The following is a 192,769-nucleotide window of genomic DNA, read 5'->3' as shown; positions in this document are numbered from 1 at the left end:
GACCGGGATGGACGTACCGCTGGTGCACCAGTTGTTCCGCCAGGAGCATGGCTGGGTAGCTACGTACGGAAGGGATAAGCGCTGAAAGCATCTAAGCGTGAAGCCCCCCTCAAGATGAGATTTCCCAATTCGTAAGACCCCTTGAAGACTACGAGGTAGATAGGTTGGAGGTGGAAGTGCAGCAATGCATGGAGCTGACCAATACTAATCGGTCGAGGGCTTATCCAAAACATATTTCAATGTGTTGCAAATTCGTTTCGTATCTAGTTTTCAGGGAATCAATCTCTGTAACTGCATACAAGTTATGATGGAGAGATACCCAAGTGGCTATAAGGGGACCCTCTGCTAAGGGGTTAGACTGCGTAAGCGGTGCGAGGGTTCGAATCCCTCTCTCTCCGCCATTTGAATAACTTGAACGCAAATAGGTTTATATGGCGGTGTAGCTCAGCTGGCTAGAGCGTACGGTTCATACCCGTGAGGTCGGGGGTTCGATCCCCTCCGCCGCTACCATACATACCTGGAGGCTTAGCTCAGCTGGGAGAGCATCTGCCTTACAAGCAGAGGGTCGGGGGTTCGAACCCCTCAGCCTCCACCATGTACTTATTTTTATTACCTTACCATGCCGGTGTAGCTCAATTGGTAGAGCAACTGACTTGTAATCAGTAGGTTGGGGGTTCAAGTCCTCTCGCCGGCACCATCTTTAATAATGTGGAACTGTGGTGTAGAGGCCTAACATGCCTGCCTGTCACGCAGGAGATCGCGGGTTCGAATCCCGTCAGTTCCGCCATTATTAATCTTAAGGAATAAAAATGGTCGGTTTTCCACAGATTAAAGTGGGCAGGATTGCATTCCGCACTTTATTTTTATGTCATTTATGTAAGGCTCGGTAGCTCAGTCGGTAGAGCAGAGGACTGAAAATCCTCGTGTCGGCGGTTCGATTCCGTCCCGAGCCACCTTTATATCCTGGAGGATTAGCGAAGTGGCCAAACGCAGCAGACTGTAAATCTGTTCTCGTCCGAGTTCGGTGGTTCGAATCCATCATCCTCCACCAGTAAATAAGAGCCATTAGCTCAGTTGGTAGAGCACCTGACTTTTAATCAGGGTGTCGAAGGTTCGAGTCCTTCATGGCTCATCCGAAGAGTCGTCAACGTTGTTGACGGCTCTTTTTGTGTTGTTTTTAAGCAGTTTTTCTCCAATGTAACTGGACTTAGAGAGAAGGCATTGTCGCTTGCACTGGGTGTTATGCTAAAATAAGAAAAAACGATAAAGTGGTGGAGTCATCAATGGTGGAGATGGAGCACATCGTTCAGAAACTAGAGCAGACCTTGGGTACCTCACTCGGTTTAAAAACATTGAATGCTCAGGAAGCAGCATGGTTAACAAAACTAATAGCGACCTCACCGCCATTCGGTGACCGGATGGGTCATGAGGACAGAGCCCAGGGGGCTAGTAGCCGTGAAGAAAACAGAACCTCACACCAATCACGAAGGGTTCACGGCGCCTATGTGCACAAGGACCTTGGTGAGATTTGGATTCCTGTGAATCAACAGGATCCTAGTCGGGTAATTGTAGCGAATCAGAGTGCTTTGACGGAGTCGGAGATTGGGCTTATAACTCTACTATTGTCGAGCCTTCAGGATACGACACCAGGGGTAGTGTCCAAGAGTGCCGGTAAGGTTGAAGAAGAACGACGCGCCCAACAGTTGGGTGGTTGGTTAAAGGAACGCCTGCAAGCCGGTGAACTGCTTGCTGAATTACCAGAGGAAATGTGGATTCGGACAAGCTTGACGGAGGACATGGTTCCCTTTCTTCTTATTCATGAGAGCGAGCACGCCCCTACTCCAAGTTATAAGGCACTGCATCGGTTATTGCGCAGCTATTTTGGCGGGGACATCATTCTGGTGCCACTGCTTGATAAGGAATGGATTATCTTAGCGAACCAGGAATTGCTGGACGGTATAACGACGGATGATAAAGAGGATGCTTCGGTGGAAGGCGATCAAGATTTACTCTCCTTATTCTGCATGGGGCTCTACGAGCTGATTTCAACGGAATGGGTGGGGGATTTCCATATCTCGGCGATACCGGCAGTTAATGCCCTGCATGCTCTGCCACAGACCGTTAGCATGTTAAGAGAGACCATGACCATCGGCCGTACATTCCAGGTAAAGGAACATATCCATCTGTCGACCGGGCTTCATCTGGAGCGCCTGGTCTATAGCATTCCTGAGTACCAACGCAATCAATTTCTGCGAGAGTACGCCGCCGGACATACCGATTTATTCGAGGATAGTGAGACCTTGTCAACGCTGGAGTCTTTTTTCGAATTGGATTGTAACGTGAGCGAGACGGCCAAGCACCTATATATTCACCGTAACACGCTGCTATACCGCCTGGATAAGATCAAACAGGAGACGGGGCTTGATGTTCGCAGCTTCAGTGATGCGGTTTTAGTGAAAATAACGCTTCTATTGTATAAAGTGACGAAAAGGAAATAGGTTTTTTGTGCAGATTGTGTATAGCAAGTCAGGTGCCTATGGGGTAATATAAGATTATAAATTAATTGTATTCGATTTCATAACATTCATATGAGGGGGCAAATGCACATGGCTGGTGTACGCTTAGAGCATATTTACAAAAAGTATGCAGGTGCGGATAAAGCAACTGTAATTGACGTTAATTTGGATATTAAAGATAAAGAATTCTTGGTACTGGTAGGTCCTTCCGGTTGCGGTAAGTCCACGACACTGCGTATGATCGCAGGTCTTGAGGAAATTTCTGAGGGTAAACTTTACATTGGCGACCGCGTTGTTAACGATGTAGCACCTAAAGATCGTGACATCGCGATGGTATTCCAATCCTACGCCTTGTATCCACATATGAACGTATATCAGAACATGGCATTCGGTTTGAAACTCCGTAAAGTGAAGAAAGACGAAATCGATAAACGTGTACGTGAAGCAGCAAAAATCCTGGATATCGAGCATTTGCTCGAGCGTAAACCAAAGGCTCTGTCCGGTGGTCAGCGTCAGCGTGTTGCCTTGGGTCGTGCGATTGTCCGTGATCCACAAGTCTTCTTGATGGATGAGCCACTTTCCAACTTGGATGCGAAACTCCGCGGTCAGATGCGTGCCGAAATTACAAAGCTGGTTAAGCGCCTTGAAACCACTTGTATCTATGTAACGCATGACCAAACAGAAGCTATGACGATGGGTGACCGTATCGTTGTTATGCAAGACGGCATTATTCAACAAGCGGATTCCCCAGAGCAACTGTACAACAATCCGAACAACCTGTTCGTTGCTGGTTTCATCGGTTCCCCAACCATGAACTTCATCAACGGTAAATTGTCCGAGCAAAACGGTGGCGTATACTTCACTTCCCAGGGCTTGAACGTTCAAGTACCAGGTGGTAAAGCGCAATTGCTCAAAAACAAATCCATGATTGGCAAAGAAGTAATCATGGGTGTTCGTCCGGAAGATATTCATGAAGAGCCAGTCTTCCTGGAAGCTTCCCCGAACACAATCTTCACTGCAAAAGTTGACGTAACCGAGAACCTTGGTCACGAAATGCTCTTGTACCTGAGCGGCTTGGGCACCGATACGGTTATCGGCCGTGTAGACGGACGTTCGACTACTCGCGAAAGCGACAATGTGAAATTGGCACTCGACATGAACAAAGTTCATATCTTTGATAAAGAGTCTGAATTGAACGTATTGCTCGAAGACTAATCTTCAGCAATCGGGATCTCTTGAAAACCGCCCTCTCAAGGGGCGGTTTTTTTAGGAGAAAAATACATAAATCCAGGTAGTATTCACTCCTAGAGAGGGTTTAAGGTGTTTCTCGCAGAAGGTAGTAGATGCATCAAAGGAATAGCAGATATATAAAGCAGTAAACCCAGATGCTGGAGAAGAATGGAGTTAATAATGCCTTTCGTGATAAAACATTAATTTATATTATTCAAGTTATAGTACGTAATCGTAGTGTCGGTTCACCCCAATATAAGCCTAATGTCGCGATTGAATAGCCGGTTAGAATTGCATTCATTGGTTTTTTTCGATAAGATAAGCACAAAGCAAGGCATACATAAGTATGGGACATACGGGATGTTGAAGCATATTTCATGTGAATTGCCAGATCGCTGATAAGGCTTATACAGATTATCTACTTTAGATAATATCGAATATGGAATATATCATCCAATACGGGCCGCGTACATGACGGTTGCGTTGTGATGTCAACATACAATGGAAGAAGAGGGGTAAGACCATGGCCAAGAAAGTGAAGGTATCCGAGCTGGTCCAGCAGTTTCAGCTGGAGGTCATCGCAGGTGAGGAAGGCTTAAAACGTCAGATTACAACGGACGATCTGAATCGCCCGGGATTGGAAATGGCCGGTTATTTTGAATATCATCCGCGGGAACGGGTCCAGCTTCTGGGCCGCACGGAGTTGGCTTTCTTCGGAATGCTGAAGCCGGAAGAGCGTAAAGAGCGGATGCGCAGCCTGTGTACGGAAGAAACACCTTGCATTGTAGTTACTCGTTCCTTGGAAGTGCCGGAGGAACTGGTGGAACTCGGGAACGAAAGAGGTTTGCCTGTACTGCGCAGCAGTATGGCGACAACCATTCTGACAAGCCGATTCACAAGCTTCCTGGAGCGTAAACTTGCACCAACTACAACCATCCACGGGGTATTGTGCGATGTTTATGGCGTGGGGATGCTGATCACAGGTTCAAGCGGTATCGGAAAGAGTGAGACGGCATTGGAGCTCGTCAAACGCGGACACCGATTGATTGCGGATGATGCGGTGGAGATACGTCAGACATCGGATTTTCAGCTTCACGGAACGGCGCCGGAGTTGATTCGCCATCTTCTGGAGATTCGCGGAGTTGGTATTATTAATGTCATGACGTTATTCGGTGCAGGAGCCGTTCGGAACAATAAACGGATTACGCTTGTTGTTCGATTGGAAGCTTGGCAGCAGGATAAACAGTATGATCGTCTGGGATTAGATGAAGAAACAACACGAATTATTGAGACAGACATCCCTCTGGTCACCATTCCGGTTCGTCCAGGACGTAACCTTGCGGTTATTATTGAGGTAGCAGCTATGAACTACAGATTGAAACAAATGGGACTGAATGCTGCGCTGCAGTTTACGAACAAACTGACAGCTACGATCGCTGAAGATATGGACGATTTGGACTAGGACTAGGGAGGTTATAAAAGATGCAAACATTGCTCATCGATCCGGTGGCGTTCTCCATCGGATCGCTGCGTGTTCATTGGTATGGCTTGATTTTGGGGTTGGGAGCTTTAGCCGGGCTGTTACTGGCCATTCGCGAGGGGAAGCGTTTTGGCATTCCGCAGGAATTTTTCATGGATTTGCTCTTGCTTGGTGTTCCTTCCGCAATCATTGGTGCGCGTATTTATTATGTAGCTTTTAAATGGGAAGATTATAAAGACAACTTCCTGGATGTGTTCAAAATATGGAACGGCGGGATTGCCATATTCGGTGCCCTTATTGGTGCCATTATCTGTGCGTTAATCTTTGTTCGCCGGAAAGGCTATTCATTCTGGCGGATTGCCGATATCTGTGCTCCGTCCCTGTTGGCCGGTCAGATCATTGGACGCTGGGGGAACTTCGTTAACCAGGAGGCCTATGGCGGTCCTGTAAGCGAATCCTTTTTACGCGGAAAGCTGCACCTGCCTGATTTCATCGTGAATCAAATGAATGTACAGGGTGTATTCCATCATCCTACCTTCTTATATGAATCGCTATGGAACTTGGTGGGTATTGTCATATTGCTTATCCTCCGCAGACAGAAATTCCTGCGCGCAGGCGAACTCTTCATCGGATATTTCATCTGGTATTCCATCGGCCGATTCTTCATTGAAGCGGTGCGTACGGACAGCTTGGCGTTCCAAGGCGCAACCGGACTTGCCGACTTCATTAACAATACGCTGTGGGCACCGATGACTTGGATGGGCTTTGAACTGGGCCATCTGGATCCGGCTTACGGCAATATTCGGATTTCTCAGCTGCTGTCGGTGTTCTTCGTCATTGCAGGCATCGTATTGATCGTTGTACGCCGCGTAACAGGCCGCGCTAATGTGCGTTATTTGGACCCCATCGTGTCAACGAAGACCGGAGCAGGGCCAACGCCTGAAGCTGACCTTCAGACGGATAAAGCCGTGAAGTCATCTGCGCAGGCACCTGTTAAGCAGGATAAACCGGCAGCAGATCCAGTAGAGAAGGATGATACAAGCTCTCTAATCCAAACCCAGGAGACGGAAGTCAAACCGTCCCGAGTAGAAGATACTCCGGCAATAAAACCAGATACGGAGGACAAAAAGGAGTAGTTGCAGCATGATAGAAACCGTACTGTTTGATTTAGACGGAACCATTATTGATACGAATGAATTGATTATCTCGTCGTTTCTGCATGTCTTCGAGGCTCAAGCACCGGGACCGTTAACCAGGGAGCAGATCATTCCACATATGGGAACCACGCTGGAACAGCAGCTGCAGGCTTTCTCGGGAGGCGTTGAGGATGTTAGTCCGTTTGTCAAAGCCTACCGTTCCTTCAACACGCTTCATCATGATGAGATGGTTAGACCGTTCCCTCATGTAAATGAGGTCGTGGAGCGCCTTCATCGTCACGGGCTTTCGCTTGGGATTGTAACAACTAAGATTCGTCCTTCTACGATGATGACTTTGGAGAAGTACGATCTCGAGCGATTCATGTCGGCGATTGTTACGGTGAACGACGTCGAGCATCCGAAACCGCATCCTGAGCCCGTTCTGATGGCAATTGAGCGGCTGGAAGCCAATCCGGCTACGACATTGATGATCGGGGACAGTCCGGTCGACATTCAGTCCGCCAAGGCGGCGGGGGTGAAGGCCGCAGCTGTAGCTTGGTCCCTGAAGGGTGAGCAGAAGCTGATGGAGTATGGTCCGGATTATGTTTTAAAGGATATGAAAGACCTGTATGAAATCGTAGGACTTCAAGAGGAATAGGAGTTTTGGCAGCATGGCCAGAAAGGTTACCCGTTATCCTGTAGAAGGGCCCAACGCGCTATGGCAAATCTACCGCACCGTGAGCCCGTTCAAGGGCGTCAAGAACTTCATCTTTATCCAGTTGGCCCGCTATTGCCCTATCCTGCCCTTGAAGAACTGGATATACCGCCATATGCTCGGGATGAAGGTGGGAAGACATACCGCGTTTGGATTGATGGTCATGGTGGATGTGTTTTTTCCGGAGAAAATATCTATCGGCGAGAATTCGGTGATCGGCTACAATACAACGATTCTTGCCCATGAGTATCTAATAAAGGAATATCGTCTGGGTGAAGTGCGGATCGGGGAGAACGTGCTCATCGGCGCGAACACCACGATTTTGCCTGGCGTAACGATCGGAGATGGAGCGGTTGTTGCTGCAGGGTCTGTCGTACATAAAGATGTGGCACCGGGTGTTTTTGTAGGCGGCAATCCATTGCGAGAGCTGAAGAGGACATCGACGGAAAGTGAGTCAATTTGAGGTAATGTGACAAGTTAGGTTCTCAAGCTACCTGAATTATTGTAGAATGAGTATAGGATAACATGACACAAAGCGATTCCATAGTCCCCGGGGTATGATGGCCTTGAGGGACTTTTTTGCCCGCCCATCCCTTTTCATTGACTCTATGAAAATACTTGAATCAAGGAGGCGACGCCTGACATGAGTGCAACGCTGAACAAGAAGGAAAGGCTGCCGCAGCTCGATATTTATCGTGCGCTGGCCATCCTGGGCGTGCTTCACGTTCATGCGACTTCATTTGCAACAGTTGATGCGATTGATTCGCGATTCTATTATATTATTAATTTTTTGAATATTTTCTTTAAATACGGTACACCCTCGTTTATATTCCTAAGCAGCTTCGTGCTGTTCTATAACTATGCGGACCGGCCACTGACCAAAGATCTAATCAAAAACTTCTACAAACGGCGGCTCTTGTACATTTTGCTGCCTTATGTGTTGTTCTCGATCATCTATTTCTTTGTGCGGATGTATCAGAACGGGCTGCTCAACAGCTCATTTGATCTATGGGCACAGATGCCGCTTTTCTTTGAACGTTTAATTCGGGGGCAGAACTATACGCACTTATATTTTGTATTTATCAGTTTGCAGTTCTATATCTTGTTCCCGATCTTCCTTAAGCTGTTCAAATCGTCACGGTTTCTCGTACGGTGGGCGGTTCCCATCGGGTTCCTGCTTCAATGGGGCTTTATCATATGGAATAAATACGAGCTGCACTACACGTTTAAAGGAAGCCTGGCCATCTCGTATTTAGCCTATTATATGCTGGGTGCTTATCTGGCGATGAATTACGACAAATTCAAGGGCTGGCTTACGTCATCCTGGAAAAAGCAGACCTCAGGTCAAAGAGCAGGTACGGTCGTGTTATGGGCCGGTTGGCTTGCGATGGCACTGACACATGTGCAGATTTGGTACAATCAGAGATTGCACGGTGCCAAATACGACTCCCTGTTGTACGAGCTGTTATGGAATCTGCACACGGTTTTCTCCGCGATTGTGCTGATGCAGCTGGCCAGCTGGCTGTATAACAGCGGTTGGAAACTCATCGTGAAGGTGCTGACTCGGATTGGCGAGTTATCCTTCGCGATCTATCTGGTGCATCCGCTCTGGCTGTTCCTATACCGGGAGTACGATCTCAAGCTGAATCCGGTAACCGATGATTATCTCATCTGGATTTATGGCGGCATGGTTACTGCGCTGATTGTCAGTGCACTGGTGGTACAAACGGTGTTCCGGTGGATTCCAGGCTCCTGGATGCTGCTTGGCAGCGTTCCGCGATCATTGAAGCCATCATCCAAAGCACCGAAAGCACCAACGCAGAGAAAAGACACCGTTACAGGCGACAGCAAAAAATCGGTGGATCTATAACCATAGCAGGCATACTTTTTTCTTATTTATCATTATGAAGCAAAGCCGTCCGGCAATCGGACGGTTTTTTTGTATTATGCGTGGCTCTGGACATATCAGAGATTCACCCCTAGATAAGCAAGCCACTCCAGCATGTTCTTGTGTTACAATTATACCCAGAAGTTAAGCAGATTCTTTGGCGGCTAAGGCGGATTACAACGGAGAACGATACATAGCAGGACGCATTTATGATGCATTGACGATCAGGCAGGGTTCATGGTAATATAGCCAATATCCTTTAATTTATTAGCAAGGTACCACTTTACCATAGTAAAGACTTTTCTGAATTTGAGGTGGAGCGTCATGTCTAAACCGAAAGGCTTCGAAAAACCGGCAGGTGTTCGTGATTACCTCCCTCATGCGGTCACCAAGCTGCGCCGGATTGAACGTGAAGTGCTGGCATGTATGGACCGCTGGGGATACCGGCAGATTATGACACCAACGATGGAATATTACGATACGGTAGGCGTGGCAAGCTCTACGTCGGACCAAAAACTGTTTAAATTATTGAATAAGCGCGGAACGACGATGGTGCTGCGGTCCGATCTGACTGCTCCCATAGCACGGGTCATGTCGTCGCTGCTGAAGGATGAGCCATTACCGGTGCGTTTGTCTTACCATGCGAATGTGTTTCGCGCAATCGAAGAAGAGGCGGGCCGGGAGGCTGAATTCTTCCAGACGGGTGTAGAGCTTGTAGGCGACGATACGCCGGAGGCTGATGCTGAAGTGATTGCACTGGCCATCGAGTCTCTGAAGGCGGCAGGCGTGGAGAAATTCAAAATCGCGATGGGGCATATGGGTTACCTTAATGGCCTGCTCCAGGAGGTGCTGCCTGAGCGGACGGAGGATCAAGAGAGCCTAAAGCAGGACCTGCTAAACCGCGACTATGTCGGATACCGAAATACCATTGCCAATCTGCGGCTTACGGAGACACAGCAGGATCAGCTGGAAGGAATCCTGAAGCTGCGCGGGGGGCGGGAAATTGCCGGGCAGGCACTTGAGATTAGCAGCAATGATCTCGCAAGAGCTTCTATTGAGCACCTGTGCAGAATATGGGAGGTGCTGGAGGCATACGACGTTTCCAGGCATGTTCTGTTTGATCTGACGATGCTCGGAGACTTCTCCTATTACACGGGCATGACGTTTGAAGGCTATGCTGCTGAGCTAGGTTCACCCGTTGCGAGCGGCGGTCGTTATGACAAGCTGCTGCAGCAGTTTGGCCGTGCCGTTCCGGCAACCGGCTTTGCGCTTAAGACCAATCGCATATTGGATGGGGTGCAGGGAGAAGAGATTACGGAGGAGCTGCCCGTTCTGATCCGTTACACGGCTTCCTATCGCAAAGAAGGTTTGGCGAAAGCGTCAGAATTGCGGGCACAGGGTCATACCGTCATCACCTCGATTATGCCGGACTCGGCGAATGTCCGAGATGAGGGGGTACCCGTTGTATCCGGCAGTTTGCTTAATAGAGGCTATCGGGAGATCATTACCCTTCGATAGAACGCTGATATATCACTCTATTTTATATAGGTTAAGGTCAGGAGGAGTTGAACGTGGCGGAAACGTTGAAAGTAGCGATGCCCAAAGGGCGTATATATAAAAAAGCATCCGCGCTGTTTCGTTCAGCCGGACTTCCGATTCCCCTCGATGTGGATGAGACGCGCAAGCTGGTCATTCCCTTGCCGGAGGCAGGAATGGAATTTATTCTGGCGAAGCCGGTGGATGTGCCGACTTATGTGGAATACGGTGTCGCGGATATCGGAATCGTTGGCAAAGATGTGCTGATGGAAGAGAACAAAGACGTCTATGAGCTGCTCGATCTCGGTATCGCAAGGTGCCGGATGTCGGTTATCGGCTTACCGGACTGGAAGCCGGGCATACGTCAGCGGGTTGCCACTAAATATCCGAATGTAGCTTCGCAGTATTTCCGTGAACAAGGCCAGCAGGTTGAAGTTGTTAAGCTGAACGGTTCCATCGAGCTTGCACCGCTTATCGGCTTAGCCGACCGGATCGTGGATATGGTGGAAACGGGCCAAACGCTCAAGGAGAACGGACTTATAGAGATGACCAGCATTTTTGAAATTACAAGTCGTCTGATTGCCAATCGCGTCAGCTATCGGATGAAGAATGATGAAATTCAGGCATTGTGTGATCGGCTGCAAATGGTCATTATGTCTGAGGGAGCGAATATACAGCGCTAAGAAACGAAGTATAAACAAAGATGAGCATGGATAGATCGGACATATAGATTGTCGATTCGTAAGAAACGCTATGCATGTATGAGGTCAAATGTGATGCAAGCAGCGGGATTGGGGGAGATGAAGGTGAAGGTTGTATCAGCACGGGACTTTCAGCTGAAACGGGAAAATGATTATGGCACACCAGAGCAGAATGAAGTCGTGAAGGCGATTGTGCGGGATATTCGGTCTGAAGGAGATGTTGCCTTATTGCGGCATACCGAGCAATTGGACCGCGTCCGTCTTAAGGCAGATCAGCTTCGCGTAACGGATGAAGAGCTCCAGGAGGCTTATCATCATGTGGAGTCTTCGTTCGTGAAGGCGATTCAGGCTGCGGCGAATAATATTCGCGCTTTCCATGTGAAGCAGAAGCGTAATTCCTGGATGGATCTTCAAGCCGACGGCAGCATCTTGGGACAGATCATTCGTCCGTTGAAGCGCGTGGGTGTATATGTGCCCGGCGGGAAGGCAGCCTATCCTTCGTCCGTGCTGATGAACGTCATCCCGGCGCAGGTGGCAGGCGTGCCCGAGATTGTCATGGTCACCCCCCCGGCTACCGGCGGGAAGGATGGGATTAATCCCTATATCTTGGTCGCCGCAGCCGAGGCCGGCGTTACGGAGATCTACCGCGTAGGAGGAGCTCAGGCGATTGCGGCGTTGGCCTACGGTACGGAGAGCATCTCCCCCGTTGATAAAATCTGCGGTCCTGGCAATATTTACGTTGCGCTGGCCAAGCGAGAAGTGTACGGAGCGGTCAATATTGACAGCCTGGCCGGTCCGAGCGAGATTGCGGTATTGGCCGATGACAGCGCAGATGCTTCGTATATTGCGGCGGATTTGCTCTCCCAAGCAGAGCATGACGAGATGGCATCCGCCATTCTCGTGACGCCTTCACGCAAGCTGGGCGAGGCCGTTGCCACTGAAGTGCAGCGGCAGCTTGAACTTCTGCCGCGGCGTGACATCGCCCGCGCCTCCGTGGACACTTACGGCGCGGTGATCATCACGGAATCCCTTAGAGAAGGGATTGAAGTTATTAACCGTTTGGCGCCGGAGCATCTGGAAATCGTGACGGAGGAGCCGATGGCGATTGTGGGCCAGATCGAGAACGCGGGTGCGATCTTCCTCGGGCCATATAGCTCAGAGCCGGTAGGTGATTATTTTGCAGGACCGAATCATATCATCCCGACGAATGGGACGGCTCGGTTCGCATCGCCGGTTGATCTGGACGATTTCATTAAGAAATCAAGCTTGATCTACTACAGCAAGGAAGCCCTGCTGCGCGATGGCGAGCAGATTATGGAGCTGGCTCGGCGCGAAGGGCTTGAAGGCCATGCCCGGGCGATCGAGATTCGGCTTGAACAGGAGCGTTAAGCATCAAAGAGGAACATGAATGATTCGTTCATACTATATACGTTTAGAGGAGGCAATCAACGTGAGCAGTTTGGATGCAGCAGCAAGATCAGCCGGCGTGAGCCGTAAAACCAATGAGACCGATATTGCCCTGGATTTCAATGTCGATGGAACCGGCATCTCGGAATTGGAAACCGATGTGCCGTTTCTGAATCATATGCTTGATTTGTTTACGAAGCATGGGCAATTTGATCTTCGCGTCAAGGCGAAGGGAGATATCGAGATCGATGACCACCACACGGTGGAGGATATCGGGATTTGCCTGGGGCAGACGTTCCGCGAGGCGCTGGGCGATAAAAAAGGGATTAAGCGGTACGCCAGCGTGTTTGTACCGATGGATGAGGCGCTTGCTCAAGTCGTTGTGGATATCAGCAACCGTCCGCATTTTGAGTATCGGGCCGAGTACCCTTCGCAGCAGGTAGGCTCTTTTGATACTGAGCTTGTCCATGAATTTCTGTGGAAGTTGGCGCTGGAGGCGCGGATCACGCTGCATGTCATCGTTCATTACGGACACAATACCCACCATATGGTTGAAGCGGTATTTAAGGCTCTCGGCCGTGCATTGGATGAGGCGACTACCGTGGATCCGCGGGTGACCGGCGTGCCATCCACGAAGGGAGTGCTCTAATCGATGGCGATTGCAATCGTGGATTACGGCATGGGCAATCTGCACAGCGTCAGCAAAGCAGTGGAGCGGCTTGGATATAAGCCGCTCGTTACCGGGGAGCGAGAGGAGATTCTGGCGGCGGATGGCATCATTCTGCCTGGGGTCGGCGCGTTCGGCGATGCTATGGAGCAGCTGTGCGAAACCTCGCTGGACTCGGTCATGAAGGAAGCAGCGGAATCGGGGAAGCCGCTGCTGGGGATTTGCCTCGGCATGCAGCTCCTGTTCAGCCGGAGCGAGGAGCATGGCAAGTTTGAAGGGCTGGATATTTTGCCCGGATCGGTTGTACGGTTTACGGGTGGTGACTACAAGGTGCCGCATATGGGCTGGAATTCATTGCAGTTCGAGAAGCGGGAGCATCCGCTGTTTGCGGGACTTGAGGAAGGTCATGTGTATTTTGTCCACTCGTATCATGTTCTTCCTGAGGTTCAGGCTGACTTGCTGGCGGTTACCGATTACGGTCAGCCAGTGACAGCCATCGTGGGCCGCGATTCGGTGTATGGCATGCAGTTTCATCCCGAGAAGAGCGGGGAGCTTGGGATGAGCCTGCTTCGCAATTTCTTGGCTTTAACGTAATGTAAGGTGATCAAATAGACCAGAAGGAAAGTGGGAATGGGGATGTCCTCTTTTATCATATATCCGGCAATCGATATTCGCGGCGGCAAATGCGTCAGGCTCGTGCAAGGCGATTATAATCAAGAAACGGTATACAATGACAATCCGCTCGAGGTAGCTAAATCGTGGGAAGAGCAGGGCGGTACCTTTATTCATCTCGTGGATTTGGACGGCGCGAAGGCTGGCCATCCGGTGAATGACGATATCATCGGGAAGATCGCAGCAAGCGTCCAGGTTCCGGTTCAGGTAGGCGGCGGCCTGCGCACGCTGGCGGATGTGGAGCGGCTGTTGTCGCTTGGGGTCAGCCGGGTTATCATCGGTACAGCGGCGATTGAAGATCGTGTCTTTACGGAAGAGGTGCTGGGCAAGTACGGGGATAAGGTGGCCATCGGGATCGACGCGCGCAACGGATACGTCGCAACTAGGGGCTGGCTGGAAACGTCGGAGGTTCAAGCCGAGGTGTTGGCTAAGGAGCTGGCAGCCAAAGGAGCGGAAACCTTCATCTTTACCGATATTTCCCGGGACGGGATGATGCAGGGGCCTAATGTGGAGGCAATTGTCTCGCTTGCGAAAGCCAGCGGCCGCTCGGTCATCGCTTCGGGCGGCGTGACGAAGCTGGACGATTTGCTGGCGCTCAGCGCGCATAGCGGCGAAGGAGTAGGCGGAGCGATCGTAGGCAAGGCGCTGTATACAGGCAATATTGACCTGAACGAGGCAATTACGAGAATCAAATAGGTCTGGACTTAGGGTCCGTTCAAATAAGCGGTTGATCGATATAGTTCATAGGGGAAGAGGGGAAAGGCATGCTGGCAAAACGGATCATACCTTGCCTGGACGTGAAGGACGGCCGGGTGGTGAAGGGTGTAAATTTTGTGAATCTCCGCGATGCGGGCGATCCCGTGGAATTGGCGGCGCTCTATGACCGGGAAGGCGCAGACGAGTTAGTCTTTCTGGATATTTCGGCATCGGTCGAAGGCCGGGCGACGATGGAGGAAGTCGTGCGGAAAACGGCAGGGGAAATTGCCATCCCTTTTACCGTGGGTGGAGGCATTTCGTCCGTTGAGGACATGAAGCGGATTCTGCGGGCAGGCGCGGATAAGATCGGGATGAATACGGCAGCGGTCAAGCAGCCGGAGCTGATCTCAGCCGGGGCACGCAAATTCGGCTCCCAATGCATCGTTGTGGCCATCGATGCCAAGTACAACGAAGCGTGGGGGGAATGGGAAGTATACACGCACGGCGGACGTACGCCTTCCGGCATCAAAGCGCTGGATTGGGTGAAGCAGGCGGAAAGCCTGGGTGCAGGCGAGATTCTGTTGACCAGCATGGATGCGGACGGAACGAAGGATGGGTTCGATCTATCACTTACCTCTGCCGTATCTTCAATGGTACAGATCCCGGTCATCGCGTCCGGCGGTGCTGGCAAAGAGGATCACTTCTATGACGTGTTTACCACAGGCAAGGCGGATGCGGGTCTTGCCGCAACGATTTTCCATTATAAAGAGATCTCGATTCCTCATCTGAAGTTGCATCTTAGTCAAAAAGGAGTGGATATACGATGAGCGAAGATATGTTGAAGGATTTATCCCTGGAGCAGGTCAGCGAGCATATCCGTTGGGATGCCTCGGGCCTGGTGCCGGCGATTGTACAGGATGCACAGAGCAAGCAGGTGCTGATGATGGCTTATATGAATCGGGAGTCTCTTCGCTTGACGCTGGAAAGCGGCGAAACTTGGTTCTGGAGCCGTTCGCGCGAGGAGCTGTGGCATAAGGGGGCAACTTCCGGGAACGTCCAGACGGTCGTATCCATGACGTACGACTGTGATGGAGACACCCTCTTGCTGCTGGTGGATCCGAAGGGACCTGCTTGTCATACCGGACAAACAACCTGCTTCTACAATGAGATTACCGTTCAGGGGCAGAAGAGCGGGACTGCGAATAATCCTGCAGCTGCAGAGAGCGGGCGGTTTGCGGTTCTTGCCGAGTTGGAAGAAGTCATTGCCCAGCGTGAAGTGGAGCGGCCTGAAGGGGCTTATACGACTTACCTCTTTGATAAAGGGGTAGACAAAATTCTGAAGAAGGTGGGCGAAGAAGCTTCGGAAACGATCATCGCCGCCAAAAATAAAGACAACGCCGAGCTTAAGCTTGAAATCAGCGATCTGATCTATCACCTACTGGTACTTCTCCAGGAGCGCAAGCTCCCACTGGATGAGATCATGGATGAGCTGAGTCGCCGCCACGAACGGCCACGCCGCGATTAGGAGGTCTACCGATGCATATTGATTACCATACCCACCATGCCCGGTGCGGACATGCCGAGGGGCAGCTGGAGGAGTATGTACGGCGCGCCATTGAACTCGGGATGGATCAATTGGGCTTGTCGGATCATATGCCTTTGATTCACGTCAACCCGGAAACGTATTATCCGGAAATGGCCATGCCGATGGACGAGCTGCCGCGTTACGTGGAAGAGTGCCTGCAGCTGAAGGAACGCTACAAAGGACAGATTGACATTCGAATCGGTCTCGAAGGCGATTATATCGAGGGATACGAAGAACAGATTGAGCGGATTGTGAAGGACTATCCGTGGGATTATGTTATCGGCTCCGTACACTTTCTGGGAGAGTGGGATATTACGGATTACCGTCAGACCCAAGGCTGGGAGGACAAGGATCCGCTTGAGGTTTATCAACAATATTATGATGCAGTGCAGAAAGCCGCCGCGACCGGCTTCTATGATATCATGGGCCATCTGGACGTGATCAAGCGGTTCGGTTATGGACCAGGCCCCGAACAGAAGCCGGACGTGATCGCTCTGGAACAAGCCGCGCTTGCGGCTGTGGCCCAAAGCGGGAAAGCCATGGAGCTGAATGCCTCCGGTTTATCGAAGGCCTGTGAGGAAATGTTTCCGAGCCGCCGCATGCTGGAGGAAGCGATTAAGCTTGGCATTCCGTTGACTTTAGGGTCGGATGCCCATCAGCCGATGAAGCTGGGCGAGCATCTGGACCAGGCCAGAACACTGCTATCGGAGCTTGGCGTTCGGGAGATCGCGACCTTCCGTAACCGGAAGCGGGAGATGGTGCTTTTGAATGTTGAGGGAAACAATGTATAATAAAGATAAGCACTAATTGCAAACAGGTTTATTGCAGACGGCTGTTTTCTACTTCTAGAGACCCTTCTTCGAAGAGGTTGATGGAGGCGGGAACGGCCTGATTTGACGATAACGCTTTCAACGAGATCGTTGCATCAGCCATTATCAACCACTCTCGTCAGGAGGTCCTCATGTATCGTTCATTACGATTGTTCGCCGGAACTTCCAATCCGGCGCTTGCTGCAAATATCAGTAAGCAGTTGGGAGTTGAACCGGGAAAGATCAAGATTTCCCGCTTTCAGAGTGGCGAAGTTTATGTGCACTTTGAAGAGAGCATCCGCAATTGCGATGTTTTTCTGCTGCAGTCCTTTTCTCACCCTATCAATGAAATGTTCGTAGAGCTGCTGGTGATGATTGATGCCGCGAAGCGTGCTTCCGCCAGAACGATTAATATCATTGTGCCTTATTACGGTTATGCCAGACAGGAACGAAAGGCAGCACCGCGTGAGCCGATTTCGGCCAAGATGGTAGCTGATGTGCTGACCACAGCCGGGGCCAACCGCGTGATTACGATTGATCTGCATGCCCCTGCTATTCAGGGTTTCTTCAATATACCGGTGGATCATCTGACTGCGCTCGATCTGATTACGGAATATCTGAAGACCAAGAAAATCGAGAACCCGGTCATCGTATCCCCCGATGCCGGGCGGGCGAAGACAGCCGAGAAACTTGCGAGTCGGTTGGGATCGCCGTTTGCCATGATGATCAAGCAGCGTCCTGCCCATAACGAAGCCGTTATCACCCATGTCATTGGGGACGTGGCGGGGCGTACGCCGATTATTATCGAGGACTTGATTGATACGGGAACCACCATCGTGCAAGTGGTCGAAGGTCTGAAGGAACGGGGAGCTAATGATGCCATTGTTTGTGCAACCCATGGGCTCTTCTCCGGTGAAGCACTAAGCCGTCTGGACCATGCTCATATCGAGGAAATCGTGGTCACAGACTCCATCGTGCTCCCGGATCATCACTGCAAGATGCGGCTTAAGGTGTTGTCTGTTGCGCCCATGTTGGCCCAGGCAACCCACATTATTACCGAGGGCGGCTCGATCGCCACTTTATTCAAAGACGCCGGTGTGTAAACTGGTGTCTTTTTTCTGCAAATGACGTTGAAACTTGTGTTATACTGTTGTGGATAGAGGAGCAAGTTAAAGGAGGTGCCTTGCTTTTCGTGAATGGTTATCCATATGGGTCAAGTGACCCCCACAATGTTATATCTATCGAGATGAATGCCAATTTCTTCTTCGATCGCGCGGTTCGTTCGCTTGATCGTTTCCAATATGACAGGGCTCTGAAATATTTTCGCAAAGCTGTTGAATATGAACCGGATAATCCGGTGAATCATTGCAATATGGCGGGTATATTATCAGAGACGGGAGATTATAAAGCTTCCAACGATGTGTTGGCTCACATTTTGGAGCAAGTTGACCCGTTGATGACGGAGTGCTACTTCTACATGGCGAACAATTACGCCAATATGGAACAGTTCGAGCAGGCGGAGGAAGCGCTTGTTACTTATTTGGAGGAAGACCCCAGCGGTCAGTTTCTGGATGAGGCCGAGGAGATGATGGAGCTGCTTCATTATGAGCTGAATCGTCCTGCCAAGCTGAACCGGATCAAGAGTCGTGAAGGCGTGGTCGAGCATGAGCATGCCCGGGCACTGCTTGAAGAAGGGAAATTCGCACAAGCGGTCAAGCTGTTGGAGGAAATCGTCAAGGATTATCCGGATTTTCTGGCTGCGCGCAACAATCTGGCTTTGGCCTATTATTATATGGGGCGCTTTGATACTGCGAAGCGTACCATTGGCGAGGTGTTGGATCAGGAACCAGGCAATCTGCACGGTTTATGCAATCTGGCCATCTTCTTTCAGCATGAAGGAAATCAGGAGCAGCGTGACCGATTGATGGACATGCTAACGGTGACGGTTCCTTTTCATCAGGAGCATGTGTTTAAGCTGGCGACAACGATGGGAATACTGGGGCAGCACGAAATTGCCTACGGTCATTTTCGCAGGTTGTTGAAGGAAGAGGAGTTTAGCGGAGATCCTAGTCTGTATCATTATACGGCCGTCGCGGCATGCAACAGCGGTTATTATGACAGGGCCGAGAAATATTGGCGGCAAGCATTGAAGCTGGACGGAGATTCGGTGATTCCGAATTTCTATCTGGCGCAGCTGCAGAAGCGTAAAGAGACCGGTACGGACCAGATGAAGGTGAGTTACCACTATCACCTTCCGTTTGAAGAGCAGTTCAAACGCTGGGAGCATGACGGCGACAAATTGACGGAGGAAGCGAAACAGAATCCGCTGATTCGTTCTTCGTTCTTCTGGGCGCTCCGGCATGGCGATCCCCATACCAAGCTGCAGGTGATCCGGACGCTGGAATTGATTGCCGATGAAGAGGTGCAGCATGCGTTGCAATCGTTCCTACAGGAACCGGGAGAGGATGCGGAGCTGAAAGATGCCGCCCGCCTGGTACTCCAGCAGATGGAGGCCGCAAGCAATCGGCTGAAGGAACGCCGCGACGATCGCGATCTATCCAGTAGCAAGACCCGTGAGGTGCTGCCGGATTGGCTGCCTTCCTGGAAGGCGGTGCTGGAGAAGGCAGAGCAGACCATGGACATGCGGGTAGACCCTTTTTGGAAAAAAGAGATGGAGAATCTCTGGTCCGAGTTCCTGAGCCGGCTGTACCCTGATATTCCGAACATTCGGAATGTGGAGGGCTGGGCAGCGGCATTGGAATATCTGACGGCCAAGAAGCGTGGACGAACCCTAACCTATGAACAGGTGGCTGTCCGTTACGGTATTTCGCCATCAACGGTGAGTCGTTACGCACGTCAAATGGATAGCGTATGTGAAACGAAAGCACAGTCGGATGATAATTTCCGGCCATTTACGGAAAACATTTAAGTAAGAACCCATATTCGGATACTTAGGAGACCTTGGTACATGAAGATTCCATAAGTCCTGAATAGGATGTAACACGTAACAGAAATCGACACCTTAAAGGAGGCCGTATCTATGTACAAATCAATCGTAATCGGAACAGGACCTGCCGGATTGACGGCAGCCATCTACTTGGCACGCGCGAACTTGAAGCCGCTCGTTATCGAGGGAATGCAGCCGGGCGGTCAGCTTACGACAACGACGGAGGTTGAGAACTTCCCTGGATTTCCGCAAGGAATCATGGGTCCCGAGCTGATGGATAATATGCGTCAACAAGCGGAGCGCTTCGGTGCAGAGTTCAAGAGTGCCTGGGTCGAGTCCGTTGATTTCTCCGAGCGTCCGTTCAAGGTGAATGTCGAGGGCATGGGCGAGCTTCTGGCTGAGTCCGTTATTATATCGACGGGAGCTTCCGCGAAGTATCTCGGAATTCCGGGAGAGCAGGAGAACGTTGGTCGCGGCGTAAGTACATGCGCCACATGCGACGGGTTCTTCTTCCGCGGGAAAAAGATCATTGTCATCGGCGGCGGCGACTCCGCGATGGAGGAAGCCAGCTTTTTGACGCGTTTTGCTTCCAGCGTAACGGTAGTGAACCGCCGGACCGAGCTGCGTGCATCCAAGATCATGCAGGATCGTGCACGTGAGAATGAGAAGATCCAGTGGGCTCTGGACCGTACGCCGGTTGAGGTGGTTACCAGCGAAACCGGTGTTAAAGGCCTGAAGGTCCGCAACAACGAGACCGGAGAAGACGAACTGATTGAAGCGGAAGGCGTATTCGTGGCTATCGGCCATACACCGAATACAGGCTTCCTTGGCAATCAGATTACGACTGATCCGACTGGTTACATCCTGGTTAAACCGGGTACAACGGAGACGAACATTCCGGGCGTATTCGCTTGCGGCGATGTCCAGGATACCCGTTACCGCCAAGCTATTACGGCTGCAGGCACAGGCTGCATGGCCGCTATGGACTGCGAGAAATATCTCGAGGGCCATATGGTGCATGACTGGAGCGAAACGCTGAATAAATAATCCCTGACTTTTAGGGGATGATATGTGAAATAGAGAAAGCCTCTGAGCTATACAGCTGACGGTTTTGGCGAGACTATCTCGTAAAAACCTGTGCTTGTGTAGCCCGGGGCTTTTTTTGCTGAGGTTACAGGCTCAATGTCTTGTTGGCATTATTCACATCATTCTCTAGCAGCTGCTTCAAATTGTAAGACGGATACAGACCGCGTACATACATGAAATAGAAGATCTCCCCATGCAGCTCTCAACGGATGGAGGAAGGGTGCATCTGTCCAGCCCCGAGCCCTACAAATCTTGCGCCAACCGCACCATGTCGCGCAGTCGCATGCCGTTCTCATAGATTTCCTCATCATAATGGCGGACAAAAAAGTCCCGATCGATGCTTGTCATCCGAAAGCCGCATTTCTGATACAGGGCCAGCTGCGCCACGCCAGTGCTTCCTGTGCCCACTTCAATTGTTGCATATCCGAGTTCCCGTGCCTGCCCGATGGCATGATTCACAAGCTGTTTGCCATAGCCCTGGCCGTGCAGATTCTCGCTTACGGCAACGTTAACCAGCTCGATCGTATCGGGCCTTGTAGGCAGCAGGACGTAGACCCCGATCTGATGCGAGTCCTCTTCAGCCACATAGCAATGCCCGCGATTTACATAGTCCTCTACGAGCCTTAACGATGGATCTGCAAGCAGCAGCAGGTCTATAGGGGGTTTTTCATGAGTATTCAGCTTTCTAATGTTCACAAGCGTTCTCCTTATTAACATCTATAGTGATTTTAAAACAGGTTTATTGTAACATGCCTGGGCACGGAATTCCTGGATTTGGATGATTTCAACTGACGGTTGAATTCTTCCGGGATTCAAAAACCAGGTTATTGTATGCCTTACGTAACGCCCCTACAATGAGGTTAAATAGGAGAGTGATCCATATGAGAGACATGTTAGCCAAAAATATTAATCGTTACCGCAAGGAACGGGGGCTCACCCAGGAGGGATTGGCTCACCAGCTGGGCGTTACGTTCCAGGCGGTATCCAAATGGGAAACGGGACAGACCATGCCCGATATTGCGCTGCTTCCGGAGCTGTCCCGGCTGCTGGACGTCAGCATCGATAAGTTGTTTGGTTATTCTGGGGCGGGCAAGCCGATCAGCATATATGAAGAGGAGTACAAAACACCGGAGTACTATTGGGGCACAGAGCCGAACGCGGCCTGTTACCAGGTGCTTGAAATGATCCCGCCCACAAGAAGGGTAAAGCTGCTGGATATCGGGTGCGGGGAAGGGAAGGATGCCGTGTTTTTTGCCCGTAACGGCTATGAGGTCACGGCATTCGACATATCGGATGCGGGGATCGAGAAAACGAAGCGATTGGCTGATAACATCGGGGTACACGTGAACGTATTCAAGGCGGATATTTCGGACTACCGTCTGGACTCGGAGTTTGACGTGTTGTATTCCAGCGGCGTTCTGCATTATATCAGACCCGAGTATCGTGAAGAAATCTTTACTAATTATAAAAAATTCACGTCGGCAGAGGGATTTCATTGCCTTAATGTGTTCGTACAAAAGCCGTTCATAACGCCTCCTCCCGAGGATGAGCCGTACGCTTACGACTGGAAATCCGGGGAGCTTATGATGCATTATCACGATTGGTTGATTCACAGCTGCCCGGAGGTTATTTTTGATTGCAATTCGTCAGGTATACCGCACCGACATGCGATGAGTAAGTTGATGGCACAGAAGGCGTAATGGAAGGCGAGTTAGGCTGCTTTCTAACATTTTCGTACAAATATGAGTATGGTTAACATAGCGGCCCCTTCCCAAACATACATAAGGGTGTAGATTAATATTGGCATGGGAGGTCTTTCATGAACAACCATAACCATTTTGGTTATCCAGCGCCGCCTGCGGGTTATGCACCGGGTTACTATGCTTATCCCCCGCCCCAACCGATACCACTGTATTACGCGCCTCGTACCCCGGCAATTCCGCAGCCAGCCCATTACGCAACGTTGGTTGAACCGGTATTTATTGAACATCTGCTCCGGCATAAAGGAGCCAAGGTAGTCATCGTGACTACCGCGGGGAAAGTCGATGGGATCTTGTCCGCAGTTGCGGTGGACCATCTCCAATTGACGGTTGGGGATAATAAGGCACTGCACATTCGTCTGGCCGAGGTGGTGTACTTCGAGGGAGTTCCGTTCTGATAAATAGTGAGCAAAAATAGTTTAAATAAAAAATTACCGGCTGGAAGGGAAGGATTAGGCCAGCAAATCGCCAATTCATACAGTACAGATCCGAAGGCGTTCCGATGGGGACGTCTTTATTCTATTGAACTGAGGCCGACCGATTGGACGGGGCGGTATGGAGGAACGATGAAAAAAGTAAGCATTCCATTCGACATAAAAACGCTGCCTGTTAGCTTGCAGCCCTATATCCAGACAGCTGCCGTCTATGACAGCAGCTCCTCGGAACAGGCCAAAACCCTGTACATCGAGGGAGCGAACCAACCGATGTTTTTGAAGATAACGAAACGAGATGAACTTAAGAGAGAAGGGTTGATGTCGGATTATTTACACGGAAAGGGCCTGGCTCCCGAGGTGCTGGCCTATGAGCAACATGGCGATAACGATTACCTGCTGACCGTCGCACTGCAAGGGGATGATGGGGTGTCCGGGGGACATCTGGAAGATCCGAAGAGACTGGCTGCCGTGTTCGGGGACAGTTTGCGTTATCTCCATTCTATATCTGCTGCCGACTGTCCTTTTCCGAATCGAACGGCTGAACTTATCCAGGAGTATCGGGAAAGTTTCATGAACAAAACGGGAGATACCAAAGGGTTTCCGGGCGGAAGAGAACAGGCTCTATTAAGCCTGGAGAAGCTGCAGGGAACGGAGGACCATGATGTGCTGCTTCACGGCGATTATTGTCTGCCGAATCTGATTATGAGGAATTTCCAGCTTGAAGGTTTTATCGATCTGGGTTATGGCGGGATCGGAGACCTTCATTACGACCTCTATTGGGGAATTTGGACGCTTCGATATAACCTGGGAAGCGATGACTACCAGGATATTTTTCTCGACCATTACGGCCGGAACGATTTTGATCCGGAGAGATTGGCGTTATGGACCGCATTGACGGATAGTATCTAGGGTGGGAAGGAAGATGCACATGAATTCATACCATATTCGAGTCGCTGGCCGGGAGGATGAATCCTTTTTGCGGGAGATGCTGTATGAGTCTCTGTATGTGCCCGAGGGAGAGGAGCCTTTTGGCCGAGACATACTCGAAGAGCCGTTCATGAAAAAATACGTGGACGACTGGGGGCGAGCGGGCGATCTGGGCTATATTGCCGTGAATGCCACAGGGAAGCCGATAGGCTCGATTACGATCCGTCATTTTGATGAAGAGAACAAAGGGTTCGGTTATGTGAGTGATGACATCCCGGAGCTTGGCATGGCGCTGCTGCCGGAATCCCGCGGGCAGGGGCTTGGAACGGCCCTGATGAAGGAATTGTTCAGAGGAATGAAGGAGCAGGGGATTCAGAAGGTATCGTTAAGCGTCGCTCCCGAGAACACGGCCGCTATGAAATTATATGAGCGTTTCGGATTTCAGGAGGTAGGCGTAAGCGGAACATCTATCACGATGGTTGCGGATGTCATCTGAAACACGAGAATTGGGGATTTAATAATGAAGATGGGGGATCACGATGCTGGTGTACGAGGATGGACCGATTACGGTTCGCGAGCTGGAGGAGAAAGATGAATTATCTTTAGTTTCTTGGTTGTCGAATCCGGATGTGCTGCAGTATTACGAGGGACGGGATAATCCTCATGACGTGGAGCGGGTGCGGGAGCATTTCTATGTGGATGATGATGAGACCCGCTGTATTATCGAGTATGAGGGGAAACCGATCGGATATATCCAGTTTTATCTTCTGGATGAGGAGACGTTAGGCGAGTATCGGTATAACGGGAGTGATGCAGACTGCAGAACATTTGCCACGGATCAATTCATCGGGGAGCCGGATTATTGGAATCGAGGCATCGGTACGAAGCTCGTGACTTCCATGGTGGAGTATCTCGTGTTTCAAAGGCAGGCCGACCGGATCGTAATGGACCCGCAGGCTTGGAATGAACGGGCGATTGCTTGTTACGAGAAGTGCGGCTTCAGGAAGATTAGGCTGCTGGAGAAGCATGAACAGCATGAAGGAGAACTGCGGGACTGCTGGATTATTGAGTATCGGGCTGAGCGTAATTAAATATATTTGGATATAGAGGGATGGGCCAGCGTGGCTCATCCTTTTTTGTTCCGCGCAAACGCACAAAAAGTAAAATTCGTTCCAAAATGCACATTTCTCTTTCTTATAAGCGGCAAGCGACTTTTTTACAATGGAGGTATCCAAGATTCTATGTTCAACAGAATCGGTCTCAAATAGAGATACAAGTGAAATGTGGTGCTAAGCAAAAAAGCCCAGGAGGAGAGACGTATGAAACGAACAAACAGATCTGCCCATCTTAGCATGGCGGCGAAGGAGCAAATTGCCGGATATTTATTTGTTGCTCCTTTAATGCTTGGGCTGTTTATTTTGACATTAATCCCTGTCATTGGGTCTTTGCTGCTAAGTTTCACGAATTGGAACTTCGTAGCCGGGATGGGCGCAATCAAATTTGCAGGACTGAGTAATTTCGTCACCCTATTCAAGGATAGTGCGTTTATGCAAAGTCTGGTTAACAATCTGGTCTTCATTATTACCGTACCTGTTACCATGATATTGGCCTTGGTACTTTCGGTACTGATTGACCGGCAGGTCTATCTTAAGGGTGCTTTTAAGGTTATTTACTTTCTTCCCTATATTTCAAGCATTGTTGCTGTCGCCATGGTGTGGCAGGTTCTGTTCCACCCATCTCTTGGCCCGGTGAATAAGTCGCTGATGTCCCTGGGTATAGATAATCCGCCGAAATGGCTTGCGGATATCGATTTTGCGCTGCCGTCCCTGATGATGATTCAGGTGTGGATCCTATTAGGGTACAACATCATCATCTATATTGCCGGATTACAGTCCATCCCAAGAGACCTGTATGAAGCTGCTGAGATTGATGGAGCGAATGCATGGGTGAAATTCCGCAGCATTACGCTGCCGTGCATATCGCCGACCACCTTTTTCTTATTAGTGACGGGGATCATCGGTACCTTCAAGATTTTTGATCTGATCCAAGTGCTAACACAGGGCGGACCGGCTAATTCGACAACTGTCATCGTATATGAATTATACGATACAGCCTTCAATCAGCTGAAGACAGGTTATGCCTCCAGTATGGCTTTGATCCTGTTCCTGATCTGTCTGCTGATCACGGGTGCACAGATGCTAGCTCAGAAGAAGTGGGTCAACTATTAGAGGTTGTTCAAAAAGTCATCCTTTGACCACGAAGCAGCACATGAAGCTTAATCGACATCGAATATTGAATTTAGCCGGGCATGAGAGGAGAGGTACCCCATGAAATTAAATATATCCAAATTGATTTGGACGATCGTTATGGCCTTCATCGGTATTCTGTTTATTCTTCCGTTTGTATGGATGTTGTCAACCTCCTTTAAACCGGAGATGGATGTGTTCAAATTTCCGATAGAATGGATTCCGAAAAATTGGAATGCCGTAGAGAACTACCAAACGGTATGGAGCGGACAGTTCGTACGTTATTATTGGAACTCCATTTATATCACGATCGCTACGACCGTCATTAATGTGTTTGTATGCGCACTTGCAGCCTATGGCTTCTCCAAGCTGCGTTTTCGCGGCAGAGATGCCATGTTTGTGCTTGTTCTGGCTTTGTACATGGTTCCGCCGCAGGCTTCGCTGGTACCGCAGTTCTTATTGTTCAATTGGATGAATCTGATTGATACCCATGCGGGTCTGATCCTGTTGAACAGCTTCAGTATTATTGGAGCATTCATGTTGAAACAATTTTTCATGGGCGTAAACAATGAATATATCGAGTCCGGCAAAATGGATGGGGCGGGTCACTTCCGAACCTTCTGGCAGATTGCTCTTCCGCTTATCCGTCCGGGTGTCGCTACTTATGCGATTCTCCGGTTCATCTGGACATGGAACGACTATCAGTATCCATTAATTTTCTTGAAGTCCAAAGATCTGTTTACGATCCAGCTCGGCATCCGACTCTTTGGGGACCAATACGGGGATGTATATTCCCTCATGATGGCTGGCGCCGTATCGGCCATATTGCCTCTGCTTATCATTTTTGCGATTGGTCAGAAGCAGGTTATCGAGGGCATTTCGCTTGGCGGAGTCAAGGGCTGATAAAAAGTCAAAATAGTTTGGCTTCCGTAAAAATAGGGAACTACGCTAAAAGATCGATCATGATAGGATGATTTTGTAAGCACTTACTTCTATGAATAACGGGAAGCAGTTACTTTCGAGGAGGGTCAATATGAAAATCAAGAGATTATCGGCGATGTTGTTAAGCTTATCCTTTGCGCTTGTTGTTTCGGCTTGCGGAGGTGGAGGCAGCACGACGTCTGATTCGGCCGCTCAAGGCAGCGCGGACTCAGGCAAGGAAGCAGCACCTGATCAAATTGTGTTGAAACTAAGCACGTGGCAGACAGATGCAAAAGCGCAATGGAGCAAGATTATACCCGAGTTTGAGAAGAAGTATCCAAACATCAAGGTGGAGCTGGATCTCCTGAACGAGAAGGGCGATTCGCTGGCATCCATGCAAAAACTGGACCTGATGGCCGCTTCAAATGACCGGTTGGATATCGTCGAGCTTCCTTATACGAATTATTCGCAGCGGGCAGACATCGGACTTTTTGAACCGCTCGAGAGCTACATAGAACAAGATGGCTACCAATACGATGATGAATACTTGGTGGATACCAGAGTCAACGGCAAAATTTACGCACTGCCATCTTCCATGCAGCGCTGGTTCGTCATTATGAACAAAGCGATGTTGGAGGAAGCGGGTCTGCCGATCCCAACGGACTGGACGTGGAAAGAGTTTGAGGATTACGCGAAGAAGCTGACCAAGGGGGACGGTGTCGAGAAACGATATGGCGCTTACCTGCACAATTGGCCGGATTACTTCCAGCTGCAATTGATGAGCAAGCCGTCTGATAATACGTTTCTTAAAGGCGATGGAACATCCAATGCCAAGGACCCACTGCTGAAAGCTAATCTGGAAATGATGAAGCGAATGATGTATGAGGATAAGAGTGCGAACCCGTACGAAGATATTATTTCGCAAAAGCTGGCTTACCGTAATCAATATTTCAACGGGCTTGCTGCTATGCTCCCTATGGGCGATTGGATGGTGGCGGAGTCTGGGGGAACGGACGCCATTCCGGCTACCTTCGAAACCGTATTTGCACCTCTGCCTAAACTGGAAGGGGAAAGCAAACATTACTCCCCGGTACAACCGACATATATGGCAGTGGCAGCAAAATCCGAAAATAAGGAGGCAGCTTATCAATTCGTCAGATGGTATACGTCCGAAGGTCTCGAAATCGGGGGAAGAGTATTCTCCGGCTGGGCCAAATCGGATACGGATAAGCTGATCGATACAATTGTAGGCTCCTCGAAAGATCCATCAAAGATCGATGTGGAGTCACTGAAATATACGATTAATAACACGGTGCCAGGGTCAGCTCCGGTGCCTGTAAAATATGCCGAGGAAGCAAAGAATGTTGTGATTCCTGAAGCGGAGCTGTATATTCTGAATAAGCATGATCTGGACAAAACGATCGACAGCATCGATCAGAAGATTACCGAGGTTGTAAATAGTAATAAAAATTAGGCTGAGTTCGCAAGAACGTGATATGCCTAATGCATTAACAGGATACGAGGATGGTTAAGGGGAAAACTCAGGTTTTCCCTATTCCAATTCATTAAGATTTGAGGACTGCATCTGTGATGATTCCCAAATTTTCATTGCGAAAAAAATTAATCTGGTCAGCACTGCTATGTTTTCTGCTTCCCCTGGGCGGAATATATTGGGTTACCAATTATTTAACCAAGGATCTTCTGCTGGATAGGGCCATTGTGAGCTCTGAGGATGCACTAAAAGCGGTTCAATCCGATGTGAATAGCGTTCTGGATCAAACATTGGAGCTGTCCAACATAGTGCTGACGAACTCGGAGATCAGACAGCAAATTATGTCCAGGCAGAAGCAGGGCACGCAGGAATACAAGAATGAGATCCTTGTACACTACAGCCGCTTGATCCGGCTGCTCGATGAGCTCTTTAGACAGCATGACGATTATTATGTCACCATCCTTGGAAAGAACGATTTTACATATACCAATTATTCTCACAACGACTTTAATCCGGCCATCTTATACAAGCAGCCGTGGTTTGCGGAGCTAAACCAAATTCCCTCGTTCTCAACCTATTGGGTGGGATTGCAGGACAATTATTTTCATACTGCCGACAAGGATGGTTCTTATCTGGTTACGATCGGGCGACCGATAAGAACCTCCTCCAACAGCATCATCGGTTATGTCATCATCAGCGTGAATGAACGTAAAATCCGCAACCATCTTCAGAGCGGCTCTAATTCAGACCAGGACATGATGCTGTTGGATGAGGAGGGCGTGGTCATCTCTCACTCCGATCCGTCCCTAATCGGAAGCAGAATGACCTGGTGGAATCAGGATGAACGTGCAAGAACGATTGAAATGGACGGCCGGGAATATGTATACGCCGAGCAGTCCATTCGCCCGAATACTTGGAATCTGGTCAGCTTAATCCCATTATCATCGGCCGTCTCCAAGTATAAACAGATTTTATTAATCAGTTTTGGGCTGCAGGTGCTTTTCTTTACCTTATTCTGTATCCTTTTGATGGTGTTGATTTCGGCCTTTACGAAGCCGATGAGGGAACTGAGCGGCTTCATAACCCGCATTGGCCGGGGACAGCTGGATATCCGCTCGGGGATACGCGGCAACAATGAGGTGACTCAGCTTGCACGGACGATTGATCATATGCTGGACAGGATCGAATCCAATATTGAGCAAATTACCGTGGAACAGGCCAAGAAGCGAAAGGCCGAGCTGGAGATGCTGCAGGCTCAGATCAACCCGCACTTTATGTTCAATCTTCTGAATTCCATCCGGCTTAACATACTGATCGAAGGGGATAAAGAGAACGCCGAATTGATTGCTTCCTTGTCTTCCCTGCTGCGCATGACGATTAACCGCGATAACGAATTTATTCCACTTCATGAAGAGGTGCAGACGGTTCATCACTATATCCGTCTCATGAATTTCCGGCATGCCAACCAGGTGAGACTAGAGGTGAATTACGAGGCAGGCTGCGAGCAAGCGTTAGTTCCGCGCTTCATGATTCAACCAATAATTGAAAACGCTATTATTCATGGCTATGAGCAGTTTGCCGGGGTCATCTTCATTGAGGCGGTCCATATCACTGAAAAAGGAGCTAACGACATCAGCATCACGGTCCGTGACAACGGGATCGGTATGAGTGAGGCTGCGCTTCAAGAGCTGCGTGCCAATGTGGACTCGGTTCAGGGAGCAGCAGCACCTGCCAAAAAGGGATTTTCCGGCATTGGTGTCAAGAATGTATTTCAGCGCCTTCGTCTGATCTACGGAACGAACGCCCAACTGGAGATTCACAGTGAGCAGGACATTGGAACAAACATCACGTTAAAGTTTCCATTCGAGGTGGAGAGAGGTGAGCATGGTGTTGACAGCGATTCTGGTGGACGATGATTATCCTGTTGTACGCTATTTGTCACAAAGCATTGCGTGGAGAGTGCTGGGTGTTGAATTGATCGGTTGTTACTCGAACGGCTTGGAGGCTTGGGAGGATGCACAGCTTAAGCAGCCTGACATTATTATTACGGATATCGGAATGCCCAAGATGAATGGCCTGGAGATGCTTGAAAAGTTCAACTCAGTGAATCCCTTGTTTCGAGCTGTCATTTTGTCCTGTCATAACGAGTTCCAGTATGCGCAACAAGCTATGAAGCTGAAAGTGAGTGATTATATTCTAAAAGAGAGTTTGGATGTAGAGCAGCTGCAGCAGCTGCTGCATAACATCGCCGTTGATCTGAGCAAGGAGAAGCATAAAGCGGCAGAAGTGATGATGTATATGCAGAAGGAATCGCTCAATCGGTCCGCGCTAAAAGATCAATTGCTGAAGGATACCCTGTACCAGTTATCCTGGACGAAGGAGGCATGGATTAAGCATGCCCGGTTAAATGGTGTCGACCTTCAGGCCAGATATTACTTGCCTTTCGTTGTCTCTATCGACCGCATGCCCGAAATTTCAAAGACCCGCAAAATGAACGATTATACGATTGCATTCGCGGTCGAAAATGTGCTGCAGGAAGTGCTCGATTCAATGCACCGCAGCGTTATTTTCCATTACAGCAACAAAGAACTGGTTGTTTTCATCTGTTGCGAGGACCCTGTTAAGGAACAGCAGATACTCTACTATTCTCTGCAGCGGGCGATAACGGCCATGAAACAATATTTGAAAATATCAGTTACCTGCTTATTGGGACGGGAAGCCGCAGCACCTGAAGAGCTTCGGCTTATATTAATGCCCATGCTCAAGGAATGGAGCCATCGCTTCTATCTGGAGGAATCCAGCATCTGCCGGTACGAGAAGGTGTCCTTCACCAGCGGAGATATGTATGGAGAGTATGCCGTATTCTTCTCGCGGATCAATGACATGCTGGCCTTGAATCGGCCTGAGCACGTAGAGGAGATTGTAAAGGAATGGGCGGCATGGGTGGAGACAAACCGGTTCCCTCCTGCAGATGTGAAAGAATGGGTGCTGCAGCTGCTCATGGATTTACAGATGAAAACGAAAGTGACATTACAGGTTCAGGACAGCATAACCGAAGAGAAGCTGTATGACGCGATCAACGATATTCATTCCATGGAGCATCTGCGGAGCTGGATCATGGCATATCTGACGGAGCTCTCCCGCAGATTAAGCGTATTATCCATCCGCTCTAAGCGTTCTGAGATCATCCAGGCACAGAAATATGTGATTCAGCACGTGACCGAGAAATTGACGCTTGAAGAGATGGCGGGTTATTTAAATTTGAACTCAAGCTATTTCAGCCGCTTGTTTAAACGTGAAACGAACCAGAATTTTATCGAATATGTCAATATGGTCAAACTCCAGAAGGCGAAGCAGCTGCTTCAACAGTCTAATAAGACTGTCGAGGAGATATCGGACTATCTGGGTTATGCCAACAAGAGCTATTTTATCAAATTGTTCAAACGGGAACTTGGCATGACGCCGAGCGAGTTTACGTCTTGGAGTTAATAATCGATAGGAGGAGAGTGAGATCATGGAACAGATACAAGGATCGCTACAAGGCCTTCCACTTCGCACCAAAGCTGATCTGCAGAAGGCCGTCTTGGACACGCTGGAGCCTTTGAAGCAGCGATTCACGTCGGGATATGCTGGACTAACGCTTGGATCTACAGCAGCCCTATATAATGACGCCATTGCACTTATGGAGGCTTTTGCCAGACCCTTATGGGGATTAATTCCTCATGCCAGTGGAGGCGGCGAATCGGATTTATGGCCCCTGTATCTGAAAGGCATCGTGAATGGTACGGACCCAAAGCATGCCGAATATTGGGGAGAGTTTACGACACAGGATCAGCGTATGGTCGAGCAGGCGGTATTCGGATTTGGACTGGCGCTTGCTCCACATAAGCTGTGGGAGCCATTGCAGGATCAGGAGAAGCAGCAGCTGTACCGGTGGCTCAATCAGATCAATCTCGTGGATCATTCCAATCCGAACAATTGGCTGATGTTTACGGTGCTTGTAAATATGGGCTTCAAGAAGGTGGGCATGCCTTACAATCAAGCCATTATGGATGAGTATCTCGATATGATCGATACTTACTATTTAGGCGATGGATGGTATTCGGACGGCAAGACAGATCAGCGGGATTATTATATTCCGTTTGGGATGCACTTCTATACGCTGATCTACGCGAAGCTGATGGAGCAGGATGATCCTGAGCGTGCACGGATTTATAGGGAGCGGGCGAAGGCGTTTGCCGAGCAATTCATTTATTGGTTCGCCGAGGATGGAAGCAGTCTGCCCTTTGGTCGAAGCCAAACCTATCGCTTCGCGCAGGTCTCCTTCTGGTGCGCGCTCGTATACGCTGGCGTGGAGCCCTTCTCCCTTGGCGTAATCAAAGGAATCATTATGAGGCATTTGCGGTGGTGGTTCGCCCAGCCTATCTTTACGTCAGATGGCTTGCTAAGTATCGGATACGCGTACCCCAATTTGATCATGGGGGAGAGCTACAATGCGCCGGGATCACCATACTGGGCGTTTAAGTCATTTCTCATATTGGATTTGCCGGATGATCATCCGTTCTGGATGGTGGAAGAGGAACCCCTGCCAAGCTTGAAATCAGTGTCAGCCCAGCCTCATGCCAGAATGTTGATTTGCAAACCGGAGGATGATGGACATATAACAGCCCTGGCTTCCGGTCAGATGGCTAACTTTGATATGGCGCACAGTGCAGCCAAATATGCAAAATTCGCCTATTCTACGCGATTTGGTTTCAGTGTTCCCAAAGGGTATTATGGCCTCGGACAGGGGGCTTACGATTCGATGCTTGCTCTAAGCGAATGCGATGAGCATTATCGTGTACGCCGCTTTTGCGAGGAGTTCCGCATCGAAGAACAGCATGTTTACTCCAGATGGCTTCCTTGGCATGATGTCGAAGTGCGGACATGGCTGGTTCCTGCCGGACTGTGGCATGTACGGATTCACCATATTCGTTCCAGCCGCTGTCTGACTGCGGCTGAGGGCGGATTTGCCGTGGGAAGGATGACGAATTTTGCCCTCAGCGAGACCGAAGGGGTCAAAGCGGAACCTGAGCGGGTGGCTGCGATGATGCCGGGCGGAATCAGTGGAATCGTCAATGTGCAAGGATACGGCGGTGCGGTCATGGTTTACCCGGAAGCCAATACCAACCTGCTTAAGCCAAGAACAATGATTCCAACGCTAACCGTCCAGCTGGAGCCGGGCGAACATGTTTTGATATCAGCCGTATACGGAGCTTCAAACCGCGAGGAGAATCGGAGGCGCTACGACCTCCCTCCGATTGTAGAGTACACACTCGAAGGAAACATCGTGGTTACGGATGCCCAGAACGGAAGCGTCCTTTTTCGTTTGGACATATAGCACAAGAACAGGAGCAAGGGGAGGATGAACATGTGGAAGGGTGCAATTGAGGATGCCATTCAGAAAATCAAGCAAAACATTAGGAAGCATCCGGGGAAATTGCCGCATATTATCGAGGGCCAGCGATACGAGTGGGGCGATAATAATGACTGGATCGAAGGATTCTATGTAGGGATGATGTGGCTTGCATACGAGTATGGGCACGATCCCTACTATAAGGAGGCGGCCGAGTCTTATTTGACCAATTTCAAAGATCGGCTGGATCGGCACGTGGCATTGGATCATCATGACATCGGCTTTCTATATTCACTGTCTGCGGTAGCGCAGTGGCGTGTAACGGAGAGCGAAACTGCTCGTATGACGGCACTCCAGGCGGCGGACACCTTGCTGGCACGGTGGCGCCCCCAAATGGAAATCATACAGGCATGGGGGGCAGCGAATGATCCGGAGAACGGGGGACGGATCATCATCGATTGTCTGCTGAATCTCCCGCTATTATTTTGGGCTCATGAGCAGACAGGGGAAACAAAGTATTATGATGTTGCCATGAAGCATGCCTTGCAGAGCCAGAAATTTCTGGTGCGTGGGGACGGGTCCTCCTACCATACGTTCTATTTTGATGTTAACAATGGAAATGCGCTTCGGGGCGGTACCCATCAAGGGTACCAAGACGGATCGACCTGGACACGGGGTCAGGCTTGGGGGATATACGGTTTTGCACTGGCTTACAGATATACGAAGCATGAGGCATTTTTGGATACGGCCAAGCGTCTTGCCCGATATTTTATCGAACGCATGGCTGAGGATGGGGTTGTCTATTGGGACTTCGATGTGCCAATTGATGAGGACACACCGCGCGACAGCTCCGCATCGGCTATCGCAGCGTGCGGATTGCTAGAACTTCTGGAACTTATGGAGGACCGTGATCCGGACAGGATGCTGTTCGAGAGTGCCTTGAACCGCAGCATGAGCGCATTGGTGGAGCATTATTCAACGATGGACCTGCCCGATGCGGAGGGGCTGTTGAAGCACGGATCCTATCATGTCAGGGGGGACCGGGCACCGGATGATTATATGATCTGGGGAGATTATTTTTATTTGGAGGCGCTGGTCCGGCTTGAACAAGGAATTAAAGGCTATTGGTACGAATCTTAAAGCGAAATATGTAACGGGTATAGACCTCTGTCGGCGATCTGCTGGCAGAGGTTTTTTGTGTATCTGACGAACGGTACGAGGCAGCGGAATCAAAGAGGTAAAAATCGTGTGGCATCCGTCAAATTTGTTCATTATAACTGTTTTTTAACTTTCCTATAATAAGGTTGATCTAAAATGTAAGTGCTTGCAAAAGAACGGAGGGAGATTATGTTTGGGAAAAGGCCTATAGCCCGCACGTTAATACTCCTATTGTTTAGCCTTGTTGTGGCAACCGCGATTATTGCCGTTGTCCTGAACATGGAGATGCGGGCTTCAGCGGATGAAGTCGTTCTCACCATTGATGATGAGCCCGTTACGGTTCAGGAGTTCCAATTTTTTTTACGGCAAAATAAAGCATGGACTACTAGCTACTTCAAGCAGAAACACAATGCCGATTATAGTGAAGACTTTTGGACTTCTGCTTATAAGGGAGAAACACCGCTTGATTATGCCAGGCAAAAAACGGTGCAGGATGTAACACGCATAAAAACCGAACAGAGCCTGATGAAGCAGCACGGGATCATCCAGGATGTATCCTATGCGTCCTTCTTAAGGGATCTGGCAGCGGAGAATGAAACCAGGCAACAGAAAATTCGGCAAGGGCAGCCGATATATGGTCCTCAGCAGTATGGTGCCGATTCGTTTTACTCCTATACGCAGAGCATGAATTATCAAAGATTAATCGATACATTGGTTAAGCAAACAAGGAATTCGCTTGGCGATAAGGAGCTGAAGGCCCTTTATGAAGAGGTCAAACCCGAATATTTTCATCTGGGGTATGCGTTCGTTTATGAAAAAGTAACGGCCTCAGGCACGGAGTCCTCCCGTACCCTAAATACCCTTCAGGAGCTTGTACTCTCTGAGAAGTTTAGTGTCGAGGAAGCTATCGCAAGGTTGAGCCCCTCAGGCGTTGAGGTGCAGAAAGACACGCTGGATATAGACACCAAATCCAAAGACGATGATGCAGCGCGTTATCTACACGATGTGCTGACGTCTACTCAGCCGGGTGAGTTTACCGCTATTCAACAAGATGCGGAAGGCTCTATGATGTTCAGGCTTCTCGATACCAGGGATAAAGGCTATGCGCCGTATGAGCAGGTTAAAGCTTCCCTGGTTCAACTATACATTCAGAAGCAGCTGGAACAGCAGGTAAGTCAGAAGTTGCACAATGCTAACATTCGGATCAACGAGGAGGTGCTGAGGTCGATTTCGTTCTAATTCTGATAACCAAAAGATTGTGTCAGGAGGATGATGTAATGAATCATGGGAAAAGAAACAGCAAGCGAAGGTTGCTCACCGTTTGTCTTAGCATGATATTGGCGGTTTCCCTGGGAATTCCCGATCTGCACGGGAATCGGGTAAGTGCGGCTGAATCCTTGGAGGCAGCGGCTTCTGCCCGGGCTGCATCGGGAACGGTCTACTATGTCAGCGCGGACGGGGATGATGCCAATGATGGAAAGTCAGAGAGCCAGTCCTGGAGAACGCTCGAGAAAGTGAATAACATGAGCTATGCGCCCGGTGATCGAATTTTATTTAAAGCCGGAGATGTGTGGAATGGATCACTCAAGCTTCGGGGAATATCCGGTACGGCGGATGCACCGATCGTATTCAGCAGTTATGGCAATATTAAGGGACTTGGCCGACCGGTTATTAACGGGAATGGCACAACCACCACCGAGAGATCTGTGATTATAGAGAACTACAAGGGCGTTACGGATAAGACGATGTCGGCCACCATCGATGTAGTGGACGGCAGCTATCTGGAGTTCTCCAATTTTGAGCTGACCAACTACCATCCGGATATCATCTCGCAACGAGCGGGCATCAATATCCGCACAGCCTCTACCACGGTATCGGAATGGGAAGCGAATCCTCACATGGGGATTGTCGTCAAGAATAATTATATTCATGACGTGAACGGCAATCCAAAGGGCTGGAAAATCGGAAGTGGCGGAATCCTGATTCTCGGTAATATTACGGACGTTCTCGTTGAGGGCAACATCGTGAAGCGGGTGGATATTGAAGGGATACGTAACGCCGGACTTTATAAAGAAGGCGATATTAAAGCCAATTTCCCAAGAGTCTTCAAAGATATTATTTTCAGAAACAATTATGTAGAAGAAGTCCAGGGCGATGGCTTTGTGATGAGCAACGTCGGCGAGAATGGCCGAATGGAATATAACACCGTAGTCAAACACTCAGCCAAAGACGTGGGGAATGTCAACTACGCGGGACTTTGGGTCATCGCTGTCAAGGATATGGTCATGCAGTATAACGAAGTGTACGGCGGGGTGTACGGGTATAACGACGGCCAGGCCTTTGACGTGGACATGTTCTCGGAAGGAGCGCTATACCAGTACAACTACAGTCACAGCAATCGCGGGGGCTTTATGCTCTTTATGGACGGTTCAACGAATTCCGTGGCCCGGTACAATATCAGCGTTAATGACGGAGACGGCAGATATCTGCTGCATTATTTGCCGACACAGGCACAGTATGCACCTCTGATTCATAACAATACATTTTTTACAGACGAGAATATCTCCACCAAAATCTTTAACACTTCGGTCAAGTATGCACGGCTCTATAACAACATCTTCTATTCCAAGGCAGATACGCCTATGGGTGCCACCTCCTTCTCCGGCGGGGAGATCAAGAACAATATTTTCTATCCGGGAACGGGGATTAAGGGTACTGCATTCCCGGGTGCAGTCGTAGAGGACAATATCTTTGAAAGCCCGAAGCTCGCCAGACCGGGTGAAGAACCGAAAGATATCATTCAGGCAGATGCGAGCCTCTTCGATGCGGAGAAGCTAAATGGTTATAAGCTGTTATCGGATTCGCCTGCCATTAATGCAGGACTGGATGTGAGCGTACACACCCCTTCGGTATGGGGCAAGGCAGATAAAGACTTTTACGATAATCCCCTGACTGACGGTAAAGCGGATATCGGTGCGCATGAATATTCGGGTGATGCACCAGCTAATCGGGTACCTGAAGTACTGCCCATGGCGATGAAACTGAATCAGGACAAGCTGGACTTGTATGCCCAGCAGGCGGGCCAAACGTTAGCAGTTGAATTCACACCCAAGGACGCATGGTTCAAGGGGATAAAGTGGTCCAGCAGCAATCCGCGAGTCGCGGCAGTAGATGCGAAGGGTTTCATCACTCCACTGAGCCCGGGGAAAGCGAGCATCAGGGCCGAAAGCACGTTCAATACTGCCATTTATGCGGAGACGCAGGTTACGGTTCATCCCCCATCCATGCTGAAGTCGTATCAAGTCGGGGCAGATCAAGCGGAGATATCGGAGTCTCATCCTTCCGTACAGCTTCGAGTCGACGGCGTGACAGAGGAAGGCATTACTCTGAAACATGCGCCTTATTACAAAGTTCAATTCAGGACGGACCAGGATCGGGTCACCGTGGATCAGGAAACCGGAATTCTAACGGCAAATGGTGATGTCTCCGGTATGGATGCGATAGAAGTCACGGCTGATGTCGAAGAATACAGCGACATTCAGTATTCACAGAGTTTTGAAGCGGGCTGGGGAGACTTCGTGTCGGAGACCGGAACGCCAATTGAGACAGGGGTCATCTCTGATCAAGTAGCGTATCAAGGAGAACGAAGCGCCTTATTTGTAAAAGGGAATGGCAGCAATGCGATACAGAAGCTGTTCGGATCACCGCAGCAAGGCATTGTTACCATGATGTTGTATGACGATGGTTCCAAATCGGGGAATACCCGAGTTGTTGCCCATGTCGGAAACGCAAGAAGCCAGCTGCTTGCCGGTATGGGCGTGCTGTATGATGGGAACCCGAACTATGGTTCCCAGGACTATTATTCCGTGAGGGCAAGCGGTGTTTCAACGGCTTGGGAAAAAACGAGCATTAAGCGTAGTAAAGGCTGGCATGAACTGAAATGGGACTATACCTCGGGAACCGAATTAAACATGTACATCGATGGTCATCTGGTGAAAACGACAAACGTGATCACCCATTTCGACCGGATTGTGCTTGGCTTCCTGTGGGACAGCGCGAACGGCCGTACCTTTGCCTTTGACAATATCAAGTATGCTTCGACGGATGACAAGGTGACGAAACCGGCTGAGAAACTCACGCTGTCCGTACATCAGACAGTGGATAGAGCTGCCTTGAACCAGGCGATTACCGTCGCCCAAAGCGTATATGATCCGGCCGTGGAAGGAACTGAGCCCGGACAATATCCAGCAGGTTCGAAACTCCAGTTATTCGATGCCATCGAAGCTGCTAAGGCAGTGCTTAACCAAGCAAATGCGCTGCAGGATGAAATCGACGCTGCCGTCACTGTACTTCAAGCGGCTGTGGCAGCATTCCAGTCCTTAGTGATCGTGGACCCGGGAGCTCCAGTGGATAAAAGTCGTTTAAACGAAGCGATTACCGTGGCCAAATCGGTGTACGCCGAGGCTGTGGAGGGAGTGGAGCCTGGACAATATCCGCCGGAGGCCATGCTGCGGTTCCATCATGCGATTCAGGCGGCAGAAGACGTGATGATGAATGAGGATGTGACGCAAGCGGACGTCCAGGCGGCCATCAGCGCCATAGACGGGGCCCTTGCAGAGTTTAAAGGGAGCATGATTCCAGGAAGTAAAGTCCCTTCTTGGTTAGGAGGCATTCTCACAGCGGAAAATGTCTCTGCCACCAGTATTCATCTTCATTGGTCAGGTGAGGTTCAGGCAGATCAAGTTGAAGGCTATACAATTTCTCGGAATGGGGTCGAATTAGCCAATGTAACCGGGTCAGTATACCGTTATCATGTCACAGGGCTAAGTCCTGACAGCATATACAGCTTCAAGGTTGAAGCAGGCAGTAAGGATAAGTGGAGCCATGACGGGCCAAGTATTACCGTCAGAACAGCCGCACTCGTAACGGAGCCTGGCGGCGGTTCATCGGATGGAGGGACATCGTCAATCACCCCATCCCCAACCGTTCCGAAGACCGGGAACCCGGAGGAGGAGTCCAAGGAAGCCGAAGAAGATGATAAGGGAGAGGTTGAGAAACCGAGCCCTCCGAAGCTGGAGGTGCATCTTCAGGATATTGATAAACACTGGGCTTCAAAGGCGATTGAGAAGGCCGTTGAGCTTGGTTGGGTACAGGGATATAAAGATCATACCTTCCGTCCCAACGCCAAGATTACACGTGCCGAGTTTGCAGTGTTGTTAGGAAGGGCGCTGGGATTGGGCCAGGGCCAGCAGGGGACAATAAGCTTCGAAGATGCAGACGGGATTCCTGCTTGGGCGAAAGCATTTGTTACAGGGGTTGTTAAAGCCGGAATCATGAATGGTTATGAGGATCAGACCTTCAGGCCGGCCCAAGAGCTGACCCGGCTGGAGATGACTGTCATGATCGCCAGAGCAAAGAAGCTTCCATTAGACCCTCAAGCGAAAATTTCCTTTGCCGATGCAGATCAAATCCCTGCGTGGGCTCAGCCTTACGTAGCAGCAGCTGTTGAAGCGAAACTGATCCAAGGCAGAGGCCAGGGGGTGTTCGCTCCACAGGCTCATGCTACCCGCGCTGAATCTGTCAGTTTGATTGTTGCAATCCTCGGTGAGTAAGCCATAGCCGAGCGAACATGCAAAGAGCAAGAGAGTACGGTTCCTGTTAGGACCGTGCACTCCTGCTCTTTTTCTTCGGACTCATATCGTACGGCCTAAGCTCGATTTCGGTTGCTTAGGGAGCCTCTTTCAGCTGCAGCTGCAGATGGTGCTTGGCGAATACTTCCCGCATGGCAGCTTTCGCCTCCATTTGGTCCGGACCATAAACGTAGAGAAGGTATGTTTGGTTGCGGTACAGTGTCATGCTTAGACCCAGTATGCTTTTTGCGTCGATATATTGATCCGGCCCAAGGACGAGTACGATGCTTGATGAGAAATCATTCGCCCTCATATTAATGTCCACGATGGCTCGTATGCTGCTCCCCATTCCTGAACCCTCCCCGTTTCATGGAATCGTAATCGTCATCGTTAGCGGTATTCCCTTGGAATACGGCGCGCGACCCCGGTTCGGATGGCTGCCTGGATGACAAGGTCCCGGATGCCGTTGACGACTTGCTGGTTGAATACGCTCGGGATGATGTAATGCCGGCTCCGTTCCTTGTCCGTGACCGTCGAAGCGATCGCTTCGGCTGCGGCGAGTTTCATCTCCTCATTGATGGCGGAGGCTCTGCAGTCCAGGGCGCCGCGGAAAATACCGGGAAAACATAACACGTTGTTAATCTGGTTCGGATAATCCGATCTTCCCGTTGCAATGACGCCCGCGATATCCTCGGCCTCCTCCGGCAGAATCTCCGGGATCGGATTGGCCATCGCGAAGACGATAGGACGCTCTGCCATCGCCTGAACATCCTCTCTCTTCAGGATTCCGCCGGCAGACAAACCAATAAACACGTCGGCGCCATGGATGACGTCTTGAAGTGATCCGGAACGCCGTTCGGGGTTGGTGTTGCTGGCGTACCATTGCCACATGGGATGGTCATACGTCTGATCGGCGGTCAGCGAGCCGAGGCGATCGACGCCGATGATGTTCTTCACGCCAGCCGACATCAGGATTTTGCTGCAGGCAACGCCCGCGGCGCCAATGCCGCAGACGACAACCTTCAGATTTTCCACCGATTTACCTACGACCTTCAGCGCATTGATCAAGGCTGCATACAGCACGACGGCTGTTCCGTGCTGGTCGTCATGGAACACCGGAATGTCCAATTCCTCGCGCAGGCGCTGCTCAATCTCAAAGCATCGCGGCGAGGAGATATCCTCCAGATTGATACCGCCAAACGCGGGAGCGATCGCTTTGATCGCCGTAATGATGCCTTCGGTATCCTGCGTATCCAGGCAGATCGGGAAGGAGTCTACGTCCGCTAGCTGCTTGAAGAGCATCGACTTGCCTTCCATCACCGGCATGGCCGCATAAGGGCCGATATTGCCAAGTCCCAGGACGGCGCTGCCATCGGAGATAACGGCCACGGTGTTACGTTTGACGGTGAGCGTAAAGGCTTTACGCGGTTCTTCGTGGATCGCCATGCATACGCGAGCAACATCTGGCGTATACACGCGGGAGAGGTCGTCGCGGTTCTGGATCGGCGCTTTCAGCTTGGTTTCAATCTTTCCTCCAAGATGCAGCAGGAAGGTGCGATCAGATAGATGCAGCAGCTGAACGCCGGACATGCTGCGAATGCGCTCGGCAATAATGTCGATGTCGATAGTGTCGATCACCGTGATGGTGACGTCGCGAATCGTGGTATGCTTGCTCGTCTGAATGACGTCAATGGCCACGATGTCGCCGCCAGCCTCAAAGATGGCGGCCGTTACTTGACCGAAGCTGGCTTCTTCCGTATTCATTTCAATTCTAGCGATGACACTTTTCCCGCCTAGTTTGCTGGTATTCATGACTGCCTCCTTGAGCTATCGATATACGTATGATGGTTAGCCTTCTTCGTTCACGACAACTTCCTTGCCTCTTCGCTTGAGCAGAATCGGAACGACAATCCAGAGCAGGGCGATGATGAGAAATGCCAGTGACATCGGCTTCTGCAGGAAGATCATAAAGTCGCCGTTGGACGTGGTCAGCGCCCGGCGCATATTGTTCTCGATCATGGGACCCAGCACGAGTCCGAGCACCAGTGGCGCGAGCGGAAAGTCATTGCGGGCCAGCAGGAAGCCGGCAATGCCGCAGATGAGCAGCAGGACCAGGTCGAAGATCTGCGCTTGCACGGCGTAAACGCCGAAGATGGAGATGGCAATGATGATTGGAATGAGATATTTGGCCGGGGTCTGGATGACCTTGGCAAATACTTTGACCAGCGGCATGTTCAGTACGAGCAGAAGCAGGTTGCCGATGAGCATACTCGCAATCAGTCCCCACGCAACTTGAGGATGCTCCTCGAACAGCAGCGGGCCTGGCTGGATGTTGTACATGATGAGCGCCCCCATCAGGATGGCAGTTGTCCCGGAACCGGGAATACCCAGCGTCAGCAACGGGATCATGGCGCCTCCGGAAGCCGCGTTGTTAGCCGACTCGGGGGCAGCAACGCCAGCGATGTTGCCTTTGCCGAAGGATTCTGGATGCTTGCTGACCTTTTTCTCAACGATATAACTGAAGAAGGAAGCAAGCGTTGCGCCGGCGCCCGGCAGAATACCGATAAAGAAGCCGAGGATCGAGCCTCGGGCAATCGGTCCCGCGCTATCCTTCAGGTCTTTACGTGTCGGCAGGATGCGACCGATCTTGGAAGTTGGACTTGCTGCGTAGTCTCTCTCCAAGATGGATTTAAACACTTCGCCAAGGGCAAACAAACCGACGGCGATCGTTAGAAATTCCAGTCCGGAGTACAGGATAGGGATATCAAAGGTGAACCGGGCAACGCCGGATACGGTATCCATGCCGATGGTAGCGAGCAGCAGACCGAATACGGTCATGATGAGTGCCTTGGTGATCGATTTGCCTGCAAGCCCGCTTACTGCACAGAGTCCCAGCAGCATGAGCGAGAAATAATCGGCCGGGCCGAATTTAATCGCTACATTGGATAAAGGCTCCGCCAGCGCGATCAATGCCACAAGCGCGAAGAGCCCGGCTGCGAAAGAGCCGATCGCTGCGATGGACAAGGCCGGGCCTGCTCTGCCTTGCTTTGCCATCTGGTAGCCGTCCAGCGTCGTCACGACAGACGAGGACTCTCCGGGCGTATTGAGCAGGATCGAAGTTGTAGATCCGCCATACATGGCTCCATAATAGACGCCTGCAAGCAGAATGATTGAACTGGTTGCTGCCGCTTCCGCCGGCAAGCCGCTAGTCATGGAGGCGGTGACGGGAATCAGAAGCGCGACGCCGCTCATCGGACCGATGCCGGGCAGTACGCCGACCGAAGTGCCGATCAGCACGCCTATAAAGGCGAAGAGCAGATTATGCCACTGCAAGGCGGTCATAAAGCCATCCGCCAAATAATCCAGAATGTTCATAGTAGATTCCCTCCCATGCTCATGATAGCCAAGACGGGAAGCCCGGCATGGAGCCTTCCAGCAAGACAACAAAGATGACGTACACGCCGCCGGAGAACAGTGCGGAGATTAGAATGGATTTCAGCCATTTGCCTCGTTCCAGCGTCTGAAACGCAAACAGGAGGAACAGGAAGGTGCCGATGATATATCCGATGAATTCCAGGAAATAGGCATAGAGAAAGGCTGCCGCAAAAATCATGAAGAAGCGTTTATAGTCCAGCCTCTCCACATGGTTCTCCGTCGGCTTGGCTTTCAGGGCTTCATAAAACAAACGAATGCTCAGTAGCACAAGCGCTAACCCAAGACCGAACGGGAATATGTTTGGTCCGACGGTGCTCCCGTATGCGGAAGAGCTGATCTTGGCACTTTGCCACATAAAGCCGATGCCAAGGAGCAGAAATACGATGCTGGCATAGCGGTCAAACGTTCTGTTCAAGGTTGACACCTCCTCAAGGATGAAAAGGGAGAGGGGAGCTGCACTGCTCCCTCAAATTCCAAGGCTTACTTCTGCATGCCTAGCGCTGTGAGCAGCTCCTGCACGTCTTGCTCCTGTTCTTCAAGGAATGCCTTGAAGTCAGCGGCGTTTCGGTATTCGCTTGCCCAGTCGTTGGCAACCAGCTCTTTTTGCCACACTTCGTTCTCGGAGAGCCCCTTCAGCGTTTTGTCCCAGAAGGCCAGCTCCTCTTCCGACAGTTCCTTCGGACCGAATACACCACGCCAGATGGTGAATTCGGCATCCAGACCCAGCTCCTTCAGAGTCGGCACATCTGCAAAGTCTCCGCCCAAGCGTTCGCTTGAGGTAACGGCCAGGATTTTGATCTTGCCTGCTTTCAGGTAGCTCCCGAGCGAAGAAATGTCCGTGCCGATCGCGTCTGCATTGTTGCCGAGGAGGGCCGCGATGGCCTCGCCGCCGCCATCATAGGATAAATACTTCACGGTTCTCGGATCCACACCGGATTTGAATGCAGGCAGAACGCTGATCAAGTGGTCCATCGAGCCCGGAGCGGAACCACCCGCAAGTGTGACGGAAGTCGGATCGGCTTTGATCGCGTCGACCAGCGATTGCAGGTCGGTAAATTTGGAGTTTGCCGGTACGGCAATCGCTCCGAAGTCTTTGGTCATCTGGGCGAGCGGCGTCACGTCCTTGTAGCCGAACGGACTGTTCCCTTCTTTTTTCAAGTTGTTGATGAGGATTGGCGGAGAGCTGACGAACAGCTTGTAGGGATCTTTGTTGTCTTTTGCCACGTATTCTGCGAGAAACACGGTCCCGCCGCCGCCGGGCTTGTTCTCAACCGTCATCGTTTGTTCGATGAGCTTTGTTTCCGTAAGTACTTTGGTGAGGGAACGTGCGGTTTTGTCCCATCCACCGCCGGCGCCAGAAGGCGCGGTCACGATAAATGGTTTTTTCGGATATTCGCCGGCGCTGCTTCCGGTGCTGTTGCAGGCTGTCAGGCTCATGGCCAGGACAAGTGCAGCGGTTATGATTTTTATGCTGTTTCGTTTAAGCATGGATAAGTTCCTCCTTATCGTTGTGCGAGAGTTCGCAATACTTGTAAGCGCTTACCTAATTGAAGTTCCTTCATATTATCATCGAGCGTCTGGCTTGAACAGAATTGCGACATAAGTTGAAAAAACATCATTTCGCTAATTTTGTTCATAAAATTTACGACCGATTTTTTCCAGAGACTATTGTCACATGTGTGATCTAGAATACAATAGGAAAATCAGAGCTGCGCTTATGGCGACAATGTGTATGGAGGAATATGAATGCGTTTACAGACGAGATTGATTCTGCTTATAGGCACCCTGTTGTTCGCCGTCATTGTCGCCCTCACCTTCAGTTTTGAGCGGTTGCTCATCACAACGCTGGAGAAGAGTATCGGCGCTTCGGCATTAAAGCTGGCGAAGGCCGTGGCGGAAATGGACGTTATTCAGAATGCGTTCGAGGAAGAGAACCCGTCAGCCATCATTCAGCCTGTGGTAGAGGAAATTCGGTTGGAGACGGATGCGGAATATATCGTCATCGGTAACCGTGAAGGAATTCGGTATGCGCATCCTCTCGCCGATCGGATCGGCAAAGAGATGGTCGGTGGCGACAACGGCCCGGTATTGAAGGGCATGAGCATCATATCGAAGGCGATTGGCTCCATGGGACCCTCGCTCCGGGGGAAGACGCCGATCTACAATGATAAGAACGAAATTATTGGTATCGTATCGGTTGGCATTCTAATGAAAGATATCGAGATATCAGCACAATCGTACCGAAATCGTGTCCTGTTCTTTGCAGGAATTTCGTTAATCCTGGGATGCGGCGGCGCTATATGGATATCGTCCAGCGTCAAGCGATCCATTCACGGGCTGGAGCCCAAGGAAATCGGTTTATTGTATCAAGAGAAACGCGCGATTCTGGAAACGATTCATGAAGGCATTATCGCCGTCAATCGAGAGGGCATCGTAACCTTGGCCAATCATACAGCCATGATGCTGATCGATCCAAAGGAGCGTAGGGTTATCACCGGGCAGTATGTTCAGGATGTCATCCCGGGCACCAGGCTGCTGGAGGTGATGCAGTCCGGGGTAGCAGAGAAGGATCAAGAGATGGTCATTAACGATCACGCGGTTGTGGTCAACCGGCTGCCTATCTATGATCATGAGCATCGGATTGTGGGGGCGGTCTCCAGTTTTCGGAACAAATCCGAGCTGCTGCGCCTGACCGAAGAGCTTACGCAGGTGAAGAGGTATACGGAAGCGCTGCGCGCGCAGACGCATGAATATTCCAATAAGCTGTATACGATTTACGGACTGATTCAGCTGGAATCGTATCAGGAGGCAATGGATCTGATTACGCATGAGACGGATGTGCATCAGAACCTGATACAATTCCTGCTGCAGGAAATTCCCGATCCGATCATTGGCGGCATTCTCATTGGAAAGTTTAATCGCGGAAGCGAGTTAAAGGTGAAGGTTGAGATTGACCGGAGCAGTTCCTTTAAAGACATTCCCGGTCATATTAGCCGAAACCAGCTAGTTGCCATTATTGGAAATTTGATCGACAACGCCATGGAGGCGGCATTGGGATCCAAACCGGAGAACAGATGGGCAAGCGTAAAGTTACATGACAAGGGCAATCAATTAATGATCGAAGTATCCGACAGCGGGTCCGGTATTGCCGAGGCTGGAACGGATCGTCTGTTTGAGCGGGGCTATTCCACCAAGGGGGAACGCAATCGAGGATTTGGCCTATCGATCGTCAACGGGGCAATACAGCAATTACACGGTACGATTGCGTGCCATAACTCGCCTGTGGGCGGTGCGGTGTTTACGGTCAAGATTCCAAAAACAGGGGGGAATATCCATGATTCGGGTCGTAATCATTGAAGATGATGTGCGCATTGCCAGCATTAATCAACGGTTCGTAGAGAAGGTAGAGGGCTTTGAGGTCGTCGGCATTGCAACGGATCGGGTCCAGGCGCATGAGCAGCTGGATATTCTGGCGCCTGATCTGGTGCTGCTGGATTTGTATTTTCCCGATATGTCGGGATTGGATCTGCTGCAGTATATACAGCGGGGATACCCGAATACCGATGTTATTATCATAACGGCAGCCAAGGAATTCGATACGGTGCGGGAGGCGATTCGCGGCGGAGTGTACGATTTTATGATCAAGCCGGTGGTCTTCGACCGTTTCCAGGAGAAGCTGAAAGCCTACCGGAAATATTACGAGCAGATGAAGCAGCTCGGCGGAGCAAATAAGCAGATCGATCAACAGGGCATCGACCAGCTGTTATGGCGTGCCGGTGAACGGATGGAGAGGGAAGCGTATTTTCCGAAAGGCATCGATAAGCTGACAAGCGAGAAGATCCTGTCCTACATCGAAGAGTCGGAGGATGTGTGGACCGCGGAGGAGTTGGGTAAGCGCGGCGGCTTTAGCCGTACTACTGCTAGAAGGTACCTGGAGTACTTCGTAGAGAAAGGCGTGCTGATAGCGGATATTTCATATGGCACGGTAGGCAGGCCGGAACGGGTATACCGGAGAGCGTAGGGTAAATAACCGGATGCGAGACTGGGATATTCCGCCTAGACTTGCAGCTGCATATCGCTTGGATCCTTTCCTTGGATTCGAAATTCATAGAAAGGAGGGAGTGACGCGATGATTACCACCGTTGTTTTTGATTTGGACGGGACGCTGCTTGACCGCGACACGTCATTGGTACATTTCGTTCAAGATCAGTATGATCGTCTAGCGCTCCATGGAGGTTTAGTTGTGGGCAGAGATGAATACGTGAGACGGTTTGTCGAGCTTGATCGTAGAGGTTATGTATGGAAGGATCAGGTGTATCGGCAGCTAACCAAGGAGTTTGCGCTCCCCGTGGGTTGGGAAGCTCTGCTGCGGGATTACATATCGGGGTTTCAACAACATTGCGTCGGTTTCCCCCATTTGCATGAAATGTTAGCTTACTTGAGGAGTAAAGGGATAAAGCTCGGACTGATCTCCAATGGGTACGGCGATTTTCAATACAGCAATATCAGGGGACTTGGCATTGAGCCTTATTTTGATATTATCGCGATTTCGGAGTGGGAAGGTTTACGTAAGCCGGATCCTAGGATTTTTCTCCATACATTACATCGGCTTGAATCAAAGGCCGAAGAATCGATCTATGTTGGAGACCATCCGGACAATGACGTAACCGCAAGCCGGCGTATCGGCATGAAGGGCATCTGGAAGCGGGATCCCTATTATGATCAGGACTTCGCCAAGGATGGGGAGATTACCGATTTGCTTGAGATTATCGATTATTTGAAAAATTGAACAACCATTTCATTCTTTTACTCGTTATCATTTATATAAGCCGAATCGAGATAACCGGTTGTTCTGCGTGAGGAGGGTGTCCCCGTGAATCGAAATAAAACCATGACCTTTATAGGCAAGGGTGAGAAGTGGAAAGCGACTTATGCTATTACCCATCAGGATAAGGTCAATACGAAGTTTACCGTGTTTCAGGATTCGCTTGGCGGAAAGTTGAAGCTGCAGTACTTAGGAAAGGAACTCCTCGACCATGGCAAGGTAGACTATCGGCTAGAAGATATGACGGGCCACTCCATGGAGGGCAGAATTGTAGTGGGGATCGATCATGCTGCCATGAAGGAAACCAAGGGGAAGCTGGATTTTGAGCATCTGCTCGATATGATGAACCCAAACAAGGTTCTAACCCTAAAGATTGAGTGGAACGGGCACCGTGAAGAGTTTACGCTGGAGCTTCCCCGGAAGATCGGCTTTGGAAAAGTGGTCCGTAAGCGGAAGGAATAGCGGGACTTCATGGAAGCAGGACAGGGGCCGACTCTCCCATCATCACTTACGCGTAAGGCGGGTATGACGACCACATTACTCCAATGATATTGCATCAAATGCTTTTTTTTGCATATGGTGATCCTGCCCACACTGTTGGTGTGGGTTATTCGGTTTTGGAGTATAGCTATAACCGCCAGGTTAACAGCAGGGCCGATTATGACGCGGGGGTGCCTTTTTTAAACGCATTTTAAACGAAGGAATCCCCGTCGTTTAAACTTGATCCTGTAACCTATAAGTAGAACATCACAGAGGGAGTGAACGAAAGCATGCTGGAAGCCTACCTGTTTCCAATATCTTATGCATTTTTAACCTTTCCCATAGCGGCTTTGCTGTGCGCAGTTCCCTTTCTGATTGTGCAGTATCGCAAATATGGTTATTTTAATAAATTCCGGGGATTTCTGCTGTATTTATTTCTGCTCTACATGATGAACGCAGTGTATCTGGTGCTCCTTCCTTTGCCTGCCTCGCGGCATAATGCTCCAATGAATGTCGCCTCGGTCATGCAGTGGATTCCTCTGAACTTTATCCAAGACATATTGAAGGAGACCAAGGTGGTATGGGGCGAGCCTTCGACTTACATGCATCTATTCAAGGAAAGAGCCTTCTTGCAGGTCGTATTTAACGTATTTCTCGTGGTTCCGTTCGGCATGTTCCTGCGTTATTATGCTCGGGCATCTTGGGTTACGTGTTTGGTGGCCTCATTCGGATTATCGCTGTTCTTTGAGGTGACCCAGGTGACCGGTATTTACGGCATCTATGATCACCCTTACCGGTTGTTTGATGTGGATGATCTGCTGTTGAATACCATGGGTGGAATGATCGGATTCGTGCTCGCGGATTGGATGAAAAATCACCTGCCTCGCCTCGATCGGCTGGATGAGAAGGTGGATCTATCGCAGAAACGGGTCAGTTATACGCGCCGGGCGATCGCTTTCGGTATTGATGCAGGGGTCGTGCTGCCGATGATTGGCGTGTTGACGTTGCTGAATGTGAAGGGTGCGTATTTTATTGTCGTGATTTTATATCATATCGTGCTGCCGTATATGATGCAGGGACAGACGCTGGGCAAGTGGATTGTCCGGGTCCAGATCCGTGGAGCAGAGGAACATCTGAAGTTGAAGGAAGTGATCATCCGTAACGGACTGCTGTATGTGGTATGGGGTGGATTTCATGCCTTGCTTATTCCCGTTAATATTTTGGGTTCGCAAATCCTAGCTGCCATGTATGCTCTGGGAGTATTGCTTCTGGATGGCGTTGTGTTTATCCATGTGCTGTTATGTCTCATCCATCGTGACCGGAAGCTGCTGCATGAGGCCAAGAGCGGAACGAGGCTGGCTATCGTAGAGAATAAACCATTAAATAAGACTGATTAATGTTGGTTACCACAGGGTTTATTATTTGTTATAATGTGGAAAACGGGTTCGTCGAGGGGGAGATACAACTGAAAGGCAAAATCCTCTCCATTTCCGCAATCATCGTAGGGTTGCTGTTTATTTCCAACCAACATCTGGGCTATTCATTCGGAGATGATCTGTTCCGCTGGGCAGGGATCTCACCATGGACTCAGGAAGGTAATTATGGTCTTCATCTGCCTGTTCTAGCAGGCCTTATTTTGTTGGTAGCTGGCATCCTATGGGTGGCACGGATTTATCGTCCACATTATCCGAAGATTATGAGTCGATTATTGATCGGCTGTATCGCATGGATCGTTATTTTTCCATTCCTATCAGAGTTTGTTATGTATGTGGTAAATTACAATTCGAGCGGAATATCCACCGTGTCGTACTCCAAGAAAGATAGCAAGTGTGATTATCGCACAGAGAACGATGCTATTCGGGCGCACTGCCAGCTTCATATTTACAGCTATGGCACCGAGCAACAGGTTATGGTACGGCCGTTAAGCGTTGATATTGGCGGGAGGATGGTTGATTTCGAGTCTAAGGTGGTTACGGTTCGGCCACAAGGTCGGATACAGATTAGCGAAACCTTTGAGGGTTTCTTGGAACAGCCTGACTCTTCCTACAGTATGTCGGGGGGAACCAACGAGCCGGGCATCGAGCTGATCGTGGATGGCAGAAGCAAACAGGTGAAATAGCCATCCGGTTCTTCAGAATAATGACTCTGAATTGTGGGGTGAACCATGGTCGATATTCATCGTGCGGGTCGGCTTATGCAAATACCCCTGTTAACGTTGCTATTGCTGGTGATGGGTTTATCGCCCGCTGCGGTTGCTTCCTGGGCATACTCATTTGTCGTCAATGATGGGAAGGTTTTTGTCGTGTCAGAGGACCGTGTGGATGAGTCCACGCTTGGAGACGTGGTGGGGAAGGTCACCTTCCATACGGATCAGGAAGGGACCTACGGCGGCAACTTCTCTAATATTTACCCAAAGGGAACGAAATACTATGCCATCCAAGGAATCGCTCCTGAATCCGCCATCGCGGTTGAGACGCAGGAAGGTTATGTCATGGCTCGTTATGAGGGTGAGTATGGCGGATCCCGTGTTCCGTGGGAAGTCATCAAGAATTGGATTGCGGCGGGGCTGATCCTGCTAATCGTTGTGTGGGTGGCGGCCGTTGTTCGAAAGAAGCGGGCAAGAGGCTCATATAGGCGCTAGCTGCTTCGGGAGCTAAGCAGACTTATTCACGATGTGCAATAACAGCCGGTATTCTTTGAGCATGCTCATTGGACACCGGCTTGTTATATTCATGTATCATAGCGGATTGCAGGTTGACCTATGGAGGATTTATATTTGCTACAATAGAAAATAGAACTAGAAACCGATACGATAAGGAGACAGCTCATGAAACCGATACGAAACTCGGCCAAGGCCGTTATTATGCGGAATCATCAAATTCTTCTAACGAAAAACGTAGACCATTTGGGGGATTTCTATCTGTTCCCTGGCGGTGGACAAGAAAAGGGGGAAACCTTGGTGCAGGCGGTGATCAGAGAGTGCCAGGAGGAAATCGGGCGTAAGGTGGAAGTTCGTGATCTCCTGCATGTCCGTGAATACATAGGGTCCAATCATGAATTTGCGGAATGGGATTCCGATGTGCACCAAGTGGAGTTTTATTTTGAGTGCAGCTTGGCGGATGCAGGGGATAGCTTTCTTGGCCATAACCCGGATGAATACCAGGTGGGTGTGGAATGGATCGATCTGTCCGCATTGGATGAGATTCGAGTATACCCTCGATCCCTGGTCAAGCCACTTCAGGATAAGGCTGCACACCCCGTAGTTTGCTATGTTGGCGATACGAACTGATTTTATCTACAGAAAATCTTGAAGTTTGTGGTCAAAAATTCAATGGGATGATGGAGGATGCCGAATATGGATCAATGGGAATATAAAACGCTGAAATACAAAACCGGAGGATTCCTTGGAGGCAAAGTTAACGAAGAGGAATTTGAGGATTTATTAAACAGTTACGGAATTGACGGCTGGGAATTGATCTCGTGCTTTGATACGAGCGTGCATCAAGGCCAGTCCAGAGACATCATTGCCGTAATGAAGCGAAGAGCTTATCTGGGGTGAGGGATGAATAAAGGGGAGACGATATTATGATCATTCGCGAGACAGAGGATGCTTTTGTGATGACGGCCCAGGACGACCATGGCCGATTCTCGGGCGATGTAGCCCGGGGCTTCCGGCGAGAGCTGTTTATGGATGAGTCTGTATTGAAAGAAGTACTGCTGGCTATAACCGAGCATGACCGCGCTTGGCTTCGGATGGATGACACGCCGATCTGGAATGACGAGAGCCGGACTCCATACACTTTTATCGATTATCCGGTCCTGCCGAAAATGCTAATGTATACAAAGGGTGTTGATGAGATCGAAGCGATGAGTCCTTATGCAGGGTATCTCTGCAGCCTTCATTTTGCGTCATTTATGAAAGAGGCGACGGAAGCGCCGCTGGTGGAATTCTACCATGAGGAGTTGGCTCGGCAAAAACGACTAAGTGATCAGTTTCAATTTCCCGATGAAGATGTCGTTAACAGACAGTTTGGCCTGCTGCAGCTGTGCGATGATATCTCGCTCTATGTAAACATGAATGCACCTGGTGTTTCCAAGGATCAGGAGCATCCTTGGTTCAAAGAGGGCTTCGATATGTCGATCGATGGGGAAAGGGTCATAGCGGCCTGGGCAAGCGAGCATGAGATTCGATTGCGACCGTTTCTGTTCGAACAGGCATGGTCGGCTTCGGTGAAGTGGAAATATGTGCTGAAGGCGAAGATTGATGAACTTGGAGTGGCCAAGGCATTTGATGGTGCGGCGTGGACGGAGCAGACGGTTACTTTTGTACCGTAAGTTAGATCATACTTCATCGGCAAAATATGATATGATCACCACAGTGGGTTGTAGACTGGATAGATTTGATTCTGTAGGAATGTAGAGGATGAACAATGAAGAAAAAGGAATTTTTGATCGTTGCGCTGCTTAATTTTTTGGCTGCGATAGCGTTCTTGGTGGTCGTTTTCATTACGGATCGAAGCTCTTGGCAATGGGGATTTGGGATCGTTTCACTGTTGTTTGCGATTGGTGGAGTAGGGAATTTGGTATTGCATGCCAAGAACAAGTAAAACCTCCTTCGCAGGGCTATCACGATAAGATTCACTTTGTAAGGTAGGAGGATTATGATTTTGATGGAATGGAAGAACCTTTATCGGGGTGTGCTGATGGGAGTCAGTGACCTAATTCCAGGTATAAGCGGCGGCACTATTGCTGTCGTGCTGGGTATCTATGATCGTTTGCTGGCGGCTATCAGTGGATTTTTCAGCAGGGAATGGAAGAAGCAGCTGGGCTTTTTGATTCCACTTGGCGTTGGAATTGGAGCAGCTCTATTGTTGCTGAGCCGCGTGATTGAATACCTGCTGGCAAGCTATTATGAGCCTACCCAGTTTTTCTTTACAGGATTGATTTTAGGGGTGTTGCCTCTTATTCTGCGTAAAGCGGAGGCGAGAACCAAATTCAAAGCCGTGCATGTGGTCGTGTTGATTGTGGCAGCCGGTTTATTGGCTTCGACGGCCTTTCTCAGAACGGATGCCACATCCGATCCGATAACCGTCCTGACCTGGTCCAACGGGATCGGACTGTTCTTATCCGGCTGGTTGGCCAGCATGGCGATGCTGCTGCCTGGCATTAGCGGGTCGTTTGTACTTCTCCTTCTGGGTGTGTATTCTACTGCTATTTCAGCTCTATCCTCATTAAATTTAGGGATTATAGCTGTTATTGGGGCGGGAGTGGTGATTGGCTTCGTGGTTAGCAGCCGGTTGATTCGGTACCTGCTGGACCGTTTCCCACATATGACGTATGCCGTTATTATTGGATTGATATTAGGATCTATTGTTATCGTGTTTCCGGGTATTCCATCCGGAACGGGTATGATGGCTACCAGTATAGGAACCTTGCTGCTGGGGCTGATCGTAGCGGTGTTCATGGGTAGAAAAGAATAAGAATGAAATATAAAACAGGGAGCCGAGGGCTTCCTGTTTTTAGGTTGCACTGAGCAACTTTGCTCTGAAGGAGCGAAGGGGTGAGATGGCATATGAATGATTTATGCCTTTACTTGTTATCGCATTTATGTGACAATATTCACAAATGGATTAACATTAAAAAAGTATTCATGAATAGGATCCGTGAGGATTCCGTTCATAAGATATGTTAAATGATAAAGCAATGCATAGATGTCGATGTTGTCTTTCCAAGTAAAGGAGCGTTATTCATGAGGAATAATGGGATTTGTGTCAGCTGCGGCGGCGAGGTATACCCTGCCTCTAACAGATGCGCTCAATGCGGAATGCTGCAGACGTCCGGTCCAACCAAGCACACATTCATGCTGCAGGTCGCTTCGATGATTGGGGCCGGGTTGCTTATTTTTGCGGTCCCGGTGATCCTGCTGCTGATGTGGAGACATTAGGGTAGAAGCGAATATACATTTTACAATCCCCCCACATGCAGACTGTGATCGAAGCGTTCATCAAGTGATGAAATTCGACATGGTTGGCAGGAAGGGGTTATTGTGCTTGGAGCAGCGAAAGACCTAAATGGGCTTCCCCCTGGAGCTTCAACCGGCATTCCGGCTATAGGGGGAATATTTTATTATACTGGTTGTGTACCGAGACCGTCATCCAGAATGATGTTAAAATACCCCTAATCAGATAAAGGGTGGGATTCGTGATGATACATAAAATGAAGGAATTTGCTGCTGGCATTCGTTTTTCGGGAGCTGTGCTCGTAACAGATGAAAATGACAACGTCGTATGGGATGGTGCCTTCGGTTATTCCAACCGGGCCGATCACATCCCGAATCAAACAGACACCAGGTTTGGCATTGCCTCAGGCTGTAAGCTGTTCACCGCTATTGCGGTTTGTCAGCTTATCGAACAGGGCAAGCTGTCGCTGGACAGCAAGCTAAGCGATTGTTTGGATATCCCACTGCCTAATTTTAGCCCGGAGATTACCGTTTTTCATTTGTTGAGCCACAGCTCGGGTATTCCGGATTATTTTGATGAAGAGGTCATGGATGATTTTGAGGATCTGTGGAAAGCGGTTCCCATGTATACACTCCGGAACGGAAGGGATTTCCTTCCTTTGTTCCAGGATGAGCGCATGAAATTTCAGCCCGGTGAAAGATTTCATTACAACAATGCAGGATTTGTGGTACTTGGTCTGATCGTTGAACAACATGCTGGAATACCGTTTCGCGACTATGTCCAGCAGTTTGTATTTGAGCCGTGCGGCATGCAGGATTCGGGATATTTCCCGCTTGATCGTCTGCCCGCGAATACGGCTTACGGGTATATTGATGAGGAGGACGGCACGTGGAGAACGAACCAGTATGCAATCCCGATTCAAGGTTATGCCGATGGTGGGGCGTATGTGACGGCACCGGACATGATCAAGTTATGGAGATCGCTTATGAACAATACGCTGCTCACCGCATCCATGACGGAGAAGCTTCTGGCTTCACATAACTTAAATTATGGGCTTGGCGTGTGGATTACCCAGAAAAATGAGGATGTGTTTAAATACCATGTCATGGGCTATGATCCGGGTGTGAATTTTCGGTCTGCTTATTACCCGGCCACCGGTCATACCCTTGTAGTGGCTTCCAATGCCGGTGGTGGCGCTTTTGAAATGATGCAGTTTATCGAGGAAGAATGGTTGAAGTGATCATAATCTACATGAAACAGCCCCGGGCCTTAAATAGGCCAGGGGTTGTTGTTCTGTTGATCCTAAATCAAGCGGGTGCTGAGTTGACTTACGATTCAGCTTTGAAGTACCGATTCGCCGCGGGTCTGAACATAAATATCAAGGCCGCAACAACGGCGATCATATGAAGGGTACGGCTGGAGGCAAATAGTATGGAAATATTGTCTGCTTGAGCAAAGGCGTCCCTAAGGGAACCGCCTGTAATGAGCCATTTGATAGGGTCAATGATTAGGGAGAGAGTGCCAAACCCGCCTAAAAACAAAGCCAATGCGATACGCGCCCAATTCTTTCCCCGAAGCATTCTGATCATGATGTAGACAAGGACAGCGAACATCGTCGTTCGTGCGGCAACTTGAATGAGAATACCGACAATTCCAGCACTCGTTAGGCTGGATATCGAATCGATGACAGCCAGGATCATTTCAAATACCCCTGCACCGATAGCAATTATCCATAACAGAAAGGACTGGAACACCTCAAGGGGGGCAGCATCCTTTTTCAAGATCCATCATTCCTTTCGAGCTAGAGTGATCCAATAACTCGTTGTTAGGTGAAACAATATTAAGCGATGGTGCGTCTGGCCGTGAACCACCAGCCTCCTGCAAGCAGAACGAGGGAGATGATCAGCGTGAGTCCGAGTCCTTGCAGCAGCGAATCGTTGAAGAGAAGGGCCAGCAAGCCATCAGCCAGCGTATGCCGGAGTGAAGGAATGGATGTAAAGATAGGGATTGCCGCAATAAATATCACCCAGACCACCCAGCCCATTACATGACGCAGACCGGAAAACAGCAGATTCAGTAATGAAATAAGAAGCAGGTAAACACCGAATTGATAGAAGAACATGCCAACGATGCCAAATTGATTCCATCCAAAGATTTCAAGGATGTTGAAGGTATTCTCATATTGTCGTATAAATCCGTTCTCCACCTGAAGCCAGATGATATTGAGGACAGCAAAGATGGCGGACCATATGGAGTAAACCAGAAGCATACCAATATAATATTCTTTTCGTGTAGCTCCTAAATTCATTACCCGCCGGAACAAGCCTGCCGGGAGCACACTGCCTACAAATATCAGGAACACGGTGAGGATGTTAGCCGCAGACACCTGCGTATTCTCCGAACTGTCTCCAAGAGACAGGCTTATGATCACATTTGCAATCAAACTAATCGCAACGGTGCCGAGCATCACCAAGAGATAAGGTCGAAGCTGAAGAAATGAAGCCCTCATGAGTGCGGTGGTCTTATTCAATGGATTGCCCTCCTTCGATTAAATAGGAGAAAAACTTTTGCAGCGGTAAACCGTCAATAGCAATACCAAGCTTGTTGGCTTGTGAACGGTCTGCCTCATGAATGGCTCCATATATCGCGGTTAAGGAACCTTTACCGTAAGATTCTTTATATATCACGTGACGATCCTTCGTAAATTGTTCGATTTGTTCCTGGTTCCCTGTCAACAGATGAGAATTGGCGCGGATATGGTCAACATCGTCATGCAATAACATAGCGCCGGAATCCATGATATAGACTCTCTCAACGACGGTTGCGATCTCATCAATCAGATGGGTCGAGAGCAGGATGGTCCGGGGATGATTGGCATAATCCTCAACCAGAACGCGATAAAATCTCTCTCGCATGAGCACATCCAATCCCAGCACCGGTTCATCAAATACGGTGATCGGGGCCCGGCTGGCCAGACCGATGATGTTTCCGACCAGGGATTCCATTCCCCGTGAAAGCTGGCGGATTTTTTTGTCCGGGTTTAGCTTGAATGTCTTTAGCAGGCTCTGGGCATAGTCCCAGTCCCAGTTCTCGTGAAAGGCCGATGCCAAGCGCAGCACTTCAATCACCTTGGCACCGCCGAAGAACAAATTTTTCTCTCTTACGTAGCAAATTCCCTTTGGGGTTTCTCCACTCTTAAGCGTTACCCCCGAAACCTGAATACTGCCATAGTCGGGAAAAGATCCGCCGGTCATCATATTAAGCAGTGTGGTCTTTCCGGCGCCATTGCGGCCCAGCAAGCCGTAGATCGTGTTCTCTTCCAGCTGGAGCTCCAGATTTCGGACCGCTTCCGTACGCCCGTAACTCTTGCTCAGGTTGGAACAGGTAAGTATTGCGTTCATCCTGCTCATCTCCTATCTCTTTTGTTTGATCATTTCAATAACATCCTCGGTGGTCAATTCAAGCTTTTCTGCCTCATCAAGCAGCTTCAATACGAGTTCGTTGTAAAACCGATCCTGTCGCTTGGTCAATATGATCTGTTTGGCATCTGCAGCAACAAACATGCCCAGCCCCCTTTTCTTGTACAAAATCCCTTCATTGACAAGCAGGGCAATGCCTTTTACAGCTGTTGCGGGATTGACCTGAAAAGTACTCGCGAACTGCGACATTGAGATAATCTGATCATCCGCTTGGTATGTCCCGTTCAATATGTCATCTTCAATCATATCTGCGATTTGCTGAAAAATCGGCTGTCCTTCGTCAAACCTGGAATTCATGATATCACCCTGTCGGTATGTTAGTCTTGTAACATACTATAATGCTAGGTGGGAGGATGTGTCAATCAAAAAGAAAAAAACAGACCCAAATGGGCCTGTTTGTGCTGTGAGATACAAAGGCCCCCGTCTCTTCAAGACGAGGGTAAGGGGGGTGATCAAGCTGCAAGGAATGCTATATCCAGCCCTTCTCTTCGGCCATCGAGATGGCCTCAATCCGGTTCTTGGCACTGAGCTTGCTTAAAATCTCAGACATATAGTTGCGGACAGTCCCATAGGACAAGTGAAGCTTCGAGGCAATTTCATTGGAGCTGTTGCCGTCTGCAGCCAACCGCAGCACTTCCCGTTCGCGTTCGGTCAGCGGATTGGCACCCGTACCTGAAAGCGTACCGAATACGAGCTCAGGGGAGACCTCCCGCCGCCCATCCATTACCCGGCGGATGGCTTCTGCCAGCCGTTCACTGGGCTCGTCCTTAAGCAGGTATCCCTGAACTCCCGCCTGCACGGCCCGCTCGAAATAACCGGGTCTAGCAAAGGTCGTAAGTATGATGACTCGGCTGGCATAACCGCGCAGCTTAACTTCCTCCGCTACTTCGAGACCGCTGCGCGCAGGCATTTCGATATCGAGCAGGCATACATCGGGTTGATGCAAGCCAATCAGGGATAGAGCTTCATCGCCGTCGCCGGCTTGACCAATCACATCAATATCGTCTTCAAAATCAAGCAAGGAAGCCAGAGCGCCTCGCAGCATTCGTTGATCCTCGGCGATCAGCACTTTGATGCTCATGGGTTGCGTCCTCCTTCCGGTTCTTGATGATGATCGGAACACGAATTTCTATTATCGTGCCTTGCTGGTCGGAGCTGGCCTCTACGGTACCCCCGATAAGGGAAAGCCGCTCCACCATGCCTTTCAGGCCATTACTGTTGGATGAAGAAGATGGATATTCTCCTTTGCATTGAAGACCGACTCCATTGTCGGCCACCTCAAGACGCCACTCATTGTCAAGCGACTCGATGGCAATCCGGCACTGGCTTGCCTGACTGTGCTTCACCACATTGGTCACGGCCTCCCGCAAGCAGAGGCTCAGAATATTGTGGGCCAGGTCGGATATTCCCTCCAGCTTCGGGTTACCGGTGCAGATAAACCGGATATCGGCACTCTCCAGAATGATCTGGGCCTCTACCAATTCCTCGGGCAAGGTGGCGGTCCGCATATCGGACACCAGCTCACGTACTTGGCGCAGCGCGGCACGAGAGGTGTTCTGAATCTCCCGGGCTTCCAATTGGGCCTTCTCGGGATTCTTCATTGCCAGCTTCTCGACAAGCTGGCTCTTCAACGTGATGAGGGAGAGGGTATGGCCTAAGGTGTCATGAAGATCCCTGGCGATACGCATCCGCTCTTCGCCTTTAATCAGATTGCGAATCTGCTCGTTAGCCTGCGCGAGCTCCTTCTCCAACTCCTGCCGCCGGTTCAATGAGCGGATACCGAAGGGTGAAAATAGCATGATGAGAAAGAAAGGAATCATAAAGACCAGATCCTTCCAGCCCAGCAAGCTCGCATTTTTGATTAAAGGAACGGTCTCGATGATGCCGAACAATACGAGGGAGATCGTGAAATTACGCCGGTCGGTATACCAGCCGATGAAATTGGCCGTAAAGAAGCCCATGTACATGTAGGTTGGGTGGTACCACATGCAGAGAATGAAAATGATGGACATCTGAACGCCCAGCCACGCAAAGAAACGAGGGGTGCCCGCGGCGAAGTAGAGCTGGCGGTACGTGACGAGAAACAAGGCAATAAGCGTAAAGCCGATCCCCATCTTCCATCCTTGTTCGCTCATCATGTTGATCACGGGCAGGGATATATAAATGAGCCATAAATAGGGGAAAAACCCCAATTGCGTTGGAAACACCTCAAACCCTGCAGATTTCGCGTCTTTCAATTTTTTCATGAAGCCATCATCCTATCCCCTTAATCGGCTTGTTGTTTTTTCCGAATATAGGTGGATAGTAACATAAATACTACCAAATATCCTGCCAAAACCATGAAATTATCCAAGCCCGGCGCTTCTCCGCGCACGATCGACCAGGCACCTCCGCCGAAATGGTAGGAGGGCATCCACTTGCCGATAGCTTGCATGATAGAAGGCATCGCCTCGATTGGGAACCACATCCCGCCCGTCACGGCCAGCCCTAAGTAGATGCCGTTGCTGACACCGCTTGCCGTATCGACCCGTTTCATGGAGCCGATCAGGGTACCGATGGCAAGAAACGGGACGGATGCGATCAGAATCCACAGTCCGCTGAGCAGCCATTGTCCGAGGGTGAGGGAGACGCCGTTAATCAGGTAGCCGGCTACGAATATCACGATGATACAGAGCAGATGCATGACTGTCTGCACAAACATTTTGCCAAAGAAATACACGCTGCCGGGAAGTGGCGTTACCCGCATATATACAGCCCAGCCCTGGACTCGCTCTTGCACGAGGCGAATGCCGAGCGACATGATGGCGGTGCCCATGACACTGAAGGATGCCATCGACATCAGATAATGCGCCTGCCATTGTCCAGTATCGTCGGCCCCCGTATTCACGACCCGAGTAAAGATGAAATAGAACAGAATCGGCATAGCGAGCGACCAGAAAATATAATACGGATTGCGCACCATCCGAAGCAGCTCCATCTTGCACTGTATGGCCAGCAGTTTCCAGGTTGTCATGATTATACGGCCTCCCCTTGATTCATCGTTAATTGCTCAAATGCTTCATCCAGGCTTCCTTGATCGATGCGGATATCACGTACAGCCAGCCCGGCCCGAAACAGAGCTGCTAGTGCAGTGTCCGTATTATCCGTTACGGCGTTCAGCCGACCGTTCAGTTCATATACATCCGTTACGCCGGGGACCTCATGAAGCAGCTCCTTGACCTGCTGGTGATCCGCATCGACGATAAAGGAGAGCGACCTTCGGGTCAGCTTAGCCTTAATAGCTTCTGGCGTGCCGTCTGCAGTAACCTGACCCTGGTGGAACAGCAGAATGCGGTCAGCCATATCGTCCGCCTCTTGCAGATAGTGGGTGGTGAACAGAATCGTCTTGCCCTGATCGGCAAGCTTGCGTACCGTCTGCCAGAATAACCGGCGTGCTGATGTATCCAGGCCGACCGTTGGTTCATCGAAGAATAACAGCTCGGGGTTCCCCGCAATCGCCAGTGCAAAGCTGAGCTTGCGTTTTTGGCCTCCGGACATTTTTACAGCCCATTTGTTAAGCTCCTCTGTTGTGAGCCCGCTAAGCAGAGCGATGTCTGAAAGCGACAGCGGATTCGGATAATAGCCGCGAATGAGATTGATGATTTCACGCGTGCGGAGCCCGTCCATGACGCTCACCTCTTGAAGCATGGCGCCGATCTTCTCGCGGACCTTCAAGTCCTTCGGGCTTTGACCGAACAGGAGGACCTCGCCTTCGCTGGCGTCTTTAAGACCAAGCATCATGGAGATGGCGGTTGATTTACCCGCTCCGTTTGGCCCGAGAATGGCCGTGATAGATCCTTTTTCTATAGTAAACGACACTTGGTTGACTGCTTTTTTGCTTCCGAACATTTTGGTTACCTGCCGTAGTTCCGCAATAGGTTCATGGATTGGTTTTGACATGGTATCGCTCCTTTCGTAATCGAAATGATCTGAATTCATCATACGAAAGCGAGGGAATGCCCGTTAGTAAAGGATGTCATCACTTTGGAGTGACATTTGTCATGTGCGATCTGCTGAAGATTAGAGGAGGTCTGATTATGAACAAATAAGGGCGATTTTGAGCTTTGTTGTATGCGCTTACATATGCGCGATTAAAGGACTGCTTACGGCTTTCCGTTACGTTGTCTTCTCTTGACCGCAGGAGTGCCTTCAATTATAGTGGGTACAGTAGGAGCAATCTATAATATAGAAGGAAAAAGGTGGCTTGAAACATGTCTGAGAACATCTACGTCGGTGTCGATCTGGGCGGAACAGCAATTAAAGTTGGAATTTGCAATGAAGAAGGGCATCTTCTGCATAAGTATGAGGGGCCGACGGAAACAGCCAAAGGCGTTGACACGGTTATTGACAACATTGAGAAATATGTGCGTCACATTGTAGAAGAATCGCCATACAGCTGGGATCAACTTGCTGGTGTGGGAGCTGGATTCGCCGGATTTACGAATATTCGTGAAGGCATCATAATTTTGGCACCGAATGTAGGATTTAAAGATGTACCGATTCGCGCACTGCTTGAAGAGCGTCTCGGAAAGCCCGTCAAAATAGACAACGACGCCAATGTAGCTGCATTGGGTGAAGCTTGGAGCGGCTCAGGCCGCGGCGTTGAGAACTGCGTATGCTATACACTGGGTACCGGTGTCGGCGGAGGCATTATTATTAACGGCAAAATTTATCAGGGGTTTGGCGGCATGGCTGGCGAGCTTGGACATATCTCGGTTGTGCCGGACTTGGAAGCGATTCAATGCGGATGCGGTGAAATGGGCTGCCTCGAGACGGTTTCGTCGGCAACCGGCATTATCCGCATGGCGAAGGATGCCGTAGAGCGTGGCGACCGTACTTCCCTTGCCCATGTAGAGAGCATTGCGGCGAAGGAAGTGTTTGACGCTGCAAAAGCCGGCGATGAAGTTGCCATTCGGATCGTGAATCGCGCAGCTTATTACCTGGGCAAATCCATGGCTGCCGTTGCGGCCGTGTTGAATCCGGAAGCCTTTATTATCGGCGGCGGCGTATCCAAAGCCGGCGACATTCTGTTTAATGAAGTTCGTGCTGTATTTGCGAAGCTGACACCAGAGCCGCTTCAGCGAGGTGTACGCATCGTTCCGGCTGAGCTCGGCAATGATGCGGGCGTTGTAGGCGCTGCTGGTCTGCATTTGCGTTCGTAGTCATTAATCACCATACATCGTCTGATCTAAACTTATAAGGGAGGGAAAGCTGATGCTGGAAGCAGCCAACCGCGGCAGCAACACATCATCCATGGCCACCCTGATCATCATAACCGGGATGTCGGGAGCAGGTAAGACCTTGGCCGTACAAAGTCTGGAGGATCTTGGATTCTTTTGCGTCGATAACCTGCCTCCGGTGCTCATTCCCAAATTCGCGGAGCTGATCGAACAATCCAAGGGGAAGATCGGCAAGGTTGCATTGGTCATCGACCTGCGTGGCCGCGAATTTTTCACGGCTCTATCAGAGTCTCTGAGTTACATCAAGGATCACTTTACCATCCATTGCGAGATTCTGTTCCTGGATGCAACGGATTCCGTGCTTGTTCAACGCTATAAGGAAAGCCGTCGTCGCCATCCCCTCGCTCCGGAAGGCATGCCGCTTGACGGTATAAGGTTGGAGCGCAAAATGCTGGATGAGCTGAAGAATTCGGCCACTCAGGTGATCGATACCAGCAATATGAAGCCTGTGCGATTGAAGGAGAAGATTATCTCACGCTTCACACATCTGGAGAGCAGCACGTTATCGGTAAATATTACATCCTTTGGGTTTAAATACGGTATTCCGATTGACGCTGATCTGGTGTTTGATGTGCGCTTTCTGCCCAACCCGCACTATATTGAGCAGCTGCGTCCAAATACCGGCCAGAACAGTGATGTATATGAATATGTGATGAAATGGCCGGAGACACAGGCTTTCTTAACCAAACTGCTCGATATGCTGCATTTCTTGATCCCGCAGTATCGGAAGGAAGGAAAAAGCCAGGTTATTATCGGCATTGGCTGTACCGGCGGGAAGCATCGCTCCGTTGCGATAGCGGAATACCTTGGCAAAATGCTGGGCGTTAGCGAAACGGAGACGGTATCGGTGAGTCACCGTGATTCTGATCGGGATCGGCATTAATTAAGGGAAGTGATAAATGTGGCTGTGCAAGCTAAAAAGCGTCCCCGTATCGTGGTGATGGGTGGAGGAACCGGGCTGTCCGTCATGCTGCGGGGACTCAAGGAAAAGCCGCTTGATATTACGGCCATCGTTACCGTCGCTGATGATGGGGGAAGCTCCGGCATACTGCGTAGCGAATTGCAGATGCCGCCCCCGGGAGATATTCGAAATGTACTTACAGCGCTTGCCGATGTGGAGCCGCTGTTATCCGATATATTGAAATACCGTTTTAAGAATGGCTCGGGACTGGCCGGGCACAGCCTCGGCAATTTAATCTTGGCTGCCATGACGGATTTGCACGGTGATTTTGTCACGGCAGTCAAGGAGATGAGCCGGGTTTTTGTTGTTCGTGGACAGGTGCTGCCTGCGGCGGGTGAAGCTGTTATTTTGCATGCGGAGATGGAGGACGGTTCCATTGTGACCGGTGAATCCAAAATCCCGGAGGCTGGACAGCGCATTAAGCGGATCTTCCTGGAGCCGGAGCATGTCGAGCCGCTGCCGGAGGCGCTGGAGGCAATTCAGCAGGCCGATGCAATTCTGATCGGTCCGGGAAGCCTGTATACCAGTATTTTGCCCAATTTGCTTGTTCCCAAGCTTGCTGAGGCTATCGTATCCTCTGAGGCGATCAAAATGTTCGTGTGCAATGTGATGACGCAGCCTGGAGAAACCGATAATTATACGGTGAGTGATCATTTGCAGGCCGTTTACGACCATATTGGTCTTCATCTGTTCGATTATGTTATTGTAAATGATGGAGAAATCCCGCCTCAGGTTCAGGATAAGTATGCCCAGAAGGGTGCAAAGCCCGTATTCCTGGATCGTGATGAGGTGACCAGCAGAGGGTACAAACTCATTGCAGATAAGCTTGTGCTATTTAGAACATACTTAAGGCATGACGCTGACAAGCTGAGCAACCATATTTTTCAGCTGGTACAGGATTGGATTACACGAAAGGGGTGAGTACCTTGTCCTTTGCGGCACAGACGAAGAAAGAACTGACAATGATCGAAAGCCAGAACTGCTGTGAAAAAGCCGAGCTGTCCGCGCTCATTCGGATGAACGGTTCTGTTCAACTTTCGAACAAAAAGGTAATCCTGGATATTTCAACGGAAAATGCCGCGATTGCAAGACGTATTTATTCCTTAATTAAGAGGCATTTCCAGGCGCATACTGAACTTTTGGTGCGTAAAAAAATGCGTTTGAAGAAGAATAACGTATATATCGTTCGTATTCCCGCCCAGGTTCAGGAGATACTTAAAGAACTGTGCATCGTTTCCGAAGGCTTTCTGTTTCAATCGCGGATTGATAAACAAATCGTTCGCAAAAATTGCTGTAAACGCGCCTATTTGCGCGGTGCCTTTATGGCTGGCGGATCCGTGAACAATCCGGAGGGGTCTTCGTACCATCTCGAAATTGCCTCAATGTATGAAGAGCACTGCCAGTCGCTGGTGGATCTGGCGAATGAATTTCATCTGAACGCACGTTGTATCGAGCGGAAGAAAGGATTTATCTTCTACATTAAGGAAGGCGAGAAAATTATCGAATTCCTTAATCTAATCGGTGCCCACCAGGCATTGTTCAAGTTCGAGGATGTTCGTATTATGCGGGACATGCGTAACTCGGTAAACCGGATCGTGAACTGCGAGACCGCCAACCTGAACAAAACGATCGGCGCTGCCGTCCGTCAAATTGAGAACATCAAGCTGCTCCAAAAGGAAATGGGTCTTGAGAATTTGCCTGATAAACTGCGGGAAGTGGCGGAAATAAGGCTGGCTCATCCGGACATGAATCTCAAGGAAGTCGGCGAGCTTCTTAAAGGAACCGTCAGCAAATCCGGCGTCAATCACCGTCTGCGCAAAATCGACGAATTGGCCGAAAAGATTCGGAATGGGTAAGAATTTTTTCTTCTAGTGTCCTGTATGGTAAAATGGTATAATATTATAAAATGTCAATCGCGCTTTCAATGCAGCAGATTTATTAGATAGGGGGTAATTTTCATGACAAAGCACCCGGTAGTCGTTCGGTTAAAGACGGGTCTTCACGCCAGACCGGCCGCGCTGTTCGTTCAGGAAGCGAATAAATACTCATCTGAAATCTTCGTTGAAAAAGATGATAAAAAAGTAAATGCCAAAAGTATCATGGGAATTATGAGCCTTGCGATCAGCTCTGGTACGGAAGTTTACATTAGTGCTGAGGGAGCCGACGCGGAGCAAGCGGTTACTTCACTCGTGAACTTGGTGAGCAAAGAGGAACTCGAGAACCAATAAGGGCAACCGTGATTGAAGTTTAAGAAAAGTCTTGTTACTGCAAGGCTTTTTTTGCTATCAAGCTCTGGTATTGCTGGGATTCTCGCTTGATTCTACGTACATAAGAATAGGTTTTAAGAGAAGGGGCGGAGATATCCGTCCTTTTTCAATTTTGGGGCCCTCGCAAAGGATTTGGAATAAACATCGTAGCATAAGCTCCACTTTGTGGGGTTATTTTGCGTTGTTTCCATAAAATTAAGCCCTCGTTTAACTTCAGTTTAACTTGTTGATATATTCTTTCCTTACAGATGATAAATAGGGATGGAAGGGAAGAGAAACCGATGAGAGAAACGGATCATACTTCTATACAAGAAATAACGCAGGAAAAGTCGGCCGGCAGCAATAAAGCAGGTTCGCAGGCCTTCTTCCGGCTGTTGAAAGAAACGAAACCTCCGATGCTGCTGCTGATTGGAGCGATCCTGCTGAGTGTGGTATCAACCCTGATCGGACTAGTCATTCCGATGTTTACAAAGAGCCTGGTGGATGGCTTCTCCTTAACGGATATGAATCGTTCCCATATCATCGGGCTTGGCATTGCGTTTGTGTTGCAGACGATTGCCTCGGGGGTCTCGATTTTCCTGCTGAGTTATACGGGACAGAAGATGGTGGCTGCCCTTAGGGATCGGCTGTGGAAAAAGCTGCTTGTGCTGCCGATTCGCTACTTCGATCATAACCGTTCAGGGGAATCGGTTAGCCGAATGACGAATGATACAGGAGTGATCAAAAGTCTCATATCGGACCATGTGGCCGGATTCTTCAGCGGGATCATTTCTATTGTCGGTTCCATTGGGGTACTCCTCTATTTAAACTGGAAGATGACGCTGACGATGTTTATCGTCATTCCGATTGCAGCGCTGATTCTTGTGCCGCTCGGCAAGAAAATGTATAAAATATCGCTTGGCATGCAAGATGAGACAGCTACGTTTACAGCGAATATCAGTCAGGTGTTGTCCGAGATTCGCTTGGTTAAAGCTTCTAATGCTGAGGACAGAGAGTATGAGAATGGGCATAAAGGGATTACCAATCTGCTGAATTTCGGGATCAAGGAAGGTGTGGTATCCGCCTGGATTGCGCCGCTGATGTCCTTCGTGCTGATGATGCTGCTGGTGGTGGTTATCGGGTATGGCGGACTTCAGGTATCCACAGGGGCGCTGACCGCTGGGGAGCTGGTTGCGTTTATCCTGTATCTGATTCAGATCGTGATGCCGATGACGCAGTTAACGACGTTTTTCACCCAGTTTCAGAAGGCTAAAGGAGCAACGGAGCGAATATTGGAAACGCTGGATGCAGAGGAAGAGTCCATTTCGGCCGGTACTGATGTGGTGAACGCGAATCAGCGGATGTCCATCGAGAATCTTTCGTTTGGTTACAAGCCGGATGAGCTGGTGCTGCATGATATCAGCTTTCAGATGGAGCCGGGCACGGTCACGGCCGTGGTTGGACCGAGTGGCGGAGGCAAAACGACGCTGTTCTCCATGCTGGAGCGTTTTTACCTTCCGCAAAAAGGGCAGATCCGATTGGGCAAGACGGCGATCGATACGTTCTCTTTACGCTCATGGCGCGGATTGATCGGCTATGTTTCACAGGATAGTCCAATGATTGCGGGAACCATTCGTGACAACTTATGTTATGGGATGGACCGGGAGGTTAGCGATGGGGAGATCCGAAGAGCGGCAGAAATGGCCTATGCGGATGGATTTATCGACGAGCTGCCTCATGGCTTTGATACGGATGTGGGCGAACGAGGCGTGAAGCTTTCGGGCGGACAGCGGCAGCGGATTGCCATCGCCAGAGCCCTGCTGCGGGATCCCAAGATTCTGATGCTGGACGAAGCCACCTCCAGTCTGGACAGCCGTTCCGAGATTGAAGTGCAGAAGGCGCTCAAGAACCTCATGGCTGGACGAACGACGATTATTATCGCGCACCGGTTATCCACGGTGGTAGGAGCCAATCAGATTATTTTCATTGAAAAAGGAACGGTAACCGGACGGGGGACGCATGACGAATTGATTGAGCAGCATGATATGTATAGAGAGTTTGCCGTGCAGCAGCTGCAAATGAATGAAACGATCGAGGCCTAAGGCCTAAGGGCGCTTTGAAAGATGCTGGGGAAGAAGGGAGGGCCACCATGGCAAAAATATTGGTAGTGGACGATGACCCGAACATCCGCGAACTCATAAAGGTATTCCTGGAGGAAGCGGGAATGGAAGAGGTGTTCGAAGCTTCGGATGGCGTCGAGGCCTTGTCCGTCATGGATCAGACATCTGTCGATCTGGTCGTGATGGATATCATGATGCCGAATATGGACGGATGGGAGTTATGCCGGGAGATCCGGAGGAACACCGGTATTCCGGTGCTGATGCTGACGGCCAAAGGGGAAACGAGGCAGATCGTGAAGGGCTTTGAGCTGGGCACCGACGATTATCTGGTGAAGCCCTTCGAACCCGCGGAGCTCGTTGTGCGCGTCAAAGCGCTGCTGAAGCGGTATCAGGTAGCCGCATCGCAGACGGTGACCGTCGGCAAGCTGCAGATGAACCGCAGAACCTATGAGGTCAAGGCGGGTGATGAGGTTTTTACCCTGCCGCTGAAGGAGTTTGAGCTTCTCTTCAAGCTGGCCAGCTACCCGGGGAGCACGTTGACGCGTGATCGGTTGATCGAAGAGATATGGGGCTATGACTTTGAAGGGAACGAACGGACGTTGGACGTCCACGTGAATCGGCTGCGGGAGCGGTTCCCGGAGGAGAAGTACCGGTTCAGGATTCGGACGGTGCGCGGGCTGGGATATCGCCTAGAAGCAGGTGAGAGCTGATGAAAAAAACACCCAAAATCTTGTGGAAGATCGTTCGAGAAACGCTTCAGACGATTTTGGTTTTCGCGGTCTTGGGAGCGTCATGGACGGCGGCGACTTATGTGACTCGGTTTGTTTACACCTGGACGGGAACCCCGCCGTGGGATTATGCCATCCAACTGATCGACTTGTTTGTCGGCGTGATCATTTTCTTCCTGTGCATGCTGGTCGTGGGCATGTTCTTCAAGCACCGGCAAATGGCCATGCTGAATTCCATTACGGATGCCATGCGACGGATATCGCAGGGGGACTTCAATGTAAAGATGAACGAAAATGAATGGCGCGGGGAGTTCAAGATGATCGCGAGCAGCATTAACGACATGGCCGGCGAATTGGGGCGGATGGAGACCATGCGTCAGGATTTCATCTCTAATGTGTCCCATGAAATCCAATCCCCACTTACTTCGATTCGGGGGTTTGCCCGAGCGCTCCGAAGTCCCCGCCTTACGGAGGAGAAGAGAGCCCGTTATCTGGAGATCATCGAAGGAGAGAGCCGCCGCTTGTCGCAGTTGAGTGACAATCTGTTGAAGCTGTCGTCCCTGGAAGGAGAGCAGCCGGCATTCGAAAGGGCCCGCTACCGGCTCGACGGGCAGCTGCGTGCGGTCGTCTTGGCGAATGAACCGCAATGGCTGGCGAAGCGGATTCAGGTGGATCTGGACCTCGCTGAGGTAGAGATTGAGGCAACGGAGGATCTCCTGAGTCAAGTATGGAACAATTTGCTGCACAACAGCATCAAATTCACGCCCGAAGACGGCATGATCACGATCGTGCTGAAAGCAGGAGAAGACGGGGCAGAGGTTACGATGACGGATACGGGAACCGGGATGTCGGAGTCGGATCAGCTGCATATATTCGAACGCTTTTACAAAGCGGACAAATCGCGCAATCGCGCCGCTGGCGGCAGCGGGCTGGGATTATCCATCGTGAAGCGGATCGTCGATATTCATCAAGGGAAAATAACGGTCCAATCCGAACTTGGGAAGGGATCGAAATTTACGGTGATGGTACCTTATAAGCGATCTCTGGATACGAAGTAATGATTGTGCAGTGAAGGTTTGACATGAAGTTGGATATGAAGATTCGATATGAAAATTAGATGGGTTTGGATATGAAGAATAGATGGGTTTAATGAAGTACGTGGGGAGCTGACATAAAAAGGACGCTGATCGTGTGACTCTCCTCCAGGAAGGCGGGAAAGTATAGAGGATTAGGACTGTTTCGGGGATGTTCTCAAGCAGATTTAGAACAAAGGTGTGAGGAGATGGCTGCTTGCCCGCCATATTTGGAACAACTTGAACCGGATATGTCCATAGAACAGTAGAACAGGAGTAAGGGCTATGGTCGCCCCTACTCCTGTTTAAGCTGTGCGTGATGCGATATGGACAAACTCACCGAGTCGGGTTAAAGCAGGCGAATTAGCTAAAACGGTCGCTAATTTGGCGGACACCAAGGACCTTATTTGCCGAATTAAGCGCCGTATTCTAAAATAACGGACTCCAGATCCGTTATTTTAGGATTTGTTTAGGTAAAATGCCGCCTTTTGGAAGGAATAACGGATCCTTGGTCCGGAAGTTTCCGGAAAACCGCCATTTTCCCTCAAATAAGGTACTCTTGGTCCGTTAGCTCCACTAAAGCAGCGTGCAGCCATCGCACGACCACCGCAGTCGACTCTAATTTTAATGCACATGCCATTATTAGCCGTATGATAACCGGTTAGTCTCACCCTAACGGGCTAGCTGGAAGGGTCGCTGGTTACTGCATGAATCTAGTCGACAGCCCTCCAAGCCTGCCCCAGACCACACACCGTGCGCACAGGGAGCAGTGAGCACAGAGAGCAGAACGCACAGAGAGCAGTACACACAGAGAGCAGTACACACAGAGAGCAGAACGCACAGAGAGCAGTACACACAGGGAGCAGCCCGCAAGGTACATGTAGCTACACGGCAGCGGTTTGTTAAAGATAGGATAGCTGCGTGATTACAGCACCTTTTCCAAAAAGCTAATCGTCCGCTCATGCTTCGGTCTGCCGAACACTTCCTCTGGCGGGCCTTCCTCTACGATGTATCCGCCATCCATGAAGATCACCCGGTCCGCAACCTCGCGGGCAAAACCCATCTCGTGCGTGACAATCATCATCGTCATGCCTTCGCGCGCCAGATCCTTCATGACGCCGAGCACTTCGCCGACCATCTCGGGGTCCAGCGCCGATGTCGGCTCGTCAAACAGCATGATGTCCGGATTCATCGCCAGCGCCCGGGCGATCGCCACACGCTGCTTCTGACCGCCCGACAGCTGGCTCGGGAAGGCCTCCGCTTTATCGGAGAGGCCTACTTGCTCCAGAAGCTTTAGCCCCGTGGCACGAGCCTCGGATGCGTTCTGCTTGCCCAGCTCGACCGGGGCAAATGTAATGTTCTTCAGCACGTTGAAGTGGGGGAACAGATTAAAATGCTGGAACACCATGCCGATGTTCTGGCGCGCCTTGTTGATGTCTGTTTTAGGGTCATTGATATCCTTGTCATGCACGAATACCCTGCCTGCCGTAATGTCCTCCAGACGATTGATGCAGCGCAGGAAGGTGCTTTTGCCGGAGCCCGAAGGCCCGATGACACAGACAACTTCGCCTTCCTGGACCTGCATGTTAATGCCCTTCAGCACCTCATTCGTGCCAAAGTTCTTCTTCAGTCCTTCTACGCGGATTTTATCCATGACGCACCTTCCCTTCCAGACGGCCCGAAATTTTGGTCAGAATCGTGATCACGACCAGATACATGATGGCGACCACGAGCCAGATATCAAACGAAGCGAACGTTCTTGCAATGATAATTTTCCCGGATTGGGTCAATTCGACCAGACCGATTACCGACAGGATCGACGTATCCTTGAGCGTGATTACGAGCTGGTTAATAAAGGTCGGGATCATGACTTTGATCGCCTGGGGAATGATGATTTTCATCATGGCTTTGCGGTATGGCAGACCGAGCGAGCGGGCAGCCTCCAGCTGTCCAGGGTCAATGGATTGGATACCGCCCCGGATAATTTCCGTTACATAAGCACCGGCATTCAGGCTAAGTGTCAGGACCGCTGCCACGATCGGCGACATCGTGAAGCCGAGTGCCTGCGGAATACCAAAGTAGATGAAGAAGGCAAGGACTAGCAGCGGTATGCCGCGGAAAATGTCCACGAATACGGTTGCGATGCCTCGGAGCCATTTATTGCGTCCGACCTTCATAAAGCCGAATATCAACCCTAAGAAAAACGCGAAGAACAGCGATACGATGGTCAGCAGCAGTGTATTGCCAAGGCCCTTCAGCAGCGAAGGCAGCGACTCCACGATCAGCTCCCAGCGGCTTTGACTCACCGCGCCTACGGCATTTTCGCCAATGTATTTTGCCTTAATACGTTCATACTCTCCGCTTGCCTTCAGGTTGATCAAGCCGACATTGAATTTCTCCAGAAGCTCCTGGTTCCTTCCCTTGCCGACGGCAAATCCGTAGGAGGCGCCGGGCTCCATTTCCGTGACGATCTTCAGTCCGTTGTTCTGTTCGACTCCATAAGCCAATACGGGGAAGTCGTCAAAACAGGCAACGGAATTGCCGGTCCTGACATCGTCATACATCTGGGCCGAATCGTCAAAAGGCACGATGGTGAATCCGTACTTGGAGGATATGGATTCAGCAAAGCTGTAGCCCTCCGTACCGGTTTTGACGGCGACTTTTTTTCCTTTTAAATCCTCATACCCTTTGATGGACTCCTGATCCTTGCGAATGGCCATGACCACACCTGAGTCAAAATAAGGATCGGAGAAGTCGAATTTCTGCTTCCGCTCATCCGTGATGCTCATGCCGGCAATGACTCCGTCCACCTGGTTGGCTTCCAGCGCCTGAACCGCCGCATTGAAACCGAGCGGCTTGACTTCATATTTGAAGTTCTGATCTTTCGCGATCGCATCCAGCAGATCCATGTCGATACCGACAAAATTGCCGCTAGCATCCTGGAATTCAAACGGGGCAAACGTAATGTCTGTTCCGATCTGATAGGTTTTACCGGAGGCTGGCTCTGCCGCGGCGCTTGCCGCCCCGTATGGCATGCCCGCTGCCATGAGTATCAGCAGTGACATGAACGCGTATAACATCCGGAATGATTTCATAGTGACCTCCTCTTTTTAACACCGATGTAGTTAGTTACCCATGAAGGCTTCCTTATTAAACAGTTGCCGTCATCTTCATTGGGTATCTTATTGTGCTGATCCACCAATCATGCCTAGATATACCAATTAACAGGGGCGTATCAACAAAGTTAAAGAAAAATCTCAAAACGCTTCGTTCCGGATGCAACATTTACCAATGCCCTCACGTTAGAAGGGTAAGGCAAGCATGGCAGCGATGCCAATATAAAGGAGGCTGACAACAATGAAAAGATGGGTCAAACAAGTAGGTTCCATCATGATTGCAGGTGCACTGTTGACTGGCAGTACGGCAGTAGTAGGATTGAGCGGGGCAACCGAGGTGCATGCGGCGGAGGCAGCACAGCAAAACCTTCTTACCGTACTCGGTAAAGGCGAGATCTCGGTGAAGCCAGATATCGTATATCTTTCCATTGGGGCTGAATCGTATGCGGAAACCGCAAAATCCGCACAGAAGAGCAATGCGCAGAAAATGGATAAGATTACGAAGATGCTGAAAGAAACATGGAAGATCGATGACAAGGATATCAAAACCGAACAGTTCTATGTACAGCCTAACTATACGTACTCTGATGATAATGGACGTAAAGTGAAGAATTACAGTGCTTATCATTCTCTGGAAGTCACTCTTCGCGACTTGAGCAAAGTCGGCGATCTGCTCGATGCAGCGTCTGATGCCGGCGCCAATTCCATTGGCAACGCCCGTTTCTCGGTCGAGAACCGTGATGCTTTTGAAGCCCAAGTGATAGATAAAGCCGTGGCAAATGCGGACCTGAAAGCCCAAGCGATGGCAAAAGCCTCCAAGCGTCAGCTGGGTATCGTGCTTAACATTGTGGAAGGTTCTGTGGGTATAGATAACATCTACGGCCTCGAAAAAATGGCGATGGAAGCACAGTCCGTTGCAGCGGACGCGGGTGCCAACACATCGGTGAAGCCGGGCGAGATCAAAATCTCGACGCAGCTGTACGTGCAATATGAGCTGAAATAGTAACTGTTTTCGACTCAGAATACTAAAAACCGTTCATCCGGGTCTTTATTGGTGGACGGTTTTTTGTGCATCCCTTTTCGAAAAATGAAATACCATTATCCGGTCCTGTATCCGTGCCTTCCCTAGATGAAATACACAGAAAAGTGTTGTGTATAGGGGGAAAACGAGGTATAGTGAATATGCGAAAAACTGAACTTTATTTAAACGTTAAAGCCATACCCATGGATATGGCTTTTTTTTCTTAGTAGAGATTTCTAGACGCTTCCACCCTTAAGAAACGGATTCTGCCAACCTGAGAACGATAGGCAGTATAACCGTTTCTTCTTAGTGGGGAACGTTTTTGTGCACACTGGTTAGCAGGAATGTACACATGGAATAGGTCACATTTTGAAGAAGGGGTTGATGCATGTGATTGAACTTGTCCAGATCGAGAAGCATTTTCAGGGACAAGCGGTCGTGCATCCGCTGTCGCTCTCCATTAAAGAGGGGGAATTCCTGACTTTGCTGGGCCCCAGCGGCTGCGGCAAAACGACGATTCTCCGAATGATAGCAGGATTCGAACAGCCGACCGAAGGACAGGTCTGGCTGGCGGGTCAGAATGTGACGGAAATGCCTGCGAACAAGCGGGACTTGAATCTGGTATTCCAACACTATGCTCTGTTTCCGCATATGACCGTAGAAGATAATATTGCTTTTGGGTTGAAAATGAAAAAAATGCCGCGTCAGCTCATCAAAGAGCGGGTGGACGAGGCCGTTGCCATGACACAGCTGACCGCCCTGCGGGAACGCTTTCCGCACCAACTGTCCGGCGGACAGCAGCAACGCGTGGCCATCGCCCGCGCCATCGCCAACAAGCCGAAGGTGCTGCTGCTGGATGAACCGCTGGGCGCATTGGATCTGCAGCTCCGCAAAAATCTGCAGTCCGAGCTCAAGCATTTGCAGCGGACGCTCGGGATTACGTTTGTCTATGTAACGCACGACCAAGAGGAAGCCATGATGCTCTCGGACCGGATCGTTATCATGAACCACGGACGGGTAGAACAAATCGGTACGCCGCGCGAGATCTATGCGAAACCGCAAACGCTGTTTGCTGCCACGTTTGTAGGGGAGAATAACGTCTTTTCCTCGCCCGAAGGTCTTTTTGCAGTGCGGCCGGAGAAACTCATTCCGCAGCGGGATTCGGGTGCCAGGAAGAACGGCGTGATTGAGGATGTACAGTACCTCGGCAGTGTTCATAAGCTTCTGGTCCAATTGGATGAAGAACCGATGAAGGTCACGATTGCCCTGGATATCTCGGATGACCATCCTTGGGAGGTTGGTGAACGGGTTGGGGTGAACTGGAACACCAAGGATGAGGTGATCATCGGGCCATGAGGAAATCAAGGTTCCTGTTGACTCCGGTGCTGCTGTGGTTATTCCTGTTCCTGATCGTTCCGATGCTAATTGTGGTCGGCATCTCCCTGCTCTCGCGGGATTCGCTGGGGAATATCGTTTTTTCCTTCAGTCTCGAAGGCTATAAAACCTTTTTTGATCCATTATATTTGGGAATTTACTGGGATACCCTGGTATTGTCGCTGCTGACTACGGTGATTTGCTTGTTAGTCAGCTATCCTTTGGCCTATTATATAGCCAACGCTTCCCCGCGTATCCAAACCTGGGGATTAATTCTGATCACCGTCCCGTTCTGGATTAACTTTCTGATCCGCACTTATGCCTGGGTTCTGCTGCTACGAACGCAAGGCGTGGTGAACAGCTTGCTGCTGTGGATGGGTTGGATCGATGAGCCGATTCAGATGCTGTATACGTATGGCGCCGTACTTCTCGGCATGGTCTATAATTTCATTCCCTTCATGGTGCTGCCGATTTACGTGGCCCTGGAGCAGATGGATAAGCGTCTGATAGATGCGGCCAGCGATCTGGGCGCTTCTAGATGGAAGGCATTCCGCCACATTACCTTGCCGCAGAGCAAATCCGGTATCATGACGGGAGCGGTTTTGGTCTATGTCTCGACTTCCGGGATGTTTGTAGTTACGGATATTTTGGGAGGCGCGAAGTCCTCCATGATCAGTAATATTATTCAGCAGCAGTTCCTGGGTGCGCGCAACTGGCCCTTTGGAGCGGCGTTGTCGGTGATCTTTGTGATCACGTCCCTGGTGCTGATCCTGCTCTTTAACCGGGCGATGCAAGCCCGCCATCAACGCGTAGGGGAGGGGAGATAAGTGAAGAAGAAGAATCACCCGCTGCTCGGGATTCACTCTTTCCTTATGATGGCTTTCATCTATGTACCGATCATCATGATCATCATCTATTCCTTTAACAACACGCGGCTTAGCGGCAACTGGGAAGGATTTACGTTAGATTGGTATGTGTCGCTATTCGAGAACCGGCACGTGATGGAAGCGCTGATGAACAGTTTGACGGTGGCGGTCATATCGACGATCGTTTCCACCCTGCTTGGAACCGCGGCGGCGCTCTCGCTTCGGAGTATGGGGCGCAGAGGTCGCAGCGGCATGAATGGGCTGCTGTATCTGCCCGTCATTATCCCGGATATTATTATGGGGCTGTCGCTGCTGGTGCTGTTCAGTCAACTGAACATGCCGCTTGGCAAGACGACGGTGATCATCGCACATATAACGTTCAGCCTATCGTATGTGTATGTCGTGGTGACGGCCAGACTGTCGGGCATGGGCAAACAGCTGGATGAGGCGGCCCAGGATTTGGGGGCTACGCCTTGGCAGACGTTCCGGCATGTTACATTGCCGCAGATTGCTCCGGGCATTATCTCCGGCGCCTTGATTGCTTTTACGCTGTCATTGGATGATTTTATGGTCAGTTTTTTTGTCGCCGGCCCAAGCTCAACGACGCTGCCGATCTATATTTACGCTCAGGTGAAGCGCGGCATCTCGCCAGAGATTAACGCGCTGTGTACGCTGCTCATTCTAGTCAGCATCACGCTGATTCTGTTAGCCCAATATATTCTTAACCGCGGCAATGGGCAAAAGAAACATAAAACATTACCGATCTAAGCTGAGATGAACGCTTTTTTCGAAATAAAACATGCAAGTGGAAAGAGAGGAGATATTGAATTGAAAAAATCAAGATGGACCCGCCTGCTGACGGCAGGCATGGTTGCGGTTTTGTCTGTGGGACTCTTGGCCGGTTGCGGCTCGGATAAGGAGACGCTTCACATTTACAGCTGGGCGGATAACTTTGATCCTGAGGTGCTGAAGGACTTCGAAGCGAAGTTCGACGTGAAGGTAACCTACGACAATTACGCAAACAATGAAGACCTGCTGGCTAAGATCAAGGCTGGCGGCAGTGGATATGACCTCATTCAGCCGTCCGATTATATGGTGAAAACGATGATTGAATCGGAGCTGCTTGAGCCGCTTGATATGAATAATATCCCGAACTTCGTCAATCTTACGGATACTTTCAAAGACCCTTCCTATGACCCGGGCAATAAATATTCGATCGTCTACACGTCCGGTGTAACGGGAATTGCATATAACAAGAAGTATGTGAAGGATGAGATCAACAGCTGGGAAGACCTCTGGAACCCGGAATACAAGGGCAAAGTTCTGCTTCTGGATGACAACCGTGAAATGATCGGCATGGCGCTGAAGAAGCAAGGGAAATCCAACAGCAGCACGGATGAAGCGGAAATCACCGCAGCTACGGATGACCTGAAGACCCTGCTGCCGAATGTGCTTGCGTTTGATACGGATAACATTAAGCAGAAGATGATCCAAGAAGAAGGCTGGATTGCTACGGTCTGGTCCGGAGATGCGGCCTTCATTGCAGCGGAGAATCCGGATGTGGCGTATGTCGTGCCAGAAGAAGGGGCTACCATCTTCTCTGATAACTACGCGATTCCTAAGGGAGCCAAGAATAAAGAGCTGGCCGAGAAATTCATTAACTTCATGATGGAGCCTGAGGTCAGCGCCAAAAACTATGAATTCATCGGATACAGCAATCCGAACACCAAAGCGATGGAATTCCATAGCGAGGAATACCGCGCCAATACGATGATCAACCTGACAGATGAAGAGCTGGGCCGTACCGAATGGCTCGATAATGTCGGTGACTCGCTCTCGATCTATGATCGTTTATGGACTGAGCTGAAGAGCGGTCGTTAATTATAACAAGCATTTTCATATTTTTGTAATAAAAAAGTCTGTCCCCTTGGGGCAGGCTCTTTTTTTTGTTAGCAAAGAATAGGTCCTAAGGCCTGGAATAGGAAAAAATGTCCGATTTATGCGAATCGAACCACAACTTCGGGGCCCGTTTCGTTGTTATATATAAGGGAGGACGCAAATGATTTAAACCAGGTTTCTATGCGTTTAAATCAGGAAAAGGAGAAATCGGCTTGAGCGATGTGATGGGCTTGCTGGTTCTTGCAGGAATCGTAGCGGGCGTTGCAGCGGTGTTGTTTCTGAACTTCTTCAGGAAAAGCGCTCTGCATCTGGTGTTATTGAGTATTCACAGTGCGCTTGTCGGTATCGGATTATTTCTATTAAGTTATGCACTCCGGTGCAGCGAAATCTTGTTGTTTTTGGGTGCATGAGCTCTCTTTTTTGGTGTGTTTCTAAGCTTATAAGCATTCATGCGGAAAGATTAGAAGAACGTGTAGGTCCTACGGCCTGGAATCAAAATTGTCACTGGCGTTGTTACCAATACATTGAAAGCTTTCCTTATAATGATTAAGGGTAATAGATTAACAACTAACGGAAACTTAATTTAACAAAGGTGGAGTTCTGATATGAATCCTAAATTACGTGTATGTGCATCATTAATTGCAACTAGCGTCCTGCTTGGCGGTCTGGGTTTGAGCGGACAGGTCATCGATGCAAGCGCCGCTAAGGCACCCGTTTCCGCCAGCCAAAAATCGTCGAAGAATGAAGTCGTACTGAAATGGAATGGCAAGACCCTGTCACAGAAAGGTCTCGTGCTGCATGGGGTAACTTATGTGCCGGCAACCGCTTTGCGGGACGGCCTGGGAATGCCTCTTAAATATGATGCAAAAAACCGTACGTATACACTGGGTAACGGCTATAACAAACTGAGTGCTATCGTATATGATTCAACTGAAATCGGTATTCTGGTGAATGGTTCGTATGCCGGCGAGCCTGGCGGACAGATCATCAATGGTCGTCTGTATGTGCCATTCAAAGCGATCAGCGAATACATGGGTGTTCAGGGACAATGGAATCCTTCTTTGAAAACACTCAGCATGACACCAAAGAAACAGAATGACATTACCATTAAATCGGTTGCGCTGAAGAAGAAGGTTCAGGGTATGGATGCTGTTGTGAACTATCCTGTAATCAGTGGACTCGATAATGCAGAGGTCCAAGCCGAAATCAACAAAGTGCTGAAAGAAAATGCATCCGGCGTAATCAGCGGTGCCGAAGGGAATGCTGAGGAATTCCCGCCGTCGGAATCCAGTATCCCTTACGAATTCAGCGGGGACTTCGTGGTTCATTACAACCAGAACGATATCCTGAGCATTACGGCGTACAATTATTCTTACACCGGTGGTGCCCATGGCATGACCTTCCGCAAAAGCTTCACCTTCTCCTTGAAGGATGGCAAGCAAATGAAGCTGGGCGATTTCATCAACATGCAGGGCAAGAATAAACAGAAGCTGAACAACCTTGTGCTGAACACGATGAAAAAAGAAGGGGGCTACCTCGGCGGATTTGAGGGCGTGCCTGCGGATGCTGATTTTTATGTGAAGGATAATGCTGCGGTGCTGTACTTCCAGCTTTATGAGTACACCGCGTATGCCTATGGATTCCCGGAATTTGAGCTGAACCTGAAAGAGTGGAAGTAAGAATACGGTAAGCGGTTTGTGTAAACTGCAATCATTTATTTTCATACTATAGCTTGTCTAGAAACATGATGTTGTCCTGATGTAACGCTGTGCTGGAACGAGTTGCGAAAAATCCCCTGATCACGTGAGCGTGGAGTGTATACTCCCGCTTCCTGCGGTCAGGGGATTTATTGTTTTATCCCGAGGCTTGCCTTTTCCCCTCCTTTCAAGGTAAGGCAGGCCTTTTAGGAGGGGCGCCTTACCGTCTTTAGGTTTTATTGAAAAAGTTGTCCCCTCCAGTGAGAGTATCCCCGGAGGAGCAACGCGTTCGCCTTTGAAATCGGGAAACAACCTATCCATTCATTCCAGTTTCCTGATTTGAACAGCGACCGAAGGGGATACTCTCACTCTCCCGAATTGAAGTTTTCAATAAATCCCCTTCAGAGAATAAGAAAGGGCAGGCACCAGATAACGGCGCCTGCCCTTTACTTCATTTCTTTTATAAGCCTTGCGGCGGTGTATTCTCTAATACTTGATCGATCAGGCCATATTCTTTGGCTTCGTCGGCCGTCATGAAGTAGTCGCGATCGGTATCCTTCTCGATGCGCTCCAGCGGTTGGCCAGTGCGATCAGACAGGATGCGGTTCAGCTTGTCACGCATTTTGAGAATGCGGCGAGCACGGATCTCAATATCCGTTGCTTGACCTTGTGCGCCGCCGAGCGGCTGGTGAATCATAATCTCGCTGTTAGGCAGACCGTAACGTTTGCCTTTAGCGCCTGCGTTGAGCAGGAATGCACCCATAGAAGCAGCCATGCCGACACAGATCGTCGAAACGTCCGGCTTAATGAACTGCATCGTATCGAATATCGCCATACCTGCGGTAATGGAACCGCCAGGACTGTTGATGTAAAGATGAATATCCTTCTCAGGATCCTCAGCCGACAAGAACAGCATTTGGGCAATGATGGAATTGGCGACCACGTCATTTACGTCGGAGCCGAGGAAGATAATGCGGTCTTTCAGCAATCTGGAATAGATGTCGTACGCCCGCTCACCGCGGTTGCTTTGTTCAACGACCATAGGTATAAAACTCACGTGGAAAACCTCCTCTTAAGTACCTCATATAAATACTGTTACCGTATTACCCACATGATAAACAATTTAAATCAAAAAGTCAAAGATAGTCAAACTATTGGGTAAAAAAAAGAGCCGTCATGGGCACTTTAGGGTAATCAGTATAGAGAATAAAGATAAAATGGCGCGCCCGCGAGGAATCGAACCTCGATCTCAGGCTCCGGAGGCCTACGTCATATCCATTGGACCACGGGCGCATAAGAAAAATGTCTATCGACGTACATTCAAAGAAGACAGACCGCGTTTAGCGGTAGTTTTTCTTGCGATATCAGGAAGCTGACTCCGCGAAGTTTATACTTTCTGATATCTAAAAAATTAGCAACGAAGTTGATTATACCGCATCTATTACAAAAATACAATAGCAGACAAAACTTTGTTCCTATTATATAGACAAGCCTGTAGTTGGTCATAATGAATAAGAATGCTTGGGGTAGAGAAATATACTTTCGGACACTTGCAACCGGCATGATTATTGGTTAGAATAAGGGTGGGACTTAAAAAGTTCGACTGGGACATTTTACGACCAGGTAGAGGAGAGCCGAGACGAAGTTTGCAGGAGTGGAATGCATGCGTAACCTATTAGAAATACAAGAGCAGCTTCTGCCGGATCTGATGGATATTCTTAAACGAAGGTATTCCATCCTTCATCAGATCAAGCTGTCCGGAATTGTTGGCCGAAGAACATTGGCTTCATCACTCTCGATGACCGAGCGTGTCCTCAGAGCAGAGACTGATCTTCTGAAAGCGCAAGGGCTAATCGAGATTGAAACGCTTGGCATGCGAATCAGCAGCTCAGGGATATGCTTGCTGGAGGAACTCGAACCGGTTATGAATGAGTTATTCGGACTGGTTGAACTGGAAGAGAAGATTCGTCAGGCTTATGGGCTTCGTAAAGTGGTCATTATTCCCGGTGACAGTGAGTTATCTCCGGAAGTCAAACGCGAGCTTGGCCGTGCCGGAGCAAGAACGCTGCTAAGCTTTGTAAAGGATGGAGATACGATCGCCGTAACAGGCGGCTCCACGCTCGCCGAAGTAGCAGAGCAGATGTCCTCTTTACCTGGTGGCGAACCGCTGACAAGCACTTGGTTTGTGCCTGCCCGGGGCGGTCTCGGGGAGAGTGTCGAGATTCAAGCGAACACCATTGCCTCCAAGATGGCAAAGCGCGTGGGGGCTGAGTACCGATTACTTCATGTACCGGATCTGCTAAGCGAAGATGCCTACCAGTCTTTGGTACAGGATCAGCATATCCAGGAAATTGTGGATGTGATCAGGCGCTGCCGAGTCATTATTCACGGCATCGGAGATGCCATGGAAATGGCAAGAAGGCGGAAGCTGGATGAAAACTCTATTCAGAACTTGCAGGCAGATGGCGCGATTGCGGAATCCTTTGGCTACTACTTTAGTGAAGATGGTGAAGTTGTCCACAAAATGCTTACCCTTGGGCTTCGGCTTGAGGATATTATGCAGACAGAGACGATCATCGGCATTGCTGGAGGGCAAGGCAAGGGCAAGGCGATTCACGCGGTGCTAAAATTCGGACATGAGGATATTCTCGTCACCGATGAAGCAGCTGCACTGGAAGTCGAGAAGGAGATTGACGCCGGTATTTGAATCCACGGGCGTACAACTGATTTTTCATTATTGTTGTCTTGATTGGCTTAACGGCCAATCTTGAATATATAAATTTTACAAATATGGAGGGAACTACTCATGGTTAAAGTAGGTATTAACGGTTTTGGACGTATTGGACGTAACGTGTTCCGCGCTGCGCTGAACAACAGCGAAGTTGAAATCGTGGCAATCAACGATTTGACGGACGTAAAAACGCTGGCACACCTTTTGAAATATGACACAACTCACGGAAGACTTAATGCAACAGTTGAAGCTAAAGAAGGCGCACTCGTTGTAAACGGCCGTGAAGTGAAAGTATTCGCTGAGCGTAACCCAGAAGCATTGCCTTGGGCTGAGTATGGCGTTGAAATCGTTGTAGAATCCACTGGTATTTTCACAGCGAAAGACAAAGCTTCCGCTCACTTGAAAGGCGGCGCTAAGAAAGTTATCATCTCCGCTCCAGCTACTGACGAAGATATCACCATCGTTATGGGCGTTAACGAAGACAAATACGATGCTGCTAGCCACACCATCATTTCCAATGCTTCTTGCACGACAAACTGCTTGGCTCCTTTTGCAAAAGTTCTTGACGAGAACTTTGGTATCGTTAAAGGATTGATGACTACAATTCACTCCTACACAAATGACCAGCAAGTGCTTGATCTGCCGCACAAAGATCTGCGTCGTGCTCGTGCAGCCGCTGAAAACATCATTCCATCCACAACAGGTGCTGCTAAAGCGGTTAGCCTCGTTCTGCCACAATTGAAAGGCAAATTGAACGGTAACTCTATGCGTGTACCTACGAAGAACGTTTCTGTAACGGACCTCGTAGTTGAGCTGTCCAAAAACGTAACACTTGAAGATGTAAACGGAGCTCTGAAAGCAGCTGCTGAAGGCCCGCTCAAAGGCATCTTGAACTACTCCGAAGAGCCGCTTGTATCCAGCGACTACAATGGCGACCCAGCTTCTTCCACTATCGATTCGCTCTCCACTATGGTAGTTGGCGACAACATGGTGAAAGTTGTTTCTTGGTATGACAACGAGTGGGGCTACTCCAACCGTGTCGTTGACCTCGCTGCTTACATCGCAAGCAAAGGTCTGTAATTGATCTAGCCATACAATCGAAGAGGAGTTCCGTTTCACGGGTCTCCTCTTTGGTTCATGGTTTTTCCTTGTTTTCATGCCAGAGCACTGGGAAGAATAGACAAGATCCGGGCGCTGGTTAGCGATAGAGAGAGAAACGAGAGCAACTGCATGCTGTCGGTGAGGAGAATAGTTTTCTTAGGAGGAACGTGGAGATGAACAAGAAAAGTGTACGTGATGTAGAAGTAAGTGGCAAACGGGTGTTTGTCCGCGTCGATTTCAATGTACCGCTCGAAGATGGTAAAATTACAGACGACACTCGTATTCGCGAGACTTTGCCGACCATTAAATATTTGGTAGAGCAAGGAGCGAAAGTCATCCTGGCCAGCCACATGGGCCGTCCAAAAGGAGAGGTCGTTGAATCTTTGCGCCTGACTCCGGCAAGTCAGCGTCTGTCCGAGCTGCTCGGTAAACCGGTAGCCAAGGCGGATGAAGCGGTAGGAGAAGCGGTTAAAGCGCAGGTAGAGAAGCTGCAAAACGGCGATGTGCTCGTGCTTGAAAATGTTCGTTTTTACCCTGGTGAAGAGAAGAATGATCCAGAACTTGCGAAGCAATTCGCTGAGCTTGCTGATCTGTTCGTGAATGACGCGTTTGGTGCTGCTCACCGTGCGCACGCTTCGACAGAAGGTATCGCTCATCATCTTCCGGCAGTATCAGGATTGTTGATGGAGAAAGAGCTGTCCGTTCTCGGTAAAGCCCTTTCGAATCCGGACCGTCCTTTTACCGCCATCATCGGTGGATCGAAGGTTAAGGACAAAATCGACGTGATCGACAACCTGCTTACGCTTGCTGACAATGTCATCATCGGCGGTGGACTTGCTTACACGTTCTTCAAAGCTCAAGGCCATGAAATCGGTCAATCTCTGCTTGATAAAGATAAGCTTGATGTTGCACTTGGTTTCATCGAGAAAGCTAAAGAGCTGGGCAAAAACTTCTACCTGCCGGAAGATATCGTCGTTACGGACGAGTTCAGTGCAGATGCGAATACTAAGATCGTTGATATCGACGGCATTCCTGCCGATTGGGAAGGCGTTGACATCGGTCCTAAGACTCGCGCCAAGTATGCAGAAGTGATCAAGAACTCCAAACTTGTCGTGTGGAACGGTCCTATGGGCGTATTCGAAATCGCTCCGTTCAGCAACGGTACTCGTGAAGTGGCACAAGCCTGTGCGGATACGGAAGCTTACACGATTATCGGCGGCGGCGACTCGGCTGCAGCTGCGGAGAAATTCGGCCTTGCCGACAAGATGAATCACATCTCGACAGGCGGCGGTGCATCTCTTGAGTTCATGGAAGGCAAAGCACTTCCTGGTGTTGTGGCATTGAACGATAAATAGAATTAGGCACTACATTGGATAGCAAGTGGATGAAGAAGTTTGGACCCCGATTCTTCGGGGGAATAAAGGAGTGAATCGTGTGAGAACACCTATCATAGCTGGTAACTGGAAAATGTTCAAAACTGTTCCGGAAGCAACTTCATTTATTGAAGATGTGAAAGGCAAAGCGGAAGTAGAAGGCGTGGAAAGCGTGATCTGCGCGCCATTTACCAATCTTCCTGCATTGGTTGAAGCAGCAAAGGGCACGAACATAAAAATCGGTGCACAAAACCTTCATTTTGAAGATAATGGCGCCTTTACTGGTGAAATCAGCGGTTTGATGCTGAAAGATCTGGGCGTGGACTATGTCATTATTGGACATTCCGAGCGTCGTCAGTACTTTGCTGAAACGGATGAGATCGTGAACAAAAAGGTACATGCGGCATTCCGTCATGGTCTTCTTCCGATCGTATGCGTTGGCGAAAAGCTGGAAGAACGCGAAGCTGGCCAAACCAAAGACGTGTGCAAGGTACAAACAGAAGCTGCGTTCGCAGGTGTTCCGGCTGATCAAGCGATTCATGTTGTTATTGCTTATGAGCCAATCTGGGCGATCGGAACGGGCAAATCCTCTACGGCAGAGGACGCAAACGAAGTTATCGCATACATCCGTGAACTCGTTAAAGGGCTGTATGGCGAAACCGTTGCAGACCAAGTTCGCATTCAATACGGCGGTAGCGTGAAGCCTGAAAATGTAGCGGAGTATATGGGACAAAGTGACATCGACGGCGCGCTCGTTGGTGGTGCAAGTCTACAACCGGCTTCCTACATCGCACTCGTTGAGGGGGCGAAGTAAATGTCTGCTCCAAAACCTGTAGCTCTGATCATCATGGACGGTTTCGGTCTTCGGAACACCGAGGTGGGCAATGCGGTCGCACAAGCGAACAAGCCTAACTACGACCGGTATTTGAAGCAGTACCCGAACACCACGTTGACCGCTTGCGGCGAAGCCGTAGGCTTGCCGGAAGGTCAAATGGGGAACTCCGAAGTGGGTCACTTGAACATCGGCGCAGGCCGGATTGTGTATCAGGACTTGACCCGTATCACGAAGTCGATTCGTGAAGGAGAGTTCTTCGAGAACGAAACGTTGGTGGAAGCCGTTCGCGCTGCCAAGAACAACAACAAGAAGCTGCATCTGTACGGACTGGTATCCGACGGCGGCGTTCACAGTCATATTGAGCATATGTTCGCCATGCTGGATCTTTGCAAAAAGGAAGATTTCCATGACGTATACATCCATGGCTTCATGGATGGACGCGACGTGGCACCGGACAGCGGCAAGCAGTTCGTTAAGGATCTGATTGCGAAGATTGAAGAAGTGGGCGTTGGCCAAATCGCTACGCTTTCCGGTCGTTATTATGCGATGGACCGCGACAAGCGTTGGGATCGTGTCGAGAAGGCTTACCGTGCCATGGTGTATGGCGAAGGACCTAAATATACGGATCCGCTGAAAGCCATCAATGAATCTTACGAGAAATCGGTTTACGATGAATTCGTAGAACCGACCGTTATTGTGAATGGTGAAGGCGAGCCGGTTAGTCTGGTGGAGAGCGGAGATTCCGTCATCTTCCTGAACTACCGTCCTGACCGTGCGATTCAGCTGTCCCAGGTGTTTACGAATAATGATTTCCGTGGCTTTGAACGTGGACCGAAGTTCCCGCAAAACTTGCATTTTGTCTGCTTGACGCTGTTCAGCGAGACGGTGGAAGGCTTCGTCGCCTACAAACCGAAGAATCTGGACAACACGCTGGGCGAAGTGCTGGTTCAGCACAACAAGAAGCAGCTTCGTATTGCGGAAACCGAAAAGTATCCGCACGTCACGTTCTTCTTCAGCGGTGGACGCGATGTTGAGCTTCCAGGCGAAACACGCGTACTGATCAACTCGCCGAAAGTGGCGACGTACGATCTGAAACCGGAGATGAGCGCCTATGAAGTGGCGGATGCTTGTGTGAGAGAAATCGAAGCGGATAAGCATGACGCGATCATCTTGAATTTCGCGAACCCGGACATGGTAGGCCATTCCGGTATGCTGGAGCCGACGATTAAAGCCGTTGAGACGACGGATGAGTGTGTCGGCAAGGTTGTAGAGGCTGTTTTGGCAAAAGGCGGGGTTGTTCTGATTACCGCTGACCACGGAAATGCGGACATGGTATTTGATGAGAATGGACGTCCATTCACCGCACATACCACGAACCCGGTTCCGTTCATCGTAACGGATGAGAATGTAACGCTGCGCGAAGGCGGTATTCTCGCTGACATCGCGCCAACGATTCTCGATCTGATGGGACTGCCGAAGCCGGACGAAATGACCGGAACCTCCATGATTGCAGCACGTAAATAAGTAGTTCATAATGGAACATAAACATAACATTAAAAGGAGACTATACACATGACTATTATTTCTGATGTATATGCACGTGAAGTCCTTGACTCCCGCGGTAATCCAACCGTAGAGGTTGAAGTATACCTGGAATCCGGTGCAATCGGTCGCGCGATCGTTCCATCCGGTGCTTCCACTGGCATTCACGAAGCCGTTGAGCTTCGCGACGACGACAAATCCCGTTACCTGGGCAAAGGCGTTCTGAAAGCCGTTGAGAACGTGAACGAAATTATCGCTCCTGAAGTGATCGGCATGGACGCTCTGGACCAGCTCGGCATTGACAAGCTGATGATCGCTTTGGACGGTACGCCAAACAAAGGCAAACTGGGTGCGAACGCAATTCTGGCCGTATCCATGGCTGTAGCTCGCGCTGCTGCTGATGCATTGGATCTTCCATTGTACGTTTACCTTGGCGGATTCAACGCCAAACAACTTCCAGTACCTATGATGAACATCGTGAACGGTGGCGCTCACGCGGACAACAACGTTGACGTTCAAGAGTTCATGGTATTGCCTGTTGGCGCTCCTAGCTTCAAAGAAGCGCTTCGCATGGGCGCTGAAATCTTCCACAACCTGAAATCCGTTCTGAAGGGCAAAGGCCTGAACACGGCGGTTGGTGACGAAGGCGGCTTCGCTCCTAACTTTACATCCAACGAAGATGCACTGTCTTCCATCATCGAAGCGATCGAAAAAGCCGGCTACAAGCCAGGCGAAGATGTATTGCTGGGTATGGACGTTGCTTCCACCGAGTTCTTCAAAGATGGCAAGTATGTTCTGGAAGGCGAAGGCAAATCCTTCACACCAGCAGAATTCGTGGACTTGCTCGCTTCTTGGGTAGACAAATACCCGATCGTAACCATCGAAGACGGATGCTCCGAGGACGATTGGGAAGGTTGGAAATTGCTCACCGAGAAATTGGGTAACAAAATTCAACTCGTGGGTGACGACCTGTTCGTTACCAACACCGAGCGTCTGGAAAAAGGTATCAACGAAGGCATCGGTAACTCCATCCTGATCAAAGTAAACCAAATCGGCACATTGACAGAAACATTCGATGCGATCGAAATGGCAAAACGCGCAGGATACACGGCTGTAATCTCCCACCGTTCCGGTGAGTCCGAGGACAGCACGATCGCTGATATCGCAGTAGCTACGAACGCAGGTCAGATCAAAACGGGTGCTCCTTCCCGTACAGACCGTGTGGCAAAATACAACCAATTGCTTCGCATCGAAGATCAATTGGGTGAACTTGCTCAATACAACGGCTTGAAGTCGTTTTACAACTTGAAGCGCAAATAATTGAAATAATAGAAAGCCCAACTCCTGCTTTTGAGGGAGCTGGGCTTTTTTGCATTAACTTGAGGGATGTCTGGGGGAGGGAGTGGCTGCACACTCTGATATGGTGCTGTGGGACGGTGCGTATATCGGTTCCGGTCGCTGTTAAAATCGGGAAGCAGGAATGAAATAGGTTTAAGGAAGCTTCCCGATTTTAAAGGCGAACGCGATGCTCCTCCACCCGATATACGCACCTGAGCAGGGGAGAGGTGTGCAGCCTCTTGGGTGTGGGAGGGGGAGAAAGGGAAGGGCGGCACACTCTGTTATCGTGCCGTGGGACGGTGCGTATATCGGTTCCGGTCGCTGTTAAAATGAGATTGCCTTTTTAAAGGAGTCTGGGTATGAAATCTATGAAATCCATGAACTTAATTTGATGACATTGGCAGATCATTGTGTTGATGATTTGTTAAAAGCCGATGAGAGTTTGAATTAGCAGTGCGAAGAAGCTGTCGATTTGGAATAGAAAGCCAGTCGCCGCACTTTTTGAAATCAACGATAACAACGAACTCATTATGAGTTGTATAGTGCCTATAGGGTGAGAGTCATTTTATATTCTCGGTACCGGAAGGGTATACCCCTTCTAAGCACCTGCCAGATCTTACATGCGACGAATGGATGCATCGTATCCAAGAAGCGAAAGCGTCTGGTGGGATTTCAGAAGAGCTTGCGGATAAGATGCTTTTAAGCTTACAGCGACTGCCGGACTTATCCCCTAACCAAAAAGCGTGTATTTCCTTCAGTAATGCCTGTATAGAGTACTTTTCACATTTGGTTTTACAACCACGGACGCTTTCAGAATAATCTAAACGACCGTTCCCTAGTGGCATTCAGGGAGACGGTCGCAGCATAAAGCAGCATAAAGCTGCCTTTTTTATTCTGTCTACTTGGGCACTGCCAACTGTCTCGTGATCTGCCCGCACGAAAAAGCCGGCCAGATCCATGTTTCGATCTGACCGGCTTCTTCAGAACCCTTGCTAAGTATGCCTGCATTTATCCTTGCATCGCCGGCTTTCTACATCTGATCATTGCTGATAAAGTTTAATCCGCCTTACTTCTTAACAGCCGTCTCTGCAAACTTGATCAAGTCTTCTTTGGTGAGCGGGTTGCCCGGATTGGTTGTGATGTTGTATACATGATCCTCATCTGACCAACTCAGTACATTTCTTACCCATTCAGGATGCTTCTTGGCTGTCTCGGCATCATATTGGTCCGATGTGAAGTACCGGTATTCGCCGCTCGACTTATCTTTGTTAATCTTGTGGGATACTTGCATCTGCAAATTGTCTTTTCCGTTTGCAAATTCCAGATTAATTTCACCCATTTCCTTCCAGTCAAACTTTTTGTAATAAACGCCTTTTCCTTGGGCCTCAGCTTCAGCTTTCACTTCTTTTTGATACTCCGTACGATTCTTGACAATCGGTGGTTGAATGTTTCCTTTCACAAATTTATATCCTTCAGGCAGACCTTCTGGCGCTTGAAGCACAGGACCCTGCAGTTTGGTTGCCTGGTTCAGGTAATCCTCATAGTTTGTGAATTTGAACATATCCAGGTAATACAAGAATTCAGAGCCACCATTGAGATTTTTATCGCTTACGTACAAGAGATACATATCTCCTGTATTTTTTTGCTGCAATTTTTGGCTGAGTTCTTTCTTTGCCGCGTCAACGGCCTTCTGATCAGCAGCCGGAGCTTTCGCTGTGACCGCCTCTGCGGAATTATTGACCGTAGCTGCCTCCGTCATATTTGCAGTGCCAAACAGCATCGCGATACCTGTTGCGACAACCGCCGCCTTTACTGGGATTTTCATGTGTATATTTCTCCTCTCTTTTCTTATACTTAAGTGATGTGTGAAGGCTAGGCTTATCATTTGGGATCCCTTTGTGCCAGCTTCTATGATATAAACACAACCCGTTAAAATTAGGTTCACTCTTTTTGGACAATTCTAGAAAAAATATCAATAAGTTATTAAACTCCAATAAGTGAGCTGGCTACACGTTGATTCCGTTATCGCTTCATCAGTGTGTCCTGAAGCGATCCAAGGAAGGAAACAGACCGACAGAAAGGAGACAAGACATAAAAAAACCGGCCAGACTCATATTGAATCCGACCGGCCTCCCTTCATGCCCTTGCTATATACCGCTGTGTAATCTTTGGTTCCCAAGTCTCCCGCTTCTCCTACGGCAAGCTATGACTAAGATATCTTATTTCTTTACTGCTGTTTCTGCGAGTTTGATCAATTCCTCTTTAGTAAGCGGGTTACCCGGATTGGTTGTAATATTGTAAATGTAATATTGATCTGACCAACTCAGCGTGTTACTGACAAATTCGGGATGTTTCTTTGCCATCTCAGCATCGAATTCATCTGCCGTATGGTAATTATATCCGCCGTTCCCCTTATCTTTGCCCACATAGTAGGCTACTTGCATTTGCAAATTGTCTTTTCCGTTTGCAAAATGCAGATTGATTTCGCCAAATTCCTTCCAATCAAACTTTTTGTAATGAACGCCTTTCCTTTGTGCTGCAGCCTCAGCCTTGACTTCTTTTTGATACTGCGCGAGATACTTAATAAGTGGAGGCTGGATGTTTCCTTTCACAAATTTATATCCTTCAGGCAGGGCCTTCGGCATCGTTAGCGTTGGTCCTTTTAGCTTGGCTGCCTGGTTTAGATAATCCTCATATGTTTTGAACTGGAGCAGGTTCATGTAATTCATAAATTCACTGCCGCCATTCAGCGCCTTATCCCTTACGTACAGGATATATAAATCTCCCGGATTTTTTTGTGCGAGCTTCTTGGAAATTTCCGCCTTGGCGGCTTCAAAAGCCTTTTTATCAACAGCCGAAGTCTTTACCGCCGTCTGTGACGATTTACTGACCACCTTGTTTGCGGCCGCTTCCGGCATATTCACTGATCCAAACAACACCGCGATTCCTGCTACGACAACCGCCGCTTTCATTGCTTTTTTCATATGTATTTCCTCTCTCCTTTACACCTTGCGCGTATTCTATTAAAGGTCGTAAGACCATGCTGGCCGCCATCATTAGAAATCTCTGCCGTGCCAGCTTCTACGATATAAACACAGCCCAGGAAAATTTGGTTCACTAATTTTAAACATATGCGATGCTGCATCCTTTCCCTCAGCTCTCCCTTCTATACCAAGAAACTCCTGCAAATGTGCAGGCTTTTGCGGCAATTCAGGCGGAAAACGCCAAACAAGCTGACGCCGATGAAGGATCGACGCCAGCTCGCTGTCGGTTAAAGGAGCTTCTCGCTAAATGGAGCATAAAAAAACCTTGAGCGTTCCCCATGCTATCCGCATATTTCACTAATGCAAATAACGAGTCATATTATTGCAGCTTAAATGCAAGATTTCGGTCCGGATGCCAGATATGATAAATCTTGATATAAAGTTCAAGTTCAGTTCTGTCAAACCCCGGGAAGACATTAACACGATCGTTGGAGACCCATGGAGTGCTTCCCTCTATATAAACAATTCTCGAGAGGATTTGTTCACCCTCCTGTTCATAATATGTTTGATCAATACCTCCGAATCGTTCATTCGTGCTGCCCGTTTTCACATAGAGCTTTCCGTTTGCTTTGTAATAAGTCCACTTAACGGGATAACCTTCAACGTCAGTGGTGACCGTTTGTTTTTCACCAGATATATTCTTAAGCAAAACCGGATGCGCGTAATCTGACTTCGACTCTTTCTCATTTTGCAGCATCAGTTCCATCGGTGTATCAGGAGTAACTTGAAGATCCGGCGGAACATCAAACAGCAACGTCTTCATGTAAGGTTCAGGTTCATCGTCGCCCCCGTTCTCTAATGCCATGTATCCTTCGAGCTTCCGGCCGTTGATGGACAAAAAGGTATTTTCGAAGATAGGGTATTGATGCGCCTCCGGGGTTTGGATCTCAATCCGGATACCTGTAGGCCTAATAATCAGCTTGCGAATCGTGGAAGTTCCAAACGACGTTTCAAAACGAATATTCAGTTCTCGCGTAACCGAGGCATTCAAAGATTTCTCTTTGTTCAGGTTTAAAGTGCCGACATTCCACTCTCCATCTATTTTTTGCCCCTCCACGAGGTAAACCAAATCGAATGTGATGCCTTTCTGGTTGATATCTTTCCAACGATAATAATCCCTCGATCCATAAACTCCGTCCGCGTCCGGCCAAGCCGAACCCAGCCTCTCCGATTTCACCAGTTTACCGTCTTTCATTACCTGGATTCGCGGCGAGGCCGTATCCGCCGCTTGCTTATTCATATATCTAAGAGATGATTTGATCTGTACCCCCTCCGCTCCTTGATTCACCACCTCAATGTTCAAGGTGTCGATCCCGTCTTTTTTAATCGGGAAGGTCTGGATGCCGTCTTGCGAAGTGTCCAGGTTAAACGGAACCCGCTTGTCACGATACTCTTGCAGCCCCCGCACAATAAATTGCACATCCGTCTCTACGCCGGGAAAAGTCCAATCCGTTTCGAAAAAACCGTTATATTGCTTATTCTCCGTGTCCCATCTATGCGAGTAATATCCATTTTTCCAGTACATCTCCATCTCTCGGCCGCCCTTGACCTGCGTGATTTTCTCCCCATCCGCTTGGCGCAACTCTACTTCGGAAAATCCCCACTTCCGTGCCTGTTTGTCTTTCGGATCAAAACTGTACAGCAGCGTGGTCCCGTTGTCATCGGACATCGCTGAATCAATAGTAAAGGTAACGTCGCTTGCAGTAACGCTCTTGTTAAGCGTTTGTCCGAATCCTTGATCAAGTGCCGCTTTCAATCCCGGCCGAAACGTAAAATCCCATTTTCCGGACATGGAGGCAAGGACTGGGGTTGCAATAATGACAAAAGCAATCGAGGACAAAAAAGCAAGACGGCGTCCATGCAAAAATCCAGTGCGTTTTGTCCGTTTAACCACTGTAGGCGCTTGTTCCTGTTGCCTGTCAGCCGCAATTTTAAGCCACATCGCGTCAAAGTCCGGGTAGGTGTGGTTGCCTTCACCGCCCAGTTGCTGTGCAAGAACTTTCTCCTCTGGTTCCTGCTTGCTCATATTCCGCACCATCCTTTCCTCTGATCGTTTGCTTTTCGGCAATATGCCCTGGCGGAAGTTCTTCCTCATCGAGCTCGTCCATCATGTTCTTCATCAGCTTTAGCCCTCTATTCAAGCGGGACTTCACCGTGCCGAGCGGGATATCCAGTACCTCTGCGATATCTGCCAAGGGCAGATCATTGGTAAAGCGGAGCATAACGACAATTTTAATTTTATCCGGCAGCCGGTCCATGCGGCGCTTCCACTCATCCTTCGTCTCCTGCTGCTCTACAAGGGCTAACGAGGACGGTGCAGCTTTTTCCCGCTGGAATATAAGAAGCAAATTCTCTCTCATGCGTCTCGCCTTGCTTGCCCGCAGATGGTTCAAACAATGATTGACGGTTATGCGCATCAGCCATGTTTTGTGATACTCAACCTGCTCCCAGCCGGAGGTTAACGCCTTCATAAATACTTCTTGACATACATCCTCGGCATCCGACGCATTGCGCAGCATATAGTAACAGGTCCTGTGCACGTCTTTGTTGTACCGTTCAAAAAACTCCCTCTCCGTCAAGCAGGCTCCCCACCTTTCTTGTGCTCTACTATATTAAGTTAACAACACAGAGAGATAAAAGGTTCAATTCCTATATTCAGGATTTTGCAAAATCCTCATATTAAATAACTCCTGTACGGAAATTTGATAGAAGAGATATTTATAGTATGACGGATTGTTAAGCCAAGTGCGACAGTTCCTCTGTAAAGGATTCGTAAGCAGTCTTCCAGCCCAAACTGCCCGTTATCTTAGTCGGTAAGTTCAGATTACAACTTTTTTATCGACCTCATCCTCCCCCTGCCATCAGTCGGGAATGTGTTCAAGTTCTTGTCAAAATCGGGAATGGGATGGGTCTAAATTCCTTGAAGCACCTCCATAAAAGAGCGGAAATCGTCTGTATTAAAATAGGCATGTCTTCGGATCGTAGGTCATGCAATCAAATCCCTCATTTTACTATTATGATCATGGCATCGTGATCCGCTTCGATCCAGACGAAGGCATCCCTGAGCTGGTCTGTGCCTATAGATTAGAAGCGCTGGATTCCGAAGGGAATTGGATCACGCTTGCCTCGGAGGCGAATAACCGCCGCCGTAAAAGAGTCCACCGTTTGGAGGAGCCCGTTCAGAGCGCGACGCTTCGGTTGGTGGTGGAGAGTACGAACGGCTCGGACTATGCAGAGGTTATCGAAGTGAGGGGTTATAGTTAGCTTTCTTAAAGCTGAGTGTTGGTTCCTGTAACAGGTGTCAGCTTTTAACATGATTGGATTTGATGAGGATCTAACTTATATCTGCTGAACCGATAGTCGATAAAAACGAAGCAAAGGCAGCCGTATCCTGTTGCCTTTTTCAGTGTGCCCGGCATGGGCGATAACTTGGCGGTGAAAGTCCGCTACAGGCTTGGCAGTAGGAACTGTTAGCCAAAGGCAAGGGTGTCGGCCGTGAGGCCGAATCTGAAGGAAGCCGGAGGCAAACCCTCGGTCTGACGAACAGAAATCACATAGAAGGCATGCTGGGATTGACGAGCTTGCATTACAAAGCAAAGTCCAATACTGCCCGAATCCCAGGATGTAAATGTGGCAGATGGATGAGGGGAAGGTTATCGCTCTTACCCGGGGAGATCTCACAGACGTGGAGTAGGGAAAAAAATCCGAAAGACGGAGTAAAGCTCGCTGTGAGAAGTCAGCAGAAGCCGTACTACCGGGAAGTTTTTTTTCTCGAGAAGGGCTGAACAATCGTAAGTCTTGAATACATACAGGAAGGAGAGCCGGTGCAATGAAAGCAGAATACCGAAAGGGCTGCCTGTAAAGGGATAGTGTTGAACACGAAGAGTATGCAGGAGCGCAGAGCATCGACACTCGGGAGAGTAGAGAAAGGGACGGTGCAATCGACTTGCTGGAAAGGATACTGAGCAGGGACAACCTGAACAAGGCCTACAAGCAGGTCAAGCGCAATCACGGAGCACCGGGAATCGACGGAATGACAGTCGAGGCGGCATTGCCGTGGCTGCGGGAAAACAGAGACGAACTCTTGCAATGCATCCGGGAAGGTAGATACAAGCCGAGTTCGGTGCGGCGCGGCGCAAGGAAATCCCCAAACCAGATGGAAGCGGAGTGAGAAAGCTCGGCATTCCCACGGTCGTGGATCGCATCATCCAGCAAGCCATCGCCCAGCAGTTGCAACCGCGGTTTGAGCCGCTTTTCTCGGATGGAAGCTACGGCTATCGCCCAGGGCGGAGTGCGCAGCAGGCGATCCGAAAAGTGAAAGCTTATGCGGAGCAGGGATGGGTCCACGCGGTAGAAATTGACCTCTCGAAGTACTTCGACACGCTGAACCATGAGCTGTTGATGAACCTCCTGCGCAAACAAATCGAGGACAAGCGCGTAACTGACCTGATTAAGAAGTATCTGAAAAGCGGAGTGATGGAAAACGGGGTACGCCACGAAACAGAGGAAGGCTCTCCTCAGGGAGGTCCCCTGTCGCCGCTTTTGGCAAACATCTACCTGAACGAATTCGATCAGGAGATGAGAAGCCGAGGAGTAATCGTCATCCGCTATGCAAATGACATCGTAGTGCTGGCGAAGAGCAAACGGGCGGCGGAGCGATTGCTGGAGTCATGCCGAAAATACCTTGAAAACAAACTGAGGCTCCAGATGAATGCGCGGAAAAGTAAAGTGGTAAGCGTAGTGGCTCGAAAGGATTTCAAATTCCTCGGCTTTGCCTTGGGGAAGAATGGAAGTGGCGTATATATCCGCGTACATCGGCAATCCCTGGCAAAGGCAAAGAGGAAGTTGAAAGAGCTAACGAGCCGGAGTTAAGGCAGGAATGCCCGACAGTGATGGAGAACGTAAAGGTCTACATTCGCGGATGGATCGGTTATTTCTATGTAGCCGACATGAAGCGAATCCTGCAAAGCTGGAATGAATGGCTGCGAAGACGGATGCGCATGTACATCTGGAAGCAATGGAAGAAGTCGAGAACAAAGGTACAGAACCTGCGGAAGCTGGGAGTACCAGAGTGGCAGGCCTATTCATGGGGAAACACCCGGCTAGGTTACTGGCGCATTGCCGGAAGTGCGATACTGCAACGCTCTGTTACAAACGAAAAGCTCGCACAGGCAGGGTATTATGACTTCCCTGCTCAGTACGAGCGTCTGCGTCAATTGCACTTAAACGGTTGAACCGCCGTATACCGAACGGTACGTACGGTGGTGTGGAAGGTTGGCTACTCAACTAATGGGTAGCCTCCTATCCGATTGGTGAATGGTCGATGAAAAATCGTCAATTCTGCTGCAGCATCTCCAAAAATGCCCCTGCAGCAAGCGAGGGCGACACCTGCTTCCGAACTGCGACTCCGATATATCGATCCGGTAATGGCGTTTCTGTTCGAAGCTCTAGCAAGGAACCGTCCGAGATGCGGGACGCGACGAAGGCTCGCGGCAAGAATGCTGTTCCATAACCGCGCTCGGCAAATTCCGCTAACATGTCCAGGCTGTTCAACTCGAAGTCGGCTTCCACTTCCACTCCTTGTGACCGGAACCACCCTTCGATGAAGGAGCGCGTCGAGCTGCCGGGGGATAGCATTAAGAGGGGGAGCTCCGCCAACTGTTCTGTACGAAGGGGCTCTCGCGCCCATTCTGCGAAGGCCGTTCCGATCACAGCGCAATAAGGGGAGTCATGCGAGTCGATGATCTTGATCTCTTCATCCGATACGGGCAGGTGAACAAAGCCGAGATCCAATGAGCCTTTCTTTAAGCGCTCCAAAATGCTGCTTGTCCGCTCCTGTGACAGCTGAATACGGATGTCGGGATAGCGGACATGGAATCGGTCGAGCAAGGCGAGGAGAAAGTCCTTGAGGATTGCCCCGTTCGCGCCAATCCTCAGCCTGCCTTCGCTGAACTGCTGTAGCCTTTTCAAGCGGCGCTCGGCTGAATCAAGTTCATCGAATGCTTGCCTTACATGCTGATACAAGGCCTGACCTTCTTGCGTTAAGCGGACACCCTTGGATAACCGGTCGAACAGCCCTACACCGAGTGCTTCTTCCAACTGCTTGATGGCGTAACTCACAGAAGGCTGTGTCATATGGAGGTTTTGCGCAGCTTTCGTCAGATTGGAAGTCTCTGCCGCATGCAGGAACACTCGATACCATTCCGTGTTTGCGATCATTTGTCATCAATCCTCTCTATGGGAACTCTTCGATATTGCGATTTCATTTATTTCAAATATACCTCTAAACTGAAGGAGAAGGAATCGAAAGTATTCGGGAGGTATGGACATGGCAGGGAGTACGTTTGGAGAGCGGTTAAAAATGACTACGTTCGGGGAGTCACACGGAGAAGCAGTGGGCGTCATTTTGGAAGGCGTCACACCGGGCGTTGAGCTGGACGAGGCCTACATTCAGATTCAGATGGATCGAAGAAGACCCGGGCAATCCTCAGTTACAACTCCTCGCAAGGAATACGATAAGATACGAATTTTATCCGGTCTTTTCGAGGGGCGAACGACGGGAACGCCACTGTGCATCATGCTTAATAACACCGACATGCGCCCGTCGGCATACGACACAATCAAATCGGCCTACCGGCCCGGGCATGCGGATTTCACTTATGAAAAGAAATACAAGATCCGCGACTATCGCGGCAGCGGAAGAGCTTCGGGAAGGGAGACAGCTGCGCGAGTGGCTGCCGGAGCAGTGGCGCGCAAGCTTTTGGAACGTCGGGGCGTCTCCATCATGGCTTATACGACGGAGATTGGTGGCATCCGATGTGAGCAATTCGACGCCGATGCTATCGAACAAAATGCCGTTCGCGCGTGTGATCCCGAAGCGGCCGTTCGCATGATCGAGATGATCGAACGACTGGCAGAAGAAGGCGACAGCTGCGGGGGGATCGTCGAATGTCGAATTAGCGGCATTGCCGCAGGACTGGGGGAGCCCGTATTCGACAAGCTTGACGCTGAGTTAGCGAAGGCAATGTTATCTGTTGGCGCGATTAAGGGCATTGAATTCGGGACGGGCTTCCAAGCGGCCTCTATGCGGGGAAGCGAACATAACGATCAGATGGACGCAGGAGGGTTCCGGACGAACCATGCCGGCGGGATCATCGGTGGTATCAGCACTGGGGCGGACATCGTGTTTCGAGTCGTCGTAAAGCCGACTTCATCCATTTCTATCCCTCAACAGACTGTCGATGTGGACGGCAACGAACGAGAGATTGCGACGATCGGCAGGCACGATCCATGCATCTGTCCCCGCGTCGTACCCGTGATCGAAGCGATGGCTTGCATGGTAATCGAGGATCATTACAAGCGTCAAGCCGCCCTGCAAGACGAATAGCCGTCTGGATGAAGCCGACCCGAGAGTATCAGCTGTGTCTCATTTCAGCCATCGGGTATTTCTGGCTGTATGTTTCGCCACGTCAATTCTTCGGAAAACGGTCCGTTGAATGGAGCTAGAAGTGGCGGTCCCATGAGCGGCAGGCTGTCCAGGTCAGCGGTAAGAGCAAATTATTATACAGCAAAAAACCGGAAGAGACAGAAGTCTTCTTCCGGTTTTTGCATTTAAGAGATAAGAAAGTATAAACATCCGAGGCTTAGCATCCTTATCTCGCAAGAAAAACTTCCGCTACATGCGGTCTGTCTACTGTGAAAGTACGTCGATCGACGTTTTTCTTATATTTAAAGATCCAATGCGGCTATAAGTCCCGGGGAGGGGACTGAAATCGCATTAAACCAGGGTTTTCAAGGAATCCGGCGTGAATGGTGCCAACTCGTCGAAACGTCCGTCTCGAACCTTAGCAGCCCACTCTGGATCAGCCAGCAGGGCACGGCCTACGGCAACCAGGTCAAATTCATGCTCCTCAAGGCGGTTCAGCAGCTCTTCAAGGTCCTTCTGGCCGGCACCCTTGCCTTGGGTGAAGAGACTGGTAAACACTTCATCCAAGCCAACAGAACCAACGGTGATGACCGTTTTCCCCGTCAGTTTCTTGGCCCATCCAGCAAAGTTCAGGTCAGAACCTTCGAATTCAGGCTCCCAGAAGCGGCGGGTCGAGCAGTGGAATATATCGACCCCGGCGTCAGACAGCGCGGTTAACAACTGACCCAGCTTTTCAGGCGTATCCGCCAGCTTTGCTTCATATTGGGTCGTCTTCCATTGGGATAAGCGGATAGCAACCGGGAAGTCCGGACCCACCGCCTCACGTACGGCTTTCACCACTTCGACCGCAAAGCGGGCGCGCTTCAGCATGTCACCTCCGTATTCATCGGTACGCTGGTTCGTTCTTTCCCAGAGGAATTGGTCGATCAGGTATCCGTGGGCACCATGGATTTCTACTCCGTCAAAGCCAATGCGCTTGGCATTCGCGGCCGCATCGGCATAAGCTTGAATGACCTGCTCGATCTCATCCTTGGTCATCGGTTTCGTGACGACGTTGCCGTCCAGGTCAAGTCCGGATGGTCCGATGGGAAGTGCCTTCGGATTTGGCTCGGCGCCTATTGGTCTAGTCATGCCGATATGCCAAATTTGCGGCATGATCTTACCGCCGACTTCATGGACCTGACGGACCACCTCGGCCCAGCCGTTCAATGCGGCTTCACCATGGAAGTTAGGCACATTGGGGCTATCGGTAGCCGCTGGATGGTTAATCAGTGTTCCTTCGGTAATGATCAATCCGACGCCATTCTCCGCACGCCGGCGGTAGTAAGCGGCCACATCCGGGCCTGGAACGCCGTTAGGGGAGAACCCGCGCGTCATAGGGGCCATCACCACGCGGGACGAAAGAGTAAGGTTACCGATGGTAAATGGCTCGAATAGGGATGCTGTAGAACGGACATTTTGATTTTGGTTGGTCATGTATGGAATCCTCCAATATGTTTAATATGCTTTTCTGTATTTTCATAAAAATAGATATATATGATAAAAAGAAAGAGCTTTTAAGCTTAATCTTCAATTTCACTTTGCTTTTTAAGCCTAAAGCTCTTTCTTGAGTTGTTCGATAAAACGCTGAATGCCTTCCTCATTCCGTCTGTAATATGTCCACTGGCCCGCTCGATGGGATTCCAGTAGACCGGCCTTTTGCAATTTTACCAGATAGCCAGAAACGACCGACTGAGCGAGTCCTGTTTTATCCGAAATGGAGCCCACGCAGATACCGCCCTGAAAATCACATTTCGAAGGCATGTGATCCTGCGGAGCAAAATGTTCCTCCGGATGCTTCAGCCACTCCAGGATTTTAAACCGGGACTCGTTTGATAGTGCTTTGATGGTTTGTAAGGTATCCATACGCTTATTATATCTATTTTTATAGAAATGTAAATATGGTTTTTAAAAAGATGGCTATCGGAAGATCAAAACAAGACCAAGCGTTTGTTGTTTTGCCGTATGAAGGATGCAGACTACAGCTTACCGTGCTCCCACAAATTCAGCTGATTTGATGCCGGCTTGGCGGCCGAAAATAATGATCTCGGCAACAGAGTTGCCACCGATCCGGTTTTGACCGTGCAATCCGCCTGTTAGTTCACCGGCTGCAAACAATCCTGGAATAGGCTTGCCGTCTTTATCCAAAACTTCCGTGTTCGTGTTGATTTTTACGCCGCCCATGGTGTAGTGAATACCGGGGGCGATTTGGATGGCATGGTATGGCGCTTCGGACAAGTCGTTATCCATGCCTGTCGTTCTGTCGAATTCGGTATCTTTATTGTTCTTCACCGCACTGTTCCATGTATCCAGTGTGGCTTTAAGCTGATCAACTGGAACGTCCATTTCTTTGGCTAAAGACTCGATCGAATCACCGTGAATGACAAAGCCCATTTTCTCATATTGCTGAATCGCTTTGACGCGGGATTTTACCCCGGAATCGAACACAAGAAAAGCCGATTTTTCAGGAAGCTTATTGATGGCGGCGGTGACGTTGTCCCGAGTATCCAGCTCGTTTGTGAAACGTTTGCCTTGGCTGGTCACGAGGATGGCTCCTTCTCCTCGAACGGCTTCCCCGATGAGATAAGATTTCTCCTGCTGCACCGTAGGGTGAACCTGGATTTGATCCATATCGACCGTTGTACCGCCGAGCTTTTCAATCATGGTGATGCCGTCACCGGTGCTGCCTTCCTGGTTGGTGGTCACGTACCCTTTCAGATCGGACCGAACTTCGGAAATCATGTCCATATTGGCTCCGAAACCGCCGGTTGTCACAACGACGGCATCTGCTGCAATGTTTTTCTCATCATTCTCGTTGAAGATGACTTTGACGCCGTTTACCTTGCCGTCTTTTTCCGTAATATCCGTTACCTTGGCATTGACGAATAGCGGAATTTCTTGTTCTTGTACATTTTTTACCAGTCCGTTGACAAGGTATTGTCCTACTGCTGAGCCGTCCTCAGGACGGTGCGTGCGTTTTTCGTTCATGCCGCCCGTAATGGTGATATTGTTCAACCGAATCCCAATGGAATCCAGCCAATCGATCGCGCTTGCCGAGTTGTCAACGAAGAAACGAAGCATGTCTTTGTCGTTGGTTCCATGACCGCCCTTTAAAGTCTCTTCATAAAATAAATCGTTGTTGTCCTTAATGCCCTGTTCTTGTTGGAACTTGGTTTCGGAAGCATTCATGCCCGAAGATGATTTTATGGTATTCCCGCCGGCAATCGGCATTTTTTCAAAAATGACCGGATTCATGCCTTTTTCTTTTGCCTCAAGGGCAGCAGACATACCGGCTCCGCCTGCACCGACGATGATGATATCATACTTTTCTTTGAGCTGATCGATCGGCGTATAACCGGTTTGGGACGCACCCGAAACGGCCGTTTCTTGGTCTTCTTCTTTTTTCGCGTTGTCCTGACTCTGATCCTGGTTCCCGCTGCCGCATCCCGCGATAGCAAGCATGAAAGAGAGAATGAGTATAAGCGTTGCTGCAAACTTCCTTTTCACTGTGTAACCCTCCATTTTCTCTATATCTATTTAGTTGACCATAAAGAGCCAATCGAAAAAGGAGGTCGTAACGTAGGAAAGCGAGAAGCGAAAGGGAACGTGAGCGTGACCTTTACTCTTCGAATCTCAGATCTTCCCCAGTTGCCTCCCTCCGGTCAGCCTCGTCAGGTCCACTTTATTGTAATATAGAGCAATCAATTATGTGGTGAATTATTTCACAATGTGTATAGGGTTTTATTTATTACGATGCCACCCGGGCTACGATCTCTTGACTTCCTGCGTGTTTCCAATTTATTTTGCCTCATAAGGATACCGCTTTTTCGCGTTGAGTTCCTTTATAATGAAGATATATAATCTGATCATTGCCTCTGTGGATGATTACGCTCTTGATTGGAGGGGTTTTATGGCACAAACAACAAAAAAAGCGCTTGCCCTATCGCTAAAAAAAATGCTTGAGAAAAAAACGCTTGATAAGATAACCGTTATTGATATTGTTGAGGACTGCGAAGTAAATCGCCAAACGTTTTATTATCATTTCAAGGATATTTATGATCTTGTGGAGTGGATTTGCACAAGCGAGGCTACCATAGCGTTGGATGGCAAGAAAACATATGACACGTGGCAGCAGGGCCTATTGCAAATATTTGAGTATGTGCTGAAAAACAAGGCGTTTGTGACGAGTGTCTATCATTCGATTAAACGAGAGCAGCTGGAAAGGTACCTATTTAACGTAACCTATAATCTTTTGATAGGAGTTATCGAGGAAAAGGCCGTTACGATGTCGATCAGGGATGATGATAAGTCGTTTATCGCTGACTTTTATAAATATGCGTTTGTAGGATTGATGCTGGATTGGATTGCTAAAGGGATGAAGGAAGAGCCCGCTGCGATTGTGGACCGGCTAAGCATTTTGATTCAAGGGGATATTTTTTTCGCGCTTGAAAAGTTTAAATCGCACCACGATCATTAGACAATATTAGGCTTTTGTCGAAAGTTTCGACATTAGGCGGACATTGTCTATAGGAGACCTCCGAATATTTTCTTATGATGAAGTTGCTAGAATCAATTCGGAGGTGACTGGAATGTATTATAGCAATGGAAATTATGAAGCGTTTGCCCGTCCGGAAAAACCGGTCGATGTCGACAAAAAATCAGCATATCTGGTTGGAGCCGGTTTAGGCTCTCTGGCAGCTGCGTGCTTCCTTGTGCGCGACGGCCAAATGAAGGGAGAACGGGTTCACATTCTGGAGGAGCTTAGTCTTCCCGGAGGTGCCTGCGACGGAATTCATGACAGCGATAAAGGTTTTATTATTCGCGGTGGACGGGAAATGGAAGATCATTTTGAATGCTTGTGGGATTTGTTCCGTACTATTCCGTCTCTGGAAATTGAAGGCGCATCGGTTTTGGATGAGTTTTACTGGCTGAACAAGAAAGATCCAAACTATTCTCTAATGAGAGCCACGGTTAACCGAGGCGAGGATGCCCATACGGATGGAAAATTTGCTCTGAGTGAAAAAGCTTCGCTGGAAATCGTGAAGTTATTCTTTACTCGAAACGAAGATTTGTATGATAAGCAAATTACCGATGTATTCACGGAGGATTTCTTTGCCTCGAATTTCTGGCTTTACTGGAGAACGATGTTTGCCTTTGAAGATTGGCACAGCGCTTTGGAGATGAAGCTTTACATTCAAAGATTCATTCACCATATTGGCGGACTGCCTGATTTTTCGGCGTTAAAATTTACGAAATATAATCAATATGAGTCATTGATTCTGCCAATGATGAAATATTTGCAGTCGCATGGCGTTCATTTCCAATATGATACAACGGTCACGAATGTAGTATTTGATATTCAAGGTAATAAGAAGGTTGCCAAGCAAATTGTATGTCGCCGTGCTGGCAATGAGGAATATATCGATTTAACGGAAGATGATTTGGTGTTTGTGACAAATGGCAGCTGCACGGAAAATTCTTCTTCGGGCGACCATCATCGTGCGGCTGAATTCAATCGTTCCGCAGGCGGCTGCTGGGAGCTCTGGAGAAATATCGCCAAGCAGGATCCATCCTTTGGGCGCCCCGATAAATTCTGCACGAATACGGAAGCGACGAACTGGGAATCGGCAACCGTTACGACACTTGATGACAGAATTCCGCCCTATATTGAAAAAGTTTGTCAGCGCGACCCGTTCAGCGGAAAGGTCGTTACCGGCGGCATCGTGTCCGTAAAGGATTCCAAGTGGCTCATGAGTTACACTTTAAATCGTCAACCGCATTTCAAAGAGCAGCCGAAAGATCAGCTTGTGGTATGGGTATATGGATTATTCACCGATGTTCCGGGCGATTACGTCAAGAAGCCGATGAGAGAATGTACCGGCGAGGAAATTACGATGGAGTGGCTGTACCATCTGGGTGTGCCGGAGCATGAAATTGCTGACATGGCTGCCAACTCTGCCCGCTGCATCCCGACCATGATGCCTTATATTACGGCATTCTTCATGCCGAGAACAGAAGGAGACCGGCCAAAAGTAGTTCCGGATGGTTGCGTCAACTTCGCGTTTATCGGACAGTTTGCCGACACGGTTCGCGACACCGTATTTACAACCGAATATTCGGTTCGAACAGCAATGGAGGCCGTGTATACCTTATTAAACGTAGACCGCGGCGTACCTGAAGTATTCGGCTCCTGCTACGATGTCCGTGTACTGCTGGACTCCACTTCCAAAATGATGGACGGTAAAAAACTAACCGATTTGAAGCTTCCGTTGATCATGAACTTATTGGAAAAGCAGGCTTTGAAAAAAGTTTCCGGAACCGTCATCGAAGATATATTGAAACGCTATAACATCATATAGTCGAAGTCCCATTGTCAAAGATGATATGGAACATCAATGAGCGCACCAATCCAAGATTGGTGTGCTGTATGGGAAAAAAACAAACACGATAGATCCCTGGCCTTTATGGCCTTTGGAGACCTATCGTGTTTATTTATTCTTTGAAGGAAAGGCCCTTCTCGGCAAGAGCTTCGCGCAGTATTCTGATCGCTTTGGGCCCTACCCCGTGAAGCGCCAGCAGTTCTTTCTCGGATGCTTGGGTGAGGTCGGCAAGCTGATGATAGCCTGCAACGATAAGGGCTTGCCGTGCAGGTTTGCCGGCTTTAACGGGAAAGTCGCTCTCTTCAGCCGGAGTGGGGGTTTTGTCACGCATGCAGATCCCTCTCTTTTCGGTTGTTTTGTTAAAGCGGATATAAGGCACCAGACTGAATGGTAGACGCTAAGTTTGTAGGAATAATTTAGTAAGATTATGTTATACATCTCATGTTCTGTAAAGAACGAATTCCATACTCATGGCAGAAAAGGCAGATTGATGGAGGGTTCAGGCAATCTTCATAAATTCTATTGACAATCTTAATGAGAATAATTATCATTGTGCTGAGTGTTGATAATGATAATTGTTCTCAATAATTATTATTAGTAAACAATATCTACAATACATAGAGGGTATGAGGGGGAGAAATTCAATGCGCAGTATGAAGGGTCTCGTGTTTATCGTATTGATTTTTGCATTGGTTTTAGCCGGTTGTGGCGGAGGCGCGGCATCCAATGATGGAGGCGGCTCTACCGCAGCGCAGAATTCGGATCAAGGGGCCGCACAGGGTGGGGATAACACCGAGGCCACGCCGGAGACCCGAACCATTAAGCACGCCCTGGGCGAAACGGAAATCACTGGCGTTCCTAAGCGTATTGTCGCACTGGAATGGCTTTACGCGGAGGATGTCCTTGCGCTCGGCGTTCAGCCCGTCGGCATTGCAGATATTGAGGGGATGAACCAGTGGGTAAACATTCCGGTGGAGATCGGTTCGGATGTGACCGATGTCGGCACTCGTCAAGAGCCGAATCTCGAGCTTATCGCTTCCTTGAAGCCGGACCTGATCATCGGTTTGAAATCAAATCTTGAAGCTGGCTATGATACGTACAACAGCATCGCGCCAACATTGGTATTCGATCCTTATCCGGTTGAGGGACAAGGGGACCAATATGAAGAGATGGTTAATACCTTCAATACGATTGCTGACGTGCTTGGCAAGAAAGACGAAGCTGCAAAAGTGCTTAGCGAACTGGATCAAACCTATGCCGACGCCAAAGCCAAGCTTGAAGCTGCCGGTATGACGGAAAAACCATTTGCGCTGGCGATGGGGTACAGTAACCAGAATGCGGTGACGTTCCGGATTTCGACGGACAATTCCCTGGCCGTCAAAATTTTGGAGCACATCGGGTTAACCAATGCCCATAAGCCTAATCAATTTGAGGTTTATGGATTTACCACTGGGGACGTAGAGGCATTGCCTGCCCTTCAGGATGCGAATTTCCTGCATATGATTCAGGATAGCGATAACGTCATCGAGAACCAATTGAAGGACAATCCGGTATGGAAAGGTCTGAACTTTGTTAAAGAAGACCGCGTGTATGCACTTGGCGGTGACATGTGGCCATACGGCGGCCCATTGTCTGCCCAAACCATGGCCCAGAAGACAGCTGATCTGCTCACAAAATGAGCCTCGGCAAGAAACTGGCACAAGGCTCCGCGCCGGTGAGCATCCATCCAGCCCCACCCGTTTCCTCAGGTAGGGGCTGGAAGCCGTTATGGATGCTGGTTGGAGGCCTTGTGGCTCTGTTATTTCTCACATTTATCAGCTTGACGCAAGGGCTAGCGGATATATCCGTCAAAACGGTGGTCCAGGCCTTGGTGTCTCCTCAGGATATTGCAGATCATCATCTCATCCGCAGCGTGCGCCTTCCTCGAACAGTGATGGGCCTATTATCAGGCGCGGCCTTGGCGGTGTCGGGCGTGCTCATGCAGACCGTCACGCGCAACCCGCTGGCATCGGAGACAACGCTTGGCGTGAATGCCGGCGCTTATTTGGCCGTCGTGGCGGGGATGATCTTCTGGCCGGGACTGCTGCATCAGTATGCCCTTCCTTTGGCTGTGGCAGGGGGAACACTGGCGGCTGTAGCGGTCTATGCGCTGGCGGGAAAAACGCAGGGCTCCCCCTTGCGGATTGCATTGTCCGGGATGATCGTCACTCTGGTTTTATCCTCCGTTACGAGTGCGCTGGTGCTGCTGAACCAGCAAACGACGCAGGGGATTTTTCTGTGGGGCTCCGGCTCGCTAATTCAGAATGACTGGGATGGCGTAGCTTTTTCATGGCCGTGGATCATTGGCGGGCTGATCGTGCTGTGTTTAGCGGTACGCCAGTGGGACATTCTGACCCTCAATGAAGAGTCGGCACGTTCCCTTGGCCAAAAAGTCGGCACCACCCGCTTGCTTGCGATGGGGGCAGCCATTGTGCTGGCCTGCGTGACCGTGAGCGTGGTCGGTCCGATCGGCTTTATCGGGTTGGTCGCTCCTCATCTGGTCCGCCTGTCCGGCGTGATCCGGCATGCGGGGTTAATTCCGCTGGCTGCCTTATGGGGCTCTGCTCTGCTTGTCGGGGCCGACACGGTGGCCAGGATGTTCATAAACGCCTACGGTGAGCTTCCGGTCGGGGCCATTACGGCCATGATCGGAGCCCCGTGCCTCATCTGGCTTGCCATGCGGGTATCCCGCTCGTTGATCGGAGGGCGCGGGGCTTCCGGCGGATCAGCCATGGCGGGCACGAGCCTGCGCCGGATACCATATCCGGCCTTGGTAACACTGTTCAGCGTGCTGCTGGCGCTGGTATGGATATTCAGCCTGATGAGCGGCAGTCTGCGCATTCCCTTCACGGAAGTGCTGGCCGTGCTTACGGGAGGCGGCGAGTCGATGTATCGCCAGATTCTGCTGGAATTCCGCTTGCCGAGGCTGCTCACAGCCGGCTTGTCCGGCATGGCGCTGGCCGTCAGCGGCAGTCTTCTGCAGAATGCGGTCCGGAATCCGCTGGGGGATCCCCAGGTGATCGGAGTGACCAGCGGAGCCGGTGCGGGCGCACTGCTTCTGATGGTAGGTTTTCCGCAATTGTCGGCTGGCTGGGTACCGGTCGGAGCGGTTCTCGGAGGGTTGGCTGCAGCCGCGCTGGTATACGCGGTGTCCTGGAAAAGAGGACTTCATCCGACGATTCTTACGCTGGTTGGAATTGCAGTTGCCGCGCTTGGTTCTGCCATCATCAATCTGATGATCATTCATGCGAAGGTCGACGTAGCGCCGGCATTATCCTGGATGGCGGGAAGCACGTATAACCGGGGCTGGACGGAGGTCCAGCGGATTGTTCCCGCCATTCTGATCCTGCTGCCTCTGGCTGCGTGGCTCGGGCGGAAGGTGGATTTGCTGACGTTCAGCGAAGAAAGCTCCACCGGTCTTGGCCTTCATGTACGGAATACCCGGATGTACGTCGCCATCATTGCGGTGCTGTTGGCTTCTATTGCCGCAGCCAATGTCGGCTCGGTCGGCTTTATCGGACTGCTTGCGCCGCATGCCGCCAGGATGCTGGTCGGCGCCCGCCATCGGCAATCGATGGTCATCGCGGCGCTGCTCGGCGGAATTTTGCTGGCTGGAGCAGACTGGATCGGGAGGGTGGTCATGATTCCGAAGGAATTGCCTTCAGGTATCGTTACCGCGCTTCTGGGTGCGCCGTACCTGTTATATTTGATGGGAAAAACCAATAAGCTGAAGAAGAAATAACCGTCATGATGATTAAATATCCAAAAAGGCTATTCCATAGTCGCCAAGAGAGGTGACATGGGATAGCCTTTTTTGTCTTCAATCGGTTGATTATTAGATTTGCCTCGCTTTGCTTCTTCTGGCTGTGGTCGGCTGTTAGGCTTCCGTGTACCGCACAAAAGACAGGATGATATCCTGCGGATGATCTCCGAAACCCGAACCATATAGATTCAGGCCGTTCGGGTGCTCGGCGTCTTTCTTCACCTCAAAGCGGATGCGGATTGGCCGGTTAAAGGCAAGCTCCAGCGAATCGATGGTCGTAGCACTGGATTCGTGGCCATTGACCTGGCTGCCCTGCTTGGTTACGCGCCATTCCGTCAGCATGCCGTACTCACTGCCGCTCCTCCATTTATCCGGGGTGAGTTTCCCCTTGCGATCACCAAAATCACCGGGACTTGTCCAAGTACCTACAGGGAGGTCGTTGATGCTAACGGTGATGTCGGATGGCCAATCCTGCTGGAAGGAAGGCGCCTCGGAGCTAAGCTCCGCGCGGATGCGCAGCTCATCAAGAGCCGCTCCGGGCGGCATAGGGTTCGCAAAATAATATTCGATATATCCTGATCCCGAGAACCAGAGCAGCGCAGCCTCCGTTCGTTCCGGCATGTAAAAGGCGCGTGGATCGTCAGGCGATCCGATCAGAGAACCGTCCCGAGCTGCCATGCCGCAGGTTGGCTCGATATAGCAGTGGGAGAACATACCGATCGGCATGTGGATTTCTTCCGTGCGCTGCAGCCCCTCGCCGGGCTTCGAGGGGAGTTCGAGAAAAATGGAGCGGCAGGTGACGGCGCATATTTTTTCCCGATTCGCTCCTTGCGAAGAGACGATCAGATCCGCTTGCTCCAGCATCTGGACATTAATGGACACCGTAGGCTGGGCAATCCCAAGCGCCTCCGCCAACTGACCGACACTCATCGGTTTATCGCCGAGCGCTTCAAGGATGCGAACACGGACATCACTGGATAGGGCCTTGGCTACTTCCACGATCCGGGATGCCGGATAACGGTTGGTTTCCAGCTTCGATTCGTTCATAATCCCCTTCCTTTACTGAAGAGTTATAGTAGCTCCAAGTGTACAATAAATTCGATGTATTGTAAAAGTATAATGTACATTGCATTTATTATATACAGGTGCTAGAATAGGGGCAAATTCAGAAAAAGGAAAGGTTGTGTTCGCTTCATGAAGACTCCTGTAGCACCCTCCATTCACACGGAAATTCCGCGCGCGGAGTATCCCAGACCGGATTTTGAGCGAAAAGACTGGTTGAATTTGAACGGCCAGTGGTCGTTCCGGCTTGATACGGAAGGATCAGATGAGGTACGACAGCAAGCGGGTACGAGTACCGGTGATGACGCTACTGCCTTACAGGGCGGAGACGCTAGCCTTTTTACCTCAGAGATTACGGTGCCGTTCTCTTGGGTTAGTCCCTTGTCCGGGATTGAGCGTAACGAGAAGGGGGTAGGCTGGTATCGTCGGTCCGTGAAATGGGAGCCGACCCGGAAGCAGTCCCGAATCTTTCTGCGGTTTGGCGCCGTCGATTATCTGTGTGATGTATGGGTCAATGGCAAGCATGTCGGCTCGCATCAAGGTGGCTACGGAACCTTTGAATTTGACGTGACAACGGTGTGGGATTCGGCAAAAGACAATACAATCGTTGTGCGTGCAGAGGACTTCGACCATAATTACCAAGCCCGCGGGAAGCAGGGGTATGGCGAGATCCGGGGCATTTGGCAGCCAGTTTGGCTGGAGGCCCGGCCGCAAACCTACATGGAGCAAGCCATCTTTACAACCTCCATTGACGGTCAGATCGAGTTGAAATCCAAGATCCAGGCTCAAGAAGCAGGCGTAGCGACACTCCAACTCTCGTTTGCGGAGGGCTCGGTTACGCATCAGGTGGAGTGGGAGCTGCAAGAAGGCGCGAATGAACGGACAACGGTGTTCCAAGTCCACGACCCGCGGCTGTGGAGCCCCGAAACCCCTCATTTATACGAAGGGGAGCTGCGCCTGGCGGGTTCCTCGGGCGAAGATGTCGTCCATACTTATTTTGGCATACGCGAGATCGGAACGGCGAAGTTCGACGGACGGGATTATCGCTGGATTACGCTCAACGGAAAGCCGGTCTATTTAAACGGGACGCTGGACCAATCCTACCACCAGACAGGATTTTTCACCTATCCGACGGATACGGAGATGCGGGACGAGATCTATCTGATGAAACGGCTTGGACTGAACTTCGTGCGGATTCATATTAAGCCGGAGGAGCCCCGCAAGCTGTATTGGGCGGATAAACTCGGGATTCTGGTGATGGAGGATATGCCATGCTTCTGGGGGAATCCGGATGAAACGGCACGTTCTGCCTATGAACGCGAGGCGCTGGAAGTGATTGAACGGGACCGGAATCATCCGTCGATTTTTTCATGGGTCATGTTTAACGAAACTTGGGGACTCCGTACCGACAGTAAAACGACGGGTTTAACGGGCGGAGAGGAGCAGCACAGCTACTATCTTCCGGAGACGCAGGAATGGGTAAGGGAGAAATACAGATGGGCCAAGGAGCTGGACCCGACCCGGATTGTGGAGGACAATTCTCCATGCGCTTACGATCATGTGGAGACGGATATCAACACCTGGCATTTTTACATCAACGGGTATGAACCGCTGCGCAATCATATCGAGGAGATTGTCCAGAAGACTCATCCGGGATCCGAACATAACTATATCGGCGGCAATCAGCAAGGCGACGCTCCGCTCATGAACAGCGAATGCGGAAACGTGTGGGGAATTGACGGGGGAGCCGGGGACAGCGATCTCGCGTGGCATTACCGTTACATGCTGAACGAATTCCGGCGCCATGATAAGCTGTGCGGTTTCGTATTTACGGAATTCCGCGACGTGACAAACGAATTCAACGGCTACTATCGTCTGGATGGGACGGACAAAAAATTCGGATACGAGGATTTCGTGCCGGGTATGACGATCGCCGACCTGCACACGCCGGACTTCATCGTTATTGACGCACCGCCTTGCCAGACGCTGGAGCAAGGGGCTGAGGCCGTCATACCGCTGCTGCGCTCCAGTTATTCGGATCAATACCATGGACAGAAGCTTATTCTGGCTTGGGAATTATCCTATGATCAGCTCGGAACGAAGGTTGTTGCTGATCAAGGGACCTTGGAAGTGGCCTGGGACGGCTACGGTGTTACCCCACTAACGGAACTCAAGCTTCGCATGCCGAAGACCGATGCAGTTGCGATCCTCGGAGTTCGTCTCTTGAATGCAGCGAACGGTGTGGTAACGCGCAACTTTACGACGTTTGACGTGCGTGGCGGAGAGGGACAGGGGAACGATGGAGTGGAAGGCAGAATCGTAAGCATCCCGGTTAACACATTCCGTGAGCAAAGCTTCAGCTACATGTGGGAGGCGCTTCAAGGCTCTAAAGTGAATGGCGGCGGAGGGGGCCGATTCGTCTATGAGGTGCAGCTGCCAGATCATGAGGAACAGCCACTGATCCGCGATATCGAGATTTTCTTCGAGGCTGGCGCGAAACGCTTATTAGCCAGAAATATCGAGGGTGCGCGGCATCGCACGCACGGAATCGACTTTATGCACGGGGCGTCGGCGGACGTGGAGTATAACCCAAGCACTTACTATATGACGGATGAAGAGCTGCATGAATCCCGTATATCCGTATGGGTGGACGATGTCCAAATCGGCGAGGCTGTGCTCACAGATGATCCTGCCGATAGCCGAGGCGTTCTCTCGTGGCACTATCAGCCGGTCAACAACCTTCTGGAAGAAGCCGGTTCGTACGGATACCTGTGCCAGGCGCAGGTATCGGGGAGACTCGCGGCAGAGCTTGACCGCAAGCGCAGCTTCAGACTGGAGCTGCGGGCCGAGGAGGGCGGCATCAGTCTGTATGGTCGGAATGCAGGCCGCTATCCGATCGATTTGCTGGTGCGGTGCCGGTGATCATGAAATAAACCATTAATGTAAAGTATAATAGTAAGTGGGCTGTCCATTTGTAGTGAATAACTACGTGCCGGGAAGCCCATTTTTTATGGGGATTTTTCGTCTCGATGGTCCTAAGGTTGGAAATATGGTGTTATCGGATATTCTCGCCTTCTTTGAAAATAACGCCGCTCTCTTTCCTTACTTAGTCTGTGCGTGCAATTATTTCAGTAAAAAAACTCGCTTGGCCTAGATATACGCCCTAATCCCAATCCATATAAAAATTCACCACGAGCTTTTCTTGCCCACAATCAGGACAATCTAGTGCTGTGTTTTGGAGATACTCTAAAGGCTTTGATGGCATGGGAGCTGTACAGCGCGGACATACGTAACGGTTCGTATACGTTTGAGAATCTGATCTCATATGTAAATATGGTTCATTTAGTAGATAGCGGCACTTCTGACATACATACAGACCATCAAAGCAGTCAAAAGTCGAATCCTTCTCATGCATAAACTCTCTGATTCGTTGTCGACCGACATCCTCCTTATACCATTCTAAGATGGAAATCAAATTAATATATTGAAATCCAATACCTAAAAACACCTCTTGATTATAAGAGCAGTGACCACAGCTCAATTTACACGCCTCTCCCATAAACTTAACCACCAATCAAGAATAATCTTGTATAAGATGTCAACTGATTTTTCTAATAACTATTTTTCTATACATCCCTTTCAGCATGACGGGTTTATCTTCTTCTATACTAAAATTTTTATTATTTCTAAGGTACAACTCTTCAAAATTCAATCCAATATCTGTTCCTAAGACTTTAATGAGTGGTCTAAACAACTTTTTTGATAACGAGAGTTTATTGTTACTAGGGGTAAATTTATCGAAAATAACGATCCTTCCTTCTTGTTTTAAAACTCTACCCATTTCTTGAAAACACTTGTCAGCATCAGGTACTACGGAAAGAATTAGACTTCCAACCACATAGTCAAACGACATATCGTTAAACGCCATATTTTGAGCGTCCATTTCTAAAAACTTAATGCGAGAATTCTTGAATTTCGCTCTTGCTTTTCTCAACATATCTGGTGAGAAATCTATAGCCGTTATATCTAAATCATAATGGTTCAATAACTCTAAATCAGCTCCTGTGCCTACGCCGACAAAAAGTATCTTTTGTGTGTTATTGAAGGGGGTCTCTTGGAATATTTGTTTTCGTGCATGGAGAAAAATGTTTGAATTGAAAATTTTATCATAAATGGGTGACCAGATTTTATAAATAATTTTATTCCAATTGTTATTCATTGGTTGGCTCCTGAATGTGATTAATGTTACTTCTGACAATCAAGGGGCTAATTGCATTCACGACGCCGAGAGCCTTAGAGCGCTGCTCTTAGGCTCGCATATGTGTCCCGGCATACGTTTCCTCGCTCTATTCTTCCGGGACCGAGGGTCGCTAGGACCGCAGCATGAATGCGGTGTTATCTGATTTAAATACGCTCTTCGATTAAGCTGCGTTTTTCTTTTAGTATAAGTTTAATGGAATTCGCTTCCGCGGCCATTTGTTTATGTACTGTAATAATGCAATCAAGGCGGGTAAGTTTTTCTCTGAGTTTAGTATTATTAGGCTCGTCTTCTAACTGAGCCATAATGGAAAAGAACTGTGGGACCTCCCACACACTTCTTATAGCAGTGCTTAAACAGAATCCATACCTCACTAATCTTATGTCACCCTGCCATCCCATATCTCGCAACCCCTCCAGGTATGCATTATATAAAGAGTTCTGAAACTTCATATATTGGTCAGGCGGAATAATTCCAAGACTCATGTTCACCCCGAATAACTTACCCAAGTCTTCGCCAATACCGGATATACTCATGAACTGCCAGTCGATTAGAACGAGTTGACTTTCGCTCTCTTCTTTTTTAACGAGAAACATATTCATCTGGCTCATGTCTTGATGTGCCAATACACGCGGCAGCTGTTGGAGCGAGTCTATTGAAGAGTCAATGTTACCGAGTAGATCTTGATACCAAGCCCAAGTACTTCGCACATTGTCTGTAGCTATTCGACTTACATACTCCTCCACATTAGGAGCATACATGCGGCATGCAATCGACCATGATTTGAGCCAAGCCCTGCATATCCACTCATGTTCAGGCATCATTTTTATTCCTTTAAGATAGGCCCCATTAAAACGGCCTAATTGTCGGGCGATATATGAAAATTGCTCAACTGTTTTTGCGTATTCGCCCTTAATATATTCCATCCAGATCCATATGGTACCATCTTGTTGTTCTTCAACCAAATAGCTCTCTGCACCATAAATAGAATCAGGAAGTTCTCTTAAAACTCCTGACTCAAATACAAGTGCTTCACGTCTCCAGTAGTTGTGATGTTCAAAGTTATCTTTCTCGGGTGTGTCTGGCTTAATGATTTTTAAGATAACGCACCACGGCTTCAATTCGTTATATAGCTTTACCAACCCATGCAAACGAAATATACCAGAGGTTGTGAAGTTTGGAGTCTTATATCCAATATCATCACAAGTTATTGACACAAGTTCAGCAGTTGAATTTCCATGTATAGATTCAATACAAGCGTTGATCTGGTCAATCTTATCCTCTATAGGTATGTTGGAATTATTCTTCAAAATAATTTCTGAATGCATTTAATCTATCCCTTTATTTAATTTTTACTTGCATTGATTTTAGATAATATTTTCTCTACGAATTCACCCATTTCCCACATAGAACCCAATGGTCAAATTCGTCTAATGCACATATACAGTATATTAGACGAAGAGGAGACCAATCCTGCTCCATCTCCGACAAGGTTGCTTCACATGAAAATCAAGCCTTATAAAAAAGCCAGCGTCATCCGAAGGTTGGATAACGCTGGCTTCTTCTGCCTGCATTGCGACGAACCTGTTTCACCGCTTTTTCCAGAACAGCTGCAGCGCCATCTTCGCGCACCATAGGGAGAACAGCAGGAACAGCAGCGCCCAGACGAAGGCTGGGAGCACGGTCATGTTGGCCAGGTTGGAGGCGTCGCCCGCTTGCTTGGGCTGGGTCAGCGCCATGGTCAGGAGGGTTAGCGGACCGACCACGGACTCTTCCAGCACGAGAAAGGCGAGCAGCAGGTAGTAGAAATTACGGACCTTCTCGCCAAGGAAATAGAAGATCAGATTCACGATCATAAAAATAATAAGCCACCACAATCCGTAGCCGGTGCGAACGAAGAAAATGATCATGATGAGGGCAAGCACGGTAATGGTGATCAGGCCGGTGTCCTGTTTTTTCTTGGCATAGCCGTAGAACATCAGAATGGCGAACAGGGATGCCGACATATAGCCTGCAAGCGAGACCACAATCGGACTCCAGCCACCGGAAGCCAGCATGGAATAGGTCACGCCGCTGTGATCGGGATTCAGCTCGATGCTGAGCACCCGTCCCGACATGAGAAGGGTCATGACGGCATGCCCCAGCTCATGGATCATCGTATCCAGGATACGGAACCAGGAAGAGAAGGGGATCAGTCTTGTCAGAATAGCCGCACCCACTAGAAATAACAATGCTTTCAGCCATTTATTCATTCGAAGGTCCTTTCAGCATAAAGTCATTCGCTAGACTATCATTCCGTCCATTATAATACAGATGAGAAACATGTGAAAATCGGTTAGTCCCTATAGGTTAAATGGTATAATTGAAGTTGTGACGGAGGTTCATATTCGATGAAAAACGATAAGCCTAACAACGACAATCACATAGAACATATAAGACATACTACGCTCGTGAATGACCAAGGGATTCGTTTTGCTGAATTTGAGCTGGCCGGCGACGAGCAGGACGTCTCGTTACCGGACAAGCCATCAGATCATCAGGGGCAGGAACCCGTTGATTCTGCTGCACAAACGAAGGAATCCCTGATTGTGAAGCCGCAGGAGCCGCTGGATATGAATTGGGGCGAGGACTTCCGCTACGTGACCAAGGAGCAGCAATTCGTGCAAAAGGCAAGGGAGCTCGCATGGCATGTAGAGGGAGAGGCTCCTTTTGTAGCCTTCAAAAGCTATTGGCCGACCTACGACCAGATGGCCAGCGACCAGTTCAAATGGTATTTTTACTGGCGGGAGGAAGTAAGGTCCGGGCGGTACCCGGATACGGACTTATCCTATTTGTTTGTCTATTTTTACGAGCTGATCCATGGCGTGGGCTGGAGCGATCCCCTGCAGGGCTATGCATTGATGGAGCAGGCGTGGATGGCCTACCGGAAGCGTTATGCCAAGCTGGATACGTACCTGCGGGAGTGGCTATATGATTTTATGATCGTGCATGGCCTGGATATGCCGATCCGGGAAACGTATCAGCGCTTCCCGCGCGTCTTGTCCGCTGAGCTGAAGGAGAAGGAATGGAAGCGTCGGTTCTCTCTCCAGCCCGTGGAGCTATCATGGGAGCTGCTGCTGGATTTGCTGGATTATGACGTGGAGAAGAGCCGTTTTTACCAGGAGAATGGCCGCAAGGACCTGGAACAGTACGCCCCGAAGGTGATTGCGCTCGTGGACAGTTACTTAGCCAAAATGAAGGGGCAGCGCTTCATCGACCGCTTTCAGCCACGGCCCCGGCAGGTGAAACGGCATTTATTCCGCAGCGCGGTGTACGATCATGGGTTATACGGGCGAAACGTCGTGCTGACGGTGGTATCCTTAAGCGAGTACGCTCCTCTGCGCTCCTATATAACGGGGCTGGTTCGCTTGACCGAGAATAAGCTGCGGGAATTGAGAGGCTTTAAGGGACGGCTGCGCGGCCAGGATGCGGTTGAGCCCGAAGTGGAAGAGATCGTCACCCGTTATCTGAAAAAAGAGGTTCAGGAGCAGCTGGAGGCTCAGCGCAAACAGGCGATACCGGAGGTTCAGATCGACACGGGGAAGCTGCACAGATTACAGCGGGAGTCGGACCAGGTCCGCGACATGCTGCTTACGGAGGAAGCCGGGCAGCAGGCTGAGGTGATCAACAGCCAGCCGGCACCGGAGTCTGCTCCGTCAGTTGGAGCCTCTCCAGGCTACTCCGAAGATGTGGGAACAAGCACTAACATGGCTTCGCCTTCCAAAGGCCGGTCCTCCCGAAAATCGGCGGCGAAGAAACCGGACGTGTTCCAAGCCGTGATGGATTTTGATGCGGACCCTTATGAGCCGGGCGCCATAGAGGTGCGTGATCAGCTTGATGAAGCAAATGGCATCGTTCGTTCCGTGAACACGGAAGAATCGGAATCAGAAGCAGCTAACAGAAGGTCTATGGAGCCGTCAGGGAGCACTGATGATCGCTCAATGCAATCCATGGGCCCTCTAGATGAACATTCATCTGAGGCTGGGGGTATCCATGTTATGGATCCGCACGTTGTAGATGAAGAGGCGATTTCAGTGATGCCTACAGTAGGAGAGCGGTCGTGGCAATGGGAGGTAGAGGATGAGGAATGGCAGGAGCTCGCAGAGCGTCTCAATCCCATCCACCTGGAAGTTCTCCACGCCCTCAAGGTAGGACCGAACCGTCCGAGACTGCAGCAAATTGCGGAGAAGGCCGGTTCTATGCCGGCGTTATTGCTTGATGAGATCAATGAGGCCGCGATGGATACCATCGGCGATCTTCTGATCGATGGAGAGGCCATTGTGGATGATTATATAGATATGCTGGAAACATTAACGTCCGTGTAACCGGACGGATTGAAATCGTTTGGACTCGTTATGCTTGTAAGATGCTTGAAAGAGGTGGAACTATGACGGAACTAAAAATACCGAAACGGCTCACAACGGCCCTCGTAAACTCTTTAACGGCAGGGGTTGTGCCGCGGGTGGGGCTTGAGTTCATCGCCGTCGGCCGGAAGCCGGAGGTGGAGTCCATCCTGCGCGATATGGATAATATCGCCGAGGGCGGCGCTGCCTTCCGCCTGATTACGGGCCGCTACGGAAGCGGAAAAAGCTTCCTGCTGCAGATCATCCGCAACTACGCGATGGACCGCGATTTCGTGGTGGCGGATTCGGATCTTTCGCCGGAGCGGCGGCTGGTGGGCACGAAAGGGCAAGGGCTTGCCACTTACCGTGAGCTGATGACCCATCTGTCCACGAGGACGCGTCCGGACGGGGGCGCGCTGGAGGCCATTTTGCAGAAATGGATCGCTGCGATCCAGCAGGACATCATGCAGGAGACGGGTATGCGCCCGGATGATTCTGCCCTGAACGATCGGGTGGAGCTGCAGATCTATGCGGTGACCAACGGCATGCAGAATCTGGTGCACGGGTTTGATTTTGCGAAGGTGCTGGCTGCTTACTGGAACGGCTATAAGCTTGGTGACGATGACCGCAAAGGGGCAGCGCTGCGCTGGCTCCGCGGGGAAGTACCTACGAAGACGGAGGCGCGCAAGGACCTTGGCGTTGGGGTCATTATCGATGACGACAACTGGTACGAGTATATGAAGCTGTGGTCGGAATTCACGGCTGCCATCGGTTATAAGGGATTGCTATTGTTCATAGACGAAGGGGTTAACCTCTACAAAATCACCAACAGCGTGTCTCGTCAGAGCAACTACGAGAAGCTGCTGACCATGTTCAACGACACGATGCAGGGTAAAGCGGAGCATTTGGGCATTTATATGGGCGGAACGCCGCAGTTTGTCGAGGATGAGCGCCGGGGGCTGTTCAGTTATGACGCGCTGCGCTCCCGCCTGATTGACGGGCGTTATGGGAGTGGTTCGCTGAAAACCTACACCTCGCCCATTTTGAAGCTGGACATGCTGTCGTATGAGGAGATTTTGATCCTCCTGCAAAAGCTGCGGGATATTCACGCTCTGCACTTCAAATATGAAGCGCAGTTAACGGATGATCAGCTCATCGCGTTCATGCAGACGGCCGTGAATCGGCTGGGGGCTGAGGAGCTGCTAACCACCCGCGAGGTGGTGCGGGATTTCATGGATCTGCTGCATACGCTGCATCAGCATCCGGAGGCCACGTTTGAGGAGCTGTTAGGCGAGCGTGCCGCAGTGCAGCCGCAAGGCAAAGGGGCCAATGATACCAATTCGGATGATCTGGACGATCTGCTGGCGGAGTTTGAATTATGAGTGCGAGCCCTTTTTGCAGACTGGCCCCGTTCATTCAGGAGTTTATCTATAAAAAAAGATGGGACACGCTTCGCGAGGCGCAGGTGGAAGCCTGCCGCGTCCTGTTTGATACGCCGAATCATCTGCTGATTGCTTCGGGCACGGCATCGGGCAAGACCGAAGCCGCGTTCTTCCCGGCGCTAACGGAGCTGTACAACCTGCCTTCCAGCTCGGTCGGGATTCTGTATATCGGGCCGCTTAAGGCGCTGATTAACGACCAATTTGAACGTATCACCGATCTGTTGAAGGAAGGCCAGGTGCCGGTATGGCATTGGCATGGTGATGTGTCCCAAGCCGAGAAAACCAAGCTGATGCAGAAGCCGTCCGGCGTGCTGCAGATTACGCCCGAGTCGCTTGAGGGGCTGCTGATGAACCGGCCGAACGCCATCCCGGCGCTGTTCCAGGACTTGCGGTATGTCATCATTGACGAGGTTCATGCCTTTATGGGGGCCGACCGCGGCATTCAGGTGCTGAGCCAGCTGACCCGGATCGAGCGGATGGCTTCCTGCTCGCCTCGCCGTATCGGGTTGTCGGCAACGCTTAGCGACTATGAGACCGCAGCCGGCTGGCTGGGTGCGGGCACGAAGAACGCGGTCGAAGTCATCGCCCCGCAAGGAGGACGGAAGCTGCGGCTGTCGGTCGAGCATTTCTCCTTCCCGGATGCGCGGGATGAGAAGCAGGCGGAGCAGCTGGAGCTTGCGCGCAAAGCCTATTACGACTTCGTATACGACAACACGCATCTGAAAAAAGCGCTGGTCTTCACGAACAGCCGCTCGGATGCCGAGCTGACCACGCTCGAGCTGCGACGGATTGCAGCCAAGCGCGAGCAGCGGGATGTCTTCCATGTGCACCATGGAAGCATCTCCGCGATGCTGCGCGAGGAAGCCGAGGCCGCGCTCCGCGAAGGCCCGGGGCCAGCGGTTGCGGCAGCCACCCTGACGCTGGAGCTCGGCATCGATCTCGGCGAGCTGGAGCGGGTGATCCAGCTGGGCGCGCCGTACAGCTGCTCCAGCTTCGTCCAGCGACTCGGTCGCTCCGGCCGGCGCGGGGATCAGGCCTCCGAAATGATGTTCCTCTGTCCGGAGGACGAGGACGAGGAGGCCATGCTGCCTGCACGCATGCCATGGATGCTGCTCCGGGCCATTGCGGTTATTGAGCTGTATATTCGCGAGAAATGGGTCGAACCGCTGGCCCTGCGGAAGAAACCTGTTGGCGTGCTTTACCATCAGACGATGAGCACACTCAAGAGCATGGGCGAGGCTGAGCCGCCGGATTTGGCGAGAGCGGTGTTGACGCTGCCGGCTTTCCGCGGCATTGAGCCGGAGGAATATAAGGAGTTCTTGCAGTATTTGCTCCAAACGGACCATATCCAGCGGACTGAAGAAGGCAGTCTGATCATCGGCCTTGGTGGGGAGAAGATCGTGAACAACTACCGCTTCTACGCGGTGTTTAAGGACGATGAAGAACATGTCGTATATAACGGGTCCGAAGAAATCGGATCGATTACGACCGTGCCGCCGCCGGGCTACTGCTTCTCGCTCGCGGGCAAGTTGTGGAAGGTGGAGGAAGTCGATACGAAGCATAAGGCCCTGTACGTGAAGTCGGCCAAGGGTAAGGTCGATACGTTGTGGCTTGGCGCAGGCGGCGATGTGCATACGCGCGTGGTGCAGAAGATGCGGGAGGTGCTCGTTGACAGTGCCATCTATCCATACCTGGCGCCGGGCGCGGTGAATCGCCTGGAGCGGGCCCGCCGACTTGCTCGGGAAAGCGGACTGCTGAAGCAGGTGGTCCTACCGGCGGGCGGCGACTCCCTGTTCATCCTGCCTTGGGCGGGCAGCAAGCAGTTCCGCACGCTGGAACGATTGTTGAAGCATAATCTGTCCGAGCGGCTGGCGCTGCGCTCCATCGTGCCGATGGAGCCGTATTATATGGTTGTCGCGGGTAAGGTCGATAATGAGACGCTGATGGAGGAAATCAAGAAGGAACTGATGGATTGTGAGGACGCCGGCGCGCTCCTCGATCCGGACGAAGCGCCGTATCTCGGCAAATATGACGAGTTCGTTCCGCCGAAACTCGTTCGCACCGCTTTTGCCGCCGACGGATTGGATCTGGAGGGATTGGCAGAGGCGCTGGATGACCATGTTCTGAAAGGCTTGCGTGATAGACGTAATGATTTGGCATGAATTTGTTTGATTATAAATACAGCCATGAATGGGGGAACCCCCGTGTTCATGGCTGTATTATTTTTTTGTTTTATTTCGATAGTACATATGCCTTTAAGTCTTCAAATTTCGTTTCGTTGTCCTTAATCCATGCTGCTTCATCCCCTGGCTGAGATGATTGAATTGTACTTTTTTTTCTCCTAAAAGGAGTGGTATCGCAGGGAATAACTCGTTATTTCCTTCTTTAACCTTCTCTATAATGAATGGAATGGCAGGTATACCGAGAGTCTCTAATGACTTGATTTTCTCATCAACTGAGAGGTTTGAATTAGCGATATGATTAACTTCTTGTGGAGTTTGCTGGAGCTGCTTTTTCCACTGTTGTGAAAATGCATTACCATTATCCCAGAATGTCTTTGAGTTTTTCTTAAGATCCACTTTAGCTATCTTTTCAGCAGCAATAGCTAAAATGTAATCCATAAGACCACTGCCTTCGCTCTCATCAATCGTTTGTTCAATATAAGGCAATGCCCGGTACCCTAAATCAACGATGGTCTCAACTTCTTTGATGTTATTCACGTAATCGTAAGGGTTGCTGCTCATCGCTAAGGTAGAATGATTTTGTATTTCCAGTTCTATCTGTTTTTGAATTTTATGAATGGCGTTCGTCATTTCTTCCTCTACTGACGCTTGAGCGACTAAATTATATACTGAGGTTGTAGCAAAACCAACGATGAACATGATCGATAATAAAATTAATATTTTTTTGATTTGAACATATTTCTTCACCTCGGCAATTTTATTTATAAATTCTGAGAGCACTTCCGTAAGAAGAACTACTGTATGGATCCCAGCCTAGGGATTGTAATCTTTCCAATTGTCCCCACTTGGCGTTGGAGTAATTATTATCTGCTGGCTTAGCGACATGTGTTATGTTGTTTGTGGAGGTGCCATATGCAATAATTCTAGTACCGCTAGATCCTTGCGAAAAGCTATAAGCAAGATAGCCATCTTGATTCATGTATAAATCCATCTGTGAAAGTGTAGGATTACTGCTTCCCCATGGCCAAAGCCATATATCTGTATATCCTTTAACGTAAGCTAAACAATTGTATGACCCCGTAGCAGTTGCAAGATAGCTATAATTATCTGCTGTTTTTACAACTGCATCATAGGTGCTTTTTGGATAATAAAATCTACTATCATATCCTGCAAATGCTGCTAAACTCCCTGTAAATAGAGCACTAACAGCTAATGCACCTATAATAATTTTTTTGATTCCCATAAAAACTCCCTCTTTTTCCATAAAAAGTATTTGTTACATATATAAGAACGCTATCAGTAAAGGATTAGTTATGCTGATTTCCTATATTTTTTAAAAAATATACACAAACATCAAAGTTTTAGCTTTGTATTGTGTCCTGTCTCTTATTATATGGATTCCAATTTAACCCGCAAATGCCAATATTCACACAAACATGCATACATAAAAAACATAAAAATATTTTTTAAGCTCAGGGGATTTTTTTCCGTAACAATATGGCTCCTCTGCAGTCCTCGAAAAAAAGGGATTGTATTGAAAGCGCTTGTATGGTAACTTATGTACATAAAAACGTTTTTATCGCAAAGGAAGAATGGAATGGTTATATGGGTAAAGTAACGATCAAGGATGTGGCAAGAGAAGCCGGAGTCTCCATTTCTACGGTTTCGAATGCATTAAATGATGTAGATGTATTAAACCCGGAGACCAAATCCCATGTGCTGAAGGTGGCGGAACGGCTTAATTATGTACCTAACCTGAACGGAAAGTTGTTGAAGTCGGGGAAGACCAAGATGCTGGGCTTCTTTACAACAAGCGTGTCAGGGCCTTACTTCTACACATTGGTGGAGTCGATGTCACGGGAATGTGACCGTCTGGGTTATGGATTGAACGTGTTTGTGACGAAGGATAAACAGGTGATTATGAGCAATATTATGGGCGGCCGGGTGGATGGCGTCATTATTTTCGAAGAGCTGAAGATCGACGATAGAGACATCGCCGCTATGGAGAAAGACAAGATTAAGGCCGTTTTCCTGGATCGCGAGGTTCAGAACGAGACGATGGGCAGCATCATATTCGACTCTTACGTAGCCGGTTATGAAGCAACCAAGTACCTGATCAGCCTGGGGCATAAGAAGATCGCCTACATCTCCGGCGTGGATACGATGTTTGACAGCGTGCAGCGGAAGGAAGGATATCTGGCTGCGCTGAGGGAGTGCGGGTTCCCGATCGACGGAGACTACATACTGCAGGGCTATTTTGAGGAAGAAGGTTCCTATAACGCTGTCAAATCGTTTCTTCACTTACACCCCGGGAAAGTGCCGGATGCTTTTCTTGCCGGTAATGATGTGAGTGCCATCGGCTGTATTCGGGCTCTGAAGTCCCATGGATACGAGGTTCCGCAGGACGTCAGTGTCGTGGGCTTCGATGATATCGATATCGCGCAGTATTTTACGCCGCCTTTATCGACCGTACGCAATCAGATTGCCAGACAGGGGATTCTGGTCGTGGATCATCTGGTGCGCATGATTCAGAAGAAAGAGAAGGGCAAGATTCAGAAGCTTCCAGGGGAGTTGGTCGTTCGCGGCTCCAGTCATGTGAAGATGAATCGGAATGAATCGGGTTAAGCGAAGAAAAGAAATCACATCAAGGCGGTTTTTTAAAATGATTTTAAAAAATCAGGGGTTTTTTCGCCGAAAATAAAAACGTTTTTATGCGGTTTTTGATCAAAGGAGGCTAAGAGGTGAGCAAAACAGCTGCAGTTCAGTCAACCGGCACGAGCCCGGTTCTACCAACCGGGAAGAAGCCGTTGGGGCAGAGGATCAAGGAATTCTTCATCGATTACAAGCGGCAATGGGAGCTTCAATCGATGATCATTCCCGGCGTTATCTTCATGTTTATCTTCTGCTACATCCCGATTTACGGTTTGACGATTGCGTTTAAGAACTACACCGTTATCGATACGCTGGATTCCGCTCCGTGGGTGGGCCTGGATAATTTCAAAATTATTTTGTCGGACAAGTATTTTTGGGACTCCGTCGTTAACACGCTGGGCATTAGCTTCTTGAAATTGGCGATCGGCTTTGTCATTCCGATCATTCTGGCCATTATGATTTATGAGGTCGGCATGGGGCGTTTCAAAAAATTCGTCCAAACCGTGTCGTATCTGCCTCACTTCTTGTCCTGGATCGTATTGGGCGGCATGCTCATTACCTGGTTCTCGACATCCGGCTTGTTCAACGAAATATTGCTTGCTCTAGGGCTGATTTCGCAGCCGCAAAACATTTTGCTTGATCCAAGCAAGTATTGGTGGATTGCAACGCTGTCGGATATTTGGAAAGAGGCCGGCTGGGGAACGATTCTGTATCTGGCGATCATGGCCAAGATCGATCCGACCTACTATGAGGCCGCAAGAATTGACGGGGCTAGCCGACTAAGACAGATTTGGAACATCACCTTACCGAACATGAAGATGATTATCAGCTTGAACTTGATCCTAACTGTAAGCGGTTTATTGGGATCGAATCTGGATCAGACCCTGGTGCTCATGAATTCGCAGAACCGGGAAAAGGCCGAGGTCATTAACTCGTACGTGTACCGGATGGGTATGACGCAGGGCGATTTCTCTTATGCGACCGCCGTTGGTTTGGGTGTATCTATCATCTCCGTCATTCTGCTTGTTACGGCCAACAAAGTGACCAGTAAATTGAATGATAATCAATCCGTCCTGTAGGTCATGCAAAAGGGAGGCATTACGGTGAATTTGAAAGCAGCAAAAGGGGATCTCGATAGCCGGATCTTTGATACGATCAACATCATTTTACTGGTTACGTTTACCATCATCATTGTCGTTCCGTTATGGAACGTTGTCGTTTCATCCTTTAGCTCGGGCAGGTCCCTTGCCGAGGGCGGGTTCATCTTCTGGCCTTCGGAATTCTCGCTTGAGAATTATCAGGCGGTGTTCAGGGATGCAAACATATGGAATGCCTTCTTCATCTCGGTGGCCAAAACCGTTATAGGAGTCATCACGCACGTGTTCTTCTGTGCCATGGTGGGTTACGGCTTGAGTAAAAAATACGTCCGCGGCCGCAAGTTCTATGTCGCAATGGGTGTCGTCACCATGTTTTTTTCGGGCGGCATGATTCCGACGTACTTGTTAATCAAAGACTTGGGGCTGTTAAACAGCTTCTGGGTTTACATTATTCCAGCTCTATTAAGCTTTTACGATGTTATTATTCTGATGAACTTCTTCCGAAACGTGCCGGATTCGCTGGAAGAGTCGGCGAAGATCGACGGCGGGGGCGACTGGAGGATTTTCCTGAGCATCTTTATTCCTCTTTCCATGCCGGCCATGGCAACCATCGCGCTGTTTAACGGGGTCGGGCAGTGGAATGATTTTATGACAACCAAATTGTATATCACGGACCAAGCGCTCTATCCGTTACAGATGATGCTTTATGAGATTATTGTGCAGTCCCAGACGCAATCGATGCAAAACATCGGGTCGGTCGCGATCCAGACGACCACCAAAGGGGTCCAACTAGCAACCATTGTCGTGACGACGCTGCCAATTGTTGTGATGTATCCAATATTACAGAGATATTTTATCTCCGGCATGATGCTCGGAGCTGTTAAAGAGTAGAGAAGCTGCTCTTTAAAGGAGTGGAACAGAAGCAAGCCTGTAAAAGATTGGGGTCTAACAAGTAAGCGCTTTTATTTAAAAGGGAGGGTTACAGGATGTTGATGAACAAGGCTTTGGGTAAGAAAGGACTTACGCTGATTACGGCACTGATGGCAGTTGTGCTGGTTGTGAGCGGCTGCGGCGGATCAGGTGGGAAATCCGGCTCCAAGAAGGAAAATTGGGTTTCGATCGAGGATCGTTATACACCGAATGCCGAGACACCGGCTTGGCAGTTGGATAAAAAAGAAGAGACAACCGAGCTCACATGGTACGTAAATGCCGATTGGTGGAATACGGATTTTGGCAAGGACGTTGTAACCAAGAAGATTAAGGAAGACTTGAACATCAATATCAAATTCATCACGGGTGACGACACCAAGCTGAATACGTTTTTTGCCGGTGGGGAGATGCCGGATCTGATCACGACGTTTGACTCCAACTCCCCGGTCGTGCAGAAGGCGGCGACATGGGCGCTGCCGCTGAACGATCTTGCCGAGAAATATGATCCATACTTCAATAAGGTAGCGGCGCAGGATACGCTCAACTGGTTCCAACTGAAGGATGGCAAAACCTACGGATATCCGAACTACTCCAATACGCAGGAAGACTATGACAGCGGTAACATTCCGGCCAAAACGGCATTTATTATCCGCAAGGATGTTTACGAAGCGTTAGGTAAGCCTGTTATGGGAACGCCGGAAGAGTTCCAGGCCGTTCTCGCTGATATCAAAAAGCAATTTCCTGCTCTGATTCCACTGGGCTTCAACTCCATTGGCGAAGGAACGGGCTCGCTTGGCGACGTGCTGCAGGATTTCATCGGCGTGCCGTTGGAGGAGAATGGCGGTTTCTATAACCGCAACCTGGATGAAGATTATCTGACTTGGGTGAAAGCGTTCAATACCGTGTACCGGGACGGCGCGATTAGCGATGACAGTTTTGCCGATGACGGAACGGCTTTTGAAGAGAAGGTTAAAGCAGGCAAATACGCAACGATTATGCTAGACGGTACGCCGCAGCAGGGCGGTAACCTGCAAAGCTTCTACAGCAACAATAAAGGGAAAGAGTACATTGCAATTGACGGGCCGCAAAGCACGGCAGGACGTAAGCCGATGTTGAATCAATCCGGCATCACCGGCTGGATGATTAGCTTCATTACGAAAAAAAATGCAGATCCTGCCAAGTCCATTCAGCTCTTCACGTACCTGTTAAGCGAAGAAGGACAAATGCTGATGAACTATGGCATCGAAGGCGAGACCTACCAAGTGAATGCAGACGGCACGGTGGAGTTCCTCCCTGCCGTGAAGGATCTTCAGATGAACAATCCGGATACGTTCAAGAAGGATTACCGCATGGGCGAATTCATGTTCTTCGGGCATGACCGCCATAAAGCGCTGAGCGGGGATGCTTTCCCGGATGCGATCAAGCAAATGCAGGAATGGGGAAAAGGCAAGCTGACGCCGCACTTTATTTTGGAGAATATCAACCCGGATCAGGGAACGCCGGAAGCGCGCTCTCTGACAGCCATCAATACAAAATGGAACTCCACGCTTGTCAGCATGATTCGTTCCAAGGATGATGCAGCGTTCGACAACCTCTTAAACGAATACAAAAAGTTCCTGGACGATAACAACTGGGATAAAATCGTCGAAGTCCGCAATGAGAAGATGAAGGCGAACAAAGAGAAGCTGGGGCTGAAATAAGTCAACGTTTCATGATGGGAGAGCCCCTTTCTACACAGGAAAGGGGCACTTTCCAAGTCAACTTCCAATATAGGGCGGGATAGGAAAGCCAGAAGACCATTAGAAACCTGGAGGGAAACAGCATGCTGAACATTACAATCTACCAGTCAAACGGGGAAGAGGAATTATTCGTTAGGAAAGACAAGGAGCAGCTAGCTCCCGGAACTTCGGACGCGCAGCATACAGTTGTTATCGATGAGGAGCAGACGTTTCAGGAGATGGACGGCTTCGGCGCGTCCTTCACGGACTCCGCTGCTTATCTGATCCATCAAGTGCTGGAGACGAAGCAGCGTTCGGAGCTCATGACACGATTGTTCGATCCGAACGAAGGTATCGGGTTATCCGTACTCCGCCAACCGATGGGCGCATCCGATTACGCGCGAGACTTCTACAGCTACAATGATATGCCTGAGGGCCAAACGGATGTGGAGCTGAATCAGTTCTCCATTGCGCATGACGAGGAAGATATCATTCCTCTCCTGAAGGAAGCGCTGCGGTTGAACCCGGATGTCAAGCTGATGGGTTCCCCATGGAGTCCGCCAGGCTGGATGAAAACGAGCGGTTCGATGATCGGCGGAGAGCTGAAACCTGAATACTATTCGGTGTATGCTAATTATTTTGTGCGTTACATTCAGGGGTATGAAGCCAACGGGCTGCCGATTTATGCGATTACCCCGCAGAATGAGGCGTTGTATTCGCCAGGACATTACCCCGGCATGATCATGCTGCCCGAGGCGCAAAGCGATTTCATCAAGAATCATCTGAAGCCGCAATTTGTAAAGAACGATATCGATACGAAAATTCTCTGTTATGACCATAACTGGGACAAGCCGGACTACCCGTTGACCGTTTTTGAGCAAGCGGGTGATGCCGTGGATGGCGTCGCTTGGCACTGGTACGGCGGCAAGCCGTCGGCCCAATCCGATGTGTTCGAGGCATTCCCGGGAAAAGAGGTTCATTTCACGGAAGGATCAGGTGGGGAGTGGATTCCGCCGTTTGAGCAGGCCTTCTCCAATGTGATGCGAACCGGTATCGAGATTCTCCGCAATCACAGCAAGTCTTATTTGCTGTGGAATATGGCGCTGGACGAGAAGAACGGCCCTACCGTTCCGGGCTTTGGAAAAAGCACCTGCCGCGGTATTGTCACGGTAAATCAGCAGACGAAGGAGCTTACCTATACGCTGGACTACTACGCGCTGGCGCATTTTAGTAAGGTGATCCGTCCGAAAGCGGTTCGCATTGCTTCTACAAGCCATGAGTCCATCCGTTCGGTAGCATTCAAGAACACGGACGGCTCGATTGCCGTTGTGTTGTTTAACGACAGCGAGCAAGAGGAGAATGCTGCACTGCATATGCAGGGAACGGAGCGGCTTAACCTCCGCCTTGCACCGAAAAGTGCCGTGTCCGTTTTAATAGAGGAGTAATTCTGAGATAACAGTTCATAGATTTAGACAAGATAAGGCACCTTTGTCGGCGCCGTTAGCCCTTTCGGTTGATGGTTGCCTCGGCGTAGGTGTCTTTTCATATATAGAGTTGGTTATTTCATATAGAAACGGTAGAATAATAACAAGAATAAGGTTTACCAAAGAAAATACAGGTGACAATCATGACCATTAAAACGTTATTTATTGCTCCGTATCCCGCTATGAGCCATTTAATAGAAGAATGCCGGAAGGAAGAGCCGGAGCTGGAAGTCCGAGTCGAGGTCGGCAATTTACTAGAAGCGGTTCCTCTGGCAAAAGAAGGCGAACGCCTGGGATATGACGTGATCATTAGCCGGGGCGGTACGGCCAAGCTGATCGAGCCCGAGGTGGGCATTCCCGTTATCGATGTCCATGTTTCAGGCTATGACATGCTGCGCGTGCTCACCTTGGCCAATCATTTTCCAGGCAAAAAAGCCATTGTGGGCTTCTCCAATATTACGCTCGGAGCCAAAGCCATTACCGATGTGCTGGATATCGAGGTGGATGTGTTCACGGTAGAGAAGGCGCAAGAGGTGGACCGGCTGCTGGAGGATCTGAAGGCGAAGGGCTTCGAATTAATCATGGGCGATGTGGTGACGATGGAGGCAGCCGCCAAGCACCACTTGGAAGGGATTCTGATCCAATCCGGGCGCGAGGCCATTTTCGATGCGTTTCAAAAGGCCAAGTCCGGGTTTCGGTTACATGAACGGACGCAGTGGGAAATATCCTTTCTACAAGCACTGCTGGAGGAAACGGCCGCGAACCTTACCGTATTGGATGCTGAGGGAGAGGTTGTATATGAACAGTGGCCGGATTTCGGTTCCTGTCCGCTCCCTGTGGAAGCCTTACAAGCCGATCTTCGGCTAAACCGGGAGGCGGAAGCCTCCATCCTGATACATGAAAACGGAACCCGGAAGCTTAAACAGAAAAGGACGCTGAAAGTGATACAGGGAAAACGGTACTACCTGTACACTTTTTCCGAGGTGAAGCAGAATGGGGAGGCCGCAGGCTATCATGTCGAGGCGATCACCCAATTGCCGATGTTGATTTCGCAAAGCGAAGCGATGCACGGTTGCCTGCAGCGGATCGAGGATCTACTGGACAGCCGCATCCTGATTCTCATCGGTGAAGCCGGAACAGGCAAGCAGCTGCTCTCCCGGTATATTCATTACCGCAAGAACGAAGGCCAGGGCTTGTATGTCCGGCTTACCGCAAAGCAGGCCATGGCCTTGTCGGGAAAAGACGAAGAAGAAGCTTGGGACAACGATATCCGCACGCTGTACATCCATGGATTGGAAACGATCGCTCCACAAGAAATGACGAATTTGAAGCCGTGGATGAACGAGATGAAAGACCGGGGGTTCACGATCATCCTCTCGCTGGAAAAGGATGATTCGAATTATCATCCACTCCTGCTGGACGAGGAGGCGGCAAGAATCGCCGTGCCGGCTCTGCGTGAGCGCAGGGAGGACATCAAGCCGCTGGTGACTTATTATATTGCGTCCTATCATGGAACGCTAGGGACTTCACCAATCAAGATCAAGGATGAAGCGATTCTCCTGCTGACCCAGTACGATTGGCCGGGCAACGTGTCGGAACTGAAAATCCTGCTCCAGGACGCAGTGACGGAGGAGAAGGGCTACGTGATCGGCAAGCCGCTCATTTCCCGGCTTCTAGCCAAGAAGGAAGAACATCCGTCAGCTGCGAGGGGCCCTGAATTCCTTCGCGGTACGCTGGATGAGATCGAGAAGAGGATCATCGACGCGATTATGGAGGAAGAACAATTTAATCAGACGAAGGTTGCGGAACGGCTCGGAATCAACCGTTCGACCCTGTGGAGAAGGCTGAAACAATAGTTTCAGCTTTTTTTGTTTTGCGATCCATAGTTCCCTCTGTTTCGGCAGATATTAGGGTAAAGAGGGATATATTTCAACAAGCTGAAGGCATTACAATAGTCGACTGTTTAAATTTGCAACAATTAATCTTTAATATGTTGCAAATTTAATTGAATGCACTTACAATTATCCCTGCAAGCGATTTCAAAATGAAATCACTGTTTAATATTGAAACAATTATTAAAGGGGTGTTACAATAATGAAGATTAAAGCGACGTTGGATCGGATTCCTGGAGGTATGATGGTGGTGCCATTGCTTATTGCAGCAGTCATCAACACCTTTGCACCGGATCTACTCCGGATCGGGAATTTCACGGAGTCTCTATTTGTAAACGGTTCAAGTACATTGATTGCGCTGTTCCTCCTCTGTACGGGGGCACAGATTAACGTCAAGTCCTTTGGTGTTTCCGTCGGAAAAGGGGCCACGCTGCTTGTCACGAAGTGGGTGGTCGGCGCAGCGTTCGGTCTGATCGCTTACCTGTTTGCCGGAGAGAATGGATTGTGGCTGGGTTTGGCGCCGATTGCTGTCATTGCGGCGATGACCAACAGTAATGGGGGATTGTTCGTAGCCTTGGTAGGCCAATACGGCAGTAAGGAAGACCGTGCCGCCTATTCACTGCTTGCCCTGAATGACGGACCTTTCCTCACCATGGTTGCGTTATCGATCTTCGGCGCCATGGGATTCGTGGACGGCATGTTCTCCTTCGTGTCCTTTATCTCCGTTCTTCTTCCGATTATTGTAGGGATGGTGCTGGGTAATCTGGATGAAGAGATGCGCAAGTTTTTGGACAAAGGCAGCTCCATGCTGATTCCGTTCTTTGCATTTGCGCTCGGAATGGGCATTGACTTCGGAGCGATCGTGGATGGCGGCTTGTCGGGTATCATTCTTGGATTACTGACGGTTTTTGTTACAGGTACGGCAGGATACTTTGTGTTTAAAGCATTGAAATGGAATCCGATCGTGGGGGCTGCGGAAGGCTCCACAGCCGGTAATGCCGTGGCTACGCCTGCCGCGATTGGGGTGGCGAATGCATCCTTTGCGGCATTTACCGATATTGCGACGGTGCAGGTTGCAGCGTCCGTGGTAACGACGGCCATCCTGCTTCCTTTATATGTCGGATTTTTAGTGAAGCGTCTAGAGAAGAAAGGGCACTCATTTGATACAAATACAGCAGATGCCGAATCATAGAAGGTGTGATGAAATGTGATAAAACAAATTGGAATCATCGCGGACGATTTGACCGGTGCGAATGACTCTGGCGTACAATTGGCGAAGAAGGGACTGGTTTCCACCGTTGTATTCGATCATCGCCATTACCGTCAGGACACCCGTGCCGAAGTGTTGATCGTCGATACGGATAGCAGGGCGAAACGCAGCGTGGACGCCTATGAAGCGGCGTACGAAGCCGCTCATTTCCTTGAAGAGCAGGGCTGCCGCCACATCTACAAGAAGCTGGACTCCACCTTGCGCGGGAATGTTGCAGAGGAACTGCGGGCGGTGCAGAAGGTATTCCAGCCGGACTTGGTGCTGATCGCCCCGGCTTTTCCCAAAATGAACCGTACGACGGTACAGGGACATCACTATGTTCAAGGTGTACTGATCACCGAGACGGAGTTTGCCAAGGATCCCAAAACGCCCGTCATGGAAAGCTATATCCCGAAGCTGCTGCAGAAGGAAGGAGAGCCTGAGGCGGTGCTGGTTTCATCAAGTCAAGTGCGACAGCCCGCCGCGCAATTTATGCCATGGCTCCAATCCAAGCTAGCGGAAGGTCAAACCTGGTTTGTATGCGATAGTGAGACGGAAGCGGATTTGCAGGCGATATCGGCATTATTTTCACAGCTGGACAAGAAGATTCTATGGGCCGGTTCTGCCGGATTAATCGAATACTTGCCGGAGGCGCTGTCTCTGACTTCCATGGAGAAGGGGAGCCAAGACTGGGCGCAGGCGGATAAGGCGCTGATCGTATCAGGAAGCTTGTCCCAAACGACCCGGCGACAGCTTCGTGCCGTCGAGGACATGCCCGACTCGTTGATGCTGGAGATCGATCCGGCCGCACTGATTCGTGAAACTTACGATACAGAGGAGGCCCTGCAGCAAATCGCACAGGATAAGGACAAGCGCTACCTGGTCCTGTACGTGGACGCTTCGGAAGAAAACCGCAGACTTGCAAAAGAAGCAGGGGATGAGCGAGGATTATCTTCAACCGAGGTAAGCGAAGCGATCTCGCTGGGACTCGGAAGAATGACAAAAGCCATTTTACAGGCATACGCTGAGATCCAAGGGTTGGTATTAACCGGCGGTGATACGGCTAAGGCTATCTGTATCGAACTTGGAATGGGAGAAATGCAGCTGTATTCGGAAGTAGAGCCCGGCCTGCCGTTCGGAAGGCTTCAGGGCATGGAGAAAGGTTACTGGACCGTCACCAAAGCCGGGGGGTTCGGAAATGATCAATCCCTGGTAGATTCCTTGCACTATATAACAAATAAGAAAAAGGTGAGAACATGAGCCAGCATAAACCGGTTATCGGGATTACAATGGGAGACGCCGCAGGCGTAGGTCCTGAAATTATACTCAAGAGCCTCATGAATGAGGAGATGTATCATATTAGTCACCCGGTTGTGATCGGGGACGTGAAGATATTGGAGCGGGCAAAGGCCTTTGTGGGCAGTGACTTGGCTATAGAAGCGATTACTGCCGATGAGCTCGAGCAGGTGGACTACCGTTTTGGCACGGTTCATGTGCTTGATCTGGATTTGCTGCCAGCGGACTTGCCGATTGGACAAGTTGCTCCGGAAGCTGGACACGCCGCGTTTAAATTTTTGGAGACGGCCATCGAATTGGCGAAGGATCATAAAATTCAGGCTATATGCACCGCTCCGCTGAATAAGGAAGCCCTGCATAAAGGGGGCCATAAATATCCGGGCCATACGGAGATTCTGGCAGATTTGACCGGAACCACGGACTACTCCATGATGCTGTCTGCACCGAATCTGAAGGTCATTCACGTTACGACGCATGTCGGCATCATCGACGCTGTCCGTTCGATAAACCCGGAGCGCGTATACCATGTCATTAAGCTTGCTCATGAGACACTGCAGAAGTCCGGCATCGCCGCTCCGCGGATTGCCGTTTGCGGAATCAATCCTCACGCCGGCGAGAACGGGTTGTTCGGATATGGCGAAGAGGAAGAGAAAGTCATACCGGGCGTTGAGAAGGCGCAGGCGGAAGGAATCCAGGTCGTAGGCCCGCTGCCGGCCGATACGCTGTTCTTCCGGACGGTTCGCGGTGACTTTGACATCGTAGTGGCTATGTATCACGATCAGGGGCATGGTCCCGTCAAAGTGCTTGGCTTGGATGCAGGCGTCAACATTACCGTTGGCCTTCCGATTATCCGCACCAGCGTCGATCACGGTACGGCATTCGACATTGCCGGGCAAGGCATCGCCGACGAGAAAAGCTTGATGGAAGCGATCCGTCAGGCGGCGGAACTGGCGCCTAAAGTCTAAAGATGTTATTGCCGGGCGGGACATAGCGGCCGCCATTACCTTTTTATCGAAGTGACACTACAAGATTCCGCAGGAATATAAGCTGTTCATAACAAAAAAGATGACTCCACCTATGGGGTCATCTTTTTTTATTGTTCCTCAGGTTTCTTCGCTGTAACGGGATTCGTTCCTCATGACTGGGATAATCCAAACACGTAAGACTCCAGGAACGCTTTCAGCTGATTGAAGGATTCAGGTCTGGCACTGTATTTATACCGCTCATTCGGCATTTTGAAATGCATGCGCAGGAGACCCGCAGTTTTAAGCAGGGATAGATGGTAGTGCAGGTTGCTCTTTGAAAGGCCGGTCTTCTGCTGCAATTCGGTAAACGTAACGGGCCCTTTAGCCAGGATGTGCAGCAGCACCAGCCGCTTCTCGTCAGCCAACCCCTTGGTCATCCGCAGCAGCTGACTGGTGGGTGTATCCTCGTCCACCTGCTCATCATCTACGGCATAGCTGATAATGAGTTGTTGGTTGCTCACGTAGTCCATCCGGTTTAACGGCTTGATGTGATAGGTAGGGATGAGAAGAATGGCGTTGTATTCATCTTCAGGATCGAGCACAATTCCGCTTGTTGCCTCATCAATCAGATCAATGTAGGGGAGCTCCCGGCTTAGCTGCTCCATGCGGGCAGCGGAACGTCCCAGCAAGTCGTGAATTTCCGGCGTTATTGTATAGGCCCGGTGCCACTCCGTCATGATCTCATGACTGAGATCCCGGAATGTTTTAAGTCCCATCGGAAACCCATCTTCAAGATAAGGCGCCAGGATCTCATACAATTGGCCTTCTCCCAAATCGGCAAACCAGGCAAGAAACCTCTCGACGTTGTCTTTTTCCGGGCTGTCTACGATAGCCAGGTGCAGATAAGCAATAAGCTCGAACAGGTCCAGCTCTTCGAGCTTATCCGTAAAAGATGCAGGCAGTTTCTTCTGAATTTCTTTCCTCCACTTATTTCCTAGATCATGCATTTGGTTTTTATTATCTGTATATGCGAATAAGCTGGTGACCAGCTCGTGAACAGGCGAATAGTCAATTCGGATAACGGTCATGATCAATCTCTCCTTCAAGTACACATCATTCCATTTTTATGATACCACATCGTGGTGAAAATAAATATTGAACTTTTACTATGTTCATATATAATTGAACTTAATAATATAGTTCAAAAAAATATGAACTAATGGGCGGCGAGGGGAGAGACTGGAGATGAACAATTGGTTTGTTGCCGAATATCTCATCAGGCAGCAGCAGATGGAAGTGGATCGAACGGCCAGAGAGTCCTGGAAATCTAGGCATGACCCGGTAAATTTGTGGGCACGCATCTTCTCGAGGAAGAGACGACCAATACAACCGGTCACGAACAGGGCCCGAAGTTGAAACTAAGGGGAACAAGGAAGAATCGATCAACCTACGAGGAAACGGAGCTGGAACCGATGGACTTTCTTTCGGAGAATCGTTTAAGCGAGTGCGCCATGGAGGCGCCTGAATCGATGATGAATAGCGAGGAGAACCATGACGAACTGTTATCTGCTGTGCTTACTCTGCCTGAAACCCTAAGACAGCCGATGTATTTGTATTATTACGAGGATTTCAATACCTTGGAAATTGCCGAAGTGCTCCAAATTGAGCCTGAAAATGTACGGAACCGCATGAGCAGAGCCCGCAAGAAACTGAAGATGATGCTGGGGAAGAAGCTGGGAGCGATACGGGATGGCCGGGAAAGGGCAAGAAAGGATGCGCATCCGTCCCCTTGACTTCATTCATAAAGTTCGGGTATGATTTCCAGTAACTTGAATAATGTTAAACAAAAGCAATGAAGAGAAAGAGTACCTTGGTAACGTCTTTGAACAGAGAGCCCCGGCTGGTGAAAAGGGGTAAGGAAAGAACCTTGGGAATATGGTCTCTGAGCTGTGCACCGAAACTCTGCAGAGGGTTGTAGGCTGTACCGGATCCCGCACCCGTTAACGTGCTAGGGTATACACGCGATATATGGCGTCGTACCTAAAGAGGTGAATGCCGCAAGGCATGAATGAAATTGGGTGGTACCACGTGAGCGGCAAGCTCTCGTCCCTTTTGGGATGAGGGCTTTTTTTGTTGTCCAAAAAAAGGAGGATGATTGATATGACGAACATTTTTATCGGCGGTGCCTGGCCTTATGCCAACGGGTCATTACATTTAGGGAGGCTTGCAAGTTTGCTGCCTGGAGACGTGTTGGCGCGTTATTTCCGCGCGAAAGGCGATCAAGTCCTGTACGTTTCCGGCAGTGATTGTCATGGAACGCCCGTGGCGGTTCAAGCCATTCAGGAGGGCGTGGCTCCCGGGGATATTGCGGATCGGTATCATGGGGAGTTCGTGGATTGCTTTAAACAGCTGGGTTTCTCCTACGACTTATACACGCGAACCGACCAGACGTTTCATCACGCCGTGGTGCAGGAACTGTTTTTGAAGCTGCTGGAAAACGGCCATCTGTATCGAAAAACTATACAGCAAACGTATTGCGAAACCGATCAGCGGTTTTTGCCGGACCGCTACGTGGAAGGAGATTGTCCTGTATGCGGCAGCAGGGCCCGTGGGGATCAGTGCGACGCCTGCTCAACGATACTTGATCCGTCCGACCTGACGAATAGGACCTGCAAAATCTGCGGAAACCCTCCGGTGGAGCGGCCCACCGAGCATTTTTACGTAGCGCTGTCACATTTCCAGGCTGAGCTGGCGGATGATTTGAATAACGCCCGAGGCTGGCGGGATAATGCTGTGCAATTGACCCGAAGATACTTGGAGGAAGGGCTTCAGGACCGGGCGGCTACGCGGGATCTGACCTGGGGCGTGGATGTCCCCGTTCCGGGCTTTGAGGATAAGAAAATCTATGTCTGGATCGAAGCGGTCAGCGGCTATTTATCCGCCAGCAAGCAGTGGGCCGCGGAAACGGGCGGCGATTGGGAATCCTTTTGGCTCAAGGGGAGGGATGAGATTACCGCTTACTATGTTCATGGGAAGGATAATATCCCGTTTCATACGCTGATCTGGCCAGCGCTGCTGAAGGGGGCAGGTGACCTGCATTTGCCGGACCGAATCATATCTTGCGAGTACATGACGCTGGAAGGGAAGAAGTTCTCGACCAGTCGGAATTGGGCCATATGGGTGCCGGATTTATTAAGCCGTTATCAGCCGGACTCCATTCGTTACTTTCTCATTGCGAACGGCCCCGAGAAGCGGGATACCGATTTCTCCTGGAGGGAGTTCATTCACAGCCACAATGGCGAGCTGCTTGGCGCATTTGGGAATTTCGTCAACCGTACTTTGGTGTTTGTGAACAAATCGTTTGAAGGGAAAGTGCCCGAGGGCAGTATATCTGAAGAGTGGCAGAGCAGGGTTGAGGCATTGTACTGCGAGTCCGGGGCGCTCATTGAGGGTGGGCGACTGAAGGAAGCGTTGGAGTCAATCTTCAGCGTGGTGCGCATGGCGAACAAATATTTTGATGAACAGAAGCCGTGGATTCAGGTCAAGGAGGATCGCGAAGCGTGCGGGACAACGCTGTACACCTGCGTTCAGATCATTGCCAATTTAGCGAACCTGCTGCAGCCGTTTATTCCGTTCTCTTGCGATAGGATACGAAGTTATCTCTCGCTGGAGAAGCCTGTATGGGAGTGGTGCCGTGTTCCGGCTGGCAGGCCGATTCATGACGTAGAGCTTTTGTTTGAACGGATCGATACCAGCCGGATTGAGGAGGAGACGCGTAGGCTGGGGGAGTTATCCAAAAGGGAGTAATTGATTTAAGTGGCTAAGATTCAACTGACCCAAGGAGTGAGTAGTAAGTGATCAAGGAATGTAGTGGATCCAGTGCTAGAGCAGCAAGTAATTAGGGGTCTAGAGGTCAAAGAAGCAAGGGGTTTAAGTGGTCCAAGGAACAAAGGGGTTAAGCGATCCAAGGAGCAAGTGATTAAGGGGGCCATTAGCGAGTGTCAAAGAAGAGGAGGTGACCCGATGGTCCATTGTGACTGAGTACGGACTGCGATTTTGAGGACTGTGGTTCCGCTATTCCGTTGTTTCTTGGCATTTCGTAGGGTCATGCGGACAGGAGATCCGCTATTCTTAAGTTTTTACAAGAATGAGCCGTGATTATGGTGCATTAACGGAACCTGTGTCCGCATGGGCTTAAAAAACGATGGAATATCAGCAAATAACGGATTCTGTGTCAGCATGGACTCAAAAAAGGAGCGGTTTTCAGCGAGAAGAGCATCCGGACGATGCCTCTGAATCCATATGAAGCGAGAGTTTACCGGTTAAAACGCAAGTAGACGTAAAAGGAGCTCCCAGCGGAATGCTGAGGGCTCCTCTTCATTACAGTAACGGCATACGTTGTATCTTCACCGGATTAGTTATCCGTTTCATGAATCCAATCCGTCAATATGGCATCAAATAGATCAGGCTCTTCGAACATCGGATTATGGCCGCTTTTTTCAAAAATGACCTTCTTCACGTGTTCCTGCGAGTCGTCTACAGCATCCCAGAGTGATACGGGACTGACCAAATAGTCGTACCGTCCAAGACCGATGAGGACGGGCTTGGCAACCTCTTTCAACGAATCGATCAGATTGAGCCGCGCGAAGGCTTCTCCCCATAAATGATCCATGACGGGCATGCTGGTGAAGACCCCTTCCCACATCCAAGCCGCATCATAAGCATAGTCATAGAAGCTGTGCGCTCCCATTCGGATGCACATATGAGCAAAACGACGTTCCGGCTCTCTCTGGATGTCCCCCGCCAGCAGGGCGATATCCGCTTCAAACTGCCGTTTCCGTTCTGGGCTTGCGGTCTCATTGAAAAAATCGATGCTCTGCTGCTGCCGCTCCGGGCTGTTGGTCGGGGCCGTGTTCAGCAGGACCACCTTCCGGACATGTTCCGGATATTTTTTGGCATACTCCAGCGCCATGAAGGCATGGCCCGAATGCCCCAATATAATAAAATCCTCCAGTTCCAGCGTTTGCCTTGCCGCTTCGATATCATCCAGAACCTTATCCAGCGCATAGTCTTCCGGCTCCAGTGTCCGAGGGGGCTTCACAAAGCCTCGATGGTCCAGGAAAATCAGTTGAAATGAAGTGTAGAGTTGTTCCGAAAACAAGCGGGGGTAGTAAATACTGCTTCCCACCACCAAAATGGGCCTGCCGTTTCCACGAATGGAAACATTCAATGCAAATCCTTCGCTTATTACCGTACTCTGTATGCTCATGTGTATCGTCCTCGTTTCGTTTTTTATTTAATCGCACCATCTCCTTTCTTGTTCCGATTCCATTACATTCTCCATAGAACGTTCCAGCATTCTATATCACCTCGATTAGCGTTCGTTCAAGCTCAGTATAGCACCAGACATGGGTTCGGTCGACAGCCATCCAAGCTTGCCCGGACCCCACACCCCACACCGTGTGTCTCTACCACCCGGACCGGTATCGTTCCAGGACCGTTGCTTCAGCCACGGTTTGCATAGGGAGCAGTACACTCGATGTGGCATCTGAGCGTACCGCTGCTGTAAAAAAGCACGGTGCACATTCTTCGAACTGCCCCTTCTGCAGCTCCTTTATTCAGCGGTAACGCGGATTGTTAGGGTGAGTCCAGGATAGTCGGCGGCAATTGCGCTCTTGCGCTCCATGATGCGGTCAAATTCAAAGGCAGAGCTGAATAATTCCGGCTCAGGCTTGAATGTCACGCTGGTACCTGTATCTTGAGTCATGCCGACAATCTGAAGCCCGGTCTGCGGAATGCCGTGCCTGTACTCCTGCCGGTATATGTTCCCGTCACGGCGAATTTCCACGGTCAGCTGCTTGGAGAGGGCATTGACTACGGCGATGCTGATGCCTTTTTCGGCGCCGGGGACCAGAAAGTGTGCGCTGGCGTTCAATTGGTGGACATCGGTTAGTACCGATTGTACGACTGGGATGTTGGAATTCGGAAGGGCCTGCACAGGTATGCCTCTCCCGTTATCGGTAACCGTCACGCTGCCATCCTCATGCAGGAAAATGCCAATCTGATCGCCATACCCGCTCGTGTGCTCCAATACTGAATTTTCCACCACGGCCCAAAGCAGCTGATGAATATCGAAGCCGTGCGAGGCTCCAAAATACATCCCCGGATTGTTGCGGGTTTCGGTCATCTCCAGGTAATCGCTTGTATCGAGCAAATCGCCTGCAGCAGACAGCAGCAGCAGGAACGGCAGGCTCCGATGCTTAGGAAGAGTGTACCGGCCGCCCTGCTCCTGCACAAGGAGATCCGCGCCGAGCAGCGCCTTGAGATGGTGATACAGCTGACCCGTCGTTCCCATATTCAACCGTTCTACCAGCTCGGAACCGGATAGGGGCTCTGCCATGACGGCCTTTAAAATATCCAGGCGCTGCTTGTTGCCCAGTGCTGCGAGGATTTTGGCAGCCTTCTCGGTGTTCATGTCCAGCAATTGATCCATTCGCCGTTCCTGCGGCTCCCAGCGAATGTTTTGTCCGTTCAGGTGCACTTGCCCGGAGTAGAATACGGAGCCGACTTCGAGGGTTGCTTCATGTATCGTAGGTGCTGTTGCGATTTCTTGGCGGTGTTGGTTTGATGCGGATACAGGTTTGCGTTCCACAAGAGCTTGATAAACAAGCTGCTGCAGCTCTGCCATTTGATTCTTTAAGACATCCATCTCTTGGATCAGATCACGTGTCATGTGGAATCATCAACCTCACTTTATCAATATTATGTTATTACGTAATTATTGTATTACGTAATCCCAACATTGTAAACCCATATTAAGGAAATAGGTACACGAATAAGTGATTTATTTATCTATAGTTGTTTTTTATCTATGTTTATCATCCCGGGTCGTCTTACAATGAACGCAAAGGTTGGTGACATTCATTTGGGTGAAAGAATCATACGGAATTTTAAGCAGGACGATATGCCTCTGCTGGGGGAGCTGTATCAGGCGGTATCCGTAGCGGATGCACTGTTTTGGTGGGTAGGTGACCAGGACAATTGGGGCAACGTGTTCTGTGCTATTGAAGATGGGAAGATGGTGGCCAAGGGACAAGTGGGCATTATTAACGTGATCCCGCCTGGATGTGAGCCTAACTGCAAGCATCACATTTATGTGAATCTCAAGGCTGTACCACAGCGGGAGCGGGATTATGATCTGTTAGGTGAAATGTATAAGGTGCTCTATGAACGTGCCCTTGTGTTAAAGAGGACGCTGCCGGAGACATACGGGACGTATTTGTGCGTGGGCAACTATGCCCATGAGATCGGCAACAACACTTTCTTTACAGAGGAAATCGGATTTCAGCCGCTGGAGAAGCTGTATTCCATGAAGCGGTCACTTAAGGAGCCTTTACATGCCTTGCCGTTAGATGATCGCTATCGCTATCGACTGTGGAAGATGGAATCTGCGGAAGAGGAAGAGATGTATCTAAAGCTCGAGGCTGAGGTTTGGCCGGAAGCGCCGCTGGGGCTTGGACGATTACGGGAATACAAAGGGCATCCCAGCTGGACTGCCACGAATGTCCTGGAAGGGGACACGATAATCGGCAGTACCATGGCATGGGTGGAAGAGGGGAACGTCGGCGTGATTGAAGATGTGTTTGTGAGAGAACCGTGGAGACAACGGGGAATCGCCAAATATCTGCTCTACCGTGCCATGTCCTATCTTCAGGCTCATGGATCCGTCTCGGTAAAACTTGAAGTGAAGGCAGCCAATGAGACGGCGTTGTCACTCTATCAGTCGGTCGGCTTTGCCAAAGACCAAGAGGAGCACCGATTTTATCTGCCTTTATAGCAGGAAGGCCGCTAATACAAAGACCACGCCAAGGAATAATCCTGACGTGGTCTTTTTCTATATAAAATGAGGAGTTATGAGGTCGATTCTTGCCCGTCTGTTACATTCGGATTGGCATCCAGAATGCCCTCCGTGACGCTCCACAGTTTCGGCAGGAACCGAAGAACCTCGTCTGCCCGCTGCAGCAGGTCATCGGTGGACGTTATGCCGAGATCCGCAAGGATGGCATCAAAAGCAGGGGCATACTGCTCTTGAAGCTCAGGAGTCCCGTCAACTTCCAATATGTTGTGGCATCGAGCGAAGGTGGCCACCATCCAGAAGACGGCCTCTCTATGGCTTCCGTTTAGGATCAGCTCGCGGCTGCCGTCAATGGCAATCGGTCTTGCATCCGGTGTAATGTCACTGCTGAAGAAGAAGGGGGTCTTGGCAATCGCAGCAGCGGCATCGAAGGTGCGGGCCAGCCCATTAAGATGATGGAGCGCTTGTTCGGCACTCATGTCTTTACAACCCAGTAGTCGTAACAGTTCGTCGTAAATTACCTCTTGGTCATATTCCTTGAGCACATCGCGAACCGCCGCATAGCGCAGCCTGACCGTGGGGTTGCGAAGAGCGGCGACCAGGAGCATATGGGTGGTTACGCCGGTAGGGAACAGCCATGAGGTAACCTGGCGATGCCAAGGGGCAGAAGGATCTATGGAGCGGAGTCCGGTTATGATTCGTTCGCGTACGTTCTCACAGCGGCGGGCGACCCATATCCGGTCGGCAAAATGACGCGAAACCTCCGTCTGCAGCTTACGCAGCTGCCCGGTTGGATCGGACATCAGGGTATCCACACGGAAGCTGCCCGCAAGATGATAGGATGTTAATACCTGCTCGGGCGAGGCGAGGTCCCGCCAGGACAGGTAGGTGGCTTCGATCAAAGCATCCTGGTAGATAAATTTTCCCAGCTTAAGAGGGGGCTCCGCATCCTGGGTAACAACAACGATGTCAATGTCCGAGGACGGAGCCATCTCTGCTTCATCCGGCTTTCCAACCGTGGAGCCACTAAAATAGGCACCCATAAATCCAGGCTCCCTGCTGGCATGCTGCAATACCCAATCCGTCGCCGCTGCGCGTGCTGATCCAACGTTCATAACCTTTATTCCTCCTCTACTTGCATGGTGTCTCACATAATTAGAAAAAATATCCTGTTTCTCACTACATTATATTGACTTCAATTCGAATGTACAACCGCTTACAAGAAGAGACTTGAGCTTTCACGTTTATGAAAATACGGGATTACAGAAGAAGAGAAAATGATACGGGTCCAAGAGATTCGCAAGGGCTTGGCACATATAAATTAAAAGTTAATACGGGTGCGTGCCTGTGTGAAACCGAAACGGACATTCTCTTATCGCTAAACATTCAGCGAGGAGGAACGCCCGTTTTTTTGGTCTTTTATTCTATTCATCGGCAATCACTAGCGTTGAATTGGTTTTTTTGAATTTTGGAATGAAGCTTGCATGGACATTCGCATCGGTCACGATCATATCAATTTTGTCGAGCGATGCGATGGAAATGGTGACGTCTTTGCCGAACTTGGTGCTGTCCGCCATGACAACCACCTCTTTGGACAGCTCGATCATTTTTTTGCGCGTAATGGCTTCTTCCAGGTTGTAGTCGGAGATGCCTTTTTCAATCGTAATGCCGCTGCAGCAGATGAAGGCTTTCAGCACATTCAGCTCATGAAAGTTGAAGATGTATTCATACGCTACGACGGATTGTTCTTCCCTACGGATTTTGCCGCCGATCATAATCAGTTCCACATCGCTGTCCATCAGCTCAATCGCAACCGGCAGCGAGTTGGTAACGACCGTCAGCTTCTTCTTATGCTTCACGTATTTGGCCATCTGATATGTGGTCGAGCCGCTGTCGATATAGATGCAATCGCCGTCATGAATGAATTCGCTGCATTTGCGGGCGATCCGATCCTTCTCTTCCAACTGGCTGACCATGCGCTCGTCCATGGAGGATTCGCCGAACCGGGACTCCACGAGTTTAACCCCGCCATATATCTTCTCGATCCGCCCCTGCTTGGTCAGCGTGTTCAAATCCCGGCGCAGCGTATCTACAGAGACGTTCAGCTCTTCCGTTAGCTCCGTGATCTTCAATACTTTTCGAATCGTTAGCAGCTCGAGTATTTTCTTCTGCCTCTCCAGTGGAAACATTCGCTCACCCATTCAATCTGCATTAGTAGTTGATGCCTGTATTCATGTCTAGTTTACCGATTCGCCTGGCCATGTTCAATAGATTCACCTATATTATTCCTAAGTTGGGCATCAATTATGGATCAATATGGTCAATAGTTGGTATTGATGTATGAATGATATATGCATAATTTACTTACATTTAACAGTTTCCATGATTCTTATTTACATATGGTTTCTATACTGAGGATGTGTTTAAAGGAGGTGAGCCGTTTGCTGAAGCTAGAGCATATTAGCAAACAATTCGACGATAAAGTGGTTTTGGATGACATCAACGTAGAAATCGGTTCGGGCGAAATCGTGTCACTGCTCGGTCCGAGCGGCAGCGGGAAGACCACATTACTGAATATTATTTTGGGACTCACCCGGATGGATCAGGGAAAAATCGTGTTCCATGACCAAGATCTGAGCAACGTACCGATGAAGAAGCGCGGGTTTAATATCGTTTTTCAGGACTATGCCTTATTTCCCAATCTGAATGCCTACGACAATATCGTATACGGCCTGCGCAACAAGAAGGGGAGCGTGAGTCAGCAGGAGGTACAGGAATATATCGACTTTCTGGAGCTTCAGCCTCATGTGAACAAGCGGATCGGCGAACTGTCAGGAGGGCAGAAGCAGAGAGTGGCCCTGGCCAGAACGCTGGTCACGAAACCGAAAATCCTGCTGCTCGATGAGCCGCTCAGCGCGCTGGACGGCGTGATCAAGGAGTCGATCAAGCAGCGGATTCAATCGATTGCCAGAGAGTTTAAACTGACCACGATTATTGTGACGCATGACCCGGAGGAGGCGCTGACGCTCTCGGACAAAATCCTGATTATCCATCAGGGGCAGATCGCCCAATTCGGCACACCCCAGGAGATTGTCCATCATCCGAGCAATGATTTTGTGAAGCAGTTTATTATCAAGCAGCTGCACATCAAAAGGCAGAACATCTACAATCTGTTCGGTGAGCAGTATGCATAACGTGAAACCGGAAATGCGGATCATCTTTACCGTCATCCTGTTATTGTTTGCCGTGTTTCTGTTCTTGCCGCTGCTCATCTTGCTGGTCCGTTCCTTCGAATCCGATCAGGGGTTTACCCTCGGTCATTATGTATCCATAGGGTCGAATCGGGAATTCATCGCAGCGATTGGCAACAGTGTGAAGATATCGGGCATCACGGCTGTAATCACAACCGTCCTGGGGTTTATACTCGCGTATTCCATTCATTGCACCAAAATATATCGGCCCGTCAAAGGCCTGCTGAAAACCGTCATCATCATTCCCATGCTGCTCCCGACCATTACATATGGGTTCGCCATTATGTATTCGTTCGGTAATCAGGGATTGATCACCCGGCTTGCCGGACGCAACTTGTTTGAAATCTACGGATGGAACGGTCTGCTCATAGGCTACGTCATTTACACGCTGCCTCCAGTATTCCTGTTGATCCATAACGCGTTTAAATATATTGATAAAAAATTCATCATCGTCTCCAAGTTAATGGGTGACGGAACGTTGAGAAGTTTCCTGAATACGATTTTGCGTCCCTTGGCTGGAGCGCTTGGCGGAGCCTTTGTGCTTTCCTTTATCTTAAGCTTTACGGATTTTGGGATTCCGGCTTCCGTCGGCGGTACCTATCCGGTCGTGGCAACGCAACTGTATCAGGTGATGCTGGGCTCCATTCCGGACTTCAACCAAGGCGCTGTCATTGCGGTGCTGATGCTGATTCCGGCCGTGTTCGGCATCTGGCTGCTGAATTACTTGGAAAAATGGAATTTCCACTATGACAAGCTGTCGGATATCGAGCTGCCGCGGCAGCGCGTGCGGGATATTGCCTTCGGCATAATGTCATCGGTCATCGTGCTTGGAATGCTTTCCATTTTTGCCGTGATGTTCATTGCGCCATGGCTGAGCAGTTACCCCTATGACATGACGTTTACGCTTAAGCATGTACGGGACGTGTTTCAATCGAGTGATTTAACGGGGGTATACCGAAACTCCCTCTGGGTCGCCTTCTTGACGGCGCTGTTCGGTACCTTGATGGCGTATGGATCAGCACTGCTCAATGTGCGCACGTCGTTAAAAGCCCGATCCACGGTGGATATGGTATCGATGATCACGAATACGGTGCCTGGCATGGTGCTGGGGATATCCTACCTGCTCTTCTTTAATGGAAGCAGTCTGAAAGGAACCTTCATTATTATCGTTCTGTGCAATATTGTTCATTTCTTTACGACGCCGTATCTGATGGCCAAGAACTCCCTATCCAAGATGAATCCTTCTTGGGAAACCACGGGGGAACTGCTCGGTGACAGCTGGTTCAAGACCGTTTATCGGGTGATCCTGCCAAACTCGGCTTCAACCGTCATTGAGATGTTCGGCTACTATTTCATCAACGCCATGGTGACGATCAGCGGCATTATCTTTCTTGTATCCGCCCAGACGTCGCTCGTGGCCAGCAAGATCAAAGAGCTGCAGCATTTCGCCAAGTTTAATGAGATTTTCGTGCTGTCGATGCTGATCTTCTTCACGAATTTGATCATCAAGCTGGTGTGCGACGCATTGCAGAGGAGAACGGCGCAGCGGTAAAGCTGCCCCATTACGTTCATGTCCGCTGCGATGCCGGATCGTATTTCCGATCGCTGTTGTCTTCGGATTTCTCGGATTGAGATGACTAAGCGGTAGAAATCCGAATACAAAGGCGAACGCATTCGCTTCTCCAATACGATTCCGTCCTCTCCGCTGGGTATTGACACTTGAAGTGAGGAGCTCCTTGCTCTAAATCGCCACCAGCCATTCTGACGTGGAATGCGCAGGCTAATTCATTTTTTTACATCATTATTAAATAAAAAATTCAAGGAGTGGAGTTAATCATGATGAAGACGCTTAAGGGAATGCTGCTGTCATTGATCGCAATCAGCATGGTGTTGGCTCTGGCCGCTTGCGGCAGCGGAAGCGCGGGGGAAGCGAAGAAGGTGGTCATCTACACCAACGGGGATGAAGAGGCCGTCGCCGCAATGGAAACATCGTTGAAGAATGCCGGATACGAAGGACAGTATCTCGTGCAATCCCTGGGTACATCGGAACTTGGCGGCAAACTGATGGCTGAGGGGAACAAAATCGAGGCTGATCTCATCACGATGAGCTCGTACTTTATCGAAAGCTCGCAGACCAAGCACTCCATGTTTAAGGATTTGGCTTTTGACGCAGGTGCTGTCGGAACTTATCCGAAATACTACACGCCGATTCTGGCGAATACCGGCTCTATCTTCGTGAATACACAAGTGCTGAAAGACAAAGGCTTGCCAATGCCAACCTCCATCACGGACCTGACCAAACCGGAATTCAGCGGACTCGTATCGATTCCGAATATTATGGATTCCTCCACCGGTTGGCTGCTGGTTCAGGCGATTATCAACCAATACGGCGAAGATGCGGGACGTAAGGTGCTCCATGACCTGATCGCTAATGTGGGACCGCATCTGGAGAGCTCGGGGTCCGGTCCGATCAAGAAAGTGCAGGCTGGAGAAGTGGCTGCGGGCTTCGGACTCCGCCATCAGGCGGTAGCCGCCAAAGCTGACGGTGCACCGATAGATTACGTGGATCCGGTCGAAGGAAACTTCTCGCTGACCGAGTCGGTTGCGGTGGTGGACAAGAAGAATGCCACAACGGATTTAGCGATGAAAATGGCCGAGACCATCGTGAAGGATGCCAGAAAAGACCTGATCGTGAACTATCCGGTGGCCCTATACGAAGGGGAGACCGTAGATGAAGTCAACAAACCTGCGTACTCCATGACCTTCGAGAAGCCGCTGACCGTGGAGCTGCTGGAAAAGCATCAGAAATTCTTCAACGGATCTAAAGAATAAGCCAGCATAGGAGCGATGCGAAATGAATACCTATAAGCTTTTGACACCAGGACCTTTGACGACAACCAAGACGGTGAAAGAGGAGATGCTCTTTGACCGCTGTACATGGGATGATGAGTATAAATCGATTACGCAAAAAATCAGATCGCAGCTCCTGACACTCGCCGGGGCGGATGCAGCACAATACACAGCGGTACTGATGCAGGGAAGTGGAACGTTTGCCGTCGAAGCAGTGATGACATCCACCATATCGAATGACGATAAAGTGCTGATCGTAACGAACGGCGCCTATGGTGAGCGGATCGTCAAAATGGCAAAGTATATCGGATTGAATTACGTGGAGTACCAAGTGAATTACGATGAACACCCAAGCGAGGATGAACTGCGAGCCATACTGCGTAAGGATGTGCGCATTACGCATATCGCGATGGTACATTGCGAGACGACAACCGGGATTCTGAATCCGCTGGAGATGGTCTCGACGTTGTCCAGAGAATATGGAAAGACCCTCATTATCGATGCAATGAGCAGCTTTGGCGGCATGGAAATCGATGTTCAGGGACTTGGCATCGATTATCTCATCAGCAGTGCGAATAAATGCATCCAGGGCGTTCCGGGGTTTGGATTCGTCATCGCCAAGCTGGACAAGCTTGCAGCCTGCGAAGGGATTGCGCGCAGCTTGGCGCTCGATTTGTATGATCAGTGGAAAGGCATGGATCAGGACGGAAAATGGCGATATACTTCGCCGACACATGTTGTGGCTGCCTTCTCCAAAGCGTTGGATGAGCTGAACGAAGAAGGCGGTGTATCGGAGAGATTCAGCCGTTACCAGAATAACAATCGCCTGCTGCGTGAGAGATTGGCGCAGATCGGCATCCAGTCTTATATTACCGATGACAAGCAATCTCCGATCATCACGACATTCTTATTCCCGAGTGATGGGTTTAGCTTCGAACACTTTTACGCTTATATTAAAGAAAGAGGCTATGTGATATATCCGGGCAAGCTGACCGACGTGGATACCTTCCGAATTGGGAATATCGGAGAAATCTATGAGCAGGATATCGAGCAATTATGTCATATCATCGAAGAGTATAGGGGAGTGATGGCACAATGAACCGAATCGAAGGCGTTATATTGGACTGGGCCGGAACGGCTGTGGATTTTGGATGCTTTGCACCGGTGAACGTGTTTGTCGATATTTTTAAGAATGCGGGCATTGAAGTGACGATGGCTGAAGCAAGAGCACCGATGGGGATGCTGAAGATCGATCATATTCGTGCCATGCTATCCATGCCGAGAGTGTCGGCGCTATGGGAAGCGAAGTACGGAAGAGCCTTCGATGAGCAGGACGTGGAACGGCTGTATGCAGAATTCGAGCCGGCGTTGATGGCTTCTTTATCCGAGTACACGGACCCGATTCCGGGTGTTATTGAGACGGTTGAAGCATTGAAGGGTCAAGGCTTGAAGATTGGTTCTACGACAGGTTATACGAGCAGCATGATGGAGGTCGTGGTGGCAAATGCCCGGCAAAAGGGCTACAGCCCGGATGTCTATTTCACGCCGGATGACACGAATTCCCAAGGAAGACCTTATCCGTACATGATTTATCGGAATATGGAGTCTCTCCGGTTATCGGCTTCCTGGAAGGTCGTTAAGGTGGGGGATACCGTCTCGGACGTAAAGGAAGGCGTGAACGCAGGTGTATGGTCGGTTGGCGTTGTCATCGGCAGCTCGGAAATGGGCCTGAGTTCAGAAGAGTATCATGCCCTGTCAGAATCAGACCAGGAAGCTGCGATCTCGAAAACCGAACAGACGTTTATCCGTAGCGGGGCAGATTTTACGATCCGGACGATGAGCGAGCTGCCGCAGTTAATCGAGAGAATTAACGACATGCTGGCTGAGGGACAAAGACCGGGGATTCAGCGCTAGGAACCATTCAGGTCTTTCGATACACGGATGAAGTAAAAATCACGCAAATAGATGCGCAAATTGAACAGGCAACCCGAGCGCCTGAAAGGAAAGGAAGCAGCGTTATAGGCTTCCCCCTCACCTCGCACCAAAAAGAGCAGTCCACTTGGGCTGCTCTTTTTCTTCATTTCTCTTATTGCACGTACGTGCCAATAAACTCTGTTACTTCGCGGTCATATCCCTCGGGGTCAAACTGGCGCGCCATGCCGTGACCTGCTTCGGGGACGATGAACAACTTCTTTTGCTCCGGACCATTCTCGTACAGCTCATACACCATCTCGGTAGGTACGAACAAATCGCCGCCGCCGTGAATGAACAGCGTCGGCGTCTTGGATTTCTTCACCTGCTCCAGTGCGGAGGCTTCGCCGAAGGAGTATCCGGCCCGGATCTTGGTGAGCAGGCTCGTGGATTGAAGCAGCGGGAAGGACGGAAGCTTATACAGGCGCTTCAGCTGATAGGTCAACTCATCCGTGACCGAGGTATACCCGCAGTCCTCGACAATGGCTTTTACCTGGGGAGGAAGCGCTTCGCCGCTGGTCATCATAACCGTTGCACCGCCCATGGATACACCATGAAGGACGACTTGAGCATCTTCGCCTGTATGCCCAATAACTTGATCAATCCATTTCAGATAATCCTTGCGCTCTGGCCAGCCGAAGCCGATGTAATCGCCCTCGCTTCGTCCATGACCTCGCGCGTCGGGTAGAAGCACGTTATAACCCAGATCCTCATGGTACCATTGGGCGAATTCGCTCATCTGCTCCGAATGACCGGAGTAGCCGTGGGCAATGATGACGGTTCTACCCGTTGATACCTTGGCAGGTAAATAGTAAGCATGCAGCTTCAGACCGTCGTCTGAAGTAAGGTTCCATTCCTCTAAGCTCTGCTGAGCCCACCATTCCTTGCTGTCCGCAAAGGGGTTATCGATATTCGAGTTGGCTTCCAGGTCCGGGTTGCCGTTCAGAAAGCCCTTGTCGGCGCGGGCAATAGCGACATTATAGAAGTAGAAGCTTGCTGCGACAATAATGACAACCAGTAGTGCGATGATAGCTGCTGACATGATCATAATCCTTTTTTTCATATTGATGGTTATCCTCCCCATATCATGGAACACGATGAATGTAATAAGGAAGGCATATGCCGATACGATATCGTTCCTTCCACCTATCATATCGCACGTCCCCTAATTAATCTATATCGCAGCCCACGTTCATTTCGTGGGTGTTACATCAACCCTATCGGTTAGGGAAGTCTATAATAAAGAGCTGCAGCAGGAGGCGAGAAAGAAATATGCACAAACGCTTCATCAGTCTAATTCTTGCCGTCGTTACGGTTATCGGTTTACCGCTGCCGTCCTATGCCGAGGGGGCCTATTCTTCACCGAAGAAGGATAGTTCACAGCTGCAATATCAGGATATGCTGATGCTATTTCTGCTTCCTCATATCGATAAAGCGGTTCGCGGGCATTATATCCATACGTTGAAGGAGCAGCCGCTTGTCTATCCCTACTTTGTGGATGTGACCGAAGTGAAGAGGGTGAACGGGTTTCGCGGTTTTCATTTCATCATTACGCTTGAGGCCAGCCCAACGGTCGGTCCCCATATTACGGTGGGAAAGGACCGGCTTGTGTTTGAGGTGGCTCCGACGATTCCCGGCGGTATGGTCAAGCTGGTGGAATACAAACATCTGGAGACATATGAGCTCCCCCCGCATTGGCAAGATATCGTGAAGTAACGGCGGCGAAACCAATCCAATATCACATCCAAAAAAACAAGCAAACGCAGTTCGCGCGTTTGCTTGTTTGGTATGGGTATAACGGTGCGTTTATCGGGTGTCACACCCTCAAGCAGTTGAGCAGCAGGCAGGGTGCCTGAAAATGATTACCGCATCTCGAAAATCGGTCGATCCGGTCCAGGTTCGGCCTGGATCCAGCCGATGGCGAGCAGAACGACGACGGCGATGAAGGCAGCCGGCAGTACCCATTTCCAGGCATATGCGAGCATTCGTACAGCCGGGGACATCATGGCAAGTATCAGCCCGATCAGTACAACGCTGAATAGGTGAATCCCTGGCGGCAGCATAAGGAACACAATATGAAAGACCGAAGTGAACATCAGAACAGGGATAAGGGACGTTCCCAGTACAACAGCCGGATGGTTTAAAGATTCGATCGGGTCCCGGGTAAATGCCGCCCATGTCAATGCCGCGAACTGGACCAGCAGCGGAATCGCAAATAAATAGCTTGCGCCCGGCAGGAACCAGGTTGAACCAACAAGCAGCAGCAGGAACAGGAATGCGCCCGCCAGCAGCATCTCCAATTCATTCACTTTCCGCACGATCCAGCGGGTGAGCGCAACATGAATGATGAAGGTTACCAGTATAAAGCTGACACTGTACAGAAACGAATCATAGGTTGCGCCTGTGGGCTGCGTCATTTTGCCGGCCCACAACGTATCAACCAGCGACCACAAGCCAAAGCTTAGCGCTGCCGAGAGCACGACGGCCAGAATCGAGGTTAGCAAGCTGATCAAACTTCCCTTTAGGGAGAGTCTAGAGATGCGGGCAAACAATACCGCGAAAGCCAGCCATATCGCCGCGAACACCACGGTGATCGGGACCGCCCATTTTGCAGGGTAATGAACCAGCAGGCCAAATAGATTGAAGTAAATACGGTCGTCTGTTGAAGCCAGGTCAGTCAAGTCGAGATTGCCAAAATGCTTTGCCATGGCGAGTGCATTCTCGCCTTGATGCTGCATGGTTTCAAGGGAGACGTTCTCCGTGTTGTCCATCGGGGTATGATAGGCTGCCCACCCATCGCCATAGGCAAAGTTCAGTCCCGGGAGACCATGCTCCAACGCCACCGTCAGATCGGTATCGTTCGGCAGTTGTTTGTAGAGGTCCACCAAGAGAGAGTTGCTGACAGGATTGGATACGGCCTTGGCGTATTCTTCAATGATCCGACTATTGTTGTCGCTGGTCTGGAACATAAGGGAGGAGCCTTTTGATCCTCGGGCTTCAAAATTCGCAATCATGCCAACCTCACGATGCTGTGGGTCACGGAAGAACACTTCAGCCCCCAGCAGGCCTTTCTCCTCCCCGTCTGTCAGCAGAATCCATATGTCATTCTGCGGTGGAGGCCCGGCTTGGATCGCTCTTGTCGTTTCCAGCAATGAAGCTACACTTACCGAAGCATCATTCGCTCCGGGTCCGGTAGGGACCGAGTCATAATGGGACATAAGCAGGAGCGGTTTGCCCAATCCGGTGCCCTTAATGACGCCCAGAATATTCGTAAGTTGAATGTCGGCGTCGATATACTTGGTTGTCAGGCGGTCATTAAATTCTTGAACGTCCGGGTTCAAGCCGAGCTGCTTCATCTGTTCCACCAAGTAAGCTCTGACTTCGGCATTGGCAGGCGAACCTATCGGGTGGGGTTCTTGCGCAATCCGATTGACATGCGCCATCGCACGTTCGGCAGAGAACTCGGTTGCGGGTGCATCGATGCCCCTGGCCTGCGGCGGCTTCTCAAACCACAGCATGAGAGAGATAAAGAGTATGACGGTGAGGATGGTTGTAAGCGGCAGCCAATAAGGAGGTCTGTAATCCGGCGGTCTACTCAATTGAATTTGCATGATAAATACTCACTTCCTTTTATGATCATTCAGGCGTTGCGTAAAGCGATCTTTCATCGTATGTAAGAAATGCGCTCTTACACAGCGTAGTTCCAGAATATGACATGTGTCAATATAAGATTGAGAATGATCAGCATTTTATGCATAACACAAAGCAAGAGCCTCCATCAGAATGGAAGCTCTTTAGATTTATATTCAATATTCATTTTTTCATACCATGCGTTCAGTCCGGTCCAGAGCTGTTCACAAAGCTCATATACATGATCGATCTGGAGAAGCTGACCTCGCATGACCAATTGCGCCAGTTCATCGTATCCGGAAGGCCTGGATTTCAGGGACAGTGATTCCTCCAATGTCTTGGCTCTTGTATTGTAAAATGTTCGGTTGGCAAGTCCAATCAGCTTGGCGGCCTGCCAGGTCAGATCTTTGGCCCCGAGCGGGAGGTAGCTAAAGTTACCGGATTGGACGTTGTTTCGTATTTTGCCCATCGTTTCGTAGGGTTCCCAGATCATGAATACCCGCATCGTTTCTTTGATGGCTTCCTCTGAAACCTGGAGGGGCAGCTTCCGAATCTCAGCGAGCAGGTTCGCCGGATCGTAGATTTCCTGTAGATGGACATAAGCGCCAGCTGTAATCGCCCATGAGTCGTCCACAGACGCGGCAGCCTTCAGTATGTCCTGTTTTTGTTCCATGCCGATTTCGATTTTGAAAGGGGGGTATATGAATTCGTGTCCGGTAAGGGAGACTCCGTCCTGTGTAACAACTTGAAGTTCAATGTCCGAGTAAGGGCCATCAATCCCTTGCGCGATCGAGCCGTACAGGCCAATGGCCAGAATGTCATCGCCGTGCAATTGAAGCAGCCGGTCTTTGATTTGATGAATGATGTTCATTTTCTCTTCTCTGGTCGTAGCCGCAGGATAAGGTAACATAAGGAAATCCCCTCCGAAATAAGTTAGTTATCCATATTATAATATAAATAGAACGGTTGAAAGCCGAGTGGAGTTTGGGATTCTGTGAATAAATATAAGGGTTATCCGGAATTCCATCATATGGTAATATATGCTTACGGATGTGGGAAGTAGTGGTCGCACCCGCACCCACAATAAATAGCTGAGGTGAGAAGAGATGAGTAGAGCTGAGCAGAGTCAAGGCAAGACGAAACAGGAATTGGACCGGGTTGTATTTATTGGCCGCACGTTTGAAGAGTACACGTTTATGTTTGATTTGGAAATGTCAGAGCTTACCGGCAAAAGCATATTGGATTGCCCCTCCGGAGCGTGTTCGTTCACCGCTCACGGTTCGAAGCATGGTCTCGATATCACGGCCAGTGATATTGCCTATGATCACAAGCCGGATGACCTGGAGGCCAAGGGACTGCAGGATATCGGGCATGCGATGGAAACGATGGAACAGGCGAAGAGTAATTATGTTTGGGACTATTACGGAGATGTAAAGGGGCTTCGTCGGCATCGCCAGCAAGCGCTCCGTGACTGTGTCCAGGATATGAGGGAGTTTCCGAATCGCTATGTCGCTGCAGTACTGCCGGAGCTGCCTTTTGCTAACGAACAGTTTCACCTGGTGCTGTCCGCCCATTTTCTGTTTATGTACAGTGACCGATTGGATTATGACTTTCATGTCCAGACGATTCGGGAGCTGCTGCGAGTGGCCTCGGAAGAGGTGCGCATCTTCCCGTTGACCGATTTATCGGGGAGTCGTTACGGCCATTTGGACCGCTTGATTCATGAGCTGGAGGCAGAAGGCTACCGGGTAGCGGAAGTCACTGTGCCTTATGAGTTTATGAAGAACGGCAATTCGCTGCTAAGCATTCGTAAGAGATAGACAGACAGACGGATAAAATTAAGATATAGAATGAATATAAAATAAGGGAGGGAGCCGGCAATCAGCTGGCTCCCCCTTTTGGTTGGGATGGTTTTTGCAGAGTGGACGTGCGCTCTAATTCTCTATTAGTTCAAATTCTCCTGTCTTACAGGAGCACGGAGAATGGTTTTCATGGAGGCGGCGGCGGCTTTTCGTGGATCGGACAAATAAATCTCATGATGCAGCCCGTCCTGGACGTAATGATGCTGTTCCATGTAGGCATACATTTTCGCCAACGTATCAGGCTCCGTGCTGTAGGGGCCGATATGCATGATTTGGACGCATAGTCCCTCATGGATCGTTTCCAATACCACTTGTTGAATGGGTTCCAGATGATTTTTCTTGGAGAAGGCTTTGTCCCGCGCGGAACTTACGATCTCCGGGGTGACGAACGCCGGCATCCGAATGAGCAGCTTCCAATGCCATTCCTCTTTCGGAACCTCCAAACCGTACCGATCCGAGTTCACCCACCATTGTCCTTCAAGTTTAGGAACGGTAAAATCCTGAATTTCCGCCTTGCAATGTCCCTTAACGCCATAGGCAACGGTATAAAGCGCCTCGGTAGCATCCTCGAAAAGAGAGCTTTCGGGCGCACCTTGACCTTCGAATGACAGATAGAGCAAGGGGTCGAACTGCACAAGCTCAGGGGTGTTCCCGGCTGTGTAATAGGTTTTATCGCTTTTGGCTAGATCGAGTTTAGGAAGCGTCATACGTAAATCTCTCCTTTTTGGTCATGATTTACGGCTATCATAAACCAACTTCACTGACTGCATAGGAGTCAGTGAAGTTATCTGAAGTTATCGAAGGATCATCCCTCGTAATATGCGGCCAGGTCTCGGGCTGTCTCGGAAAGAATGGTTCGCAGCTGCTGAGGCTCAAGTACATTAATTCCCCTGCCATAAGAAAGCAGCAGATAAGGCATGTATTGCAGCATCCAATCCGGATGCATCCGGAATTCGGCCTCGTCGTCAGTTCTTCTTGTGACAAGATAAGGCTGCAGGAACCACTGGTTGCATATCGCGTCCAGGACCTCGGTGAGCCCTTGAAGGCGAACGGTTACCAACGTCGTTTCGTTCTCCTTCGTATTCTGATCCTGATACTCATGAATACGGCTCATGTAGTCATGTACCGAGAAATGCTCCGGCATTTCAAACGTGCGGCCTGTTAAGGACAGGCTGTTCATCCGATCTACCCGGAATACACGGAGGGCTTCCCGTTGATGGCAATAGGCAATCAAATACCATTTGCCGAGCCGGTAGATCAGCCCATAGGGATCAATGTGGCGCTCCTCCGCGGAGCCGCTGAAGGACTTCGCATATTGAAGGATCAGGGTTTCCCGACTGGCAATGGCTTGCTCTAACTCGCGCAACATAGGGTGAAGCAAGGCACTCTGGGATGGCGAGGGGATATGGATGCTGCCGACATGACGCCTCAAGTCTTCCAATTGGGATTCCTGAAGACGGTGTTCAATTTTAGTTCGTGCTTTTTCAAGAGCATCCGTAAACGGATAGTCCGCTTGCCGGGCAAGAAGCACACTATGTTCCATGGCTTTAAGCTCAGTTAGTTCGAAGAACAGCGGCACGCTTAAAAAAGGGTCGGGCAGCCTGAACCCCCCGCCATGCCCCGATTCGGATATGATGGGGACTCCGCTCATACCCAGTGTGTCGATATATCGGTAGACCGTTCGGACACTTAACTCAAGTCTCTCCGCCAATTGCTCGGCTGTCATTTTTTTATGGGATCGAAGCAGCCATAGGATGGATAACAGATAGTCCAGCTTAGCCATGGACAGCACTCGCTTTCTTCATGTTATTTAGGTTAAATCCGGATTAATGAAGCTATTATAACAATCCATGAGGGGGTGTAATCAAGGGTATGAAGAGGGGATTCCAGGTATAACAAATAACAAAAGTTCAATATTGATATTGAATGATGGTTTGTTATAATGTGTTCAACAGAGAGGGGGCGTAAAGATGGGCAGTTGGGCGGAAAATCCAAGGTCTCTATGCTCATTGAACCTATGTCACATGATCAACCATTAACGAAAGAAGCCATATTGGACGCTGCCGAGCAGACGCTTCGGCGCTATGGCCCTGACAAGACCTCGGTTGTCGATGTTGCCAAGGCGCTTCAAGTGAGCCATGGATCTCTATACCGGCATTTTCCCAGCAAGGCCGCTCTGAGAGAAGCCGTAACGGAACGATGGCTGCAGCGGATTGCGGATCCGTTACAGAAGATTGCAGACGGAACGGAAGGCAGCGCCGCCGATCGCTTGCGGTTATGGATGGATACCCTCATCCGGGCCAAACGGGCTTATGTCCTTGAGGATCCCGAGATGTTTGCCATGTATACGACCGTGACGCTGGACGCCGTCAAGGTGATTGATACGCATGTGAGGCTGTTAATCGGACAGATTGCCCAGATCATCGATCAAGGGATGTTTACCGGTGAATTTAAGCCGGGCCAGTCGGAGTCGGTGGCAAAAGCTTTTTTCATGGCAACGTCCCTGTTTCACCATCCGGCGCATGCCTCTCAGTGGACCTCGAAGGAGATTGAAGCCGATTTTGACTCGGTGTGGGCGCTATTGTTATCTGGAATCACAAAACAGTAAACAGGCGAGAATAATAGTAAGCGGGAACTAAGCAGTGCTCGCGGCCGCCGTATACCGCAAAAAGCACCGCGGGAGCTAGCACGGTGAGATCACCACTTACGTTAAAAAGATGCTATTCTTGGCGATACTCGCATGAGATAGCGTCTTTTTTGTTCTCATTCAATTACAAGTGACAAAAATATAAAATTGTCACTTGTAATTTGTTATGTGGAGACATATAATCAAATTACAAAAAAGACGTACAGATCAGAGGATCCATCTGATGAGATATTCGTGCACCTAATTCCTATGCGGGAGGTTGTATCATGACAAAGAGTTTATCGGGCAAGGTAGCTATCGTAACGGGAGCATCAAGAGGCATCGGGCGTGAAATTGCGGAGAGGCTTGCGGAAAACGGGGCTAAGGTGGTTATAAACTATGCGAGCAGCCCCGCTAAAGCTGAGGAAGTGGTGAGCGCCATTAAGCAAGGCGGCAGCGAAGCCCGGGCCATTCAAGCCGATATAAGTCAGGTAGCAGCAATTGAACGTTTGTTTAGTGAAACAATCGAGGCTTATGGCGGAATCGATATACTCGTGAACAATGCCGGCATCATGACAACCAAGCCGATTGCGGCCATGACGGAGGAAGATTTCGATCAGCAGTTTGCGATTAATGTGAAGGGGACTTATTTTGCGATCCAGCAGGCTTTTCACCATATGAATTCGGGCGGGCGTATCATCAATTTCTCGACGTCTGTAGTTGGGCAAATGTTCCCGGCGTACAGCGTATATGCTGGCACGAAGGGCGCTGTAGAGCAGTTTACGCGTCAGTTGGCTAAAGAATTCGGACCCAAAGGAATTAGAATTAACGCTGTGGCGCCCGGACCGATTAATACGGAGCTCTTTACGGTTGGCAAATCGGAGGAACAGATCGCGGGAATTGCAAACATGAATGCTTTCGGACGTCTGGGGGAACCGGACGATGTTGCAGGGGCCGTCCTCTTTCTGGCCGGCGAAGAATCGAAATGGATCACAGGTCAAACGATCCGCGTGAATGGCGGTTTTGTGTAATACTCGTCAATATTGCAAAAACAAAAAGGCACCGGGGGTCCGGTGCCTTTCGTTACGGGATACGGTCGATCTGTGGAGAAGGTCATAAATACGCATCAACCTACTTGTGAGTACAAGGCTTCCCCTGAATGTGGGGGAATGTCGCTATTCTCCGCAAACGCCTTTTAATCCAGGTCCTTCCACTTCAAGTCCAGCGTCGGAGGCGTGTAGCTATCCATGAGCTCGAGCAGCTTGAGCGGGTCATCGGAGATGTTGATCAGGTTTAAGTGGGAGGCATTGGAGAAACCTTCCGTGATACTGTACTGAATCAGCTTCATGAACGGTTCATAATACTCCCGGACATTGAGCAGCCCAATCGGCTTCTGATGAATTCCGATTTGCGACCAGCACAATACTTCGAACAATTCCTCAAAGGTTCCAAAACCGCCCGGCATGGCGATAAACCCATCGGACAGCTTAGCCATCGTCGCTTTGCGCTCATGCATATCCGCTACTTCAATGAGCTGGGTCAGCTCGGTATGTACAATCTCACCTTTAAACAGTCCGCTCGGCATCACACCGATAACTTCACCGCCATGCTGCAGAACGGCGTTAGCTACTTCACCCATCAATCCGATTTTGGAGCCGCCGTATACGAGCTTGTATTGGTTGTGGGCAATGTGTCTGCCGAGCTCGGCAGCTTTCGCTTTATAGTCTGGGTGTTCGCCCATGTTCGATCCTGCAAATACACATATAGATTTCAATTCGCACACTCCTTGACAAGATGTTGATATTTCATTTGAGTAATTATACTATATATAGTGATTTATGTCATGGCGTCGATGGACTATACTGTTAATGCTCATCAGATGGCACCTACTTATATTATGGCATACATGTTAGCATTATCATGAGTTTGATCTTGAATTATGTAAAAAGTAAAGGTTAAGTGATCCCAGGGAATCGCGGAGGTAGCACAAGCATGGATATGAATGAAGCGCAGCAATGGATTAAACAGTTTTACGGGGAGCGAGGCTGGACCGAGTACGGCCCCTTTATTCGCGTTGGGTTTTTGATGGAGGAGACAGGGGAAACGGCGCGTGCCGTCCGCGCTTATGAGATCGGCAGGGACCGCCCCGACGAGGAGGTTCAATCCAAGGAACAGCTCAAGCAGGATTTGGTGGAGGAGATCGGCGACGTGCTCGGCAACATTTCACTGTTGGCGGATCTTTATGGCATTTCGCTGGAAGAAGCATTTACTGCCCATCAGCAGAAGCTGCTGAAGCGGTTTGGTTCTTAAAGGTGATACGCTAGACCCTGTTTTGCATCCCACTGACGAGGCTGCCCCCCAGGAATGATTCATAGTCGAAGGGTCATTATTACGGCAAAACTTACGAAGTAAAAGGCTGCCCCAGGTCCCTTGGACCTTTTGGAGCAGCCTTTTTTGACATGTATCGTGGGATAAACCATTAGAAGTCTTACGATACCAGGACCTTGCGGAATTCCTCCGTCAGCAGCGGGACGATATCGAACAGATCGCCGACGATGCCGTAATCAGCTACCTTGAAGATCGGTGCCTCCGGGTCCTTGTTGATGGCGATAATGACTCGCGATTGGCTCATGCCGGCCAAATGCTGGATGGCGCCGCTAATGCCGCAGGCAATATAGATCTCGGGCGTGACCACTTTGCCGGTCTGCCCGATCTGGAGCGCGTAATCGCAGTAGCCGGCATCACAGGCTCCGCGCGATGCGCCGACGGCCCCGCCGAGCAGGTCCGCGAGCTCCTCCAGCGGCTGGAAGCCTTCCGCACTCTTCACGCCGCGACCGCCGGAAATGACGATTTTGGCTTCCGAGAGGTCGATCTTTCCCGTGGTTTTGCGAACGACGTCCTTTACTACGGAACGAAGGGAGGGAGCCGGATAAGCGATATCCTCAATGCTGGCGCTCATGCCTTCGATGGCTTCCGCTGCAGGAATATTGTTCGGACGCACCGTGACCACCCACGGTCCGTTCTGGAAGACGCGCTTCTCAAAAGCTTTACCCGCATAGAGCGGACGCGTGAACACCGCTTCTCCACCTTCGGTCTCGATCGCGGTTACGTCGGAAATTTGCCCTGCATTCAGGGAAGCGGCGACGAGTGGTGCTAAATCGCGGCCGATAGCTGTATGTCCGAAAAGTACGGCATCCGACTGCGCCTGATTGATAACCGCTTCAATGGCAGCCATATAAGCTTCAGGATTATAGTTTTCCAGATCATCATGCTCAACCGTATAGATGGTATCGGCGCCATAGGCGTGCAGGGCCGATACGGCCTCGGTAATATTCGAGCCTGCGACCAGAATGCGGATGCTGTCACCGTCACCAGCAATCAAACGAGCTGCACCAAGCGTCTCGAGGGCAACCTGGCGCAGCTTTCCATCCCGGTTCTCGGCATACACTAATATCGTTTTGCTCATATCATAACCTCCTAGGATCCATTTGAGATTGAAGTGAAGAGAGTTTGACGATTTAACCAGCCTGAGCAACCTAAGCGAATTCAGGAGATTTCCTCCGACCGCTGCTGCTCCGGATTCGCGAAACGTATCAAGCGAAAAGCGTGCATGACGGACATCCCGTAAACCATACAATCAGAATACATAAGGAATGATGACATGGCCCTCTGTCGGTTCCGTGTAACCGCATTCAATAGCGGGTGTCAAAGGGTACACCCGTTCACCCGTTCATTAGATCACTTTCGACTGGGTGCGGAGCAAGGATACCAGCTCATGTGCCACTTCGGCGGGCTCACCCTTCAGAATACGTCCGGCACTTCGCTCCGGCGGCAGGGACAGCTCGCTTTGCTTTGTTGCCGGCTGGATATCGGCTTCCGATAACCCGAGATCATCAAGGGTCAGCGTTTGAAAAGGCTTCTTCTTGGCCTTCATGATGCCAGGCAGCGATGGATAGCGGGGTTCGTTCAATCCCTGCTGTGCCGTGAAGATCGCTGGGAGCTGAACCTCCAGCACTTCAAGATCGCCTTCGGCATCCCGATGCACTTCAGCCGTGGTACCGTTCAGCGTAAGCTTGGTAATGGAGCCGGTATGCGAAATACCGAGAAGGCTCGCCAGGCGAATGGCCACCTGACCCGAACCGCGGTCCACGGAGAAGTTGCCGCCAAGGATCAGATCCGGGCTTTCCTTGGACAAATACGCATGCAGCACCTTCGATACCGCATATTCATCGTCAGGAATCCGCTCGTCGGAGATCAGCACGGCATCATCAGCACCCATGGCCAGCGCAGTCCGCAAGGCCTCTGCCGTACGATCCGGTCCGACGGACAGGAGTGTCACGCTGCCGCCGTGGTCATCCCGAAGCTTCACGGCTTCTTCCACCGCATATTCGTCATACGGATTGATTACGAATTTCACCCCATCCTCGGCAATCGATCCGTTCTCAATCGTAATTTTTTCCTCCGTGTCAAAGGTCTGTTTAAGCAATACCACAATCTTCATCGGTTAAACGCTCCCTTCAATATGAATATCAGCGGGACTTATTGTCCGCTGGAAACACCGTTCAGGAAAAAGCTAAGCGTCTCATCCGCCTGATCGGACAGAGAATACTTGCGGCCGGAGATCAGCCAAGAGGTTACCGCTTCATCCATCGCGCCAAAAATCAGGTTGCGCACCAGTTTGACGTTCAGATCGGAACGGAATTTCTGTTCTTTGATGCCCTGTTCCAGGATATTCTCGATCAGCACAATATATGGCTTCAATGCGCTGCCGATTTCCTTGCGCAGCTCCAGATCGCTCTGCCGCAGCTCAATCTGCGTGACATAAGCAAGCTCAGGATTGCTCTCCAGCTCCGAGAAATGGATGCTGCAAACCGTCCGCAGTGCTTCCACGGCATCCGTGGTTCCTTCCACGCTTTCGTGGAATTTGCCGACCAGTTCGCCAAGCTTTTCCTGAAACAGGCGGATCAGGATATCCTCCTTCCTCTTAAAGTATAAATAGATGGTGCCGTCAGCCACGCCGGCGGCCTTGGCGATCTTGGATACCTGGGACCGGTGGTAGCCGTTCTCGGCGAATACTTTCAGGGCGCCCTGGAGAATAAGGTGGTATTTTTCATTTTTTTTACTTGTCATATGCTCACCCCGATGTTAGAATACAGTTAAAATTATGAATGAATACTCATTCATTTCTTGTATCCATCATAAAATACGTTCATGTCGTTGTCAACGATGGGTTACGAAGAAGCGCGAAATGGATGAAGCAGATGGATCAGAGCAGCAGAATAAGGCGTTCATATCAGAGCAATAGACGGCAGTTCAACCGGAAGAAACAAGTCACTGGGTATCCGCAGGCAAGTACAGATGAGAGCGTTGTACGGATGAAGAGATGCAGCCAGAAAAGATGAAGTTCGGTTTAGCGTGGTCGGCACGGCACGATGTGGAGGTCTATTTTTGTTCTCGCAATGAAAGCGCTTCATATATTATCCCGACATGGACATATGACGAGAGTTAGGAAGGAGTGACAGGAGCTTCGGAAAATGGGACGCTGCACCAGACTACCAGAAGAAAGAAGGATTTTTTAACGCAAGGGGCTGAGAGAGATGATTCTAACCTTAATCAATGCACTGCTCTTTGTCTTGATCACCGGTTGGGCGGTGTACATGTTCGCCACCATAGTGTATCGCCGGTACCTGTATATCCGTTTGGGCAAGCCAGCGAATCTGAAGAAGGACCTGAAGGAACGCCTGAGTCAATTCGCTATCCAGGTATTCGGACAGAGCAAGCTTTTTAAGGACCGCAAGAGCGGCATCATGCACTTTATCGTATTTTACGGATTTATCATTTTACAGTTCGGTGCGCTCGACATCATCTGGAAGGGATTGTCCGGCCACAGCCTGCCGATCCCGGGACACGCCGGCTTTATCTTTATGCAGGAGATTACGGTTGCGCTGATCCTGCTCGCTATCGGTTATGCGGCCTATCGCCGCTATGGCGAGAAGCTGAAACGGCTCAAGCGGGGCTGGAAGCCAAGCATTGTCGTGTTTTTCATCACCACGCTGATGGCTTCGGTGCTGCTGACGATGGCTTTTGAACGGCTCATGGAAGGACTGGCGTGGTCGGCAATGGCCCCGATCTCATCCAGCATTGCGGCCGTGTTTGCCTGGATGCCGCCGGTGGCGGTGACGGTTTGTTATTACCTGTTCTGGTGGCTGCACCTGTTGATTCTGTTGTCTTTCCTCATCTATGTCCCGCAATCGAAGCATTTTCACCTCATTACAGCGCCGATCAACATTCTGGTCCGCCGCACCGATCCCCCGGGCAAGCTCAGCAAGCTGGATCTGGAGGATGAAGAGGCGGAGGAATTCGGGGTAGGCAAAATCGAGGACTTCACGCAGAAGCAGATGCTCGATTTCTATGCTTGCGTCGAGTGTGGAAGGTGCACCAACGTATGCCCGGCATCAAATACAGGCAAGCTGCTGTCGCCGATGCACATGATTGTGAAGCTTAGGGATCATCTCACGGAAAAAGGTGCCGCGCTCACCTCCAAATCAGCGTGGATGCCAGCCTCGGTGTTTGGATCGCCCGGCGTCCATACAATGGCTGCGACGGATCTGGTGCTTGTTGGCTGGAAGGGCGAGGGCATTACCGATATCGGTCCGACGATGGACGTGCAGAAGCGCTCTTGGCATCAGGTCGAGGGCGTAGACCCGAAGGACATTCAATTGATCGGCGGCGTCATGACGGAAGAAGAGATTTGGGCGTGCACGACCTGTCGCAACTGCGAGGATCAGTGCCCGGTCGCGAATGAGCATGTTGACAAAATCGTGGATCTTCGGCGTCATCTCGTTCTAATGGAGGGCAGCGTGCCGCAGGAAGGCCAGCGCGCGATGCAAAACATCGAGCGACAAGGCAACCCTTGGGGAATCAGCCGCGCGGACCGGAGCAAGTGGGTGAAGGAGGTCGACCCGGAAGGGACGTTGGATCTGAAGATTCCGACCGTGAAGGAAAACCCGGATTTCGACGTGCTGTTCTTTGTCGGCTCCATGGGCTCTTACGACAATCGCAGCCGCAAGATCACCAAGGCTTTTGTCCGGCTTATGAATGAAGCGGGTGTCAACTTCGCCATTCTCGGCAACGAGGAGAAGAATTCGGGCGATACGCCGCGCCGCATGGGCAATGAATTTCTGTTCCAGCAGCTGTGCACGGAGAACATCGAGACATTCCAGAAATACGATGTGAAACGAATCGTTACAGCTTGTCCGCATACCTTCAATATTTTGAAGAACGAGTACCCGGAGTTTGGGCTTGAAGCCGAGGTCATTCATCATACGGAGCTGCTGGACCAGCTGGTGAAGGAAGGGCGTCTTCAGCCTAAATATCAGGTTCAGGAGAAAATTACTTATCATGACTCCTGCTACCTGGGACGGTATAACGAGGTGTACGATCAGCCGCGCAGCGTGCTTCGCGCCATTCCTGGCGTTGAGCTCCTGGAGATGGAGCGGAATCGCGAGAACGGGATGTGCTGCGGGGCCGGCGGCGGGCAGATGTGGATGGAGGAAGACGCGGGCAAGCGCGTGAATCTGGCACGCACCGAGCAGGCGCTTGCCGTATCCCCGACGATGATCAGTTCAGCCTGTCCGTTCTGTCTGACGATGCTGGAGGACGGCACGAAGCTGAAGGAAGTGGAAGAAAGCGTAAAAACGCGAGATATCGCAGAAATCCTGGAGTTATCCGTATTCGGTCTATCCGAAATCCATGAACAGGAGGTCGTTGTGCAATGAGTAATACCATTACCAAGGAATCCGTCAGCGGTTCCGGTATCGCAAGTCGAAACATAACCAAAGCCGCCGTGATCGGCTCGGGCGTCATGGGGTCGGGGATCGCCGCCCATCTCGCCAACGCAGGCATTCCCTGCCTGCTGCTCGACATCGTTCCGAGTTCCTTAACCGCGGAAGAGGAAAAAGCCGGATTGTCGCTGGATCATCCGAAGGTACGAAACAGGCTGGCCTCCAAAGCGATTGCCTCTCTCCCTAAATCCAGCACGGCTCCGCTGTACAGCGCTGATTTTGTGGGCCGGATCACCCCGGGCAATACCGAGGATCATCTGAGCCAACTGAAGGACGTGGACTGGATCATTGAGGTGGTCACGGAGCGTCTGGAAATCAAGAAAAGCATCTTCAAACAGATTGAGAGCGTGCGTAAAGAAGGGGCGATCGTCAGCACGAATACCTCCGGCATTTCCGTTAATGCGATGGTCGAGGACTGCAGCGAGGAATTCCGCAGCCACTTCCTGGGGACCCATTTCTTCAATCCGCCGCGTCATATGAAGCTGCTGGAGATTATCCCGGGTTATGACACCGATCCAGACATTACGAAGTTTATGGTTGATTTCTGCACGAAGCGCCTTGGTAAAGGGGTAGTGCTGGCGAAAGATACGCCGAACTTCATCTCAAACCGGATTGGCACCTATGGGCTCCTTGTCACATTGCAAGAGATGGTGAAGAACAGTTATACCGTGGAGGAAGTGGATGCAGCCACCGGGCCTGCTCTGGGGCGTCCGAAGAGCGCCACCTTCCGTACGCTGGATTTGGTTGGCATCGATACGTTTGTCCATGTGGCCAGAAATGTGTACGACTCCGTGCCGGACGGGAACGAGAGGGATGTGTTCACGGTTCCCGATGTCATGAATGAACTCGTCACCCGCGGCTGGATCGGTGAGAAGGGCGGCCAGGGATTCTATAAAAAAGTAAAGAGCGAACAAGGCAGCAAAATCTTATCGCTCAACCTGTCCACGATGGAGTACAATCCGAGCGCCAAAGTGAGCTCTGCTTCCATCGAAGCCGCCAAAGCGGTGAAGGGAGCCAAGCGAAAGATCAAGGCATTCCTCGGTACGCAGGACCGTTACTCGGAACTGGCTTGGAATGTATTGAAGCAAGTGCTTGTCTATGCGGCCGATAAGTTGGGAGAAATCGCCGATTCCATTCAGGACATTGACAACGCAATGAAATGGGGTTTCAACTGGGAGCTCGGTCCATTCGAGACGTGGGATCTGATCGGACTGCCTGAATCCGTGCAGCGTATGGAAGCAGAGGGCATGACGGTTCCGGCTTGGGTGAAGGACTGGATTGCCGCCGGCAACAAGTCCTTCTATCAGCAGAAGGACGGCGAGGTGTTCCATTATTTCAAAGGCGAGTATAAGGGTGTAGAGGTTCAGCCTGAGCTGATCTCGCTGCAAGCGCTCAAATCGCAAAACCGGATCATCCGCTCGAACACGGGGGCGAACCTGATCGACATCGGAGATGGCGTAGCGTGTCTTGAATTCACTTCCCCGAACAATGCGATCGGTGCCGATATCCTGGTCATGATCCAGCAGAGCGTAGAAGAGGTTCGGGCGAATTACCGCGGGCTGGTGCTCGCGAACGAAGGCCGCAACTTCTGCGTCGGTGCCAACCTGATGCTCATGCTGATGGAAGCGCAGAGCGGCGACTGGGATGAGGTGGATGACATCATCCGACTGTTCCAGGGCAGAATGATGAAGCTGAAGGCGCTGGAGAAGCCGGTTGTGGCCGCGCCTCACCGGATGACGCTGGGCGGCGGTGTGGAGGCCTGTCTTCCGGCCGACCGGATCATCTTCTCGGCAGAGACCTATTTCGGTCTCGTGGAGACCGGGGTTGGCCTCATTCCGGCAGGCGGCGGCTGCAAGGAGCTGGCGCTCATGACCAGCAACCGTCATCCCGACAAGGACAGCGACCTCCAGCCGGAGATTAACAAAATCTTCGAGATGGTGGCGATGGCCAAGGCGTCAACCAGCGGACATGAAGCGATCCGCATGGGTTATGGGCGCAGCGGAGATTCGGTGGTCATGAACCAGGACTATCGGATTTATGAAGCGAAGCAGGCGGTATTAGAGATGGACCGGGCAGGCTATGTTCCGCCGCAGCCGGGCAAAGCCCGCGTTGTTGGCCGTGACGGCCGGGCCGTGCTCCAGATGGGCGCCATCGACATGAAGCGCAGCGGTTATATCAGCGATCACGATCTGTTGATCGCGAAGAAGCTGGCGCACATCCTGACAGGCGGCGATGTTCCTGCGGGAACCGTGGTGAGCGAGCAGCATCTGCTCGACCTGGAGCGCGAAGCCTTCCTCAGCCTGCTCGGCGAGGTCAAAACCCAGCAGCGCATGCAGCATATGCTGGCGAAAGGCAAGCCGCTGCGGAATTAGGGCGTTAAGAGAGCTGCTTCAGCTAAGAGATACACCATCTTTCGCAACGTGCGATGCGCCAAATCGACGCTGCATACAGCACATGGTGGCAGGTTATCCATGCTGGCGAAGTTTAATGATGGAGACTCTTTAATCAGTTCCACCGTTACGAATTCATTTCACGGCCGATTAGCGGCCCGCAATCATATCGGTATTGGATCCAACCATTTCAAGTTGATGAGGTGAATGGCATGAGAGAAGCAGTCATAGTATCCCTTGCCCGTACTCCGGTGGGGAAGGCGAAGAAGGGCAGTTTTGCCCAGACGCGCGTGGAGGATCTCGGCAAAGCCGTACTGGAAGCCGTCATTGAGCGTGCGCCGGGCTTGAAAAAAGAGGACGTCGAGGACATCATCCTCGGCTGCGCGATGCCGGAAGGCGAGCAAGGCCTGAATGTCGCACGGATTATCTCGCTGTATGCGGGATATCCCGTGACGGTACCCGCGCTGACCGTCAATCGTTTCTGTTCCTCGGGACTTCAGGCGATCGCTTTCGCGGCGGAGCGCATTATGCTCGGTCATGCCGAGGTGATCGTCGCTGGCGGCGTCGAGAGCATGAGCCATGTGCCGATGACCGGCTTCAAGCCGGCGCCGCATCCGACGATTGTCGAAGAGATGTCAGAGGTGTACATCGGCATGGGGCATACCGCGGAAGAGGTGGCTCGCCGCTTCGGCATCACCCGCGAGGCGCAGGATGCCTTCGCGGCCAGCAGTCACCGCAAAGCTGCCGCCGCCATCGCGGAAGGCAAGTTCCGGGACGAGATCGTACCGGTGAACGTAACGCTGGCTGCGGCCGACGAGCAGGGCAAGGTGCGCAGCAAAACCTTCGCCTTCGATACGGATGAAGGGGTTCGGCCGGACACGACTCCGGATGTGCTGGGCAAACTGAAGCCGGCCTTTGCCCTCGGCGGCTCGGTTACCGCGGGCAACGCGTCGCAGACGAGTGACGGCGCGGCGGCGGTTGCCGTTATGAGCCGCGAGAAAGCGGAGCAGCTGGGCCTTACCCCGCTGGCTACCTTCAAGTCGTTTGCCCTGGCAGGCGTAGAGCCGGAAATTATGGGCGTCGGCCCCGTCGAAGCGATCCCGAAGGCGCTGCGCATGGCGGGCATCGAGCTGGATCAAGTGGATGTGTTCGAGATTAACGAAGCGTTCGCTTCGCAATGCCTCCACATCATTCGCGCTTTGGGTATCGACGAGAGCAAAGTCAACGTCAATGGCGGCGCCATTGCGCTCGGCCATCCGCTCGGCTGCACCGGTGCAAAGCTGACCGTCAGCCTCGTCTCCGAGCTGGCCCGCCGCGGCGGCGGCTACGGCGTCGTGAGCATGTGTATCGGCGGCGGCATGGGCGCCGCGGGGGTGTTCGAGGTGCACGCCGCAGGTGCGTAAGGAGTAGGTTGTGGCAAGAAGAATTTCCTTCCATACCCCAAAGGGACTTGGGGAGGGATTCCCGCATTAGTCCTTGCAGCTGCTCAGCGTGGTTCGATTCGCGCTATCAGTCCTCAAGGAACTAGTAGCTCCCGAGCAAGGTGCTAGGGAATTTTAGTTCAACAATGCTTCTGAATGTATTCAATGAACCAGATCTAGGTTTTCGATATCTAAGTTCAATGATCTTCTAAAGATGCATGACTAGCCAATTCACACTGAGATGTAGTCTTAGTGCGGTGTCCGTTCCGTACCCGGACCGGACACCGCACCACTCACTCCAACCACAGGGGGGGTGCAATGACAGCCGGAGGCAGGGGTTGAACTTAGGGGATTAACTAGTGTACGCCAACCCAGCGGAGAGGGCGGAATTGTACTGGAGAAACGAAGTGGTCGCCTTTGAGTTTGGATTTCTTCTACTTATAGAGCCATTCATTGAAATCCAAACTCAACAGCGATCGGAAGTACAATCCGCAGGCGGAGCGGCCACTATTGCACCACAGTCACGCATACATCATCCATGATCAACCAGCAAGTCGCAACCCAGCAATACCAAGGCAGTCCTTGCACTCCAATATTCCACATTCCGAAAGGGGAAACCAATCATGAGCGATAACCAAACCAAAGAACCGAAAATCAAAGGCGGCAGCTTTGTCATCGATAATCCCGATATGCAGCGCATCCTGACACCTGAGGATTTTACGGAAGAGCACCGCATGATCGGCGAGACGGTGCGTGATTTTATCGATGGGGAAATTGTGCCGCACGATGAAGAGCTGGAGAAGCTCAATTACGAGATGACGGTAGATTTGCTTCGCAAAGCAGGCGAGCTGGGCCTGCTCGGAGCCGATGTGCCGGAGCCGTTCGGCGGGATCGGTCTGGATAAAGTCAGCTCCACGATTATTAACGAAAACTTGGCGAAGGGATCGTCCTTCGCGCTTTCCTTCGGCGCTCATGTTGGGATCGGTACACTGCCGATCGTGTTCTTCGGCACGACCGAGCAGAAACAGAAGTACCTGCCGGATCTGTCGACTGGCGCGAAAATCGCGGCTTATTGCTTGACGGAGCCAACCTCCGGCTCGGATGCGCTGGGTGCCAAAACGACGGCACGCCTGTCCGACGACGGAGACTATTATATTTTGAACGGATCGAAGCTATATATAACTAACGCCGGATTTGCGGATATCTTTATCGTCTACGCCAAGATTGACGGAGAGCACTTCACCGCGTTCATTGTCGAGAAGGAGATGGAAGGCTTTACACTCGGACCGGAGGAGAAGAAGATGGGCATCAAGGGCTCATCGACGCGTCCGCTCTTTTTCGAAGATGTGAAGGTGCCGAAGGAGAACCTGCTCGGCGAGATCGGCAAAGGCCACCGGATTGCCTTTAACATCCTCAACATCGGAAGGTATAAATTGGCAGCCGGCACCGTCGGTGCGGCAAAGGAATCCATCGAGCTGAGCGCGAAATATGCTAACACCCGTAAACAGTTCGATACGCCCATCTCGCAGTTCCCGCTCATGCGCAAGAAGCTGGCCGAGATGAACATCACCACCTTCGTGATGGAAAGTATGGTGTACCGTACGGCAGGTCTGCTGGAGGAAGCGATGCAGGACATCAATTACAACAACGAGGATGCCGGAATCCACTCGGCTGCCGCGATCTCCGACTATGCCATTGAATGCTCGATCAACAAGGTGTTCTGTTCGGAAGGACTGGATAACGTAGCAGACGAAGCGGTGCAGATTCACGGGGGCTATGGGTATATCCAAGAGTACAAAGTGGAACGCATCTATCGGGACTCCCGTATCAACCGCATCTTTGAAGGCACGAACGAGATCAACCGGCTCCTGATTCCGGGCACGCTCGTGAAGAAGGCCATGAAAGGTGAAATCGCACTCCTGCAAAAAGCCCAAGGTCTCCAGGGTGAGCTGCTGCAGCTGGTACCTGGTCAAACCTTTGAAGGCACACTGGAGCAGGAAGCGCACTTCCTGGACATGAGCAAGAAGATTTTCCTCCTCGCAGGAGGCTTGGCGGTACAGAAGTTCGGCACGAAGCTGGAGAAAGAGCAGGAGGCCTTGTCTAATCTGGCGGATATGATGATTGATATTTATGCCCTCGAGAGTGCGCTGCTGCGTACCCGCAAGCAAATCGAACGCACCTCGGTGGAAAAGGCAGCCAGCATGATCGAGATGACGCAGGTGTTTGCATACGAGGCGTTCCAGCGCATTGAAGCACTCGCAAAAGAGACGCTGGCCTCGGTGGAAACCGGTGATATGCTGCGCATGCAGCTGTCGGTGCTCAAGAAACTGACACGCAGCACGCCGGTCGATACGGTGGCCCTCAAGCGCAGCATCGCCGCCCGTGTCGTCAAGAACGAACGGTACACCGTGTAGCATCCGGCACCGAAAGAGATGTGAATGTAGCCTGAAAAGAGAGAGATTTTTCTTGGAGTAGGAAAGAAGGAGCATTCCTTAGGAAAGGGTTGGTTTTGTATGGATACAAAGCCTTGGCTGCCGTTTTATCCGCCCGAAGTAGCCCCCGCTTTTGATTATCCGAAACAGAATTTGGCATCATTTCTCGTGACGTCGGCACAGAAATTTCCGAATCGGCCGGCCATGTATTTCATGGGCAAAACGATCAACTATAGGAGTCTGCTGGAGTCGTCCTATCGTATGGCGAACGCGCTCCGCAGCAAAGGGATTAAGAAGGGCGACCGGGTAGCGATTATGCTGCCCAACTGCCCGCAGGTAGTGATTTCGTATTATGGCGTGCTGCTCGCAGGAGCCGTGGCCGTTATGACCAACCCGCTCTATATGGAGCGGGAAATTGCACATCAGATGAAGGATTCCGGAGCTAAGATCATTATCACGATGGATATGTTTGTGTCCCGCGTTGAAAAAGTCATCGAGGAGACGGAACTGGAGCATATGATCGTCACATCTGTGGCGGATTATCTGCCATTCCCCAAGAATCTCCTCTACCCGATTAAAGCCAAGAAGGAGGGTCCCCTTCCGGTCGTCAACTATGGAAGCCGCGTTCATGCCTTTAAAAAGCTGCTTGCCAGTGCGCCGAATGACCCGATCTGCGAATCCGTGAAGGCGGAGAAGGACTTGGCCCTGCTCCAGTATACCGGTGGCACGACCGGTGTTCCCAAAGGCGTCATGCTGACGCATATGAATCTGATCGCCAATACTGTGCAGTCTGCGAACTGGTGCTTTCAGGTGGAGGATGGGAAGGAGCGGTATTTGGCGGTTCTCCCCTGTTTTCACGTATTCGGGTTGACCGTACTGCTTAACCAGGCGATCTACCGTGCCGGCATGCTGATATTGGTACCGAAGTTCGAAGTGACGATGATTCTGAACCTGATCAAAAAAATGAAGCCGACGCTCTTCCCGGGCGCGCCGACCATGTATATCGCACTGATTAATCATCCACGGATCAAGGAATATGATCTGTCTTCGATCAATGCTTGCGTCAGCGGCTCTGCCGGGCTTCCGGTCGAGGTGCAGGATAAGTTCGAGGAGCTGACCAAAGGGCGGCTGATCGAAGGCTACGGCTTGACCGAAGCTTCCCCGGTTACCCATGTAAATCCGATCTGGGGAAGGCGCAAAATCGGTACCATCGGCTTACCTGTCCCGGATACGGATGCCAAGGTGGTCGATCCCGATACGGGGGAAGAAATGCCGGTCGGCGAGCCTGGCGAGCTGATCGTGAAAGGACCGCAGGTGATGATAGGGTACTGGAACCGGCCGGAGGAGACGTTCGATACATTGCGCAACGGCTGGCTGTTCACGGGCGATATGGCTACGATGGACGAAGAGGGGTATTTTACGATCATTGACCGCAAGAAAGACATGATCATTGCAAGCGGTTTCAATATATACCCTCGGGAGATCGAGGAAGTGCTGTATGAGCATCCATCCGTGAAGGAAGCCGTCGTGGTCGGAACGAAGGACGATTATCGCGGCGAAACCGTGAGAGCTTATATTGTGCTGAAGGATGGCGCGTCTCCGGACCCTTCGGGCCTCGAGAAGTTTTGCCGCAGTCAGCTGGCTGCCTATAAGGTTCCGCGCGAGTACGTGTTCCGCGATTCGCTGCCGAAGACGATGGTAGGCAAGGTGCTGCGCCGCAAGCTGCTGGAGGAGGAAGAGGAAGGCAGAACGGGCTGATGCGCAGAATAGCGGAGTAGGCACGATAAGCGATTCATGTTATCCCGCTGGAATGGATACAGTACTAACGACGTCAGAAGAAAAAAGGAGGCGGCCTGATGAATCATACCAATGCCAATCCGGAGACGAAGGCTGGACAGCCGGAATTAGACCGGGAGGCGTACATTGAAGCCATGACCCAAGCGGCGGAGCCCACCTTCTGGGGATATCTCGGCTGCAAGCTTGCGTCTGCCAGCTCGGAGGCGGTTGTTGTGACGCTGGATGCCCAGCCTCATCATATGAATATGGCGGGCATCGTGCATGGCGGCGTACTCTCCTCATTGATGGATAACGCCATGGGCATTGCCGTCATGCTGGAGCGCCCTGGCGAATCAACGGTGACGAGCAATTTGAATGTGCATTTTGTCATGCCAGCCAGAGCAGGTATCCTCACCGTAACGGCAAGCATCGTGCATCAGACGCACCGTTCGGTCACGACGGAATGCAGAATTACGAACGAGAAGGGCGAGCTTGTGGCGATCAGCACAGGGTCCTTCCGAGTGAAATAAAGCAGCCTTGGCTGCTATGAAACAGGTGGTCTGCCAACGCTGGAGGGGCAGGCCATTTATTTTTTTGGTGAGCTGGAAATTTTGTAGGTGAGTAGTTTGAGTAACTATTGGTCAGTAGCTTCCCGTCAATTGAGCTTATGACAGGAGGGCGCGTTAACCCCCGTCCTCTCACACCACCGTACATGCGGGTCCGCATACGGCGGTTCCAAAGGTTAACAAAGCTCCAGATCCACCTGGTACAGGGTCTTCTTTATGGGATTAAAGCCGAGAAGCAGAGATGGCATGTTCGTGGTTGGAGTTATGAAGTGATTCCCCCTTACTCCTTGTCAGGTCGATAAAGCTGTGGTACAATAAGAATGCTGTTTTTCATGTAGAATCTAGAATGTCTCTTAAGATAATAAATTCAGATGTTTACATACGTAGGAGGTGGAAGTCATGGTTGTATTTTTTGAAGTGTTGCTTGTTATTTTCTCCATCGGGTTGATTACTGTCGTTCTTCTCCAAAAAGGGAAAAGCGCAGGTCTTGCCGGTGCCATCTCCGGCGGTGCGGAACATCTTTTTGGTAAAACAAAGGCTCGCGGTATGGATCTCGTACTGCAGCGTACAACGGTAGGTCTTGCAGCAGGATTTATGATTTTGGCCATCGTTGTTGCTATGTTGAAATAACAATGAACGTTACCCTCGCTTTTTCACTCTTGGAAGAGCGGGGGTTTTTTATTTGTCTGAATTTTGGAATACATAGGTAAGGGCGGTGTTCGGAAGGATACCGGAGATTAAATTCGTGTATACTAGGGTATGAGTATATGAAGGTAAAGAATGGATAGCGGAACGATGAAATTGCAGGTTCCCCGAGGTGATAATGATGATAACTGAAGAAATATTACTGAATTTTATGCGGGAAACTGCATACAAACCGATGACGTACCAGGAATTGGAGCAGCATTTTGCCATTAAGGATGCTCATGAATTCAGGGAATTCTTGAAGCTGCTGAATGAACTTGAACAATCCGGAAAAATCATTCTGACCAGCACCCAGCGTTATGGCGTGCCGGAACGGATGAATTTGCTGCGCGGACGTCTGCAGGCACATGCAAAGGGTTTTGCCTTCTTGATTCCTGATGATCGCGAGCACCCGGATGTGTACATTCATGCTAATGACTTGAAGAGTGCGATGAATGGAGATATCGTGCTTATCCGGATCAGTTCCAAACAGAACGATGGCGGCAAAATGGAAGGCGAAGTGGTCCGTATCGTGACGCGCGCCGTCACCCAAGTCGTGGGTGTATTCCAGAACCATGAAGCCTATGGCTTCGTGCTGCCGGATGATAAGCGGATCAACCGGGATATTTTTATTCCGAAGCATGCGATTAACGGAGCCGTTGATGGCGTGAAGGTCGTGGTGAAGCTGGTCAGCTATCCGGAAGGAAGAGCTGCGGCGGAGGGTGAAGTTGTGGAGATTCTGGGTCACAAGGATGATCCGGGTGTCGACATTCTGTCCATTATCCGCAAGCATCAGCTGCCGGAAGGCTTTCCGGAGGAAGTGCTGGCCGAAGCGGATGCAGCGCCCGATGCCATTACGGAAGAAGAAATCGTACAACAGGGCCGTCGCGATTTGCGCGGTCTGAACATCGTGACGATTGACGGCGAAGATGCCAAGGATCTCGATGATGCGGTGAATGTGGAACGACTGCCGAACGGGAACTACCGTCTGGGCGTTCACATTGCCGATGTCAGCTATTACGTACGCGAGCGCTCCGAGTTGGATAAGGAAGCTTACGATCGAGGCTGCAGCGTGTATTTGGTGGATCGGGTCATTCCGATGCTGCCGCACCGTCTGTCCAACGGGATTTGCAGCTTAAATCCGCAGGTGGATCGTCTGACGATGTCCTGTGAAATGGAATTCAACGAGCAGATGAAAGTCGTGAAGCACGATATCTTCACCAGTGTTATTCGTACGAAAGAACGGATGACGTACAATAATGTGCGCAAAATCCTCGTCGATGAGGATCCAGAGCTAATCGAGCGCTACGGTGACCTCGTGGAGGATTTCCGTTTGATGCGCGAGCTGGCGCTGAAGCTGCGGAACCGCCGGATGCGCCGGGGCGCGGTGGATTTTGATTTTGTGGAATCCAAGGTCATCGTGGACGAGAACGGCAAGCCCGTGGATATCGTCAAAAGAGAACGCTCCATTGCGGAGCAGATCATTGAGGAATTCATGCTAGCAGCCAACGAAACCGTGGCAGAGCATTTTCACTGGCTCAAAGTACCGTTCATCTACCGGATCCATGAGGACCCGGATCAGGAGAAGCTGCAGAACTTTATGGCGTTTGCGGCCAATTTCGGGCATCAGGTGAAGGGTCGGGGCAACGCGATCCATCCGCGCGCCCTGCAAAACCTGCTGGAAGCCATTCAAGGAACGAAGGAGCAAACGGTGCTCAGCACGATGATGCTCCGTTCGATGAAGCAGGCGAAATATGATGCGGAGAGCACGGGCCACTTCGGTCTTGCTGCGGAATATTACTCCCACTTTACGTCTCCGATTCGGCGTTACCCCGATTTGGTCATTCACAGGGTCATCCGGGAAGTGCTGGAGAGCGGCGGCGCGCTCGATGAGAAGCGCCATGAGCATCTGGCCGGCCGGATGGCTGATATCGCTCAGCAATCCTCCGAGCGCGAGCGTGTGGCTGTGGATGCGGAGCGGGATACGGAAGCGCTCAAGAAAGCGGAGTTCATGCTGGATAAGGTCGGCGAAGAGTTCGAAGGCATTATCAGCAGCGTGACCAGCTTCGGCATGTTCATTGAACTGGAGAACACGGTCGAAGGCTTGATTCGTCTCAGCGCGATGACCGACGATTATTATCACTTCGATGAGGGTCATATGGCGCTGATCGGGGAGCGGACCTCGAAGGTATACCGCATCGGTGATGATGTGAAGGTTCGCGTGGCGAAGGTGAACATGGATGATCACACCATCGATTTTGAGATGGTGGATATGAAGCCGCGCCGTCAAGGGCGCGGCGATGGCGAACGCGGCGGCAACGGTGGCCGCGGATTTGGTGCCCGCGATGGCGCAGCCCGCGGGGGTAAGGGCCGCGGCGGTAAGCGCGGCGCGGCTGAAGCTGGCGCGCCAGGCGGACGCCGCAGTGACAGCGCCGGCGGCCAGGGTGGCCGCGGCAAGCGCAGCGGCGAGGCACCAGCTGGAGCGGGCGCTGCTGCTGGTGCTGGTGCAGACGAGCAGCAGGCGTCGAACTTCGCCTTTGGCTCCGGCAAAGGCGGCTACAGTTCCGCAGGCGGCGGCGCACTAGGCTTCGACCGCAATGCTCGCAGCTCTGGCGGTGCCGGCGGGAAAAACCGACGCAAGAAGACGTCGGGCAGCGGCATTTTCATCGGCGAAGGTCCAACGCCGGGCGGCGGTAATGCTGGAGGTAACTCCGGCGGCGGTGGCCGCAAACGGAAGAGCAAGGGCGGAAACGGCACAGCCGCTTTTGTCCGCAAGAAGAAAAAGTAAGCCACTCCTTCTGATCTTACGCTGGAGGCGCTTGCCCCACCTTGCTTTTGGAGGCTGACGTTTGATACAATGGACTTCTGGTGAGATTGCGATTGGCGGTCTGCCGGAAGTCCTTTTTCCATTATCTTTGTTGATGACAAGGGGTGAGACCATGGGTAAGAAAAGTGACGGGAAGGTTCTGGCCCAGAACAAAAAAGCTTCCCATGATTACTTCATCGAGGATACGTATGAAGCCGGGATGGTCCTGACCGGAACGGAGATCAAATCCATACGGAACGGCCGTGCCAATATTGGAGATGCGTTCGCAACCATTCGGAATGGCGAGATTCATATCCATAACATGCATATCAGTCCGTTCGAGCAAGGGAACCGCAACAACCCGACGGACCCTACGCGTACACGGAAGCTGCTGCTGCACAAGGAGCAGATCCGCAAGCTGCTGGGCCTGTCCAAGCAGGACGGCTACGCAATCGTACCGCTAAAGATCTACATCCGTAACGGCTATGCGAAGTTGTTGCTGGGCCTCGGTAAAGGTAAGCGTCAGTACGACAAGCGCGCCGATGCCGCCAAGAAGGACGCACAGCGCGATATCCAGCGTGCACTGCGCGAGAAGCAGAAGATTGCAAGGTAATTAAGCATTAGCAGGATGGCAGCTTTTAGCTGTGTTACCTGCAATGTATATATCATTTTGATGTAAAATGTGATATACTAAGTGATGTAAGAGAGATCAATAAGATCTTTGACAATCAGCATACAGCTTGCGTTTCCTTTCTTGGAGGGAAAGAATTCGCAATAGATTGACTGCTATGACTGAATACATTCTTTGATTTAATCCGATAGCCCTTTTTGGCAGGAACGCTCAGGTGCAAAACACCGGTATTTCTCCAACTTAAGGGGGCGTTTTTGGATTCGACGGGGATAGTTCGGGCATGAGTAGCGGGTAGTGGGGACGCGTCCACTTCATCAACGCTAAAGCCAATTAAACGGCAAACAACAAAACAACTACGCTTTCGCAGCTTAATAACCTGTGAGCGTGCTCTCGCTCTGTATCGCCCATGTACCGGGATGAGGGCTCAACTTTAGTGGGATACGCTGTCTAGTCTCCGCCTGGGGCTAGCTGAAGAAGACAATCAGGCTGACCTGAAGGGAATCCGGTGACAGGGAGTCTCTAGGGTGACATCAAATCTGTCACTACACCCGTAGAAGCTTGTGTTGTCGTTATCTTCGGACAGGGGTTCGACTCCCCTCGCCTCCATACATACTTAAAAAAGCGACCGATAACGGTCGCTTTTTTGCGTTTTCGTATGCGTTGCGGTGATTCTGACGATGAATAAGAAATATTTCTGATGGTCTAGGGTGTGGTACCATTTTGTATAATAGTGATGATGATACTCAGCAAGAGTTCCTACAGTTATTCTCATTGGGCATCCGACAACATATCAAATGTGTCAAACTATTCTTTGTTAGTTAACGCTCGAAGACCACGGCCAAACTTATCTGAATCAATGCTAAGTATGGTTTCGAGAACTTTCAAATATCTGTACAACCCAAAGATGAGTTCAGTACCTTCAATTATATATCTTTCTAAAATGTATTTTTTAAATTCATTTGTTTCGACTTTAACTGTTTCGAAAATCATTTCGTTAAAGTCGCTGTCAGTGTGTCTACTAAATTTTTCAGGTGGTTTATTCATTTCTACAAAGCCCTTTTTGGTGAAAAGTAGCCTATTAATTCGATCCAGCTCTAGTTTAAATGAATTAAAAATAAATAAAGCAGTAAATTCATATTTTGATTTCAAAAACCATCGAGATATATAAGAATTCTCGGCAAGTTTCATTTCGTTAATTTCTAGAATGAACGCATCCAATGCAGGAATATCCTCAAAAAGAAAATCTTTTGATTCTTTATATCGTTGGGCTACCCATCTTCTTTGGGCGGGAATTGAAGAGTTAGGTTGAATTTTGTATGCATAGCATTCCACTATTAGGTCGTAACAATTTATTGCATAATCAATATTTTTAGAGCCTGTGGAGATGAGGTCGATAATGTAATGTGATAACTCCCGATGCTTAAGAACTACTTCTTCAAGCTTTTTTCGATTTGCTTGTGCCACAGCACGACGAATAATTCCGCGTCGGCTTACGAAATATCCAAGAAATAATATTAGAACAAGCACCACAGTTGCAGAGAGCTTAGTAAAGTTATTCCATATAAAAAATGCATTTTCATTCCACATATTTATTATTGTATTCTGAAGTGTATTGATTAACTGATCATTGAAGGTAAGCAATGTTAGAATACCTGCTAGGATTGAAACTTTACTAAAGAGCAGTGATAGAATGGCTTTCATGATTTCACTAAGTGTAGGCTTACCTATATAGTCTATTAATTCTGGACGATCATTACCTCCTAAAGCGTAATTAATTAAACCAGATCTCATATGATAGCTGAGTTTGTTGTAGCCATATTTAAATCTTACTAACTTCAATAGGAACCACTTTTTCTTGATACATTTGTGTGCAAGATCATTATAAATGGCATTTACCAACTCATTGAGTCTAATCCATAATAAATCCCAAATGAAGATAAGAATTAATATCTCAATCCAGAATACTGCGAATAGTCCATACCATTGATTTGCCCATTCCCATTTGTGATTCCAGTCGATTAAAATTTGCCCTATCCTCAAAGGGCTTTGGTTTAATATAAGGAGAAAGAAGATGAGTAATATTAAGGATATAAACAACCATTCAATAATTATTGCTTTGTTTTCGGAAAAGAAACCAGTTTTCTTTTTATTCACTAGCAACCACCTATATTCTTTGATTTGACTTAACCACGAAGGAAATTTGCAATTATCCTGCCTTCAGCATAATACGTTATTACCACGTTAGTGCTCCAATTTTAGTTGTTATCAGGAAATAGCGACAATTTAGGTCATTGTTCCTGCTTTTTCTTCAATATATCAAATTTCACCTGACTTTTGTAATGTTAATTAGGTGTTATTTGTAAAATTAACCATGTTTACCGGGAATATATGTTAATCCAAACATGATGCATTAATTTATAATCTCTAGGAATAGCCTTACACAAACTTAATCCCTCCATTTTTCATATATCGTTATATTTTCAAAATTGTAACGTAACAAAAAAAGCTAAACCCTAGGACCCAGCAATCAATAAACCTTCTAATGAAAAAAAGGAAAAAACCATTAGAGATATGACCTAGAGATGGTAATCCAGATAATCCAATGCATGCAGAATACCGTCAGTAAAAGCAATATTTTTAGCGTGGTGTACGGCAAAGGTCAAAACGTGCTTGATGGTTGTCTGTTGATCCTGTGTTAAATCCCTAATGAGCGTAATCAATTCTCTGTTACGAGAGTGGATATGGGAAATAATGGGTTTCAGGGCTTGATGGAAGACCCTTCGTATTTTCTGGATTCGACAATTATTGGGAAGAGATAGTGTTTAATGATGATCAAGCAATAGCAGAAAAAAATCGTGATTATGGATAATTGCAGGAACGATGATGCAGTCGAAGGATATTCCAGATGGCGTTATAAATGCGTATCTAGAAATAGAGGCTTCTTATCTGCAGGAGTGTTAGGAGGGAACTTCCGTTTGCTCAAATTATACTTGGTGCAGGTGAATTGTTGTGGCTAGGATCGGGCTTAATGCAACGATTTCCACGTATGAAGTACTAGAAAAATCCTTAATGAAGCAGACTGCCATTGTTGTGGTAATCCCTGCGTTTACATTAAGGATGAATCAAACATAGAGTTCGATTAATCAATAAACAGCGATAGAGTTGATCTGTATTGACAGCATATTTGTAGTATGAGACTATTTACCTAATATGTTCCAATGTTTGATAATAATATCTTCGATGTTCATTGCAGATTTGAGATATGTACAGATATTTGCTATTCACAAATTTTAGGGGAGGAGCAACATCTTGAATAAAAAGGGTTCATACTTTAAAAGCATTAATGCATTCATAGAGGGGAATATTGCACTACGTGACCCCCAAAGAATTGCCCATAGAAGACTTAAAGAGAGTTTTAGTTCTAATCCAGAAAGTCATAAAATTATTGTGCTTCCAACTGGTACAGGTAAAACAGGAACGATGGGTATAGCTCCGTATGAAATTAGTGATGGTAAGGTTTTGATAATTACTCCAGGGTTAATAATTCGTGAGGGAGTATCCGATGAATTTGATACCAGAACACCTTTTAACTTTTGGACTAAAAGAAATGTAATTTTAGATGACACCAATTTACCTAAAGTGTATAGATATGCAGGATTTATTTCTGCAGCTGATAAAAGAAGAGTTATGGGTTATTTAGATAATGCCGATATTATCATAGCTAATATTCATAAAGTATATAATGAAAGATCCAAAAAAGCTTTAGCTAATATATTGGTTTCAAATTATTTTGATATGATTATAATTGATGAAGCACATCATTCCGCAGCGGAATCTTGGTTAAAGACATTAGAGCATTTTAATGCAAAGAAAATTGTTAAATTAACTGCCACACCCGTAAGGGGTGATAATAAGGAGATTGATGGCGATGTCGTTTATGAGTATGAACTTGCAGATGCCATTAAAGCTGGTTTAGTAAAAAATATTGTTGCTGAAGACTATACAAATGAGAAGCTAGAATTCTTGGTTGATGGTAAGCTTGTTGATAAAGAAACGGCCTTAGCGGAAATGGATAAGACGTGGGTAACTCGTTCTGTTGCATATTCTCCTGCTTGCAACAAAACTATTGTCGAAATGAGTATTAGAAGGCTTTATGAAAAGAGAAGTCAGGGACAAGCACATCATCAAATTATTGCTGTTGCATGTGATATTGAACATGCAAAGGAAGTTAAAAAGCTTTATGAAGAATATGGTTTAACTGCTGGTGTTGTTTCAAGTGATGATCCAGATAGTGCCGAGGATGTTATTATAGAGTACAAAAAGGGACAATTGGATGTAGTCGTAAACGTTAATATGTTAGGTGAGGGATTCGATCACCCTAATATTAGTATAGCGGCTATTTTCAGACCTTTTCGCACACTCGCTCCGTATGCCCAATTCATAGGCAGAGCTTTGAGAAAACTGCCAGAGGGGAATCAAGCTATTGATAATATAGCTCATGTTGTATATCACACTGAGCTTGATCTTGATGAATTGTGGGATTTTTATACTGGTCAGAAAACAAAGGCCGAAAGAAAAAAAGTTATAGAGATTGAGTATCATAGAGTACAGAAGTATAGCAGGGATATAGGTGATATTAATACCGAAGGTAAAGTAATTTATAATACCAGAGAGTTTCTTGCAGATGGAATTGCTAATTTGTATCGTAATGAAATCCTTGAGAATATACAAAAACAGGAATTGAAAATCGAAAACCTTGCCAATATAATGAGGTCAGAGGGATATTCTGAATCTGAAATAGAAGATTTTAAAGCGTTGCAAAAACGCAAGCTTGATGGAGAAATAACGGAAAAACGTAATAAATTACGTGAAGAACTTATTCGAGAGGAACTGCATAAGATTCATAAAGAGGACGTTATTGCTCAAATTGATGATTTATTTAGCAGAACAGGAATTGATCCTAAAGGTAATGAATTACCAAATAGAACGAGCAGTCCGTTTTTGAAATCAGCGGGTACGAACGATGCTTATGCTATAAAATACATTAATCAAACGCTTAAGAACAGAATTAAACGCGGAATTGATGAATGGGAAACTTATGATTTTGAACAAGCTAGGCTTCTCTTGCCGCAGATTGTTCAGGCTATTTACAACAAAATAAACAATATGGAGGAATGAAAATGATGAATGAAATTCATCAAGTTTCAAAGTTATTAATGTATGACGGACCTTCAGCCGCTGAATTGGTACAGAATGCTGTTGAAAATGGCGATGAGTTTAAAATCACAAATAATGGTGATTTGACTATACTAACCATTAATTCCGTGGTTGCATACAATTTAAGAGTAACTGATGTGTTCAGCTATAATAAAGAAGGACAACTAATTAAACAGGTATTAATCATGAACAGTAAAGAACAGGTTGTTTTTGATAAATATAAAGAAGCATCAAACATACTTAAGAAGTTATCACAAAAAAATATATTAGTATCTTAAAACCTTACTATCAAACCGTTAGGCACTCTAACGGTTTTTGTTTTACCACACTGAGTGAAGGAGATATTTAAATGAGAGGACTAATATCAAGTAATGTTTTTATAGATTCCTCTATATATATTAATCGTAATTTTAGTTTTACAGATCACTTGCTTGGTCAAATAGCGAGATTAGCAACTGATAACCACATAAAACTTTTTACTTCTAAAATTGTAATAAATGAAGTGAAAAATAAGATAGATGAACGGTCAAAAGAAGCGAAATCAGCGTTGGATTCCCTTCGTAAGAAGGGGATGATCCTTCGTCATATCCCACAATATGATGCGGTTTTTAATACTGACGTAGGCAACTCCATTAACTTAGTCTCAAAGAAAAACTTTGATGCTTTCATTGAGCTCTCAAAAGCATCAGTAGTTTCAGTTGACACAGTTTTGGTAAGTGAACTATTGGAGGCTTATTTTCAAGGAATTCCCCCATTCAGTAGTATAAAGAAATCGGAGTTTCCAGATGCTATTAACCTAATAGCACTTAATAATTGGTGTAAGATCAACTCAGAACAGATGTACATAATCTCTTTAGATAATGATCTAGCTAATTATTGCAATGAGAGTTCAAACTTGCATTATTTAGGTAGTATTGAATCATTCCTTAATTTGGTAACAAGTAGTGATGAGTATAGACACACTATTGTTATAGGCTTGTCAGAAAAACATTTTGAAAATATTGAAGAGGTTATTAGTGAGGATTTTAAGTGGCTTGGTTTTTCTGTAGAAAATGAGGACGGATATGTAGAAAATGTTGATGTGTTGAACGTTGAGTTGGAAGACGATTTCAATGTTACTGAACTGAAAGAGGACAAAGCAACTCTCCAGTTTGAAGTTAGAGTTAGTTTTAAAGCGGAAGTAACATATACTGATTATGCAAACTCGATTTATGATAAAGAAGAAGGGAAATATCGTCTTGAAAAAGAGGTTGAGCTTGAAGTTGAGACGGATGTTTTAATACCTATTTTAATTCAAATAGGATTTAATATATCAGATGAAAATTACTTTGAATTGATAAGTTGTAAACTAAATGAAGAGCAAGATGTTTCGTTGGTGTTATATGAAGAGGATTATTATTGAGAGTCCAGCGGGTAGCAGGGAGTCGTCTGCTTCATCAACGCTAAAGCCTATCAAACGGCAAACAACAAACAAACAACGTTTTCGCAGCTTAAGAAACTGTATGCGTGCTTCTACTCAGCATTGTCCATGTGACTTGGAATAAGGGCTAACAAGTAGTGGAATACGCTGTTTGAACTCCGCGCCTCCATGCATAGAACCCGCTCAATTTGAGCGGGTTTTTCTCATTTTAGTGATGAAATTGTAGTCCAGATGTAGTCCAAACACTTTGACTATTCTGAGTCCATTGGACTATTGGAGGTTCATAATTTAACTTTTGATAGGGTTGGTGCTGCCATAATCTTGAGGTAGGATATTCCCTACGAAGAGCTTGAGATGAGGTGTTATTATGGCAGGTATTATTACCGACGTCGGGATAAAATTCAGGGTACCATTTGATTTTGGCAGAGAAGTTGTCAAGAGTGAATTTCCTGATTTGTTGAGCGGTGATAAAGCTGATGTAGAGCGCTGTCGCTATTTCTCGAGATTCATTGCTGTCTCGAAATGAAGATCTGTGCTTCAATGTTCAATGTCTTAACTTGCGTGGTATTTCCCTAAGGATGTTTAATTACTTTAGATATTTTGAAAAAGAAAAATCAAGGAGGCTTTCAAATTATTTATACAAGATGCAGGGAGGCCATTGTCTGAATGAAAACGATCTCCTTTTATCTTGAAAGGGAAATAAATTACTAATCTCACATAACTATTATGCCTCGTTGTAGGTCTTCATGTGAATTTATAAAAGAGAGGAGCATTATTATTATCTCAAAAATCGCGAAAGTCACAGTACGCAAGCATTAGTTCTTTTATCTTGAAAAATAAGTCAGAATGTTACAAGACTAATATACCAATGTGGAGAAATCTATATATTTTAATTGTTTTATGAGTACTAATGAGACTCAGGTATTGTTCGTTGAGGTAGGTAGATTGTCATGGTATAATTTGGCTAGATTGGGAGGTTGGATAATGCACGAGAGCGAATGGTTACCTTGGTTACTAACCAAGGCAGATATGTTGCGAATATGTAATGATTTTAACTTATCAGTCGATGGATTTCGGAAAAGTAGCTTGTCAAAACGTTCAGATGAACTGCTCCGAAGTTTAATTACAGATGCAATGAAAAAGGGAATAGGAGCTAAACGATCCGGTAGAGGAAAGATACTAGTTCCTACTTTTTACACTCAAACTTCCGAGAGAATCTTGAAGGAGTATTCCCAATTCCGGAGCTTGTCCTTCGAAGAATTAATTAGTGAGCTTGAGATGGACTATAATCTCCGACCGTATGAGAAATTGTCTCTGATTTATGAATTACACAAGATGAAATACGCTGAAAACATTGAAAAGTTCAGTACGAATGCTAGAGAAAAAAACGAAGTTTTTTATGGGATTTCAACGTTTACCGATGAAGATATTGTGGAGAAGGCGATTCATCAGCTTCAAAATGAAAATAAATATCCTACAATAGAAGAATATATTGAGTTTTTCAATAACTGTGGAGAGCAAGAACATTGGGAAAAAATAATTGGTGCTCTCCAAGAAAAAAAGAGCGAGCGAATTAAGTTTACATGGGCAATGGGACTAACACAGACTGAGCGCTTGATGGCTCTAGTAGGTTTATTACCAGGATATATACATTTGGAACCCATGGTCTATCTCTTGTATACAAAAGAAAAGGAAATGAGAAGCATGGAGATCCTTGAACAGACGATGCAAGAAGTAGCCACTGCAAGTGAAACGGAACAGCAGCTGACAACCAAACTAGACCAAATGAGGAAAGATAACGAAGGTTTGACTCTAGAGTTAATTAAGATGAAGAATGAAGTCAGTCGACTGAATGGAAAGGTTGTGGACTATGAAAACATAATCAAGGAGAAAGAGGAAATATTTAGAGAAGTAAAGACCATGGGCACCAAGAGTGAAAACATAAACAGCCTCTTTTTTGAATTAATCCCAACATCCAGTGATGCAATAATAGTGACGGATCGAGCGGATACAAGAATAAAAGAGCTATTTTCAAATAGCATTTACCCCAAGAGATTTTTAATAAGAGAGAAAAAAAATGGAACAATCATAAACCTAAAATCGAAAGTATGGTTTATTGACCGTTCTACCTTCTCGAATACACGTGAATGGGTTGAGATTAAAAACTATTTCAACCAAAATGGCTTTCAGTATGATGAATACAGCGACTATATACAACTCATCAAACAATATATAAGCCTTTACAACTAGGCAGTAGGAGAATAATGGATGATCACAAATAACATTGAGATTAATGAGAAAGTAAAACGGGAAATCGGTAACTGCTACATATTGGGAAGACTTGCTGACGAGTCTGATTCAGATCGAATACCTCCTTTAGGTAAAGAGCGTCGAGCAGTTACACGGGTTCAGAATGATGATAAGGATACGATTGTTTTTTATTTACAAGCAATATCAGATGAACCGAAGATCATTAAAAATACACTTAATAAAGACCATAAAGAGTGCTACGTCTCTTTTGATGATCGTAATTCAAGGTATTTACAAAGCATTAAATACTATGAGCAATCAGATAAGATTCAATTTCTTAGAGATCATTTAGAAAACAAACTAATTTTATTTCGACCTAAATTGTCGGTACGTCATGATAACAGCCTTCATCCCTATCATTATAACTTCGATATTGTTCTTGTTAGCGATGATAAAGTGGATTCAAATTACTATGTTAGTGTTCCTTCAATAAAAAACGGCGTTCCATCGGCCCGATTTGAAAAGTCCCTTTTTGAAAGATCACCAATCCTACTGCCAGATTATCCGAATTATATGGATATTCCTGAATTCATTTTATGTGATGGGTATTTATACTTTATCCCTTATCAAGATATTCTAGAAACCGGGGCGAATATAAATCTATATTACGGCAAAAAACCGGAACAGATTAAAAGGTTAGCTTTAAACGATATCCCAGATTATTGGGATAATGTAAAGAGTGCTTACCGTGAACTCGGTTTTATTACTGATGTTTATGCAAGTAAATTGCGTGATGTGTTTCATGCAAAAGGGAAGCCAGTGATGCTACAGGAAAATATATCTGTAAAAAAAGAGGACAAGGTAATAGAAGAGGAAAACAAAACCTTATCCGAAGTTGATTTCATTTCGAGGCTTAAATATTTTGCTGATGTAGAAGGTTTAACCTATCAAGAAGAAGAGGCCCTTATTAATTTTCATGCCGCTTTAAAAACAGAGAATATAGCCGTGCTTGGTGGAATGAGCGGTACAGGTAAAACACAGTTAGCACTTTTATATGCGAAAGCCTTAGGACTCAAGCGAGATGAGAATTTGCTGATTGTACCCATTTCTCCATCATATACAGAACCTTCTGATATATTGGGGTATCTTAATCACCAGATGGGATTGTTTATGGAAAGTGAAACAGGACTTGTTTCATTTTTGGAGGAAGCAAGTGAGAGAGAGAATGAACTATTTATGGTATTATTCGATGAAATGAATCTTGGACAAGTGGAACATTATTTTTCACCATTTATTTCGCTGCTTGAATTGCCCAAAGATCAACGAAGACTAAAGTTATTCAGTAAAGATGCCGTATGCCATAATCGTAAACTTAAAGAAGGCATCCCCGTCCGTGACAATGTATTATTCGTGGGCACAGCAAATTTCGATGAAACTACCAAAGACTTCTCAAATCGGATGCTCGATCGAATG

163 protein-coding genes, 9 tRNA genes, 1 rRNA gene, 1 other RNA gene and 1 other annotated feature (1 of these 175 cut by a window edge) are annotated in these 192,769 nt (G+C 49.6%); of the genes, 126 read left to right on the top strand and 48 right to left on the bottom strand.

Going from position 1 to position 192,769, the window contains the following annotated elements; genetic code table 11:
- The 28 genes from AB4124_RS09210 to trxB form a co-directional block, all read left to right on the top strand.
- Nucleotides 1-228, top strand: a 23S ribosomal RNA gene (locus AB4124_RS09210); the annotation flags it as partial.
- 81 nt (nucleotides 229-309) lie between these two features.
- A tRNA-Ser gene (locus tag AB4124_RS09205) sits at nucleotides 310-401 on the top strand.
- Between the two features lie 32 nt (nucleotides 402-433).
- Nucleotides 434-510: transfer RNA gene (locus AB4124_RS09200), tRNA-Met, on the top strand.
- Between the two features lie 9 nt (nucleotides 511-519).
- A tRNA-Val gene (locus AB4124_RS09195) sits at nucleotides 520-595 on the top strand.
- 26 nt (nucleotides 596-621) lie between these two features.
- Nucleotides 622-697 (top strand) — tRNA-Thr (locus AB4124_RS09190).
- Between the two features lie 13 nt (nucleotides 698-710).
- A tRNA-Asp gene (locus AB4124_RS09185) sits at nucleotides 711-787 on the top strand.
- A 93-nt stretch (nucleotides 788-880) separates the two neighbouring features.
- Nucleotides 881-953: transfer RNA gene (locus tag AB4124_RS09180), tRNA-Phe, on the top strand.
- Between the two features lie 12 nt (nucleotides 954-965).
- Nucleotides 966-1,051, top strand: a tRNA-Tyr gene (locus AB4124_RS09175).
- Nucleotides 1,052-1,059: 8 nt separating this feature from the next.
- Nucleotides 1,060-1,132: transfer RNA gene (locus AB4124_RS09170), tRNA-Lys, on the top strand.
- Nucleotides 1,133-1,283: 151 nt separating this feature from the next.
- Nucleotides 1,284-2,498: a PucR family transcriptional regulator gene (locus tag AB4124_RS09165; RefSeq protein WP_441972471.1), complete on the top strand. Its 1,215-nt coding sequence runs from the start codon at nucleotides 1,284-1,286 to the stop codon at nucleotides 2,496-2,498.
- A 108-nt stretch (nucleotides 2,499-2,606) separates the two neighbouring features.
- Nucleotides 2,607-3,731, top strand: a complete 1,125-nt coding sequence (locus tag AB4124_RS09160) for an ABC transporter ATP-binding protein (protein WP_076326126.1) — start codon at nucleotides 2,607-2,609, stop codon at nucleotides 3,729-3,731.
- Nucleotides 3,732-4,269: 538 nt separating this feature from the next.
- Nucleotides 4,270-5,208, top strand: a complete 939-nt coding sequence (hprK, locus tag AB4124_RS09155; RefSeq protein ID WP_076326127.1) for an HPr(Ser) kinase/phosphatase — start codon at nucleotides 4,270-4,272, stop codon at nucleotides 5,206-5,208.
- 20 nt (nucleotides 5,209-5,228) lie between these two features.
- Nucleotides 5,229-6,362 (top strand): prolipoprotein diacylglyceryl transferase, encoded by a 1,134-nt coding sequence (gene lgt, locus AB4124_RS09150; RefSeq protein ID WP_441972469.1) that lies wholly within the window; start codon nucleotides 5,229-5,231, stop codon nucleotides 6,360-6,362.
- Nucleotides 6,363-6,369: 7 nt separating this feature from the next.
- Nucleotides 6,370-7,020, top strand: a complete 651-nt coding sequence (gene ppaX / locus AB4124_RS09145; protein ID WP_441972467.1) for a pyrophosphatase PpaX — start codon at nucleotides 6,370-6,372, stop codon at nucleotides 7,018-7,020.
- A gap of 13 nt (nucleotides 7,021-7,033) precedes the next feature.
- Nucleotides 7,034-7,540: an acyltransferase gene (locus AB4124_RS09140; protein ID WP_076326130.1), complete on the top strand. Its 507-nt coding sequence runs from the start codon at nucleotides 7,034-7,036 to the stop codon at nucleotides 7,538-7,540.
- A gap of 180 nt (nucleotides 7,541-7,720) precedes the next feature.
- A complete protein-coding gene (locus tag AB4124_RS09135; RefSeq protein ID WP_339269305.1) occupies nucleotides 7,721-8,947 on the top strand; it encodes an acyltransferase in 1,227 nt (408 codons plus the stop codon).
- Nucleotides 8,948-9,289: 342 nt separating this feature from the next.
- A complete protein-coding gene (locus AB4124_RS09130; RefSeq protein ID WP_441972464.1) occupies nucleotides 9,290-10,483 on the top strand; it encodes an ATP phosphoribosyltransferase regulatory subunit in 1,194 nt (397 codons plus the stop codon).
- Between the two features lie 53 nt (nucleotides 10,484-10,536).
- The gene (hisG, locus tag AB4124_RS09125) at nucleotides 10,537-11,184 is read left to right on the top strand and encodes an ATP phosphoribosyltransferase (RefSeq protein WP_076326133.1); all 648 of its coding nucleotides are present in this window, start codon (nucleotides 10,537-10,539) and stop codon (nucleotides 11,182-11,184) included.
- Nucleotides 11,185-11,307: 123 nt separating this feature from the next.
- Nucleotides 11,308-12,591, top strand: a complete 1,284-nt coding sequence (hisD, locus tag AB4124_RS09120; RefSeq protein WP_339273345.1) for a histidinol dehydrogenase — start codon at nucleotides 11,308-11,310, stop codon at nucleotides 12,589-12,591.
- Between the two features lie 61 nt (nucleotides 12,592-12,652).
- Nucleotides 12,653-13,258 carry an imidazoleglycerol-phosphate dehydratase HisB gene (gene hisB / locus AB4124_RS09115; RefSeq protein ID WP_076326198.1) on the top strand — a complete coding sequence of 202 codons (606 nt, stop codon included), beginning with the start codon at nucleotides 12,653-12,655 and terminating at the stop codon, nucleotides 13,256-13,258.
- 3 nt (nucleotides 13,259-13,261) lie between these two features.
- On the top strand, nucleotides 13,262-13,870 hold the full coding sequence (gene hisH, locus AB4124_RS09110; RefSeq protein WP_441972461.1) for an imidazole glycerol phosphate synthase subunit HisH: 609 nt from the start codon (nucleotides 13,262-13,264) through the stop codon (nucleotides 13,868-13,870).
- A gap of 42 nt (nucleotides 13,871-13,912) precedes the next feature.
- Nucleotides 13,913-14,644, top strand: a complete 732-nt coding sequence (gene hisA, locus AB4124_RS09105; protein ID WP_179090734.1) for a 1-(5-phosphoribosyl)-5-[(5-phosphoribosylamino)methylideneamino]imidazole-4-carboxamide isomerase — start codon at nucleotides 13,913-13,915, stop codon at nucleotides 14,642-14,644.
- A 68-nt stretch (nucleotides 14,645-14,712) separates the two neighbouring features.
- The gene (hisF, locus tag AB4124_RS09100; RefSeq protein WP_076326136.1) at nucleotides 14,713-15,471 is read left to right on the top strand and encodes an imidazole glycerol phosphate synthase subunit HisF; all 759 of its coding nucleotides are present in this window, start codon (nucleotides 14,713-14,715) and stop codon (nucleotides 15,469-15,471) included.
- On the top strand, nucleotides 15,468-16,169 hold the full coding sequence (gene hisIE / locus AB4124_RS09095) for a bifunctional phosphoribosyl-AMP cyclohydrolase/phosphoribosyl-ATP diphosphatase HisIE (RefSeq protein ID WP_430109856.1): 702 nt from the start codon (nucleotides 15,468-15,470) through the stop codon (nucleotides 16,167-16,169). The genes hisF and hisIE overlap by 4 nt, the downstream gene beginning before the upstream one ends.
- 11 nt (nucleotides 16,170-16,180) lie before the next feature.
- Entirely contained in the window at nucleotides 16,181-17,020 is an 840-nt protein-coding gene (gene hisJ / locus AB4124_RS09090) for a histidinol-phosphatase HisJ (protein ID WP_441972458.1), read from the top strand.
- Nucleotides 17,021-17,190: 170 nt separating this feature from the next.
- The gene (locus AB4124_RS09085; RefSeq protein ID WP_076326139.1) at nucleotides 17,191-18,141 is read left to right on the top strand and encodes a ribose-phosphate diphosphokinase; all 951 of its coding nucleotides are present in this window, start codon (nucleotides 17,191-17,193) and stop codon (nucleotides 18,139-18,141) included.
- Nucleotides 18,142-18,230: 89 nt separating this feature from the next.
- Complete coding sequence (locus tag AB4124_RS09080) at nucleotides 18,231-19,967, top strand: tetratricopeptide repeat protein (protein WP_441972456.1); 1,737 nt, start codon at nucleotides 18,231-18,233, stop codon at nucleotides 19,965-19,967.
- 111 nt (nucleotides 19,968-20,078) lie between these two features.
- Entirely contained in the window at nucleotides 20,079-21,032 is a 954-nt protein-coding gene (gene trxB / locus AB4124_RS09075; RefSeq protein WP_076326141.1) for a thioredoxin-disulfide reductase, read from the top strand.
- Nucleotides 21,033-21,314: 282 nt separating this feature from the next.
- Here the strand turns inward: trxB and AB4124_RS09070 are convergent, their stop codons facing one another.
- The gene (locus tag AB4124_RS09070) at nucleotides 21,315-21,767 is read right to left on the bottom strand and encodes a GNAT family N-acetyltransferase (protein WP_441972453.1); all 453 of its coding nucleotides are present in this window, start codon (nucleotides 21,765-21,767) and stop codon (nucleotides 21,315-21,317) included.
- Between the two features lie 185 nt (nucleotides 21,768-21,952).
- Here AB4124_RS09070 and AB4124_RS09065 point away from each other — a divergent pair, with 185 nt between their 5' ends.
- The 14 genes from AB4124_RS09065 to AB4124_RS09000 all read left to right on the top strand — a co-directional run bounded on the left by AB4124_RS09065 (nucleotide 21,953) and on the right by AB4124_RS09000 (nucleotide 41,016).
- The gene (locus AB4124_RS09065) at nucleotides 21,953-22,771 is read left to right on the top strand and encodes a methyltransferase domain-containing protein (RefSeq protein ID WP_441972452.1); all 819 of its coding nucleotides are present in this window, start codon (nucleotides 21,953-21,955) and stop codon (nucleotides 22,769-22,771) included.
- Between the two features lie 119 nt (nucleotides 22,772-22,890).
- Nucleotides 22,891-23,229, top strand: coding sequence for a DUF2642 domain-containing protein (locus AB4124_RS09060; protein WP_076326144.1), 339 nt, complete (start codon nucleotides 22,891-22,893; stop codon nucleotides 23,227-23,229).
- 168 nt (nucleotides 23,230-23,397) lie between these two features.
- The gene (locus tag AB4124_RS09055; protein ID WP_441972450.1) at nucleotides 23,398-24,174 is read left to right on the top strand and encodes an aminoglycoside 3'-phosphotransferase; all 777 of its coding nucleotides are present in this window, start codon (nucleotides 23,398-23,400) and stop codon (nucleotides 24,172-24,174) included.
- A gap of 19 nt (nucleotides 24,175-24,193) precedes the next feature.
- Nucleotides 24,194-24,688 carry an N-acetyltransferase family protein gene (locus AB4124_RS09050; protein WP_430109871.1) on the top strand — a complete coding sequence of 165 codons (495 nt, stop codon included), beginning with the start codon at nucleotides 24,194-24,196 and terminating at the stop codon, nucleotides 24,686-24,688.
- A 43-nt stretch (nucleotides 24,689-24,731) separates the two neighbouring features.
- The gene (locus AB4124_RS09045; RefSeq protein ID WP_441972448.1) at nucleotides 24,732-25,283 is read left to right on the top strand and encodes a GNAT family N-acetyltransferase; all 552 of its coding nucleotides are present in this window, start codon (nucleotides 24,732-24,734) and stop codon (nucleotides 25,281-25,283) included.
- Nucleotides 25,284-25,511: 228 nt separating this feature from the next.
- A complete protein-coding gene (locus tag AB4124_RS09040) occupies nucleotides 25,512-26,420 on the top strand; it encodes a carbohydrate ABC transporter permease (RefSeq protein ID WP_430109875.1) in 909 nt (302 codons plus the stop codon).
- A gap of 99 nt (nucleotides 26,421-26,519) precedes the next feature.
- Nucleotides 26,520-27,341, top strand: coding sequence for a carbohydrate ABC transporter permease (locus tag AB4124_RS09035; RefSeq protein WP_339269326.1), 822 nt, complete (start codon nucleotides 26,520-26,522; stop codon nucleotides 27,339-27,341).
- A 130-nt stretch (nucleotides 27,342-27,471) separates the two neighbouring features.
- A complete protein-coding gene (locus AB4124_RS09030; RefSeq protein WP_076326150.1) occupies nucleotides 27,472-28,833 on the top strand; it encodes an ABC transporter substrate-binding protein in 1,362 nt (453 codons plus the stop codon).
- A gap of 116 nt (nucleotides 28,834-28,949) precedes the next feature.
- On the top strand, nucleotides 28,950-30,767 hold the full coding sequence (locus tag AB4124_RS09025; RefSeq protein ID WP_441972514.1) for a sensor histidine kinase: 1,818 nt from the start codon (nucleotides 28,950-28,952) through the stop codon (nucleotides 30,765-30,767).
- Complete coding sequence (locus AB4124_RS09020; protein ID WP_441972512.1) at nucleotides 30,736-32,340, top strand: response regulator transcription factor; 1,605 nt, start codon at nucleotides 30,736-30,738, stop codon at nucleotides 32,338-32,340. The genes AB4124_RS09025 and AB4124_RS09020 overlap by 32 nt, the downstream gene beginning before the upstream one ends.
- 25 nt (nucleotides 32,341-32,365) lie before the next feature.
- Complete coding sequence (locus tag AB4124_RS09015; protein ID WP_441972445.1) at nucleotides 32,366-34,231, top strand: DUF2264 domain-containing protein; 1,866 nt, start codon at nucleotides 32,366-32,368, stop codon at nucleotides 34,229-34,231.
- Between the two features lie 30 nt (nucleotides 34,232-34,261).
- On the top strand, nucleotides 34,262-35,386 hold the full coding sequence (locus tag AB4124_RS09010; protein WP_441972510.1) for a glycoside hydrolase family 88 protein: 1,125 nt from the start codon (nucleotides 34,262-34,264) through the stop codon (nucleotides 35,384-35,386).
- Nucleotides 35,387-35,593: 207 nt separating this feature from the next.
- Nucleotides 35,594-36,643 carry a hypothetical protein gene (locus AB4124_RS09005; protein ID WP_430109888.1) on the top strand — a complete coding sequence of 350 codons (1,050 nt, stop codon included), beginning with the start codon at nucleotides 35,594-35,596 and terminating at the stop codon, nucleotides 36,641-36,643.
- Nucleotides 36,644-36,681: 38 nt separating this feature from the next.
- Nucleotides 36,682-41,016 carry an S-layer homology domain-containing protein gene (locus tag AB4124_RS09000; RefSeq protein ID WP_441972444.1) on the top strand — a complete coding sequence of 1,445 codons (4,335 nt, stop codon included), beginning with the start codon at nucleotides 36,682-36,684 and terminating at the stop codon, nucleotides 41,014-41,016.
- A 115-nt stretch (nucleotides 41,017-41,131) separates the two neighbouring features.
- On the opposite strand, the gene AB4124_RS08995 is transcribed toward AB4124_RS09000, so the two are convergent.
- From AB4124_RS08995 to AB4124_RS08975, 5 genes are all read right to left on the bottom strand, one after another.
- Nucleotides 41,132-41,383 (bottom strand): HPr family phosphocarrier protein, encoded by a 252-nt coding sequence (locus tag AB4124_RS08995; protein ID WP_076326153.1) that lies wholly within the window; start codon nucleotides 41,381-41,383, stop codon nucleotides 41,132-41,134.
- Nucleotides 41,384-41,424: 41 nt separating this feature from the next.
- Nucleotides 41,425-42,846: an NAD-dependent malic enzyme gene (locus AB4124_RS08990; protein ID WP_441972442.1), complete on the bottom strand. Its 1,422-nt coding sequence runs from the start codon at nucleotides 42,844-42,846 to the stop codon at nucleotides 41,425-41,427.
- A 36-nt stretch (nucleotides 42,847-42,882) separates the two neighbouring features.
- On the bottom strand, nucleotides 42,883-44,409 hold the full coding sequence (locus AB4124_RS08985; protein WP_076326155.1) for a tripartite tricarboxylate transporter permease: 1,527 nt from the start codon (nucleotides 44,407-44,409) through the stop codon (nucleotides 42,883-42,885).
- Between the two features lie 19 nt (nucleotides 44,410-44,428).
- Nucleotides 44,429-44,884, bottom strand: a complete 456-nt coding sequence (locus AB4124_RS08980; protein WP_441972440.1) for a tripartite tricarboxylate transporter TctB family protein — start codon at nucleotides 44,882-44,884, stop codon at nucleotides 44,429-44,431.
- 65 nt (nucleotides 44,885-44,949) lie between these two features.
- A complete protein-coding gene (locus tag AB4124_RS08975; protein WP_441972438.1) occupies nucleotides 44,950-45,957 on the bottom strand; it encodes a Bug family tripartite tricarboxylate transporter substrate binding protein in 1,008 nt (335 codons plus the stop codon).
- A 258-nt stretch (nucleotides 45,958-46,215) separates the two neighbouring features.
- On the opposite strand from AB4124_RS08975, the gene AB4124_RS08970 reads away from it, so the two are divergent.
- The 14 genes from AB4124_RS08970 (at nucleotide 46,216) to AB4124_RS08905 (ending at nucleotide 56,974) form a co-directional block, all read left to right on the top strand.
- Nucleotides 46,216-47,826 carry an ATP-binding protein gene (locus AB4124_RS08970; RefSeq protein ID WP_441972436.1) on the top strand — a complete coding sequence of 537 codons (1,611 nt, stop codon included), beginning with the start codon at nucleotides 46,216-46,218 and terminating at the stop codon, nucleotides 47,824-47,826.
- Nucleotides 47,804-48,490 (top strand): response regulator, encoded by a 687-nt coding sequence (locus AB4124_RS08965; RefSeq protein ID WP_441972434.1) that lies wholly within the window; start codon nucleotides 47,804-47,806, stop codon nucleotides 48,488-48,490. Before AB4124_RS08970 ends, AB4124_RS08965 begins: the two co-directional genes overlap by 23 nt.
- A gap of 108 nt (nucleotides 48,491-48,598) precedes the next feature.
- Nucleotides 48,599-49,258, top strand: coding sequence for an HAD family hydrolase (locus AB4124_RS08960; RefSeq protein WP_076326160.1), 660 nt, complete (start codon nucleotides 48,599-48,601; stop codon nucleotides 49,256-49,258).
- 84 nt (nucleotides 49,259-49,342) lie between these two features.
- Complete coding sequence (locus AB4124_RS08955) at nucleotides 49,343-49,756, top strand: hypothetical protein (protein ID WP_076326161.1); 414 nt, start codon at nucleotides 49,343-49,345, stop codon at nucleotides 49,754-49,756.
- Between the two features lie 308 nt (nucleotides 49,757-50,064).
- Complete coding sequence (locus AB4124_RS08950) at nucleotides 50,065-51,171, top strand: VanZ family protein (RefSeq protein WP_441972431.1); 1,107 nt, start codon at nucleotides 50,065-50,067, stop codon at nucleotides 51,169-51,171.
- On the top strand, nucleotides 51,171-51,893 hold the full coding sequence (locus AB4124_RS08945; RefSeq protein ID WP_430109903.1) for a hypothetical protein: 723 nt from the start codon (nucleotides 51,171-51,173) through the stop codon (nucleotides 51,891-51,893). Before AB4124_RS08950 ends, AB4124_RS08945 begins: the two co-directional genes overlap by 1 nt.
- Nucleotides 51,894-51,938: 45 nt before the next feature.
- Nucleotides 51,939-52,415 (top strand): hypothetical protein, encoded by a 477-nt coding sequence (locus AB4124_RS08940; protein ID WP_441972430.1) that lies wholly within the window; start codon nucleotides 51,939-51,941, stop codon nucleotides 52,413-52,415.
- Nucleotides 52,416-52,601: 186 nt separating this feature from the next.
- The gene (locus tag AB4124_RS08935; protein ID WP_076326164.1) at nucleotides 52,602-53,063 is read left to right on the top strand and encodes an NUDIX domain-containing protein; all 462 of its coding nucleotides are present in this window, start codon (nucleotides 52,602-52,604) and stop codon (nucleotides 53,061-53,063) included.
- Between the two features lie 66 nt (nucleotides 53,064-53,129).
- Nucleotides 53,130-53,333, top strand: a complete 204-nt coding sequence (locus AB4124_RS08930) for a DUF4177 domain-containing protein (RefSeq protein ID WP_006207549.1) — start codon at nucleotides 53,130-53,132, stop codon at nucleotides 53,331-53,333.
- A 26-nt stretch (nucleotides 53,334-53,359) separates the two neighbouring features.
- Nucleotides 53,360-54,109, top strand: coding sequence for a DUF3891 family protein (locus AB4124_RS08925; protein WP_076326166.1), 750 nt, complete (start codon nucleotides 53,360-53,362; stop codon nucleotides 54,107-54,109).
- A gap of 95 nt (nucleotides 54,110-54,204) precedes the next feature.
- Nucleotides 54,205-54,381 carry a hypothetical protein gene (locus AB4124_RS08920; protein ID WP_009595674.1) on the top strand — a complete coding sequence of 59 codons (177 nt, stop codon included), beginning with the start codon at nucleotides 54,205-54,207 and terminating at the stop codon, nucleotides 54,379-54,381.
- Between the two features lie 63 nt (nucleotides 54,382-54,444).
- Nucleotides 54,445-55,254, top strand: coding sequence for a DUF368 domain-containing protein (locus AB4124_RS08915; RefSeq protein WP_076326167.1), 810 nt, complete (start codon nucleotides 54,445-54,447; stop codon nucleotides 55,252-55,254).
- A gap of 269 nt (nucleotides 55,255-55,523) precedes the next feature.
- Nucleotides 55,524-55,718: a hypothetical protein gene (locus tag AB4124_RS08910; protein ID WP_098741325.1), complete on the top strand. Its 195-nt coding sequence runs from the start codon at nucleotides 55,524-55,526 to the stop codon at nucleotides 55,716-55,718.
- A gap of 260 nt (nucleotides 55,719-55,978) precedes the next feature.
- A complete protein-coding gene (locus AB4124_RS08905) occupies nucleotides 55,979-56,974 on the top strand; it encodes a serine hydrolase domain-containing protein (RefSeq protein ID WP_441972426.1) in 996 nt (331 codons plus the stop codon).
- An 88-nt stretch (nucleotides 56,975-57,062) separates the two neighbouring features.
- Here the strand turns inward: AB4124_RS08905 and AB4124_RS08900 are convergent, their stop codons facing one another.
- From AB4124_RS08900 to AB4124_RS08865, 8 genes are all read right to left on the bottom strand, one after another.
- Nucleotides 57,063-57,515, bottom strand: a complete 453-nt coding sequence (locus AB4124_RS08900) for a hypothetical protein (RefSeq protein WP_076326170.1) — start codon at nucleotides 57,513-57,515, stop codon at nucleotides 57,063-57,065.
- 59 nt (nucleotides 57,516-57,574) lie between these two features.
- Complete coding sequence (locus AB4124_RS08895) at nucleotides 57,575-58,264, bottom strand: hypothetical protein (protein WP_083659842.1); 690 nt, start codon at nucleotides 58,262-58,264, stop codon at nucleotides 57,575-57,577.
- Complete coding sequence (locus tag AB4124_RS08890; RefSeq protein WP_076326171.1) at nucleotides 58,257-59,135, bottom strand: ATP-binding cassette domain-containing protein; 879 nt, start codon at nucleotides 59,133-59,135, stop codon at nucleotides 58,257-58,259. The genes AB4124_RS08895 and AB4124_RS08890 overlap by 8 nt, the downstream gene beginning before the upstream one ends.
- A gap of 12 nt (nucleotides 59,136-59,147) precedes the next feature.
- On the bottom strand, nucleotides 59,148-59,510 hold the full coding sequence (locus AB4124_RS08885) for a GntR family transcriptional regulator (RefSeq protein ID WP_076326172.1): 363 nt from the start codon (nucleotides 59,508-59,510) through the stop codon (nucleotides 59,148-59,150).
- A 172-nt stretch (nucleotides 59,511-59,682) separates the two neighbouring features.
- A complete protein-coding gene (locus AB4124_RS08880) occupies nucleotides 59,683-60,294 on the bottom strand; it encodes a response regulator transcription factor (protein ID WP_076326173.1) in 612 nt (203 codons plus the stop codon).
- Entirely contained in the window at nucleotides 60,227-61,459 is a 1,233-nt protein-coding gene (locus tag AB4124_RS08875; RefSeq protein ID WP_441972423.1) for a sensor histidine kinase, read from the bottom strand. The genes AB4124_RS08880 and AB4124_RS08875 overlap by 68 nt, the downstream gene beginning before the upstream one ends.
- 20 nt (nucleotides 61,460-61,479) lie before the next feature.
- A complete protein-coding gene (locus tag AB4124_RS08870; protein WP_076326175.1) occupies nucleotides 61,480-62,226 on the bottom strand; it encodes an ABC transporter permease in 747 nt (248 codons plus the stop codon).
- Nucleotides 62,227-62,228: 2 nt separating this feature from the next.
- Nucleotides 62,229-63,152 carry an ABC transporter ATP-binding protein gene (locus AB4124_RS08865; RefSeq protein WP_441972420.1) on the bottom strand — a complete coding sequence of 308 codons (924 nt, stop codon included), beginning with the start codon at nucleotides 63,150-63,152 and terminating at the stop codon, nucleotides 62,229-62,231.
- Nucleotides 63,153-63,463: 311 nt separating this feature from the next.
- On the opposite strand from AB4124_RS08865, the gene AB4124_RS08860 reads away from it, so the two are divergent.
- The 8 genes from AB4124_RS08860 (at nucleotide 63,464) to AB4124_RS08825 (ending at nucleotide 71,605) form a co-directional block, all read left to right on the top strand.
- A complete protein-coding gene (locus tag AB4124_RS08860; protein ID WP_098741335.1) occupies nucleotides 63,464-64,414 on the top strand; it encodes an ROK family glucokinase in 951 nt (316 codons plus the stop codon).
- 52 nt (nucleotides 64,415-64,466) lie between these two features.
- Complete coding sequence (gene rapZ / locus AB4124_RS08855; RefSeq protein ID WP_076326178.1) at nucleotides 64,467-65,375, top strand: RNase adapter RapZ; 909 nt, start codon at nucleotides 64,467-64,469, stop codon at nucleotides 65,373-65,375.
- Between the two features lie 57 nt (nucleotides 65,376-65,432).
- A complete protein-coding gene (locus AB4124_RS08850) occupies nucleotides 65,433-66,374 on the top strand; it encodes a gluconeogenesis factor YvcK family protein (RefSeq protein ID WP_174819264.1) in 942 nt (313 codons plus the stop codon).
- 5 nt (nucleotides 66,375-66,379) lie between these two features.
- Nucleotides 66,380-67,309 (top strand): DNA-binding protein WhiA, encoded by a 930-nt coding sequence (gene whiA / locus AB4124_RS08845; RefSeq protein WP_076326180.1) that lies wholly within the window; start codon nucleotides 66,380-66,382, stop codon nucleotides 67,307-67,309.
- A 102-nt stretch (nucleotides 67,310-67,411) separates the two neighbouring features.
- Complete coding sequence (locus AB4124_RS08840) at nucleotides 67,412-67,681, top strand: HPr family phosphocarrier protein (RefSeq protein ID WP_006207570.1); 270 nt, start codon at nucleotides 67,412-67,414, stop codon at nucleotides 67,679-67,681.
- A gap of 320 nt (nucleotides 67,682-68,001) precedes the next feature.
- A complete protein-coding gene (locus AB4124_RS08835; protein WP_441972417.1) occupies nucleotides 68,002-69,801 on the top strand; it encodes an ABC transporter ATP-binding protein in 1,800 nt (599 codons plus the stop codon).
- Between the two features lie 47 nt (nucleotides 69,802-69,848).
- Complete coding sequence (locus AB4124_RS08830) at nucleotides 69,849-70,529, top strand: response regulator transcription factor (protein ID WP_441972415.1); 681 nt, start codon at nucleotides 69,849-69,851, stop codon at nucleotides 70,527-70,529.
- The gene (locus AB4124_RS08825; RefSeq protein ID WP_441972413.1) at nucleotides 70,529-71,605 is read left to right on the top strand and encodes a HAMP domain-containing sensor histidine kinase; all 1,077 of its coding nucleotides are present in this window, start codon (nucleotides 70,529-70,531) and stop codon (nucleotides 71,603-71,605) included. Before AB4124_RS08830 ends, AB4124_RS08825 begins: the two co-directional genes overlap by 1 nt.
- A 940-nt stretch (nucleotides 71,606-72,545) precedes the next feature.
- Here AB4124_RS08825 and AB4124_RS08820 read toward each other — a convergent pair.
- Both AB4124_RS08820 and AB4124_RS08815 read right to left on the bottom strand, forming a co-directional pair.
- The gene (locus AB4124_RS08820; RefSeq protein WP_076326183.1) at nucleotides 72,546-73,274 is read right to left on the bottom strand and encodes an amino acid ABC transporter ATP-binding protein; all 729 of its coding nucleotides are present in this window, start codon (nucleotides 73,272-73,274) and stop codon (nucleotides 72,546-72,548) included.
- On the bottom strand, nucleotides 73,267-74,655 hold the full coding sequence (locus AB4124_RS08815; RefSeq protein ID WP_441972507.1) for an amino acid ABC transporter substrate-binding protein/permease: 1,389 nt from the start codon (nucleotides 74,653-74,655) through the stop codon (nucleotides 73,267-73,269). The genes AB4124_RS08820 and AB4124_RS08815 overlap by 8 nt, the downstream gene beginning before the upstream one ends.
- A gap of 322 nt (nucleotides 74,656-74,977) precedes the next feature.
- Between AB4124_RS08815 and AB4124_RS08810 the strand changes: the two genes are divergently transcribed.
- The 7 genes from AB4124_RS08810 (at nucleotide 74,978) to AB4124_RS08780 (ending at nucleotide 81,575) form a co-directional block, all read left to right on the top strand.
- Nucleotides 74,978-75,739 carry an SIMPL domain-containing protein gene (locus AB4124_RS08810; protein ID WP_076326185.1) on the top strand — a complete coding sequence of 254 codons (762 nt, stop codon included), beginning with the start codon at nucleotides 74,978-74,980 and terminating at the stop codon, nucleotides 75,737-75,739.
- A gap of 402 nt (nucleotides 75,740-76,141) precedes the next feature.
- Nucleotides 76,142-77,113, top strand: a complete 972-nt coding sequence (locus tag AB4124_RS08805) for an ABC transporter ATP-binding protein (protein WP_441972411.1) — start codon at nucleotides 76,142-76,144, stop codon at nucleotides 77,111-77,113.
- The gene (locus AB4124_RS08800) at nucleotides 77,110-77,958 is read left to right on the top strand and encodes an ABC transporter permease (protein WP_430109927.1); all 849 of its coding nucleotides are present in this window, start codon (nucleotides 77,110-77,112) and stop codon (nucleotides 77,956-77,958) included. Before AB4124_RS08805 ends, AB4124_RS08800 begins: the two co-directional genes overlap by 4 nt.
- A 45-nt stretch (nucleotides 77,959-78,003) precedes the next feature.
- Nucleotides 78,004-78,765 (top strand): ABC transporter permease, encoded by a 762-nt coding sequence (locus tag AB4124_RS08795; protein ID WP_179090738.1) that lies wholly within the window; start codon nucleotides 78,004-78,006, stop codon nucleotides 78,763-78,765.
- Between the two features lie 60 nt (nucleotides 78,766-78,825).
- The gene (locus tag AB4124_RS08790; protein WP_379414498.1) at nucleotides 78,826-79,878 is read left to right on the top strand and encodes an ABC transporter substrate-binding protein; all 1,053 of its coding nucleotides are present in this window, start codon (nucleotides 78,826-78,828) and stop codon (nucleotides 79,876-79,878) included.
- Between the two features lie 230 nt (nucleotides 79,879-80,108).
- Nucleotides 80,109-80,306: a hypothetical protein gene (locus AB4124_RS08785; protein WP_441972409.1), complete on the top strand. Its 198-nt coding sequence runs from the start codon at nucleotides 80,109-80,111 to the stop codon at nucleotides 80,304-80,306.
- A 195-nt stretch (nucleotides 80,307-80,501) separates the two neighbouring features.
- Nucleotides 80,502-81,575, top strand: coding sequence for a PdaC/SigV domain-containing protein (locus tag AB4124_RS08780; protein WP_430109931.1), 1,074 nt, complete (start codon nucleotides 80,502-80,504; stop codon nucleotides 81,573-81,575).
- A gap of 478 nt (nucleotides 81,576-82,053) precedes the next feature.
- On the opposite strand, the gene clpP is transcribed toward AB4124_RS08780, so the two are convergent.
- Both clpP and AB4124_RS08770 read right to left on the bottom strand, forming a co-directional pair.
- A complete protein-coding gene (gene clpP, locus AB4124_RS08775) occupies nucleotides 82,054-82,650 on the bottom strand; it encodes an ATP-dependent Clp endopeptidase proteolytic subunit ClpP (protein ID WP_006207581.1) in 597 nt (198 codons plus the stop codon).
- Nucleotides 82,651-82,811: 161 nt separating this feature from the next.
- A tRNA-Arg gene (locus AB4124_RS08770) sits at nucleotides 82,812-82,886 on the bottom strand.
- A gap of 370 nt (nucleotides 82,887-83,256) precedes the next feature.
- Between AB4124_RS08770 and AB4124_RS08765 the strand changes: the two genes are divergently transcribed.
- From AB4124_RS08765 to eno, 6 genes are all read left to right on the top strand, one after another.
- Nucleotides 83,257-84,300 (top strand): sugar-binding transcriptional regulator, encoded by a 1,044-nt coding sequence (locus AB4124_RS08765; protein WP_076326191.1) that lies wholly within the window; start codon nucleotides 83,257-83,259, stop codon nucleotides 84,298-84,300.
- Nucleotides 84,301-84,399: 99 nt separating this feature from the next.
- Nucleotides 84,400-85,404 (top strand): type I glyceraldehyde-3-phosphate dehydrogenase, encoded by a 1,005-nt coding sequence (gene gap / locus AB4124_RS08760; protein WP_076326192.1) that lies wholly within the window; start codon nucleotides 84,400-84,402, stop codon nucleotides 85,402-85,404.
- A gap of 194 nt (nucleotides 85,405-85,598) precedes the next feature.
- Nucleotides 85,599-86,780: a phosphoglycerate kinase gene (locus AB4124_RS08755; RefSeq protein WP_430109934.1), complete on the top strand. Its 1,182-nt coding sequence runs from the start codon at nucleotides 85,599-85,601 to the stop codon at nucleotides 86,778-86,780.
- Between the two features lie 79 nt (nucleotides 86,781-86,859).
- A complete protein-coding gene (gene tpiA, locus AB4124_RS08750) occupies nucleotides 86,860-87,612 on the top strand; it encodes a triose-phosphate isomerase (RefSeq protein ID WP_213646118.1) in 753 nt (250 codons plus the stop codon).
- Nucleotides 87,613-89,157, top strand: a complete 1,545-nt coding sequence (gene gpmI, locus AB4124_RS08745; protein WP_076326195.1) for a 2,3-bisphosphoglycerate-independent phosphoglycerate mutase — start codon at nucleotides 87,613-87,615, stop codon at nucleotides 89,155-89,157. It begins immediately after the preceding gene.
- Between the two features lie 48 nt (nucleotides 89,158-89,205).
- On the top strand, nucleotides 89,206-90,495 hold the full coding sequence (eno, locus tag AB4124_RS08740) for a phosphopyruvate hydratase (protein ID WP_076326196.1): 1,290 nt from the start codon (nucleotides 89,206-89,208) through the stop codon (nucleotides 90,493-90,495).
- Between the two features lie 1,084 nt (nucleotides 90,496-91,579).
- Here eno and AB4124_RS08735 read toward each other — a convergent pair.
- From AB4124_RS08735 to AB4124_RS08720, 4 genes are all read right to left on the bottom strand, one after another.
- Nucleotides 91,580-92,338: a DUF4367 domain-containing protein gene (locus AB4124_RS08735; RefSeq protein ID WP_441972404.1), complete on the bottom strand. Its 759-nt coding sequence runs from the start codon at nucleotides 92,336-92,338 to the stop codon at nucleotides 91,580-91,582.
- 394 nt (nucleotides 92,339-92,732) lie between these two features.
- On the bottom strand, nucleotides 92,733-93,497 hold the full coding sequence (locus AB4124_RS08730; RefSeq protein WP_441972402.1) for a DUF4367 domain-containing protein: 765 nt from the start codon (nucleotides 93,495-93,497) through the stop codon (nucleotides 92,733-92,735).
- 379 nt (nucleotides 93,498-93,876) lie between these two features.
- The gene (locus AB4124_RS08725) at nucleotides 93,877-95,583 is read right to left on the bottom strand and encodes a DUF4179 domain-containing protein (protein ID WP_441972401.1); all 1,707 of its coding nucleotides are present in this window, start codon (nucleotides 95,581-95,583) and stop codon (nucleotides 93,877-93,879) included.
- Nucleotides 95,531-96,136: an RNA polymerase sigma factor gene (locus AB4124_RS08720; RefSeq protein ID WP_430109945.1), complete on the bottom strand. Its 606-nt coding sequence runs from the start codon at nucleotides 96,134-96,136 to the stop codon at nucleotides 95,531-95,533. The genes AB4124_RS08725 and AB4124_RS08720 overlap by 53 nt, the downstream gene beginning before the upstream one ends.
- Before the next feature lie 409 nt (nucleotides 96,137-96,545).
- On the opposite strand from AB4124_RS08720, the gene AB4124_RS08715 reads away from it, so the two are divergent.
- The 3 genes from AB4124_RS08715 to AB4124_RS08705 all read left to right on the top strand — a co-directional run bounded on the left by AB4124_RS08715 (nucleotide 96,546) and on the right by AB4124_RS08705 (nucleotide 98,791).
- Nucleotides 96,546-96,821, top strand: a complete 276-nt coding sequence (locus AB4124_RS08715) for a hypothetical protein (RefSeq protein ID WP_441972399.1) — start codon at nucleotides 96,546-96,548, stop codon at nucleotides 96,819-96,821.
- 903 nt (nucleotides 96,822-97,724) lie between these two features.
- Complete coding sequence (locus AB4124_RS08710; RefSeq protein ID WP_430109950.1) at nucleotides 97,725-98,429, top strand: reverse transcriptase domain-containing protein; 705 nt, start codon at nucleotides 97,725-97,727, stop codon at nucleotides 98,427-98,429.
- Between the two features lie 20 nt (nucleotides 98,430-98,449).
- Nucleotides 98,450-98,791, top strand: coding sequence for a group II intron maturase-specific domain-containing protein (locus AB4124_RS08705; RefSeq protein WP_430109953.1), 342 nt, complete (start codon nucleotides 98,450-98,452; stop codon nucleotides 98,789-98,791).
- Nucleotides 98,792-98,891: 100 nt separating this feature from the next.
- On the opposite strand, the gene AB4124_RS08700 is transcribed toward AB4124_RS08705, so the two are convergent.
- The gene (locus AB4124_RS08700) at nucleotides 98,892-99,776 is read right to left on the bottom strand and encodes a LysR family transcriptional regulator (RefSeq protein ID WP_215156679.1); all 885 of its coding nucleotides are present in this window, start codon (nucleotides 99,774-99,776) and stop codon (nucleotides 98,892-98,894) included.
- 109 nt (nucleotides 99,777-99,885) lie between these two features.
- Between AB4124_RS08700 and aroC the strand changes: the two genes are divergently transcribed.
- A complete protein-coding gene (gene aroC, locus AB4124_RS08695) occupies nucleotides 99,886-100,944 on the top strand; it encodes a chorismate synthase (protein WP_076322659.1) in 1,059 nt (352 codons plus the stop codon).
- 390 nt (nucleotides 100,945-101,334) lie between these two features.
- On the opposite strand, the gene AB4124_RS08690 is transcribed toward aroC, so the two are convergent.
- From AB4124_RS08690 to AB4124_RS08680, 3 genes are all read right to left on the bottom strand, one after another.
- Nucleotides 101,335-102,459 carry an NADH:flavin oxidoreductase gene (locus AB4124_RS08690; RefSeq protein WP_441972397.1) on the bottom strand — a complete coding sequence of 375 codons (1,125 nt, stop codon included), beginning with the start codon at nucleotides 102,457-102,459 and terminating at the stop codon, nucleotides 101,335-101,337.
- Between the two features lie 117 nt (nucleotides 102,460-102,576).
- Entirely contained in the window at nucleotides 102,577-102,888 is a 312-nt protein-coding gene (locus tag AB4124_RS08685) for an ArsR/SmtB family transcription factor (RefSeq protein ID WP_076322657.1), read from the bottom strand.
- 120 nt (nucleotides 102,889-103,008) lie between these two features.
- On the bottom strand, nucleotides 103,009-104,529 hold the full coding sequence (locus AB4124_RS08680; RefSeq protein WP_441972395.1) for a flavocytochrome c: 1,521 nt from the start codon (nucleotides 104,527-104,529) through the stop codon (nucleotides 103,009-103,011).
- 403 nt (nucleotides 104,530-104,932) lie between these two features.
- On the opposite strand from AB4124_RS08680, the gene AB4124_RS08675 reads away from it, so the two are divergent.
- Together AB4124_RS08675 and AB4124_RS08670 are read left to right on the top strand one after the other, a co-directional pair.
- Nucleotides 104,933-105,499 (top strand): TetR-like C-terminal domain-containing protein, encoded by a 567-nt coding sequence (locus AB4124_RS08675; protein WP_339269407.1) that lies wholly within the window; start codon nucleotides 104,933-104,935, stop codon nucleotides 105,497-105,499.
- A 112-nt stretch (nucleotides 105,500-105,611) separates the two neighbouring features.
- Entirely contained in the window at nucleotides 105,612-107,381 is a 1,770-nt protein-coding gene (locus tag AB4124_RS08670; RefSeq protein WP_379414114.1) for an oleate hydratase, read from the top strand.
- Between the two features lie 133 nt (nucleotides 107,382-107,514).
- On the opposite strand, the gene AB4124_RS08665 is transcribed toward AB4124_RS08670, so the two are convergent.
- Nucleotides 107,515-107,733, bottom strand: coding sequence for a DNA-binding protein (locus AB4124_RS08665; protein WP_441972392.1), 219 nt, complete (start codon nucleotides 107,731-107,733; stop codon nucleotides 107,515-107,517).
- A 313-nt stretch (nucleotides 107,734-108,046) separates the two neighbouring features.
- Between AB4124_RS08665 and AB4124_RS08660 the strand changes: the two genes are divergently transcribed.
- Together AB4124_RS08660 and fhuB are read left to right on the top strand one after the other, a co-directional pair.
- Nucleotides 108,047-109,081 carry an ABC transporter substrate-binding protein gene (locus AB4124_RS08660; RefSeq protein WP_441972391.1) on the top strand — a complete coding sequence of 345 codons (1,035 nt, stop codon included), beginning with the start codon at nucleotides 108,047-108,049 and terminating at the stop codon, nucleotides 109,079-109,081.
- Entirely contained in the window at nucleotides 109,078-111,183 is a 2,106-nt protein-coding gene (gene fhuB, locus AB4124_RS08655; RefSeq protein ID WP_076322651.1) for a Fe(3+)-hydroxamate ABC transporter permease FhuB, read from the top strand. The genes AB4124_RS08660 and fhuB overlap by 4 nt, the downstream gene beginning before the upstream one ends.
- 135 nt (nucleotides 111,184-111,318) lie before the next feature.
- Here the strand turns inward: fhuB and AB4124_RS08650 are convergent, their stop codons facing one another.
- A complete protein-coding gene (locus AB4124_RS08650; RefSeq protein ID WP_430109968.1) occupies nucleotides 111,319-112,251 on the bottom strand; it encodes an ArsR/SmtB family transcription factor in 933 nt (310 codons plus the stop codon).
- 147 nt (nucleotides 112,252-112,398) lie between these two features.
- Between AB4124_RS08650 and AB4124_RS08645 the strand changes: the two genes are divergently transcribed.
- Nucleotides 112,399-115,188 carry a glycoside hydrolase family 2 protein gene (locus AB4124_RS08645; protein ID WP_441972388.1) on the top strand — a complete coding sequence of 930 codons (2,790 nt, stop codon included), beginning with the start codon at nucleotides 112,399-112,401 and terminating at the stop codon, nucleotides 115,186-115,188.
- A 676-nt stretch (nucleotides 115,189-115,864) separates the two neighbouring features.
- On the opposite strand, the gene AB4124_RS08640 is transcribed toward AB4124_RS08645, so the two are convergent.
- The 3 genes from AB4124_RS08640 to AB4124_RS08630 form a co-directional block, all read right to left on the bottom strand.
- Nucleotides 115,865-116,485, bottom strand: a complete 621-nt coding sequence (locus AB4124_RS08640) for a class I SAM-dependent methyltransferase (RefSeq protein ID WP_441972386.1) — start codon at nucleotides 116,483-116,485, stop codon at nucleotides 115,865-115,867.
- 185 nt (nucleotides 116,486-116,670) lie between these two features.
- Entirely contained in the window at nucleotides 116,671-117,852 is a 1,182-nt protein-coding gene (locus AB4124_RS08635) for a phosphotransferase (protein WP_441972384.1), read from the bottom strand.
- A 261-nt stretch (nucleotides 117,853-118,113) separates the two neighbouring features.
- Nucleotides 118,114-118,776, bottom strand: a complete 663-nt coding sequence (locus AB4124_RS08630; RefSeq protein WP_441972382.1) for a M50 family metallopeptidase — start codon at nucleotides 118,774-118,776, stop codon at nucleotides 118,114-118,116.
- Nucleotides 118,777-118,914: 138 nt separating this feature from the next.
- Here AB4124_RS08630 and AB4124_RS08625 point away from each other — a divergent pair, with 138 nt between their 5' ends.
- The 3 genes from AB4124_RS08625 to AB4124_RS08615 all read left to right on the top strand — a co-directional run bounded on the left by AB4124_RS08625 (nucleotide 118,915) and on the right by AB4124_RS08615 (nucleotide 124,510).
- Nucleotides 118,915-120,888: a TerB N-terminal domain-containing protein gene (locus tag AB4124_RS08625; RefSeq protein ID WP_441972380.1), complete on the top strand. Its 1,974-nt coding sequence runs from the start codon at nucleotides 118,915-118,917 to the stop codon at nucleotides 120,886-120,888.
- Between the two features lie 62 nt (nucleotides 120,889-120,950).
- Nucleotides 120,951-122,288, top strand: a complete 1,338-nt coding sequence (locus tag AB4124_RS08620; RefSeq protein ID WP_441972378.1) for an ATP-binding protein — start codon at nucleotides 120,951-120,953, stop codon at nucleotides 122,286-122,288.
- Nucleotides 122,285-124,510 (top strand): DEAD/DEAH box helicase, encoded by a 2,226-nt coding sequence (locus tag AB4124_RS08615; RefSeq protein ID WP_441972377.1) that lies wholly within the window; start codon nucleotides 122,285-122,287, stop codon nucleotides 124,508-124,510. Before AB4124_RS08620 ends, AB4124_RS08615 begins: the two co-directional genes overlap by 4 nt.
- Nucleotides 124,511-124,603: 93 nt before the next feature.
- Here AB4124_RS08615 and AB4124_RS08610 read toward each other — a convergent pair whose 3' ends face one another.
- Both AB4124_RS08610 and AB4124_RS08605 read right to left on the bottom strand, forming a co-directional pair.
- Nucleotides 124,604-125,278, bottom strand: coding sequence for a hypothetical protein (locus tag AB4124_RS08610; protein WP_441972376.1), 675 nt, complete (start codon nucleotides 125,276-125,278; stop codon nucleotides 124,604-124,606).
- Nucleotides 125,279-125,288: 10 nt separating this feature from the next.
- Nucleotides 125,289-125,774: a DUF7689 domain-containing protein gene (locus AB4124_RS08605; protein ID WP_441972375.1), complete on the bottom strand. Its 486-nt coding sequence runs from the start codon at nucleotides 125,772-125,774 to the stop codon at nucleotides 125,289-125,291.
- A 362-nt stretch (nucleotides 125,775-126,136) separates the two neighbouring features.
- On the opposite strand from AB4124_RS08605, the gene AB4124_RS08600 reads away from it, so the two are divergent.
- The 9 genes from AB4124_RS08600 to pdxA all read left to right on the top strand — a co-directional run bounded on the left by AB4124_RS08600 (nucleotide 126,137) and on the right by pdxA (nucleotide 137,814).
- Nucleotides 126,137-127,156, top strand: coding sequence for a LacI family DNA-binding transcriptional regulator (locus AB4124_RS08600; protein WP_441972374.1), 1,020 nt, complete (start codon nucleotides 126,137-126,139; stop codon nucleotides 127,154-127,156).
- 116 nt (nucleotides 127,157-127,272) lie between these two features.
- The gene (locus tag AB4124_RS08595; protein WP_430109985.1) at nucleotides 127,273-128,262 is read left to right on the top strand and encodes an ABC transporter permease; all 990 of its coding nucleotides are present in this window, start codon (nucleotides 127,273-127,275) and stop codon (nucleotides 128,260-128,262) included.
- Nucleotides 128,263-128,286: 24 nt separating this feature from the next.
- Complete coding sequence (locus tag AB4124_RS08590) at nucleotides 128,287-129,171, top strand: carbohydrate ABC transporter permease (protein ID WP_430109987.1); 885 nt, start codon at nucleotides 128,287-128,289, stop codon at nucleotides 129,169-129,171.
- A gap of 95 nt (nucleotides 129,172-129,266) precedes the next feature.
- Nucleotides 129,267-130,910, top strand: a complete 1,644-nt coding sequence (locus AB4124_RS08585) for a sugar ABC transporter substrate-binding protein (RefSeq protein ID WP_441972373.1) — start codon at nucleotides 129,267-129,269, stop codon at nucleotides 130,908-130,910.
- A 122-nt stretch (nucleotides 130,911-131,032) separates the two neighbouring features.
- Nucleotides 131,033-132,373, top strand: a complete 1,341-nt coding sequence (locus tag AB4124_RS08580) for a glycoside hydrolase family 30 protein (protein WP_441972372.1) — start codon at nucleotides 131,033-131,035, stop codon at nucleotides 132,371-132,373.
- A gap of 182 nt (nucleotides 132,374-132,555) precedes the next feature.
- A complete protein-coding gene (locus tag AB4124_RS08575; protein WP_441972370.1) occupies nucleotides 132,556-134,268 on the top strand; it encodes a PrpR N-terminal domain-containing protein in 1,713 nt (570 codons plus the stop codon).
- Between the two features lie 238 nt (nucleotides 134,269-134,506).
- Nucleotides 134,507-135,496: a 2-keto-3-deoxygluconate permease gene (locus AB4124_RS08570; RefSeq protein WP_339269441.1), complete on the top strand. Its 990-nt coding sequence runs from the start codon at nucleotides 134,507-134,509 to the stop codon at nucleotides 135,494-135,496.
- A gap of 15 nt (nucleotides 135,497-135,511) precedes the next feature.
- Nucleotides 135,512-136,813 carry a four-carbon acid sugar kinase family protein gene (locus AB4124_RS08565; RefSeq protein WP_441972368.1) on the top strand — a complete coding sequence of 434 codons (1,302 nt, stop codon included), beginning with the start codon at nucleotides 135,512-135,514 and terminating at the stop codon, nucleotides 136,811-136,813.
- The gene (gene pdxA, locus AB4124_RS08560; protein ID WP_430110000.1) at nucleotides 136,810-137,814 is read left to right on the top strand and encodes a 4-hydroxythreonine-4-phosphate dehydrogenase PdxA; all 1,005 of its coding nucleotides are present in this window, start codon (nucleotides 136,810-136,812) and stop codon (nucleotides 137,812-137,814) included. Before AB4124_RS08565 ends, pdxA begins: the two co-directional genes overlap by 4 nt.
- A 170-nt stretch (nucleotides 137,815-137,984) precedes the next feature.
- On the opposite strand, the gene AB4124_RS08555 is transcribed toward pdxA, so the two are convergent.
- On the bottom strand, nucleotides 137,985-138,902 hold the full coding sequence (locus AB4124_RS08555; RefSeq protein WP_441972366.1) for an ArsR/SmtB family transcription factor: 918 nt from the start codon (nucleotides 138,900-138,902) through the stop codon (nucleotides 137,985-137,987).
- A 384-nt stretch (nucleotides 138,903-139,286) separates the two neighbouring features.
- Here AB4124_RS08555 and AB4124_RS08550 point away from each other — a divergent pair, with 384 nt between their 5' ends.
- Both AB4124_RS08550 and metG read left to right on the top strand, forming a co-directional pair.
- Nucleotides 139,287-139,607: an RNA polymerase sigma factor gene (locus AB4124_RS08550; protein WP_076322698.1), complete on the top strand. Its 321-nt coding sequence runs from the start codon at nucleotides 139,287-139,289 to the stop codon at nucleotides 139,605-139,607.
- Nucleotides 139,608-139,657: 50 nt separating this feature from the next.
- Nucleotides 139,658-139,928: a binding site (T-box leader), on the top strand.
- Nucleotides 139,929-139,974: 46 nt separating this feature from the next.
- On the top strand, nucleotides 139,975-141,621 hold the full coding sequence (metG, locus tag AB4124_RS08545) for a methionine--tRNA ligase (protein WP_441972364.1): 1,647 nt from the start codon (nucleotides 139,975-139,977) through the stop codon (nucleotides 141,619-141,621).
- 607 nt (nucleotides 141,622-142,228) lie between these two features.
- Here metG and AB4124_RS08540 read toward each other — a convergent pair.
- Nucleotides 142,229-143,083, bottom strand: a complete 855-nt coding sequence (locus tag AB4124_RS08540) for an alpha/beta fold hydrolase (RefSeq protein ID WP_441972362.1) — start codon at nucleotides 143,081-143,083, stop codon at nucleotides 142,229-142,231.
- A gap of 345 nt (nucleotides 143,084-143,428) precedes the next feature.
- On the bottom strand, nucleotides 143,429-144,547 hold the full coding sequence (locus tag AB4124_RS08535; RefSeq protein WP_441972361.1) for an ATP-binding protein: 1,119 nt from the start codon (nucleotides 144,545-144,547) through the stop codon (nucleotides 143,429-143,431).
- Nucleotides 144,548-144,778: 231 nt separating this feature from the next.
- On the opposite strand from AB4124_RS08535, the gene AB4124_RS08530 reads away from it, so the two are divergent.
- A complete protein-coding gene (locus AB4124_RS08530; RefSeq protein WP_441972505.1) occupies nucleotides 144,779-145,651 on the top strand; it encodes a GNAT family N-acetyltransferase in 873 nt (290 codons plus the stop codon).
- Between the two features lie 74 nt (nucleotides 145,652-145,725).
- Here AB4124_RS08530 and AB4124_RS08525 read toward each other — a convergent pair whose 3' ends face one another.
- Together AB4124_RS08525 and AB4124_RS08520 are read right to left on the bottom strand one after the other, a co-directional pair.
- Nucleotides 145,726-146,784 (bottom strand): hypothetical protein, encoded by a 1,059-nt coding sequence (locus tag AB4124_RS08525; protein ID WP_430110014.1) that lies wholly within the window; start codon nucleotides 146,782-146,784, stop codon nucleotides 145,726-145,728.
- A gap of 309 nt (nucleotides 146,785-147,093) precedes the next feature.
- The gene (locus tag AB4124_RS08520; protein WP_076322628.1) at nucleotides 147,094-147,858 is read right to left on the bottom strand and encodes a DeoR/GlpR family DNA-binding transcription regulator; all 765 of its coding nucleotides are present in this window, start codon (nucleotides 147,856-147,858) and stop codon (nucleotides 147,094-147,096) included.
- Nucleotides 147,859-148,110: 252 nt separating this feature from the next.
- Between AB4124_RS08520 and AB4124_RS08515 the strand changes: the two genes are divergently transcribed.
- The 5 genes from AB4124_RS08515 to phnX all read left to right on the top strand — a co-directional run bounded on the left by AB4124_RS08515 (nucleotide 148,111) and on the right by phnX (nucleotide 153,684).
- A complete protein-coding gene (locus tag AB4124_RS08515; protein ID WP_098741400.1) occupies nucleotides 148,111-148,863 on the top strand; it encodes an ABC transporter ATP-binding protein in 753 nt (250 codons plus the stop codon).
- The gene (locus AB4124_RS08510; protein ID WP_441972358.1) at nucleotides 148,856-150,472 is read left to right on the top strand and encodes an ABC transporter permease subunit; all 1,617 of its coding nucleotides are present in this window, start codon (nucleotides 148,856-148,858) and stop codon (nucleotides 150,470-150,472) included. The genes AB4124_RS08515 and AB4124_RS08510 overlap by 8 nt, the downstream gene beginning before the upstream one ends.
- Before the next feature lie 284 nt (nucleotides 150,473-150,756).
- On the top strand, nucleotides 150,757-151,752 hold the full coding sequence (locus AB4124_RS08505) for an extracellular solute-binding protein (RefSeq protein ID WP_098741402.1): 996 nt from the start codon (nucleotides 150,757-150,759) through the stop codon (nucleotides 151,750-151,752).
- A 22-nt stretch (nucleotides 151,753-151,774) separates the two neighbouring features.
- On the top strand, nucleotides 151,775-152,869 hold the full coding sequence (phnW, locus tag AB4124_RS08500; protein WP_441972356.1) for a 2-aminoethylphosphonate--pyruvate transaminase: 1,095 nt from the start codon (nucleotides 151,775-151,777) through the stop codon (nucleotides 152,867-152,869).
- The gene (gene phnX / locus AB4124_RS08495; protein ID WP_441972354.1) at nucleotides 152,866-153,684 is read left to right on the top strand and encodes a phosphonoacetaldehyde hydrolase; all 819 of its coding nucleotides are present in this window, start codon (nucleotides 152,866-152,868) and stop codon (nucleotides 153,682-153,684) included. Before phnW ends, phnX begins: the two co-directional genes overlap by 4 nt.
- A gap of 172 nt (nucleotides 153,685-153,856) precedes the next feature.
- Here the strand turns inward: phnX and AB4124_RS08490 are convergent, their stop codons facing one another.
- Nucleotides 153,857-154,804, bottom strand: a complete 948-nt coding sequence (locus tag AB4124_RS08490) for an alpha/beta hydrolase (RefSeq protein ID WP_441972352.1) — start codon at nucleotides 154,802-154,804, stop codon at nucleotides 153,857-153,859.
- 209 nt (nucleotides 154,805-155,013) lie between these two features.
- Here AB4124_RS08490 and AB4124_RS08485 point away from each other — a divergent pair, with 209 nt between their 5' ends.
- Nucleotides 155,014-155,457 (top strand): DUF3888 domain-containing protein, encoded by a 444-nt coding sequence (locus AB4124_RS08485; RefSeq protein WP_441972350.1) that lies wholly within the window; start codon nucleotides 155,014-155,016, stop codon nucleotides 155,455-155,457.
- A 146-nt stretch (nucleotides 155,458-155,603) separates the two neighbouring features.
- On the opposite strand, the gene AB4124_RS08480 is transcribed toward AB4124_RS08485, so the two are convergent.
- On the bottom strand, nucleotides 155,604-157,352 hold the full coding sequence (locus AB4124_RS08480; protein WP_441972348.1) for a M28 family peptidase: 1,749 nt from the start codon (nucleotides 157,350-157,352) through the stop codon (nucleotides 155,604-155,606).
- A 167-nt stretch (nucleotides 157,353-157,519) separates the two neighbouring features.
- Complete coding sequence (locus AB4124_RS08475) at nucleotides 157,520-158,281, bottom strand: kanamycin nucleotidyltransferase C-terminal domain-containing protein (RefSeq protein WP_339269468.1); 762 nt, start codon at nucleotides 158,279-158,281, stop codon at nucleotides 157,520-157,522.
- 196 nt (nucleotides 158,282-158,477) lie between these two features.
- On the opposite strand from AB4124_RS08475, the gene AB4124_RS08470 reads away from it, so the two are divergent.
- Nucleotides 158,478-159,191 (top strand): SAM-dependent methyltransferase, encoded by a 714-nt coding sequence (locus tag AB4124_RS08470; protein ID WP_441972346.1) that lies wholly within the window; start codon nucleotides 158,478-158,480, stop codon nucleotides 159,189-159,191.
- Between the two features lie 125 nt (nucleotides 159,192-159,316).
- On the opposite strand, the gene AB4124_RS08465 is transcribed toward AB4124_RS08470, so the two are convergent.
- Both AB4124_RS08465 and AB4124_RS08460 read right to left on the bottom strand, forming a co-directional pair.
- Nucleotides 159,317-159,940: a GyrI-like domain-containing protein gene (locus AB4124_RS08465; RefSeq protein WP_379414010.1), complete on the bottom strand. Its 624-nt coding sequence runs from the start codon at nucleotides 159,938-159,940 to the stop codon at nucleotides 159,317-159,319.
- A 98-nt stretch (nucleotides 159,941-160,038) separates the two neighbouring features.
- Nucleotides 160,039-161,016, bottom strand: a complete 978-nt coding sequence (locus AB4124_RS08460; RefSeq protein ID WP_441972344.1) for a helix-turn-helix transcriptional regulator — start codon at nucleotides 161,014-161,016, stop codon at nucleotides 160,039-160,041.
- Between the two features lie 159 nt (nucleotides 161,017-161,175).
- Between AB4124_RS08460 and AB4124_RS08455 the strand changes: the two genes are divergently transcribed.
- Together AB4124_RS08455 and AB4124_RS08450 are read left to right on the top strand one after the other, a co-directional pair.
- Complete coding sequence (locus tag AB4124_RS08455) at nucleotides 161,176-161,841, top strand: TetR family transcriptional regulator (RefSeq protein ID WP_441972343.1); 666 nt, start codon at nucleotides 161,176-161,178, stop codon at nucleotides 161,839-161,841.
- Between the two features lie 305 nt (nucleotides 161,842-162,146).
- Nucleotides 162,147-162,890: an SDR family oxidoreductase gene (locus tag AB4124_RS08450; protein WP_430110033.1), complete on the top strand. Its 744-nt coding sequence runs from the start codon at nucleotides 162,147-162,149 to the stop codon at nucleotides 162,888-162,890.
- A gap of 164 nt (nucleotides 162,891-163,054) precedes the next feature.
- On the opposite strand, the gene AB4124_RS08445 is transcribed toward AB4124_RS08450, so the two are convergent.
- Nucleotides 163,055-163,633, bottom strand: coding sequence for a TIGR00730 family Rossman fold protein (locus AB4124_RS08445; RefSeq protein WP_215162722.1), 579 nt, complete (start codon nucleotides 163,631-163,633; stop codon nucleotides 163,055-163,057).
- Between the two features lie 218 nt (nucleotides 163,634-163,851).
- Here AB4124_RS08445 and AB4124_RS08440 point away from each other — a divergent pair, with 218 nt between their 5' ends.
- Nucleotides 163,852-164,169: a MazG nucleotide pyrophosphohydrolase domain-containing protein gene (locus AB4124_RS08440; RefSeq protein WP_076322613.1), complete on the top strand. Its 318-nt coding sequence runs from the start codon at nucleotides 163,852-163,854 to the stop codon at nucleotides 164,167-164,169.
- Between the two features lie 178 nt (nucleotides 164,170-164,347).
- Here the strand turns inward: AB4124_RS08440 and AB4124_RS08435 are convergent, their stop codons facing one another.
- The 3 genes from AB4124_RS08435 to AB4124_RS08425 form a co-directional block, all read right to left on the bottom strand.
- Nucleotides 164,348-165,325: an electron transfer flavoprotein subunit alpha/FixB family protein gene (locus AB4124_RS08435; protein WP_430110038.1), complete on the bottom strand. Its 978-nt coding sequence runs from the start codon at nucleotides 165,323-165,325 to the stop codon at nucleotides 164,348-164,350.
- Nucleotides 165,326-165,592: 267 nt separating this feature from the next.
- A complete protein-coding gene (locus tag AB4124_RS08430) occupies nucleotides 165,593-166,360 on the bottom strand; it encodes an electron transfer flavoprotein subunit beta/FixA family protein (protein ID WP_441972341.1) in 768 nt (255 codons plus the stop codon).
- 38 nt (nucleotides 166,361-166,398) lie between these two features.
- Nucleotides 166,399-166,989 (bottom strand): TetR/AcrR family transcriptional regulator, encoded by a 591-nt coding sequence (locus AB4124_RS08425; protein WP_076322610.1) that lies wholly within the window; start codon nucleotides 166,987-166,989, stop codon nucleotides 166,399-166,401.
- Nucleotides 166,990-167,456: 467 nt separating this feature from the next.
- Here AB4124_RS08425 and AB4124_RS08420 point away from each other — a divergent pair, with 467 nt between their 5' ends.
- The 10 genes from AB4124_RS08420 to ssrA all read left to right on the top strand — a co-directional run bounded on the left by AB4124_RS08420 (nucleotide 167,457) and on the right by ssrA (nucleotide 183,018).
- Nucleotides 167,457-169,637 (top strand): (Fe-S)-binding protein, encoded by a 2,181-nt coding sequence (locus AB4124_RS08420; protein WP_441972339.1) that lies wholly within the window; start codon nucleotides 167,457-167,459, stop codon nucleotides 169,635-169,637.
- Nucleotides 169,634-172,075 carry a 3-hydroxyacyl-CoA dehydrogenase NAD-binding domain-containing protein gene (locus tag AB4124_RS08415; RefSeq protein WP_441972337.1) on the top strand — a complete coding sequence of 814 codons (2,442 nt, stop codon included), beginning with the start codon at nucleotides 169,634-169,636 and terminating at the stop codon, nucleotides 172,073-172,075. The genes AB4124_RS08420 and AB4124_RS08415 overlap by 4 nt, the downstream gene beginning before the upstream one ends.
- Before the next feature lie 230 nt (nucleotides 172,076-172,305).
- The gene (locus AB4124_RS08410; RefSeq protein WP_076322607.1) at nucleotides 172,306-173,496 is read left to right on the top strand and encodes an acetyl-CoA C-acyltransferase; all 1,191 of its coding nucleotides are present in this window, start codon (nucleotides 172,306-172,308) and stop codon (nucleotides 173,494-173,496) included.
- Between the two features lie 641 nt (nucleotides 173,497-174,137).
- A complete protein-coding gene (locus AB4124_RS08405; protein ID WP_441972335.1) occupies nucleotides 174,138-175,928 on the top strand; it encodes an acyl-CoA dehydrogenase family protein in 1,791 nt (596 codons plus the stop codon).
- Between the two features lie 99 nt (nucleotides 175,929-176,027).
- Nucleotides 176,028-177,704, top strand: coding sequence for a long-chain-fatty-acid--CoA ligase (locus tag AB4124_RS08400; RefSeq protein WP_076322605.1), 1,677 nt, complete (start codon nucleotides 176,028-176,030; stop codon nucleotides 177,702-177,704).
- Between the two features lie 98 nt (nucleotides 177,705-177,802).
- Nucleotides 177,803-178,252: a PaaI family thioesterase gene (locus AB4124_RS08395; RefSeq protein WP_215162742.1), complete on the top strand. Its 450-nt coding sequence runs from the start codon at nucleotides 177,803-177,805 to the stop codon at nucleotides 178,250-178,252.
- A 435-nt stretch (nucleotides 178,253-178,687) separates the two neighbouring features.
- Nucleotides 178,688-178,918 (top strand): preprotein translocase subunit SecG, encoded by a 231-nt coding sequence (gene secG, locus AB4124_RS08390; RefSeq protein WP_009593367.1) that lies wholly within the window; start codon nucleotides 178,688-178,690, stop codon nucleotides 178,916-178,918.
- A 196-nt stretch (nucleotides 178,919-179,114) separates the two neighbouring features.
- Complete coding sequence (gene rnr, locus AB4124_RS08385) at nucleotides 179,115-181,760, top strand: ribonuclease R (protein WP_441972503.1); 2,646 nt, start codon at nucleotides 179,115-179,117, stop codon at nucleotides 181,758-181,760.
- Between the two features lie 151 nt (nucleotides 181,761-181,911).
- Nucleotides 181,912-182,391, top strand: coding sequence for an SsrA-binding protein SmpB (smpB, locus tag AB4124_RS08380; protein ID WP_009593386.1), 480 nt, complete (start codon nucleotides 181,912-181,914; stop codon nucleotides 182,389-182,391).
- Nucleotides 182,392-182,653: 262 nt separating this feature from the next.
- Nucleotides 182,654-183,018: a transfer-messenger RNA gene (ssrA, locus tag AB4124_RS08375) on the top strand.
- Between the two features lie 195 nt (nucleotides 183,019-183,213).
- On the opposite strand, the gene AB4124_RS08370 is transcribed toward ssrA, so the two are convergent.
- Nucleotides 183,214-184,563, bottom strand: coding sequence for a hypothetical protein (locus tag AB4124_RS08370; protein ID WP_441972333.1), 1,350 nt, complete (start codon nucleotides 184,561-184,563; stop codon nucleotides 183,214-183,216).
- 1,155 nt (nucleotides 184,564-185,718) lie between these two features.
- Here AB4124_RS08370 and AB4124_RS08365 point away from each other — a divergent pair.
- The 5 genes from AB4124_RS08365 to AB4124_RS08345 all read left to right on the top strand — a co-directional run.
- Nucleotides 185,719-187,587 (top strand): DEAD/DEAH box helicase family protein, encoded by a 1,869-nt coding sequence (locus AB4124_RS08365; protein WP_441972332.1) that lies wholly within the window; start codon nucleotides 185,719-185,721, stop codon nucleotides 187,585-187,587.
- Between the two features lie 2 nt (nucleotides 187,588-187,589).
- Nucleotides 187,590-187,904 carry a hypothetical protein gene (locus tag AB4124_RS08360; RefSeq protein WP_441972330.1) on the top strand — a complete coding sequence of 105 codons (315 nt, stop codon included), beginning with the start codon at nucleotides 187,590-187,592 and terminating at the stop codon, nucleotides 187,902-187,904.
- Nucleotides 187,905-187,975: 71 nt separating this feature from the next.
- Complete coding sequence (locus AB4124_RS08355; protein WP_441972328.1) at nucleotides 187,976-189,028, top strand: PIN domain-containing protein; 1,053 nt, start codon at nucleotides 187,976-187,978, stop codon at nucleotides 189,026-189,028.
- A gap of 1,002 nt (nucleotides 189,029-190,030) precedes the next feature.
- The gene (locus AB4124_RS08350) at nucleotides 190,031-191,296 is read left to right on the top strand and encodes a hypothetical protein (protein WP_441972327.1); all 1,266 of its coding nucleotides are present in this window, start codon (nucleotides 190,031-190,033) and stop codon (nucleotides 191,294-191,296) included.
- 18 nt (nucleotides 191,297-191,314) lie between these two features.
- A protein-coding gene (locus AB4124_RS08345) for an McrB family protein (RefSeq protein WP_441972325.1) crosses the window boundary here: on the top strand, nucleotides 191,315-192,769 show its 5' portion. The gene runs 525 nt beyond the window's last position; the window shows 1,455 of its 1,980 coding nt (coding positions 1-1,455); the start codon lies at nucleotides 191,315-191,317; its stop codon lies off the right edge, out of view.

This window comes from Paenibacillus sp. 2KB_20, from assembly GCF_052115765.1.
Lineage (GTDB): Bacteria > Bacillota > Bacilli > Paenibacillales > Paenibacillaceae > Paenibacillus_AQ.
The sequence above is the reverse complement of the archived record's forward strand: the minus strand, read 5'-3'. Positions and strand labels throughout refer to the sequence as shown.

Coding starts and splice junctions, on each gene's coding strand:
- AB4124_RS09165 (WP_441972471.1), top strand. CDS start 1,284: ATGGTGGAGATGGAGCACATCGTTCAGAAACTAGAGCAGACCTTGGGT.
- AB4124_RS09160 (WP_076326126.1), top strand. CDS start 2,607: ATGGCTGGTGTACGCTTAGAGCATATTTACAAAAAGTATGCAGGTGCG.
- hprK (WP_076326127.1), top strand. CDS start 4,270: ATGGCCAAGAAAGTGAAGGTATCCGAGCTGGTCCAGCAGTTTCAGCTG.
- lgt (WP_441972469.1), top strand. CDS start 5,229: ATGCAAACATTGCTCATCGATCCGGTGGCGTTCTCCATCGGATCGCTG.
- ppaX (WP_441972467.1), top strand. CDS start 6,370: ATGATAGAAACCGTACTGTTTGATTTAGACGGAACCATTATTGATACG.
- AB4124_RS09140 (WP_076326130.1), top strand. CDS start 7,034: ATGGCCAGAAAGGTTACCCGTTATCCTGTAGAAGGGCCCAACGCGCTA.
- AB4124_RS09135 (WP_339269305.1), top strand. CDS start 7,721: ATGAGTGCAACGCTGAACAAGAAGGAAAGGCTGCCGCAGCTCGATATT.
- AB4124_RS09130 (WP_441972464.1), top strand. CDS start 9,290: ATGTCTAAACCGAAAGGCTTCGAAAAACCGGCAGGTGTTCGTGATTAC.
- hisH (WP_441972461.1), top strand. CDS start 13,262: ATGGCGATTGCAATCGTGGATTACGGCATGGGCAATCTGCACAGCGTC.
- hisA (WP_179090734.1), top strand. CDS start 13,913: ATGTCCTCTTTTATCATATATCCGGCAATCGATATTCGCGGCGGCAAA.
- hisF (WP_076326136.1), top strand. CDS start 14,713: ATGCTGGCAAAACGGATCATACCTTGCCTGGACGTGAAGGACGGCCGG.
- hisIE (WP_430109856.1), top strand. CDS start 15,468: ATGAGCGAAGATATGTTGAAGGATTTATCCCTGGAGCAGGTCAGCGAG.
- hisJ (WP_441972458.1), top strand. CDS start 16,181: ATGCATATTGATTACCATACCCACCATGCCCGGTGCGGACATGCCGAG.
- AB4124_RS09085 (WP_076326139.1), top strand. CDS start 17,191: ATGTATCGTTCATTACGATTGTTCGCCGGAACTTCCAATCCGGCGCTT.
- trxB (WP_076326141.1), top strand. CDS start 20,079: ATGTACAAATCAATCGTAATCGGAACAGGACCTGCCGGATTGACGGCA.
- AB4124_RS09065 (WP_441972452.1), top strand. CDS start 21,953: ATGAGAGACATGTTAGCCAAAAATATTAATCGTTACCGCAAGGAACGG.
- AB4124_RS09060 (WP_076326144.1), top strand. CDS start 22,891: ATGAACAACCATAACCATTTTGGTTATCCAGCGCCGCCTGCGGGTTAT.
- AB4124_RS09055 (WP_441972450.1), top strand. CDS start 23,398: ATGAAAAAAGTAAGCATTCCATTCGACATAAAAACGCTGCCTGTTAGC.
- AB4124_RS09050 (WP_430109871.1), top strand. CDS start 24,194: ATGAATTCATACCATATTCGAGTCGCTGGCCGGGAGGATGAATCCTTT.
- AB4124_RS09045 (WP_441972448.1), top strand. CDS start 24,732: ATGCTGGTGTACGAGGATGGACCGATTACGGTTCGCGAGCTGGAGGAG.
- AB4124_RS09040 (WP_430109875.1), top strand. CDS start 25,512: ATGAAACGAACAAACAGATCTGCCCATCTTAGCATGGCGGCGAAGGAG.
- AB4124_RS09035 (WP_339269326.1), top strand. CDS start 26,520: ATGAAATTAAATATATCCAAATTGATTTGGACGATCGTTATGGCCTTC.
- AB4124_RS09030 (WP_076326150.1), top strand. CDS start 27,472: ATGAAAATCAAGAGATTATCGGCGATGTTGTTAAGCTTATCCTTTGCG.
- AB4124_RS09025 (WP_441972514.1), top strand. CDS start 28,950: ATGATTCCCAAATTTTCATTGCGAAAAAAATTAATCTGGTCAGCACTG.
- AB4124_RS09020 (WP_441972512.1), top strand. CDS start 30,736: ATGGTGTTGACAGCGATTCTGGTGGACGATGATTATCCTGTTGTACGC.
- AB4124_RS09015 (WP_441972445.1), top strand. CDS start 32,366: ATGGAACAGATACAAGGATCGCTACAAGGCCTTCCACTTCGCACCAAA.
- AB4124_RS09010 (WP_441972510.1), top strand. CDS start 34,262: ATGTGGAAGGGTGCAATTGAGGATGCCATTCAGAAAATCAAGCAAAAC.
- AB4124_RS09005 (WP_430109888.1), top strand. CDS start 35,594: ATGTTTGGGAAAAGGCCTATAGCCCGCACGTTAATACTCCTATTGTTT.
- AB4124_RS09000 (WP_441972444.1), top strand. CDS start 36,682: ATGAATCATGGGAAAAGAAACAGCAAGCGAAGGTTGCTCACCGTTTGT.
- AB4124_RS08995 (WP_076326153.1), bottom strand. CDS start 41,383: ATGGGGAGCAGCATACGAGCCATCGTGGACATTAATATGAGGGCGAAT.
- AB4124_RS08990 (WP_441972442.1), bottom strand. CDS start 42,846: ATGAATACCAGCAAACTAGGCGGGAAAAGTGTCATCGCTAGAATTGAA.
- AB4124_RS08985 (WP_076326155.1), bottom strand. CDS start 44,409: ATGAACATTCTGGATTATTTGGCGGATGGCTTTATGACCGCCTTGCAG.
- AB4124_RS08975 (WP_441972438.1), bottom strand. CDS start 45,957: ATGCTTAAACGAAACAGCATAAAAATCATAACCGCTGCACTTGTCCTG.
- AB4124_RS08970 (WP_441972436.1), top strand. CDS start 46,216: ATGCGTTTACAGACGAGATTGATTCTGCTTATAGGCACCCTGTTGTTC.
- AB4124_RS08965 (WP_441972434.1), top strand. CDS start 47,804: ATGATTCGGGTCGTAATCATTGAAGATGATGTGCGCATTGCCAGCATT.
- AB4124_RS08960 (WP_076326160.1), top strand. CDS start 48,599: ATGATTACCACCGTTGTTTTTGATTTGGACGGGACGCTGCTTGACCGC.
- AB4124_RS08950 (WP_441972431.1), top strand. CDS start 50,065: ATGCTGGAAGCCTACCTGTTTCCAATATCTTATGCATTTTTAACCTTT.
- AB4124_RS08945 (WP_430109903.1), top strand. CDS start 51,171: ATGTTGGTTACCACAGGGTTTATTATTTGTTATAATGTGGAAAACGGG.
- AB4124_RS08940 (WP_441972430.1), top strand. CDS start 51,939: ATGGTCGATATTCATCGTGCGGGTCGGCTTATGCAAATACCCCTGTTA.
- AB4124_RS08935 (WP_076326164.1), top strand. CDS start 52,602: ATGAAACCGATACGAAACTCGGCCAAGGCCGTTATTATGCGGAATCAT.
- AB4124_RS08930 (WP_006207549.1), top strand. CDS start 53,130: ATGGATCAATGGGAATATAAAACGCTGAAATACAAAACCGGAGGATTC.
- AB4124_RS08925 (WP_076326166.1), top strand. CDS start 53,360: ATGATCATTCGCGAGACAGAGGATGCTTTTGTGATGACGGCCCAGGAC.
- AB4124_RS08920 (WP_009595674.1), top strand. CDS start 54,205: ATGAAGAAAAAGGAATTTTTGATCGTTGCGCTGCTTAATTTTTTGGCT.
- AB4124_RS08915 (WP_076326167.1), top strand. CDS start 54,445: ATGGAATGGAAGAACCTTTATCGGGGTGTGCTGATGGGAGTCAGTGAC.
- AB4124_RS08910 (WP_098741325.1), top strand. CDS start 55,524: ATGAGGAATAATGGGATTTGTGTCAGCTGCGGCGGCGAGGTATACCCT.
- AB4124_RS08905 (WP_441972426.1), top strand. CDS start 55,979: ATGATACATAAAATGAAGGAATTTGCTGCTGGCATTCGTTTTTCGGGA.
- AB4124_RS08890 (WP_076326171.1), bottom strand. CDS start 59,135: ATGAACGCAATACTTACCTGTTCCAACCTGAGCAAGAGTTACGGGCGT.
- AB4124_RS08885 (WP_076326172.1), bottom strand. CDS start 59,510: ATGAATTCCAGGTTTGACGAAGGACAGCCGATTTTTCAGCAAATCGCA.
- AB4124_RS08880 (WP_076326173.1), bottom strand. CDS start 60,294: ATGAGCATCAAAGTGCTGATCGCCGAGGATCAACGAATGCTGCGAGGC.
- AB4124_RS08875 (WP_441972423.1), bottom strand. CDS start 61,459: ATGAAAAAATTGAAAGACGCGAAATCTGCAGGGTTTGAGGTGTTTCCA.
- AB4124_RS08870 (WP_076326175.1), bottom strand. CDS start 62,226: ATGACAACCTGGAAACTGCTGGCCATACAGTGCAAGATGGAGCTGCTT.
- AB4124_RS08865 (WP_441972420.1), bottom strand. CDS start 63,152: ATGTCAAAACCAATCCATGAACCTATTGCGGAACTACGGCAGGTAACC.
- AB4124_RS08860 (WP_098741335.1), top strand. CDS start 63,464: ATGTCTGAGAACATCTACGTCGGTGTCGATCTGGGCGGAACAGCAATT.
- rapZ (WP_076326178.1), top strand. CDS start 64,467: ATGCTGGAAGCAGCCAACCGCGGCAGCAACACATCATCCATGGCCACC.
- AB4124_RS08850 (WP_174819264.1), top strand. CDS start 65,433: ATGGGTGGAGGAACCGGGCTGTCCGTCATGCTGCGGGGACTCAAGGAA.
- AB4124_RS08840 (WP_006207570.1), top strand. CDS start 67,412: ATGACAAAGCACCCGGTAGTCGTTCGGTTAAAGACGGGTCTTCACGCC.
- AB4124_RS08835 (WP_441972417.1), top strand. CDS start 68,002: ATGAGAGAAACGGATCATACTTCTATACAAGAAATAACGCAGGAAAAG.
- AB4124_RS08830 (WP_441972415.1), top strand. CDS start 69,849: ATGGCAAAAATATTGGTAGTGGACGATGACCCGAACATCCGCGAACTC.
- AB4124_RS08825 (WP_441972413.1), top strand. CDS start 70,529: ATGAAAAAAACACCCAAAATCTTGTGGAAGATCGTTCGAGAAACGCTT.
- AB4124_RS08820 (WP_076326183.1), bottom strand. CDS start 73,274: ATGGATAAAATCCGCGTAGAAGGACTGAAGAAGAACTTTGGCACGAAT.
- AB4124_RS08815 (WP_441972507.1), bottom strand. CDS start 74,655: ATGCCATACGGGGCGGCAAGCGCCGCGGCAGAGCCAGCCTCCGGTAAA.
- AB4124_RS08810 (WP_076326185.1), top strand. CDS start 74,978: ATGAAAAGATGGGTCAAACAAGTAGGTTCCATCATGATTGCAGGTGCA.
- AB4124_RS08805 (WP_441972411.1), top strand. CDS start 76,142: ATGCATGTGATTGAACTTGTCCAGATCGAGAAGCATTTTCAGGGACAA.
- AB4124_RS08800 (WP_430109927.1), top strand. CDS start 77,110: ATGAGGAAATCAAGGTTCCTGTTGACTCCGGTGCTGCTGTGGTTATTC.
- AB4124_RS08795 (WP_179090738.1), top strand. CDS start 78,004: ATGATGGCTTTCATCTATGTACCGATCATCATGATCATCATCTATTCC.
- AB4124_RS08780 (WP_430109931.1), top strand. CDS start 80,502: ATGAATCCTAAATTACGTGTATGTGCATCATTAATTGCAACTAGCGTC.
- AB4124_RS08765 (WP_076326191.1), top strand. CDS start 83,257: ATGCGTAACCTATTAGAAATACAAGAGCAGCTTCTGCCGGATCTGATG.
- gap (WP_076326192.1), top strand. CDS start 84,400: ATGGTTAAAGTAGGTATTAACGGTTTTGGACGTATTGGACGTAACGTG.
- AB4124_RS08755 (WP_430109934.1), top strand. CDS start 85,599: ATGAACAAGAAAAGTGTACGTGATGTAGAAGTAAGTGGCAAACGGGTG.
- gpmI (WP_076326195.1), top strand. CDS start 87,613: ATGTCTGCTCCAAAACCTGTAGCTCTGATCATCATGGACGGTTTCGGT.
- eno (WP_076326196.1), top strand. CDS start 89,206: ATGACTATTATTTCTGATGTATATGCACGTGAAGTCCTTGACTCCCGC.
- AB4124_RS08735 (WP_441972404.1), bottom strand. CDS start 92,338: ATGAAAATCCCAGTAAAGGCGGCGGTTGTCGCAACAGGTATCGCGATG.
- AB4124_RS08730 (WP_441972402.1), bottom strand. CDS start 93,497: ATGAAAAAAGCAATGAAAGCGGCGGTTGTCGTAGCAGGAATCGCGGTG.
- AB4124_RS08725 (WP_441972401.1), bottom strand. CDS start 95,583: ATGAGCAAGCAGGAACCAGAGGAGAAAGTTCTTGCACAGCAACTGGGC.
- AB4124_RS08715 (WP_441972399.1), top strand. CDS start 96,546: ATGCAATCAAATCCCTCATTTTACTATTATGATCATGGCATCGTGATC.
- AB4124_RS08705 (WP_430109953.1), top strand. CDS start 98,450: ATGGAGAACGTAAAGGTCTACATTCGCGGATGGATCGGTTATTTCTAT.
- AB4124_RS08700 (WP_215156679.1), bottom strand. CDS start 99,776: ATGATCGCAAACACGGAATGGTATCGAGTGTTCCTGCATGCGGCAGAG.
- aroC (WP_076322659.1), top strand. CDS start 99,886: ATGGCAGGGAGTACGTTTGGAGAGCGGTTAAAAATGACTACGTTCGGG.
- AB4124_RS08690 (WP_441972397.1), bottom strand. CDS start 102,459: ATGACCAACCAAAATCAAAATGTCCGTTCTACAGCATCCCTATTCGAG.
- AB4124_RS08685 (WP_076322657.1), bottom strand. CDS start 102,888: ATGGATACCTTACAAACCATCAAAGCACTATCAAACGAGTCCCGGTTT.
- AB4124_RS08675 (WP_339269407.1), top strand. CDS start 104,933: ATGGCACAAACAACAAAAAAAGCGCTTGCCCTATCGCTAAAAAAAATG.
- AB4124_RS08670 (WP_379414114.1), top strand. CDS start 105,612: ATGTATTATAGCAATGGAAATTATGAAGCGTTTGCCCGTCCGGAAAAA.
- AB4124_RS08665 (WP_441972392.1), bottom strand. CDS start 107,733: ATGCGTGACAAAACCCCCACTCCGGCTGAAGAGAGCGACTTTCCCGTT.
- AB4124_RS08660 (WP_441972391.1), top strand. CDS start 108,047: ATGCGCAGTATGAAGGGTCTCGTGTTTATCGTATTGATTTTTGCATTG.
- fhuB (WP_076322651.1), top strand. CDS start 109,078: ATGAGCCTCGGCAAGAAACTGGCACAAGGCTCCGCGCCGGTGAGCATC.
- AB4124_RS08650 (WP_430109968.1), bottom strand. CDS start 112,251: ATGAACGAATCGAAGCTGGAAACCAACCGTTATCCGGCATCCCGGATC.
- AB4124_RS08645 (WP_441972388.1), top strand. CDS start 112,399: ATGAAGACTCCTGTAGCACCCTCCATTCACACGGAAATTCCGCGCGCG.
- AB4124_RS08640 (WP_441972386.1), bottom strand. CDS start 116,485: ATGAATAACAATTGGAATAAAATTATTTATAAAATCTGGTCACCCATT.
- AB4124_RS08635 (WP_441972384.1), bottom strand. CDS start 117,852: ATGCATTCAGAAATTATTTTGAAGAATAATTCCAACATACCTATAGAG.
- AB4124_RS08630 (WP_441972382.1), bottom strand. CDS start 118,776: ATGAATAAATGGCTGAAAGCATTGTTATTTCTAGTGGGTGCGGCTATT.
- AB4124_RS08625 (WP_441972380.1), top strand. CDS start 118,915: ATGAAAAACGATAAGCCTAACAACGACAATCACATAGAACATATAAGA.
- AB4124_RS08620 (WP_441972378.1), top strand. CDS start 120,951: ATGACGGAACTAAAAATACCGAAACGGCTCACAACGGCCCTCGTAAAC.
- AB4124_RS08615 (WP_441972377.1), top strand. CDS start 122,285: ATGAGTGCGAGCCCTTTTTGCAGACTGGCCCCGTTCATTCAGGAGTTT.
- AB4124_RS08605 (WP_441972375.1), bottom strand. CDS start 125,774: ATGGGAATCAAAAAAATTATTATAGGTGCATTAGCTGTTAGTGCTCTA.
- AB4124_RS08600 (WP_441972374.1), top strand. CDS start 126,137: ATGGGTAAAGTAACGATCAAGGATGTGGCAAGAGAAGCCGGAGTCTCC.
- AB4124_RS08585 (WP_441972373.1), top strand. CDS start 129,267: ATGTTGATGAACAAGGCTTTGGGTAAGAAAGGACTTACGCTGATTACG.
- AB4124_RS08580 (WP_441972372.1), top strand. CDS start 131,033: ATGCTGAACATTACAATCTACCAGTCAAACGGGGAAGAGGAATTATTC.
- AB4124_RS08575 (WP_441972370.1), top strand. CDS start 132,556: ATGACCATTAAAACGTTATTTATTGCTCCGTATCCCGCTATGAGCCAT.
- AB4124_RS08570 (WP_339269441.1), top strand. CDS start 134,507: ATGAAGATTAAAGCGACGTTGGATCGGATTCCTGGAGGTATGATGGTG.
- pdxA (WP_430110000.1), top strand. CDS start 136,810: ATGAGCCAGCATAAACCGGTTATCGGGATTACAATGGGAGACGCCGCA.
- AB4124_RS08555 (WP_441972366.1), bottom strand. CDS start 138,902: ATGACCGTTATCCGAATTGACTATTCGCCTGTTCACGAGCTGGTCACC.
- AB4124_RS08550 (WP_076322698.1), top strand. CDS start 139,287: ATGGACTTTCTTTCGGAGAATCGTTTAAGCGAGTGCGCCATGGAGGCG.
- metG (WP_441972364.1), top strand. CDS start 139,975: ATGACGAACATTTTTATCGGCGGTGCCTGGCCTTATGCCAACGGGTCA.
- AB4124_RS08540 (WP_441972362.1), bottom strand. CDS start 143,083: ATGAGCATACAGAGTACGGTAATAAGCGAAGGATTTGCATTGAATGTT.
- AB4124_RS08535 (WP_441972361.1), bottom strand. CDS start 144,547: ATGACACGTGATCTGATCCAAGAGATGGATGTCTTAAAGAATCAAATG.
- AB4124_RS08530 (WP_441972505.1), top strand. CDS start 144,779: ATGCCTCTGCTGGGGGAGCTGTATCAGGCGGTATCCGTAGCGGATGCA.
- AB4124_RS08525 (WP_430110014.1), bottom strand. CDS start 146,784: ATGAACGTTGGATCAGCACGCGCAGCGGCGACGGATTGGGTATTGCAG.
- AB4124_RS08520 (WP_076322628.1), bottom strand. CDS start 147,858: ATGTTTCCACTGGAGAGGCAGAAGAAAATACTCGAGCTGCTAACGATT.
- AB4124_RS08510 (WP_441972358.1), top strand. CDS start 148,856: ATGCATAACGTGAAACCGGAAATGCGGATCATCTTTACCGTCATCCTG.
- AB4124_RS08505 (WP_098741402.1), top strand. CDS start 150,757: ATGATGAAGACGCTTAAGGGAATGCTGCTGTCATTGATCGCAATCAGC.
- phnW (WP_441972356.1), top strand. CDS start 151,775: ATGAATACCTATAAGCTTTTGACACCAGGACCTTTGACGACAACCAAG.
- phnX (WP_441972354.1), top strand. CDS start 152,866: ATGAACCGAATCGAAGGCGTTATATTGGACTGGGCCGGAACGGCTGTG.
- AB4124_RS08490 (WP_441972352.1), bottom strand. CDS start 154,804: ATGAAAAAAAGGATTATGATCATGTCAGCAGCTATCATCGCACTACTG.
- AB4124_RS08485 (WP_441972350.1), top strand. CDS start 155,014: ATGCACAAACGCTTCATCAGTCTAATTCTTGCCGTCGTTACGGTTATC.
- AB4124_RS08480 (WP_441972348.1), bottom strand. CDS start 157,352: ATGCAAATTCAATTGAGTAGACCGCCGGATTACAGACCTCCTTATTGG.
- AB4124_RS08475 (WP_339269468.1), bottom strand. CDS start 158,281: ATGTTACCTTATCCTGCGGCTACGACCAGAGAAGAGAAAATGAACATC.
- AB4124_RS08470 (WP_441972346.1), top strand. CDS start 158,478: ATGAGTAGAGCTGAGCAGAGTCAAGGCAAGACGAAACAGGAATTGGAC.
- AB4124_RS08465 (WP_379414010.1), bottom strand. CDS start 159,940: ATGACGCTTCCTAAACTCGATCTAGCCAAAAGCGATAAAACCTATTAC.
- AB4124_RS08460 (WP_441972344.1), bottom strand. CDS start 161,016: ATGGCTAAGCTGGACTATCTGTTATCCATCCTATGGCTGCTTCGATCC.
- AB4124_RS08455 (WP_441972343.1), top strand. CDS start 161,176: ATGTGTTCAACAGAGAGGGGGCGTAAAGATGGGCAGTTGGGCGGAAAA.
- AB4124_RS08450 (WP_430110033.1), top strand. CDS start 162,147: ATGACAAAGAGTTTATCGGGCAAGGTAGCTATCGTAACGGGAGCATCA.
- AB4124_RS08440 (WP_076322613.1), top strand. CDS start 163,852: ATGGATATGAATGAAGCGCAGCAATGGATTAAACAGTTTTACGGGGAG.
- AB4124_RS08435 (WP_430110038.1), bottom strand. CDS start 165,325: ATGAGCAAAACGATATTAGTGTATGCCGAGAACCGGGATGGAAAGCTG.
- AB4124_RS08430 (WP_441972341.1), bottom strand. CDS start 166,360: ATGAAGATTGTGGTATTGCTTAAACAGACCTTTGACACGGAGGAAAAA.
- AB4124_RS08425 (WP_076322610.1), bottom strand. CDS start 166,989: ATGACAAGTAAAAAAAATGAAAAATACCACCTTATTCTCCAGGGCGCC.
- AB4124_RS08420 (WP_441972339.1), top strand. CDS start 167,457: ATGATTCTAACCTTAATCAATGCACTGCTCTTTGTCTTGATCACCGGT.
- AB4124_RS08415 (WP_441972337.1), top strand. CDS start 169,634: ATGAGTAATACCATTACCAAGGAATCCGTCAGCGGTTCCGGTATCGCA.
- AB4124_RS08410 (WP_076322607.1), top strand. CDS start 172,306: ATGAGAGAAGCAGTCATAGTATCCCTTGCCCGTACTCCGGTGGGGAAG.
- AB4124_RS08405 (WP_441972335.1), top strand. CDS start 174,138: ATGAGCGATAACCAAACCAAAGAACCGAAAATCAAAGGCGGCAGCTTT.
- AB4124_RS08400 (WP_076322605.1), top strand. CDS start 176,028: ATGGATACAAAGCCTTGGCTGCCGTTTTATCCGCCCGAAGTAGCCCCC.
- AB4124_RS08395 (WP_215162742.1), top strand. CDS start 177,803: ATGAATCATACCAATGCCAATCCGGAGACGAAGGCTGGACAGCCGGAA.
- secG (WP_009593367.1), top strand. CDS start 178,688: ATGGTTGTATTTTTTGAAGTGTTGCTTGTTATTTTCTCCATCGGGTTG.
- rnr (WP_441972503.1), top strand. CDS start 179,115: ATGATAACTGAAGAAATATTACTGAATTTTATGCGGGAAACTGCATAC.
- smpB (WP_009593386.1), top strand. CDS start 181,912: ATGGGTAAGAAAAGTGACGGGAAGGTTCTGGCCCAGAACAAAAAAGCT.
- AB4124_RS08360 (WP_441972330.1), top strand. CDS start 187,590: ATGATGAATGAAATTCATCAAGTTTCAAAGTTATTAATGTATGACGGA.
- AB4124_RS08355 (WP_441972328.1), top strand. CDS start 187,976: ATGAGAGGACTAATATCAAGTAATGTTTTTATAGATTCCTCTATATAT.
- AB4124_RS08350 (WP_441972327.1), top strand. CDS start 190,031: ATGCACGAGAGCGAATGGTTACCTTGGTTACTAACCAAGGCAGATATG.